Annotated in this window: 206 protein-coding genes, 6 tRNA genes, 1 other RNA gene, 1 pseudogene and 1 riboswitch (2 of these 215 running past the window's edge); of the genes and pseudogenes, 102 read left to right on the forward strand and 112 right to left on the reverse strand. The window is 61.0% G+C overall.

Annotated elements, in window-relative coordinates:
• From AXG89_RS09270 to AXG89_RS09285, 4 genes are all read right to left on the reverse strand, one after another.
• On the reverse strand, positions 1–596 hold the beginning of the coding sequence (locus AXG89_RS09270) for an ATP-dependent DNA ligase (protein ID WP_062169384.1). Its footprint begins 1,063 nt before the window's first position; only the first 596 of its 1,659 coding nucleotides appear in the window; its start codon is at positions 594–596; the stop codon falls past the left edge of the window.
• Positions 593–1,651 carry a ligase-associated DNA damage response exonuclease gene (locus AXG89_RS09275; protein ID WP_062169386.1) on the reverse strand — a complete coding sequence of 353 codons (1,059 nt, stop codon included), beginning with the start codon at positions 1,649–1,651 and terminating at the stop codon, positions 593–595. The genes AXG89_RS09270 and AXG89_RS09275 overlap by 4 nt, the downstream gene beginning before the upstream one ends.
• A gap of 220 nt (positions 1,652–1,871) precedes the next feature.
• Positions 1,872–2,864, reverse strand: coding sequence for a 2-hydroxyacid dehydrogenase (locus AXG89_RS09280; protein WP_062170472.1), 993 nt, complete (start codon positions 2,862–2,864; stop codon positions 1,872–1,874).
• A 37-nt stretch (positions 2,865–2,901) separates the two neighbouring features.
• Positions 2,902–3,885: a LysR family transcriptional regulator gene (locus AXG89_RS09285; protein ID WP_061998695.1), complete on the reverse strand. Its 984-nt coding sequence runs from the start codon at positions 3,883–3,885 to the stop codon at positions 2,902–2,904.
• Positions 3,886–4,491: 606 nt separating this feature from the next.
• Here AXG89_RS09285 and aspT (AXG89_RS09290) point away from each other — a divergent pair.
• From aspT (AXG89_RS09290) to AXG89_RS09300, 3 genes are all read left to right on the forward strand, one after another.
• Positions 4,492–6,174, forward strand: a complete 1,683-nt coding sequence (gene aspT / locus AXG89_RS09290; protein WP_062169388.1) for an aspartate-alanine antiporter — start codon at positions 4,492–4,494, stop codon at positions 6,172–6,174.
• A gap of 82 nt (positions 6,175–6,256) precedes the next feature.
• Positions 6,257–7,978, forward strand: coding sequence for an aspartate-alanine antiporter (gene aspT, locus AXG89_RS09295; protein ID WP_062169390.1), 1,722 nt, complete (start codon positions 6,257–6,259; stop codon positions 7,976–7,978).
• A 123-nt stretch (positions 7,979–8,101) separates the two neighbouring features.
• Positions 8,102–8,947, forward strand: a complete 846-nt coding sequence (locus AXG89_RS09300; RefSeq protein WP_062169392.1) for an aldo/keto reductase — start codon at positions 8,102–8,104, stop codon at positions 8,945–8,947.
• A gap of 5 nt (positions 8,948–8,952) precedes the next feature.
• Here AXG89_RS09300 and AXG89_RS09305 read toward each other — a convergent pair whose 3' ends face one another.
• From AXG89_RS09305 to AXG89_RS09350, 10 genes are all read right to left on the reverse strand, one after another.
• Complete coding sequence (locus AXG89_RS09305; protein WP_062169394.1) at positions 8,953–9,375, reverse strand: hypothetical protein; 423 nt, start codon at positions 9,373–9,375, stop codon at positions 8,953–8,955.
• A 77-nt stretch (positions 9,376–9,452) separates the two neighbouring features.
• Positions 9,453–11,525, reverse strand: a complete 2,073-nt coding sequence (locus tag AXG89_RS09310) for an ABC transporter ATP-binding protein (protein ID WP_062169396.1) — start codon at positions 11,523–11,525, stop codon at positions 9,453–9,455.
• On the reverse strand, positions 11,522–12,382 hold the full coding sequence (locus AXG89_RS09315) for an ABC transporter permease (protein WP_062169398.1): 861 nt from the start codon (positions 12,380–12,382) through the stop codon (positions 11,522–11,524). Before AXG89_RS09315 ends, AXG89_RS09310 begins: the two co-directional genes overlap by 4 nt.
• Positions 12,379–13,398, reverse strand: coding sequence for an ABC transporter permease (locus AXG89_RS09320; RefSeq protein ID WP_061998702.1), 1,020 nt, complete (start codon positions 13,396–13,398; stop codon positions 12,379–12,381). Before AXG89_RS09320 ends, AXG89_RS09315 begins: the two co-directional genes overlap by 4 nt.
• Before the next feature lie 26 nt (positions 13,399–13,424).
• On the reverse strand, positions 13,425–15,110 hold the full coding sequence (locus tag AXG89_RS09325; protein WP_062169400.1) for an ABC transporter substrate-binding protein: 1,686 nt from the start codon (positions 15,108–15,110) through the stop codon (positions 13,425–13,427).
• Between the two features lie 183 nt (positions 15,111–15,293).
• Positions 15,294–15,788, reverse strand: coding sequence for a cupin domain-containing protein (locus AXG89_RS09330; RefSeq protein ID WP_061998704.1), 495 nt, complete (start codon positions 15,786–15,788; stop codon positions 15,294–15,296).
• Positions 15,789–15,922: 134 nt separating this feature from the next.
• Positions 15,923–18,028, reverse strand: coding sequence for an elongation factor G (gene fusA / locus AXG89_RS09335; RefSeq protein WP_061998705.1), 2,106 nt, complete (start codon positions 18,026–18,028; stop codon positions 15,923–15,925).
• A gap of 292 nt (positions 18,029–18,320) precedes the next feature.
• Positions 18,321–18,821: a DUF192 domain-containing protein gene (locus AXG89_RS09340; protein ID WP_062170474.1), complete on the reverse strand. Its 501-nt coding sequence runs from the start codon at positions 18,819–18,821 to the stop codon at positions 18,321–18,323.
• A gap of 211 nt (positions 18,822–19,032) precedes the next feature.
• Positions 19,033–19,227, reverse strand: coding sequence for a hypothetical protein (locus AXG89_RS09345; RefSeq protein WP_061998706.1), 195 nt, complete (start codon positions 19,225–19,227; stop codon positions 19,033–19,035).
• A 350-nt stretch (positions 19,228–19,577) separates the two neighbouring features.
• Positions 19,578–20,147 (reverse strand): pseudouridine synthase, encoded by a 570-nt coding sequence (locus AXG89_RS09350; protein WP_062170476.1) that lies wholly within the window; start codon positions 20,145–20,147, stop codon positions 19,578–19,580.
• 249 nt (positions 20,148–20,396) lie between these two features.
• On the opposite strand from AXG89_RS09350, the gene icd reads away from it, so the two are divergent.
• Positions 20,397–21,650: an NADP-dependent isocitrate dehydrogenase gene (gene icd, locus AXG89_RS09355; protein ID WP_061998707.1), complete on the forward strand. Its 1,254-nt coding sequence runs from the start codon at positions 20,397–20,399 to the stop codon at positions 21,648–21,650.
• A 141-nt stretch (positions 21,651–21,791) separates the two neighbouring features.
• Here icd and AXG89_RS09360 read toward each other — a convergent pair whose 3' ends face one another.
• Positions 21,792–21,998 carry a cold-shock protein gene (locus AXG89_RS09360; RefSeq protein ID WP_035497884.1) on the reverse strand — a complete coding sequence of 69 codons (207 nt, stop codon included), beginning with the start codon at positions 21,996–21,998 and terminating at the stop codon, positions 21,792–21,794.
• A gap of 592 nt (positions 21,999–22,590) precedes the next feature.
• Between AXG89_RS09360 and clpS the strand changes: the two genes are divergently transcribed.
• The 9 genes from clpS (at position 22,591) to AXG89_RS09410 (ending at position 33,319) form a co-directional block, all read left to right on the forward strand.
• Complete coding sequence (gene clpS / locus AXG89_RS09370; protein ID WP_031359828.1) at positions 22,591–22,905, forward strand: ATP-dependent Clp protease adapter ClpS; 315 nt, start codon at positions 22,591–22,593, stop codon at positions 22,903–22,905.
• Complete coding sequence (gene clpA / locus AXG89_RS09375) at positions 22,902–25,202, forward strand: ATP-dependent Clp protease ATP-binding subunit ClpA (protein ID WP_061998708.1); 2,301 nt, start codon at positions 22,902–22,904, stop codon at positions 25,200–25,202. Before clpS ends, clpA begins: the two co-directional genes overlap by 4 nt.
• A gap of 142 nt (positions 25,203–25,344) precedes the next feature.
• Positions 25,345–26,718 (forward strand): amino acid permease, encoded by a 1,374-nt coding sequence (locus AXG89_RS09380; RefSeq protein WP_062169402.1) that lies wholly within the window; start codon positions 25,345–25,347, stop codon positions 26,716–26,718.
• A gap of 103 nt (positions 26,719–26,821) precedes the next feature.
• Complete coding sequence (locus AXG89_RS09385) at positions 26,822–27,634, forward strand: DeoR/GlpR family DNA-binding transcription regulator (protein WP_062170478.1); 813 nt, start codon at positions 26,822–26,824, stop codon at positions 27,632–27,634.
• Between the two features lie 21 nt (positions 27,635–27,655).
• Complete coding sequence (locus AXG89_RS09390; protein ID WP_061998710.1) at positions 27,656–28,543, forward strand: substrate-binding domain-containing protein; 888 nt, start codon at positions 27,656–27,658, stop codon at positions 28,541–28,543.
• On the forward strand, positions 28,540–30,078 hold the full coding sequence (locus AXG89_RS09395; RefSeq protein WP_062169404.1) for a sugar ABC transporter ATP-binding protein: 1,539 nt from the start codon (positions 28,540–28,542) through the stop codon (positions 30,076–30,078). Before AXG89_RS09390 ends, AXG89_RS09395 begins: the two co-directional genes overlap by 4 nt.
• The gene (locus AXG89_RS09400; protein WP_062169406.1) at positions 30,075–31,067 is read left to right on the forward strand and encodes an ABC transporter permease; all 993 of its coding nucleotides are present in this window, start codon (positions 30,075–30,077) and stop codon (positions 31,065–31,067) included. Before AXG89_RS09395 ends, AXG89_RS09400 begins: the two co-directional genes overlap by 4 nt.
• Entirely contained in the window at positions 31,060–32,031 is a 972-nt protein-coding gene (locus AXG89_RS09405) for a tagatose kinase (RefSeq protein WP_061998713.1), read from the forward strand. Before AXG89_RS09400 ends, AXG89_RS09405 begins: the two co-directional genes overlap by 8 nt.
• 4 nt (positions 32,032–32,035) lie before the next feature.
• The gene (locus AXG89_RS09410) at positions 32,036–33,319 is read left to right on the forward strand and encodes a D-tagatose-bisphosphate aldolase, class II, non-catalytic subunit (protein ID WP_062169408.1); all 1,284 of its coding nucleotides are present in this window, start codon (positions 32,036–32,038) and stop codon (positions 33,317–33,319) included.
• Between the two features lie 21 nt (positions 33,320–33,340).
• On the opposite strand, the gene dut is transcribed toward AXG89_RS09410, so the two are convergent.
• The 6 genes from dut to AXG89_RS09440 all read right to left on the reverse strand — a co-directional run bounded on the left by dut (position 33,341) and on the right by AXG89_RS09440 (position 40,546).
• Complete coding sequence (gene dut / locus AXG89_RS09415; RefSeq protein WP_062169410.1) at positions 33,341–33,787, reverse strand: dUTP diphosphatase; 447 nt, start codon at positions 33,785–33,787, stop codon at positions 33,341–33,343.
• A complete protein-coding gene (locus tag AXG89_RS09420) occupies positions 33,784–34,797 on the reverse strand; it encodes an LLM class flavin-dependent oxidoreductase (RefSeq protein ID WP_062169412.1) in 1,014 nt (337 codons plus the stop codon). The genes dut and AXG89_RS09420 overlap by 4 nt, the downstream gene beginning before the upstream one ends.
• 14 nt (positions 34,798–34,811) lie before the next feature.
• Positions 34,812–36,029, reverse strand: coding sequence for a bifunctional phosphopantothenoylcysteine decarboxylase/phosphopantothenate--cysteine ligase CoaBC (gene coaBC, locus AXG89_RS09425; protein WP_062170480.1), 1,218 nt, complete (start codon positions 36,027–36,029; stop codon positions 34,812–34,814).
• Positions 36,030–36,061: 32 nt separating this feature from the next.
• Positions 36,062–36,562, reverse strand: a complete 501-nt coding sequence (gene lspA / locus AXG89_RS09430) for a signal peptidase II (protein WP_061998718.1) — start codon at positions 36,560–36,562, stop codon at positions 36,062–36,064.
• Positions 36,562–39,408 (reverse strand): isoleucine--tRNA ligase, encoded by a 2,847-nt coding sequence (ileS, locus tag AXG89_RS09435; RefSeq protein ID WP_062169413.1) that lies wholly within the window; start codon positions 39,406–39,408, stop codon positions 36,562–36,564. The genes lspA and ileS overlap by 1 nt, the downstream gene beginning before the upstream one ends.
• A gap of 148 nt (positions 39,409–39,556) precedes the next feature.
• Positions 39,557–40,546: a bifunctional riboflavin kinase/FAD synthetase gene (locus AXG89_RS09440; RefSeq protein WP_061998720.1), complete on the reverse strand. Its 990-nt coding sequence runs from the start codon at positions 40,544–40,546 to the stop codon at positions 39,557–39,559.
• 168 nt (positions 40,547–40,714) lie between these two features.
• Here AXG89_RS09440 and purN point away from each other — a divergent pair, with 168 nt between their 5' ends.
• The 15 genes from purN to hutG all read left to right on the forward strand — a co-directional run bounded on the left by purN (position 40,715) and on the right by hutG (position 57,433).
• The gene (gene purN, locus AXG89_RS09445; RefSeq protein ID WP_062169415.1) at positions 40,715–41,365 is read left to right on the forward strand and encodes a phosphoribosylglycinamide formyltransferase; all 651 of its coding nucleotides are present in this window, start codon (positions 40,715–40,717) and stop codon (positions 41,363–41,365) included.
• Complete coding sequence (locus AXG89_RS09450; protein ID WP_062169417.1) at positions 41,362–42,663, forward strand: RsmB/NOP family class I SAM-dependent RNA methyltransferase; 1,302 nt, start codon at positions 41,362–41,364, stop codon at positions 42,661–42,663. Before purN ends, AXG89_RS09450 begins: the two co-directional genes overlap by 4 nt.
• A 280-nt stretch (positions 42,664–42,943) precedes the next feature.
• A complete protein-coding gene (locus tag AXG89_RS09455) occupies positions 42,944–44,140 on the forward strand; it encodes a DesA family fatty acid desaturase (RefSeq protein WP_061998723.1) in 1,197 nt (398 codons plus the stop codon).
• Between the two features lie 154 nt (positions 44,141–44,294).
• The gene (gene nadA / locus AXG89_RS09460) at positions 44,295–45,425 is read left to right on the forward strand and encodes a quinolinate synthase NadA (RefSeq protein ID WP_062169420.1); all 1,131 of its coding nucleotides are present in this window, start codon (positions 44,295–44,297) and stop codon (positions 45,423–45,425) included.
• Positions 45,426–46,313 (forward strand): carboxylating nicotinate-nucleotide diphosphorylase, encoded by an 888-nt coding sequence (gene nadC / locus AXG89_RS09465; RefSeq protein WP_062169422.1) that lies wholly within the window; start codon positions 45,426–45,428, stop codon positions 46,311–46,313.
• A gap of 315 nt (positions 46,314–46,628) precedes the next feature.
• Entirely contained in the window at positions 46,629–47,495 is an 867-nt protein-coding gene (locus tag AXG89_RS09470; protein ID WP_062169423.1) for a transporter substrate-binding domain-containing protein, read from the forward strand.
• 57 nt (positions 47,496–47,552) lie between these two features.
• The gene (locus tag AXG89_RS09475) at positions 47,553–48,275 is read left to right on the forward strand and encodes an ABC transporter permease (RefSeq protein WP_061998727.1); all 723 of its coding nucleotides are present in this window, start codon (positions 47,553–47,555) and stop codon (positions 48,273–48,275) included.
• Between the two features lie 26 nt (positions 48,276–48,301).
• Positions 48,302–49,069: an ABC transporter permease gene (locus AXG89_RS09480; RefSeq protein WP_062169426.1), complete on the forward strand. Its 768-nt coding sequence runs from the start codon at positions 48,302–48,304 to the stop codon at positions 49,067–49,069.
• A 17-nt stretch (positions 49,070–49,086) separates the two neighbouring features.
• Complete coding sequence (locus tag AXG89_RS09485; RefSeq protein ID WP_062169428.1) at positions 49,087–49,878, forward strand: ABC transporter ATP-binding protein; 792 nt, start codon at positions 49,087–49,089, stop codon at positions 49,876–49,878.
• A 78-nt stretch (positions 49,879–49,956) separates the two neighbouring features.
• The gene (locus AXG89_RS09490; RefSeq protein ID WP_082771458.1) at positions 49,957–51,477 is read left to right on the forward strand and encodes an HAL/PAL/TAL family ammonia-lyase; all 1,521 of its coding nucleotides are present in this window, start codon (positions 49,957–49,959) and stop codon (positions 51,475–51,477) included.
• A 258-nt stretch (positions 51,478–51,735) separates the two neighbouring features.
• On the forward strand, positions 51,736–53,418 hold the full coding sequence (gene hutU, locus AXG89_RS09495) for a urocanate hydratase (RefSeq protein ID WP_061998729.1): 1,683 nt from the start codon (positions 51,736–51,738) through the stop codon (positions 53,416–53,418).
• A gap of 1 nt (position 53,419) precedes the next feature.
• Positions 53,420–54,016: a HutD/Ves family protein gene (locus AXG89_RS09500; RefSeq protein WP_061998730.1), complete on the forward strand. Its 597-nt coding sequence runs from the start codon at positions 53,420–53,422 to the stop codon at positions 54,014–54,016.
• Positions 54,003–55,238 carry an imidazolonepropionase gene (gene hutI, locus AXG89_RS09505; protein ID WP_062169430.1) on the forward strand — a complete coding sequence of 412 codons (1,236 nt, stop codon included), beginning with the start codon at positions 54,003–54,005 and terminating at the stop codon, positions 55,236–55,238. The genes AXG89_RS09500 and hutI overlap by 14 nt, the downstream gene beginning before the upstream one ends.
• Positions 55,235–56,620 (forward strand): formimidoylglutamate deiminase, encoded by a 1,386-nt coding sequence (locus AXG89_RS09510; RefSeq protein WP_062169432.1) that lies wholly within the window; start codon positions 55,235–55,237, stop codon positions 56,618–56,620. Before hutI ends, AXG89_RS09510 begins: the two co-directional genes overlap by 4 nt.
• A 12-nt stretch (positions 56,621–56,632) precedes the next feature.
• Positions 56,633–57,433 (forward strand): N-formylglutamate deformylase, encoded by an 801-nt coding sequence (gene hutG, locus AXG89_RS09515; RefSeq protein WP_061998733.1) that lies wholly within the window; start codon positions 56,633–56,635, stop codon positions 57,431–57,433.
• Here the strand turns inward: hutG and nadB are convergent.
• The 4 genes from nadB to radC all read right to left on the reverse strand — a co-directional run bounded on the left by nadB (position 57,430) and on the right by radC (position 60,618).
• Entirely contained in the window at positions 57,430–59,028 is a 1,599-nt protein-coding gene (gene nadB, locus AXG89_RS09520; RefSeq protein ID WP_062169434.1) for an L-aspartate oxidase, read from the reverse strand. The two genes, hutG and nadB, sit on opposite strands and share 4 nt — an antisense overlap.
• A 219-nt stretch (positions 59,029–59,247) precedes the next feature.
• Positions 59,248–59,415, reverse strand: a complete 168-nt coding sequence (gene rpmG, locus AXG89_RS09525) for a 50S ribosomal protein L33 (protein WP_061998735.1) — start codon at positions 59,413–59,415, stop codon at positions 59,248–59,250.
• A gap of 11 nt (positions 59,416–59,426) precedes the next feature.
• Positions 59,427–59,660: a 50S ribosomal protein L28 gene (rpmB, locus tag AXG89_RS09530; RefSeq protein WP_031359861.1), complete on the reverse strand. Its 234-nt coding sequence runs from the start codon at positions 59,658–59,660 to the stop codon at positions 59,427–59,429.
• A gap of 283 nt (positions 59,661–59,943) precedes the next feature.
• Complete coding sequence (gene radC, locus AXG89_RS09535; protein WP_086386624.1) at positions 59,944–60,618, reverse strand: RadC family protein; 675 nt, start codon at positions 60,616–60,618, stop codon at positions 59,944–59,946.
• A gap of 416 nt (positions 60,619–61,034) precedes the next feature.
• Between radC and AXG89_RS09540 the strand changes: the two genes are divergently transcribed.
• From AXG89_RS09540 to AXG89_RS09570, 7 genes are all read left to right on the forward strand, one after another.
• Complete coding sequence (locus AXG89_RS09540; RefSeq protein WP_061998736.1) at positions 61,035–61,490, forward strand: FKBP-type peptidyl-prolyl cis-trans isomerase; 456 nt, start codon at positions 61,035–61,037, stop codon at positions 61,488–61,490.
• A 2-nt stretch (positions 61,491–61,492) separates the two neighbouring features.
• Complete coding sequence (ispH, locus tag AXG89_RS09545; protein ID WP_061998737.1) at positions 61,493–62,455, forward strand: 4-hydroxy-3-methylbut-2-enyl diphosphate reductase; 963 nt, start codon at positions 61,493–61,495, stop codon at positions 62,453–62,455.
• Positions 62,456–62,914: 459 nt separating this feature from the next.
• Complete coding sequence (locus tag AXG89_RS09550) at positions 62,915–64,195, forward strand: branched-chain amino acid ABC transporter substrate-binding protein (protein ID WP_062169436.1); 1,281 nt, start codon at positions 62,915–62,917, stop codon at positions 64,193–64,195.
• Positions 64,196–64,381: 186 nt separating this feature from the next.
• Positions 64,382–65,332 carry a branched-chain amino acid ABC transporter permease gene (locus tag AXG89_RS09555; RefSeq protein ID WP_061998739.1) on the forward strand — a complete coding sequence of 317 codons (951 nt, stop codon included), beginning with the start codon at positions 64,382–64,384 and terminating at the stop codon, positions 65,330–65,332.
• A gap of 15 nt (positions 65,333–65,347) precedes the next feature.
• Positions 65,348–66,517 carry an ABC transporter permease subunit gene (locus AXG89_RS09560; protein WP_061998740.1) on the forward strand — a complete coding sequence of 390 codons (1,170 nt, stop codon included), beginning with the start codon at positions 65,348–65,350 and terminating at the stop codon, positions 66,515–66,517.
• A 26-nt stretch (positions 66,518–66,543) separates the two neighbouring features.
• On the forward strand, positions 66,544–67,320 hold the full coding sequence (locus AXG89_RS09565) for an ABC transporter ATP-binding protein (protein WP_056351686.1): 777 nt from the start codon (positions 66,544–66,546) through the stop codon (positions 67,318–67,320).
• A gap of 47 nt (positions 67,321–67,367) precedes the next feature.
• Positions 67,368–68,072: an ABC transporter ATP-binding protein gene (locus AXG89_RS09570; RefSeq protein ID WP_213777719.1), complete on the forward strand. Its 705-nt coding sequence runs from the start codon at positions 67,368–67,370 to the stop codon at positions 68,070–68,072.
• A 46-nt stretch (positions 68,073–68,118) separates the two neighbouring features.
• On the opposite strand, the gene AXG89_RS09575 is transcribed toward AXG89_RS09570, so the two are convergent.
• The 3 genes from AXG89_RS09575 to AXG89_RS09585 all read right to left on the reverse strand — a co-directional run bounded on the left by AXG89_RS09575 (position 68,119) and on the right by AXG89_RS09585 (position 71,060).
• Positions 68,119–68,547, reverse strand: coding sequence for a GNAT family acetyltransferase (locus AXG89_RS09575; RefSeq protein ID WP_062169438.1), 429 nt, complete (start codon positions 68,545–68,547; stop codon positions 68,119–68,121).
• Positions 68,544–69,728 carry an acetylornithine transaminase gene (locus tag AXG89_RS09580; RefSeq protein ID WP_061998742.1) on the reverse strand — a complete coding sequence of 395 codons (1,185 nt, stop codon included), beginning with the start codon at positions 69,726–69,728 and terminating at the stop codon, positions 68,544–68,546. Before AXG89_RS09580 ends, AXG89_RS09575 begins: the two co-directional genes overlap by 4 nt.
• A gap of 300 nt (positions 69,729–70,028) precedes the next feature.
• Positions 70,029–71,060 carry a CDP-6-deoxy-delta-3,4-glucoseen reductase gene (locus AXG89_RS09585; protein ID WP_061998743.1) on the reverse strand — a complete coding sequence of 344 codons (1,032 nt, stop codon included), beginning with the start codon at positions 71,058–71,060 and terminating at the stop codon, positions 70,029–70,031.
• 59 nt (positions 71,061–71,119) lie between these two features.
• Between AXG89_RS09585 and AXG89_RS09590 the strand changes: the two genes are divergently transcribed.
• Positions 71,120–72,196, forward strand: a complete 1,077-nt coding sequence (locus AXG89_RS09590) for an NAD-dependent epimerase/dehydratase family protein (protein WP_062170482.1) — start codon at positions 71,120–71,122, stop codon at positions 72,194–72,196.
• Here the strand turns inward: AXG89_RS09590 and AXG89_RS42075 are convergent.
• The 3 genes from AXG89_RS42075 to AXG89_RS09600 all read right to left on the reverse strand — a co-directional run bounded on the left by AXG89_RS42075 (position 72,162) and on the right by AXG89_RS09600 (position 74,101).
• Positions 72,162–72,338 (reverse strand): hypothetical protein, encoded by a 177-nt coding sequence (locus AXG89_RS42075; protein WP_162916029.1) that lies wholly within the window; start codon positions 72,336–72,338, stop codon positions 72,162–72,164. The two genes, AXG89_RS09590 and AXG89_RS42075, sit on opposite strands and share 35 nt — an antisense overlap.
• 112 nt (positions 72,339–72,450) lie before the next feature.
• A complete protein-coding gene (locus AXG89_RS09595) occupies positions 72,451–73,323 on the reverse strand; it encodes an alpha/beta hydrolase (RefSeq protein WP_062169440.1) in 873 nt (290 codons plus the stop codon).
• A gap of 64 nt (positions 73,324–73,387) precedes the next feature.
• Positions 73,388–74,101: a pseudouridine synthase gene (locus tag AXG89_RS09600; protein ID WP_062169442.1), complete on the reverse strand. Its 714-nt coding sequence runs from the start codon at positions 74,099–74,101 to the stop codon at positions 73,388–73,390.
• A 235-nt stretch (positions 74,102–74,336) separates the two neighbouring features.
• On the opposite strand from AXG89_RS09600, the gene poxB reads away from it, so the two are divergent.
• Together poxB and AXG89_RS09610 are read left to right on the forward strand one after the other, a co-directional pair.
• Entirely contained in the window at positions 74,337–76,058 is a 1,722-nt protein-coding gene (gene poxB / locus AXG89_RS09605; protein ID WP_061998745.1) for a ubiquinone-dependent pyruvate dehydrogenase, read from the forward strand.
• 85 nt (positions 76,059–76,143) lie between these two features.
• Positions 76,144–76,440, forward strand: a complete 297-nt coding sequence (locus AXG89_RS09610; protein ID WP_061998746.1) for a hypothetical protein — start codon at positions 76,144–76,146, stop codon at positions 76,438–76,440.
• A gap of 70 nt (positions 76,441–76,510) precedes the next feature.
• Here AXG89_RS09610 and AXG89_RS09615 read toward each other — a convergent pair whose 3' ends face one another.
• Complete coding sequence (locus AXG89_RS09615) at positions 76,511–78,172, reverse strand: NYN domain-containing protein (RefSeq protein ID WP_062169444.1); 1,662 nt, start codon at positions 78,170–78,172, stop codon at positions 76,511–76,513.
• A gap of 93 nt (positions 78,173–78,265) precedes the next feature.
• Entirely contained in the window at positions 78,266–79,180 is a 915-nt protein-coding gene (locus AXG89_RS09620) for a LysR family transcriptional regulator (RefSeq protein ID WP_062169446.1), read from the reverse strand.
• Between the two features lie 115 nt (positions 79,181–79,295).
• On the opposite strand from AXG89_RS09620, the gene AXG89_RS09625 reads away from it, so the two are divergent.
• A complete protein-coding gene (locus AXG89_RS09625) occupies positions 79,296–80,321 on the forward strand; it encodes a zinc-dependent alcohol dehydrogenase family protein (protein WP_062169447.1) in 1,026 nt (341 codons plus the stop codon).
• Between the two features lie 266 nt (positions 80,322–80,587).
• Here the strand turns inward: AXG89_RS09625 and AXG89_RS09630 are convergent, their stop codons facing one another.
• From AXG89_RS09630 to AXG89_RS09645, 4 genes and pseudogenes are all read right to left on the reverse strand, one after another.
• Complete coding sequence (locus tag AXG89_RS09630) at positions 80,588–80,881, reverse strand: hypothetical protein (protein WP_143325560.1); 294 nt, start codon at positions 80,879–80,881, stop codon at positions 80,588–80,590.
• Positions 80,882–81,070: 189 nt separating this feature from the next.
• Positions 81,071–81,155: transfer RNA gene (locus tag AXG89_RS09635), tRNA-Leu, on the reverse strand.
• Between the two features lie 122 nt (positions 81,156–81,277).
• Positions 81,278–82,381 (reverse strand): annotated as a pseudogene (locus AXG89_RS09640) (ABC transporter substrate-binding protein); the annotation flags it as partial.
• A 97-nt stretch (positions 82,382–82,478) separates the two neighbouring features.
• Positions 82,479–83,420, reverse strand: coding sequence for a CysB family HTH-type transcriptional regulator (locus tag AXG89_RS09645; RefSeq protein WP_061998752.1), 942 nt, complete (start codon positions 83,418–83,420; stop codon positions 82,479–82,481).
• 220 nt (positions 83,421–83,640) lie between these two features.
• On the opposite strand from AXG89_RS09645, the gene AXG89_RS09650 reads away from it, so the two are divergent.
• From AXG89_RS09650 to cobA, 6 genes are all read left to right on the forward strand, one after another.
• Positions 83,641–85,320 carry a nitrite/sulfite reductase gene (locus AXG89_RS09650; protein ID WP_062169451.1) on the forward strand — a complete coding sequence of 560 codons (1,680 nt, stop codon included), beginning with the start codon at positions 83,641–83,643 and terminating at the stop codon, positions 85,318–85,320.
• 12 nt (positions 85,321–85,332) lie between these two features.
• On the forward strand, positions 85,333–85,869 hold the full coding sequence (locus tag AXG89_RS09655; RefSeq protein WP_062169453.1) for a DUF934 domain-containing protein: 537 nt from the start codon (positions 85,333–85,335) through the stop codon (positions 85,867–85,869).
• A complete protein-coding gene (locus AXG89_RS09660) occupies positions 85,866–86,597 on the forward strand; it encodes a phosphoadenylyl-sulfate reductase (RefSeq protein WP_062169455.1) in 732 nt (243 codons plus the stop codon). The genes AXG89_RS09655 and AXG89_RS09660 overlap by 4 nt, the downstream gene beginning before the upstream one ends.
• 67 nt (positions 86,598–86,664) lie before the next feature.
• Positions 86,665–87,627, forward strand: coding sequence for a sulfate adenylyltransferase subunit CysD (gene cysD / locus AXG89_RS09665; RefSeq protein ID WP_062000733.1), 963 nt, complete (start codon positions 86,665–86,667; stop codon positions 87,625–87,627).
• A gap of 30 nt (positions 87,628–87,657) precedes the next feature.
• Complete coding sequence (locus tag AXG89_RS09670) at positions 87,658–88,983, forward strand: sulfate adenylyltransferase subunit 1 (protein WP_172811961.1); 1,326 nt, start codon at positions 87,658–87,660, stop codon at positions 88,981–88,983.
• A 9-nt stretch (positions 88,984–88,992) separates the two neighbouring features.
• Complete coding sequence (gene cobA / locus AXG89_RS09675; protein WP_062169457.1) at positions 88,993–89,748, forward strand: uroporphyrinogen-III C-methyltransferase; 756 nt, start codon at positions 88,993–88,995, stop codon at positions 89,746–89,748.
• A 59-nt stretch (positions 89,749–89,807) separates the two neighbouring features.
• Here cobA and AXG89_RS09680 read toward each other — a convergent pair whose 3' ends face one another.
• The 5 genes from AXG89_RS09680 to lptF form a co-directional block, all read right to left on the reverse strand.
• Entirely contained in the window at positions 89,808–91,112 is a 1,305-nt protein-coding gene (locus AXG89_RS09680; protein ID WP_062169459.1) for a type II toxin-antitoxin system HipA family toxin, read from the reverse strand.
• The gene (locus AXG89_RS09685; protein WP_061998759.1) at positions 91,102–91,443 is read right to left on the reverse strand and encodes a helix-turn-helix domain-containing protein; all 342 of its coding nucleotides are present in this window, start codon (positions 91,441–91,443) and stop codon (positions 91,102–91,104) included. The genes AXG89_RS09680 and AXG89_RS09685 overlap by 11 nt, the downstream gene beginning before the upstream one ends.
• 185 nt (positions 91,444–91,628) lie before the next feature.
• Positions 91,629–91,997, reverse strand: a complete 369-nt coding sequence (locus AXG89_RS09690; RefSeq protein WP_062169460.1) for a sirohydrochlorin chelatase — start codon at positions 91,995–91,997, stop codon at positions 91,629–91,631.
• A 40-nt stretch (positions 91,998–92,037) separates the two neighbouring features.
• Positions 92,038–93,186 (reverse strand): LPS export ABC transporter permease LptG, encoded by a 1,149-nt coding sequence (lptG, locus tag AXG89_RS09695; RefSeq protein WP_061998761.1) that lies wholly within the window; start codon positions 93,184–93,186, stop codon positions 92,038–92,040.
• Positions 93,187–93,189: 3 nt separating this feature from the next.
• A complete protein-coding gene (lptF, locus tag AXG89_RS09700; RefSeq protein WP_061998762.1) occupies positions 93,190–94,287 on the reverse strand; it encodes an LPS export ABC transporter permease LptF in 1,098 nt (365 codons plus the stop codon).
• Positions 94,288–94,509: 222 nt separating this feature from the next.
• On the opposite strand from lptF, the gene AXG89_RS09705 reads away from it, so the two are divergent.
• The 3 genes from AXG89_RS09705 to AXG89_RS44325 all read left to right on the forward strand — a co-directional run bounded on the left by AXG89_RS09705 (position 94,510) and on the right by AXG89_RS44325 (position 97,008).
• On the forward strand, positions 94,510–96,018 hold the full coding sequence (locus tag AXG89_RS09705; protein WP_062169461.1) for a leucyl aminopeptidase: 1,509 nt from the start codon (positions 94,510–94,512) through the stop codon (positions 96,016–96,018).
• Between the two features lie 49 nt (positions 96,019–96,067).
• Positions 96,068–96,499: a DNA polymerase III subunit chi gene (locus AXG89_RS09710; RefSeq protein WP_061998764.1), complete on the forward strand. Its 432-nt coding sequence runs from the start codon at positions 96,068–96,070 to the stop codon at positions 96,497–96,499.
• Positions 96,500–96,597: 98 nt separating this feature from the next.
• Positions 96,598–97,008: a DUF2486 family protein gene (locus AXG89_RS44325; protein ID WP_305954607.1), complete on the forward strand. Its 411-nt coding sequence runs from the start codon at positions 96,598–96,600 to the stop codon at positions 97,006–97,008.
• 21 nt (positions 97,009–97,029) lie between these two features.
• Here AXG89_RS44325 and AXG89_RS09720 read toward each other — a convergent pair whose 3' ends face one another.
• Positions 97,030–97,374 (reverse strand): c-type cytochrome, encoded by a 345-nt coding sequence (locus tag AXG89_RS09720; protein WP_069638342.1) that lies wholly within the window; start codon positions 97,372–97,374, stop codon positions 97,030–97,032.
• A 108-nt stretch (positions 97,375–97,482) separates the two neighbouring features.
• A complete protein-coding gene (gene ilvD, locus AXG89_RS09725; protein WP_061998765.1) occupies positions 97,483–99,156 on the reverse strand; it encodes a dihydroxy-acid dehydratase in 1,674 nt (557 codons plus the stop codon).
• Between the two features lie 166 nt (positions 99,157–99,322).
• On the opposite strand from ilvD, the gene AXG89_RS09730 reads away from it, so the two are divergent.
• Both AXG89_RS09730 and lgt read left to right on the forward strand, forming a co-directional pair.
• Entirely contained in the window at positions 99,323–100,210 is an 888-nt protein-coding gene (locus tag AXG89_RS09730; protein WP_062170486.1) for a LysR family transcriptional regulator, read from the forward strand.
• Positions 100,211–100,231: 21 nt separating this feature from the next.
• Positions 100,232–101,137 carry a prolipoprotein diacylglyceryl transferase gene (gene lgt / locus AXG89_RS09735; RefSeq protein WP_061998766.1) on the forward strand — a complete coding sequence of 302 codons (906 nt, stop codon included), beginning with the start codon at positions 100,232–100,234 and terminating at the stop codon, positions 101,135–101,137.
• Between the two features lie 75 nt (positions 101,138–101,212).
• Here lgt and AXG89_RS09740 read toward each other — a convergent pair whose 3' ends face one another.
• The 5 genes from AXG89_RS09740 to AXG89_RS09760 form a co-directional block, all read right to left on the reverse strand.
• On the reverse strand, positions 101,213–101,941 hold the full coding sequence (locus tag AXG89_RS09740; RefSeq protein ID WP_062169462.1) for an SIMPL domain-containing protein: 729 nt from the start codon (positions 101,939–101,941) through the stop codon (positions 101,213–101,215).
• An 84-nt stretch (positions 101,942–102,025) separates the two neighbouring features.
• Positions 102,026–102,484, reverse strand: a complete 459-nt coding sequence (locus AXG89_RS09745) for an EVE domain-containing protein (protein WP_062169463.1) — start codon at positions 102,482–102,484, stop codon at positions 102,026–102,028.
• A gap of 147 nt (positions 102,485–102,631) precedes the next feature.
• Positions 102,632–102,813: non-coding RNA, 6S RNA (gene ssrS, locus AXG89_RS09750), on the reverse strand.
• A gap of 133 nt (positions 102,814–102,946) precedes the next feature.
• Positions 102,947–103,261, reverse strand: a complete 315-nt coding sequence (locus tag AXG89_RS09755; protein ID WP_056351781.1) for a cell division protein ZapA — start codon at positions 103,259–103,261, stop codon at positions 102,947–102,949.
• Positions 103,258–103,641 (reverse strand): hypothetical protein, encoded by a 384-nt coding sequence (locus AXG89_RS09760; RefSeq protein WP_061998769.1) that lies wholly within the window; start codon positions 103,639–103,641, stop codon positions 103,258–103,260. Before AXG89_RS09760 ends, AXG89_RS09755 begins: the two co-directional genes overlap by 4 nt.
• Positions 103,642–103,969: 328 nt before the next feature.
• Positions 103,970–104,257, forward strand: a riboswitch (cobalamin riboswitch).
• A gap of 74 nt (positions 104,258–104,331) precedes the next feature.
• On the opposite strand from AXG89_RS09760, the gene AXG89_RS09765 reads away from it, so the two are divergent.
• From AXG89_RS09765 to cobC, 6 genes are read left to right on the forward strand one after another with little or no spacing between them, the layout of a single operon-like run.
• Positions 104,332–106,197, forward strand: coding sequence for a TonB-dependent receptor domain-containing protein (locus tag AXG89_RS09765; RefSeq protein ID WP_062169464.1), 1,866 nt, complete (start codon positions 104,332–104,334; stop codon positions 106,195–106,197).
• A 26-nt stretch (positions 106,198–106,223) separates the two neighbouring features.
• Complete coding sequence (locus AXG89_RS09770; RefSeq protein ID WP_062170488.1) at positions 106,224–107,216, forward strand: FecCD family ABC transporter permease; 993 nt, start codon at positions 106,224–106,226, stop codon at positions 107,214–107,216.
• Positions 107,213–107,998 (forward strand): ABC transporter ATP-binding protein, encoded by a 786-nt coding sequence (locus AXG89_RS09775; RefSeq protein ID WP_062169466.1) that lies wholly within the window; start codon positions 107,213–107,215, stop codon positions 107,996–107,998. The genes AXG89_RS09770 and AXG89_RS09775 overlap by 4 nt, the downstream gene beginning before the upstream one ends.
• Positions 107,999–108,006: 8 nt before the next feature.
• On the forward strand, positions 108,007–109,056 hold the full coding sequence (cobT, locus tag AXG89_RS09780; protein ID WP_236873322.1) for a nicotinate-nucleotide--dimethylbenzimidazole phosphoribosyltransferase: 1,050 nt from the start codon (positions 108,007–108,009) through the stop codon (positions 109,054–109,056).
• A 7-nt stretch (positions 109,057–109,063) separates the two neighbouring features.
• Positions 109,064–109,825: an adenosylcobinamide-GDP ribazoletransferase gene (locus AXG89_RS09785; RefSeq protein WP_062169470.1), complete on the forward strand. Its 762-nt coding sequence runs from the start codon at positions 109,064–109,066 to the stop codon at positions 109,823–109,825.
• Positions 109,810–110,382 carry an alpha-ribazole phosphatase gene (gene cobC, locus AXG89_RS09790; protein ID WP_062169472.1) on the forward strand — a complete coding sequence of 191 codons (573 nt, stop codon included), beginning with the start codon at positions 109,810–109,812 and terminating at the stop codon, positions 110,380–110,382. The genes AXG89_RS09785 and cobC overlap by 16 nt, the downstream gene beginning before the upstream one ends.
• A 2-nt stretch (positions 110,383–110,384) precedes the next feature.
• On the opposite strand, the gene AXG89_RS09795 is transcribed toward cobC, so the two are convergent.
• Genes AXG89_RS09795 through cobU form a run of 4 tightly spaced genes read right to left on the reverse strand, consistent with a single transcriptional unit; the run spans position 110,385 to position 113,748 of the window.
• Positions 110,385–111,275: a cobalamin-binding protein gene (locus tag AXG89_RS09795; protein WP_062169474.1), complete on the reverse strand. Its 891-nt coding sequence runs from the start codon at positions 111,273–111,275 to the stop codon at positions 110,385–110,387.
• 1 nt (position 111,276) lies between these two features.
• Positions 111,277–112,275, reverse strand: a complete 999-nt coding sequence (gene cobD / locus AXG89_RS09800; RefSeq protein WP_062169476.1) for a threonine-phosphate decarboxylase CobD — start codon at positions 112,273–112,275, stop codon at positions 111,277–111,279.
• Positions 112,268–113,209, reverse strand: a complete 942-nt coding sequence (gene cbiB / locus AXG89_RS09805) for an adenosylcobinamide-phosphate synthase CbiB (RefSeq protein WP_086386623.1) — start codon at positions 113,207–113,209, stop codon at positions 112,268–112,270. Before cbiB ends, cobD begins: the two co-directional genes overlap by 8 nt.
• A gap of 2 nt (positions 113,210–113,211) precedes the next feature.
• A complete protein-coding gene (cobU, locus tag AXG89_RS09810) occupies positions 113,212–113,748 on the reverse strand; it encodes a bifunctional adenosylcobinamide kinase/adenosylcobinamide-phosphate guanylyltransferase (RefSeq protein ID WP_062169478.1) in 537 nt (178 codons plus the stop codon).
• Here cobU and AXG89_RS09815 point away from each other — a divergent pair.
• Positions 113,647–115,281: a cobyric acid synthase gene (locus AXG89_RS09815; RefSeq protein ID WP_373408609.1), complete on the forward strand. Its 1,635-nt coding sequence runs from the start codon at positions 113,647–113,649 to the stop codon at positions 115,279–115,281. The two genes, cobU and AXG89_RS09815, sit on opposite strands and share 102 nt — an antisense overlap.
• A 14-nt stretch (positions 115,282–115,295) precedes the next feature.
• On the opposite strand, the gene AXG89_RS09820 is transcribed toward AXG89_RS09815, so the two are convergent.
• Positions 115,296–115,715 carry a PaaI family thioesterase gene (locus tag AXG89_RS09820; RefSeq protein WP_062169480.1) on the reverse strand — a complete coding sequence of 140 codons (420 nt, stop codon included), beginning with the start codon at positions 115,713–115,715 and terminating at the stop codon, positions 115,296–115,298.
• Between the two features lie 177 nt (positions 115,716–115,892).
• Here AXG89_RS09820 and AXG89_RS09825 point away from each other — a divergent pair, with 177 nt between their 5' ends.
• Positions 115,893–116,519, forward strand: coding sequence for a ParA family protein (locus tag AXG89_RS09825; protein ID WP_062169482.1), 627 nt, complete (start codon positions 115,893–115,895; stop codon positions 116,517–116,519).
• Positions 116,520–116,567: 48 nt separating this feature from the next.
• On the opposite strand, the gene panD is transcribed toward AXG89_RS09825, so the two are convergent.
• The 5 genes from panD to AXG89_RS09850 form a co-directional block, all read right to left on the reverse strand.
• Complete coding sequence (panD, locus tag AXG89_RS09830; RefSeq protein ID WP_062169484.1) at positions 116,568–116,954, reverse strand: aspartate 1-decarboxylase; 387 nt, start codon at positions 116,952–116,954, stop codon at positions 116,568–116,570.
• An 11-nt stretch (positions 116,955–116,965) separates the two neighbouring features.
• Positions 116,966–117,799 carry a pantoate--beta-alanine ligase gene (panC, locus tag AXG89_RS09835; RefSeq protein WP_062169486.1) on the reverse strand — a complete coding sequence of 278 codons (834 nt, stop codon included), beginning with the start codon at positions 117,797–117,799 and terminating at the stop codon, positions 116,966–116,968.
• Between the two features lie 100 nt (positions 117,800–117,899).
• Positions 117,900–118,685 carry a segregation and condensation protein A gene (locus tag AXG89_RS09840; protein WP_082771459.1) on the reverse strand — a complete coding sequence of 262 codons (786 nt, stop codon included), beginning with the start codon at positions 118,683–118,685 and terminating at the stop codon, positions 117,900–117,902.
• 110 nt (positions 118,686–118,795) lie between these two features.
• The gene (locus AXG89_RS09845) at positions 118,796–118,984 is read right to left on the reverse strand and encodes a DUF3460 family protein (protein WP_172811963.1); all 189 of its coding nucleotides are present in this window, start codon (positions 118,982–118,984) and stop codon (positions 118,796–118,798) included.
• Between the two features lie 25 nt (positions 118,985–119,009).
• Entirely contained in the window at positions 119,010–119,411 is a 402-nt protein-coding gene (locus tag AXG89_RS09850; protein WP_062169490.1) for a hypothetical protein, read from the reverse strand.
• A gap of 27 nt (positions 119,412–119,438) precedes the next feature.
• On the opposite strand from AXG89_RS09850, the gene AXG89_RS09855 reads away from it, so the two are divergent.
• Together AXG89_RS09855 and AXG89_RS09860 are read left to right on the forward strand one after the other, a co-directional pair.
• Positions 119,439–121,286, forward strand: a complete 1,848-nt coding sequence (locus AXG89_RS09855) for an autotransporter assembly complex protein TamA (protein WP_082771383.1) — start codon at positions 119,439–119,441, stop codon at positions 121,284–121,286.
• A gap of 28 nt (positions 121,287–121,314) precedes the next feature.
• Positions 121,315–125,346, forward strand: a complete 4,032-nt coding sequence (locus AXG89_RS09860) for a translocation/assembly module TamB domain-containing protein (RefSeq protein ID WP_062169492.1) — start codon at positions 121,315–121,317, stop codon at positions 125,344–125,346.
• A 73-nt stretch (positions 125,347–125,419) separates the two neighbouring features.
• On the opposite strand, the gene metG is transcribed toward AXG89_RS09860, so the two are convergent.
• On the reverse strand, positions 125,420–127,561 hold the full coding sequence (gene metG / locus AXG89_RS09865; protein WP_062169494.1) for a methionine--tRNA ligase: 2,142 nt from the start codon (positions 127,559–127,561) through the stop codon (positions 125,420–125,422).
• A gap of 361 nt (positions 127,562–127,922) precedes the next feature.
• Positions 127,923–128,579, reverse strand: coding sequence for an OmpA family protein (locus AXG89_RS09870; protein WP_062000740.1), 657 nt, complete (start codon positions 128,577–128,579; stop codon positions 127,923–127,925).
• A gap of 270 nt (positions 128,580–128,849) precedes the next feature.
• Between AXG89_RS09870 and apbC the strand changes: the two genes are divergently transcribed.
• The 4 genes from apbC to AXG89_RS09890 all read left to right on the forward strand — a co-directional run bounded on the left by apbC (position 128,850) and on the right by AXG89_RS09890 (position 133,834).
• Positions 128,850–129,938, forward strand: coding sequence for an iron-sulfur cluster carrier protein ApbC (gene apbC, locus AXG89_RS09875; RefSeq protein ID WP_062169496.1), 1,089 nt, complete (start codon positions 128,850–128,852; stop codon positions 129,936–129,938).
• A 120-nt stretch (positions 129,939–130,058) separates the two neighbouring features.
• Positions 130,059–130,652, forward strand: a complete 594-nt coding sequence (locus tag AXG89_RS09880; protein WP_082771384.1) for a superoxide dismutase family protein — start codon at positions 130,059–130,061, stop codon at positions 130,650–130,652.
• Between the two features lie 199 nt (positions 130,653–130,851).
• Positions 130,852–131,421, forward strand: coding sequence for a dCTP deaminase (dcd, locus tag AXG89_RS09885; RefSeq protein WP_061998787.1), 570 nt, complete (start codon positions 130,852–130,854; stop codon positions 131,419–131,421).
• A 115-nt stretch (positions 131,422–131,536) separates the two neighbouring features.
• Positions 131,537–133,834 (forward strand): arginine/lysine/ornithine decarboxylase, encoded by a 2,298-nt coding sequence (locus AXG89_RS09890; protein ID WP_061998788.1) that lies wholly within the window; start codon positions 131,537–131,539, stop codon positions 133,832–133,834.
• 59 nt (positions 133,835–133,893) lie between these two features.
• Here the strand turns inward: AXG89_RS09890 and AXG89_RS09895 are convergent, their stop codons facing one another.
• The 5 genes from AXG89_RS09895 to AXG89_RS09915 form a co-directional block, all read right to left on the reverse strand.
• On the reverse strand, positions 133,894–134,835 hold the full coding sequence (locus AXG89_RS09895) for a bestrophin family protein (protein ID WP_062169498.1): 942 nt from the start codon (positions 134,833–134,835) through the stop codon (positions 133,894–133,896).
• Positions 134,836–134,947: 112 nt separating this feature from the next.
• On the reverse strand, positions 134,948–136,354 hold the full coding sequence (gene argH / locus AXG89_RS09900) for an argininosuccinate lyase (protein WP_062169500.1): 1,407 nt from the start codon (positions 136,352–136,354) through the stop codon (positions 134,948–134,950).
• A gap of 147 nt (positions 136,355–136,501) precedes the next feature.
• Positions 136,502–137,284, reverse strand: coding sequence for an anti-sigma factor (locus AXG89_RS09905; RefSeq protein WP_061998791.1), 783 nt, complete (start codon positions 137,282–137,284; stop codon positions 136,502–136,504).
• Entirely contained in the window at positions 137,284–137,868 is a 585-nt protein-coding gene (locus tag AXG89_RS09910; RefSeq protein WP_056351862.1) for a sigma-70 family RNA polymerase sigma factor, read from the reverse strand. The genes AXG89_RS09905 and AXG89_RS09910 overlap by 1 nt, the downstream gene beginning before the upstream one ends.
• 293 nt (positions 137,869–138,161) lie before the next feature.
• On the reverse strand, positions 138,162–138,989 hold the full coding sequence (locus AXG89_RS09915; protein ID WP_062169502.1) for a helix-turn-helix transcriptional regulator: 828 nt from the start codon (positions 138,987–138,989) through the stop codon (positions 138,162–138,164).
• Positions 138,990–139,130: 141 nt separating this feature from the next.
• Here AXG89_RS09915 and AXG89_RS09920 point away from each other — a divergent pair, with 141 nt between their 5' ends.
• Entirely contained in the window at positions 139,131–139,883 is a 753-nt protein-coding gene (locus tag AXG89_RS09920; RefSeq protein WP_062169504.1) for a class I SAM-dependent methyltransferase, read from the forward strand.
• Positions 139,884–139,935: 52 nt separating this feature from the next.
• Here the strand turns inward: AXG89_RS09920 and ppc are convergent, their stop codons facing one another.
• Entirely contained in the window at positions 139,936–142,935 is a 3,000-nt protein-coding gene (ppc, locus tag AXG89_RS09925; RefSeq protein WP_062169506.1) for a phosphoenolpyruvate carboxylase, read from the reverse strand.
• 361 nt (positions 142,936–143,296) lie between these two features.
• Between ppc and hemC the strand changes: the two genes are divergently transcribed.
• The 3 genes from hemC to AXG89_RS09940 are packed head-to-tail and all read left to right on the forward strand — an operon-like array spanning position 143,297 to position 147,725.
• The gene (gene hemC, locus AXG89_RS09930; RefSeq protein ID WP_062169508.1) at positions 143,297–144,298 is read left to right on the forward strand and encodes a hydroxymethylbilane synthase; all 1,002 of its coding nucleotides are present in this window, start codon (positions 143,297–143,299) and stop codon (positions 144,296–144,298) included.
• Positions 144,298–146,532, forward strand: a complete 2,235-nt coding sequence (gene hemDX, locus AXG89_RS09935; protein ID WP_062169510.1) for a fused uroporphyrinogen-III synthase HemD/membrane protein HemX — start codon at positions 144,298–144,300, stop codon at positions 146,530–146,532. Before hemC ends, hemDX begins: the two co-directional genes overlap by 1 nt.
• Complete coding sequence (locus AXG89_RS09940; RefSeq protein WP_061998796.1) at positions 146,532–147,725, forward strand: heme biosynthesis protein HemY; 1,194 nt, start codon at positions 146,532–146,534, stop codon at positions 147,723–147,725. The genes hemDX and AXG89_RS09940 overlap by 1 nt, the downstream gene beginning before the upstream one ends.
• A gap of 67 nt (positions 147,726–147,792) precedes the next feature.
• Here AXG89_RS09940 and AXG89_RS09945 read toward each other — a convergent pair whose 3' ends face one another.
• The 6 genes from AXG89_RS09945 to trxB form a co-directional block, all read right to left on the reverse strand.
• Positions 147,793–149,295: a TolC family outer membrane protein gene (locus tag AXG89_RS09945; protein ID WP_061998797.1), complete on the reverse strand. Its 1,503-nt coding sequence runs from the start codon at positions 149,293–149,295 to the stop codon at positions 147,793–147,795.
• A 33-nt stretch (positions 149,296–149,328) separates the two neighbouring features.
• Positions 149,329–149,652, reverse strand: coding sequence for a rhodanese-like domain-containing protein (locus AXG89_RS09950; protein ID WP_062169512.1), 324 nt, complete (start codon positions 149,650–149,652; stop codon positions 149,329–149,331).
• Between the two features lie 128 nt (positions 149,653–149,780).
• Positions 149,781–150,434, reverse strand: a complete 654-nt coding sequence (locus tag AXG89_RS09955) for a protein-L-isoaspartate O-methyltransferase family protein (protein ID WP_062169514.1) — start codon at positions 150,432–150,434, stop codon at positions 149,781–149,783.
• A gap of 208 nt (positions 150,435–150,642) precedes the next feature.
• Positions 150,643–151,263, reverse strand: a complete 621-nt coding sequence (locus AXG89_RS09960) for a trimeric intracellular cation channel family protein (protein WP_062169516.1) — start codon at positions 151,261–151,263, stop codon at positions 150,643–150,645.
• 2 nt (positions 151,264–151,265) lie between these two features.
• On the reverse strand, positions 151,266–152,093 hold the full coding sequence (locus tag AXG89_RS09965) for a Smr/MutS family protein (RefSeq protein WP_062169518.1): 828 nt from the start codon (positions 152,091–152,093) through the stop codon (positions 151,266–151,268).
• A gap of 213 nt (positions 152,094–152,306) precedes the next feature.
• A complete protein-coding gene (gene trxB / locus AXG89_RS09975; protein ID WP_061998802.1) occupies positions 152,307–153,302 on the reverse strand; it encodes a thioredoxin-disulfide reductase in 996 nt (331 codons plus the stop codon).
• Between the two features lie 353 nt (positions 153,303–153,655).
• On the opposite strand from trxB, the gene AXG89_RS09980 reads away from it, so the two are divergent.
• The gene (locus AXG89_RS09980; protein WP_062169523.1) at positions 153,656–155,962 is read left to right on the forward strand and encodes a DNA translocase FtsK; all 2,307 of its coding nucleotides are present in this window, start codon (positions 153,656–153,658) and stop codon (positions 155,960–155,962) included.
• A 77-nt stretch (positions 155,963–156,039) separates the two neighbouring features.
• Positions 156,040–156,690, forward strand: coding sequence for an outer membrane lipoprotein chaperone LolA (gene lolA / locus AXG89_RS09985; RefSeq protein ID WP_231941310.1), 651 nt, complete (start codon positions 156,040–156,042; stop codon positions 156,688–156,690).
• 60 nt (positions 156,691–156,750) lie between these two features.
• On the opposite strand, the gene cytX is transcribed toward lolA, so the two are convergent.
• Positions 156,751–158,082, reverse strand: coding sequence for a putative hydroxymethylpyrimidine transporter CytX (gene cytX, locus AXG89_RS09990; protein WP_062169525.1), 1,332 nt, complete (start codon positions 158,080–158,082; stop codon positions 156,751–156,753).
• 191 nt (positions 158,083–158,273) lie between these two features.
• On the opposite strand from cytX, the gene AXG89_RS09995 reads away from it, so the two are divergent.
• The 3 genes from AXG89_RS09995 (at position 158,274) to AXG89_RS10005 (ending at position 161,243) form a co-directional block, all read left to right on the forward strand.
• Entirely contained in the window at positions 158,274–159,584 is a 1,311-nt protein-coding gene (locus tag AXG89_RS09995) for a replication-associated recombination protein A (protein WP_061998806.1), read from the forward strand.
• Positions 159,585–159,722: 138 nt separating this feature from the next.
• A complete protein-coding gene (gene serS, locus AXG89_RS10000; protein WP_062169527.1) occupies positions 159,723–161,021 on the forward strand; it encodes a serine--tRNA ligase in 1,299 nt (432 codons plus the stop codon).
• A gap of 132 nt (positions 161,022–161,153) precedes the next feature.
• Positions 161,154–161,243, forward strand: a tRNA-Ser gene (locus tag AXG89_RS10005).
• A 53-nt stretch (positions 161,244–161,296) separates the two neighbouring features.
• Here the strand turns inward: AXG89_RS10005 and AXG89_RS10010 are convergent.
• A complete protein-coding gene (locus tag AXG89_RS10010) occupies positions 161,297–161,650 on the reverse strand; it encodes a hypothetical protein (protein WP_162916030.1) in 354 nt (117 codons plus the stop codon).
• Positions 161,651–162,091: 441 nt separating this feature from the next.
• On the opposite strand from AXG89_RS10010, the gene AXG89_RS10015 reads away from it, so the two are divergent.
• A complete protein-coding gene (locus AXG89_RS10015; RefSeq protein ID WP_062169531.1) occupies positions 162,092–162,586 on the forward strand; it encodes an outer membrane beta-barrel protein in 495 nt (164 codons plus the stop codon).
• A 75-nt stretch (positions 162,587–162,661) separates the two neighbouring features.
• On the opposite strand, the gene AXG89_RS10020 is transcribed toward AXG89_RS10015, so the two are convergent.
• Positions 162,662–162,976 carry a hypothetical protein gene (locus AXG89_RS10020; RefSeq protein WP_236873418.1) on the reverse strand — a complete coding sequence of 105 codons (315 nt, stop codon included), beginning with the start codon at positions 162,974–162,976 and terminating at the stop codon, positions 162,662–162,664.
• Between the two features lie 53 nt (positions 162,977–163,029).
• Between AXG89_RS10020 and AXG89_RS42080 the strand changes: the two genes are divergently transcribed.
• From AXG89_RS42080 to AXG89_RS10050, 7 genes are all read left to right on the forward strand, one after another.
• Positions 163,030–163,200 carry a hypothetical protein gene (locus tag AXG89_RS42080; protein WP_162916031.1) on the forward strand — a complete coding sequence of 57 codons (171 nt, stop codon included), beginning with the start codon at positions 163,030–163,032 and terminating at the stop codon, positions 163,198–163,200.
• A gap of 68 nt (positions 163,201–163,268) precedes the next feature.
• Entirely contained in the window at positions 163,269–164,051 is a 783-nt protein-coding gene (gene map, locus AXG89_RS10025; RefSeq protein WP_062170498.1) for a type I methionyl aminopeptidase, read from the forward strand.
• Positions 164,052–164,234: 183 nt separating this feature from the next.
• The gene (locus tag AXG89_RS10030; RefSeq protein ID WP_061998810.1) at positions 164,235–164,756 is read left to right on the forward strand and encodes a GNAT family N-acetyltransferase; all 522 of its coding nucleotides are present in this window, start codon (positions 164,235–164,237) and stop codon (positions 164,754–164,756) included.
• A 228-nt stretch (positions 164,757–164,984) separates the two neighbouring features.
• The gene (gene minC, locus AXG89_RS10035) at positions 164,985–165,740 is read left to right on the forward strand and encodes a septum site-determining protein MinC (RefSeq protein ID WP_061998811.1); all 756 of its coding nucleotides are present in this window, start codon (positions 164,985–164,987) and stop codon (positions 165,738–165,740) included.
• 96 nt (positions 165,741–165,836) lie between these two features.
• Entirely contained in the window at positions 165,837–166,652 is an 816-nt protein-coding gene (gene minD, locus AXG89_RS10040) for a septum site-determining protein MinD (RefSeq protein WP_061998812.1), read from the forward strand.
• A gap of 9 nt (positions 166,653–166,661) precedes the next feature.
• Positions 166,662–166,916 (forward strand): cell division topological specificity factor MinE, encoded by a 255-nt coding sequence (minE, locus tag AXG89_RS10045; protein WP_056351927.1) that lies wholly within the window; start codon positions 166,662–166,664, stop codon positions 166,914–166,916.
• Positions 166,917–167,151: 235 nt separating this feature from the next.
• Positions 167,152–167,457, forward strand: coding sequence for a YXWGXW repeat-containing protein (locus tag AXG89_RS10050; RefSeq protein WP_061998813.1), 306 nt, complete (start codon positions 167,152–167,154; stop codon positions 167,455–167,457).
• A 192-nt stretch (positions 167,458–167,649) separates the two neighbouring features.
• Here AXG89_RS10050 and AXG89_RS10055 read toward each other — a convergent pair whose 3' ends face one another.
• Entirely contained in the window at positions 167,650–169,038 is a 1,389-nt protein-coding gene (locus tag AXG89_RS10055) for a chloride channel protein (RefSeq protein WP_062169535.1), read from the reverse strand.
• Between the two features lie 631 nt (positions 169,039–169,669).
• Here AXG89_RS10055 and AXG89_RS10060 point away from each other — a divergent pair.
• Complete coding sequence (locus AXG89_RS10060; RefSeq protein WP_062169537.1) at positions 169,670–170,803, forward strand: OpgC domain-containing protein; 1,134 nt, start codon at positions 169,670–169,672, stop codon at positions 170,801–170,803.
• Positions 170,804–170,818: 15 nt separating this feature from the next.
• Here AXG89_RS10060 and AXG89_RS10065 read toward each other — a convergent pair whose 3' ends face one another.
• Positions 170,819–172,075: an MFS transporter gene (locus tag AXG89_RS10065; protein WP_305954609.1), complete on the reverse strand. Its 1,257-nt coding sequence runs from the start codon at positions 172,073–172,075 to the stop codon at positions 170,819–170,821.
• Between AXG89_RS10065 and AXG89_RS10070 the strand changes: the two genes are divergently transcribed.
• Entirely contained in the window at positions 172,056–172,319 is a 264-nt protein-coding gene (locus AXG89_RS10070; protein WP_162915985.1) for a hypothetical protein, read from the forward strand. The genes AXG89_RS10065 and AXG89_RS10070 overlap by 20 nt on opposite strands.
• A 77-nt stretch (positions 172,320–172,396) precedes the next feature.
• On the opposite strand, the gene AXG89_RS10075 is transcribed toward AXG89_RS10070, so the two are convergent.
• The gene (locus tag AXG89_RS10075) at positions 172,397–172,879 is read right to left on the reverse strand and encodes an energy transducer TonB family protein (protein WP_062170500.1); all 483 of its coding nucleotides are present in this window, start codon (positions 172,877–172,879) and stop codon (positions 172,397–172,399) included.
• A 113-nt stretch (positions 172,880–172,992) separates the two neighbouring features.
• Here AXG89_RS10075 and AXG89_RS42085 point away from each other — a divergent pair, with 113 nt between their 5' ends.
• Positions 172,993–173,151: a hypothetical protein gene (locus AXG89_RS42085; protein WP_162916033.1), complete on the forward strand. Its 159-nt coding sequence runs from the start codon at positions 172,993–172,995 to the stop codon at positions 173,149–173,151.
• 16 nt (positions 173,152–173,167) lie between these two features.
• Here AXG89_RS42085 and AXG89_RS10080 read toward each other — a convergent pair whose 3' ends face one another.
• The gene (locus AXG89_RS10080) at positions 173,168–173,545 is read right to left on the reverse strand and encodes a hypothetical protein (protein WP_062169542.1); all 378 of its coding nucleotides are present in this window, start codon (positions 173,543–173,545) and stop codon (positions 173,168–173,170) included.
• Between the two features lie 30 nt (positions 173,546–173,575).
• Positions 173,576–174,496 carry a transcriptional regulator GcvA gene (gcvA, locus tag AXG89_RS10085; RefSeq protein ID WP_062170502.1) on the reverse strand — a complete coding sequence of 307 codons (921 nt, stop codon included), beginning with the start codon at positions 174,494–174,496 and terminating at the stop codon, positions 173,576–173,578.
• A 137-nt stretch (positions 174,497–174,633) separates the two neighbouring features.
• On the opposite strand from gcvA, the gene AXG89_RS10090 reads away from it, so the two are divergent.
• The gene (locus tag AXG89_RS10090; protein WP_062169545.1) at positions 174,634–175,410 is read left to right on the forward strand and encodes an SDR family NAD(P)-dependent oxidoreductase; all 777 of its coding nucleotides are present in this window, start codon (positions 174,634–174,636) and stop codon (positions 175,408–175,410) included.
• A 60-nt stretch (positions 175,411–175,470) separates the two neighbouring features.
• Here the strand turns inward: AXG89_RS10090 and AXG89_RS10095 are convergent, their stop codons facing one another.
• From AXG89_RS10095 to rph, 7 genes are all read right to left on the reverse strand, one after another.
• Complete coding sequence (locus AXG89_RS10095; protein WP_075358495.1) at positions 175,471–177,507, reverse strand: O-linked N-acetylglucosamine transferase, SPINDLY family protein; 2,037 nt, start codon at positions 177,505–177,507, stop codon at positions 175,471–175,473.
• Positions 177,508–177,877: 370 nt separating this feature from the next.
• Positions 177,878–177,967 (reverse strand) — tRNA-Ser (locus AXG89_RS10100).
• A gap of 149 nt (positions 177,968–178,116) precedes the next feature.
• The gene (gene ltrA, locus AXG89_RS10105) at positions 178,117–179,817 is read right to left on the reverse strand and encodes a group II intron reverse transcriptase/maturase (RefSeq protein ID WP_062169551.1); all 1,701 of its coding nucleotides are present in this window, start codon (positions 179,815–179,817) and stop codon (positions 178,117–178,119) included.
• Between the two features lie 1,048 nt (positions 179,818–180,865).
• Entirely contained in the window at positions 180,866–182,056 is a 1,191-nt protein-coding gene (locus AXG89_RS10110) for an MFS transporter (protein ID WP_062169553.1), read from the reverse strand.
• Positions 182,057–182,095: 39 nt separating this feature from the next.
• Positions 182,096–183,334 carry a radical SAM family heme chaperone HemW gene (gene hemW / locus AXG89_RS10115; protein WP_062169555.1) on the reverse strand — a complete coding sequence of 413 codons (1,239 nt, stop codon included), beginning with the start codon at positions 183,332–183,334 and terminating at the stop codon, positions 182,096–182,098.
• Positions 183,331–183,948: an RdgB/HAM1 family non-canonical purine NTP pyrophosphatase gene (gene rdgB, locus AXG89_RS10120; RefSeq protein ID WP_236873324.1), complete on the reverse strand. Its 618-nt coding sequence runs from the start codon at positions 183,946–183,948 to the stop codon at positions 183,331–183,333. Before rdgB ends, hemW begins: the two co-directional genes overlap by 4 nt.
• Positions 183,941–184,687 carry a ribonuclease PH gene (rph, locus tag AXG89_RS10125; RefSeq protein ID WP_269465467.1) on the reverse strand — a complete coding sequence of 249 codons (747 nt, stop codon included), beginning with the start codon at positions 184,685–184,687 and terminating at the stop codon, positions 183,941–183,943. Before rph ends, rdgB begins: the two co-directional genes overlap by 8 nt.
• Before the next feature lie 351 nt (positions 184,688–185,038).
• Between rph and AXG89_RS10130 the strand changes: the two genes are divergently transcribed.
• From AXG89_RS10130 to AXG89_RS10150, 5 genes are all read left to right on the forward strand, one after another.
• Positions 185,039–185,974, forward strand: a complete 936-nt coding sequence (locus AXG89_RS10130) for a YicC/YloC family endoribonuclease (protein ID WP_062169560.1) — start codon at positions 185,039–185,041, stop codon at positions 185,972–185,974.
• A gap of 6 nt (positions 185,975–185,980) precedes the next feature.
• Positions 185,981–186,646, forward strand: coding sequence for a guanylate kinase (gene gmk / locus AXG89_RS10135; RefSeq protein ID WP_061998847.1), 666 nt, complete (start codon positions 185,981–185,983; stop codon positions 186,644–186,646).
• A gap of 56 nt (positions 186,647–186,702) precedes the next feature.
• Positions 186,703–186,906 (forward strand): DNA-directed RNA polymerase subunit omega, encoded by a 204-nt coding sequence (rpoZ, locus tag AXG89_RS10140; RefSeq protein ID WP_031359151.1) that lies wholly within the window; start codon positions 186,703–186,705, stop codon positions 186,904–186,906.
• An 81-nt stretch (positions 186,907–186,987) separates the two neighbouring features.
• The gene (locus tag AXG89_RS10145; protein WP_236873325.1) at positions 186,988–189,426 is read left to right on the forward strand and encodes a RelA/SpoT family protein; all 2,439 of its coding nucleotides are present in this window, start codon (positions 186,988–186,990) and stop codon (positions 189,424–189,426) included.
• 108 nt (positions 189,427–189,534) lie between these two features.
• Positions 189,535–190,026, forward strand: coding sequence for a phage protein NinX family protein (locus AXG89_RS10150; protein ID WP_061998848.1), 492 nt, complete (start codon positions 189,535–189,537; stop codon positions 190,024–190,026).
• Between the two features lie 64 nt (positions 190,027–190,090).
• On the opposite strand, the gene AXG89_RS10155 is transcribed toward AXG89_RS10150, so the two are convergent.
• Together AXG89_RS10155 and AXG89_RS10160 are read right to left on the reverse strand one after the other, a co-directional pair.
• Positions 190,091–190,167 (reverse strand) — tRNA-Arg (locus AXG89_RS10155).
• An 80-nt stretch (positions 190,168–190,247) separates the two neighbouring features.
• Positions 190,248–190,324: transfer RNA gene (locus AXG89_RS10160), tRNA-Arg, on the reverse strand.
• Positions 190,325–190,463: 139 nt separating this feature from the next.
• Between AXG89_RS10160 and greB the strand changes: the two genes are divergently transcribed.
• Positions 190,464–191,024, forward strand: coding sequence for a transcription elongation factor GreB (gene greB / locus AXG89_RS10165; protein ID WP_061998849.1), 561 nt, complete (start codon positions 190,464–190,466; stop codon positions 191,022–191,024).
• Between the two features lie 82 nt (positions 191,025–191,106).
• On the opposite strand, the gene AXG89_RS10170 is transcribed toward greB, so the two are convergent.
• Together AXG89_RS10170 and AXG89_RS10175 are read right to left on the reverse strand one after the other, a co-directional pair.
• Positions 191,107–192,261 (reverse strand): porin, encoded by a 1,155-nt coding sequence (locus AXG89_RS10170; RefSeq protein WP_061998850.1) that lies wholly within the window; start codon positions 192,259–192,261, stop codon positions 191,107–191,109.
• Between the two features lie 572 nt (positions 192,262–192,833).
• The gene (locus tag AXG89_RS10175; RefSeq protein WP_069638375.1) at positions 192,834–193,082 is read right to left on the reverse strand and encodes a hypothetical protein; all 249 of its coding nucleotides are present in this window, start codon (positions 193,080–193,082) and stop codon (positions 192,834–192,836) included.
• A 292-nt stretch (positions 193,083–193,374) separates the two neighbouring features.
• Here AXG89_RS10175 and AXG89_RS10180 point away from each other — a divergent pair, with 292 nt between their 5' ends.
• Positions 193,375–194,520 (forward strand): exonuclease domain-containing protein, encoded by a 1,146-nt coding sequence (locus AXG89_RS10180; RefSeq protein WP_062169564.1) that lies wholly within the window; start codon positions 193,375–193,377, stop codon positions 194,518–194,520.
• On the opposite strand, the gene AXG89_RS10185 is transcribed toward AXG89_RS10180, so the two are convergent.
• From AXG89_RS10185 to pepN, 9 genes are all read right to left on the reverse strand, one after another.
• Positions 194,517–195,122 carry a chorismate mutase gene (locus AXG89_RS10185; protein WP_062169566.1) on the reverse strand — a complete coding sequence of 202 codons (606 nt, stop codon included), beginning with the start codon at positions 195,120–195,122 and terminating at the stop codon, positions 194,517–194,519. The two genes, AXG89_RS10180 and AXG89_RS10185, sit on opposite strands and share 4 nt — an antisense overlap.
• Positions 195,123–195,316: 194 nt before the next feature.
• Positions 195,317–195,463, reverse strand: coding sequence for a hypothetical protein (locus AXG89_RS42090; protein WP_162916035.1), 147 nt, complete (start codon positions 195,461–195,463; stop codon positions 195,317–195,319).
• A gap of 533 nt (positions 195,464–195,996) precedes the next feature.
• Positions 195,997–197,547 (reverse strand): TolC family protein, encoded by a 1,551-nt coding sequence (locus tag AXG89_RS10190; protein WP_062169568.1) that lies wholly within the window; start codon positions 197,545–197,547, stop codon positions 195,997–195,999.
• Complete coding sequence (locus AXG89_RS10195; protein ID WP_062169570.1) at positions 197,534–199,507, reverse strand: FUSC family protein; 1,974 nt, start codon at positions 199,505–199,507, stop codon at positions 197,534–197,536. Before AXG89_RS10195 ends, AXG89_RS10190 begins: the two co-directional genes overlap by 14 nt.
• Positions 199,488–200,537 (reverse strand): multidrug transporter subunit MdtN, encoded by a 1,050-nt coding sequence (gene mdtN / locus AXG89_RS10200; RefSeq protein ID WP_062169572.1) that lies wholly within the window; start codon positions 200,535–200,537, stop codon positions 199,488–199,490. Before mdtN ends, AXG89_RS10195 begins: the two co-directional genes overlap by 20 nt.
• The gene (locus tag AXG89_RS10205; RefSeq protein ID WP_119024630.1) at positions 200,534–200,854 is read right to left on the reverse strand and encodes a hypothetical protein; all 321 of its coding nucleotides are present in this window, start codon (positions 200,852–200,854) and stop codon (positions 200,534–200,536) included. The genes mdtN and AXG89_RS10205 overlap by 4 nt, the downstream gene beginning before the upstream one ends.
• 251 nt (positions 200,855–201,105) lie before the next feature.
• Positions 201,106–201,181: transfer RNA gene (locus AXG89_RS10210), tRNA-Thr, on the reverse strand.
• A 53-nt stretch (positions 201,182–201,234) separates the two neighbouring features.
• Positions 201,235–202,260 (reverse strand): class 1 fructose-bisphosphatase, encoded by a 1,026-nt coding sequence (locus AXG89_RS10215; RefSeq protein WP_061998856.1) that lies wholly within the window; start codon positions 202,258–202,260, stop codon positions 201,235–201,237.
• A 152-nt stretch (positions 202,261–202,412) separates the two neighbouring features.
• Positions 202,413–205,124: an aminopeptidase N gene (gene pepN, locus AXG89_RS10220; RefSeq protein ID WP_062169574.1), complete on the reverse strand. Its 2,712-nt coding sequence runs from the start codon at positions 205,122–205,124 to the stop codon at positions 202,413–202,415.
• Between the two features lie 263 nt (positions 205,125–205,387).
• On the opposite strand from pepN, the gene AXG89_RS10225 reads away from it, so the two are divergent.
• The 8 genes from AXG89_RS10225 to AXG89_RS10260 all read left to right on the forward strand — a co-directional run bounded on the left by AXG89_RS10225 (position 205,388) and on the right by AXG89_RS10260 (position 213,568).
• The gene (locus AXG89_RS10225; RefSeq protein ID WP_061998858.1) at positions 205,388–206,125 is read left to right on the forward strand and encodes a DUF4136 domain-containing protein; all 738 of its coding nucleotides are present in this window, start codon (positions 205,388–205,390) and stop codon (positions 206,123–206,125) included.
• 194 nt (positions 206,126–206,319) lie between these two features.
• Positions 206,320–207,018, forward strand: a complete 699-nt coding sequence (locus AXG89_RS10230) for a CDP-alcohol phosphatidyltransferase family protein (protein ID WP_062169576.1) — start codon at positions 206,320–206,322, stop codon at positions 207,016–207,018.
• Positions 207,015–207,833: a HalD/BesD family halogenase gene (locus AXG89_RS10235; RefSeq protein ID WP_062169578.1), complete on the forward strand. Its 819-nt coding sequence runs from the start codon at positions 207,015–207,017 to the stop codon at positions 207,831–207,833. The genes AXG89_RS10230 and AXG89_RS10235 overlap by 4 nt, the downstream gene beginning before the upstream one ends.
• Positions 207,830–208,837 (forward strand): flippase-like domain-containing protein, encoded by a 1,008-nt coding sequence (locus tag AXG89_RS10240; RefSeq protein ID WP_061998861.1) that lies wholly within the window; start codon positions 207,830–207,832, stop codon positions 208,835–208,837. The genes AXG89_RS10235 and AXG89_RS10240 overlap by 4 nt, the downstream gene beginning before the upstream one ends.
• 21 nt (positions 208,838–208,858) lie before the next feature.
• Positions 208,859–209,626: a phosphocholine cytidylyltransferase family protein gene (locus tag AXG89_RS10245; protein ID WP_062169580.1), complete on the forward strand. Its 768-nt coding sequence runs from the start codon at positions 208,859–208,861 to the stop codon at positions 209,624–209,626.
• Entirely contained in the window at positions 209,623–211,329 is a 1,707-nt protein-coding gene (aepX, locus tag AXG89_RS10250) for a phosphoenolpyruvate mutase (RefSeq protein WP_061998863.1), read from the forward strand. The genes AXG89_RS10245 and aepX overlap by 4 nt, the downstream gene beginning before the upstream one ends.
• Positions 211,326–212,504 carry a phosphonopyruvate decarboxylase gene (gene aepY, locus AXG89_RS10255; RefSeq protein ID WP_062169582.1) on the forward strand — a complete coding sequence of 393 codons (1,179 nt, stop codon included), beginning with the start codon at positions 211,326–211,328 and terminating at the stop codon, positions 212,502–212,504. Before aepX ends, aepY begins: the two co-directional genes overlap by 4 nt.
• Positions 212,505–212,509: 5 nt before the next feature.
• A complete protein-coding gene (locus tag AXG89_RS10260) occupies positions 212,510–213,568 on the forward strand; it encodes a 2-aminoethylphosphonate aminotransferase (protein WP_062169584.1) in 1,059 nt (352 codons plus the stop codon).
• Positions 213,569–213,642: 74 nt separating this feature from the next.
• Here the strand turns inward: AXG89_RS10260 and AXG89_RS10265 are convergent, their stop codons facing one another.
• From AXG89_RS10265 to AXG89_RS10305, 9 genes are all read right to left on the reverse strand, one after another.
• Positions 213,643–214,095 carry a hypothetical protein gene (locus AXG89_RS10265; protein ID WP_061998866.1) on the reverse strand — a complete coding sequence of 151 codons (453 nt, stop codon included), beginning with the start codon at positions 214,093–214,095 and terminating at the stop codon, positions 213,643–213,645.
• A gap of 132 nt (positions 214,096–214,227) precedes the next feature.
• On the reverse strand, positions 214,228–215,571 hold the full coding sequence (gene guaD, locus AXG89_RS10270; protein ID WP_061998867.1) for a guanine deaminase: 1,344 nt from the start codon (positions 215,569–215,571) through the stop codon (positions 214,228–214,230).
• A 24-nt stretch (positions 215,572–215,595) separates the two neighbouring features.
• A complete protein-coding gene (locus AXG89_RS10275; protein WP_062169586.1) occupies positions 215,596–216,957 on the reverse strand; it encodes an NCS2 family permease in 1,362 nt (453 codons plus the stop codon).
• 14 nt (positions 216,958–216,971) lie between these two features.
• Positions 216,972–218,000 (reverse strand): adenosine deaminase, encoded by a 1,029-nt coding sequence (locus tag AXG89_RS10280; protein ID WP_062170506.1) that lies wholly within the window; start codon positions 217,998–218,000, stop codon positions 216,972–216,974.
• A 26-nt stretch (positions 218,001–218,026) separates the two neighbouring features.
• Positions 218,027–219,052: a xanthine dehydrogenase accessory protein XdhC gene (gene xdhC / locus AXG89_RS10285; protein ID WP_062169587.1), complete on the reverse strand. Its 1,026-nt coding sequence runs from the start codon at positions 219,050–219,052 to the stop codon at positions 218,027–218,029.
• An 11-nt stretch (positions 219,053–219,063) separates the two neighbouring features.
• Positions 219,064–221,514 carry a xanthine dehydrogenase molybdopterin binding subunit gene (gene xdhB / locus AXG89_RS10290; protein ID WP_082771385.1) on the reverse strand — a complete coding sequence of 817 codons (2,451 nt, stop codon included), beginning with the start codon at positions 221,512–221,514 and terminating at the stop codon, positions 219,064–219,066.
• Between the two features lie 55 nt (positions 221,515–221,569).
• Positions 221,570–223,072 (reverse strand): xanthine dehydrogenase small subunit, encoded by a 1,503-nt coding sequence (gene xdhA / locus AXG89_RS10295; RefSeq protein ID WP_205583046.1) that lies wholly within the window; start codon positions 223,070–223,072, stop codon positions 221,570–221,572.
• A gap of 321 nt (positions 223,073–223,393) precedes the next feature.
• Entirely contained in the window at positions 223,394–223,903 is a 510-nt protein-coding gene (locus AXG89_RS10300) for a disulfide bond formation protein B (RefSeq protein ID WP_062170510.1), read from the reverse strand.
• 95 nt (positions 223,904–223,998) lie between these two features.
• Positions 223,999–225,375, reverse strand: a complete 1,377-nt coding sequence (locus AXG89_RS10305) for an amidase (RefSeq protein ID WP_062169591.1) — start codon at positions 225,373–225,375, stop codon at positions 223,999–224,001.
• A 283-nt stretch (positions 225,376–225,658) separates the two neighbouring features.
• Here AXG89_RS10305 and AXG89_RS10310 point away from each other — a divergent pair, with 283 nt between their 5' ends.
• Positions 225,659–225,910, forward strand: a complete 252-nt coding sequence (locus tag AXG89_RS10310; protein ID WP_082771386.1) for a DUF4160 domain-containing protein — start codon at positions 225,659–225,661, stop codon at positions 225,908–225,910.
• Positions 225,894–226,355, forward strand: coding sequence for a DUF2442 domain-containing protein (locus tag AXG89_RS10315; RefSeq protein WP_082771387.1), 462 nt, complete (start codon positions 225,894–225,896; stop codon positions 226,353–226,355). Before AXG89_RS10310 ends, AXG89_RS10315 begins: the two co-directional genes overlap by 17 nt.
• Before the next feature lie 65 nt (positions 226,356–226,420).
• Here AXG89_RS10315 and AXG89_RS10320 read toward each other — a convergent pair whose 3' ends face one another.
• Positions 226,421–229,594 carry an efflux RND transporter permease subunit gene (locus AXG89_RS10320; RefSeq protein ID WP_061998874.1) on the reverse strand — a complete coding sequence of 1,058 codons (3,174 nt, stop codon included), beginning with the start codon at positions 229,592–229,594 and terminating at the stop codon, positions 226,421–226,423.
• A 14-nt stretch (positions 229,595–229,608) separates the two neighbouring features.
• Positions 229,609–230,686: the 3' portion of an efflux RND transporter periplasmic adaptor subunit gene (locus AXG89_RS10325; protein ID WP_061998875.1), read on the reverse strand. 104 nt of this gene lie beyond the right edge of the window; the window shows 1,078 of its 1,182 coding nt (coding positions 105–1,182); its start codon lies off the right edge, out of view; the stop codon is at positions 229,609–229,611.

Consider the following 230,686-nt stretch of genomic DNA (forward strand, 5'->3'; position numbering starts at 1 on the left):
GACGTTTCGGGCGCGATCAGCCGGAGATAGCGCGCCGCATCCGGCGCCTGGCGCGAGTCGGTCCAGCCGACCATGCGTTGCGCAATGCGTTTGTGATCGACGCCCGCGACTTCCGCGAGGGCCCGCACGACGAGCTGACGCGCGACGCCGACACGAAACCCGCCGCCAATCAGCTTGGTCAGCAGGAAACGCTCGCTCCAGTCGAGTTCGTCCCAATAACTGAGCAGGCGCGTGCGAAGTTCGTCGGGTTCCAGGCCGCGCAAGGTCAGCACGCGGCCTTCGATCCATTGCGCCAAGCCGAGCTCGGACGTGCGTTGCGCCGGCGGCAAGATATGCGCGATGGTTTCGGCGAGATCACCAACGGCCTGATACGACTCTTCGAACAGCCATTCCGGCAGGCGGGCCCGCTCGCGGGCGAACTCGGTGAGAAGGCGCGTAGGAACAGATTGGCGCGGCTTGCCGCCGCTCAGGAAATACGACGCCCAGGCGGCGTCCTCGGGTTCTGCCGCAGAGAAGTACGCGATCAGTGCTTCGAGTTTTTCTTTCGTCGATGTCGTGCCGTCGAGCGCGGTGTATAACGCGGCGAAGCGCTTCATTGGGACGCTGCCTCGGGTTCGGCGCTACCAGCGGCTTCGGCTGCGTCCGCTTCGATTGCGTCGTCGCCGTATTCGGTCGTGAACGCACCGGCTTCGAGTCCCTGTTCACGCAGCCACCGCACCATCGGTTCGATCTGGCCGTGCGTGACGATCACACGTTCCGCGCCCGTCGCACCGATCGCCTCCTGCAACCCCGGCCAGTCCGCATGATCGGACAGCACGAAACCGCGATCCAGGCCGCGCCGGCGCCGCGTGCCCCGCAGGCGCATCCAGCCGGAAGCGAACGCGTCGCTGTAGTCGCCAAAGCGCCGCATCCACGTGCTGCCTTGTGCCGACGGCGGCGCGACGACCAGCGCGCCCTTGAACACACCCTTGTCCTTGGCGGCGACATCACTGACAAGACGTGTTTCCGGCAAGGCCACGCCCGCAGCCCGATAAGCCCGGTTCAGCGGTTCCACGGCGCCATGACAAAAGATGGGACCGATACTTGCATCGATTCCGGCAAGAACCCGCTGCGCCTTGCCAAACGAATAGCAGAACAATACGGACGCGCGTCCCTCTGCCGCGTTATGCCGCCACCACGAATCGATACCGCCAAAAGTAACGTGCGACGGGTCCCATCGATAAATCGGCAAACCAAAAGTGGATTCCGTGATGAACGTGTCGCAGCGCACGGGTTCGAACGGTGTGCAAGTCGGGTCCGGGTCGACCTTGTAGTCGCCGGAAGCGACCCACACACGGCCGCCATGTTCCACACGGACTTGCGCCGAGCCCAGCACGTGGCCGGCGGGATGCAGTGAGACGGAGACGCCGTTAATGACAAGACGCTCCCCGTACGGAACGCCTTGTAATTCGATACCCGGCAGGCGCGATAGCAATACACCAACGCCCGCTTCTGCCGCAAGATAGCGCGCATGTCCGAAACGGGCGTGATCCGCATGGGCATGCGTGATGATTGCCCGATCGACCGGGCGCCACGGATCGATAAAGAAGTCGCCCGGCGGGCAATAAAGACCTTCCGGCCTCGCGACAATCAGATCTTTGAATGCGTCCAACCCGCCACCCGCTTGGAAAAGGGAGAAGTCGACCGGAAGTGGTCAACGTGGGTTTAGTGGAAGCAAATCGTGTGCCTATTAAAACTCGGCATTTACTATTGATTCATTAATTCATATGAAGAATAAAAAAGATTGATAAGATATCGACGTCAATCAAACGGTTGACATTTCAAATCATGTTAATTGCGCGTATTTAATATGCGCGGTAAGGATTGAAAGCTTAGAGAGTCGTTTGAATGGGCGAAGAACCATCGAACCACGCCTTTATGTTCTCGAGCGTCGTGTTTGCAATCTCGCTCAGGGCTTCATGCGTAAAGAACGCCTGATGAGAAGTAACGATCACATTTGGAAACGAGAGTAAGCGCGCAAGCACATCATCCTGGAGAAGATGATTCGAATGGTCCTCGAAGAAGAGTCCGCTTTCTTCTTCATAGACATCCAGACCGAGATGGCCTAGCTGGCCGCTTTTTAGCGCATCGACAAGTGCGCTGCTGTCAATCAGTCCGCCGCGGCCTGTATTGATGAGCATTGCGCCGTGTTTCATTTGCCCAAGCGCGGCTGCGTCGATCAAGTGATATGTCGAAGGCAGGAGAGGGCAATGCAGGCTGATAATATCGGATTGAGCCAGCAGCGCTTCAAGCGCCAGATACTGCGCTCCGACTGCAACCAGGTCCTGTGCGGGCGGTCCTGGATCGTGTGCCAGCAAAGTCATGCCGAAACCCGCCATGATTTTGCCGAACACACGTCCAATGACTCCTGTGCCGATAATCCCGAGCGTTTTGCCGTGCAGGTCGAAACCCAGCAGGCCGTTGAGCGAGAAATCACCGTCGCGGGTACGTGCATAAGCGCGATGCAGCTTGCGATTAAGCGTGAGGATCAAACCAACTGCGTGCTCGGCAACCGCGTGCGGTGAATAGGCAGGAACGCGGACCACGCCGATTCCGAGCCGCTTTGCGGCGGCCAGATCGACGTGGTTGAAGCCGGCCGAGCGCAGCGCCACAAGTTGAGTGCCGCCGTCGCGAAGCGTCTCCAGGACAGCTTCGTCGACGACGTCGTTCACAAATGGGCATACCACGTTGCAACCATGCGCGAGAACCGCCGTCTGCGCGTTGAGTTGCGATTCCTGAAACTGCAGGGCGTAGCCGAAAGCCGCGTTTGCCTCAGTGAAGACATCGCGATCGTATTGACGGCTGCTGAAGACGATCATTGAGATCGGCATCGAGTTGGCACCCCGTTGTCACGCAAACGTTTTAGTTAGCGATGGCACTCGCTGGATGGGCCATTGAAAGCCGGGCCAGGACACTGTCCGGAGCCTGCGGCACGCCGACTTCTCCACCAGGACCCATATGCTCGAGCGTGTAGTCGATAAAAGCACGCGTCTTCGCTGGCAGATACTGACGTCCAGGATAAACGATCGACACCTTGACATCGGGGTCGTCGATTGCGTAATCGCCGAGCACGCGCACCAGCGATCCGTCCTCCAGATCCTTGGCTACGACGCCTTCCGGAAGGATCGAGATACCCATGTGCGCAAGCGTTCCGAGCCGCACCATCAGCGCGCTGTTGACCGTATAAACGGGCGCGAGCGTGACCTGGTCGGCACTGCCGTTGCTGCGATGCCGGAAGTGCCAGGTGGCGCTGCGCATCTCGCTCGGCAACGCCACGAACGAATGATGCAGCAGGTCGGCAGGTTGGCTGGGCGAGCCGTGCTCCTCGAGGTAAGCGGGCGTGGCGACCGGGATCAGCGTATTGGTCGCGACCGGGCGTTCGACAAGCGCCGTGCTCGACACCATGAATGCAGTCACGATACCCACGTCGAAGCCGTCTTCGACCAGATCGACGTGACGCTCCGAGAGCGTAAGACGGACATTCACTTTCGGATAGACCTGCCGGAATCCGTCGATCAGCGGCGTAAGGGCCATTAACGAAAGCGATCCCGAAGCCACCACGCGCAGCGTGCCGCTGGGATCGCCCTCCGTATGGGCGACCATCGATTCCAGATGGTCGAGTTCCTCCAGTAGTGCACGGCACCCCTCGAGATAACGGGTACCGGCCTCTGTCAGTGAGAGGTTGCGAGTCGTTCGATTGATCAGCCGCGTACGCAAATGCGCTTCGAGCATCGCAATCGCCCGAGTGACAAGAGCGTTCGATACATCCAGTTGCTGCGCGGCCCGTCTGAAGCTTTCTGTTTCCGAGACTCGCACGAAAACCCGCATTGCATGAATCTGATTCATAACCCTTACCTCTCAGTGTCCTAAATAACGATGAACTGCTTCGCATATCACCCATGCGAGCAGCGTTTTTTGATTTTCGGTATCGATCAACCGCATTGACACCTGTGCGGAATTGCAATATCTACTTTATTTCTTGTTTGCATTCCGCATTAACGTAAGACTTTCATATTTGCGGAGTCATTGCAATGAAAAATTACACTTAAGTGCTTTTTGGAATGGATCGTCAGATTTATGCATATTTTTGTTTCGCGGGCTGGACAGCGCTGATCAGTTTCTTGCAGTGCATTAAACGAAGAGTGGTTATTTTTGATCGAAACAATTGCTTAAGGCAGACAGTTGCTGGTTTCTGAACACGCGGAATGAGGTAAAACCGGCTCACGTTCCGTACTAAGTTCAGCTTCTCGCGCAGTCACAAGAAGAGGCCCGTGTGACAATAAAAATCTTTTGAATCGGGCATGCCCAGCTTGACAGGCTGCACGGACGCAGACGGCTCACTTAAAACTGTTTTAACCTGAAGGCGATAAAAATATTTAATCAAATCCTTAATTCGAATGACGAGCCTTCTTTAATCGTTGCAAATCGATATTCAATCGAGGCGATAATTTCATGATATGGAACTTATTGGCGCGGCAACCCGAAATTGCTTTATTTGCCAGCTTGGCAATCGGGTTTTTCATCGGTTCTTTCAAGTTGGGCCCCATTCAGTTGGGAGGCGTGTGCGGAACGCTGATCGTTGCATTGATCCTGGGCCAGAGCGGCGCGCGGCTTTCGCCGGAACTGAAAAACATTGCTTTTGCACTGTTCATATTTGCGCTGGGTTTCACCGGCGGCCCGCAGTTCTTCGCCAACGTAGGGCGGGGCTGGCGTTACGGGCTTCTGTCGATTGTAGAAATTGTCGTCGTGCTTGGACTGGTGCTCGGCGCCGTTGCGCTGTTCAAACTGGATCGAGGGACAGCGGCCGGCCTCCTCGCGGGCGCGGCGACAGAATCCGCCGTGGTCGGCACGGCGTCCGAAGCCATTGGCAAACTCGCCTTGCCGTCTGCAGAGATCGCGCGGTTGCAGGCCAACATCGTCACTGCGTATAGCGTGAGTTACCTGTTCGGGCTTGTCACCATCGTCCTGTTCACAAGCCAGGTTGCGCCGCTGATCCTGCGCGTGAATTTGCGCGATGAAGCCGAGCGCCTCTGGCGTACGCTCGGCGGCGACAGCGCGCTCGGGGAAGGGCAGCGGCTCGCGGCGCCGTCGCTCGTGGCCCGTGAAGTGCGTGTGACGGGCGCGGCGCAGATGCGCGTGGATGCGCTGGAACAGCGCTTCAGCAATGAGATCACGGTGGGGCGTGTCGTGCGCGGCCGCTCCACAGTCAAGGCACAGCCGGGTCTTGTCCTGAAGCGCGACGACCGCATTGTGATCGGCGGACGTCGCGCAGTGCTGCTCGAAGCACTGCCGTCGATAGGCGAGGAGGTGTCGGGTAGCGATGTCGCCGATGTCTACGCCGAGACGCTTGACGTGATGCTTACCCGGCGCGAAGTGCATGGGTTGACCGTGGCGCAAGTGCGCGCCCGCGCAACTCCCGCCGACGGCCACGGCGTCTACATCTCCGCCGTCACGCGGCTCGACAGCACGATCCCGGCGCTGCCCGGAACGGAGTTGCATCGTGGGGACGTGCTGACGTTGATCGGCGCATCCGAAGACGTCCGGCGCGGTGCGGCGAAGCTGGGTTACATCGTGCGCGCGACGCTGAAGACGGACTTCGTGTTCCTCGGCATTGGCGTGATCCTCGGGATTCTTATTGGCCATCTCAGCGCGCGGATGGGCGATATACAGATCACCCTCGGCACGGGCGGCGGGTGTCTTCTGTCAGGTCTGCTGTTCGGCTGGATTCGTTCGCGCTTCCCGGTGATCGGCTCCCTGCCTTCGGCCGCCGCGCAAGTGCTGAAGGATTTCGGGTTGTGCACGTTTATCGCCGCTGTAGGACTCGGCGCGGGCGCCGATGCAATCCGCCTCATCCGTGAATACGGTATCGCCTTGCCTCTCGCGGGCGTTGTCATCACCCTCGGGCCGGCGCTGGTATCGCTCGCGATCGGGCGATGGCTGCTCAAACTAGAGGTTCCCATGCTGCTTGGCGCAATAGCGGGCCAGCAATGCAGCACTCCTGCAATCAGCGCACTGGTTGGGGTGACGGGCAACGCAACACCTGTTATTGGTTACACCATCACGTATGCGTTGTCGAACGTGCTGCTGCCGCTGATGGGTCCGTTGGTTGTCGGGCTCGCAGGCAAGCTGGGATAGCGTTTTAAAAAGCACAACAAACGCGTAACGAAACGCGCTGAGCAGTCAAGGTCGGACGGGAACACAATCTAGCGAGGGCACCATGGAATGGATACACCAGATTTTCACGAAGTCTCCGGAAATAGCGTTGTTCCTGTCGCTCGCGGTGGGGTACTTCATTGGCCAGATCAACTTCGGGAAGTTCCAGCTTGGCGGAGTAGGCGGGTCCTTGCTGGCCGCGGTGGTCATCAGCCAGTTCGGCGTGCAGATCGATAACGGCGTCAAGTCCGTCATGTTCGCCATCTTCATCTACGCAGTCGGTTACGACTCCGGTCCGCAGTTTTTCAACTCCTTGTCGCGCAAGACGCTGCGTGAAATCGCAATGGCGGTTTTCCTCGCGGTTTCAGCTCTTGTCACCGTGCTGATCTGCGCCAAGCTCTTCGGGTTGAACAAGGGCATTGCCGCCGGGCTGGCCGGCGGCGCACTCACGCAATCCGCGATCATTGGTACAGCGGGCGACGCCATCGCGCGTCTCGGCTTGCCCGTCGCCGAGACCAAGTCCTTGCAGTCCGATGTCGCCATTGCCTACGCCGTGACCTATGTGTTCGGGTCGCTCGGCGCGATCATCGTATGCGTGAACATCTTGCCGAAGTTCATGGGACAAGGCCTGAGGGAGGCGGCCGTTGAAGCCGAGAAGAGCCTGCTTGGCAGCACCGTCGCGCATGGTCCGGGGCAGACAGCGGCCTTGCCGGAGCTGGTCGGCCGCGCTTACCGGATTACCGGCGGCAACGCGGCGGGCGCCGCGCTCGGGTCAAATGGCGCTGCAGGACGGACGGTCGCCGAGATCGAGCTGGCTGGCGCGGACATGATCACCATCGAGCGCATCAGGCGCGCAGGCAAGGCGCTGGAACCTCGTCCGGACGTGATGCTGCAAGCCGACGACGTCGTGCTTGTGGTCGGACGCCGCGAGGTGATGGTCGCAACCGCGCCGGACATTGGCGAGGAGGTAGCGGATACGGATGGCATCAGCGTCGTGATGCAGAACCGGCAAGGCGTCTTCACGCGCAAGGGCATGAATCACATGACGATCGCCGCGATGCGCACGACCGTGGATCGCGATCTGCGTCACGGCGTTTTTGTGCAGGAGATCAGGCGTGCCGACCAGCCGTTGCCGATCCTGCCCGAAACCAAGCTCGAACATGGCGACGTGATCACCTTCTATGGGTCGCCGCAGGACACAAAACGCGCCGTCGATGCCGCCGGTTACGAACTCCCGGTCACGAACAAGACCGACTTCATCTACATGGGCGTGGGCATTGTCCTGGGCTTGCTGATCGGCCTGATCGTGGTGACCGTTGGCGGCGTGCCGCTGACGCTCGGTTCAGGCGGCGGTTGCCTGCTCGCCGGCCTCCTGTTCGGCTGGATGCGCGGCAAGCATCCCATGTACGGCGTGATGCCATCGGCGGCGTCGCAATTGATGAAGGATTTCGGGCTCGCCGCGTTTGTGGCTGCGGTCGGTTTGAACTCGGGATTGCAAGCTGTAGTGACGGTGAAGCAAAGCGGCATGACGATCTTCCTGCTCGGAGTGGTCGTCACGGTAGTGCCGCTCATCCTCACCATGATTTTCGGCCGCTACGTCCTCAAGTACAACAACGCCGCGCTGCTGGCGGGCGCGCTGACCGGATCGCGCAGCGCGAACCCGGCATTTGGCGCGCTGCTCGACAAGACGGAAAGCGCGGTTCCTACCGTGCCGTTCGCGATCACGTATGCGCTGGCGAATGTCTTGCTGACACTGCTGGGACCGCTGTTGGTGGGCCTGGTCTGATCATTGAAAAGGACGCGTGTCGCCCGATGAAAAACGCGAGGGGCACGCATCCGTTTAGTGAAATGTTGAACTGCTACGCTCATCCGCAGCCCAATGAGACTTCAAGACTGAGCGAGGCTTCCGATGACTTCACCGCACAAAACCGTCCATCTGCCGTCCGGCGAACAGATCTCCGCACTGGGTCAGGGAACATGGGAGATGGGCGAAAACGCGCGTAAGCGCAGCGAGGAGATCAAGGCGCTGCAGGCGGGCGTCGACCTGGGACTGACGCTTATCGATACCGCCGAGATGTATGGCGATGGCGACAGTGAAAAACTCATCGCCGAAGCGCTGGGCGCTCGACGCAACGAGTTGTTCATTGTCAGCAAGGTCTATCCGCATAACGGCAGCGAAGCGGGCGTGAAGGCCGCTTGTGAGCGTAGTCTGAAGCGTTTGCAAACCGATCGTATTGATCTGTATTTGCTGCACTGGCGCGGCGGCGAAGATATCGAAGGTGTGATCGCCGGGTTCGAAAGTCTCAAGGCTGCCGGCAAGATCCGTCATTGGGGCGTCAGCAATTTCGACACCGACGACATGATCGAATTGTTCGCGCTTGAAAACGGCAACCAGTGCGCCACCAATCAGATCCTGTACAACGTGGCGCGCCGCGGTCCGGAGTTCGATCTGCTGCCCTGGATGCGCGAACGGAACATGCCTGCGATGGCCTATAGCCCGGTCGATCATTCGCGCTTGCCCAAGCAAAGCGTGCTGAACGATATCGCCGGCGCACGCGGCGTTTCACCGACGCAAATCGCGCTCGCGTGGGTTCTGCAGCAACCGCAAGTCATTGCAATACCAAAGGCGTCCACCGTTGCGCATGTCACGGAAAATGCGGCAGCGCGCGATATCGACTTGTCGGCGCAAGAGCTGGCGCAAATCGATGCACACTTCAAACCGCCAAAGTCAAAGCGCTCGCTTGAAATGCTTTAAACCACCTACATGCAGGCGTGATGCGAGTGCACCGAGCCGAGGACGGCAACCTCGGCGGGCGTGCGTCTGAGTGCGGCTTCATCGACTTGCTTGGCATCGGCAAGAAACTCATCCACTAGCGTGGACACCGGCGTATTGCTCAGGCACAGCGACACGTTCTGCGTCTCGTTGGGGTTCAATTGCGAACGCTGCCCGAGGAACAACACGCCGTATTGATACCCGCGAACAATGCCGCGCACCGCGCCAATGCATTGTCCTTGCGCGGCGTTATCGCTTTTTTGCGCGCATTCCTGCGCGAGGGTGTACGCGGAAAAGCTGGGGTCGACTGCCGGGGCCTGGGGCGCAGCTTGCTGGGCCTGGGCAAGGGAGACGGCGCCGAACGTCGTGACTATAGCAAGCGCAAAGGCCGCTGAGATGTTTCGCTTCATGTTGTATCCCTCATGTCGGACATTGAACTCGATATGAGGCGACGCGCGACGATTGGTTCCATCAACGTGATTCCGGCTCACTCTACCTTCTGCAATTGCCTCAGCTCTTCCAGCGGAATATGACATCGAATCCGATGTCCATTCGCAGCATCCGCATACGGCGGTTCCCGCTGCTCGCAAATTGCGCCGATCTTCCTTGGACAACGCGTATGGAATACGCAGCCCGATGGCGGATTCGCCGCGCTCGGCAATTCGCCCGATAACCGGATGCGCTCCCGCGCCGCGCCCGCTCCATCGAGCGCCGGCACCGATGACAACAGCGCCTCCGTATAAGGATGATGCGGGCCATCGAAGACATCGGCGGCGCGGCCGATTTCCATCAGCCGTCCGAGATACAGCACGGCGATACGGTCCGACAGATACCGCACGACGTGCAGATCGTGCGAGATGAAAACGTAGCTCACGCCGCGTTCGCGCTGCAGGTCTGCGAGCAGGTTCAGGATGGCGGCTTGCACGGAGACATCGAGTGCGGAGGTGGGTTCATCGCACACGACTACGCGCGGATCGCCCGCAAACGCACGCGCAATCGCAACGCGCTGCTTCAACCCGCCCGACAACTGCTGGGTGCGCGAACTCAGATAACGTTCGGGCAAACGGACGGCCGCAGTGAGCGACTGCAAACGCGCCTCTTTCGCGGCGCCGCGCAACGCGCCCAGTTTGGACAACGACCGCGCGATCAGCCGCCGCACCGAATGCGCGCGATTCAACGCCGAGTCCGGATTCTGGAACACGATCTGCAGCGACTTCACTTGTTCGTCGTTGCGGCTCGTGACGCGCGGCGGGAGCGTTGCGCCATCGAGTTCAATGGATCCGCCCGCGTCCGGAGACAACAGTCCGAGCAAGAGCTTCGCGAGCGTCGTTTTACCGCTGCCTGATTCCCCTACGAGACCGAGCGTTTCGCCAAGCGCAAGTTCCATCGACACATCGTGGACCGCGCGTATGGATTCCCCGCCGGCATGAAACGTCTTCGACAAACCCACCGCCCGCAGCGCAATCGCCGTTTCATCACGTTGCGGACGCTCGCCCAAGACCTCGGGCGTGGCGCGCGGCAACTCGGTCGCGCGTTCGTGGTAGTGGCATCGCGACATCTGATCGCCGAACGCCGCCTGAACGCGATAAGGCGGCGGCGCTTCACGATGACACCGGTCATCGGCGAGCTTGCAGCGTTGCGCGTAGATGCAACCCTGCGTCACGGTTCCCGGCAGCGGCAGCGAGCCGGGAATGGTATCGAGGCGGCCCGTGTCCTTGCTTCGCCCGGTGGTCGGCAGGCAGCGCAAAAGCCCGACCGTGTAAGGATGCCGGGGCTTCGCAAACACATCGCGCGTGGCGCCTTCTTCGACCAGTTTCCCCGCGTACAACACGCCGACGCGGTCGCACATGCGCCCGATCACCGCGAGGTTGTGGCTGATGAACAGCACCGCCGTGCCGAGTTCTTTGCGCAGTTGCGCAATCAGGTCGAGCACTTCGGCTTCGACGGTTGCGTCGAGGCCGGTCGTGGGTTCATCGAGGATCAGCAGTTCCGGGTTGCACGCCAGCGCCATTGCGATCACCACGCGCTGCTGCATGCCGCCCGACAACTGATGCGGGTAGCTCTCCATCACGCGCTCGGGCGACGAGATGCGCACGCGCCGCAAGATATCGATGGTGCGCTCCAGCGCCTCGCTAACCGACGAACCCGCCAGTTCGAACGCCTCCGACACCTGCCGCGCAATCGTCAGCGACGGATTCAGCGCGCGCCCCGGGTCCTGGTACACCATGGAAACCGCATTCGCGCGCATGTGCCGCAAAGCGTCGGCGTTCATCGACGAAATGTCGTGCCCTGCGATAGAAATCTTGCCCGCTTTCACGCGGCCGTTGCGCGGCAGGTAACGCAGCACGGCGAGCGCGGCAGTGGACTTCCCGCAGCCCGATTCGCCGACGAGCCCGTACGCCTCGCCACGTTTCACTCGCAGCGAGATGTCCTGCAGGATCTCGCGATCACGTCCGCGCGTGCGATACGCGACCGTCAGGCCGACGATGGTCAGCGCATCGGTTTCGGCGCTCTTCGATCCATCGAAGATAGGGAAAGCGGATGGAGGCGGGCCGTTCATCGGTCGAGCACTCCCTGTATGCCGTCTGCAACCAGATTGACGCCCACGACCAGCGAGGCGATCGCGGCGGCATCGAAGACGACCGTCCACCACGCGCCGCCTGCCATCAGCGTGTAGCACTCGGAGAGCGCAAGACCCCAGTCTGCCGATGGCGGTTGAATACCGAAGCCGAGAAACGACAGCGTCGCGACCGAGAAGATTGCGTAGCCGAGCCGCACAGTCGTCTCCACGATGATCGGCTGCAGCACGTTCGGCAGGATTTCCGCGAACATGATGTAGAACGCATTTTCGCCGCGAAGCTGGGCCGCGAGCACGTAGTCGAGATTGCGCTCGGCGAACACGGCGGCGCGCACGGTGCGCGCGGTGATCGGTGTGAACGTGATGCCGATCACGAGGATCACGGTCAGGTTGCTCGCGCCCACGGCAGCGAGCGCGAGCAGCGCGACGATCACGAGCGGCAGCGCGAGGACCGCGTCGATCAGACGGCCTACGACGTTGTCCACCCAGCCATCGAAATAACCGACGATCAAGCCGACGGCCGTTCCCGCGACCGTGCCGAGCAGCGTCGCCAAGGGCGCAATGGTGAGAATGTCCCGCGCGCCGACGATCACGCGGGCGAAGACATCGCGGCCGAGCTGATCGGTGCCGAACCAGTGCGTACCGTCGGGCGGCGTGAGGGAATTCAGCGGATCGGACGCGTAGGGATCTTGCGGCACGACCCAATGCCCGCCGATTGCGCACGCGACCCAGAACAGCAGGATCAGCGCGCCGACCAGGAATGTGGGCGAACGCAAGAGTGCTTTGGTGCGCTCGTACTTGGGTGCTGTATATGACGGTGCGGCGGTGGCAGTGCTCATTGCGCATTCCTCACCCGCAAGCGCGGATTCAGCACCACGTACAACCCGTCGGCGATCAGATTGGCCGTCGTATAGATCACGCCGATGGTCAGCACGCCCGCTTCGAGCATCGGGAAGTCCTTGCCCTTCGCGGCGTTGTAGATCAGCGAGCCGATGCCCTGGTAATGGAACAGCGTCTCCACGACGACCAGGCCGCCGATCATGTAGCCGAGTTGCGTCGCGGCCACCGTGACGGTCGGCAGCAGCGCATTGCGCAACACGTGCCGCATGATCACCACGCGGCGCGGCAAGCCCTTGAGGATCGCGGTGCGGGTGTAGTCGGCATCGAGTGCTTCCACGGTTCCCGCACGCGCCATCCGGGCGATATACCCGAAGAACACGAGCACGAGCGGCAACACGGGCAGGATCAGATGCTGCAATTGAACCAGCACGTTCGACCCGGGCGGATACGTCGCTTCGATTGGCAGCCATTGCAGCCAGATGCCGAACACGAGAATCAGCACAATCGACGATACGAACTCAGGCACGACCGTCGCCGACAACCCCGTGATGCTGATCGTCCGGTCGATCCAGCGGCCCTCGTGCAGCGCGGCGTACACGCCGCCGGCAATTCCCAGAGGCACCACGACGATAAACGCCAGCGCCCCGAGTTTCGCCGAGTTGAGCAGCGCAGCGCCGATGAAAGGCGCAACCGGCGCGCGATACGAATACGACTCGCCCATGTCGCCGCGAAGGAAATGGCCTATCCACGCGGCGTACTGCGTGAGCAACGGCCGGTCGACACCGAGTTGATGGTTGAGCGCAGCGACTGCGCGTGCGTCGGCGAGAGGGCCGAGGATTGCACGGCCGACATCGCCGGGAAGCAACTGGCCGCCCGCGAATACGATCACGGAAAGCAGCCACAGCGTGATTGCCGCCAGAAACAGCCGCACGCCGATAAACCGCGCAATGCGTAGTGCGCTGCCGTATTCACCGCGTGGCTTTGCAGCAGGTGCCGAAGTAGAGGCGGTGTTCATGACTCAGGGCGTCCTCGGATCAACGGCTAGGCGCCGATGGTCGCGCGTTCGAAATACAACTGCGAAATGGCGTTGAAGCGCACGCCTTTCACGTTCGCCCGCGTGACGATCAACTGGTCGTAGAAGTACGGAATGACGACCGGGGTTTCGTCGAGCAGGAGCGTCTGAATCTGCCCCGACAGCTTTTTTTGCGATGCGACGTCGAGCGCCGCCACGAAATCCGCGACCAGCTTGTCGTACTGCGGGTTCTTGAAGTGCGCCGCGTTCCACGTGCCTTCGCTGGTAAGCGGCGCATTCAGGAACACATTGGGCACCCCGCGATGTCCGTAATCCGTGATGCCGAGCGGCGAATCGAGCCAGTCCGATTTGCCATACGTTCCCGCGCCGTAATACAACTCCTGGCTCTCGACCTTCAATGTGATCTTGATGCCGATCGCCTTCGCCGCGTTCTGGATCACCACCGCGAGGTCGGGAATCTCCATGTACTTTTCGGTGGTGAGGGTGACATCGAAACCATTCGGCACGCCGGCGGCCGCGAGCAACTGCTTGGCTTTCGCCAAGTCCATCTTGCGTTGCGGCACGCTCAGATCGCTCGATGGAAACACCGGCGAGAACGGACTGTCGTTCCCAAGCGCGGCGTGCCCCTTGAACAGACCCTTCACGATCACTTCGCGATTCACCGCGAGGGCCAGCGCCTGACGCACGCGTTTGTCCTTGAAAGGACCGGTGTCGGTGCGCATGTGCATCTGTCGATGCGCGCTCGACTTCACGCCCAGCACCTTGAACTCGGGGTTCGTCATCATGCTCAGGCCGCCCTGGACGGTAAAGTCGCCCATCACGTCGGCCTGGCGTCCCTGCAGCGCGAGGAGTTCGGATTGTTCATCGGCGTAGAAGGAGAACTTGATGCGCTCCGGCAACGCCTTTTCGCCCCAATAATCGGGGTTCCGCACGAACGATGCACCCACCTTCGGCGTGTAGGACTCGAATTTGAACGGGCCCGTGCCGGGAAACGACTTCTCGTAGGTGCCGCTGAAATTCGCCGGCAGGATCACGGCGTTGTAGGTATCGGACGAAACGTAATACGGGAAATTGCCGTTCGGCGCATCGAGATGAAACTCGACCGTCATGTCGTCAGTGGCCTTCACCGACCCCTTCGACAACACGCCCTTCAGCACCGACAAAGCCGCCGAACCGCTGCCCGGATCGGCCAGACGGTTGAAGGTCGCGGCGACGTCCTTGGCGGTCATCGACTGGCCGTCGTGGAATTTGACGTTCGGGCGCAGCTTGAACGTCCACACATCGCCCTTCGCGTTGGGTTTCCACGAAAGCGCGAGAGAAGGGCGCAGGACGAGCGCTTGGCCGTCGTCGTCGATCAGGAATTCGCCCGTCTGGTTGATCAGTGCGAGGCCGGCCGGATCGGTCACGGTCAGCGGATCGACCTGACCCGACGGTGTCAGATGCGCCACGCGGATCGTCGCGCCGGGTTTCCCGGCAGGCGCCTGGGCGCGTGCCGAAGGCATGCCGAGCAAGCCTCCCGCTGCCAACGCCGCCGTCGACAAACCCAGCAGGCTTGCGTGCCTGAGCAACTCGCGCCGCGAGAGCCGGCCGGCCTTGAATTCATCGATGGCATGGTTGCCCAGTTCTCCCGTTGAGTTGCGCGCTGCGTCGAGCGTGGAATCGGAGAAAAAGGGCGTGGTGACGGTTTTCTTCATCGGGCTGTCCGGTTCTGGGTTCGGTTGTTGTTCTTGACTCGACGACACTGCGCACGCCGGCGCGGCTCAAAGCAGCTTTCCGGCGCACATCCAGTTTAGCGGAGCAAATTACGTTCCGTTTCCGGCCCGCGTTTCGCTCGGCATTATTTTCGCCCTGGAAGAGGGTTATCCAAGCGCTATCTATCAGTGCTGATGCGGATGTTTGTGGATCGGATCGACCCAAAACACTTCTTCGGGCTGCTCCACGGCATCGATGTTCAGGTTCACCACGACCGCCTCGTTGTCGCTGCGCACGAGGACGCATTCGAGTGGTTCATCGGTCAGCGCGTTGATCTCCTGATGCGGCACGTAAGGCGGCACGAAGATGAAATCGCCCGGGCCGGCCTCGGCCGTGAATTCCAGGTGATTGCCCCATTTCATGCGCGCCTGTCCGCGCACCACGTAGATCACGCTTTCGAGGGCTCCGTGATGATGCGCCCCGGTCTTGGCATTCGGATGGATCGTGACCGTGCCGGCCCAGATCTTCTGCGCGCCGACGCGCGCGGCATTGATCGCAGCCGCGCGGTTCATGCCGGGCGTCTGGGCCGTGTTGGTATCGAGCTGATCGCCCTTGATGACCTTGACGCCGTTCTCGCGCCAGTCGGTGTGATCGTGGTCATGTTGCTGTTCGTCGCTCATTCTGTCTCCCGCTGGCCGATGGATAAACGCATGAAAAAGTCCGCTGCCACCGGCAAAAAACAGCCGACTTCAGCGGACTTCAGCAAACTTCGCTTTGAATCTAGCTCTGCATCAAGCTCCAAACTCGACGATGTTTACTTCGACTTCGAATTAACGATGGCTTCCGCGACGTTGTTCGGCGTCTCGGAGTAATGCTTGAACTCCATCGTGTAGGTCGCGCGGCCTTGAGTCAGCGAGCGCAGCGTCGTTGAATAGCCGAACATTTCCGCGAGCGGCACTTCGGCGCGAACCAGCTTGCCGCCGCCACCGGCAATGTCCTCCATCCCCTGAACGATGCCGCGCCGTGACGACAAATCGCCCATCACGTTGCCCATGAAGTCCTCGGGCGTTTCCACCTCCACGGCCATCATCGGTTCGAGCAGCACCGGCTTGGCTTTGCGCATGCCGTCCTTGAACGCCATCGATCCAGCCATGCGGAACGCGTTTTCGTTCGAGTCGACGTCGTGGTACGAGCCGAAAGTCAGCGTCACCTTGACGTCGACGACCGGATAACCCGCCAGCACACCCGCCTTCAGCGTTTCCTGGACGCCCTTGTCCACGGCCGGAATGTATTCGCGCGGAACCACGCCGCCCTTGATGGCATCGACAAATTCATAGCCGGTACCCGGTTTTTGCGGTTCCAGCTTCAGCACCACATGACCGTACTGACCGCGGCCGCCCGACTGCTTGACGAACTTGCCTTCTATATCTTCAACCGGAATGCGAATGGTCTCGCGATACGCCACCTGCGGCTTGCCGACGGTCGCTTCAACGCCAAACTCCCGGCGCATCCGGTCGACAAGAATTTCCAGGTGCAGCTCGCCCATGCCGGAAATGATCGTCTGGCCGGATTCCTCGTCGGTCTGCACGCGGAACGAGGGATCTTCCTGCGCGAGCCGGTTCAACGCGATACCCATCTTTTCCTGGTCGGGCTTCGTCTTCGGCTCGACGGCCTGGGAGATCACCGGTTCCGGGAAGATCATGCGTTCCAGAATGATCGGATGAGCGGGGTCGCACAGCGTGTCGCCGGTCGTCGCTTCTTTTAAACCCACGGCCGCGGCGATATCGCCTGCGCGCACTTCCTTGATTTCCTGACGCTCGTTCGCATGCATCTGGAGAATCCGGCCGAGTCGCTCTTTCTTCTCCTTGATGGCGTTGTAGACGGTATCGCCGGAATTCACGACGCCCGAATACACGCGGAAAAAGATCAACTGGCCCACGAAAGGATCCGTCATGATCTTGAACGCGAGCGCAGAGAACGGGTCTTCGTCAGTCGGATGACGTTCCGCTTCCTTGTCGTACTCGTCCACGCCCATGATGGCGGGCACGTCCGCCGGCGACGGCAGATAGTCGATCACCGCGTCGAGCATCGCCTGCACGCCCTTGTTCTTGAACGCGCTGCCGCAGAACATTGGCACGATCTCGCTGCGCAGCGTCCGTGACCGGATGGCCGCCTTGATCTCGTCTTCGCTGATTTCCTCACCGCCGATGTACTTGTCCATCAGCGCTTCGTTGGCGTCCGCGGCCGCTTCGATCATCTTCTCGCGCCATTCCTCGGCGGTTGCGAGCAGGTTCTCAGGGATTTCCTGATACTCGAACAGCACGCCCTGACTGGCTTCGTCCCAAATGATCGCCTTCATCTTGACCAGGTCGATCACGCCCTGGAAATGATCTTCGGCGCCCACGGGGATTTGCATCGGCACGGCGACGCCTTTCAGGCGCTCGCCAATCTGACGCTGCACGCGGAAGAAGTCGGCGCCCACGCGGTCCATCTTGTTCACGAACGCAATGCGCGGAACCTTGTATTTATTGGCCTGGCGCCATACGGTTTCGGATTGCGGCTGCACGCCACCGACCGAGTCGTAGACCATACAGGCGCCGTCGAGCACGCGCATAGACCGTTCCACTTCGATGGTGAAGTCGACGTGTCCGGGTGTATCGATGATGTTGATACGATGTTCAGGGTAATTCCCGGCCATGCCTTTCCAGAAGGCCGTGGTGGCGGCAGAGGTGATGGTGATGCCGCGCTCCTGTTCCTGCTCCATCCAGTCCATCGTCGCCGCGCCGTTGTGAACCTCACCAATTTTGTGATTCACGCCAGTGTAGAAAAGAATGCGTTCGGTGGTCGTGGTCTTGCCGGCATCGATATGAGCGCTGATACCAATATTCCGATAGCGGTCGATGGGAGTCTTGCGGGGCACTTGAACCTCCTGTTGATTGGATGGAGCTTTTTGTTGCCGAACCGGCCGAATGCTGAAAATGGCGGTTTGGCGGCTCCGGAGCGAAGCGCTATGCGTGTTTCGCTGGTTTATCAGGATAGCGCGTCGAGGCTCTCTTTGCAGGAATCTTGCCAGCCCGCCAAAAACGGCGAATAAGTGCGCTGGAGGCGCCTCGCGCGTCCCACAACGCAAAAAGCCGGCGCGCGCCCGAAAGCGACAGCCGGCTCCAAAGTCATTTACGGGCGCGGCCGGGGATTCCAGGCGCCGGAGTGCGTTACTGCACGGGCGGCAATCCCTCGATCTTCATTCCAGGCTTGATTCCCTTTGCGGTGAACCAGCCCTTGCTCATCTCAAGCGCGTACACGCCGTTGTTGCGTGGGCAATGGTTGTTCTCCGTCTCGGCCTGCATTTCATCGATATCCGTCACCGTGCCGTCCTCGCGAATAAAAGCAATCGACAGCGGGATCAACGTGTTTTTCATCCAGAAGCAATGCACGGCACGTTCGTTGAACACGAACAGCATGCCTTCGTTGGGCGCGAGCTTCGTGCGATACATCAGGCCTTGCTCGCGATCGGCGTCGGATGAAGCAATGGCGGCGTCGATCACATACATGCCGGCCGTGAGCTTGGTGTGCGGAAAGTCTCCGGGTTGCTTGGCGCCCGGCGGCATTTGCTGCGCGTGTGCGCCAAGCGAAATGAGCGGCATGGCAACCACGACGAGCGCACGGCGAACCAGACGGCCAAGGTTGAACGACGGGATTGAGCGGGGGGACATCGATGAAGACCACGAAAGACGCACGGCGAAACTCCTCACGGGATAAAGCCGGTAGACTGAATGATCCGGCATGACTGGCGCATGTTACTTGAGCACGTGCAAAAAGAAAAAGGCAGAACCTCTGAAGGTGTCTGCCTTTAATGTCGCGTGAGCGACAGCACTACTTGGTATTAGCGTCGCGTTGCCGCGATCTATGACCAATTGATGCGACTTACTCCGACGCGGCCGAAGCTGCAGCAGCCGAAGCTGCCTTCTTGTGCGTAGCCTTCTTGTGGGTCGACTTCTTGTGTGCCGACTTGTGAGCGGTCGAAGCAGCTGCAGGAGCCGATGCTTCCGGTGCCGAAGCTTGTGCGAATGCAGCCGTTGCGAACAGGCCAGCGACGAGAGCAGCGATCAGTTTGTTCATGTTGTGAATCCTCAGCTTTAGTTTGATTTAACCTTATGACCCGGTCGATGGAGTCATGTCGGTAAACGAGCCATCCACCTTTTGGTTGACAGGGGTCTCGAACAAAAATGTCGATCCCGCTGCGAGCACTTGAACCTTACGTAAAGCCTTCATAAAAGGGTTGTTCGTTGCAGTTCTTCGCTAATGCCGGATGGCGTTTTAAGGCATCTGCTGCGAATAACGCCGCATGCGGTGAGTCGGTTGACGTGAGTTTTTATGGGATAACGCAAGGCGGTCAGCAGAAGATCGTTTGGAAGCCGAAATTAATTCGTAATGTGGTGCGCGCGATGCAACACTCAAACGGGCATCAATTAAACGATGCCGTTCCAGGGCGCACGAGCGGGCAGGTTCATTGATGCGCCGGGTGCGAGGCCGAGGCCGAAGACATCGAGCGCGCCTATGCCGGTGCGCACCAGCCGCAAAGTCGGATACCCGACGGCCGCCGTCATGCGGCGTACTTGCCGGTTTCGCCCTTCAGTAATCGATAACTCGATCCACGTCGTCGGGATGGCGGCGCGGTATCGAATGGGCGGGGTGCGCGGCCAAAGCGCTTCCACCGACTCGACCAACTTCACCTTGCATGGGCGCGTGACGAAATCTCCCAGATCGACGCCTGCGGCCAGCCGTTCGAGCGCGGCGGCATCGGGCGCGCCTTCGACTTGCGCCCAATATCGTTTCACGAGTTTGTGACGCGGTTCTGAAATGCGCGCCTGAAGCGCGCCGTCGTCGGTGAGCAGGAGCAGGCCTTCGCTGTCGGTATCGAGCCGGCCCGCGGGGTACACGCCGGGCGTGTCGATCCATTCAGCAAGCGACGGATGTTTCTCGTGCGCTGAAAACTGGCAGATCGTGCCGAACGGTTTATTGAGCGCAATCAGCGGCATGGCGTCTGGTGCAGTGTCGGTGCGGTAAATGGCGAATGCCGGCATCTTAATGCACCAACATCACGGAACCGGCATACGCGCCATCCGGGCGGACGCTTCATACCGTGGGCTAGAATAGCCTTCGAAGCCGTATCGAACGTGCGCCGGCCTTGGCTGCAAGGCTGGCGACATTGTCTGGCTACCTCTTTTTTTGCCACCGATTTCCGTGCATTTCCTTATCTAATAGTCCAGTTTGAATTGGAGTCGCTCATGCCGTATCAGCACATCGTGGTTCCGACGGAGGGTGAGAAGATCACCGTCAACGCCGATTACACCCTCAATGTCTCCGACCAGCCGATCATTCCGTTTATTGAAGGCGACGGCACGGGCGTGGACATCACACCGGTGATGATCAAGGTCGTCGACGCAGCCGTGGAAAAAGCGTACGGCGGCAAGAAGAAGATTCACTGGATGGAAATCTTCGCCGGGGAGAAGGCGACCAGGGTTTACGGCCCTGACGTCTGGCTGCCCGACGAAACGCTGGACGTGCTGAAGGAATATGTCGTTTCGATCAAGGGACCGCTCACCACGCCGGTGGGCGGCGGTATCCGGTCGCTCAACGTCGCGCTGCGCCAGCAACTCGACTTGTACGTCTGCCTGCGCCCGGTCCAGTACTTCAAGGGCGTACCGTCGCCGGTGCGCGAGCCGGAGAAGACCAACATGGTCATTTTCCGCGAGAACTCCGAGGACATCTACGCCGGTATTGAATGGCCGGCGGAGTCCGAAGGCGCGAAGAAGATCATCAAGTTCCTGCAGGAAGAGATGGGCGTGAAAAAGATCAGGTTTCCGGAGACATCGGGTATCGGGATCAAGCCGGTGTCGCGTGAAGGCACGGAGCGCCTGGTTCGCAAGGCAATCCAGTACGCACTCGACAACAACCGCAGTTCGGTCACGCTCGTGCACAAGGGCAACATCATGAAGTTCACGGAAGGCGCATTCCGTGACTTTGGCTACGCGCTCGCGCAAAAGGAGTTCGCGGCCGAGCTGATCGATGGCGGCCCGTGGATGAAGATCAAGAACCCGAAGGGTAATGACGTTGTATTGAAGGACGTGATCGCGGACGCCTTCTTGCAGCAGATCCTGTTGCGTCCCGCCGAATACGATGTGATCGCCACGCTCAACCTGAACGGTGACTACGTTTCCGACGCTCTGGCGGCGCAAGTTGGCGGAATCGGCATTGCGCCGGGCGCGAACATGTCGGATTCGGTCGCCATGTTCGAAGCTACACATGGCACGGCGCCGAAGTACGCGGGCAAGGATTACGTGAATCCTGGCTCGGAGATTCTTTCGGCGGAAATGATGCTGCGCCATATGGGCTGGATCGAAGCCGCCGACATCATCATCAAGTCGATGGAAGCATCGATCCTGCAAAAACGCGTCACCTATGACTTCGCACGCCAGATGGAAGGCGCGACTCAAGTGTCGTGTTCAGGGTTCGGGCAGGTGCTGGTCGAGAATATGTAGGCGTGCAACTGGACATGTAGTAAATGGCTGAGGCCCCGATGCAACCGAAAGGCATCTGGGCTTTTTTCGTCCGTTTCCCGTCCCAAAACAAAAAAACCCGGCTCGCAGCCGGGTTTCGAGGACTGTGCGCTTTTCGAACGGTCAGGCAGATTCCTGGATGTTCGATGCCTGTTTGCCCTTTGGTCCCTGGACAATCTCGAAGCTGACCTTCTGGCCCTCCTTGAGCGTCTTGAAACCATTCATCTGTATCGCCGAGAAATGTGCAAACAGATCTTCGCCGCCTTCATCGGGCGTGATGAATCCGTAGCCTTTCGCGTCGTTGAACCATTTGACCGTACCTGTTGACATCACGTCCCCTCTTACTCTCGTCGCTACCACGAGCACGCTCGAAAAGCTTGACGACCCACTATGTGAGCCGCCCCCTCCTCACAAGCTCACCTCGGCCTTTCTTCACCTGAAACGCTTCGGAAAAAAGTGCCAATTTGATTGTTTAATCTCTTAAATCAGGTGTCAAGAAAATTTTGAGATGGCCGTAAAGCCGTTGTAAATGCCTCATTTCAAGGGTTTTTCCCGCTTTGCGCGTATCCCGCCGCACAAGCACGCCATCTTGAAAAGTCGCATAATCGACGCACATGCAGTACAGGCAGGAAGCGGCACGAGACGTGCGCAATGTTGGCGGGCCGTATCGCTTGTACGAGCCGCAGCAAAGTCGTCCAGGAAGTGACCAGGGCAGGCCGCACAAGGTGAACAATTCGTTTTTTTGAGAGCTGTGCGATACTGGATTCAACGGTGTTTCAAGAGGGCCGGTTCGGTAAAAAGAGCCGGCGGGATTCAGCAAGCGACAGGTCGCGCGAAGTGTGCGGCGACATCGATTCGGCCCCTACGGCGAACGGAGTTTTGGCGAGATGGCGAGCCTGTCCAAGTTGTTTAGAATGGGCGTATGGCGATCAATCCCAACAAGCAGGATGGCACCGTACTGGAGCGGCAGGAACAGAAGCTCAAACAGCCGTCCATGTACAAAGTGGTGCTGTTGAATGACGACTTCACGCCGATGGAATTCGTCGTGTTCGTCGTGCAGGAACATTTCAATAAGGATCGTGAGACTGCGACGCAGATCATGCTGAAGGTTCATCGCGAAGGCAGGGGAGTTTGTGGGGTCTATACGCGGGACATCGCGTCGACCAAAGTTGAGCAAGTCGTTAGCCACGCGAGGCAAGCGGGTCATCCGCTGCAGTGTGTGATGGAGGAAGCATGATTGCCCAGGAACTGGAAGTCAGTCTGCACATGGCGTTTATGGAAGCACGTCAGGCGCGGCACGAGTTCATTACGGTCGAGCATCTTTTACTGGCCTTGTTGGACAACCCGACCGCGGCTGAAGTGTTGCGTGCATGCGCAGCAAACATTGAAGATTTGCGGCAAAACCTGCGCAATTTCATTCATGACAACACGCCCACCGTGCCCGGCACGGACGACGTCGATACTCAGCCCACGCTTGGTTTTCAGCGCGTAATTCAGCGCGCGATCATGCATGTGCAATCAACGTCGAATGGAAAGAAGGAAGTCACCGGCGCGAACGTGCTGGTCGCTATCTTCGGCGAAAAAGATTCGCATGCCGTCTACTACCTGCAACAGCAGGGCGTGACGCGCCTCGACGTCGTCAATTTCATCTCGCATGGTATTGCGAAGACGAACACGGGCGATGCGGCGAAGGCGAGCAGCGAAGCGAATCCGGAAGCGGAAGACGCGGCAGCGCAAAAGGAAACCCCTCTTGCGCAGTTCACGCAGAACCTGAACCAGCTTGCGAAGGACGGCAAGATCGATCCGCTGATCGGCCGCGAACTGGAAGTCGAACGTGTGGTGCAAGTACTTTGCCGCCGCAGGAAGAATAATCCGCTGCTCGTGGGTGAGGCTGGCGTGGGTAAGACCGCCATTGCCGAAGGGCTCGCCTGGCGCATCACGCGCGGCGAAGTGCCGGATATTCTCGCCGACGCACAGGTGTATTCGCTCGATATGGGTGCATTGCTCGCCGGTACTAAGTACCGGGGCGATTTCGAGCAGCGTCTCAAGACAGTGCTGAAAGAGTTGAAGGAACGCCCGCATGCGGTGTTGTTCATCGACGAGATTCATACGCTGATTGGCGCGGGTGCTGCATCGGGCGGAACGCTGGATGCATCCAATCTGCTGAAGCCGGCGTTGTCGTCGGGTCAACTGAAGTGCATTGGCGCCACTACGTTCACCGAATATCGTGGGATCTTCGAAAAAGACGCAGCGTTGTCGCGTCGTTTCCAGAAGGTTGATGTCGCTGAGCCGACTGTCGAGCAGACCATCGCGATCCTGCGTGGACTCAAGTCACGGTTCGAGGAACATCACGGCGTGAAGTATTCGTCGGGTGCGCTTTCGGCAGCGGCTGAACTGTCGGCGCGTTTCATCACCGACCGTCATTTGCCCGACAAGGCAATCGACGTGATCGATGAAGCGGGTGCCGCGCAACGCATCCTGCCGAAGTCGAAGCAGAAGAAAACGATCGGCAAGAATGAGATCGAGGAAATCATCTCGAAGATCGCCCGCGTCCCGCCGCAAAGCGTGTCGCAAGACGATCGCAGCAAGCTGCAGACGCTGGATCGGGATCTGAAGAGCGTGGTGTTCGGGCAAGACCAGTCCATCGATGCCCTCGCGGCTGCCATCAAGATGGCGCGTGCGGGTCTCGGCAAGACGGACAAGCCAATCGGCGCATTCCTGTTCTCGGGTCCGACGGGTGTCGGCAAGACGGAAGTTGCGAAGCAACTGGCGTTCACGCTGGGGATAGAACTGCTGCGCTTCGACATGTCCGAGTACATGGAACGTCACGCGGTGAGCCGGCTGATCGGCGCGCCGCCGGGATATGTCGGATTCGATCAGGGCGGTTTGCTGACCGAAGCCGTCACGAAGAAGCCGCATTGCGTGCTGTTGCTGGACGAAATCGAGAAGGCGCATCCGGATATCTACAACGTGCTGCTGCAGGTCATGGACCACGGCACGCTGACGGACAACAACGGTCGCAAGGCAGATTTCCGCAACGTCATCATCATCATGACGACGAACGCGGGCGCTGAAGCGATGCAGAAATCGGTTATCGGCTTCACGAACCGTCGGGAAACCGGCGACGAAATGGCCGATATCAAGCGGATGTTCACGCCTGAGTTCCGCAATCGTCTGGACCAGATCATCAGCTTCCGTTCGCTGGATGAAGAAATCATCATGCGCGTGGTCGACAAGTTCCTGATGCAACTGGAAGATCAGTTGCACGAGAAGAAGGTCGATGCTGTCTTTACGGACGCGTTGCGCAAGCACCTCGCGAAGCATGGTTTCGATCCGCTGATGGGCGCACGGCCAATGCAGCGCCTGATCCAGGACACGATTCGTCGTGCGCTGGCTGACGAGTTGCTGTTCGGCAAGCTGATGACGGGTGGCCGCGTGACGGTCGACGTGGATGCGGACGACAAGGTGTCGCTGACGTTCGACGAAAGCCCCGTCCCGCGCAATCCAAACCCGGAAGCGGTCGAGGTCGAGTAAGCAACAAGCAGGCGATGACTGAAGTCAGGTGACACGCGTGTAAGGTGTGTCATCATCGGCGAGGCGGCGCGGAGAAACTTTCCGCGCCGCCTCGCTTTTTTACGTCCGCGAGCGTTGCGGATATTGACTTCAAGAGGTTGATTTGAGCTTTGAACGTGGGTCGTTCGAGACCATTGTCGAACGGGAGAAGGGGCTGCACCGGAGTCTGACGGCCGGACAGATGTCGATGATCGCCATTGGCGGGGCGATTGGAACGGGATTGTTTCTGGGCAGTGGTTTTGCGATTGGCTTTGCCGGGCCGAGCGTGTTGCTGAGTTACGCGATAGGCGCGGTCATCGCCTTGTTGCTGATGGGCGCGCTTGCCGAGATGACGGTGGCGCATCCGACATCGGGTTCGTTCGGCGCTTACGCAGAGTTTTATATCGGGCCGCTCGCGGGGTTTCTCGTGCGGTACGCCTACTGGTCGGCGGTTGTGTTCGCCGTCGGCACGGAGGTCAGCGCGGTTGCCGTGTTCATGAAGTACTGGTTCGCGAACGTGCCGGGCTGGTACTGGATCGTCGGGTTTTCGGGCGCGTTGATCGGCGTGAACGCAGCCAGCGTGAAGGTCTACGGCGTGATCGAGTATGCGTTTTCGATGCTGAAGATCGTGGCTATCGTCGCGTTCATTTTGCTCGGCGCCGTGTTCGTCTATGGCGCGCCAACGTCTTCCGGCGTGGGGTTCAGCAACTTCACCGCGCACGGTGGGTTCTTTCCGCACGGCTTGAAAGGCATGTGGTTCGCGGTGATCGTGTCGATTTTCAGCTACCTGAACATCGAGACCATTGCGGTCGCAGCGGGCGAAGCGCGCGATCCTCAACGCGCAGTGGCGAAGGCGTTCAGGTCGACCGTCTTCCGTCTTGTGCTGTTTTACTTACTCACGCTGGCGCTGATGCTGGCCATCGTTCCATGGACGCAGGCGAGCACTGACGAAAGTCCGTTCGTCAAGGTGATGGCCGCCACGCACGTTCCGTACGCGGCGGGTGTGATCAACTTCGTGGTGCTGGTCGCGGCGCTGTCCGCCATGAACAGCCAGCTCTATATCACCACGCGCATGATGTTCAGCCTGTCGCGCGCGGGCTACGCGCCGGCTCGATTCGGGCGCCTGAGCGCGAACGGCGTGCCGACCGCGGCGCTTTCCGTCTCGACCATCGGCATTGCGCTGGCGACCGTCCTGACCGCGTTCTGGCCGGCGATGGCCTTCGGCTTGATGATGTCGCTCGCCATTTTCGGCGCGATGTTCGCGTGGCTGATGATCTTCGTCACGCATCTTTTCTTCCGCGCGCGCTACAACGGGCCTCCGCTGTCCTTCCGCATGATCCTGCATCCGGTCGGAAGCGTGCTCGGCGCGGTCCTGATGGCCGCGATCATGATCACCACCGCGTTCACCAACGAATTCCGCATGACGCTCGTCTACGGATTTGCGTTCATGGCCGTCCTGATTGGCGTCTATGCGATCTGGTATCGGAAGCGCGCCTAAAAAGCGCCACGAGCGCGGGTAAACACCGACGATAAACCGCTTTGCGTCTCTTTCGTTTCGAAACTAGAATCTTTCGAAACGAAAGTGCAAAGGTGGTTTGTCCGTGCTGGCCAATAAAAACTCGCTTCATCGACGTCTGCGCATTGTCGAACTTGTCCGCAAGCGCGGCGAGGTATCGGTCGATGAACTCGCGACTGCGTTCGACGTATCGAGCGTCACCATCCGCTCTGACCTGAATTACCTCGAGCAGCAGCGCTACCTCATCCGTGCGTTCGGCAAGGCGCGCTACGTCGCGCAACGGCCGGGCGAAAACGTGTTGTCGGCGGTGCCGGCGAGCGCGACCCGGCAGGCCGCCGATATGGCGATCGCAAGGCTGGCGGCGGATTTCATCGATGACCACGCGTCTGTGTTTATCGGCGCCGGAGTGATCACGCACAAGCTCTTGCCCTTGCTCGCCGACCGCTCGAACCTGGCGCTGACGCTCAACGACATTTCAATGGTGCCGACCGTCCAGCGTTTCGTGCGTTGCGAGCTGCGGCTTTCCGGCGGCTCGCTCGATGACGATTCCACCGTGCTGCTCGGTCCTGACGCGGAGCGATCGTTGTCGGCTTTGTCGCTGGATCTGGTAGTGCTCGAAGCGATGGGTTTTGATCGCGAAGGCAATCTGCTGTGCGCCGATCCGCGTCTTGCCGACGTATACAAGGCGGCGTTGAAGAACGCGAAACGGATTGTCGTTGTTGCGTATCAGCCCGCGCTGCAAGGCGAGGGCAAGATGTTTTGTCACGTAAGCCGCCTGGGCGGACTGGTCCTCGATGACGCCATCGACCCACCCACGCTCGACCTGATTCTCAAGGCCGGACTCGATGTGAACCGGCGGGAAGAAGGGATTCTCGAATTTCGTAATCAGCAACCCTAAACAATATCTGGAGACACGTTCATGTTTCGTCGTTCCGTCCTGGCCGTTCTTGTCACCGCTGTCGCTGCAACCGCCGCCCACGCCGCCGATGTGAAGATTGGCGCATCGCTGCTTACGCAACAGCATCCGTTCTACGTCGAACTCGCCAACGCAATGAAAGCGGAAGCCGCGAAGGATCACGCGCAAATCGATATTGCAATTGCAAACCAGGATCTGAGCAAGCAGATCGCCGACGTGCAGGATTTCGTCACGAAGAAGGTCGATGTGATCGTGATCTCGCCGGTCGATTCGAAGGGCGTGAAAGCCGCCGTGCTGACGGCGGAGAAGGCCGGCATTCCAGTCATCACCGTCGATATCAGCGCGGCAGGCGTCGAGGTTGCATCGCATATCGCGACCGATAACTACGCTGGTGGCTTGCAAGCCGGCGCGCTGATGTGCAAGGTGCTGGGCGGCAAGGGCAAGGTCGGCGTGATCGATTACCCGACGATCCAGTCCGTGATCGACCGCGTGACGGGCTTCAAGAAAGCGCTCGCCGCATGCCCGGACGTGAAGATCGTCGCAATCCAGCCGGGCATCACGCGTGCCGATGCATTGAGCGCGGCGCAGAACATGTTGCAGGCGAACCCTGATCTCGCGGGCATCTTCGGTTTTGGCGATGACGCTGCAATGGCTGCAGCGGTCGCAGGGAAATCGGCGGGGAACAAAGTGAAGGTGATCGGCTTCGACGGCATGCCGGAAGCGCGCGCAGCAGTCGATAAGAACCCGAACTTCGTTGGCGTGATCCGTCAGTATCCGGACAAGATGGGTGCGCTCGCAGTGGACACGGCCGTCAAGGTCGCGGCCAAGCAAGCGGTGCCGAAGCTGCAGCCGGTCACGCCCGGGCAGTATCTGAACGCGTCGGTGAAATGAATACCGTCTTGGAACCTCGCGATGCCGTGCGGTTTCCCACGCCGTTGCTCGAGCTGCGCGGCATCGCGAAATCGTTCGGTCCGGTCGAGGCGATCAAGGACGTGTCCCTCGCCATCTTGCCGGGCCGCGTCCATACGCTGCTCGGTGAAAACGGCGCGGGCAAGTCGACGCTGATGAAGATTCTCGCGGGCGTTCACGCGCCCACGCGTGGCGAGATCCTGATGAATGGCGCACCTGTTACGTTCGCCACGCCCGGCGAATCGCAGAAGGCGGGCATTGCGATCATTTATCAGGAACTGAGTCTCGCGAAGAATCTGAGCGTTGCCGAAAACATCTTCGCGGGGCACGAGCCGCGGCGTTTTGGCGTGGTCGATTTCAAGCGTTTGTACGCTCAAGCTCAGGTCCTGCTCGATGACCTCGGTATCGATATCGAGGCAACCGCACCTGTTTCACGCCTGTCGATGGCGCAGCGTCAGCTCGTGGAAATCGCGAAGGCGCTGAGCCGCGATGCATCGCTCGTGATCATGGACGAACCCACGTCGTCGCTGAGCGATCGTGAAGCGGAGATCCTGTTTCATATCGTCACGAAGCTGACGGCGAAGGGCGCGGCGGTCGTCTATATCTCGCACCGCATGGACGAGATCATGCGCATCTCCGATGACATCTCGGTGATGCGCGACGGCCGTTACATCGCGACGTTGCAGAAGGATCAGACGACCATTGGCGCATTGATCGCGATGATGGTCGGCCGCGAAATGAACGATGTTTATCCACGACGGGAAACGCCTTATGTGCGGCCATCGTTGCCGTTGCTGAAGGTCGGCAACCTGACGCTGCCCGGCCAGTTCGAGAACATCAGCTTCGAGATCCACGCGGGCGAGATCCTCGGTTTCTTCGGCTTGATCGGCGCGGGAAGATCGGATGTGATGAAGGCGCTGTTCGGCATCGGCCGGCCGAGCGGCGAGATCACGATGAGCGGCAAGCGCTTGAAGTTGCGCAATCCGGCCCACGCCATTCGCGAAGGCATTGCGTTCGTCACCGAAGACCGCAAGCACGAGGGTCTCGTGCTGATGCACTCCATAGCCAACAACGTGACGATGGCGAGTTTCGAGGAACACGGTTCGCGCTTCGGCATCCTGAACCGCCGCTTCGAACGCGAAGAAACCGCGAACGCCATGGCGCGCATGAACATCCGCGCATCGGGACCGTTCCAGGCCGTTGGAAACTTGAGTGGCGGCAACCAGCAGAAAGTCGTGTTCTCGAAATGGCTGGCGCGCAAACCGAAAGTCCTGATCCTCGATGAACCCACGCGCGGCGTCGATGTCGGCGCGAAGTTCGAAATCTATCGCGTGATTCGCGAGCTCGCCGCAAGCGGGACCGCGATCATCCTCGTTTCATCGGAATTGCCGGAAGCGCTTGCCATGAGCGACCGGCTCGTCGTGATGCGCGAAAAACGCATCGTCCATGAGTTCAACGCTCAAGGTCCGACGCAGGAAGACGTCATGTCGTACGCAACAGGAGCCACAACAGCATGAACCCGAGCCAACTCAGCGGCGGCGCAGCACCGCGCCGTTCGCACGCAAGCGGCGCGTTCAATCGCGCGCTCAGGCATTACGGCGGCATTGTCGTCGGGCTGATCGTCTTGTGCGGATTTTTCTGGGCGCTGTCGCCCAACTTCATGTCCGTGAATAATCTGCTGAATGTCGTGATGCAGGTGTCCATCGTCGCGATACTCGGCTTCGGCATGACCTACGTGCTGCTGCTCGGCGATATCGACTTGTCGGTCGGTGCGACGATGGCACTGGTCGGCACCGTCTGTGCGTTCGCGCTGGAGCATGGTGCATCGCCGTTCCTTGCCGTGCTCGCCGCCATGGGCACCGGGCTCGTTCTCGGGGCCATCAACGGCTCGCTTTCGGCGTTGCTCACGATTCCGTCGTTCATTGTCACCGTCGCCACCATGGGTGTGTTTCGCGGTTTCGCGTATCTGACGTCGAACGGTGTGCCGATTTCCATCGACAACGACGCCTTCGCTTTCCTAGGCAACGGCGCGGTGCTCGGCATTCCGCTGCCCATCTGGATTCTCGCGGTATTGCTGCTGTTGAATCACTTCGTGCTCTCGCGTACCGTGTTCGGACGCAAGGCGTACCTGGCAGGCGGCAATCGCGAGGCGGCGCTGTATTCGGGTATCGATGTGAACCGTCTGCGGATCATGATCTTCATGATCTCGGGTCTGCTTGCGAGCATTGGCGGCGTGCTGATGACATCGCGGCTTTACTCGGCGCAGCCGAACGCGGGTATTGGTTATGAACTCGATGCCATTGCCGCAGCCGTGCTCGGCGGCACGAGTCTCTCGGGCGGTTATGGAACGATCACCGGAACGCTGATCGGCGCGCTGATCATCGGCGTCATCAACAACGGCATGAACCTGCTGAGCGTTCCCTATTTCTATCAACTCATCGTGAAAGGCATCGTGATTCTGGTCGCGGTGTGTATCGATGTTCAAACGAAGAAACGTCATGCCTAATTCAAACGGTGTTCCCTCGAAGGCCGGCACCATCGTCGCGATGGGCGAGATCCTGGTCGAGATCATGGCCACGAAGATCGGCCAGCGTTTCAGCGAACCGGGCACGCTGATCGGCCCTTTTGCCAGCGGCGCGCCGGCGATCTTTATCGATCAGGTGGCGAAGCTCGGCAGCCCCTGCGCCATGATTGGTTGCGTGGGCGACGACGACTTCGGCGTGCTCAACGTCGAACGCCTACGGACCGACGGCGTGGACGTTTCCGGCATCGCCGTGCTTAAAGACGCGACCACGGGCAGCGCGTTCGTGACGTACCGTGAAGACGGCGATCGCGATTTTATCTACAACATCACGAACAGTGCGTCGGCGCAGTTGTCGGTGGCGAACTTGCGCGAAGACCTGCTGGCCAACTGCGGCAACTTCCACGTGATGGGGTCGTCACTGTTCTCGTTCAGGATCATCGAAGCCATGAAGCAGGCTATCGAAACGGTGAAGAAGAACGGCGGCACGGTGAGTTTCGATCCGAACATCCGCAAGGAAATGCTGCGGATTCCGGAAATGCGCGATGCGCTCGACTTCATCCTCGATTACACCGACGTCTTCCTGCCAAGCGGTCATGAAGTGACGTTGCTCGCGAGCGCAACGTCGGAGCGTGGGGCTATCGACGAGTTGCTCAAGCGCGGCGTGAAGGAAGTGGTGGTGAAGCGCGGTGCGGAAGGCTGCAGTTTCTTCGATGCCAACGGCGAGACGCATCGCCCGGCGTTCAAAGTCGAAGAACTCGATCCGACGGGCGCGGGCGATTGCTTCGGCGCGACGTACATCAGTTGCCGCGCCCAAGGCATGGACGTGGAGGCGGCGCTCAAATATGCGAGCGCAAGCGGGGCGCGGGCGGTCGGCGTGAAAGGCCCGATGGAAGGCACGGCGACCTTCGCCGAGCTCGACGCGTTTTTGAAAACAGCCACGGAGTAATGTCATGAATTCGATCGTCTCGCGCTTGAGCAATGCGCATCCCGCTTCGGCATGGCTTGCCGGCATCTATTCGATTTGTTCCGCGCATCCGTGGGTGCTGGAAGCGGCCATGCGGCAGGCGCTGGAAGACGGCACGCCGTTGCTGATTGAATCGACATCGAATCAGGTCGACCAGTACGGCGGTTACACGGGCATGAAGCCCGCTGATTTCGTGGAGTTCGTGCGCTCGATTGCAGAGCGTGTCGGCTTCCCGCATGAACATCTGATTCTCGGCGGCGATCATCTCGGACCGAACGCATGGCGTCATTTGCCGGCTGAAGAAGCGATGAAACGCGCCGATGCGTTGATCGATGCGTATGCATCGGCGGGATTCACGAAGATTCACCTCGATACCAGCATGGCTTGCGCCGATGATCCCGAGCGTTTGTCGGACGCAGTTGTCGCATCGCGCGCCGCGCGTTTGTGCGCGGTGGCCGAAGCGGCCGTAAAGCGCGCGAGTCTCAGCGTAAGCCCGGTGTATGTGATCGGCACGGAAGTGCCGGTGCCCGGCGGCGCGGCCGAAGAACTCGAAATCGTTGAACCGACATCGCGCGCAGCCGCAATTGAAACGGCTGCGGTCCACAAAAAGGCGTGGGAAGAGCAGGGCGTAGAGGACACGTGGCCGCGCGTGATCGCGCTGGTCGTGCAGCCGGGCGTGGAATTCGATCACACGAAGGTGATCGACTATGTGCCGTCGCGTGCAGAGTCGTTGAAGAGCGCGCTGGACGATCTGCCCGGCATGGTTTTCGAGGCGCATTCCACCGATTACCAGACCTCCGAAGCGTTGACGGCATTGGTCCGTGATGGCTTCCGCATTCTCAAGGTTGGTCCGGGCGTGACCTTCGCGTTGCGCGAGGCGCTTTACGCGCTGGCGGACATCGAAACGCAGTTGGTCCCCGCGGACAAGCGCTCGAATCTGCGCTCAGTCGTCGAGCGTGTGATGCTCGACAAGCCAGGCAACTGGGAAAAGTATTATCACGGCGATGCCGAACAGCAGCGCGTGTTGCGCACGTACAGTTACAGCGATCGTGTGCGTTATTACTGGGCTGATTCGGAGATCACCAAAGCCGCGCAAAAGCTGCTGGATACCCTAAGCAACTTGAAGATTCCGGAGAACCTGCTCAGCCAGTTCTTGCCGGATCAATATTGGGCAGTGCGGCGCGGTCAGTTGAAGAACGAGCCGCTCGCGCTGGTCCAGGATCGCGTGCGGCAGGTGATCAGGACTTACGCGGCGGCGTGCCGCGCGTAGCGTTTTTTAGTTACCCGAAGCTCAGTGCTTGCCCGTGCTGCCGAAACCACCGGCGCCGCGCTCGCTCTGGGCGAAGTCATCGACAATATTGAACGTTGCCTGGACCACCGGCACGATCACCAGTTGCGCAAGGCGTTCAAGCGGGTTCAGCGTAAACGCCGTATCGCCGCGATTCCATGTCGAGATCATCAGTTGCCCCTGATAGTCCGAGTCGATCAAGCCGACCAGATTCCCGAGCACCACGCCGTGTTTGTGACCCAGGCCGGAGCGCGGCAAAATCAGCGCTGCATAACCCGGATCTTCGATATGAACTGCCAGGCCCGTGGGCACGAGCGTGGTCTGACCCGGCTTGAGCGTGATGGGTGCGTCCAGGCACGCGCGCAGATCGAGTCCGGCGCTTCCCGACGTGGCGTAGGCGGGCAAGTAATCGCGCATGCGCGCATCGAGGATCTTGATGTCGAGTTTCATGAGTTCTGTTTGTTGAGTTCGAACGCTTCAGCCAGCAGTTCATACGAGCGCAGACGCGCCTGATAACTTCCCGCCACCGTCAGCACGATCAGTTCGTCGGCATCGAAACGTTGCTGGAGTTCATGCAATTGTTCGGTCACGCGTTCCGGCGTACCGATGATGCTGCGATTCTTTTCGCGCGCAATGACGTTCAGTTCGCGCTCGCCGAACGCCTGGTTCGCCCCTTGCGCAATGGATGGAATCGGCATGTTCAGCCCATAAGCCATTTGCACGCGGCGCAGATCCACGGCGCGTTCGAGCGCGGCCGCTTCGGTTTCGGTATCGGCGCAAATCACGAATACGGCGGCGGCAAGATAAGGCTTCGACCCATTACGCGGTACAAACCGTTCGCGATACGCCTCCGCCACCCGATGCCCGTATTGCGCGTTGATGAAATGCGCGAACGCGAAGCGAATTCCCAGTTGCGCTGCGAGCAAACCGCCAAAGTCGCTGGAACCGAGCATCCACAATTCAGGACGCGTTTCGATTTCAGGCTGCAGCAAAACGCCGTGCGCGAGATGATCGTCGGGGAGGGTGCCGTCGAACAAACCAACGAGTTCGCCGACCTGCTGCGGAAAAATATCGCCGCGATTGTAGTCGCCCGCGGCCACCGCCTGCGCCGTGCGCATATCGCCGCCGGGCGCGCGTCCAACGCCCAGGTCCACGCGGTTCGGGAACAGCGCTTCGAGCATCAGGAATTGCTCGGCCACCTTGAACGCGCTGTAGTAGGGCAGCATGACGCCGCCCGAACCAATGCGGATTTGCTGCGTGATGCTGCCGATGCGCGCCAGCAAAACCTCCGGACACGGATTCGATACCCCCCGCAACCCGTGATGCTCCGCGCACCAGTAACGCGTGTAGCCGAGGTCATCGGCGAGGCGCGCCAGATCGAGCGTGGCCGCGATGGCGTCGGCGGTGGTGTGGCCGTGAATGACCGGTGTTTGATCGAGTACGGAGAGTCTGGTTGGCATGGCGGTCTATCCGGTCAAGACAGCAGCGATCCGCCGCGCGGCACACGCTTCGCAATTTCGGCGATGAGCAAACGGGCCAGCAGTTTTTTATCGGCGCGCGGCAGGCGTGTAATACCCGATGCTTCGAACAGCACGACCTCGTTGTCGTCCAGACCGAACGTCAGCGGCCCGAGATTGCCGATCAGAAGCGGCACATTCTTGCGGGCGCGTTTTTCTTCGCCATGCACTTCGAGATCGCCGCTTTCCGCCGCAAAACCGACGCAATACGGCGGATTCGGCAAACGCGCGACGGTCGCGAGAATGTCCGGATTTTCGATGAACGTGAAGGTGGGCATGGCGTGGTCAGCGGCCTTCTTGATCTTGTGTTCGCTCACATGATCGACACGCCAGTCGGCGACCGCCGCCACCGCAATGAAGATGTCCGCATCGGCTGAAGCGTGCAGCACGGCGTCGTGCATCTGCTGCGCGGTCTGCACATCTTCCCGATCCACGCCCCAGGGCGTTTCCAGCGTAACCGGACCGGCGACCAGATGCACATCGGCCCCGGCCTGAGCCGCCGCACGCGCCAATGCAAAACCCATCTTGCCGGATGATCGATTGGTAATGCCGCGCACGGGATCGAGCGGTTCAAAGGTCGGGCCGGCCGTGATCAACACGCGATGCCCTTGCAGGATCTTCGGCTGGAAGAACGCGCAGATCGCTTCGAACGTAGCCGAGGGTTCCAGCATCCGGCCATCGCCCACTTCGCCGCACGCTTGTGCGCCGGAGTCCGGACCCAGCACCTGCACGCCATCGGCACGCAGTTGCGCGACGTTGCGTTGCGTCGCCGGGTTCTGCCACATCTGGCGGTTCATTGCGGGGACGACGAGCAGCGGACAATCGCGCGCCACGCACAACGTGGAGAGCAGGTCGTCGCAATTGCCATGCGCGAGCTTCGCGATAAAGTCGGTGGACGCGGGCGCGATCACGATTGCATCGGCTTCACGCGACAAATCGATATGCGCCATGTTGTTCGCAATCCGCGCGTCCCATTGCGACGTGTAGACGGGACGCCCGGACAACGCCTGCATGGTGACAGGCGTGATGAACTGCGTGGCGGCTTCGGTCATGACGATCTGAACCGTCGCGCCGGCTTTCACCAGCAGCCGCGTGAGCTCAGCAATCTTGTAGCAAGCGATACCGCCCGACAGGCCGAGTACCAGATGCTTTCCTGCGAGTTCTGCCGTGTCCAACGCTGCCTCCAAAAAGCTCGCCGTAAGGCGGGTTACTTCGCTCCGCGCACGCGCCGCAGTTCGTCGAATACGAGCAGCACCGCGCCAATGGTGATCGCGCTGTCGGCGAGATTGAACGCCGGCCAGTGCCATCCGTTGACGTGGAAGTCCAGGAAGTCGATCACGTGCCCATAAGCCACGCGATCGATCACATTGCCAAGCGCGCCGCCCATGATCAGCGCGAGCGCCGTGCAGAACAAACGCTGCGTGCCGTGGCGCTTGAGTAAATAGACGATCACGATCGCCGCGACCACGCCGAGCGCCGTGAAACCCCAGCGCTGCCATCCGCCGGCGGCAGCCAGGAAGCTGAACGCCGCGCCCTTGTTATAGACAAGAAACAGGTTGAAGAACGGCGTAAGCGCGTGGGGTTCCGCGTAGCTGAACACCCGCGCCACAGCGATCTTCGAGAGTTGATCGAAGAGAATTACGATCAGCGACACACCCAGCCACGGCGCGAGGGAACCACTGCTTTGTTTCGACATCGTTCTTGCCATTATGCTGCGCTCCGCTTTTCGCCTTCACCGAAGAGGTTGCTGATACACCGGAAGCACAAGCCGGGATGTTCCGCCGATGCCCCCACGTCCGCCGTGTAATGCCAGCAGCGCTCGCATTTCAGATACTTCGATGCAATCACATCGACACCTTCGTCCGCTTCGCTCGCCACTTCCACGACCTGCGCCGCCGAAGTGATCAGCACGAAACTGAGGTCGTCGCCGAGACTTGTCAGCGCCTGATAACGCGCGCCGCTTGCCCGCACTTCCACTTCAGCCTGCAACGACGAACCGATCAGGTTGGCCGTGCGCGCTTCTTCCAGTGCCTTGGTGACGTCGCTGCGTGCCGAGCGGATCAGCGTCCACATGTCGAGCAGCTCACCGGCATCCGGTACTTGCGGGTAGTCGTGATAAACCTCGGTGAAGATCGTATCGCGGCCGGGTTGCAGGACCTTGTACGCCTCTTCCGCCGTGAACGACAGATACGGCGCGACCAGGCGCAGCAAACCATGGGCGATGTGATGCAGCACCGTCTGCGCCGCGCGGCGTTCGCTCGAATCGGGCTTCATGGTGTAGAGCCGGTCCTTCAGCACATCCAGATAGAACCCGCCGAGATCTTCCGAGCAGAACGTCGCGAGCTTCGACACCACCGGATGGAACTCGAACTTCTCGTAATGCGCGAGGACATCGTCTTGCAGGTTCTGTGCGAGCGCGACGGCGTATTTATCGATCTCGAGCCATTCTCCGACCGGACGCGCGTCCTTCTCGAAGTTGAAATCGGAGAGATTGGACAAGAGAAAACGCAGCGTGTTGCGAATCCGCCGATAGGTCTCCGTCACGCGTTTCAGGATCTCTTCCGAGATCGCGAGCTCGCCGGAATAATCCGTCGATGCAATCCACAAGCGGATGATTTCCGCGCCCAGCCGGTTCGACACTTCATGCGGATCGACGCCGTTGCCGAGCGACTTCGACATCTTGCGGCCTTCGCCATCGACGGTGAAGCCGTGGGTCAAGAGCGCGTTGTACGGCGGACGGCCATCGAGCATGGAAGCCGTCAGCAACGACGAATGGAACCATCCGCGATGCTGGTCCGAACCTTCCAGATACAAGTCGGCCGGGAACTGCAGCGAATCCTTGTGCGAGCCGCGCAGCACGTGCCAATGCGTCGTGCCGGAATCGAACCAGACGTCGAGCGTGTCGCGATTCTTTTCGTACATGTTGGCTTCGTCGCCGAGGAGTTCCTGGGGATCGAGCGTTTGCCATGCCTCGATGCCGCTCACCTCCACGCGCTTTGCCACTTCCTCGAGCAGTTCCAGCGTGCGCGGATGCAGATCGCCCGTTTCCTTGTGCACGAAGAACGCCATCGGCACGCCCCATTGGCGCTGACGCGAAAGCGTCCAGTCCGGGCGGTTCGCAATCATGCTGTACAGGCGCTGCTTGCCCCAGGCCGGGAAGAACGCGGTGTTCTCGATGCCTTCCAGCGCGGTCTCGCGCAGCGTGCGTGAGGTGTCGTTCGGCTTCACGTCCATGCCCGCGAACCACTGCGACGTCGCCCGATAGATGATCGGCGTCTTGTGGCGCCAGCAGTGCATGTAGCTGTGCGTGTACTTCTGGGTCTTGAGCAGCGAGTGCGCGCCGCGCAGCGCTTCGATGATCTGGTCGTTCGCTTCCCAGATCGACAGGCCGCCGAAGAGCGGCAACGACTCGATGTACCGCCCATCGCCCATCACGGGGTTGATGAAGTCGGCGTCCGTCATGCCATGCGCCTTGCACGAGATGAAGTCTTCCACGCCATATGCCGGCGACGAATGCACGATCCCCGTGCCGCTTTCCGTCGTCACATAGTCGCCGAGAAACACCGGCGCCGTACGCTTGTAGCCCGGATGCGCCGCGCTCAGCGGATGGTGAAAACGCAGGCCGCTCAGCTTCTCGCCCGACGTGGTCGCGACGGTCGTGCCGGTCACGCCGTATTGCTTGAGGCACTCCTCGACACGTTCTTCCGCCAGGATCAGCAGACCCTTTTCGGTATCGACGAGGCTGTAGACGATCTCCGGATGCACGTTCAGCGCCTGGTTGGCGGGAATCGTCCACGGCGTCGTGGTCCAGATCACGATGCCGCCTTCCGCCTCATTGCCACCCTTCGGCAGTTCGGTGAGTCCGAAAGCCTGCGCGGTTTTTTCCGGCTCGGCGAAGGCGAACATCACGTCGATGGTCGGATCGGTCTTGTCCTTGTATTCCACTTCCGCTTCGGCCAGCGCCGAGCCGCAATCGAAACACCAGTTCACCGGCTTCAGCCCGCGATACACATAACCCTTCTCGACGATCTTCCCCAGCGCGCGGATTTCGCCCGCTTCGTTGACGAAGTTCATGGTCTTGTACGGGTTGTCCCAGTCGCCGAGAATGCCCAGCCGGCGAAAACCCAGCTTCTGCTTTTCGATCTGCTCGCTCGCATATTTGCGGGCCTTTTCCATCACTTCGCGCGCCGGCAAGGACTTGCCGAACTGCTTCTCGATCTGGATTTCGATAGGCATGCCATGGCAATCCCAGCCTGGCACATAAACCGCATCGAAGCCCGCCAGGTTGCGCGCCTTCACGATCATGTCCTTCAGGATCTTGTTCACCGCGTGGCCAAGATGGATGTCGCCATTCGCATACGGCGGGCCGTCATGCAGGATGAACTTCTTGCGGCCTTTGCTGGCGGCGCGGATCTTCTCGTAGATCTTGTTGTCCTGCCATTCCTTCACCCATTGCGGCTCGCGCTTGGGCAAATCGCCACGCATGGGAAACGGTGTATCGAGCAGGTTGACCGGATATTTCGACTGGGGCTTGGCTTCTTTCTTGTTGCTCATGAATGACTCGATATGGATTCGATGAAGCGGCGGTTCCGGACTTGGATGGCATCCGGGAACGGGCTCGAAATGCTTGAAAAAGGTATCCGCGATGTGATGAGCGAGGCAGCGGGCAGCGCGTCGGGATTTGCGTCCCGGCACTACGCGCTCACCTAATTCGGTCCGTTGCCGACGTTGCGAAACCGCTGTCGCGGCCGCTTGAATTGACGTCGGCGGCGAAATACGCGCGCGCGTTTGTCACGTCGCGGGCGATGGCCGCCGTCAGGGTTTCGAGGTCCACGTACTTTTCCTCGTCACGCAGCTTTTGCAGGAATTCGATCCGCACGAGCTTGCCGTAGGCGTCGCCATGCCAGTCGAGCACGAAGGTTTCGAGCAGGACGCGGCCGGAATCATCGACGGTTGGTCGTATTCCGAGACTCGCCACGCCCGGCAACGGCTCGGCCGCAAGTCCATGCACGCGCACGGCAAAAATCCCCGCGAGCGCCGGCCGCTTGTGCGCGATCGGAACGTTGAGCGTGGGAAAACCGAGATCGCGCCCGAGCTTTTGCCCGTGGATCACGTGTCCGCTGATGACATAAGGGCGTCCGAGCGCTAGCCGGGCGGCGTCCAGGTCGCCTGCAACCAGTGATGCGCGTACGCCCGAGCTCGAAATGCGCGCGCCGTTCAGGTCCGCGACGGTCGCCATCTGCTCGACTTCGAAGCCGTATTTGTGTCCCGCCGCTTCGAGCGACTCGAAATCGCCGGCGCGTCTGGCGCCGTAGCGGAAATCGTCGCCGATCATCACCCAGCGCGCATGCAGCCCGTTCACGATCACATCTTCGACGAACCTGTCCGGCGACTGCGCGGCAAACGTCTTGTTGAAATGCTCGACCACGACGCGGTCCACCCCGTTCGTGCGCAGCGCTTCGAGCTTGTCGCGCAACATGGCGATGCGCGGCGGCGCGCCGGCGGGATTGAAGAATTCGCGGGGATGCGGCTCGAAGGTCATCACGCAGACCGGCAGCCCGCGGGCGTTCGCGGCGGCGCGGACGTGCGCGAGCAGTGCCTGGTGACCGCGGTGGACACCGTCGAAATTGCCGATGGTCAGCGCGCAGGGCGCGCGGCTCTCGGCATTGGGTAGGCCGCGAAAGACTCTCACGATAGCGGTTGGGTCGGCGGTTGACAGTTAGGTGGGCTGCAGCGCCACGAGCACGATTGCTGCAAAGCGTCCGATTATAAACGCTCGCACGGATCGGCGGACGCCGCGCCCGCGCTGGGCGACGCCGAATCGGACGGTTTTACGGGCATCGAATGATAAAATCGCCCGATGAAAAAAATTGTCATCCTGATTTCCGGGCGGGGTACCAACATGGAAGCCGTCGTGCGGGCCTGCGCGCGCGAAGGCTGGCCGGCCCGGGTGGCCGCTGTCATCTCGAATCGCCCCGATGCCGCCGGACTTGCGTTCGCGGCGGCAAATGGCATTGAAACACATGCGGTCGATCATCGCGAATTCGAGTCCCGCGAAGCTTTCGATCAGGCGCTTGCACGCAGTATCGATCGTTTTGAACCGGATCTCGTCGTGCTCGCGGGCTTCATGCGCGTGCTGACAGATCCGTTTGTCCAACGTTACGCGGGACGCATGATCAACATTCATCCGTCGCTGCTGCCGTGCTTTCCGGGGCTGAAAACGCATCAGCAAGCCCTCGATGCCGGCGTGCGCCTGCACGGCGCAAGCGTCCATTTCGTCACGCCGACGCTGGATCATGGCCCGATCATCGCGCAGGCGGCGGTGCCGGTCATGGCCGGCGACGATCCGGCAGCGCTCGCCATTCGGGTGCTGGCCGCAGAACACATTATTTACCCACGCGCGGTGCGCTGGTTCGTCGAAGGGCGTTTGGCCATCGACGGCGAGCGTGTCGTGCTCACGCCACCAGAGCCGCAATGGCTCTTTGCCGACATTGCCGGGGAGGGCGTATGAGGCTTCATGGATTTTTGATAGGACAAACAGAGACGTTGCTGGCGGACGTATTGCGTTTCAGCGGTCCCGCCGACGCCGCCACCAGCCGTTTTTTCCGCGCGCACCCAAAGCTCGGACACAACGAACGCGGGGTTATCGCGGAAGCGGTATTCGCGGTCCTGCGCCGGAAGATGGAGTTTTCGCACCTCGCGGAAAGCGGCTCGGGCAATCTGGCGCGGCGTCTCGCGTTGCTGGGATTGATGCAGACGGCGGGTTTGTCGGCGGTAAAACCGTTTATCTCCGCCGATGAATACCAGTGGCTCAACCAGGTTTCGAAGATCGATCCGGGCAGCCTGCCGGTGCGCGTGCGCACGAACTTGCCGCAGTGGATCTACGACGCGATGACCAAGCGGTTCGATACCGACGAACTCGCCCAGCTCGCCGCCGCGCTGAATTACCCGGCGCCGCTCGATTTGCGCGCGAACCCGATCAAGGCCACGCGCGATCAGGTGATCAAGACGTTGACCGAAGCGGGAATCGATGCTGGTGAAATGCCGTTCGCGCCTTATGGCGTGCGGGTGGACGGCAAGCCGGCGCTCACGCGCCTGCAACCGTTCCAGGACGGCTGGATCGAGGTGCAGGACGAAGGCAGCCAGCTTTTGTGCTCGCTGGTTGCGCCCCGGCGCGGCGAAATGATCGTGGATTTCTGCGCGGGCGCGGGCGGCAAGACGCTGGCGCTGGGCGCGATGATGCGCTCGTCGGGCCGTCTTTATGCTTTCGACGTGTCGGACCGCCGTCTTGCGAAACTCAAGCCACGCCTCGCTCGCAGCGGTTTGTCGAACGTCAACCCGGTGTTGATCGACAGCGAGCACGACGCCAAGATCAAGCGGCTGGCAGGCAAGATCGACCGTGTTCTCGTCGATGCCCCCTGTTCGGGCCTTGGCACGCTGCGGCGCAATCCGGACCTGAAATGGCGTCAATCGCCGGAATCGGTCGCTGAACTGACGCCGAAGCAGCTATCCATCCTGACCAGTGCGGCCCGGCTCGTGAAAGTGGGCGGCCGTCTCGTCTACGCAACATGCAGCATGCTCGAGGCGGAAAACGAGGGCGTAGTGACGCAGTTCCTCGCCTCGCACCCGCTGTTCAAGCTGGTCCCGGCGAAAGATGTGCTCGCAGAACAGCGCATTGACCTCGATACTGGCGACTACCTACAACTGTGGCCGCACAAGCACGGAACGGACGGTTTCTTCGCGGCGGTGCTCGAACGCCTGCCGAATCCGGCAAAAGAGACGCCTGTGGAAGAGGTCGCCGCCGAATAAGCGGTATCTGCCTCTCTTGACCACGGAATGACAGCCATTCCGTGGTCAAACTCTGAAAAACGACGGAATTGGGGTTAAGTGCACTTGAATCAGCGCGTTTCCAGCGGTCAAAATTCCCGTTGCTTTTGCGCGAAATCAAAAATTTCCTCCATGCACACAAAGACTTGGAACGCTTGACGTAAAATGCCGTCGAACCACGTGCATAATCCTTTCATGCACCCAACAGCCGTCGATACTGTTTTCGTTCGGCTAAATTTCACCGCCTTTTAGGTAAATTGCCTTGCTGAATTCATCGCTTGAATTTCTCGCCAACGGTTTGCTGGACCTTACGTGGTGGCAAATCCTGTTGTTCACTCTCGTGATGACGCACATCACGATCATCGGCGTGACCGTCTACCTGCATCGCTGCCAGGCGCATCGCGCGCTGGAGCTGCATCCGGCCGTCAGTCACTTCTTCCGTTTCTGGCTGTGGATGACCACCGGCATGCTGACCGGCCAATGGGCCGCGATTCATCGCAAGCACCACGCCAAGTGCGAGACCGAAGAAGATCCGCACAGCCCGCAAACGCGCGGCATCTGGAAAGTCCTGCTCGAAGGCGCCGAGCTTTATCGTTCGGAAGCCAAGAACGAGGAAACCATGCGCAAGTTCAGTCACGGCACGCCGAACGACTGGATGGAACGCAATGTCTACACGCGCTACCCGATTCTCGGCATCAGCATCATGATGGTGGTCGACGTTGCGCTCTTCGGCATCGTGGGTCTTTCGGTCTGGGCCGTGCAGATGATCTGGATTCCGTTCTGGGCCGCCGGCGTGGTCAACGGTCTTGCTCACTGGTGGGGTTATCGCAACTTCAACTCGTCGGACGCCAGCACGAACATCTTTCCGCTCGGCATCCTGATCGGCGGCGAAGAACTGCACAACAATCACCACACGTACGCCACGTCGGCGAAGCTGTCGAACAAGTGGTACGAATTCGACATTGGCTGGATGTATATCCGCATCATGTCGGCGTTCAAGCTGGCCAAGGTCAAGAAGATCGCGCCCACGCCGCGTTTGTCGGCATCGAAGCCCGTGCTCGATCACGACACGCTGCAAGCCGTCTTGTCGAACCGCTACGAAGTGATGGCGCGTTACGGCAAGGCCATGAAGCGTGCGTATCGTCAGGAATTGTCGAAACTGAAGGACGGCGGTTCCACCGATAAATACCAGTTGATGCGCGGTGCACGCAAATGGGCGCACAAGGAAGAAGCCGGTCTCGACGAGCCGCAACGCCAGCAACTGCCGGCGCTGTTCTCGGACAACCACAAGCTGCGCACCTACATTGAGTTGCGCCAGGATCTGGCTGCCATGTGGGACCGTTCCAATGCGTCGCGCGAACAACTGCTCGCGCAATTGCAGGACTGGTGTCATCGGGCGGAGCAGAGCGGCATCAAGGCGCTGCAGGATTTCGCATCGCGCCTGCGCCGGTACGCCTGACGAGCGGTCTGAACCACGACCTGAAACGCAGAAACCTTCGTCACTGATATCCGCTAAAATTTCGTGACGTTACGAGACCCCGCTCTGGCGGGGTTTTGTCGTTTTGGAACGGCAACATGCGCGCCGTTTTTACGAGATTGGAGACAGGCAAGCGATGGAACAGGCGATAAAAAGCGTCGAGTACGACCTGCCGCAAGGGTTGACGTGCGGCATCGGCCAAGCATGGGCGAAAGTGCCTGATGCGCCGTCGCAGGAAGAGAGGCGCGAGTTGAAGGAGCGCATTCGCGCGTTGCTCGTGCGCGAGAAAGCGGTGTTGGTCGCACATTATTATGTCGATGCCGAGCTGCAAGAGCTCGCCGATGAAACCGGCGGTTGTGTAGCGGATTCGCTAGAGATGGCGCGCTTCGGGCGCGACCACGCAGCGCAAACGCTGGTTGTGGCCGGCGTGCGTTTCATGGGCGAGACGGCGAAGATTCTCAGCCCTGGAAAGCGCGTGCTGATGCCCGATCTGGACGCCACGTGTTCGCTGGACCTCGGTTGTCCCGCCGACGAATTCTCGGCTTTCTGCGATGCACATCCCGACCGCACGGTCGTCGTGTACGCGAATACCAGCGCGGCTGTGAAGGCGCGGGCGGACTGGATGGTGACATCGTCGATCGGGTTGGAAATCGTCGCCGACCTGCACGCGCGTGGCGAGAAAATCCTCTGGGCGCCGGACCGGCATCTGGGCTCGTACATCCAGAAGAAAACCGGCGCCGACATGCTGCTGTGGCAAGGCTCGTGTCTCGTGCACGATGAGTTCAAGGGCGTCGAACTCGATCTGCTGCGGGCCGAATATCCCGATGCAAAAATCCTCGTTCATCCGGAATCGCCGGAAGGCGTGGTTGCGTTGGCGGACGTGGTGGGGTCGACCACGCAATTGATCGATGCCGCCGTGAAGCTCGACGCGAAGCGTTTCATTGTTGCGACCGATCTCGGGATTCTGCACAAGATGCGGCTTGCGGCGCCGGGCAAGGAGTTCATCGAAGCGCCGACCGCCGGCAATAGCGCGAGCTGCAAGAGTTGCGCGCATTGCCCCTGGATGGCCATGAACGGGCTGACCAATCTCGCCGCGGTGCTGGAGCGCGGCAACAACGAGATTTTCGTGGATCGTGCGACCGGTGAACGGGCGCGTGTTCCTATCGACCGGATGCTCGACTTCGCAGCGCGTCACAAGAAGCGTGTGCAGGCGAGCGGCGATCTGGCGAAGGATGGTTCGTTGTTTTCAAACGTTGGAGCGGCGTGAATGACTTCTGCCAGTCAGTTGGTTTCCCCTTTATTCGATGAAATCCGTGCGCAATACGGCGCAGCCTTCGACCAGGCGCTTGCACGCAACGTGACCGATGCGCTTGCCGAAGATATCGGCGATGGCGACCGCACCGGGCTTCTGGTCCCGGCGAAGACAGAAAGGACAGCGCGGATCATCGTTCGCGAGGAAGCGGTGCTTTGCGGCGTGCCCTGGTTCGAGGGCGTGATGCGGCGCGTGGATGAATCGATTCGCGTTGAATGGCTTTATCAGGAAGGCGCGCGGATGCGTGCTGATTCGCCTGTTGTGTTGCTGCGCGGCCCGGCGCGTGCGCTGCTCACCGCGGAGCGCAATGCGTTGAATTTCCTGCAGTTGCTCTCGGGCGTGGCGAGCGCGACGCGGCGCTTTGTTGACGCAATAGACGGCACGCGCGCGCAAATCCTCGATACCCGCAAAACGCTGCCCGGCCTGCGTCTCGCGCAGAAGTACGCGGTCCGTGTCGGCGGCGGCGCGAACCAGCGGCTCGCACTTTATGACGGCATCCTGATCAAGGAAAACCACATTGCCGCCGCCGGCGGCGTAGGCGCGGCAATGGATTCGGCGCTCGCGCTGGATGCCGGCGTGCCCATCCAGATCGAAGTCGAAACGCTGGAGCAGCTCGAGACCGCGCTCGCGCATCGGGCGGAATCCGTTTTGCTCGACAACTTCAGCTTCGACGCCATGCGCGACGCTGTCGGCCTGACGGCCGGACGTGCAGTGCTGGAGGTATCGGGCGGCGTGAACTTCGATAGCGTGCGCACGATTGCGGAGACCGGCGTGGACCGGATTTCAATTGGCGCATTGACGAAGGATGTGCGCGCCACGGATTATTCGATGCGTCTGGAATAACGCGTTGAGTCCACGACGATCATGGCGTGCAACGCGCCATGATCGAGGTTTTTCCCTGCATCTCGCACAATGTCGTGTCTAGACAACTTTGCGACGTTCCCCCCGAAGTGCGCTGTTTTTCCGCCGAATTCATTCCGTTAATCCCCGTAACTTCCGCGTAAGCCTTGTCCGTCAAGCCGCTCGGTATTTTCCCTAGGTTTTCGCGCCCGCGAACAAAAACCGTTGCCAGTCCTTTTTGTTCAATGCATGCTTGTCTATACAAGTTGGCGATTCGCCAATCGGTCAATCACTCATTTTCGGAAAAGTGGCTCAACTATGACAGGCAAAATAAACTTGCTGGCTCGACTGGCGGCATCGGTGGCCGTTGGTGTTATCGCGCTCGGCGCCGCCAATGCGCAGGCGAAGGACTGGAAAACCGTCACGATCGCCACCGAAGGCGCGTACGAACCGTGGAACCTCACGCTGCCCGGCGGCAAACTCGGCGGGTTCGAGCCGGAGCTCATCCAGAACGTGTGCGATCGCATCAAGATCCAGTGCAAGCTCGTGACGCAGGACTGGGACGGCATGATCGCCGGGCTGCAAGCGGGCAAGTTCGACGTGCTCATGGACGCGATCTCGGTTACGCCTGAGCGCGAAAAGATCATCGCTTTTTCCCGGCCTTACGCATCCACGCCGGCCGCGTTCGTTGCTTCCGGTGACGCGCCTGCTGCGCTTGCGAAGCAGCCCGGTGCCGGGCAAATCGTGAAACTCACGGGCGACGCAGCCCACGACAAAACCACCGTCGATGCATTGCGCGTGGCGCTGAAGGGCAAGACCATCGGCATTCAGTCGGGCACGGTGTACACGAAGTTCATCGATACGAACTTCAAGGACGTTGCCACCATCCGCGAGTACAAAACCGCGCCGGAGCATGACCTGGATCTGGTGGCAGGCCGCATCGATGTCGCCTTCGACGACAGCACCTACTGGGCATCGGCGTTCGCCAAGCCGGAAAACAAGGGCCTGGCCTTCACGGGACCGAAGATCTCGGGACCAGTCTGGGGTCCGGGCGAAGCGCTCGCATTCCGCCAGTCTGACAAGGACCTGAAGGCCAAGTTCGACGAAGGCATCGCCGCGGCGCTCGCCGACGGCACCGTCAAGCGTCTTTCCATGAAGTGGATGAAGGTCGACGCCACGCCTTGATTTGATCGCTGCCTGATCAACGCCCCCAGGACGATGCAACACCGCAGGAGATAAAAGATGAATCTGGTTCAACTACTCGGCTTCGGCGAGCAAGGGTGGGGCGGCGCGTTGCTGGTCGCGCTGCTCATGACCGTGCTTCTGACCATCGCCGCGCTGGCCGTGGGCGCTGTGTTCGGCGCGATGGTCGCGTCCGCGAAACTGTCGCGCAGCCGCACGCTGAGGGTTATCGGCGATGCGTACACCACGCTCTTTCGCGGCATTCCCGAACTGCTGATCATCTATCTCTTTTACTTCGGCGGTTCTTCGGTGGTCACCGCCGTCGGGCAGTTTTTTGGCGCCGATGGATTTATCGGTGTGCCGCCGTTTGTGGTCGGCGCGCTCGCCATCGGGCTGATTTCGGGCTCCTATCAGGCGGAGGTTTACCGCTCGGCGGTGCTGGCCGTGTCCCGTGGCGAGATCGAGGCGGCGCGCGCCATTGGCATGTCCACGCCGACGCTGTGGCGGCGCGTGCTGATCCCGCAAGTCGTGCGTTTTGCGCTGCCGGGGATCGGCAACGTGTGGCAGTTGAGCCTGAAGGATTCGGCGTTGATCGCGGTGACGGGGCTCGCCGAACTGATGCGCACGAGCCAGGTCGCGGCCGGATCGACGCATCAGTACTTCACGTTCTATGTGGTCGGCGGGGCGCTTTACCTGATCCTCACGAGCCTGTCGAACCGTGTCTTCGATCGCGCTGAAGCGCGCATCGGCCGGTCGTTTCGCAGCACGCTTGCGCGCCATTAAGACGAACGTCCCAAGAGAATCCGACCATGAACATCGATTTCGAATTTCTCGGCGATACGTTGTCGAAACTCCTCGCCGCCGTGCCGACCACACTCGGGCTTTTCTTCGCCTCGCTGATTGTGGGTGGCCTGCTTTCGCTCGTGATCGTCTCAATGCGCGTCAGCCCCAACTGGGCGATAAACAGGTTCGCGCGCGCGTACATCCTGGTGTTTCGCGGCTCGCCGCTCCTGATCCAGATGTTCCTTGTTTATTACGGGCTGGGGCAATTTCCCGCGGTCCGCGCGAGCATCGTCTGGCCTGTGCTTCGCGAGCCTTATGCGTGCGCGATTCTTTCGCTGGCGTTGTGCACCGCAGGTTATACCGCCGAGATCATCCGTGGCGGTCTGCAGTCCGTGCCGCATGGCCAGATTGAAGCGGCGCTCGCATGCGGCATGTCGCGCTGGACGGTGCTGCGCCGGATCATCGCACCGATCACGCTGCGCTATGCGCTGCCTGCGTATTCCACCGAAGCCGTGCTGCTTGTCAAATCGACGGCACTCGCAAGTCTCGTCACCGTCTGGGACGTGACCGGCGTCGCGCAGCAGATCATCCAGCGAACCTACCGGACCATGGAAGTCTTCATCTGCGCCGCGGCCATTTATCTCGTGCTGAATTTCATCATCGTGCGGGCGCTCGGGATGCTCGAAAAGAAGCTCTCGCCGCATCTGCGTGATCGTAACGAAACGGTATCGAAGAAACCTGTGCCTGCATCGCTCAAGGCAACGACGGTGCCAAACACGCATATCGATTCCTGAATCGGAGGGAGAAACTCATGAACACCAGCAGCTCCATTGCGCTCTCCGCGAGCAACATCCACAAGTCTTTCGGCGATGCGCACGTGCTCAAGGGCATTTCCCTCGATGCGCACGAAGGCGACGTGATCTCGATCCTGGGTGCGAGCGGCTCGGGCAAAAGCACGTTCCTGCGCTGTATCAACATGCTTGAAACGCCGGATGACGGCGAAGTGAAACTGGCGGGCGAAGCCATCGAAATGAAGCGGGGCCGCGATGGACGTCTGCAGCCCGGCAACCGCAAGCAGGTCGACCGGATTCGTTCGCAGCTCGGCATGGTGTTCCAGGGTTTCAATCTCTGGTCGCACATGACGGTGATGCAGAACGTGATCGAAGGGCCGCTGCGTGTGCAAAAGCGCACGCGTGCCGAGTGCGTTGAAGAAGCCGAGCAGTTGCTGACGAAGGTCGGCCTGTATGAAAAACGCGATGCGTACCCTGCGCATTTGTCGGGCGGCCAGCAACAGCGCGTCGCGATCGCGCGTGCACTGGCAATGCACCCGAAGGTCATGCTCTTCGATGAACCCACGTCCGCGCTCGATCCCGAACTGGTCGGCGAAGTGCTGCGCGTGATGCGCGCGCTCGCCGAAGAAGGGCGGACCATGCTGGTCGTCACGCACGAGATGGGCTTTGCGCGGCATGTGTCGAACCGGGTGATGTTCCTGCATCAGGGACAAGTCGATGCCGAAGGTCCCCCCGACGACCTTTTCAACGGACGATGCTCGGAACGCTTCCAGCAGTTTGTATCGAGTCATCATTCACGTACCGCCAACTAATCTGCAAGCGAGGTTATCGTGCTGGCCAGTTCCCTTTTGCAGGCGCCATCGATTGATTCCGTGGTCATCGGCGCCGGACTGAATAACGGTTTCAATCATGGATATACATCGGCCGTGGTGAATCTCGATGCGCCGCTTGGATGGCGCGATATCGCGCGGATTGCGAACGGCGCGAAGCTGGTTTTATCGCCCGATGCACGCGCCCGGATCGATCATGCGCGCGCATTGGTCGAGCAGATCGTCGAGCGCCGGATTCGCGCTTACGGCGTGAATACGGGCGTGGGCGCGCTGTGCGATGTGATCGTGTCGCCGTCCGAACAGCGGACTTTGTCGCGCAACATCTTGATGAGCCACTCGGTGGGCGTCGGCGAACCACTGCGGCGCGAGGAGACGCGGGCGATCATCGCGGCGGCGGTCAACAACTTCGCGCACGGGAAGTCAGGCGTGCGGCTCGAGCTGGTCGATTTGCTCGTCACGCTGCTCGACAGCGGGGCGATTCCCGAAGTGCCGGCGTTCGGGTCTGTCGGTTATCTGAGTCATATGGCGCATATCGCGCTGGTGCTGATCGGCGAAGGATTTGTCCGCGATGACACTGGCCGGCTCAGCGCGGCTTGTGCATTGCAGCGGCTCGAGCGCGAACCGCTGGTGCTGGAGGCGAAGGAAGGCCTGAGCGTGGTCAACGGCACGCCGTGCGTGACGGGGCTCGCGTCTCTTGCGCTGGCGCGCACCGAGCGCCTGCTGCAATGGGCCGACACCATTTCCGCAATGACCTTCGAAAACCTGCGCGGGCAGGCCGCCGCCTTCGATGCCGACTCCCTTGCGCTGCGGATATCGCCGGGATTGTCGGTGGTGGGCGCGCATTTGCGCGAGCTTCTGGCTGACAGCGGGATCATCGCGGCGTCGTATGGGCGCAGCACGCAGGACCCGCTGAGCTTGCGCACGATCCCACACGTCCACGGCGCTGCCCGCGATGTGTTCGCGACCACCGCCGAAGTCGTGAACCGCGAGCTGGCTTCCGTTACCGACAACCCCGTCGTCACCGGCACGCTTACCGCGCCGCGCGTGTTTTCGCAAGCGCATGCGGTGGGCGCGTCGATCGGCCTCGCGATGGACAGCCTGAGCACGGCCGTGGCCGAAGTCGCTGCGATGGCGGAGCGGCGTATCGACCGGCTGGTGAACCCGCTGGTGAGCGGCTTGCCCGCATTCCTCGCCGATAGCGGCGGCACGTGTTCCGGCTTCATGATCGCGCAGTACACGGCGGCGTCGCTGGTCGCGCACAACCGGCGGCTCGCAATGCCTGCCAGTCTCGATGGCGGCATCACGTCCGGTCTGCAGGAGGACCATTTGTGCCACGCGACGCCGGCAGCGCTGAAGGCGCTGGAGATCATCGCGAACGCGGAGCGGATTTTTGCGATCGAATTGCTCGCCGCGGCGCAGGCCTACGACTTGCAGCCCCCTGACCTGACGCGTGCGCCCAGGACGGATGCCGTGTACCGGAGCGTGCGTGCGGTGATCTCGCCATATCGTGATGACCGGCCGCTCGCGGGCGATATCGCCGCCGCTGTTGCCTTCGTCTGCGAGGCTGCGCCAGTTTTCTAAACTGCTGTATAGACAGATTCATGCCGCCACTTGCTGGCGGCATTTGCATTGTTTCCCGCTGTCAAGCCGCGCCGCGCTCGGTTCCGGCCTCATCAAAGTAAACCCCTACGCGAATCGGTTAACCTTCACTTGCGCTCCTTTTTATTTTAATTCAGACTTGTATATACAACTTGTCGACCGACCTGCGCAGTGCTTTGAGAGCCGCGGCGTCGGCCTCAAGAGACCGAATACTTTCAATCCTGTCCAAGGAGTGCTTCGATGAAAAACCACAACCCACGTCCCCTGCGCGCACCGCGCGGTACCGAACTTACGTGCAAGAGCTGGCTTACCGAAGCGCCGTACCGGATGCTGCTGAACAACCTCGATCCCGAAGTCGCCGAGAACCCGGACAAGCTGGTTGTGTACGGCGGTATAGGCCGCGCCGCGCGCAACTGGGAATGCCTCGACAAGATCCTGGAAACGCTGCAACGCCTGGAAAGCGATGAGTCGCTGCTCGTGCAATCGGGCAAGCCGGTTGGCGTATTCAAGACGCACGCCGACGCGCCGCGCGTGCTGATCGCGAATTCGAATCTCGTGCCGAAATGGGCGACGTGGGAGCACTTCAACGAGCTCGACCGCAAGGGCCTCTTCATGTACGGCCAGATGACGGCCGGGAGCTGGATCTACATCGGCAGCCAGGGGATCGTGCAGGGCACGTACGAAACCTTCGTGGAAGCGGCGCGCCAGCATTTCAACGGTAGCTGGAAAGGCCGCTGGATCCTGACGGCGGGCCTGGGCGGCATGGGCGGCGCGCAGCCGCTCGCGGCGACGCTGGCGGGGGCGGTATCGCTGAATATCGAGTGCGACCAGACGCGCATCGACTTCCGTCTGCGCACGCGCTACGTCGATAAACAAGCAAAGGATATCGATCACGCGCTCGAACTCATCAAGCAACATACCGCCGCAGGCGACGCCATCTCGATCGCGCTGCTCGGTAATGCCGCCGAAGTGCTGCCGGAACTCGTGCGCCGCGCCAAGGCCGGCGCCATCAAGCCGGATCTGGTCACTGACCAAACCTCGTCGCACGACCTGATCAACGGTTACCTGCCGGCCGGCTGGAGCCTGGAAAAGTGGCGCGCGGCATCGCTGGACGCCTCGCAACACGCCGAGCTCAAGGCCGCCGCGCAACGCTCGTGCGCGCAGCACGTCCAGGCCATGCTCGATTTCCACGCAATGGGCATCCCGGCCGTCGATTACGGCAACAACCTGCGTCAGGTTGCATTCGATGACGGCGTAAAGAACGCCTTCGATTTCCCCGGCTTCGTGCCCGCGTATATCCGCCCGTTGTTCTGCGAAGGCAAGGGCCCGTTCCGCTGGGTCGCGCTGTCGGGCGATCCGGAAGACATCTACAAGACCGACGCCAAGCTGAAGGAACTGTTCCCGCATAACGCCGGCATGAACCGCTGGCTCGATATGGCGCGCGACCGTATCGCGTTCCAGGGGTTGCCGGCGCGGATTTGCTGGCTCGGGCTGGGTGAGCGTCACGTTGCCGGCCTCGCGTTCAACGAGATGGTGAAGAGCGGTGAGCTGAAGGCGCCGATTGTCATTGGCCGGGATCATCTGGATACCGGTTCCGTCGCGAGCCCGAACCGCGAGACGGAAAGCATGAAGGACGGCACGGACGCCGTGTCCGACTGGCCGCTGCTCAATGCGCTCCTGAACACCGCTGGCGGCGCGACGTGGGTGAGCCTGCATCACGGCGGTGGCGTGGGCATGGGGTACTCGCAACACGCGGGCATGGTGATTGTCGCCGATGGCACCGAAGCCGCCCACAAGCGTCTCGCACGCGTGCTGGTGAACGACTGCGCGTCGGGCGTGATGCGTCATGGCGATGCCGGTTACGAGCAGGCCATCGAATGCGCGAAGAACTTCGGCCTCGACCTTCCATTCATCACGACCTGATATGTCTCTTGCCTTCAGCATCATTCGCGCGGCCGATCTGAAGGCCGTGCCGTGGAAAAACGGTGGCGGCGCGACACGTGAGATCGCGGCGTCGCCGAAGGGCGCCGCATTCGATGCGTTCGACTGGCGCGTGAGCGTTGCCGATGTATCGGAGGCGGGCGCGTTTTCGGTGTTCGACGGAATCGATCGTGTGCTGACGCTGATCGAGGGCGAGCAGATGGTGCTCATCGATTCCGAAGGGCCGGAGTATGTTCTCTCGCGCTGGGATTCGGTCGCGTTTGCAGGCGAAGCGTCGATCAGCGCGGAACTGCCGCACGGTCCCACGCGCGATTTCAACCTCATGTCAAGGCGCGATCGTGCGTCGGGGAACGTGACGGTTCGTCGTCTGGCTGAACAATTGGACGTGGCGCGCGGCAGCGTCGTGCTGTTCGCGGCGCTCGGCGCGTTTGCGGTGAACGGCGAGCGTTTGTCCCAGGGCGATGCAATGGTTTTCGATGCAAGCGAGAATGGCGTGTTGAGCATCGAACCGCTTTCGCAAGACGCGGTTCTGATCGACGCCCGTATCGTTTCAAAGGATCCCGGACATGGCCTCCAGTAACACTTTGCAAGTCTGGCGCAACGCAAGGCTTTCGCCGCGCGCCGATCCGGCAGAAGTCATAGAGAACGCGGCGATCGTCGTGCGCGATGGCCGCATCGAATGGTTCGGCGCAGAGGCTGAAATGCCGTCTGCCTACACCGATTCCGTACGCCACAACCTGCAGCAAAGAATCGTCACGCCGGGTCTGGTCGATTGCCACACGCACCTCGTCTACGCTGGAAACCGCGCGGAAGAATTCGCGATGCGGCTCGAAGGCGCGAGTTACGAAGACATCGCCAAACGCGGCGGCGGGATTGTCTCGACGGTGCGCAACACGCGCGCCGCAAGTGAAGACGAACTCTTCGCGCAATCGCTGCGACGCCTCGATGCGCTGCTCGCCGAAGGCGTGACGGCGCTGGAAATCAAGTCGGGCTACGGGCTGGATCTGGCGACCGAGCGCAAGATGCTGCGCGTCGCGCGGCGTCTGGCTGAGACCCGGCCGGTGACGATCTCGACCACGTTTCTCGGCGCGCATGCGTTGCCGCCGGAATACGCCGGTCGCGCCGATGACTACATCGCCTACGTTTGCAATGAGATGTTGCCGACGCTCGCGGCCGAAGGTCTCGTAGATGCCGTCGATGTTTTCTGCGAGCGCATTGCGTTCACGCTGGAACAGGCCGAGCGCGTGTTCGGCGCGGCCGCGAAGCTGAACCTGCCGGTGAAAATGCACGCCGAGCAGTTGTCGCTGATGGGCGGCGCGGCGCTCGCGGCGAAGCACCATGCGTTGTCCGCCGATCACCTCGAATTCCTCGATGAAGCCGGCGCCATCGCCATGCGCGAAGCCGGCACGGTGGCCGTGTTGCTGCCCGGCGCGTTCTACTTCATCCGCGAAAAGCAACTTCCTCCCATCGATCTGCTGCGCCGTCATGGTGTTCCGATCGCGCTCGCCACCGACAGCAATCCGGGTACATCGCCGAGCACATCGCTGCTCTTGATGCTCAACATGGGCTGCACGTTGTTCCGTTTATCGGTGGCCGAGGTGCTCGCGGGCGTCACGCGCCACGGCGCAAAAGCGCTCGGTGACGCCGATGTCACCGGCGAGATCAAGCTCGGCGCGAAGGCGGATTTCGTCGCATGGGATATCGTGACGCTCGCGGAACTGGCTTACTGGACCGGGCTGGAACGCTGCGCGCTGGTGGTGCGGCACGGCGCGGTCACTGTAGACAAACGGAAAATCGCATGACAAAAAACAGCCTGTTTGCCGAACACGCGCGCTTGCAGGACGGCTGGCGTCGCGATGTGCTGCTCGAATGGGACGATCACGGCTCGCTGATCGCCGTGACGCCGGACACGAAGCAAGCGGCCGGCGTGCAAAAAGCCAACGGCCCCGTGCTCGCCGGCATGCCGAATCTCCACTCGCACGCGTTCCAGCGCGCAATGGCCGGCCTCACCGAATATCGTGCGAACCCGACGGACAGTTTCTGGAGCTGGCGCGACCTGATGTACCGGTTTGCATCGCGGATCTCGCCGGAAAGTCTGGGCGATATCGCGCGCTGGCTTTACATCGAAATGCTGAAGGCGGGTTACACGTCGGTCTGCGAGTTCCACTATGTGCACAACACGCCCGACGGCGCGCCCTACGCGAGTCCCGCTGAAATGGCGGCGCGCGTGGTCAATGCGGCCGGACAAACCGGCATAGGCATGACCATGCTGCCCGTGCTTTATCAATACAGCGGTTTCGGCGCACGCGAGCCCACACCGGGCCAGGCGCGCTTCATCCACACGCCGGAATCCCTCCTTGATGCGCTCGTCTCGTTGCGTTCATCGCAAGCGGAAAACGGCAATCTCCGATACGGCGTCGCGCCGCACTCGCTGCGGGCGGTATCGAAGGAGACGTTGGGCCGCATGCTCGACGGCCTCGACCGCGAATTCCCCGGCGCGCCGGTGCATATCCATATTGCCGAGCAGACGGCCGAAGTCGATGCGTGTCTCGACGTCCTGAAAGCACGCCCGGTGCAGTGGCTGCTCGACAACTTCGACGTGAACGAACGCTGGTGCCTCGTGCACGCGACCCACGTCGACCAGGACGAAGTCCGCGCGATGGCCGCAAGCCGCGCCGTCGCCGGCTTGTGCCTGACCACAGAAGCCAATCTCGGCGACGGCATTTTCCCGGCGCACGCCTATCTCGCCGATAACGGCCGGTTCGGGCTTGGCTCGGACAGCCACATCGCGCTCGACTGGCGCTCGGAACTGCGCCTGCTCGAATACGGACAACGGCTTACGCGACGCGAGCGCAATGTGCTGGCATCCGAGAAACAAACGTACGTGGCCGATCGTCTCTTCGATGCCGCCACTGAAGGCGGCGCGTACGCGACCGGGCGCGCGGTCGGCGCGCTGGAAGCCGGGCGTCGCGCGGATTTCATCGTGCTCGATCCTGACCATTCGGCTATTGCGGGCCAGGCGCCGGACGCGTGGTTATCGGGCGTGGTGTTCTGCGAACATGGCGAGACGCCGGTGCTGGATGTTTGTGTCGGCGGTAGAGTCGTGGTTGAAGCGCGCCGGCATCGCGATGAGCGCGAAGCGTTCGGGCAGTATCGAAAAACGCTCGCGGGCCTGCTCAAATAAAGGAATCCACCCATGACCGATCAAGTTTTCACCTTGAAGCGCGGCACCGCGCCGCTGCTGATTTCGATTCCCCACGCCGGCACGCAGATTCCGGCGGACGTTGCCGCGACCATGAATCCGATCGCCCGCGAGGTCGACGACACCGACTGGCATCTCGAACGTCTCTACGGGTTCGCGGCGGACATGGGCGCGTCGATTCTCGCGCCGTTCAATTCGCGCTACGTGATCGACCTTAACCGTCCGCCCGATGGCGCGAACCTCTACCCGGGACGCGATACAACCGGCCTTTGTCCCGTCGATACCTTCAACAGCGAGCCGCTTTACCCGGAAGGTGGCGCGCCGACCGAAGCACAGATTGCGGATCGTCGCGAAAAATACTGGCGGCCGTACCACGATGCGTTGAGCGAAGAACTGGCGCGTCTGAAAGCCGCGCACGGCAAGGTGCTGTTGTGGGAGGCGCATTCCATCCGCTCGCACGTGCCGCGTTTCTTCGATGGCAAGCTCTTCGACTTCAACCTGGGCACGGCAGGCGGCGAGAGCGCGGTCGCGGGACTCGGTGAAAAGCTCGAGGCGATGGTCGCCAGGACCGGCGTGTACACGGCTGTTGCGAACGGGCGCTTCAAGGGCGGCTACATCACGCGTCATTTCGGCAAGCCGCAGGACGGCATCCACGCGGTCCAGCTCGAACTCTCGCAGATCACGTATATGGAAGAAACGCGCCCATATGCATACGACGAAACGCGCGCCGGCCAAGTCGCGCCGTTGATTCAGGATCTGGTGCAGTGCGCGCTGGATGCCGTGCGAGAGGGCTAACCTTCACGCCGCCTGACCGCGGGCGGCGTGAGCACGGTCGGCAGCGCCTTCGGCAATGTCTCCGGCCAATCGCGGCTGAAATGCAGGCCGCGGCTTTCACGCCGCGAACACGCGCTTTCAACGATCATTGAAGCGACATCGACCAGATTGCGCAGTTCGAGCAAGTCCCGGCTCACCTTGAAGTTCGCGTAGTACTCGTGGATTTCGTCCCGTAGCAACGCAATCCGATGCTGCGCGCGGGCGAGGCGTTTATCCGTGCGTACGATCCCCACGTAATTCCACATCAGCCTGCGCAATTCGTCCCAATTGTGCGCGACGACAACTTCCTCGTCGGGATCGGAAACGCGGCTTTCGTCCCATGCGGGCAGCGGTGCATGCGCGCTCGTGGCATACCCTTCGGCTTCCATGGCTTGCGCCGCGGCGCGTCCGATCACGAGACATTCGAGCAGCGAATTGCTCGCCAGCCGGTTGGCGCCGTGCAAGCCCGTGCACGACGTTTCTCCCACTGCATAAAGTCCAGCGCGATCCGTGCGGCCGGCCAGGTCCGTGACCACGCCGCCGCATGTGTAATGCGCGGCCGGCACGACGGGAATCGGCTCCTTCGTTATATCAATACCGAACTCCCGGCAGCGCGCGAGGATGGTAGGGAAGTGCTCCTGCAGGAACGCCTCGGGCTGGTGGCTGATATCGAGATACACGCAGTCGATACCGCGCTTCTTGATCTCGAAGTCGATCGCCCGGGCCACGATATCGCGTGGCGCCAGTTCGGCGCGTTCGTCGTGCGCGGGCATGAAGCGGGTTCCATCGGGCAAGCGGAGGATGCCGCCTTCGCCGCGGACCGCTTCGGAGATCAGGAACGACTTGGCGTACGGATGAAACAGGCAGGTCGGGTGGAACTGGATGAACTCCATGTTCGACACGCGGCAGCCCGCGCGCCAGGCCATCGCAATGCCGTCGCCCGTCGCGGTGTCGGGGTTCGTAGTGTAGAGATAGACCTTCCCGGCGCCGCCCGTCGCAAGCACCGTATGCGGCGCCTCGATGGTGACGGTGCGCCCGCTGGCAATATCGAGCGCATACAGCCCGTGACATCGATGCCCGGGGAGCCCGAGATGCTCGGACGTGATCAGGTCTATCGCGTGATGATCTTCGAGGACGGTGATATTCGGGTGATTGCGCACGCGCTCGTTGAGCGTTGTGACGACCGCGTGGCCCGTGGCGTCGGCGGCGTGAATGACCCGCCTGTGGCTGTGGCCGCCTTCGCGCGTCAGATGAAAGCCGAGTTCGGCCGAGCCATCCCTGGTGAACGGCACCCCTTGTTCGATCAGCCATTCGATAGCCGCGCGCCCGTTGTCCACGATGAAGCGCGTGGCGGCGGCGTCGCACAGTCCGGCGCCGGCGATGAGCGTGTCATCGACATGGTTGTCCGTGCTGTCGCCGGAGTCGAGCACCGCTGCAATTCCGCCTTGCGCCCAATCGCTTGCGCCTTCGCTCACGCTGCGCTTGGCGAGGATCACGACGCGCCGCGTGTGCGCAAGATTCAGGGCGACGCTCAGGCCCGCCAGTCCGCTGCCGATGATTGCCACATCGAAATTCATCCTGCCATGTCTCCGTCAGTTGTTGTCCGCCATGACTTTCGATTCACGCCGATAGCACGTAAAAAAGTTTGGCCGACAAGCATAACGCGTGGGAAACGCGACCGACACTTTGCCGTTCGGCCAGTAGGGCGAAGGAATGAGCGAAGACCGGCTGAACCAAAGCAAAAAGCCTCGCAGAAGCGAGGCTTTTTGTGCAGCGATACAAACGAAACAGAGACCTTATTTGATCTTCGTTTCCTTGTAGTCAACGTGCTTGCGGATAACGGGATCAAACTTCTTGATCGCCATCTTTTCCGGCATGTTGCGCTTGTTCTTCGTGGTCGTGTAGAAGTGACCCGTGCCAGCGGTCGATTCCAGCTTGATCTTGTCGCGTGCGCCCTTGGCCATTTTCGTGCTCCTTAGACTTCACCACGTGCGCGCAAATCTGCGAGCACGGAGTCGATGCCGTTCTTGTCGATCAGGCGAAGGCCGGCGTTCGAGAGACGCAGACGAACCCAACGGTTTTCGCTTTCAACGAAGAAGCGACGGTTTTGCAGATTGGGCAGGAAACGACGCTTGGTGCGGTTGTTCGCATGGGAAACGTTGTTGCCGCTCATCGGCCCCTTCCCGGTTACTTGGCATACACGTGCCATGAGAGCACTCCTAATACGCTTTAATTCTGAGTTCGAACGCCAAGTACACTTTGGACCGCTACGGGCTACCGGAGAGGCTTGCCCGAAATGACTGCGTACGCTCGGAACAGGTTGGTTGAAAGAAGCAAACCGAGATTCTAACCGCAAAAAACCAGCAAAATCAACTCTTTTTGGTATCGAAGGAGGTACCCGAGCGCGCCGCGCACAGTTGATTTCGTGACTTTTTCGCCTTGTATGGGCCGTCTGGACAATGTTTCGCCGTCGTTCGCCGATCAAACGCCGGTCAACTTGGCATCCAGCCCTGTCGCGAAAAAGAAAATACTTCGTTCGACGCCACGACCAGATGATCCAGCAACCGGATATCGATAAGGGCCAGCGCCTCGTGCAGCAAGCGGGTCAGCCGGCGGTCGCTCGCGCTCGGCGTGACGCCGCCCGAGGGGTGATTATGCGCCACGATCAGGCTCCCCGCGTTCAGCGTCAGCGCCCGGCGCACGATTTCCCGAGGATAGACGGCTACGCGCGAGAGCGACCCCTTGGCCGATTCGTCTACGGTTATCAGGCAATGCCGTACGTCCAGGAACAGGGTGACGAACACCTCGTTCGGCCGGTTGCCGATCAGCCACTTCAGATAGTCTTCGACCGCCTGGGGCGCATCAAGCAGCGGCCGGTCCCGCGTTTTCTCGGCCAAGGCCCGCTGGCATAGCTCGGACACCGCCAGTAGCAGCGCCGCCTTGGCCGGCCCGATACCGCCGAACCTGCGTAATTCGGTCGCACTCGCTCCGAGCACGCCGCGAATCGATTCGAACCGTGTGAGGAGGCCGCGCGCAACATCCACCGATGTCATGCCCGGCCGCCCCGTGTTTAGGAACAAAGCCAGCAGCTCGGCATCCGACAACGCGTGCGCACCTTGCTGCAAGAGGCGCTCACGCGGACGATCATGCTCGGGCCAGTCGAGCATGCGCGGTGCAGCGAGACTGTCATCGCCAGGAAGAGGAAGAGGAAGAGGCGCTGTCCGAAAGGCATCGGCAATGCAGGGAGAATCGGTTTGCACTAATTCAAGACGGGCGTTCATGGCGTGCTCCGGTTGAGGGCGAGCCGCTAGCGCGCGGCTGCCCGATGTCGTTCAGGGCGGCTGGAGAGACTAAGGCGAGGCCGAGGCACTGTGGCTTACAATGGGGGTTTCGCGCCTCCCTGGGCGCCTTGCTGATGGTCTGGCGGGCATTTACGCCCGATATCAGGCCGCAAGTGGCGCGGCTCCCGGGCGTCAGCCAGGCTTTCGCCAAGACAGCGTCTCGTCCGGACGCACGGTCCTTTATTGGGCGGCAGCGCCGACTGACAAGGTGATTGCGGCTTTTACGGCTAATACGATCAAACATGAGCATCATCGATATCTCCGAAGTGAAACCCGGTTCGCACGTCACGCTTCACTACCGGCTGGCGCTTGAGGATGGTGCGGACATTGTCAGCACGTTCGCCGACAAACCCGCCACGCTTTTGCTGGGCGAGGGCCACCTTGCTCCGCCGCTTGAAGACATTCTGATGGGTCTGAAAGTGGGGCACCACTCGACCTTTCGGCTGACGCCCGAGCAGGCGTTCGGTCCGCGCAACCCGGACATGCTCCAGTGGGTGTCGCTTGCCACGCTGCGCGAGAACGCCATGATCGGCGAGAATTTTTCGCCCGGCGATCTCGTGGAGTTCAACGCGCCTGGAGGCGGCCGCTATGCGGGCGTCCTGAAGGAAGTCGGCGAAACCTCTGCGCTGTTCGATTTCAACCATCCGCTTGCCGGCCAGCCGCTGGCGTTCGAAGTGAAAATCATCGGAATTCTGTAGCCATGAGCTCCACTGACACCCTTCTCGATGTCGAAATTCTCCTCGCGCAGCCGCGCGGCTTCTGTGCGGGCGTCGATCGTGCGATCGAAATCGTGGAGCGGGCCATTGCGCTGTTCGGCGCGCCCATCTACGTGCGTCACGAGATCGTGCACAACGCCTATGTCGTAGAGGACCTGCGCAAGAAAGGCGCGGTGTTTATCGAAGACCTGGCGGATGCGCCCGAAGGCAGCACGCTGATTTTCAGTGCGCACGGGGTGTCGAAGGCGGTTCGCGCCGAGGCGGAGACGCGCGGTTTGCGTGTATTCGACGCTACGTGTCCGCTCGTGACCAAAGTGCATATGGAAGTCGCGAAGATGCGCCAGGACGGCTTCGATATCGTGATGATCGGGCACAAGGGCCATCCCGAAGTGGAAGGCACCATGGGTCAGAGCGGGCAGGGCATGCATCTGGTCGAGGATATCGAGGACGTGCAGGCGCTGGCGCTTGCGGACCCGAACCGCATCGCCTATGTGACGCAGACCACGCTCTCGGTGGATGACGCGTCGGCAATCATCCAGGCGCTGAAGTCGAAATATCCGTCGGTGAAAGAGCCGAAGAAGCAGGATATTTGCTACGCCACGCAGAATCGTCAGGATGCGGTGAAGTTTCTCGCGCCACAGTGCGATGTGGTGATCGTGGTCGGCAGCCCGAATAGCTCGAACTCCAGCCGCTTGCGCGAAGTGGCAGAAAAGCGCGGCATTCCGGCCTATATGGTGGATTCGCCCACGCAGATCGATCCCAAATGGGTCGAAGGGAAAAAGCGCATCGGCGTGACGGCGGGCGCCTCGGCACCGGAAGTGTTGGCGCAAGCCGTGATTGCGCGGCTGCGCGAGTTGGGCGTACGCAATGTGCGGCCGCTCGAGGGTATTGAGGAAAAGGTGTCGTTCCCATTGCCGCGCGGGCTGACTCTGCCGTCGGAGAAGTAAGCCGCCTTTATACATAGGGCTGGATACATAGGGCTGGACAGCCGTCGCAGCTGAAAAACCGCGCCGACTTGAGTTGGCGCGGTTTTTTTTATCAAGAAAACGCACTCGCTGAAGTCAATTAATGTCAGCGAGGCTTGCGACAACGGAAATCCAACTCTCCGCGCAGTAGAATCGATGCACTTTTCAGGTGCATTCGACGAAATAATTTTCCTTCCGCAATTCACAGGCACAGCTCAGTGTTTACCCACAGCGCCAGCGAATGGTGCAACTTGCGCACCGTCGTGGAGCGCAACCCGGTTGCGCTCTTGCGCTCATTCGCGTTGAAAAATGGGGTTGCAATGGAGGAAAACCCCTGTCAATCAACAATATTGCACGTCTCAAAAACCGAGTTACAATGCGCGCGTTCCAAGCCGGATGGGCTGGAAACACCAGCTTTTGAAGGCGCCGGAGACCTACTGAATGCGAATTAAGTTTGGCTTTGTTGTGACCATCGCGGCTGCGGTTGCGATGGCAACGGCATGCAGCAAAAAGAGTGAAAACGAACCAGCCGTTGGGGCGTCGGCGACGCCGGAAGCATCGGCAAGCGTCGCGGCAAGTGCGCCGGCGGGGTCGGCAGCTTCGGCAGCGGACGCAGCGGCAAGTGCGGCGTCAGCGCCCACGCCTGCCAGCAATGCAACGGTCGTGAAAATTGGCCATGTCGCTCCGCTCAGCGGACCGCTGGCTCACCTCGGGCAAGACAATGAAAACGGCGCGCGGCTGGCTATCGAGGAAATCAGCGCGCAGGGACTGACCATCGACGGTCACGCGATCCATCTCGAACTCGACGCGCAAGATGACGCCGCCGATCCGAAGAAGGGCACCGCAGCAGCGCAGCAACTGGTGGCGGATCACGTCGTGGCGGTGGTCGGCCATCTGAACTCGGCGGTATCGATTCCGGCATCGAAGATCTACAGCGACGCGAATGTGGCGCAGATTTCCGGGGCCACGACGAATCCCGCGTACACGCAGCAAGGTTTCAAGACGACCTTTCGCGTAATCCCGACGGACACCCGCCAGGGCGCGGTCCTCGCGAACTACGCGGTGAAGACGCTGCGCGGCAAGCGCATCGTGGTCGTGGACGATGCCAGCATCTACGGTCGCGGTCTCGCTAACGAATTTGCGAAAGCGGTGGTGGCGAACGGCGGCCGGATTGCAGGCCACGAGGCCACGACCGACAAGTCCAGGGACTTCAAGGCGATCCTGAACAAGATCAAGCGCGTCCAGCCCGACGTGGTGATGTTCGGCGGCATGGACGTAACGGGCGGCCCGTTCGCGAAACAGGCGGCGGCGCTCGGGCTGAAGGCGAAAATCCTCGGCGGCGACGGACTTTGTTCCGCCGACATGGCGACGCTTGCGGGCAACGCGTCGCCGAACGTGGTGTGCACGGAACTCGGCGTGAGCCTGTCGAAACTCGATAAAGGCGCGGACTTCGAGAAACGTTATGAAGCGCGTTTCCACTCCCCGGTCCAGGACTACGCGCCGTTCACCTACGACGCGGTCTACGTGATTGTCGACGCAATGAAACGCGCTAACTCGGTTGAAGCACCCAAGGTGCTGACGGCAATCGGCTCGACGGATTTCAATGGCCTGACGGGTCATATCGCGTTCGATGACAAAGGCGATTTGAAAGGCGGCGGCGCGATCACGCTAATCGATTTCAAGGATAACAAGAAGAACGTCATCGACGTCATAACGCCCTGACCCTGTGCTGCAGCGCCGCGCGGCGCATGCGCGGGACTCAAGGCAATCCCTTAGATACGTAGTCAGTTTCAGACGTTTTAGAGTTTTTTTTCAAGTACGCGCGGTGCCGTTGCGTTTTTTTCTTCCCTTCGGTTTATCGGCCAGCGATAAAGCGTAAATCTAGTCGCACGGGCTAAGGAGCCTTCAATGGATATTTTCATCCAGCAGATTATCAACGGGCTGGTGCTAGGCAGCGTCTACGCCATCATCGCGTTGGGTTACACGATGGTGTACGGGATTCTAGGCATCATCAACTTTGCGCACGGCGACGTGCTGATGGTCGGCGCCATGGTCGCGCTTTCTGCGATTGGCGTGATGCAGAATCATTTTCCGGGCTTGCCGTTATCGCTGGTGCTGGTCATTGCGCTGGTGGTCGCCGCGGTCGTCTGCGCGCTGGTCGGCTACACCATTGAACGCGTGGCTTACCGGCCGTTGCGCCGGGCGCCCCGCCTGGCTCCGCTGATTACAGCCATTGGCGTGTCGATTCTTCTCCAGACGCTCGCCATGATGATCTGGGGCCGCAATCCGCTGGCCTTCCCCCAGCTCCTGCCGACTGATCCAATCAACGTGATCACCGCCACGGCCGATCGTCCGGGCGCCGTCATCTCGATGACGGAAATCGTGATCATCGTGGTGGCGTTCCTCGTGATGGGCGGCTTGTTGCTGCTGGTTCACAAGACGAAGCTCGGCCGCGCAATGCGCGCCATCGCCGAGAACCCGGGCGTCGCGTCGCTGATGGGCGTGAACCCGAACTTCGTGATCTCCGCGACCTTCATGATCGGCTCGGCGTTGGCTGCCCTGGCCGGCGTGATGATCGCGTCCGAGTATGGCAACGCCCACTTCTACATGGGCTTCATCCCGGGGCTGAAGGCATTTACCGCGGCGGTGCTGGGCGGTATCGGCAACCTGGGCGGGGCGATGGTCGGCGGCGTGCTGCTGGGACTGATCGAGCAACTGGGGGCGGGGTATATCGGCAATCTGACGGGCGGTGTGTTCGGCAGTAACTACCAGGACGTGTTCGCGTTCGTGGTGCTGATCATCGTGCTGGTGTTCCGTCCGTCGGGCTTGCTCGGCGAACGTGTCGCAGATCGCGCTTAAACAGGGAGACCAAGCATGACTTCAATTCAACCAATCGAGCCGTCGACCACGCTCATCCCTGAAAGAAAAACGGCGAAGAATTACGCGGTGACCGTGCTGGTCGCAGCGCTCGTGATCCTCGCGCCGATGATCATCGGCGCCGCGGGCGGCAATTACTGGGTCCGCGTGCTCGACTTCGCGATGCTGTACGTCATGCTCGCGCTGGGCCTGAACGTGGTGGTGGGTTTCGCCGGGCTGCTGGACCTGGGCTACATCGCGTTCTACGCCGTGGGCGCTTATGTGGCTGCGTTGCTTTCGTCGCCGCAACTGACCTCGCAGTTCGAGTGGATCGCGCACCTGTTCCCCGGCGGCCTGCATGCGCCGATCTGGGTCATCGTGCCCTGCGCGATGGCGCTGGCCGCCACGTTCGGCGTGCTGCTGGGTGCGCCTACGCTTCGTCTGCGCGGCGATTATCTCGCCATCGTGACCCTGGGCTTCGGGGAAATCGTCCGGATCTTCATGAACAACCTGGATCGTCCGGTCAACATCACGAACGGGCCGAAGGGGATCACGGGCGTCGATCCGGTGTCGTTGTTCGGGTTCGATTTGTCGAAGACGCATTCGTTGTTCGGGTTCAACTTCCCATCCGTCTACAACTACTACTACCTGTTCGTGCTGTGTTCGCTCTTCGTGATCTTCGTGTGCGTGCGCTTGCAGCACTCGCGGATCGGCCGTGCATGGGCCGCGATCCGCGAGGACGAAATCGCCGCAAAAGCGATGGGCATCAACACGCGTAACGTGAAGCTGCTGGCGTTTGCGATGGGTGCGTCGTTCGGCGGTTTGTCGGGCGCGATGTTCGGCACGTTTCAGGGATTCGTATCGCCGGAATCGTTCACCTTCTGGGAATCGATCGTGGTGCTCGCCTGCGTGGTGCTCGGCGGCATGGGCCACATCCCGGGCGTGATCCTGGGCGCGGTGCTGCTCGCCGTGTTTCCGGAATTCCTGCGCTCGACCATGGGTCCGCTGCAGAACGCCATCTTCGGTCATCAGATCGTCGATACCGAAGTCATCCGCCAGCTGCTGTACGGCCTCGCGATGGTGCTGATCATGCTGTATCGCTCGGAAGGCCTGTGGCCGTCGCCGAAACATGAAGACAAGATCGCGAAGATCGCAAAGCGCGCCGGCAAGAAGCCGGTCCGCGCCTGACGCCACAAGAGAGCGGAGAAAACACAATGAGCGATAAACCCATTCGACTGTCGGTCAAGGGCGTGAACAAACGCTTCGGTGGCCTGCAGGCGCTGTCCGAAGTCGGCCTCGAAATCCGGGAAGGCCAGATCTACGGTTTGATCGGCCCGAACGGCGCCGGCAAGACGACCTTCTTCAACGTGATCACGGGCTTGTACACGCCGGACTCGGGCTCGTTCGTGCTCGACGGCACGCCTTATACGCCGACCGCCGTGCATCAGGTCGCGAAGGCCGGCATTGCGCGCACGTTCCAGAACATCCGTTTGTTCGGCGGCATGACCGCGCTCGAGAACGTGATGGTCGGGCGGCATGTCCGCACGAAGCACGGCTTGATCGGCGCGGTGTTGCAGACGCCTTCGGAGCGTCGCGAAGAGAAGGAAATCAAGGAACGCGCACTGGAACTGCTGGAGTACGTGGGCGTCTTGCAATACGCGGACTACACGTCGCGCAACTTGTCGTACGGTCACCAGCGGCGTCTGGAAATCGCACGCGCCCTGGCGACCGATCCGAAGCTTCTCGCACTCGATGAACCCGCCGCCGGCATGAACGCCACGGAGAAAGTCGAACTCACGCGCTTGCTCGACAAGATCCGCAGCGACGGCCGTACGATCTTGCTGATCGAACACGATGTGAAACTGGTGATGGGATTGTGCAACCGGATGACGGTGCTCGATTACGGCAAGGTGATCGCCGAGGGTCTGCCGCAGGACGTGCAGAAGGACCCGAAGGTGATCGAGGCTTATCTCGGGGCAGGGGTTCACTGATGGCGACGACGAACGGTATGAATAACGGAATGGCGGCCGGCACGGCGATGCTCAAGATCAAGGGCCTGCAGGTGAGCTACGGCGGCATCCACGCGGTGAAGGGCGTGGATCTGGAAGTCGGGCAGGGCGAACTCGTGACGCTGATCGGCGCGAACGGCGCGGGCAAGACGACCACGATGAAAGCCATCACGGGTCTGAAGCCGTATTCGGCGGGCGACATTGAATACATGGGCAAGTCCATCAAGGGCGTGCCCTCGCATGAGTTGCTCAAGCGCGGTCTCGCGATGGTGCCGGAAGGCCGCGGCATCTTCGCGCGCATGTCGATTCTGGAAAATATGCAGATGGGCGCGTACTTGCGCAACGACAGTGACGAGATTCAGAAGGACACTGATCGCATGTTCGGTTTCTTCCCTCGCCTGAAGGAACGTGCGGCGCAATATGCGGGCACGTTGTCGGGCGGCGAGCAGCAGATGCTGGCGATGGCGCGCGCGTTGTTGTCGCGCCCGAAACTGCTCTTGCTCGATGAGCCGTCAATGGGTCTCTCCCCAATCATGGTCGAGAAGATTTTCGAAGTGGTGCGCGAGATTTCTTCTGAAGGCCTGACCGTGTTGCTGGTCGAGCAGAACGCACGGCTTGCGTTGCAGGCGGCGAATCGTGGCTACGTGATGGATTCGGGTCTCGTCACCATGTCCGGCGACGCCAAGACCATGCTCGATGATCCGAAGGTTCGCGCGGCTTACCTGGGCGAATGACGCGTTGTTGATAAAACCGCATGCCTTCATCAGGCATGCGGTTTTTTTACGCCTGAAGCCGTTTGCCGAGGCTCACGACTTCGTCCATGTGATACCCGAGCTTTGCATAGAACGCCCGCGTCTCCGGCTTGTTCGCCATGATCTGCAGATTGAGCTTCGGACATCCAAGCGATGCAAGCGCCCGTTCCGCATGTTCGACCAGCGCCCGCCCGTAGCCGTTCCCGCGCTGATCCTCGGCGACCGCGAGCGAATAAAGCCATCCGCGATGTCCGTCGTAGCCCGTCATCACCGTCCCGATCACGCGCTCGCCCAGCACGCCGACGAAGAATAGTTCGGGTTGCATGGCCAGCTTGTTCCGTATCGATAAACGCGGGTCCCGCTGCGGTTTTCCCGGTACCGCATACTCCGGAAAAACCTCCGACCAGAGCGCGAGCACGGCGTCCGTGTCGCGCTCATCGAAAACGCGGATGATCACAGCTTGTCGAGGATGGAGCGCAGCATCGACAACATCTGGTCGATCTCGTCCTTCGTCACGTTCAGCGCCGGCATGAAGCGCAACAGGTTCGGGCGGGCGGCGTTCAGCAGCAAACCGTCCGGACCCATGTCGCGCGCCATTTCGACGATTTTCGGGCCGTTGTCGTTGTTCAGCAGCAGCGCGCGCAGCAATCCTTCGCCGCGTTCACCGTTAAAGCCGCGTTCCTCCGAAAGCTGCAGCAACTGCGCTTTCAGATACTCGCCGCGTTCACGCACGCCTTCGAGGAAACCCGGCGCCGTCAGTTGCGAGATCACCGAAAAACCCACGGCTGTGGTCAACGGATTGCCGTTGTACGTGCCGCCCTGATCGCCCGGTTCGAAGCATGCGACTTCCTTGGTCGACAGCAACGCCGCCAACGGCACGCCGCCGCCGATACCTTTGCCCAGCGTCATGATGTCCGGCTCCACGCCCGACAATTCATACGCGAACAACGTGCCGGCGCGGCCGCAACCGCTTTGCACTTCATCGACGATCATCAGCAGGTTGTGCTTCTTCGTCAGCTCGCGCAACGCCTGCATGAACTCGCGCGTGGCCGGGATCACGCCGCCTTCGCCCTGGATGGGTTCGAGCATGACGCCGACGGTTTTATCGGTAATGAGTTTTTCAACCGATGCAATATCGTTCAAATCGGCCTTCGGAAAGCCCGGCACTTGCGGTGCGTATATGGTGTCCCAACCCGGTTTGCCCGATGCCGACATGGTCGCGAGCGTGCGCCCGTGGAAGCTATGGTCGAAGGTGATGATCTCGTACGCGCCGCCCTTGAACTTCTTGCCCCACTTGCGCGCGAGCTTGATCGCGCCTTCGTTGGCTTCGGCGCCGCTGTTGGCAAAGAACACTTTGTCGAAGCAGCTATTGGCGCTCAGCAATCCGGCGAGCTGGGCCATGGGCGCGTTGTAGAACGCCGGCGACGGGTTGATCAGCGTGCGCGCCTGCTTGTTCAGGGCTTCGATCATGCCGTCGTTGCAATGGCCGAGACTGTTCACGGCCCAGCCCTGGATGAAATCCAGGTATCGCTTCTCGTTGTTGTCGTAGAGCCATGAACCCTTGCCGTGCGTGAACACGATCTCGGGACGGTTCGTGATGAACATCAACGATTCGACGGGATACTCTTGGAAATTCATGACGGCGGGCTCCACAAAAACAGCAAAGGAAAAAAGCGGCGAAGTTCAAGACGGCACCAGAAATGCAAAAAGCCACGGATGTCCGTGGCTTCATGGTGGCGAAATGTGCGCAGGCTTGAAATCAAGCGCCAATCCGTGACGAGCCAGCGGCATCCCTAAGGGAGCGGCGAGCGGCGACGTCGAAGATTGGTCTGGAGGCTGAGCATCTGCGAAGAATACGATAGGAAGTTCCTGCATGTAAACCGTGGCGGCCGATTTTTATCGAACCGTCACGTCCTGGACCTTGACGAACAGACCCGATCAGACCGGATTCGCGAGATCGGCCGCGCTGGTGAACGAGTCGGCGAAGAATTCGTCCTCCGGCAAGCGGTGATGATTCGTGAAGTCGCGTTGCGCCGATTCCACCATCACCGGCGCGCCACATGCGTAAACCTGGTACGCGCTCAAGTCTGGCAGATCTTCAATGACAGCACGATGAACAAAGCCGGTCCGGCCGGTCCATGCATCGGTTTCATCGGGTTCTGACAAAACCGGAACGAACGAGAAGTTCGGCACTTCTTTCGCCCATTGTTCGGCGAGCTCCATCATGTACAGGTCCTGCTTGCGGCGCCCGCCCCAATAAAGCGTCATGGGACGGTTCAGGTTCTTGAACACCGCATGCTCGATGATTGCCTTGATCGGCGCAAAGCCCGTACCGGATGCGAGCAGGACGATCGGCTTCTCGGAATCTTCGCGCAGGAAGAACGTGCCGAGCGGGCCTTCGAAGCGCAGGATGTCACGCTCTTTCATGTTGCCGAACACGTGGTCCGTGAAGGTGCCGCCGGGCATGTGACGGATATGCAGCTCGATCGGGCCTTCATGGTGCGGCGGGCTTGCCATCGAATAACTGCGGCGCTTGCCGTCCTTCAGAATGAATTCGATGTACTGCCCGGCCAGATACTGCAGCCGTTCGTTCGCGGGCAACTGCAGCTTCAGCTCCACGACATCCGTGCCCTTGCGCTCGAGCGCGTTCACGCGGCAGGGCAGCTTCTTGACCTGGATGTCTCCTACGCCGGCGACTTCGCGCACGTCGACCACGAGATCGCCCTTGGGCGTCGCACAGCAGAGCAGCGCCATGCCGCGGGTTTTTTCATCGTTGGACAAGGCCGACGACGAATGCGGCGCCTGCTCCACTTCGCCGGACACGACCGTGCCCTTGCACGAACCGCAGGCTCCGTTCTTGCAACCGTAAGGAAGTCCGATGCCCTGGCGCAGCGCTGCGAGCAGCACCGCTTCGTCAGGTTCTACCTGAAACTGCCGGCCGCTTTGCCGGAGCGTAACGTTGAAAGCCATAGATCCTGGATGAGTTGGATGAAACAAAAGCCAAAGCGCTCGCGGCTACAATCGACAGCATGATTGCCACTCGAAAACTTCGCCGCGCGCGCGTGCTGATTGCCGGTTGCGGCGATGTCGGCATGCGCTGCGTGCCGCTACTCGCCCAACGTGCCGCCGCGCCCCGCGTGATCGCGTTGTCGAGCCAGCCCGCACGCGCCGCCGAACTGCGTGCAGCCGGAACGACGCCGCTCATTGGTGACCTCGACGATCGCCGCAGCCTGCGCCGCCTCGCCGGGCTTGCCTCGACGGTCCTGCATCTCGCACCGCCCCAAAAATCCGGCGATGACGACTTGCGCACCCGCGCACTGATCGCAGCATTAAGTGCGCCGCGACGTTCCGTGGCACGGGTTGCGACCACAGCGGTGGCCCGCCAACGAGCATGGCGCGGCTGGTTTCGTGCGACCTTTGCGCGCGGTGCCAGCACCACAAAAAGAGCGTCCATTGTACCCGAGCGGGTTTCGGATTCCCCTGCGCGCGGCCGGCCGATACGCGTGGTTTACGCGAGCACGTCCGGTGTTTATGGCGATTGCGGCGGGGCCTGGATCGATGAAACCCGTCCCGTGCGGCCGGACAACGGGCGGGCGAAACGGCGGGTATCGGCGGAAACGCAATTGCGCCGGGCGGCACGGCGCGGTCTGATGAGTGCATCGATTGTGCGGATTCCCGGCATTTACGCGGGCAACCGGTTGCCGCTTGCGAGGTTGCAGAAGGGGACACCCGCTCTCGCGCCCGCGGACGATGTTTTCACCAATCACATTCATGCCGACGATCTCGCGGCCATCATGGTCCTGGCGATCCGGCGTGGACGGCCGCAGCGCGTGGTGCACGCATCGGACGACAGTGAATTGCGCATGGGCGATTATTTCGACCGCATCGCCGACGCCTATGGGCTGCCGCGCGCCCCGCGCGTTTCGCGCGAAGAAGCCGAAGCGCAACTCGAACCGATGATGCTCTCGTTCATGCGCGAGTCGCGACGCTTGAAAAACGCCCGATTGCGTCAGGAGATGCGTTACGCGTTGCGATATCCGAGCATCGACGACTTCTTGAAGCGCGTTGAGGTCACATCAGGACCGGCAACGTCTCCAGCAGGATGAAGCACAGCAATGCGCCAATCAGCGCCCCGATCAGGTTCGGTTGGTAACGGTGGCGAAGGTGCATCGTCACCATCATACCGGCGATAAACACCACGCTGATTGCCACGAACGCGATCATTGCAAGGCTCATGTGGGCGGCCATGACGGCCCTCCTGCTTTTTTTAATAGTCGTGAAAGCAGTATAGATTTTGGTCCGACGAAAGGCATGCTGCAGTGCGGCTACGGTGTTTGCGTTTTGCAACGCTAACAAAAAGCTAGCGTGAATCGATGAACGCCGAGACATCCGCGAGTACGGTCGAGCGTCCCCGCAAGGGCAGCGCCAGCGCCGCGACGATCCGAACGTGGCTGAACCCGTCGTAGTGTTTCACTTCCACCGAATCACCATGTTTGCGCAGCACCGCTGCGAGACGGTCGGTGTTGCCAGGATCGACGGTGGTGTCGTCGGTGCCGGCGGCAAGGAACATCGGCGGTTCGTGGCCGGTGACGTAGTTGACCGGCTGGCTTTCGGGACGCGTGCTGGCCGGGAAGACATCGAGCAGCGTGCGATCTCGTATTGGCAGGAAATCGTAAGGTCCGGCGAGGCCGATCACGCCGCGCAGATCGGCCTTCGACATCGATTGCGACGCCAGATAACGCGGGTCCGTCGCGATCAACGCCGCGAGATGCGCGCCGGCTGAATGGCCCATCACGAACAAGCGGTCCGGATCGCCGCCAAATTCCTGCGCATGATCGCGGGCCCAGCGCACGGCGGCAGCGGCGTCATCGACAAAACCGGGAAAAGCCGTCTCCGGATACTTCCGGTAATCGGGCAACACGGCTACGTAGCCACGCGAGGTCAGCGCCTGAGCTACGAAAAGGTAGTTGCTGCGGCTGCCGTTCTGCCAGCTTCCGCCGTAAAAGAACACGACGACAGGGCGCTTTTCACCCGGCGCGGCCGGTTGCGAGGGAACGTAGACATCGAGTTCCTGTTCCTCGTCCGAGCCGTAGGCGATATCGGCCGTTTTCCGATAACCGCTCGACGGAATCGCTGCGTTCAAAAGTCTGACAGGGCTGCATGCGGCGAGCGCCGTGGCGCACAAGCTGGCGAGACCGAGCATCAGGGTACGGCGTTTTTGTTGTACTGGCATGAAGTTCTTGATGCGAAGGGATGCCAGGATTTACGTTTGGCCGGCCCGGATGGATGCAGGGCGATCAGCTTTGCCTGAGCATTGCGAGATCGGCGTCGTTCAGCCAGCGCCATTGGCCTTCAGCGAGATCGGGCGGCAAAGCATAGCCGCCAATGCGTTCCCGATGCAGTCCTTCCACGCGATTCCCCGACGCGGCGACCATGCGCTTGACCTGGTGATACTTACCCTCCAGCACGGACAGTTCCAGCAGCCGTTCGCCGCGTTGATTTGCCGAGACGGCGGTGATCGGCTGCGACTCGCCGTGCAAAAGAACGCCTTCGCGAAGCGCGGCGAGCTGGGTTTCATCGAGTGGATGTTTGGTGGTTGCGAGGTAGACCTTCGGCACTTTCTTTTTCGGCGATGTGAACGCATGGACGAACGCGCCATCGTCGGACAAAAGCAGCAGGCCGGTCGTGTCCTGATCGAGCCGTCCGACGCACTGCACGCCACGCTCCGCGAGTTGCAGCGGCAGCAGGTGGAACACGCTCAAATGATGCTGCGGGTCCCGCGAGCATTCATAGCCTGGCGGTTTGTTCAGCACCAGATACGCTTTTTCGCGATACTGCCAGCGGACGTCATCGACATGGAACTCGAAGGACATCAAGGCATCCGGGGTAATCGTGGTGTCCGGATTGGTGCATGCCGCTCCGCCGATGGACACGCGCCCGTCCGCGATCAGCGCGCGGCATTGCCGGCGTGAGCCAAAGCCCTGTGTGAAGAGAATGCGTTCGAGATCCATCGGGGCGTTGCCTGGCTCAAGTGAAGTGAAGCGAATTGAAGGGCGGGCGCACATTCTAGCAACGCGCATGAAAGGCCATTTTTCATGGATATGCCTTCCACTGCGGTCTATGCTTTTCCAACGAGTGAGAACGAATCACACGAGCTACGCAAATCACGCGAACCACGAAAGGAAGCTGAAACCGCATTGACGCATTATCGGTTCGACACCCCTCTTTTTCCTCAAGGAGCACGACATGGCAAAAAACACGGTCGCGGAATTTCTGGCGAAGACATTGGCCGCAGCGGGCGTCGAACGAATCTGGGGCGTGACGGGCGACAGCCTGAACGGACTTGCCTATAGCCTCGATCAGGTCGGCTCGATCAAATGGATGCACACGCGGCACGAGGAAGTCGCGGCGTTCGCGGCCGGCGCCGACGCTGCGTCGACGGGAAAACTCGCCGTCTGCGCCGGCAGTTGCGGCCCGGGCAACCTGCATCTGATCAACGGCTTGTACGACTGCCACAGGAACCAGCAGCCCGTCCTGGCGATCGCTGCGCATATTCCGTCGTCGGAGATCGGGCTCGGGTACTTCCAGGAAACGCATCCTACCGAACTGTTCAAGGAATGCAGCCATTACGTCGAGCTGGTCTCGAACGCCGCGCAGTTTCCCCGCGTGCTCGCCCGCGCAATGCGCACGGCGATCGAAGAGCGCGGCGTGGCGGTGATCGTGCTGCCAGGGGATGTGGCGTTGAGCGAAGCGCCTGCCGAGACGCCATCGTGGTCGTCGACGGGTCCTTCGACCATCCTGCCTTCGGATATCGATATTGAAAGGCTCGCGGCCATGCTGAACGAGTCGGACGCCGTCACGCTCATGTGCGGCAGCGGCACTGCCGGCGCGCACGACGAAGTCGTCGCACTCGCGGACGCGCTCGGCGCACCGGTCGTGCATGCAATGCGCGGCAAGCAGTTCATCGAATGGGACAATCCGTATGACGTCGGCATGACGGGGCTGATCGGCTTCAGCTCGGGTTATCACGCCATGATGTCCTGCGACACGCTGCTGCTGCTCGGCTGCGATTTCCCGTACCGCCCGTTTTATCCCACTGACGCCAAGATCATCCAGGTCGACTGGCGCGGCTCGAAGCTCGGCGCGCGCGCGCCCTTGTCGCTCGGACTGGTGGGAACGGTGAAGGAAACGGTCGCGGCCGTGTTGCCGAAGATCACGCGCAAGCCGGACCGCGGTTTCATCGATACCGCGCGCAAGCACTACGCATCGGCGCGAAAGGGACTCGATGAACTCGCGACACCCTCGGGTCCCGGCCGCCCGATCCATCCGCAATACCTGACGAAGCTGATCAACGAAGCAGCCGACGAAAACGCCATCTTCACCGCCGATGTCGGCACGCCGACCGTCTGGGCGGCGCGCTACCTGACGATGAACGGCAAGCGGCAGCTTCACGGCTCGTTCAACCACGGCTCCATGGCGAACGCGATGCCACAGGCGCTCGGCGCGCAAGGCGCGCATCCCGGGCGGCAGGTGATTTCGTTGTCGGGTGACGGCGGTCTGTCGATGCTGCTCGGCGACCTGTTGAGCGCCCGCCAACTCCAGTTGCCGATCAAAGTGGTGGTTTATAACAACAGTCTGCTCGGCTTCGTTTCCATGGAGCTGAAGGCCGCTGGTTACCTCGATACCAACGTCGATCTGGCCAAGACCAACTTCGCGGCGATCGCGCAGGGCGCAGGCATTTTCAGCATCCGCGTGGAAGAGTCGGAGGACATCGCAGAGGCGCTGCAGAAGGCTTTCGCGCATCCGGGGCCGGCGTTGGTGGACGTGGTGACAGCGAAACACGAACTCGCCATGCCGCCCAAAGTGGAACTGGCGCAGGCAAAAGGCTTCAGCCTCTACATGCTGCGCGCGATCCTGAACGGTCGCGGCGACGAAATCGTAGAGCTCGCGAGGACTAATTTTCGATAGGAATATTCTGATTTCGTTGAAATTCTGGTTATTTCGAACAACAATGCGATGCTGCAATCGATTTACAACTCCAGGGAGATTGGCAATGAAGAAGTTCTCGCAGATCGCATTGGTTGGTGCACTCGCATTTGCGTTTGCAGGCGCGGCAATGGCTCAGGGAGCAGGCGGTGGCGGCGGTTCGAAGACCGACGAAAGCAAGCCGCCGGTCAGCCCAGTTGAACCGAAGCCGCATCTGCCGCATTTGAAGCATCATAAGAAAGCGGCATCGGAAGCTGGCGGTACTACGCTGCACAAGCAGGACAAGGCATCGCACATGAAGGGCGCATCGGCGGCTATGGCTGCATCGGCGATGGGCACGAACGACAAGGGCGCACCGCAATAAGCGGCCCTGAAGTAGATACGAAAAAGCGGCACGCGTGAGCGTGCCGCTTTTTTTTATCGCCGTCGCGAGCTTACTCTTCGCTGGTCGCCGCCACTTTGGAGCGACTGCGTGGCGTAGTCTTGCGAGACGCTTTTTTCGCCGCTGTCTTCTTGACCGCGGGTGCTTTTTGGGACTGGACGGTATCAGGGGCATCGACGTTTGCACCCGGCTCAGCATGGGTCGGCGGTGCCGCAGCTTTCTTCGATGCCACCTGACGCCCGCGCCTTGCCGCGCCGCGCTTCGGTTGCGGCGCCTCGGTGATCTCGCTCAGCAACGCAAGCGCTTCTTGCTCGCGCTCCTCGATGGCGGGTATCGGCGCAATGGCCGGTTCTTCGACAGTCACCGGCGCGGGATCGAAGTAGGGCGGTTCAGCCTGGACGTTCGGCGCATCGGCGAACAGCGGTTCGCGGACCTGCTGCGGTCGCGCGTTGCGTCCATTCCCGCGATTACGCTCCCGGCCTGATCCTTGACGCGACTCGGCCTGAACTTCGGGTTGCGTCGCGGGGTGCGCTTCGGGCTCTTCTTCATAAAACGGCGATACCGGGCGCTTTGACTGCTCGCTCGGCTCGCTTCTGCGATGCCATTCGTCACCAAAGTCGGTTTGTGCTTCGACCGGGGCATCGGCTTGCGCTTCGGAAGGTGCCTCGGCTTGCGCTTCAGCAGGCATATCGGCCTGCGCCTCGGCGAAGAGCGGTTCGGAAGCCTGCGGCCGCGTGTTGCGTCCCCGCCGGCGATTGCGCTCGCCACCCGATCTCGCCGCCTGACGGTTTTCCGCCGCGACAACCGGCGCTTCGACTTCGCGCACCGTTTCGACTGCAGCGACCGTCTGCGTCCTGTACACGAACGCGCCCGATTTCTCGTCGCGCCCGACTTCCAGCAACCCACGCGACTGCGCTTCCTCCAGCAAATTGCCGAACGCGCGGAAGCCATAGTACGACTCGTTGAAATCAGGCTTGCGCCGCTTGATCGCGCTCTTCAAGACCGATGCCCAGATCTTCCCGCTTTCGCCGCGCTCGGAAGCGAGGTCATCGAAGGTTTCGACCGCAATCGCGATGGCTTTCGCCTTGCGCGCTTCGATTTCCTGCTTGGGCTGGCGGTCTTCGTCGGAGCCGCGCTTGTTCGGTGAAGACGCCGATGCAGCCGCCGCATTCGCATCGCGCGCGTCGCGTGCTTCACGGGCCTCGCGCGCTTCACGTTTGGCGATGGCGCGTTGCTGCTCGCGCACGAGGTCATCGTAGAAAATGAATTCGTCGCAGTTCGCGACGAGAAGATCGGAGGTCGAATTTTTCACGCCCACGCCGATCACTTTCTTCGCGTTCTCGCGCAGCTTCGAGACCAGCGGTGAGAAGTCCGAATCCCCGCTGATGATCACGAATGTATCGACGTGGGACTTCGTATAACAGAGGTCGAGTGCATCGACCACGAGGCGGATATCCGCCGAATTCTTGCCCGACTGACGCACGTGCGGAATTTCGATCAGCTCGAAACTCGCTTCGTGCATGGCGGCTTTGAAACCCTTGTAGCGATCCCAGTCGCAGTAAGCCTTTTTCACCACGATGCTGCCCTTGAGCAGCAGACGTTCGAGCACCGGCATGATGTCGAACTTGTCGTACTTCGCGTCGCGCACGCCGAGGGCGACGTTTTCGAAGTCGCAAAACAACGCCATGCTGACGCTTTCGGGGAATGAGGCCATAGAAACTCCAGCAGAATGCCGGGCGTACACGGCAGTATTAATGTGCGCACATGATATCTGTTTGTGCGGCGCGGTTTGCGGCGTGAAAAACAATCAGCACGCGGAATGGAGTGTTGGCGCGGCCGGCGGAAAACATCGCTCACATATGAAGTCGATGAACACCCGCAATTTCGGAGCCACATGTTTGCCCGATGGCCACATGATGCGAAACGTCCCGCCGCTCTGCGCGCAGTCGTCGAGCACGTCGACCAGCCGGCCCGACGCCAGATGCTCGTGGATCGCGAAATCCGGCAGATAAGCGATTCCCACGCCCTGCAACGCGAAGCAGATCCGCGCTTCAAGGCTGTTGCAGACAATCGACGGCGGCAGTTGAAAGTCGGTTTGCACTTCGTCCCGGTGAAGAGGCCAGACCTCCAGCTTTCCTGTATTGGGATATCGGAACTGAATGCATGTGTGCTGCATCAGATCGTTTGCGCTCAGAGGTTTCCCACGTGCCTCGAAGTACGCGGGCGAGCCGACCAGCAGCATGTGGTACGCGCCCATGCGCCGGCTCGTGAGACGTGAGTCGAGCACATCGCCGGTGCGAATGACGGCATCGAATCCTTCTTCGATGATATCCACCTGCCGGTCCGTGAAATCCAGATCCAGGTCTACGGCCGGATAAGCCAGTTTGAAGCCGGCGATCACATGCAGGAACGGCTCGGTGACAAGCGGCAGGCTGACCCGCAAGCGGCCGCGCGGCGCGACATTCACCTGGGACAACTCGGCTTGCGCCGCCTCGATTTCAGCGAGGATGCGGCGGCTGCGCTCAAGGAACAGCGCGCCTTCGGACGTCAGGGTGACGCTGCGTGTGCTGCGGTGAAACAGCCGCACACCGAGCCTTTCCTCCAGCGCGCTCACACGCTTGCCGACCGCCGACGCCGATACCCCGAGCAACCTGCCCGCTGCCACGAAACTTCGTGTCTCCGCGACCTGAACGAAAACGTTGAAGGCGCTGACGCTGTCCATCTTCATCTCCCGATTACGGAGACAAACCTCCGCACAGAGCGGAACTCTACCCTACTTACTCCGGAACCCGGCGCTGCCTAGCATGAGACATCGCCAATTACGGAGTCCAACGCTCATGAACACCACCATCAATCGCTGGGAAGTCCCGTCGCTGGGCCTCGATAAACTCGCTATGCGCACCGCGCCCCGTCCCATGCCAAAGCCGGGCGAAATGCTCGTGCAGGTCGAAGCGGTCTCGTTGAATTACCGCGATGCCGAAGTCGTCGACAACGGCATGGGCAACACTCTCGAATTTCCGTTCACGCCGGGTTCCGATATGGCCGGACGCGTCGTGGAACTGGGCGAGGGCGTGACGCGCTTTGCGGTCGGTGATCGCGTGATTTCGGCCTACATTCCGGGCTGGATCGATGGCGCACCGCGCTCATGGGCCGAGGCGCCCACGCAAGGCGGACCGCTGCCCGGCATGCTGGCCGAGTTCATCGCGACGCCGGCGGAGTGGTGCGTGGCGGCGCCGGCATCGCTGACGGCGGCCGAGGCCAGCACGCTGCCCGTCGCGGCCGTGACGGCGTGGATGGCGCTCATCGAGCTAGGTCATCTGAACGCCGGTCACACGGTTGTCGTGCAGGGAACCGGCGGCGTGTCGCTATTCGCGGTCCAGCTTGCAGCGGCGAACGGCGCGACGGTGATCATCACCAGCAGCAGCGACGAGAAAATCGCCCGCGCGCTCGAACTCGGCGCAACGCACGGCATCAACCGCCACAAGACGCCCGATTGGCAGCACGAAGTCCGCAAGCTGACTCATGGCCGTGGCGCGGAACACATCCTCGAGATGGCCGGCGGCGATAACCTCGCGCGTTCGCTTCAGGCCGTGGCGACGGGCGGCCGGATCTCGGTGATCGGATTGCTGGAATCGGATCAGCTCACGCTGCCTATCCTGCAGTTGCTTGGCAGCAGGGCATCGGTGGTGGGAATCGCGGTCGGGCCGCGCCGCGTGCTGGAAGACGTGGTGCGCATGATCGACCGGCACGAGATCAAGCCGGTTATCGATGCGGTGTATCCGTTTTCAGAAGTGCCGCAAGCGTTCGAACATCTGAAGCGTGGTCCGTTCGGCAAGGTCGTGGTGCAGGTCGCCAAACCATGACCCACGCGATAAAACCCGCCAGCGCAATGCCGTACATTGCGCTGATTTGTTCTCTGCACACGCGGTGTCGCTGGCGTTCGTGGGACATCGTTTGGTCTTGTGCTCGCCATACCCGCGACAATCCGGGTCGCCGACAAGTTTTCCTATGAGGCGTCGTCCCTGTTCTGCGCGGCTGTGGATTTTCGCGGCGCTGCCGATGGTGGTGATCGTGGCGAAGGCCGCGATGTTCGGCGCGCATGCTCAAAGGCGGGGTGTGTCGGCCCAGCTTAGTTGATCCGCCCGTAGCCCATGTCTTGCAGCAGCATGGCGTAGGCGCGTTGTTCGTCGCCGCCGCACTCGGCGATCAGGCTTTGCCAGTTGCGTCGCGCGAAGTAGCGGCGAATCACGGAAAAGACCGCAAAGCGCATTGCCCATGCAACGATGGTCAGGCCAATGTACTGGACACCGGGCAAGAAGTACCACGCGCTCAGGGTGAAGCCGGTGAGGACGAGCGTGGCCAGCACCATTAGCGCGTTGACCGTCGCCATCTGTACATAGAGTCTTCGCGCTGGGTCTGCCATGTCGCTCTCATCGCTTGCGTTGCCTTGTACGCCCGGAAAGCAATGCATTTCCCGAGACCATGGAAGACTTTACGGCAAATTTTGAGGAAACTTGAGAACGCCGCTTCGTATTCGTGTGGGAACGAACATGGGCCGCAGCCAAGAGAGGCTTTTGCGTGTGGACTCAGATGAGGACTTCAGATATTTGCGTGGTGCCCGGGGCCGGAATCGAACCGGCACGCCTTGCGGCGGGGGATTTTGAGTCCCCTGCGTCTACCAATTTCACCACCCGGGCAAACAGCATTTGAACTTGCCAGCAGACCCGGAGTAAATCCGACGCCAACCGGCAAGTCAGCGATTATGCCTAAAATCGTTTGCGGCGGCAAGCCTCTGAACGTCTGCCCTGGATAACACAGTTCACTGGCTCAAATACGTGAACTGGCCGTTTTTGATGATGCCCATCACGCTCGCCCGCTGGTCCAGCCCGACGTGATCCGTGACGCTGGTGCTGACCACGCCGTTCGGCACGACCAGCTCATGCGCGTGTTCCAGTTCCGCGCGCAACGCAACGCGAAACGCCGGCGTTCCAGGTTGCCCGGCCTTCAACGCGCGCCCAACTGCATCCTGCAAGCGCGGATAGACACCGGCTGCATCGCCGGCAAACTGGGTCACCGTGCCTTTGCCGTACCTGGCCTCGTAAGCATCGACGAAAACAAGCGCCGCTTTCTTCGATGGATGATCCGCCGGCAACGTCCGCGCGACCACGACCGGTTGTGTCGGGAAGAGCGTGCCTTCCACGTCCTTGCCGCCGAGCTTGATGAATTCCGGCGTCGCAATGCCGTGCGTCTGGTAGATCGCGCCCTTGTAGCCGCGCTCGACCAGCGTGCGCTCGGGCAATACGGTCGGTGTACCCGCGCCCGCAATCAGCACTGCGTCCGGCTTCGCTGCCATCAGCTTGAGAATCTGGCCGGTCACGCTGGCATCGGTGCGATTGAACCGCTCGCTCGCGACCACCTTGATATGCCGCAACTCGGCGAACTTGGAAAACTCGTTGAACCAGCTATCGCCGTAACTATCGGCGAAACCAATGAAACCCACCGTCTTCACGTTGCGATTGACCATTGTGCGGGTCATCACGTCGGCCATCGCGCGGTCGGTCTGGGCCATCTTGAACGCCCACACTTTCTTGCCTTCCTGCGGCTCGACCACCGATGCCGATCCGATCAGCGTGATCATCGGCGTCTGGTATTCCGCGACCGGATCGAGCGCCGCGAGCGCTGCCGGCGTGATGTTCGGTCCGACGATGACATCGACCTTGTCTTCGGTAATCAGCTTGCGGATATTGCGCACGGCGGCGCCCGGGTCCGATCCGTCATCGAGGATGATGTATTCGGCCTGCTGACCCGCGATGGTCTTCGGCCACATCAGCATTGCGTTCTTGCTCGTGATGCCGATAGCGGCCGCTGGCCCCGTACTCGACAAGTCGATGCCAACCTTCAACTGCGCGCTGGCCGCTGCGCTAAAAAAGCGACCGCGCTGAACACGAGCGCCGGCCGCATGAACTTCGACAACTTCATTGGATGGTCTCCGCGAAGAGGTGTGGTTTAGAAAGAGGGAATCAAAGCTCGTAGCTTTCGTGCTCGCCCGAAAGCGCCTGTTCTATGAGCTTGCGGTTCATGGAAGGCGAAAGCAGTTCAACGAGCGTGTATACATAACTGCGCAGATACGCACCTTGTTTCAACGCGAGCCGCGTGACGTTGGTGCCGAACAGATGGCCAACAGGCATCGCGCGAAGATGTTTGTCGCGTTCCGGGTTGAAGGCGATGTCCGCGAGAATGCCCACGCCCAATCCGAGTTCCACGTACGTCTTGATCACGTCGGCATCGATTGCTTCCAGCACGATGTCCGGCGTCAGGTGGCGCAGCGCGAACGCCTGATTGATCTTCGAGCGGCCAGCGAACGCATTGTCGTACGTGATGATCGGGTATTGCGCCAGGTCGTCGAGCGTCAACAGCTTGCGCTCGAGCAGTGGATGATCGGGCTGCACCACGGCCACGTGATGCCACTGGAAACACGGCAACGAGACCAGTTCCTTATAGTTGGCGATTGCCTCGGTCGCGATCGCGATGTCCGCCTGATCGTGGATGACCATTTCGGCAACTTGCGTCGGGCTTCCTTGCAAGATCGAAAGGTGGACCTTGGGAAAACGCTTTTTGAACTCGGCGATGGCTGTCGGCAACGAATAGCGCGCCTGGGTGTGCGTGGCGGCAATTACGAGGTTGCCCTGGTCCTGCGCGGCGTAATCCTTACCGACCCGTTTGAGGCTCTCGACTTCCTGCAAGATTTTTTCCACCGATGCCAGGATAATTCGCCCTGGCTCCGTCAGCGAACGTACCCGTTTGCCATGACGTGTGAAGATTTCGACTCCGAGTTCATCCTCGAGCTCGATGATTGCCTTCGATACCCCCGGCTGCGACGTAAACAGCGCTTTAGCAGCTTCGGTCAGGTTGTAGTTCTGCCGGACGGCTTCGCGCACGAAGCGAAACTGGTGCAGATTCATATATAACCCATCCGCATATCAAAGTAATTTATCAGTCGTTTGCAATATATAGGAAGTTTATTACCATCGAGACAATTTTTCCAATATCGATATCTGTATTTGTCATAAGCAAATGAGGGCAATGTCCGAACGGCATTGCGGCGCATGACTCTACTGATATCGATGTGCGGCGTGGCTAGGACGCCGTCCTGACGGAACTACTAAAAACTGGGGCCCCCGAATGTATCAATACGATCAGATCGACCAGAAAATCGTCGACGAACGCGTCGCTCAATACAGCGACCAGGTGCGCCGACGTTTGTCCGGCGAGTTGAGCGAAGAGGAATTTCGTCCGCTGCGCCTGCAGAACGGTCTCTACATGCAGCGCCATGCGTATATGCACCGCATCGCGATTCCTTACGGCAATCTGCGCAGCGACCAGATGCGCATGCTCGGCACCATCGCGCGTGAGCACGACCGCAATTACGGCCACTTTTCGACGCGCACCAACATCCAGTTCAACTGGATCCAGCTCGAAGAAACGCCCGAGATCCTGCGCAAGCTGGCGTCGGTGCAAATGCACGGCATTCAAACGTCGGGAAACTGCATCCGCAATATCACGGCTGATCAGTTCGCCGGCGTGGCGCCCGATGAAATCGTCGATCCGCGTCCGTGGGCGGAAATTCTCCGTCAATGGTCGACCTTCCACCCGGAGTTCGCGTGGCTGCCGCGCAAGTTCAAGATCGCGGTGAATGGTTCGGTGGAAGATCGCGCGGCCGTGCAAGTGCACGATCTGGGCGTGTATCTGAAGAAGAACGAGGCCGGTGAAGTCGTCGCGAGCATCCTGGCGGGCGGCGGTCTGGGACGCACGCCGATCGTCGGCGCGGTGATCAAGGAAGATCTGCCGTGGCAGCATCTCCTGACGTATTGCGAAGCCGTATTGCGTGTGTATAACCGCTACGGCCGTCGCGACAATATGTATAAGGCGCGTATCAAGATCCTCGTGAAGGCGCTGAGCCCCGCCAAATTCGCGCAGCAAGTGGAAGAAGAATGGGCCCACTTGAAGGACGGTCCTTCCACGCTCACGCAAGAAGAGCTTGACCGGGTATCGCAATTCTTCGCTCCGCCCGCATATGAAAAGCTGCCGGACACGGATGCATCGTATGAAAAGCATCTGATCGACAGCAAGCCGTTCGCGCGCTGGATCGAACGTAACGTGCGGCCGCACAAGGTGGCGGGGTATGCGTCGGTGACGTTGTCGCTGAAGCCCACGGGCATTGCTCCCGGCGATGCAACGGACGTGCAGATGGAAGCCGTCGCCGATCTCGCCGATGAATATTCATTCGGTGAAATTCGTGTCTCGCACGAGCAGAACCTGATCCTGGCGAACGTGAAGAAGCGCGACTTGCATGCGGTGTGGGAACGCGCGAAGGCGCTGGGGTTTGCGACATCGAATATTGGTTTGCTGACCGATATCATCGCGTGCCCGGGCGGCGATTTCTGCTCGCTCGCCAACGCGAAGTCGATCCCGATTGCACAAGCCATTCAGGAACGCTTCAGCGATCTCGACTACGTATATGACCTGGGCGATCTGACGCTGAACATCTCCGGTTGCATCAATGCGTGCGGTCATCATCACATTGGCAACATCGGTGTTCTTGGCGTCGATAAGGACGGCTCGGAGTGGTATCAAGTGACGCTTGGCGGCGAGCAGAGCTCGGGCGCAACGGGCGCGCATCTGGGCCGCGTGATCGGCCCGTCGTTCTCGGCGGAAGAGATGCCCGACGTGGTGTCGCAAGTCATCGATACCTTCGTTGAGAATCGCATCGAGGGCGAGCGTTTCATCGAGACGTACGGCCGTATCGGAATTGCGCCGTTCAAGGAACGCGTGTACGCGTCGCGCCAGCCGGCGCATGTCTGAGGAATAAAGCACATGGCTTCGATTATCAAGAATCGCGAAGTGGTTGAAGACACTTGGCACGTGGTGCGTGCAGGTGAAGACGGTACGCTGCCTGCTGTCGATGCGTTGCTGCCCGGCAAGGTGATCGTGCCGTTCACGTGGTGGAAAGCGCACAAGGCATCGCTAGGTTCGGCGCACAAGAAAGAGCCGATCGGCGTCTGGCTTGCTCCCGACGACGAACCCGCCGAACTGGTCGAAGACTTCGACAAGATCGCGCTGATCGCGGTGGACTTTCCGAAGTTCAGCGATGGCCGCGGTTTCAGCATCGGCCGTTTGCTGCGCGAGCGTTATCACTGGAAGGGCGAGTTGCGCGCCATTGGCGACGTGCTGCGCGACCAGTTGCGCTTTCATGAACGCTGCGGTTTCGACGCGTTCGCCGTTCGCGCCGACAAGGACATTCACGACGCGTTGAACGCGTTCAGTGAACTGAGCATCCCGTATCAAGGCGCGGTCGACGATCCGGACCCGCTGTTCCGCCGCCGTGAAAAAGCTGCCGGGGCCGCTGCATGAATGTCGAACTGCAAGCCAAAGTCGAACGCCTGGACGCGTTGCTCGATTCCATCGCGCAACGCCATGCGAACGTCAAACTAGCCAGCAGCCTTGCCGCCGAAGACATGTTGCTCACACACGCGATTCTTTCGCGTGGGGTGAAGATCGGCATCTTCTCGCTCAACACCGGTCGTTTGCATGCTGAAACGCTCGACATGCTCGATCGCGTGAAAGAGCGCTATGGCTACGACATCGAACAGTTTCACCCGCAGCCGGAAGCGGTCGAAGAATACGTTCGCGACCACGGTCTGAACGCCTTCTATGAAAGCGTCGATCTACGCAAAAGCTGTTGCGGCATTCGCAAGGTCGAGCCGCTCAATCGTGCGCTGAGCAACGTGAGCGCATGGGTCACGGGACAGCGCCGCGAGCAGTCGGTCACACGCGTGGAACTGCACGAAGAAGAACACGATGCACCGCGCAGTATCGCCAAGTTCAATCCGCTTGCGGACTGGACCGAGGCAGAAGTCTGGGATTATCTGAAAGCCTTCGATGTCCCCGTGAACCCGCTGCATGCGCGTGGTTATCCGAGCATTGGCTGCGAGCCATGCACACGCGCAATCCGTCCGGGCGAAGACAGCCGGGCCGGCCGCTGGTGGTGGGAGTCGCGGGATACGAAGGAATGCGGCTTGCACGTCACGAACATCAAGATCGTGGAAGACCGGAGCGTCGCGCCCAGTTCGGCGCTCTGAACGTATTTGATATTGACGCACGGCGCCTCCACCTGGTGCCGTGCAAAGTAACCGAGGAACGACGCATATGAGCAGCACGCTCGATTCAACAGTCAACGCGCCCATCGCCAATCGCGGGACGCGGATGGACCATCTGGACTGGCTCGAAGCTGAGTCGATTCATATCCTGCGCGAACTCGTCGCCGAATGCAGCAAGCCCGCGCTGCTGTTCTCGGGCGGCAAGGATTCGGTCGTCGTGCTGCATCTCGCGTTGAAGGCGTTTGGCCTGGGCGCGGGCCGCAAGACCGTGCTGCCGTTTCCGCTGGTTCATATCGACACGGGCCACAACTTCAATGAGGTCATCGACTTCCGCGATCGCCGCGCCGCTGAAATTGGCGCTGAACTGGTGGTCGGTCACGTCGAGGATTCGATCAAGAAAGGCACCGTGCGCCTGCGTCGCGAAACGGACTCGCGTAACGCGGCGCAAGCGGTGACATTGCTCGAGACCATCGAAGAACATGGTTATACGGCGCTGATCGGCGGCGCGCGTCGGGATGAAGAAAAGGCCCGTGCGAAAGAACGCATCTTCTCTTTCCGCGATGAGTTCGGCCAGTGGGACCCGAAAGCGCAGCGCCCGGAATTGTGGAGCATCTATAACGCGCGTTTGCATAACGGCGAGCACTTGCGCGTGTTCCCTATCTCGAACTGGACCGAACTGGATATCTGGCAATACATCGGACGCGAGAAGCTTGAGTTGCCGTCGATCTATTACGCGCATGATCGCGAGATCATCCGACGCAACGGCTTGCTCGTGCCACTGACGCCGCTCACGCCGCTGCAGGAAGGGGAAGTATCGGAGGTGGCGCAAGTGCGTTTCCGTACCGTTGGCGACATCAGTTGCACGTGCCCGGTTGCAAGCGACGCTGACGACGTCGAGAAGATCATCGCGGAAACGGCCGTGACGGAAATCACGGAACGCGGCGCCACGCGCATGGACGACCAAGCGTCCGAGGCGGCCATGGAAACGCGCAAGAAACAAGGTTATTTCTAAGCCTCACGCTGGCACAAGGAACAGGGAAACATCATGAGCATTCATCAACCCGAAGACCTCGGCGTGTTGCGCTTCATCACCGCAGGCAGTGTGGACGACGGCAAGAGCACGCTGATCGGCCGCTTGCTGTTCGACAGCAAGGCGGTGTTGTCGGATCAGTTGTCGGCGTTGTCGCGCGCGAAGAACAAGCGCACCGTCGGCGATGAAATCGACCTGTCGCTGCTGACCGACGGCCTCGAAGCCGAGCGCGAGCAGGGCATCACCATCGACGTGGCATACCGCTATTTCGCGACGGCGAAGCGCAAGTTCATCATCGCCGATACCCCCGGACACGAGCAGTACACGCGCAACATGGTGACGGGCGCATCCACGGCGCATGCCGCGATCATTCTCGTGGACGCCACGCGCGTCACGTTCAAGGACGGCGTTGCGCAATTGCTGCCGCAGACCGTGCGTCATAGCGCGATCGTCAAGTTGCTCGGGCTGCAGCACGTGATCGTCGCGATCAACAAGATGGACCTGATCGACTTCAGCGAGTCGCGTTTCAACGAGATCCGCGATGCTTATGTCGAGCTCGCGCGCCGGCTCAATATCAGCAATGTGCGCTTCGTGCCGGTATCGGCGTTGAAGGGCGACAACATCGTGACCGCCAGCGAACGCATGCCGTGGTACGCGGGCGAACCGCTGCTCGATCTGCTCGAAGCATTGCCGGTAGCGCAGCCTGTCGAGCAGGCGCTGCGCTTTCCGGTGCAATGGGTCGCGCGTCAGGACGGCAACAAGGCCGACGATTTCCGCGGTTACATGGGGCGCGTGGAGTCGGGCGAAGTAAAGCTCGGCGATTCCATCACCGTGCTGCCCGCCAACCGGGATGCCACGGTGGCCGAGATCATTGCGCCGGTGCCGGGCGGTGTCGGGCAAGTAGATCGCGCGTTCGCGGGCCAGACGGTGACCATCCGCCTTGCCGAAGATATCGATGTCTCGCGCGGCGATACGTTCGTGCCGCGCAACGCGACCGGCGTGAAGGTGGAGCCGGCGAAAAAGCTCGATGCCGACCTTTGCTGGTTCGACGAAGAACCGCTTTCACCGCAACGCAAGTACTTGCTCAAGCAGACCACGAACACGGTGTTCGCGCGGATCGGTGCGATCAAGGAAGTGCTGGACGTGCATACGCTGTTGCATTCGGTTGATCGTCGTGATCTGAACATGAACGACATCGGCCGCGTGGCGCTGACGCTGCAAAAGCCGATCGTCTGCGATGCCTACGATACGCATCAGGGTACCGGCGCGTTCGTTCTTATCGATGAAGCGACGCATCACACGGTTGCGGCCGGGATGATTCGCTCGTTCTCAGCCTGAGCAATGACTATGGGTAAGGTTTATCTGATCGGCGCGGGGCCTGGTGCTGCAGACCTGATCACGGTTCGCGGCGCCCGGCTGCTGAGCCAGGCGCAAGTGGTTCTGCACGATGCGCTGATCGAGCCCGCCATGCTTGACTACGCGCCCGACGCGCATCGGATCGCCGTCGGCAAGCGTTGCGGACAGCGTTCGACGGCGCAGCATTTCATCAACAAGCAGATCGTCGATGCCGCGCGCGAGCATGACATCGTCGTGCGTTTGAAGGGAGGCGACCCCATGCTTTTCGGTCGCGCCGATGAAGAAATGCGCGCACTCGAAGCCGCGGGTATCGAATATGAAGTGGTGCCGGGGATCACGGCCGCGCTGGCGAGCGCTGCGACGCTGAAGCGCTCGCTCACGTTGCGCGGGGTATCGCGGAGCGTGGCGTTGGCGACCTATAGCCGCGCGCCGGACAGCGACGAGATCCGCGAGCAGGCCAGCGCCGATTCTCTCGTGTTCTACATGGGCCGCGACAGCGCGCCGGAGATTGCGCAGCAATTGATCGATGCAGGACGGGCGGGATCGACGCCGGTTGCTATCGTCGAGGCCTGCAGTACCGAGCGCGAGCGTTCGTTGACGCTGACGCTGGGTGAAATGGCACGTGGTGATGCACAGGATTGGCTCGATGCATCGCAGCCGAGTTTGCTGATGATCGGTGAGGCGTTCGCGGAGCGCGCGCTGGCAGAAGCCGGTCAGGTGAAAGCGGCCTTGCAAGCGGCGGCTTGATGTCTTTCGATTGAAAGTCCCCTGCCGGTCGATGACCGGCAGGGGACTTTTTTATTGCGCTAAACCTTCTCGACTTCGCGCAGCCCTATGCTCTGCGGTTTGCGAAACGCTGAGGCGATCTTGTCGCACTCGGACTTGGGGACATCGAACGCCTCAAAGTAGGTTCGCCATTCCCGTACTACACCCGACAGATGCTGGATGATTTCCGCTGCAGCGTGTTTGAGAAGCCCGAACCGCCCCGCAGCGGAGAGAGCATTATCGAGCGTCGCCAGGCGGCCCATTGCCGGACCGACGCCGAGCACCAGGAAACGTTCGGAGCCGACCTGCGGCTTCGGGACTACATCGTAAAGCTCGCTCAGGCGCCAACCCTTGTTCGCACCGTCCCACACAAACGCATGATTACGAAGATGATCGTCGTCGTTCGTCACGAGGATGTTGAACACCATGCGTTTGAACAGTTCGAGCTTGTCAGCCGCGACAAAACCAACCGCGCCGCGCTCGCTCAGCGTATCCGACAGATCCGTGTAGCTGGCGGAGGCAGTATCGCTTTCGTGCATCTTGAGCATGGTTAGAGCACTGACGACGTGCCGTTTGCCAAAGCTTCCCTCCGGCAACGGCACGCGGTCGAACCGCTCGATCAACATGACATCGCGTCCGTCGGGAAGGTGAACGGACCGGGTCGCCGGCACCCGCATGCCGCACTCACGGGCAAGCTCCAGCGTTGCGCGTTCTACCAGCGGCACGTTGAAACCGTCGCGGGCAACCGGGAATTTTGCGACCCACTGGCGGTTATCGTCGAGCAGCACGGCTTTTGGCCTTGCGCCGCCGAACGTCGCGCCTACGCTAAATAGCAATTGCAGTTTCTTCGGAACCGGCTTGCCTTCCTGAATCATCGCGGCGGCATCGAGTAGATAGGACAGCGCTTTTGCATCCGGCAATTTGCCCGGCTCCGCAGGTGAGGTCGGCGAGTCCCTGAAATCGAGCGCGCCCGTGCGGTGCGGACCGGCATGAGCGAGATATTCGGTCTCGGGCAGACCATCGGGCGCTGCCCGCAGCATATTCTCGATAACCCGCCGGCCCCAGAAGTCCGGCGCCGCGTCGCGAATCGCGCCAAATAACGCCAGTCCCGCTGGTGGTTGAAACACCACTTCTTTTGTTTTTTTTGCCTCGCTCAACGGCATGCTGACCGGGTCTACGGCCGTGGCGTTCGCGCGTTGCAGATACTTGTTTCCATAGACGAAAGTCGATGCAGTCGGTCTGATTCCTTCCTCGAGGAGTTCGAGCTTGCCGGCAGGTACGGCCTCCGACGACCCTTCCAGCGTAATGAAGACGTATTTGCTCCACGTCGAGGTATTAAAAATCATAGTCGTCCGTCTTCGCTGCGCTCTTGCGTGGGCGCACACGGGACTCTATCTGGCGGCGTGCTTCGCCTATCCGGTCGTTCTGAGGATTGGCGAGCGGCTCGAGCGTACCGAGAAGGCCTGCACGGTCGAATGCCTGAAGCCAGGATGCGAAACTCACGGAGACGTCGCCGCTTTCAATGCGTGCCAGGGTGCTCGGGCTCATGTTGGCCCGCTCGGAAAAGTCTTGCCGCGTCATGTTGCGCGCGATGCGTGCGGCGGCAACCGCGCGGCCGAACGAGGTCGCCCGCTGGTCCAGTTCAGGAGAGATGAAGTCCTTGTTGTTGCGTTTCATTTTGTCTTATCTGACATATAAACCCACTTAATTAGTCAGTATAGACAAATTCGACGCGACATCAATCTTGTTGAGCGAAAAAAATAGTCATATCTGACCAATAAACTGGTTTAATTGGTCAGATATGACTGTTTTTGCTGTTTCAATAGAGTGCGCGAGGCTCGAAGCGCTTGAATCTGCCGAGCTTATCCGATCTGGCGCAGGCAATACTGCGCAACTGCTTCCAGCACCGCTTCATCTTCCCCGACCGCCACCGCGCACTTGATCTCGACCGATGGAAACATTGCGCGGCATCGATCCAGCAACTCAGGAAGATCCCGCCGGATATGGCCGCCCTGGCCAAAAAACACGGGCACGACGGTAACGACATCACACCCGTCCGACCCAAGCTTTTCGATCGCCATGGGCAAATCCGGCGTCATCAATTCGAGGAACGCGAGGGAAACCGGATCGCTGCGCTGGGCGCGCAGCTTTGTCGCGAGGCGTTCGAAGGGCTCGGCCCAACGCGGATCACGTGCGCCGTGACCAAACAAAATCATGCCGTGCTTGCTCATTGCATGCTCCACAGAGGGCGAAACCGAGTGCCTGGTGTCTCTAGTGCCGATCGACCCAGCGCAGGCCGATCAATCCGACTATCAGATAGGCCAGTGCAGGCGCCGCGGCCGTGACGGGCGCGGGCCAGGTATTCAACGTGCCGATGTGCGAAAACAGCGTGTTGATCAACTGGAAACTCATGCCGATCATGATGCCGCCAAACACCTTCACGCCGACTACGCCAGCACGCGTGTGCAGGTACGCGAACGGCAGCGACAGCACCAGCATCACCAGCACCGCGAGCGGATACAAGATCTTGCGCCAGAACGCGATCTGATACCGCTGCGAATCCTGATGATTTTCCGTCAGATGCTGGATGTATCGAAACAGGTTGAACATCGACATCCGGTCGGGCGAAACCAGCAGCACTGAGAGAATCTGCGGCGTCAGTTCGGAGCGCAACGAATACTCGGGCAACGTTGTCTGCTGCGCACGATAAACCGGATTCAGGGCGTCGCCGGGGTTCACCGTTTGCGGCGGTGCATCGACGAGTTGCGTGTCCGTCACGCCCGTAAGCTTCCAATGACCCGGTGGCTGGAATACGCCGCTTTTTGCAATGCGCACGTTGGTCAGGCGCAACAATGAATCGAACTCATAGATCCGCACGTCCGCAATGGTCGTGTCAGGATTGAGGGTGCCGACGTTCACGAAACGCGTGACCTGCTCACCGTCGGCGCGTGCGGTCAGCGTGTCCTTCACCCAGACGCCGGATTCGAAGTTCATCGATACCGACGACCCCAGCGCCTCCAGCCTGACCTTTTCCGAAAGCTGATCGGAGTAGGGGCCCACCACTTCGCCGATAACATAAGTGAGCAGGACCATCGGAATGCCGATTTTCATCAGCGAACGCAACGCCTTGCCGGTCGACAATCCCGACACACGGAAAATGGTGAATTCCGACGCCGCAGCCATTTGCGCGAACACGTAGATGGCGCTGATCAACGCGGCGACGGGGATGATTTCGTAAAAACGCGACGGCGTTTGCAGCGCGACCCGAAGCACCGCCAGACCGAATTTGTAGTTGCCGTGCCCGACCGTATTCAGCTCATTGATCAGATCGAAAAAGAAGAACAGGCCGGAGAATGCAAATAGAATGAAAATGAACGCGAGATAAATCTGACGCGCGAAGTACCGTTCATAAATGCGCATGCGTCAGGCCCCCTTCGAACGCGTGAGGCTCGACAGCCGGAACAGCGGCCGATTGCGAATGCGCATCCAGAAGATGAACGCCACCAGCACCGAAACCAGTATGTGCAGCCCGAGCAGTCCGACGACAAACGAAACGCGTCCCTGCTCGATCCATGACTGCACAACGTTCAGCAGGTTCGAATAAGTCAGGTAGATCAGCACGGCCATGACGAGATTGATGGTTCGGCTGCGTCGCGGATTCTGGTACGAAAGCGGGATGGCAAGCAGCATGAGGTTGAGCGCGATGAGCGGCAACCCGGCGCGCCAGGCGATTTCAGCAAGATTCGTGCGGCTTGGGTCGGCAAGCAGTTCGTTCGTGTACATGCCTGTGGTCGACGGCGTATTCACGAACTGCTGGCTCTGGATCTTCACGCCGTATCGCTCGAATTCCATGATCCGGAAATTCGGCTGGCCGGGAATGCCGTCGTATCGGCGGCCGTTTTCCAGCACGACGAAACGGTCACCGTTCGCATGCGTTTCGGTATGACCATTCTTCGATACCACCACGTTCACCTTGCCGCCTTCCGTGCTGGTCACGAACACGTTCTGCACATGCCCCTGGTCCGGCGACATCTTCTCGATGAAAAACACGCGGTGACTCGTCGGCGATTCGCGGAACTGGCCGGGGGCGAGCAGCGACACTTCATCGCGCTGCTGGAAACGTGCCTTGATGAGTTTGCTCTGCTGGTTCGACCAGGGCCAGCCGATGAACGCAAAGAAGATGATCAGGATGATGATCGGCGTGGAAAATACGGCGACGGGCCTGATCAGTGCGGTCTGGCTCACGCCGGACGCAAGCCACACGACCATTTCCGAATCGCGATACCAGCGCGTGAGCACAAAAAGAATGGAGACGAACAGCGTGACGATCAGCATCACGGCCAGATAACCGATCACGGTGAGTCCGATCAGCACGACGACGTCGCGCGGATCGACCTGGCCTGACGCCGCGAAGCCGACGATGCGGATCATCATGGTGGTCAGCATGATGGTCAGCAGCACCATGAATACGGCACCGGCGGTGTACGCGAGTTCACGCTGAAGGGAGCGTTGGAAGATCATTGATTGATAGCTTGAAGCCGGCGGCGACTGACGGTTGGACGATATGCGGGCCCATCTTGGCGGCCGCATCTGGCCGCCATGCGATGACAAACGTGCAAACTGGACGAAGTCATGAGGGCAGACATTCGATCCGGGCATCGCTACCTGTGACCGCCTCGGAAAAAATAGCGGATAATTGCGGCTTTCATCCTTCAGCCAAGATTTTATCCGAGGATAAGCGCGATGGACTTTAGCATAAAAGCCTGTGATTGGAGCAAAGGCTCGGCAAATGGTTTCCTTAACGGAAAAGCCGATGTAGTAGTGCTCGGCGTGTTCGAAGCGCAGACGTTGACGGGCGCAGCCCGCGAGATTGATTTGGCGACCAAGGGTCTGCTCACGCGCACGGTGAAAGCCGGCGACATGAGCGGCAAGGCAGGTTCCACGCTGATGCTGACCGAAGTGACGGGTCTGGGCGCATCGCGTATTTTGCTGGTGGGTCTCGGCAAGCAGGACGGTTTCAACCAGAAGGCTTATGCGGAAGCGGCACGCGCCGCGTGGCGCGCGTTGCTCGCCACGAAGATTGCAAATGTTGCATTCACCCTTGCCCAATTGCCCGTGCCCGAGCGCACCGGCGACTGGGGTGTGCGCTGCGCCATCCTCGCGCTGCGCGAGCTGACCTACAAGTTCACGCAGATGAAGAGCAAGCCGGAAAACGGCGATCGTGCGTTGAAAAAGGTTGTGTTCAGCATCGACGCGACCGACGAAAAAGCCGCGAAGCTCGCGGTCAAGCACGCCACGGCGCTCGCCAACGGCATGGACCTGACGCGGGAGCTCGGCAACTTGCCGCCGAACGTCTGCACGCCGACGTATCTCGGCCATACCGCGAAAAAACTCGGTAAGGAATTCAAGCTGAAGGTCGAAGTGCTCGGCCAGAAGCAGATCGAAGCGCTCGGCATGGGCTCGTTCCTGTCGGTAGCGAAAGGCTCGATCGAACCGCCTGCGTTTATCGTGATGCATCATCAGGGCGCGGGTGCGAAGGCTGCGCCGGTCGTGCTCGTCGGCAAGGGCATCACGTTCGATACCGGCGGCATTTCCATCAAGCCGGGCGACAGCATGGACGAGATGAAGTACGACATGCTCGGCGCCGGTTCCGTGTTCGGCACCATGCGCGCCATCGCGGAAATGGGACTGAAGCTCAACGTGATCGGCGTGGTTCCGACCTGCGAGAACATGCCTGCCGGCAACGCAGTGAAGCCGGGCGACATCGTGACGTCCATGTCGGGCACGACCATCGAAGTGCTGAACACCGACGCCGAAGGCCGGCTGATCCTGTGCGACGCGCTGACCTACGTGGAACGCTTCAAGCCGGCCGCCGTGATCGATATCGCCACGCTGACCGGCGCGTGCGTGGTCGCGCTCGGCCATCACAACACGGGTCTGTTCTCGAAGGACGACGCGCTCGCGGGCGAACTGCTGGATGCATCGAAGGAAGCGATCGATCCGACTTGGCGCATGCCGCTCGACGACGAATATCAGGACCTGCTGAAGTCGAATTTCGCCGATCTTGCAAATATCGGCGGCCGGCCGGGCGGCGCGATTACGGCCGCGTGTTTCCTCTCGCGCTTTGCGCAGAACTATCCCTGGGCTCACCTCGATATCGCGGGTACGGCGTGGAAGAGCGGCGCTGCGAAGGGCGCAACCGGCCGTCCGGTGCCGTTGCTCACGCAATTCCTCGTGGATCGCGCGGGGTAATGAGTTTGCGCGTATCGAGCATTACGGGCGCCGGCAGGGAGGCGCGGGCATGACGCGGATCGACTTTCATTCGAATGTGGGCGATTCGATTGCGTACGCCTGCCGCCTCGCACGCAAGGCGTACATGAGCGGCCAGCCGTTGATCGTGCTGGCCGAACCCGAGCGGCTGAAACGTTTCGACGAACAATTGTGGACGTTCAAGCCGCTCGAATTCGTGCCGCATTGCATGGCGGACAGCGCACTTGCGGCCGACACGCCGGTGTTGCTGGCGGCGTCGCTCGATACGGTGCTGGAGAACCAGCAGCATCAGATCCTGCTGAACCTCGGCGCCGCCGTGCCGCCCCAATTCGCGCGTTTTGAACGGCTGCTGGAAGTGGTCGGCAACGACGAGCATGAACTCGTGGCGGGGCGGGAGCGCTACCGGTTCTATCGCGATCGCGGGTATGTGCTCAACAACTACAAACAGGGCGCCGGAGCGTGAAACCTCCGGGATGGCGCGCCGCCGCGTACAGGGTATGATCCCCGAAAACGCCGGCCGTTATCCTAAAGGCGTGCCTGCCATCAAGACGGAGTCCACTCGTGCCCATCACCACCGCGCCCGATACGGCCGAATCACCCGATAACTTCGATTCCTCCATCCCTGTTCTCACCGATGTCATTGTGCCCGGACGCGCCGAGCGTGCCCGCGTGGCGCCGCGTGCGCCTGAGCCGGTGTTGTCGCCTGCGGTGGCTGCGCCTGGCGCAGTCGCGCACGGCACCGACCGCGATGCCGACCAGATCGCGGAACGGCTGCGCGGCCGGTTTACTCATTTCCTCACCGGCGATGGACGCACGCTGATCGAAGAGCGGTGCCGCGAATCCTTGCAGGAGCATTCCACGTGGCTTGTCAGCCAGATCACGCGCGAAGTCGCGCTGGCGCTTGAAACAGAGCTGACGGAGTGGGTGCGGGAAGCTGTGGCGGACGAGCTGGAACGGCGGGGCCGTGGCTAAGGTTCGGACGTCATTCGGACATCACTTCAACGAAAGAATCCAGTCCGCCAAAGCGTGCGCCTGATCGGGCGTGACTTGCGTATTGGCGGGCATCGGCACGACGCCCCAGTCGCCCACACCGCCTTCCGCAATCTTGCGCGCCACGATCTCATGGGCGCCGGGAACGTCCGCGTATCGGGCGGCGACATGTTTGAACGATGGCCCCATGAAATCGCGCGATATCGAATGACAGCTCATGCAGTTGCTGCCCTGAGCGAGCACAAGACGCGGATCGGAGTTTGTCGGCTGTTGCGCATGAACGTTTGCTGCGCTGCAAACAAGCACCCACGCAATTCCCCATTTGCTCAATCGAATACCGAACGCCATGTGGTCTCCGTTGGTTTTTAACCTGGCCGGTTGCGCCACAGTATAAAAGACAAGGGGCGCACGATCTGCATCGTGCGCCCCTGGACGTTCGGCTGCGAACTTGGACGATCAACCCGTCACAGCGCCCTTGTTCGCCGGCAACGCCAGCGCGGCGTACTTGGCCAGCACGCCGCGCGTATATCGTGGCGCGGGTTTCTTCCACTCGCCGCGGCGGCGTTCGATCTCCTTGTCGTCCACGTTGAGTTGAAGCAGCAGCTTGTGCGCGTCGATGGTGATCGAATCGCCTTCCTTGACCAGCGCAATCGTGCCGCCCACGAACGCTTCCGGCGCGACGTGGCCGACCACCATGCCCCAGGTGCCGCCGGAGAAACGGCCATCGGTAATGAGGCCCACGGATTCACCCAGGCCCTGGCCGACGATCGCCGACGTCGGCGCCAGCATTTCCGGCATGCCGGGACCGCCTTGCGGCCCGAGGTAACGCAGCACGACGATATCGCCGGCCTTGATCTGCCCCGCGACGATCGCGGTCATTGCGCTTTGCTCGTCCTCGAACACGCGGGCCGGGCCCGTGATCACCGGGTTCTTCAGGCCGGTGATCTTGGCGACCGCGCCGTCCGTGGCCAGATTTCCCTTCAGGATCGCGAGATGACCTTCGTCGTAAAGCGCTTTGTCGATGGGGAAAATCACGTCCTGGTCAGCCCGCGGCTTCGACGGAATGTCCTTCAATTCTTCCGCGAGCGTCTTGCCCGTGATCGTGATGCAATCGCCGTGAAGCATGCCGGCGTCGAGCAGGATCTTCATGACTTGCGGAATGCCGCCCGCCTTGTGCAGATCGGTCGCCACGTACTGGCCCGACGGTTTCAGATTGCAGATCACCGGCACTTTCTTGCGCATGCGTTCGAAGTCGTCGATGGTCCATTCCACTTCCGCGGCGTGCGCAATAGCCAGGTAATGCAGCACGGCGTTAGTCGAGCCGCCCGTGGCCATGATCAGCGCGACGGCGTTTTCGATGGACTTCTTCGTGATGATGTCGCGCGGCTTGAGGTCGGCTTTCACGGCTTCGACCAGCACGCGCGCAGATTCCGCCGCGGACGTGACTTTTTCCTCGTCGGGGTTCGCCATCGTCGATGAATACAGCAGCGACATGCCGAGCGCCTCGAACGACGAACTCATGGTGTTCGCCGTGTACATGCCGCCGCACGAACCGCTCGACGGGCATGCGTTTCTCTCGATGCCGTCGAAATCTTCCTTCGACATCCGCCCGGCCGAAAACTCGCCCACGGCCTCGAACGACGACACGATGGTCAGGTCCTTGCCCTTCCAGTTGCCCGGCCGAATGGTCCCGCCATACACGTAGATGCCCGGCACGTTGATGCGCGCAAGGCCGATCATGCCGCCCGGCATGTTCTTGTCGCAGCCGCCGATCACGACCACGCCGTCCATCCACTGGCCTTGCACCGCCGTTTCAATACAATCCGCGATCACTTCGCGCGAGACAAGCGAGTACTTCATGCCTTCGGTGCCCATCGACATGCCGTCGGAAATCGTCGGCGTGCCAAAAATCTGCGGATTGGCGTCCGACTTGCGGATGGATTCGACGGCGGCGTCCGCCAGCTTTTGCAGGCCCGAATTGCACGGCGTGATGGTGGAGTGACCGTTCGCGATGCCGATCATCGGCTTGTCGAAGTCTTCTTCCTTGTAGCCGAGGGCGTAATACATCGAGCGGTTCGGGGAACGCGCGACGCCTTGCGTGATGTTTTTCGAGCGGCGATTGAAGGCCATGTGGGGGCTCCTTGAGAATATTTTTGTTTGATCGCAGAAGGATGGAGCTTCCGCGAACGCGTGTCCAATATATTATTCAGGGTCTATAAGGTCGCGGAAGGTATCAGTGGAAACGCGAAACATCGAACTCAGATTGTTGCGGTATTTTGTGACGGTTGCCGAGGAAATGCACTTTGGGCGGGCGGCCGGACGGCTTGCGATGACCCAGCCGCCGTTGTCGCAGGCCATTCGCTCGCTCGAGGAGATGCTCGGCGTGGCGTTGTTCGTGCGGACCAAGCGCTCGGTCGAGCTGACGCCCGTCGGCAAGGATTTGCTGCCGGAGGTGCGGCGGCTGCTGGCCGGCGCCGACGCGCTGCGGCCGCTCGCGCAGTCGCTTGCGCGGGGCGAGGCGGGGGTTTTATCGCTGGCGTTCGTTTCCACCGCCGATTACGGCCTCTTGCCTTTGCTGCTGCGCGATTTCGGCGCGCGATACCCTGGCGTGCGGCTGCAACTCGTGGAAGCGACCAGCGACGTGCAGGTGGAAGAGCTGGTGGCGGGGCGAATCGATGCCGGTCTGGTCATTCCGCCGTTGCCGCCGCGTCACGCGGTGGCGTTGTCGTATTTGCCGATCGCGCGCGAACCACTCGTCATCGCGATGTCGAGCGATGCCGCGGCCGAACTGGACCTGGGCGCCGAGGAATGGTCCGATACGCCCGTAAGCCTCCACCGGCTCGCCGACGCCCCGCTCGTCGTCTTTCCGCGGCGTCTCGCGCCGGATTTCTATGACATGATCATGGGCTGCTACGGCGCCGCCGGCCTGATGCCGCGCATTGGGCAGGAGGCCATCCAGATGCAGACCATCGTCAGTTTGGTGTCCGCTGGAATGGGCGTCGCGCTCGTGCCGCAATCGCTGCGTCATCTGCGAAGGACCGGAGTGGTGTATCGTCCGTTGCTCGAATCCGGGCCGGTCGTCGAGACGGGTCTGATGTGGCGCGCGGCGGAGGTCAGCCCGGTGCTCGCCGGTTTTATCGATATAGTGCGCGCTCATGCGGCCACCGTGCCCGCGCTGCCGTGACTCCTACACGTACATAGAAACATGCTCATTCACCCGAACTTCGATCCGATTGCCATTCATCTCGGCCCGCTCGCCGTGCGCTGGTATGGCCTCATGTATTTGCTGGCGTTCATTCAATGCATTGTGATCGGACGGATCAGGCTGCGGTTGCCTTACGTGTCGGCGCAGGGCTGGACCACGAAAGACATCGACGACATCCTGTTCTACGGCGTGCTCGGCACCATTCTCGGCGGCCGGCTGGGGTACGTGGTGTTCTACAAATCGAGTTTCTATCTCGCGCATCCGCTCGATATCTTCAAGGTATGGGAAGGCGGCATGTCCTTTCACGGCGGCATGCTCGGCGTGATCACCGCCATGATCCTGTTCGCGTGGCAACGCAAGCGGACGTGGCTGCAGGTCACCGACTTCGTCGCGCCCATGGTGCCGCTCGGCCTTGCCGCGGGACGTTTCGGCAATTTCATCAACGGTGAGTTGTGGGGGCGTGTGACGAACCCGAACGCGCCGTGGGCGATGCTCTTCCAGAACGCGTCCCCTGATGACGCCATCTGGCTGCAAAAGCATCCCGACCTCGACGCGCAATGGCATCTGCGGGAAATTTTCGATCGATACCAGATGCTGCCGCGCCATCCGTCGCAGTTGTATGAGATTGCGCTGGAGGGTTTTGCGTTGTTTATCGTGATGTGGCTGATGTCGAGAAAGCAGCGGCCGGTCGGTGCGATTTCGGCGGTGTTTCTGATTGGTTACGGTATCGCGCGATTTACGGTGGAGTTCGCTCGCGAGCCGGATGACTACCTGGGGTTGCTGGCCGCGAATCTCTCGATGGGGCAGTGGCTTTCATTGCCGATGATCATCGTGGGAATTGGAATGCTGGTCTGGTCTTACAAGCGGGGACGTATGGTGCCCTCTGACCCGGCGAAGGTTTCCTGAGCAGCAAATCGATTCGTGGAAAATGAAAAGCCTCGCGTAAAAGCGAGGCTTTTCATGCCGAGGCGGCAAAAGTGCTTAACGATTCATCTGTACCGAACCCGACACATTCACCGTCACGGTCGACGTACCCGCTTCCAGCGCCATTGGCGCGGCCATCTTCGCATCCGCGTTCATGCTTCGGGCGGCCATCATCATGACCGGTCTCGGCGATGACCCGTTATGCCCGATATTCACTTCACGAATCGCATAACCGCTGTACCCGAACGCCTGCGATGAAGCCTGCGCCTGCTGCTTGAACGAAGCGATCGCGCGCGTGGAAAGCTTCTGCTCCGCCTCGCGCTGCGCCTCGGGCGACAACGAGAACGTGACGCTGCCCACCTGCATGGCGTCGCTCATCTTGCCGGCGAGCTTGGTTGCTGCCGTGAAGTCCTTCGATTCCAGCACGACTTCCGTGCGGCCGCGCCATGCGGAGATGCGGCCATCGCGATCGGTCGATGGATAGACCGTGAACGCGCCACTATGAGCCGTCACGTTATCGACACCCTTTGCCATACGCAACGCGGCATCGGCGCGCTGATTCAGCACGCTTGTCAGCGACCCCGCGTCCTTCGCTTCCTGCTCGTAGAAGAGCGTGATATCGACGACATCCTGAGGCACGTCCTCGCTCGCCTGCGCCGCCAGCGACAACACGCCGGACGGTTGTGCCTGGGTGACGGAGCTTTGCGCGAACGCGTTCTGCGCCATGGCAGCGCCTGCAATAAGCGCGATGGCGGCAAGTGCCGAAGTGGTATTTTTCTTTGTCATCGTTTAACTCCGTAAGCATGAGTGCACGTCAATGTGACCGTTGCTTAGGCGACGATGGCGCTCGCGAAGTTCCCTTCAATCGAGTTACAAAAGATGTTCGGTTATAAAGCGCCATTGCGCTTCGGTGACAGGCGTGATCGATAACCGATTGCCGCGCGCAAGCACCTGCATATCCGCAAGCTCCGCGTGTTCGCGCAGCGTCGAGAGGGGAATAAGCGGTGTTTTCCTGACGAAGTGGACATCGACGAGAAGCCAGCGCGGCTTGTCCTGCGATGACTTCGGATCGAAGTAAGGACTCGACGAATCGAATTGCGTGGGATCGGGATAAGCCGCCGACGATACCTTCGCAATCCCCGCGATACCCGGTTGCGGGCAACTCGAGTGATAGAACAGCACGCCGTCGCCGAGCTCCATGCCGTCACGCATGAAGTTGCGCGCCTGATAATTGCGCACGCCGGTCCAGGGCAAGGTTTTTTTCGGAGCGTGAGCGAGATGGTCGATGCTCGCTTCGTCCGGTTCCGACTTCATCAGCCAGTAGCGCATGAACGTCGCCCGCGAAATGTGTGCGCCGCGTCAATGTTCGCAGCGCACACGATACAAAAGAAAACGGCATCGGAAAAAATCCGACGCCGTTAGCTTGATCAACCTGTTGCTTGCAGCTTCACGTCTAAAAAACGCATGCTGCAGAATGAGGTCCCCGCCCAAGCCGCTAGGCCGGCATCCTGAACCTGGGTTCAAGATTGGTCGCAGTAAGCAGCACCTTGGGCTCATCAGACAGAGTGACGCGCTCGCCAGTGCTACAAGATCCCACAACCGTGCACAATGGCATTGGTTCAAGGAATATATGACCTTGGCAAACCAGGCAGGGAACAATCACTGTACACCAATCGCCCCGCCGATGCAGCACTGATACGGGAAAACTTTATGTCAGTCGCAACACAATAACGTTCGTGACACGGCGCGCGCAGCGTTAGCAAACATATACGCAAGCATGGCCATTGCGAATTACTGCGCTTCGTATTGTGAAATCACGACGCCGAGTTGTTCGTTCATTTGATGCATCGTGCGGCGGATCTCTTCGGCGGGGAACGCTTCGCCGTGACGCACGCTGCTTTGCAGCTTGAGCAATTCCGAAGCAAGCGACAACGCCGCCATCACCGCAATCCGGTCCGTGCCGCGCACGCTGCTTGCATTGCGCACCTTCGACATTTCCGCATCCACTCGTGCGACCGCTTCACGCAGCGCAGCTTCGGTTTCCGGTGAGCAGGCGAGCCGGTACGGCGCGCCGAGAATGGATACCTCGATCTGCTTGGTCGTCATGCCTTTTCTCCGTGATGGTGTGATTCCTCATGCAACGCGCCGTTCGCCGCTTCGGCGGTGTCCGGTTCGCTGCTGGCATCGGGAGGCAAAAGGGCAAGCTGGTTATCCGGCTCGGGCGCGTTTTTCGCACGCGGCAATTTTTCGAGGATTGCGTTGAGGCGAACCTGTGCATCGTCGATTTTCGCCGATAACGAATCGCGCTCCGCCACCAGGGCGTCGCGCTCTTCACGCACGTTGGCAAGTTCCTGCTGCGCGAGCGCAAACTCCGAGCGCAACTGGTCGAGTTGCTGGGAGAGAGCGTCATGCGCTTGATGATGCCGTTCGCTGATTTTGATCAGCCGGCCAATATTTTGTGACAGTGATTCGAGTTCGTTGAGCATGTGCTGCGTCCTCTTAAGACCTCGCATTTTAGCGCGCTTCGCTGGCGCTTCAGAAATTTGGTTCGTTTCCAGACGTAACAGCAGTTTGAAGTCAATGCATCGGCGCGAGCCTTTATTCGTAAGGGGAAATGATTTATCGAGTTGTTTGTCGACAGTTTTTAACGCTGGCTCGATGGCTCGCTTATCGGCTCGCGGAACGACTTTTGAACGTCTCTGAAAGTACCCCTTCAATTCCGTTTGAACGTTACCGGTACGACCAGAACGCAGGTGAATCGAATGCTCGCGCGACTGCATGATCCTGCTTTCTTGACGGGTCCCGGTGCCGCTCTTAAACTCGCGGCACCTTGGTGCTCGCGCATGCCCGATCCGGCGTGCGCAGTTAAACGGGAAGCAGGAAGCAACGTCCGCCCGGACCGCGCCAACCTGCGCTGCCCCCGCAACGGTAAGCGACCGCAACGCAAGTTGCAAGCCGGTTCCACGCGTGACGTCCGCCCATTCTACGACTCGATACCGCTCGAATGGCCCGGACAGCACGCTCATGCCACTGCGCCTTTCGCGCGGGAAGGCGGGCCGATATGTCGCCAGCCCGGATACCGGCCTCGGGGAGAGCGCGGCCTCGCGGCTGCGCTCGTCACGCATGGACCTGCGGGGAGCGGGTCGCGCATGCCTTTACCGGATCTTCCTGCAATCATGGCTTCACCTATTGCCCGCGCCGTCCTGCTGGTTTTCGGCAGTTTACCCGTTGTTGCGAACGCTCAGTCCTCGACCAGTTCCTCAGGATCTCCCAGCGAGCCCGTCACGCTCGCGCCTGTCGTGGTGACCACCACCCGCGCGCCGCAAAAGCTCGCGGATTCCATCGCGCAGACGACGCTCTTCGACCAGCAGGATATCGCCGATTCCAATGCTACCGATGTCGCCGGTCTCCTCGCACTTGCGCCCGGCGTGCAGATCACGCGCAACGGCGGTCCGGGTTCAAGCGCGGGATTGTTCCTGCGCGGCGCGTCGTCGGCGCAATCGCTCGTGTTGATCGACGGCGTGCGTGTCGAGTCGGCCGGACTAGGCGCGGCCCAACTGTCGCAACTCATGCTCGATCAGATCGACCACGTGGAGGTGGTCAACGGCAATGTGTCGGCGCTTTATGGATCAAACGCGGTGGGCGGCGTCGTGCAGATCTTCACGAAGGATGGCGGCAATCATCCGCCGCGCTTCAACTTCGAGACCGAGGTGGGCAGTTATCACACGCAGCGCCAGCAGGTCGGTGCGAACGGCGCGCTCGATAAAGACGGCCGCACCACGTTCAACGTGACGCTCTCGCGCGAGAAGACCGACGGGTTTTCATCGATCGATCCTTCGACCTCGCCGAATGTGAATCCGAACGCGAACGGGTATTTGAACGAGAGCGTGTCGGCGACGTTGCGTCATCAGTTCAGCGACAAGTGGGACGCGGGCGTGCGCTTTTTGCAGTCGAACGGTATCAACAGTTTCGACAGCGCCTACGGCCTGCCCACCGACGACAACGAATCGCACAACCGCGTGCGTTCCACTTCGGTCTTTGCAAACGGCAAGATCACCGACACCTGGACCACGCACTTCACCGTGGCGCAGGGTCAGGATCGCGCGGACACGCAGTTGAACGGCGTCTACAACAGCAAGTTCAATTCGGAGAACCGCCAGTACACGTGGCAGAACGATATCGCGCTGACGCCGGATCACAAGTTCGTATTCGGCTACGAACATCTCGACCAGACGCTTGATTCGGATCAGGTCGCGGCTCCCGATCGTCATGTGAATTCGGGATTCGCGGGTTATGTCGGCAACGTCGGGGCAAACCAGTTCCAGGCGAATGTTCGTCGCGACCAGTATTCGGATTTCGGCGGCGCCAACAGTTATTACCTCGGCTATGGCTACCATTTCGATGCGCACTGGAAAGCCACGCTCAGCTATTCCGATGCATTCCGCGCGCCGACCTTCGACGATCTGTACTATCCGTTCAGCGGCAATCCATCGATACAACCCGAGCGCAGCCATTCGGTCGAGGCCGCGCTGCAATATGCATCGAACGCGGTGGGGATCTTGCGGCTGACCGCGTTCCAGACGCGATACACGAACCTGATCAACTACGTATCGGACGGCGGCGGTTTTTTCATCGCGCAGAACGTGGGGCGCGCGAAGGTGCAGGGGCTCGAGGGATCGTGGCAGGGGCACGTCGGGCGCACGGATGTCCGGGCGTCGTTCACGCTGCAAAATCCTGTCGATGAAACCGATCAGCAGGACCTGACGCGCCGCGCCCGGCGCTTTGCGACGCTTGCCGTGAACCGGTCGATCGGCGGCTGGCGCGTCGGCGGCGAATGGATCACGAGCGGGGCGCGCGAAGACTTCGACTCGACGCTCGGCGGTTATGGTTTGGTGAATCTGTCGGCGCGCTACGACATCACGAAGTCGTGGTACGTCGGCGCGCGGATCGACAATGTGTTCAACAAGGACTATCAGCTTGCGTATTCATACAACACGCCGCGGCGCGGTGCCTACATCACGCTTGGCTGGCGGCAGCGGTGAACGCTAAGCGTATCGACGCCCGGCGTATGGACGCCCCGCGCGCTTTCGCTATCTGGATCGCGCTCGCCCTTGTGACGCTGGCTGTATTCGTCGCGTCGCTGGCCATCGGAAGCGTGCCGGTGGCGCCTGTGCGTGTCGTGCATGCACTTTTATCGTCATCGAATGACGTGCTCGATGAAATCGTGCGCAGCCTGCGGTTGCCGCGCGCGCTGGGCGGGTTTGCATCGGGCGCGCTGCTTGCGATGGCCGGCGCGCTGCTGCAAGTCCTGTTGCGCAACCCGCTCGCCGAGCCGTATGTGCTTGGTGTATCGGGCGGCGCGGCGGCGTTCGCGCTCGCTGCAATGCTGTTCTCCATGTCGTGGTGGAGCGTCGATGTCGCCGCGTTCGCGGGCGCATTCTTGTCGATACTGCTCGTCCTCGGACTTGCGCGGCGCGAGTTGTGGCGGGGTGAACCGCAGGATGCATCGCCGAGATTGTTGCTGACCGGCGCGGTGATCGCGGCAGGGTGGGGCGCGTTGATTACATTGATGCTCGCCGTTGCGCCCGAGAACCGCTTGCGCGGCATGGTGTTCTGGCTCACGGGCGATCTCAACGGCGTTGCGATGCCGTGGCCCGCGTTGATCGCGTTGCTGATTGCGTTGATCGCGATTGTGCCGGCTGCGCCCCAGCTCAACGTGCTGCTGCGTGGCGACATTGCGGCCGAAGCGCTCGGCGTGCGGGTCGTGCGCTTGCGGTTGCGCGTGTATCTCGTGGCATCGCTGGCGGCGGCCGCTGCCGTTACGACTGCCGGGACGATCGGGTTCATCGGGCTCGTCGTGCCGCATGTGTTGCGGCTCGCGTTCGGTAACGACCAACGCATGTTGCTGCCTGCATCGGCGATCGCGGGCGGACTGGCGGTGATGGGCGCGGACCTGATCGCGCGCACGGTGATCGCGCCCGCACAATTGCCGGTGGGTGTCATCACGGCCTTGATCGGCGTGCCGGTGTTCTTGTGGATGCTGCTGAGGCGCACGCCATGAACGGACTTCACGTTGCTCGACTCACTTTGCGCGCGGCGGATCGCGTCTTGATCGCCGATCTGACGCAGACCTTTGCGCCCGGCGAGATGTGGTGCATCGCGGGGCCGAACGGCGCAGGCAAGACGACGCTGATTTCGGCGCTGGCGGGTTTGTCGAAGGAACCGTCGGGCGCGATTTCTCTGGATGGCCGCATGCTTCGCGACTGGCGCCCGAACGACCTGGCGCGTCGTCGCGCATTGATGCCGCAAGCCTCGCACGACGCCTTCAGCGCAACCGTTCTCGACACCGTCATGCTCAACCGCTTCCCGCACTTGACGGGTTGGGGTTGGGAAAGCGATGCGGATCGCGGCGCTGCGCACGCAGCTTTGGAAACGCTTGGCCTCGCTCCGCTCGCATTGCGCGATGTCCAGTCGCTTTCCGGCGGCGAACGCCAGCGTGTATCGCTTGCTGCGACCTTGTGCCAGGACGCGCCGCTCTTGTTGCTCGACGAACCTCTTTCCCATCTCGACCTGCATCATCAGATCGATTGCCTGGAAGCGTTGAGCGGCTGGAGCAAGGCTCCCGGGCGCAGCGTAATTTTCTCGTGTCACGATCTGAACCTGGCCCGGCGTTTCGCGACGCACGCATTGCTGCTCGATGGCGCCGGCCACGCGCATGCCGGCCCGGTCCGCGAAGTCCTCACGCCCGAGCGCGCGAGTGTTGCGTTCGGCTATCCGCTAACCTTGATTCAGCAGGACGGACACGAAGCGCTCGTGCCCGCGATGCGCTCACCTCAACGATGAACACGACCATGCCCGAAACATTTCCCCGCGTTGAACCGCTCGACCGGTCGATGACAGCCGAGCTGCAACATGTCATCGATACAAAGACAAAACCGCCCGGCAGTCTCGGACGGCTGGAATTGCTCGGGCTTCAGATCGGGCTGATCCAGCGGACGGTGAGACCGCGTATCGAACGTCCGGCAATGATCGTTTTCGCGGGTGATCACGGCATTGCGGCCGAAGGCGTGAGTCCGTTTCCGCAAGAAGTGACCGTGCAGATGGTCGCGAATTTCATCGCGGGCGGTGCGGCGATCAACGCGTTGTCGAAGGCGTCGGGCATGACGCTCGAAGTCGTGGATGCGGGCGTGGCGAGAGCATCGCCTGCAGCGGAAGGTTTCGTCGATGCCGCCATCCGTCGCGGCGGCACGCGCAACTTCGCGCACGATCCGGCCATGACACGCGACGAAGCGTTGCAAGCCATCGCAAAGGGCGCAGAACGTGTGCGGCATCACGCGGCGCTCGGCACGAACGTGATCGGCTTCGGCGAGATGGGGATTGCGAATACATCGGCGGCGGCTTGTTTGATGAGCCGGCTGTGCGCGCTCGAGATCGACGCGTGCGTGGGACGAGGCACAGGTCTTGATGACGCCGGCCTCAACCGCAAGCGCGACGTGCTCGCTGCAGCGCTGAAAAAGCATGCAATTTCGCCAGACCCGGTCGATACACTCGCCACCTTTGGCGGCTTCGAAATCGCGATGATCGCCGGCGGTTTTCTTGCCGCGGCCGAAGCGCGGATGACGATACTCGTGGATGGTTTTATCGTCACGTCGGCGTTGCTGGTTGCGCACGCCATCAACCCCGCCGTACTCGATTACTGCGTGTTCGCGCACGCGTCGGATGAAACGGGGCATGCGCGAATGCTCGAATATTTCAATGCGAAACCATTGCTGCAACTCGGATTGAGGCTCGGTGAAGGCACGGGCGCTGCGCTCGCGTTGCCGTTGTTGCGTGCGGCCGTGGCGTTCATCAAAGAGATGGCGAGTTTCGAATCGGCGGGCGTATCGGATAAGGCCTCCTGATTACGCCATGAACCGGCTATCGCAGGAACTTCGATATTTCTTCACCGCGCTCGGGTACTTCACCCGCGTGCCGGTGCCGCGCTGGGTCGGCTTCGAGCCACATTACCTGAACGCGGCAGCGCGCTATTTTCCGTTGATCGGCGTGATGGTCGGCGGCGTCGGCGCAGTGGTTTATCTTGCGGCGTTGCAGGTTTTTCCGGCGGGCGTTGCGGTGTTGTTATCGATGGCCGCAACGCTGCTCCTGACCGGCGCGTTCCACGAAGACGGGCTGGCCGATTGCGCCGATGCCTTCGGCGGCGCCTACACCCGCGAGGACGCGCTGCGCATCATGCACGACTCGCGCATCGGCGCGTATGGCGCGATTGCGTTGATCGTGGTGCTGGCGTTGAAGTGGCAAACGCTGGCTTCCACGTTGCCGCTGCGCACTGCATGGATGATCGTCGGCGCGCATGCCGCGAGCCGCACGTTCGCGATCAGCTATCTCTGCACGCTCGAGTATGTGCGTGCCGAGGGCAAGGCGAAACCGGTCGCTCAGAAGATGGGTTCAGGCGCGTTCGCGTTGGCCGCAGTGATCGGCTTGCCGTGCTTGTTTTGGCCCGACTGGCGGCTTGGCTGCGTGCTGCTCGTGGCGCTTGTCGTGATGCGGTTTTTCATCGGGCGATACTTTGTCAAGCGCATCGGCGGATACACCGGCGACTGCCTCGGCTTCGCGCAGCAGCTTTTCGAAGTCGCAATCTACTTGATCGGACTCGCATGGATCTCGTCCTGATTCGCCATCCGGCTGTGGGTATCGACGCCGGGATTTGTTATGGCCGTACCGATGTTCCGCTTCTCGGCGACGCGGCGGAATCGGCGCGTTTATTGGACGCGCGTTTGAATGCGCTAAGGGTGCCGGCCATCAAAGGCACCTGGTACACGAGTCCGTTAAGCCGATGCCGTCTGCTGGCCGAATCATTAGGCCCGGTCCAAACCGATCCGCGCCTGCAGGAACTCGACTTCGGCGCCTGGGAAGGTGAGCGTTGGGACGGCCTTGATCGCGCGATGCTCGACGCATGGGCCGCAGATCTGGAGCATGCGCGCGAGCATGGCGGCGAGAGCGTTGCGCAGTTTGCCGGGCGTGTAGCCGGTTGGGCGGATTCGGCTTTGAGCGCTGATAACGAAGAACCAGTTCACGTTGTCACACACGCCGGCGTCATACGCGTTCTCACCGGCCATCTGCTCGGCATAAAACGCGCGAACGTCATTCAATGGCCGCTGGATTTCAGCGCGATCGTGTGGCTCAGACGCGTGCGCGGCGAGTGGCTGCTCGTGCGATGGAACGCGTGACCTTACTTCGGACGCCTGGCGCGGGCAGCGTCCAGGTCCTTACATAGCGCCTTGGCGCCAAGCGCGAGACGCGGTGTTGGCCGGTTGATCAGATCGCCGTCTATGCCGAAGAGATTGCCGCGCTCGACGGCTTTCATCGAAGGCCATTTGCGCCATGTTTCAAGCGATGGCAACGCGCGTTCCGATTTCGTCGCGCCGGGCGTTGCGGTGACGATGGCTTCAGGATCGGCAGCGAGGACGGCTTCGGTCGAGATCGTCGGAACAAGCGGTTTCAGGTCGGCAAATACGTTGCGGCCGCCGCATAGTTCGATCACTTCACTCACCGTGTTCGAGCCGTTGAGCGTCATCAGCGGATCGTCCCAGACCTGATAGAACACGCTCACGGGCGGCTGGTCTGCATAACGTGCCCGCAAACCATCGATGTCGTGACGGAACGCATTCGACGCTGTGTTCGCTTCATTCGATGTGCCGAGCAGGACGCCGAGTTTATCGATGGTCGCGGGGATGTCTTCGAGCTTGTGCGGCTCGCTGAAGAACATCGGCACATGCAGCTCGCGCAAACGGTCGAGCTGGCGCAGCGCATTGCCATGCCGCCAGACGACGATCAGATCGGGTTTCATTGCGACGATGCGTTCGAGATCGAGCGATTTGTTGTCGCCGACACGCGGTATCGATTTCGCTTGCGGCGGGTAATCGCTGTATTCCACTGCGCCCACGATCCGGTCGCCGCCGCCCGCTGCGTAGAGCAACTCGGTGACATGCGGCGCGAGGCTGACGATGCGCTGCGCCGGTGCGTTCAACGTGACGGCGGCGCCGGAGTCGTCGGTGACGGTGAGGGCGTGGGCTTGCGTGGTGACAAAAAAGAACAGCGCGACCAGGAGGCGGAAGGTCATGTCATTGGTTGCCGGCGGCTTGTTTAAACGCTTCTGAGAACCTCGACCATTCGCCTTCCGATCCCGTCAATCCAATCCGCAGACTCGGCGATTTGCCATGCTCGAACAGTCGCGTCCAGATCCCTTTTTGTGCCAGCGTGTGTTGCAACGCTGCCGCGTTCGAGGTTTCGAACCACGCAAAAAGGGGCGTCGAAAAAGCCTCGAAACCCCGGGCGCGAATCAATGCTGCGAGTCTCGCGCTATCGTGAGCGAGCACTTCGCGCGTCGCTGTTTGCCACGCGTGATCATTGAACGCGGCCGATACCGCATGCCGTGCCGGACCACTCACGGTCCACGCGCCGAGCGTTTCGTTCAACGCGTCGCGTAAAGGCTGAGACGCGAGCACGAACCCGGCGCGAACTCCCGCCAGGCCATAGAACTTGCCGACCGAACGCAGCACGACCAGCCCTTCGCGGTCACTTTCGGATGCCAATGAAGCGTCGTTGTATGCGTCGGCGAAGGCTTCATCGATGATCAGCGTACCGCCGCGTGCCGACAGTTGCTCGTGCCATCCGAGCAGGACGTCACGGCCTGATTGTTGTGTCGTCGGATTGTTGGGATTGGCAACGATCACATGATCGACGTCCTCCGGCAAAGTCGTGGACATCACATCCAGCGGCACGATCCGATGCCCGGCGCGTTCAAATGCCGGCGCATATTCGCCGTAAGTCAGCGCCGCAACCGCCGCGACGCCCGTTCGCAGCAATGAAGGCAATGCGCGAATTGCCGCCTGGCTTCCCGCAACGGGCAACGCGCCCGGCGCACCATAGTGTCTCGCCGCAAGCTCGGCGAAACCATCGGCGTCTTCGGGCAAGCGACGCCAGGCATCGACGGGAACAGGGGGAACCGGATAGGCCCGCGGATTGATCCCCGTCGACAAATCCAGCCAGTCCTCCAGCGCAATCCCATACCGCCGCGCGGCTTCGCGCAGATTGCCGCCGTGTCGTATCGGTTCAGCCATGAAACCCCGCGCCCATGAAAGCCAGCACCAGCAACAGCACGAGCCAAAGCACTGTAGTGCGTTCGACGAGCCGCAGCGCCGCGACCACGTGCTTGGGCGTCGCGGTCACGCCGAAGCCGAGCACGGGTCGCGTCTCGAGCGTGCCGTGATACATCGCGGCGCCGCCGAGCAGCACGTTCAGACTTCCCGCGCCCGATGCCATCACCGGCCCCGCGTTCGGGCTGTCCCACAACGGCGCCTGGGTTCGCCAGCAGCGCCAGGCCGTGCGGGTATCGCCGAGAAGGGCGTAGCTCGCCGCGGTGAGACGCGCGGGCACGTAGTTCAGGACATCGTCGAAACGGGCAGCCGCCCAGCCGAAGCGCAAATAACGCGGCGTCCTGTAACCCCACATCGCATCGAGCGTATTGGCCAGGCGAAACATCAGCGCGCCCGGGCCGCCCGCGACCACGAACCAGAAGAGCGCGCCGAAGATCGCATCGTTGCCGTTTTCCAGCGCGGATTCGACGGCGGCGCGAGAGAGCGCGGCTTCATCGGCGTTGGCGGTTTCACGCGAGACGATCCGCGCCGTCAGCGTGCGCGCCTCCGGCAGATCGCCGCGCCCGAGCGCGCGTGCGATCGGAACGATGTGGTCTCGCAGGCTCTTGGCGCCGAGCGCGAACCACAACAGCGCAATGTGCACGGCGCAAGCGGCGGCAAACGGAAGAACGCTCACAAGAATCCAGCCGATGAAAACCGGCGGCACAACCGCCAGCAGCCACGCGAGAATGCCCGCCGGCCGCGCGCGAAAACCCGTGTTCAACCGGGCTTCGATCCGCGTGGCAAGCCGGCCGAACGCCACCAGCGGATGGCGCGTTGCCGGTTCACCAAAGACGCGATCGACGACCACGCCCGCTATGGCGAGCATGGCCGTGACGTAAAACGAGAGCAGCAACATGGTCAGCCTTTGAGGACGAGTGGCAGGCCTGCCACCATCATGGTCACGTGCATGCTCGCGGCGGCGACGCGCTGATTCAGGCGGCCGAGTTCATCAACGTAAAGGCGCGTGACCGACCCCATCGGCACCACGCCCAGTCCTATTTCGTTGCTCACCACAATGACCTTTGCTTTTACCTGCGACAGGGCCGCGTCAAAGGCGCTGAACGCTTCCAGAGGAGGACCGTCGGGCGTGGTTCCATCGGCGGGAAAAAGCAGGTTCGCAAGCCACAGCGTCAGGCAGTCGATCAGCACGACATGTCCCTCGCGATCCAGCTCGCGCAGCACGCCGCCGAGATCGAGCGGTGCTTCGACCAGCGCCCAATGCGCCGGCCGCCGCTCGCGATGCAACGCCACGCGCGCCGCGAATTCGCTGTCACCGACGCGCGCCGTCGCCACATAAGTGACGGGCAATTCGCTGTCGGCGGCCATGCGTTCGGCAAACGCGCTCTTGCCCGAGCGCGCGCCGCCGAGAATGAAGGTAAGGTCGGGGGAAGTCATCGCAATATTGTACCGGTGGGCGCTAACATGACGTCTTTCGTGAAACCGGGCACCCCTATGCAATTCGCACCGCGCGGCACGCTGATGATTCAGGGCACGACCTCCGATGCCGGCAAGAGCACGCTGGTCGCAGGCTTATGCCGATTGGCCCGGCGCGGCGGGATGAAAGTCGCGCCGTTCAAGCCGCAGAACATGGCGCTGAACAGCGCGGTCACGGTGGACGGCGGCGAGATTGGCCGTGCTCAGGCGCTGCAGGCGATCGCGGCGGGCGTGGATGCCGAGATCGACTTCAATCCCGTGCTGCTCAAGCCGACCAGCGACCGCGGTGCGCAAGTGATCATCCACGGCCACGCGCACGCCAATCTCGATGCCCGTGCATACCACGAGTACAAGACCATCGCCTTCGATGCCGTGCTCGCGTCCTACGCCCGCCTGCAGCAGCGATTCGACACGATCATCGTGGAAGGGGCGGGAAGTCCGGCCGAGGTGAACCTGCGCGACCGGGACATTGCCAACATGGGTTTTGCGGAGCGGGTGGATTGCCCCGTCGTGCTGGTGGCGGATATCGACCGCGGCGGGGTGTTCGCGCATTTGCTCGGGACGCTTGCGTGTTTATCGGAGACGGAAAGGGCGCGGGTTCACGGCTTCGTGATCAACCGTTTTCGCGGTGATATCGGCCTTCTGCAACCCGGTCTCGACTGGCTGGAAGCGCAAACCGGCAAGCCGGTGCTTGGCGTGGTGCCTTATCTGCATGGCCTGACGCTCGATGCCGAGGACATGCTGCCGAGCCAGCTCCATACGCGCGGCGACGGCGCCGAGGTGCTGAAAGTGATCGTCCCGGCGTTGCCGCGCATCAGCAATCACACCGATTTCGATGCGCTGCGCGCACATTCCCAGGTGGATTTTTCATACGTACGAGCCGGAAGCGCGCCGCCGCCGGCCGATCTGATCGTGTTGCCGGGATCGAAAAGCGTGCAGCGCGACCTTGCGTGGCTGCGTGAAAACGGCTGGGATCGCGCGATTGAACGGCATCTTCGATACGGCGGCAAGGTCCTCGGAATTTGCGGCGGCATGCAGATGCTCGGGCGAACGGTCGATGACCCCGAAGGCTTCGAAGGCCCCGCCGGCTGCGTGAACGGCCTGGGCTTGCTCGAACTCGAAACCACGCTGACCGCCGACAAACTGCTCGACAACGTGGATGGCCGGCTGACCATCGGCGATGCTTCAGCGCCGGTTCGCGGCTACGAAATCCACATGGGCCGCACGACGGGCGCGGCGCTCGCCCGGCCGGCCGTCATGCTCGACGGCGAGCGCCCGGACGGCGCGATTTCCACCGATAACCAGATCGCCGCAACCTACTTGCACGGCCTCTTCGATACCCCCGAGGCCTGCGCGGCGCTGCTCGAATGGGCGGGTTTGCGCGATGCGCAGGCGCTCGACTACCCCGCGTTGCGTGAGGCTTCGCTGGATCGTCTTGCCGATACGCTCGGCGAATCGCTGGATTTGAACGCGCTTGGCGGCTTGTTCGCCTGAAAACTGCCGCAGCTTCAATACAGGATCATCTGCGTGCATCGAAACAACGCGATGGTCTTCCCTTCGCCGTTCGTCACGATCGCGTCCCAGACCTGCGTGCTGCGCCCGAGGTGCACGGCCGTCGCCCTGGCGGTGATCACGCCGTCGCGCGCGGTCCCCACGTGATTGCTCTTCAATTCGATGGTCGTGAAATTCTTCGCGCCCTCGGGCAAATGCGCGATGCACGCGTAGCCGCAACAGGTATCCGCCAGCCCGACGACGGTCGCCGCGTGAAGGAACCCGTTCGGCGCGAGCACTGCGGGCCGGACGGCGAGCTTGCCGGTCAGTGCGCCGCTTTCCACCGACACCACTTCCACGCCCAGCAAATCGGGCAGCGTGCCGCGCTGGCGTTCGCGCAGGTGTTCGATGGTGACATCGGGACGAAGTACGGCCATATGGGGGAGTCCTTGGCTGAAAAGGTGGCTGATTGATGGGTGCGTGGATTGAAACAAGCAAATCCGATAGTATCAACGGCTCGAACTTTTCACTTATTACAGCGCTTACAGTACGACAGCGTCTCCAGGCGTCCATTTTGGAACCCGTCGTGCCGGCAAAACACGTGGAATGGATCTATGACGGTGATCGTGGTGGCAAATCCTAAGGGTGGCGTGGGCAAAAGCACGCTTTCGACGAATCTGGCCGGGTATTTCGCCGCGAACGGCGAATGGGTCGCGCTGGCGGATCTCGACAAGCAGCAGTCCGCGCACGGCTGGCTGGGGCTGCGGCCCGAGACGCTGCCGAAGATCGAAGAATGGACCACCAACGTGGACGCACCGACCAAACCGCCAAAAGGTCTGGAAAAAGCGGTCATCGATACCCCCGCCGGGATTCACGGCACGCGTCTCGCGCTGGCGCTGGAGCTGGCGGACAAGGTGATCGTGCCGCTGCAGCCATCCATGTTCGATATCCTCGCCACGCAGGAATTTCTCGAACGCCTGCAGAAGGAAAAGGCGATTCGCAAAGGAAGTATCGAGGTGGGCGTGGTCGGAATGCGCGTCGATGCCCGCACGAAATCCGCGGATCAACTGCACCGGTTCGTGGAGGGGCTCGATCTGCCGGTGCTCGGATATCTGCGCGACACGCAAAACTACGTGCAGGCCGCCGCGCACGGCCTGACCATCTGGGATGTGGCGCGAAGCCGGGTGGAGAAGGATCTCGAGCAGTGGCAGCCGATTATCGAGTGGGTATCGAAGAAGTAGGGATCACCATGAAAAACGCCGGTGGCTTTTCAAGGCCACCGGCGTTTTCTACGTCCAGCTTTGCGTCGGAACGTGATCGCGGTTTCCCTTGATCCGGTTCTTTTCATCGACGAAAACCAGGTCCGGCTTCCAGCCCGCTTTCAGTTCGGCTTCCTCGACCAGCGCGAACGCCGCGATGATCACGAGGTCGCCCAATTGCGCGCGCCGCGCCGCCGAACCATTCAGCGAAATCATGCCGCTGCCGCGCTCGCCCTTGATGGCGTAAGTGGTCAGCCGTTCCCCGTTGTTCACGTTCCAGATATCGATCTGCTCGTTCTCGAGCAGATTTGCCGCTTCCAGAAGGTTTTCGTCGATTGCGCACGAGCCTTCGTAATGCAATTCGCAATGCGTCACCGTTGCGCGGTGGATCTTCGATTTCAACAGCGTTCGCTGCATGCGATCCTCGTTCAGACTTCCAGATTGTCGATCAGCCGCGTCGTGCCGAGCTTCGCTGCAGCCAGTACCACGAGCGGCGCGGCGGTGTCGCCGGAACCGGGCGGCAGCAGGTCGACGCGCTTTCTCACCGCGATGTAGTCCGGCTGCCAGCCGCGCTGAGCAAGCGATTCCACGGCTTCTTTTTCTATCGATGCAAAGTCGCGGTTGCCCGAAAGCACGGCGTCGCGCACGCGATTCAGGGCTTGCGCCAGCACCGGCGCTTCGGCGCGCTCGGCTGCTGCCAGAAAGCGATTGCGAGAACTGAGCGCAAGACCGTCGGCGTCGCGCACGGTTTCGGCGGCGACAATTTCGGTCGGCAGCGCGAATTGATGGCACATCTGCCGCACGATCATCAACTGCTGGTAATCCTTCTTGCCGAACACGGCCACGCGCGGCTGCACGCACGACATCAGCTTCATCACGACCGTGCACACGCCCTGGAAGAACCCGGGACGGAACTCGCCCTCGAGGATGTCGCCCAGATTGGTCGGCGGATGCACGCGATATTGCTGCGGCTCCGGGTACAAATCCGCTTCGGTCGGCGCGAACAGCACATACACATTCTCGGACTGGAGCTTCTCTATATCGTCCTGCAGCGTGCGCGGATATTTCTCGAAATCTTCGTTCGGCCCGAACTGCAGCCGGTTCACGAAGATACTGGCGACGACCGGATCGCCGTGCTGGCGCGCGAGGCGCATCAGCGAAAGATGGCCTTCGTGCAGATTGCCCATGGTCGGGACGAAGGCGGTTCGGTTCTGGCCGCGCAACTGATCGCGCAGTTCATGGATCGAGCTGATGACTTTCATCTAGCGGGTGACTCCTTGCGGGCTGCGCAAAAAAATAGGCGGCGCCGAGGGGGAAAAGGAAGGGTTGTGCAAGATCGCGACAAATAGACGGCATTCACGCTCAAGCCGGTGAATACGCGAGTCTCACGTAGATGGGCGCATACGGTTCGGCCTGGGTAATCTCGATCAGCGATTCGCGCGACAACTCCAGCATGGCGATGAAGTTCACGATCACGACGGGTATGCCGCGCGTGGGATCGAAGAGATCGCCGAATTCCATGAAACGGGCGTTTTGCAGACGCCGCAGGATCACGCTCATGTGTTCTCGCACCGACAACTCTTCGCGCGAGATCTTGTGGTGCTCGACCAACCTTGCGCGTTTGATGACGTCGGCCCAGGCTGCGCGCAGGTCGTTGACATCGACGTCGGGAAAGCGCTGCGCCGAGTTTTGCTCAACGTAGACTTCGGCGCGCAGGAAGTCCCGGCCAAGCTGCGGGATGTGATCGAGGCGCTGCGCTGCAAGCTTCATCTGCTCGTATTCGAGCAGGCGCCGCACGAGTTCGGCGCGCGGATCTTCGGCTTCTTCGCCGGTATCCGCCTTTTTCACCGGCAGCAGCATGCGCGACTTGATCTCGATCAGCATGGCCGCCATCAGCAGATATTCCGCCGCGAGCTCCAGGTTCGATTCGCGGATCTGGTCGACATAACCAAGATACTGGCGCGTCACGTCCGCCATCGGGATGTCGAGGACGTTGAAGTTCTGCTTGCGGATCAGGTACAGCAACAAGTCGAGCGGACCTTCGAACGCCTCGAGAAATATCTCGAGCGCGTCCGGCGGGATATACAGATCCGTTGGCAGCTTCCAGAGCGGCTCGCCGTACAAGTGCGCGAACGCTACGCCGTCGATGGTATTTGGCGTGGAATCGGTCGCGGGCGCGGCGAGCGCGGCGGCGCGGTCGTCCTTGGCCGTTCCCGAATGATCCGCAGCGTGCTGCGCGTCGCGCGCGGAACTCACGTTCAGAAGTTCTGGTAATAGACGTAGGACGTTTGCTCGACGCGCGATGTCTTGAGCTTCGCGCGTTCGTCGAGGTCGACCGGCTGCTTGTCCCACAGGAGCGCGCGGCCCTTGCGCTGTTCGTCTTCCAGCGACGGCTTTTGCTCTTTCAGCTTGTTGATGAATTGGGTGATGTCCGACTGGTACATGATTCGACTTCCGTTGGATCAGAGCGATTCAGAAACGGGCGCGGCGCTGCGAAAAGCGAAAAATTTGAAACGCCGCCGGGAACAAGCGCAATTTTACCGCAAGCGTCAGGGCACGGCGCGGAAACCGGGGGAAACAGCGTGCGTTGGTCATTCGGTCTATAGAAATGGCCGGGATCATGAGCTTGCGAGGGTTTATTGGAAACGCTGTCATTAATTGCAAAACTGCGGAACAAGCACGCTCACGCGCCGTCCAAGCCGCACTTTCTGTATTTTCAGGCTGCGCCAGACGCTTGTTCTGCGCGCCTGAGCGGCGGGTGGCGCCAAGAAATTCGAACCCGCCCGAACGGCCGTTTTTAGGACAGCCGGCGCTGCCGATGTGGTGAAATAGCGCCTGCCGGATCGACCTCTCGTCCGGCCCGAGCTTGTTCATTGTCTTTATTCAACCTGGAGGTCACGTTTGGCGGGGCGCCTGTTTGATCCGCTGCGCTTCAAGCGCGGGCAAGCCGAGCATCAGCGGCTGGAAACGCCGCTGGTTGCATCGTCGAAAGCGCCTTTTCGTGCGTCCTCAATCGTGCGGCGCGCCGTCTGGTCGCTCCACGCGCTGGCGCTTTGCGCCTTCGCCGTGCCCGCGCACGCCAAATATGACGTGGATATCGATGCGCCGCGCAGTATCCGGTCGCTCCTGAAAGACCATCTGGATTTGTCGCGATTCAAGAAGCGCGATGACATCAGCGACGAACAATTCGACTTCCTGGTCACGGCCACGCCGCAGGAAGTGCGCGATCTCGTCGCCACCGACGGCTATTTCACGCCCGTCGTGCGCACCGACGTCAAACATGAAGGCGACAAACGCTCGGTGACCATTTCGGTCGATCCCGGTCCGCAAACCAAGGTCGCATCCGTTTCGCTCACCTTCAAGGGCGCGATCACGGAGGAAGACCGCGCGCAGGAGAACACCGCGCGTTTCGCTTTTTCCGTCCATGAGGGCGATCCGTTCTCGCAAGGCGCGTGGGACGACGCAAAGAATGCGTCGCTGAAAGCGCTCCAGTCGCGGCGTTATCTGGGTGCGAAAATTTCGCAATCGAAGGCGAGGGTGAATCCGCGCACGCATATCGTGGATTTGTCCGTCACGTTCGATAGCGGCCCGACCTTCACGTTCGGCAAGCTCGACGTTTCAGGCGTGCGGCGTTATCCCGAGCAGATCATCCACAACGTCAACCCGATCCACGAAGGCGATATCTACGACGTCGCCCGCGTGAACGAATTGCAGCGCCAGTTACAGAACACGCCGTATTACGCCTCGGTTGCCGTCGACGCCGATAACGACGTGACCAAGCCCGTCGAAACGCCGATGCACCTGAAGGTCAGCGAGTACCCGTACAACAGCGTGCGCTACGGCGTGGGTTACGCGACCGATACCGGGCCGCACATCCAGGGCGCCTACAGCTATCTGGATACCTTTGGAAAGGCTTATCCGTTCACGGTGTCGGGTCGTATCGACCAGACGCAGCAATACGGACAGGTCCAGCTCGCCATGCCGCCGGGCAGCCGGGCGTGGGTCAATAGCGTGCTGGCGTCGTACACGAACACCAATGTGTCCGATACGCGCATCTACAGCGCGCGTGCCGGCGTGCAGCGCTCGCGCTCGCTGCAGAACATCGACACCACCTATTCGCTGCTTTTCTATGCCGATCGGCTGACGCAGAACGTCGGACCGCCTACAACAAGTCGCGCGCTGGTACCTTCGTGGCAATGGGTGCGCCGTAACGTGGACGATCCGCTGTTTCCCCGCTCGGGCAACCTGATTCGTGCCGAGGCCGACTTCGCTGTCAAAGGCCTTCTCACCGACCAGACTTTCGGCCGCGTGTACACGAACCTGCTGCAGTACCTGCCGCTCGGCAAGAACGACTTGTTCGTATTCCGCGCTGAATTCGGCGGGGTGTTCACCGCGGGCGGCTCGAGCGGAGTTCCGGCGTCGCTGCTGTTTCGTGCGGGTGGTGCGAATTCGGTACGAGGTTACGGCTATCAAAGCATTGGTCATGACGTCGACGGCTCGGTGCTCCCGGTCAAGTACCTGATGACGGGAAGCGCGGAGTATCAGCACTGGTTTTCACATGACTGGGGCGGCGCGACGTTTTTCGATATAGGCGCGGCCGCCGACACCTGGAGCGAGCGCGTGTTCGAACCGGGCGCGGGCGTGGGCGTGCGCTGGCGCAGCCCGGTCGGCCCCGTGAACGTGGACATTGCGTATGGTTTCAAGAACCGGGATATCCGTCCGTACCTGACGCTCGGGATCGCCTTTTGATGAGTTTGCATAACGTGTTTTTTCGCGCATGACGGAACAGAACGGCCGGTCGCCCGCAGAACAACCGGATCTCTCGGAGGGCCGGGGGGAGGGCGCGCCGGTCCCGGGCAAGCGCGGCGGCGGGCGGCGTTTCGCCAAATGGCTGGGCGGCATCGTTCTTGTGCTGGTGCTGTGCATGGCGCTTGGTGCCGCGACGATCCTGTATGCCCTGAACAGCGAGCGCGGGACGCGTTATGTCTGGCAGGCGGCGACGTCGCTGCTGGGCGGGCGTTTGAGCGGCACGCTCGACGGCGGCGCGATCTCGACCGGCTTGCGGCTTCGCAACGTTCGCTGGAAAGGCACCGACGGTACGGATGTCGCCGTGGACAGCGTCTCCGGCCAATGGGCGCTGACGCGCGCGCCGTTGCGTTTCACCATCGATTATTTGCATGTGGGAACGGTCGACGCCCGGATCGCGCCATCGCCGAAAAGCAGTGGCCCGATCGAGTTGCCGAGGGATCTTCGCCTGCCGATCCAGCTCGTGATCAGCGACGTCACGCTCGACAAACTGCGTCTGCATGACGGCGCCACGACGACAGAATTTTCGCGCCTCGCTCTATCGGGTCACAGCGATGGCCGCCATCACGCGGCCATCGTCCAGCGTCTCGATACCCCGTTTGGCGCCGTCACTGCGGCGTTGAAACTCGATGGCGGCGCACGTCCGTTTCCACTGACGGGAGACGTCGGATATTCGGGCAAGGTGAGCGACGAAACCGTGCAGGTCGCCGCGCGCCTGACGGGATCGCTTGAGAACCTGACGGCGGATATCGATGCAAGCGGCATGAAGCTGAAGGGCAATGCGCATGTGGAGGCCGAGCCGTTTGGCGTGGTGCCGCTCAAGCGTGCGCTCGTCACGGTGGATCATGTGAATCCGCAGGCGTTCAGCGCGAGCGCGCCGTTTGCGGATCTGGCGTTGCGCGCTGAAGTGAAGCCCGATCCGGCTGCGCCCGACGCGCTGGTGGTGACGGGGCCGGTTTCCATTGTGAACGCGAAGCCGGGTTCGGTGGACAAGAAACTGATCCCCTTGATCGACGCCCATGCGAATGTGAAGCTCGACGCTTCCGAGCAAACCATCTCGGGCTTGAACGTGCGGCTCTTGAAGGACGCAACGCTCACGGGTAGCGGAACCCTCAAAGACGGCAAGGGCGAGTTCGACCTGAAAGTGGCGAAGCTCGACCTGAGTCAGATCGAATCGACCATCCGGCCGACGCAATTTGGCGGACCCATCGGCATCAAGCTTGCCGGCGATACGCAGATCATCACGCTCGATCTGAGCGACACCAAGGCGGCTTTGCGTGCACAAGGCAAGATCACGCTCGATGCCAAGCAGACCGCCTTCGATGCCGTGAAGGTAAGCGTGGGGAAGGGGCATATCGAGCTGAGCGGTGCGCTCAAGAAAGACGTGCATTCGAGCTACGACGTGAAGGCGAAGATTGTCGATTTCAATCCGTTGTTGCTGTCCGACCAGTTGCTTGCAACGCCGCCGCCAGCGAAGGGTGCAAAAAAACCTGCCGCCAAGCCACGCACAATAGAAGCGCGTGTCAACGGCACGCTTTCGGCAACCGGCGTGCTCGCGCCAACGCTCACCACCAAAGCGCAATTCAAGCTCGGCGAAAGCGTCTACGACAACCTGCCGCTCACCGGCGCGGGCACGATCCAGGTCGTGGGAACGCGCATCTTGCCGAGCAACGCGACGCTTTCCATCGCGGGAAACAACGTCGATCTGAACGGCAGTTTCGGCGCGCCGAGTGACCGTTTGCGGTTTCGTATCGATGCCCCGCAACTCGAGCGGCTGGGCTTCGGTTTGGCGGGTCTCGTGAAGGCGGACGGCGATCTCACCGGTTCCTTCGCGCATCCGAACGTGGCCGCGAACTACCAGGCCGACAGCGTGGTGTTCGGCGCGAACCGCGTGGGTCACGCAGAAGGACGGGCCGAAGCGCGCGACGGCGCGAACGGCGCGCTGGTCTTTACATTGAAGGCACGCGATGTCAGCACTGACGGCGTCGATCTTTCCAGCCTCGATGCCGACCTGAACGGCACGCGCGCCAATCACACGCTCAGCGCAACCGCCGTCGGCAAGTTGCACGGCAACGCGGTCAACCTGACGCTTGCTGCCAACGGCCGCCTGACCGACGCTCGCGACGGCGCGCATTGGGACGGCACGGTCACGCGTTTATCGAACAAAGGCACGCCGAACCTGACTCTCGACGCACCGCTGACCGTGAGCTACGCCCCGAATCATGTTGTGCTCGGCGCGACGCGGTTGTCGGCGGAAGGCGCCGTGCTCGACCTGAAGTCTTTCGCGTTCGACAGCGGGCGTATCAGTTCCGTTGGGTCGCTGACCAACCTGTCCGTTCTGCGAATGCTGGAGATACGCCAGGAGTTGATGGGCGGTCCGCCGCCCATCAAGACCGATCTCGTCTTCGATGGCGACTGGAACTTCGCGCTCGGCGCCACCGCGACGGGCTACGTGCAAGTGAAGCGGCGCGGCGGGGATGTGTCTATCGATGCCGCCCGTGGCGTCGCCGCGCTCGGCATTACGGACATCGCCGCGCGAGCCGATTTCACCGGTGGCAACCGGCTCAACGCGACGTTGCATGCGCAGGCGTCGCGGATCGGCGTGATCGATGCCAACGTCCACACAACGCTGGTTTCACGCGACGGCACGTTGACCGTGGCCGACGAAGCGCCGGTGAGCGGCGGAATTGAAGCCAACGTGCCTACGCTGCGGACAACGGGCGGATTGATCGGCCCGGCGTATCTGCTCGATGGGCGCCTCGGGCTCAAGCTGACTATCGCGGGGATCGTCGCCAAGCCGACGGTGTCGGGCATGCTGACGGGCGATGGCTTGTCGGTGACGGTCATCGACCAGGGCGTGCAGTTGAAGGACGGCGTGATCCGGATCGCGCTTTCCGAGAACCTCGTCGATCTGCAGCAGGTCGAGTTCCACGGGTCCAGCGGCACGTTGCGCGCGACCGGCAAGGTGCGGCTCGATCAGGATCAGCCGGACCTGACGGCAAGCATCATTGCGGACAAGCTTGAGCTGTTTGCGTCGCCGGACCGGCAACTGCAATTGTCGGGCAGCGCGTCGGTAGCGAATGCGGGGTTGAAGGGCGGCATGAATATCGATGGCAAGTTCACGGTCGATCACGCGCTCTTCGATCTGCCCGAGCAATCGGCGCCTTCGCTTGGTGACGATGTCGTGATCGTGCGTCCGGACGGCACGGTGAAAGGCGAAGACCAGACGGTGGTTGCGACCGGCGACAAACCCGTGGGCCCGTTTGCGCCGCGTGCGAATATCGATATCAATCTTGGGCAGAAATTCCGGTTCCGCGGCGCGGGCGCCGACCTGGGTCTCGCCGGAACCATTACCGCGATGAGCGCCCCGAACATGCCGTTGCGTGCGGTCGGCAACGTCCGGGTGACGCCGGGTTCCACATACACTGCATTCGGCCGGAAACTCGGCATCGAGAACGGATTCTTCACCTTCAATGGCCCGGTCGCGAATCCCGGCATCAATATTCTTGCGATGCGCCGCAATCAGGAAATCGAAGCGGGCGTGCAGGTGACGGGTACGGTCCAGGCGCCCAACGCCAAGCTGATCTCCGAGCCGAACGTGCCGGACAACGAAAAGTTGTCGTGGCTGCTGTTCGGGCATGGCACGGATCAGGGCAACAACGTGGGTCAGCAAAGCGCAATGACAAACGCGCTGGCATTGCTTGGAAGCGCAAGCGGCAAGCGGATCGCGCAGACCTTCGGGCTGGATGAATTTTCCATCGGTACGAGCGAGGTCGGGTTGACCGATCCACAAGTCGTGATGTTGTCGAAGGCGATCAACGAACGGCTCGTGCTGGGTTACGAGCAGGGTCTGCAATCGGCAAGCAACGCCATCAAGATGACGCTGAACCTGTCGCGCTTCTGGTCCGTTTCCGCTTACGGCGGCACGTTCCAGGGTCTCGATCTGCTCTATACGCGACGCTTTGATTCGTGGGCGCGCAGGAACGGGCCGTCGGAAAAATGAAGATGAAAAAAGAGCCGTTCAACTTGCGTTGGAACGGCTCCTGTCTTTGCGCATCCCGGCAATTGACTCAGCTTTACTTCACGCGCATTCCCGGCTTCGCGCCGCTATGCGGTTCGAGGATATACAAGCCCGGTTCAGCCTTTTCGTCGTAGGACGATGCCGCCAGAACCATGCCTTCCGACAAGCCGAACTTCATCTTGCGCGGCGCAAGGTTCGCGACCATCACCGTGAACTTGCCGATCAGATCCTGCGGCTGATACGCCGACTTGATGCCTGAAAACACATTGCGCGTTTTCTCTTCGCCCACGTCCAGCGTCAGTTGCAACAGCTTGTCCGAACCTTCCACCGCCGTGCAATCCACGATCTTCGCGATACGCAGGTCGATTTTCGCGAAGTCATCGATGGAAATCGTGCCTTCTGCTTCCGGCGCTTTCTCCTTTGCGGCTTTCTTCGAAGCCGAGTTCGATGCTGCAGCCGGCGCAGCGACCACCGCAGCTTGCCCCGGCGCAATGGACTCGCGGTTCGCTGCAATCAACGCCTCGATCTGCTTCGGATCGACGCGCGTCATCAGGTGCTTGTACGCGTTGATCGGCTGCGCCGAGCTGAGCGGCGCCGAGACATCCGCCCAAACCAGCGGCTTGATGCCGAGGAACGCTTCCACTGATTCCGCCAGCAACGGCAACACGGGCTTCAACGCCAGCGACAACAGCCTGAACGCTTCCAGGCTGACGCTGCAGGTTTCGTGCAACGCGGCTGCATTCGCCGGGTCCTTCGCCAGATCCCAGGGCTTGGAGGTATCGACGTAAGCGTTGACTGTATCGGCGAGATCCATGGTCGTGCGCAGCGCGCGGCCATATTCGCGCGCCTCGTACAGCGCCGCGATTTGCGGAACCGCCGCCCGCAATTGCAGCAGCAACGAATGGTTCATTGCACTGTCCTGCACACGGCCTTCGAAACGCTTGATCAGGAACCCCGCCGCGCGGCTTGCAATGTTCACGTACTTGCCGACCAGATCGCTGTTCACACGCGCCTGGAAATCATCGAGGTTCAAGTCGATGTCTTCCATTGTGTGGTTCAGCTTCGCGGCGAAGTAATAGCGCAGCCATTCCGGATTGATGCCGGTATCGATCACGCTTTTTGCCGTGATGAACGTGCCGCGCGACTTCGACATCTTCGCGCCATCGACGGTGAGAAAGCCGTGGGCGAACACGTTCGTCGGCGTGCGGTGGCCGGAAAACTGCAGCATGGCCGGCCAGAACAGCGTATGAAAATACAGGATGTCCTTGCCGATAAAGTGATACTGCTCCGTCTTCGATCCCGGCCGGATCCATTCTTCGAAATCGAGTCCGCGAGCGTCCGCCAGATTCTTGAAGCTCGCGTAATAGCCGACGGGCGCGTCTACCCACACATAGAAATATTTGCCCGGCGCGCCCGGAATCTCAAAGCCGAAATACGGTGAATCGCGCGAGATGTCCCAGTCCGCGAGCTTGGCTTCGCCCTTCTCGCCGAGCCATTCGCGCATCTTGTTCGTGGCTTCGGGTTGCGCCAGACCGCTGACCCAGCCGCGCAGAAAGTCTTCGCAACGCGGGTCGGACAGGCGGAAAAAGTAGTGCGTCGAGGTCTTGCGCACCGGCGTCGCGCCCGACACGACCGAATACGGGTTGATCAGGTCGAGCGGCTGGTACGTCGAGCCGCAGACTTCGCAGTTATCGCCGTATTGGTCCTTCGCGCCGCACTTCGGGCATTCGCCTTTGATGAAGCGGTCCGGCAGGAACATTTCCTTGACCGGATCGTAGGCTTGCTCGATATCCCGTGCATCGATCAAACCGGCTTCCTGCAGCGACTTGTAGATGGATTCGCACAGGACGCGGTTTTCCTCGGCGTCGGTGGAGTAGTAGTTGTCGAAGGAAATGCCGAAGCTGTCGAAATCGCGCTTGTGTTCCTTGCCGACGCGCTCGATCAGTTGTTTCGGCGTGATGCCTTCCTGCTCGGCGCGCAGCATGATGGGCGTGCCGTGGGTATCGTCGGCGCCGACGTAGTAGACCTCGTGACCGTGCATTCGCAGCGTCCGGACCCAGATATCCGTCTGGATATATTCAACCATGTGGCCGATGTGAATCTGGCCGTTCGCGTACGGGAGCGCGGACGTGACGAGAACCCGGCGGTGGGCGGACGCGGAAACCGGTGCTGACGATGACGGTGCTGACGATGACATAAGGCGCTTGCCTGCAGTTGAAAATTCGGTGAATGCGTGAAAAAGCGAACCACGATTCTAGCAGGAGGCAGATAGGGCGCTTGCGCCGGGGGAAAGTGGAGGACATGGGGCTCGAAGTCCCCGCCGCCTGCAAATTCCAGGCGAAAAAAAACCGGGGCAAATAGAGCGGCCCCGGAGCAACAACGACAAGAGGAGAATGGCATGTGGCGGCACAACACGGCGCCAGCCACCTACCGTTAATACAGACACGCGGTGTGCGGCCAAGTTTCAACTATTTTTCGATTCCCTCGATATTTTCCAGGAACCGATCAAACCTTGGCCGTACATCAAAACGGTCAATTCCCCTTGTAAATCAATCCGCTTACTGAACCTGTCCCGGCTGAGCCGTGGCGCGCAGATAAATTTCAACGCGACGATTCTGTGCACGGCCGGCTTCGGTGGCATTGTCAGCGATAGGCTGGGTCTGACCCATGCCTGAAGCTGCCAGACGCTGGGCCGCTACGCCATGACCCGCGAGGTACGACGTCACGCTTTGTGCGCGATTTTGCGACAAGGTCTGGTTGTAAGCCGGCTGACCGGTGCTATCCGTGTGGCCAACCACTTGCGCGATCAGTTCCGGGTGTTGCACCAGCGTCTGCGTGACCTGGTCGAGCACCGGCGCGAACGTCGGCTTGATGGCGTAGCTGTTGGTATCGAAGGAAATGGCGTTCGGAATGTTCACCTTCAGCGAGCCGTCCTGCTGCTCGGTCACTTGCGTGCCCGTGCCCTTCGTTGCGCCCGTCAGCTTGCCCTTGATGGCCTGCCAGTTGTAACCGGTGATGCCGCCAGCCGCCGCACCAACGCCCGCGCCGATGGCCGCGCCCTTGCCGCCACCGAAGATTGCGCCAATACCCGCGCCGGTCGCGGCGCCAATGCCGGTGCCGACGGCGGCGTTATTGCCCTGCTGCGAGGCGCAACCGGCGACGAGCGCCCCGGCTACTGCGATTACGGACAGGCGGGTCATCATTTTCGTGTTCATTGTCATTTCTCCAGGATTCAATCAAGGCAATCGCCTCGGCGAACGGAAGAGCACCCCGTGGGGTCTTCCGGCGAGCCGTTGCGCCTGCCACTACAATACGGCCAAGGATTCAACCGCTTAAAACGATGCGTCCCCGGACCATGGCAGCGTGGGATAGTGCAGTGCACGCCTCCGTCACGCAATGTCGTGCAACAATTCCTTTCAAATTTCATACCACGTGCGCGAAAGTGTTCGATCCCTATTCGCAACAAGCGTTCCCATGGAGTCTCGATGAGTCTTGATCGCGCCCGGATCGACGCCGCCCTCGGCGGCCTGATCGATCCCAATACCAGCCGCTCTTTTGCAGACGCGAAAAGCATACGCAATGTGACCATAGATGGCGCCGATGTCAGCGTCAACGTCGTGCTGGGATATCCGGCGAAAAGCCAGTTCAGTGCAATCCGGTCGCTCGTCTCCGAAGCTGTTGCCAGGGTTCCAGGCGTAAATGGCGTGAAAGTGGACGTTTCGTCGCAGGTCGTGGCGCACGCCGTCCAGCGCGGCGTGAAGCTGTTGCCGAACGTCAAGAACATCATCGCCGTGGCGTCGGGCAAGGGCGGGGTCGGCAAAAGCACGACCGCCGTCAACCTTGCGCTGGCGCTGGCTTCGGAAGGCGCGTCGGTGGGCATGCTGGACGCCGATATCTACGGCCCGTCGCTGCCCATGATGCTCGGCATCAGCGGCCGCCCCGAATCGCCCGACAACCAGTCGATGAACCCGCTCATCGGCCATGGGATCCAGGCGAATTCCATCGGCTTTCTGATCGAGCAGGACAACCCGATGGTCTGGCGCGGCCCGATGGTCACGTCCGCGCTCGAACAACTGCTGCGCCAGACCAACTGGAAGGATCTTGATTACCTGGTGGTCGATATGCCGCCGGGCACGGGCGACATCCAGTTGACGCTGTCGCAGAAAGTGCCGGTGACCGGCGCTGTGATCGTGACCACGCCGCAGGACATTGCGCTGCTCGACGCCAAGAAGGGCCTCAAGATGTTCGAGAAGGTCGGCATTCCGATCCTCGGGATCGTCGAGAACATGAGCACGCATATCTGCTCGAATTGCGGCCATGAAGAACACATTTTCGGCGCGGGCGGCGGTGAACGGATGTCGAAGGAATATGGTGTGCCGGTGCTCGGCAGCCTGCCGCTGGATATCGCCATCCGCGAGAAAACCGATGCCGGACAGCCGACCGTGGTGTCGCAACCTGACAGCAAGATCGCCGATGCGTACCGGTCGATCGCGCGCAAGGTCGCGATTTCGATTGCGGAGCGCCAGCGCGACATGACGTCGATGTTCCCGAGCATCGTGGTGCAGAACACCTGAGGACCTGAATCGCTTGCGGGCATGGACTCTGGGCGCCGGGCGTGTCGCGGTATCATGTGGCCTTCGACGGGCGTGATCCAGTGAGCACACGGGGTGGTCGCGGGTCGCCATGAGGATTGCATGAAACGAAGATTCGACGGGCCTGGATCGGTTAGCCGTGTTGCCACGACAAACCCGGCCTTGAGCCTGATTGCACGTTGGAGCACGAGCGCAGCCACAGGGCTGGCGCTCACCGCCGGCACATTGCTGCTCGGCGGCTGCGGCATCTTGTTCCAGAACCATGAGAAACGCGCCGACGCCGTGTTGCAGCCCACGGCGGGCAGCAGCGCGAGCGGGTCGCTCACGTTCATTGAACGGGCGGATGGGGTGCAGGTTTCCTACAACCTGTCAGGCATGGCGCCCAACAGCGAGCACGCGCTGCAGATTCATGAGCGCGGCGACTGCATCGTGTCGAACTCATCCGATGGCGGCCCGGTCTTCTCTCCCGCAGCCGAACGCAGCCACTCATCGAAACCCGAGGGCGACCTGGCGACCATCCGCGCCGACGCAAATGGTTCGGCGACCGGATTCATCGTGGCGCCCGATGTTTCCCTCGACGGCGTGCGCTCCGTCCTGTCGCGCGCGGTCCTGCTGCATCGCGATACATCCGACTCGTATTCGCTCAGCCCGCACGGCGCCGGTCCGGCGCTCGCATGCGGCGTGATTCGTCAATGAAATCAGGCTCCTGAAACGTCAGACCCGGCTTCTTGGCCAGGTCGCGTCGCATGAGCCATCACATCAAGTAAAATACGCGCTTCCCGGCGGGTCCCACTGAGTACCGCATGCATCTGCATGCAATCCAGTCTTCCGGCCACGCCCCGTTTCAAGCACGGCGGCTTTTCTCGAGCCGCTTCTTTCGTTGGGTACGTTCCCTATGAGCATCAAGTCCGACAAGTGGATCCGGCGCATGTCCGAAGAGCACAAGATGATCGAGCCGTTTGTGCGCGATCAGGTGCGTGTGTCCGAAGACGGCCGAAAAATCGTGAGTTACGGCACGTCGAGCTACGGCTACGACATTCGCGTGGCCGACGAATTCAAGATCTTCACGAATATCAATTCCACGATTGTCGACCCGAAGAATTTCGATGAGAAATCGTTCGTCGACTTCAAGGGCGACGTCTGCATCATTCCGCCGAACTCGTTCGCGCTTGCGCGTACCATCGAATATTTTCGCATTCCGCGTTCTTGCCTGACCGTGTGCCTGGGCAAGTCCACCTACGCACGCTGCGGGATCATTGTGAACGTGACGCCGTTCGAACCCGAATGGGAAGGCTACGTGACGCTCGAATTCTCGAATACGACACCCTTGCCTGCCAAAATCTACGCGAACGAAGGCGTGGCGCAGGTCCTGTTCTTTGAAAGCGACGAAATCTGCGAGACTTCCTACGCTGACCGCGGTGGCAAGTATCAAGGGCAAAGCGGCGTGACGCTGCCGAAAACCTGACGTTTCTGTCACAGGTTTTGCTGTGTAGAAACGTCATTGCAACGCTTTTTGAAAGACCGCTGGACTCGAGCATGCACAACTCGGTCAGCGGTCGTTCCATTTGGAGATTCGCCTCATGAAGTTTCGTTTTCCCGTCGTCATCATCGACGAAGATTTTCGTTCCGAGAACATTTCGGGTTCCGGTATTCGTGCGCTCGCCGAGGCGATCGAGCGCGAAGGCGTCGAGGTGCTCGGGCTGACGAGTTACGGCGATCTGACGTCGTTCGCGCAGCAGTCGAGCCGCGCGTCGTGTTTCATCTTGTCGATCGATGACGACGAGTTGCTGCCGTATGCGGACAGCAACGTGGTGCTGGCCGAGGGCGATGCGCCGGAACTGGCCTCCGCGATCGTCGCGTTGCGCGCCTTTGTGCAGGCCGTGCGCCGGCGCAATGCGGACATCCCGATTTTCCTGTACGGCGAAACGCGCACTTCACGGCATCTGCCTAACGATATCCTGCGCGAACTGCATGGCTTCATTCACATGTTCGAGGACACGCCGGAGTTCGTTGCGCGCCACATCATCCGCGAGGCGAAGGTTTATCTCGATGCGCTCGCACCGCCGTTCTTCAAGGAACTCGTGCAATACGCCGAAGAGGGTTCGTACTCGTGGCACTGCCCGGGCCACTCGGGCGGCGTTGCATTCCTGAAGAATCCGCTTGGCCAGATGTTCCACCAGTTCTTCGGCGAGAACATGTTGCGGGCGGACGTCTGCAATGCCGTCGATGAACTCGGTCAACTGCTCGATCACACGGGACCGATTGCGGCATCGGAAAGAAACGCGGCGCGCATTTTCAGCGCGGATCATCTGTTCTTCGTGACGAACGGCACGTCGACATCGAACAAGATTGTCTGGCACGCGACGGTTGCGCCCGGCGACATCGTGCTGGTCGACCGTAATTGCCACAAGTCGATCCTGCACGCCATCACCATGACCGGCGCGATTCCGGTCTTCCTGACGCCCACGCGCAATCACTTTGGCCTGATCGGGCCGATTCCGCGCGACGAGTTCAAGCCGGAAAACATCCGCAAGAAGATCGAAGCGAATCCGTTCGCGCGCGAGGCGCTTGCAAAAAACCCGAAGGTGAAGCCGCGTATCCTGACGATCACGCAAAGCACGTACGACGGCATTGTCTATAACGTCGAGATGATCAAGGATTTGCTCGGCGACATGCTCGATACGCTTCACTTCGACGAAGCGTGGCTGCCGCACGCCGAGTTTCACGAGTTCTATCAGGACATGCATGCCATTGGCGCCGGCCGTCCGCGTACGGGCGCGCTCGTGTTCGCCACGCACTCCACGCACAAGCTGCTGGCGGGGATCTCGCAGGCATCGCAGATCGTGGTGCAGGATTCCGAAAACAGCACGTTCGACAAACACCGCTTCAACGAAGCGTACTTGATGCACACGTCGACCAGCCCGCAGTACGCGATCATCGCATCCTGCGACGTGGCCGCGGCCATGATGGAACCGCCGGGCGGCACGGCGCTGGTGGAAGAATCGATCGCGGAAGCGCTCGATTTCCGCCGCGCAATGCGCAAGGTCGACGACGAATACGGCGACGAGTGGTTCTTCAAGGTGTGGGGACCGGAAGCGCTCGCCGAAGAGGGTATCGGAAGCCGTGAAGAATGGGTATTGAAGCCGAACGATCACTGGCATGGTTTCGGCGCGCTTGCCGAAGGCTTCAACATGCTCGATCCGATCAAGGCGACCATCATCACGCCGGGACTCGATGTGGACGGCGAGTTCGGCGAGTCGGGCATTCCGGCTGCGATCGTGACGAAGTATCTGGCGGAGCACGGGATCATCGTGGAGAAGACCGGGTTGTATTCGTTCTTCATCATGTTCACGATCGGCATTACGAAGGGCCGCTGGAATTCGATGGTCACTGAACTGCAACAGTTCAAGGACGACTACGATAACAACCAGCCGCTGTGGCGCGTGCTGCCGGACTTTATCGCGCAGCATCCTTCGTATGAGCGCATGGGTTTGCGGGATCTTTGCGAGCAGATCCACAGTGTTTATCGTGCGAACGATATCGCGCGGCTGACTACCGAGATGTATCTGTCGAGCATGGAACCGGCCATGAAGCCGTCCGAAGCGTATGCGAAGCTGGTGCACCGGGAGATCGACCGGGTGCCTATCGATGAACTCGAAGGGCGCGTGACGACCATCCTGTTGACGCCGTATCCACCGGGCATTCCGTTGCTGATTCCGGGCGAGCGCTTCAACAAGACGATCGTGGATTACCTGCGCTTTGCGCGCGAGTTCAACGAGCGTTTCCCGGGCTTCCATACGGATATCCACGGGTTGGTCGGTGAGATGATCAACGGGCGGATCGAGTATTTCGTCGATTGCGTCGCGCTCGAGCGTTAAGTCGAAGATGTAGCTTGCAATGAAGAAGGCCCGCATGAGTGATGCGGGCCTTCTTCCATTTACGTCACGATGAACCTGCGCTCCGTCACGCCCGGCTCCGGCAAGCCTTTCGGTGGCCGCTTGAAGTCGGGATCGGCGGTCATGTCATGGAGCATGGTTTCGAGCGCATCGCAGAGCGCGCTCAGCGCAAGATCGTTTTCCTCCAGGCCGAACGGGTCTTCGATCTGCGCCGCAATCGCCTCCAGCGACATGAACGCATACGCCACCAGCAGCGCGAACAGAGGCGTCAACACGCCCGCACCATCGACCAGGCCGAACGGCAGCAGCACACAAAAAATATAGACGGTCCGATGGATCATCACCGAATACGAGAAGGGCAAAGGTGTGGATGCAAGCCGCTCGCAGCCGCCGATCACGCCCGACAACTCGTTGAGGTTCTGTTCGAACGCGAGGGTGCCGTAGCCATCGAGCGCGCCTTCGTGTGAGCGTGCAGCGGACCATTCGCCGAGCCAGCGCAGGATCAATGTCGATCGATTCTGCGCTTTGACGGCGCGCTGATATAGCGCAGGCGTCAGGCGGGTGGCGAGATCCGGAAGCGGATCGGTGCGGCGCATTTCATGTCGCAATGCGTGACCGAGCGCCCCGATTGCCGCGATGAACTCATGCCTGTCTGTGGGCTCGACGCCGCGCGGCAAAGTCAGCGACTGACGCGCGAGGGATCGGCCGTGAATGGACAATGCTCCCCAGAGTTTGCGGCCTTCCCACCAGCGCTCATAACTCGCGCTATTGCGAAAGCCGAGAAATACCGCGAGCGCAATGCCCACCAGCGCGAACGGCGGCGTGCCAAGCCCGACCGGGTAGGTGCGCATATGGTCGTGCATCACGATCGCCGCGACGGACAGCACGAAGATCAGCGCAAGCCGCGGCAGGAGTTGCGGCAGCACGGACCCGCGCCAGACGAACAACATGCGGAACCAGTTGAGTTTGGGGCGGATGATCATGGGCGGGTCGGACGCAAAGTGTGGAGAGCCTGCTTGCTACGGCCCGGCGAGACTGTAGCCAAATCGGCTACGAACGTAGCCGATTTGGCTACGTTCAGCGTCGACGACTATTTCACCCCAACGCCACCCGAGCCGCCTTCGCCGCAGCCCGAACCTGTTCCGGCGCCGTCCCGCCGGCGTGATTGCGACTCGCCACCGATCCTTCCAGCGTCAGATATTCGAACACATCTTCACCGATCAAATGCGCGACGTTCGGCAACTCCGAGCGCATTTCATCGAGCGTGAGGTCGGCCAGATCACAGCCGCGATCCACGCAGATGCGCACGGCGAGCGCCACGGCTTCGTGTGCATCGCGAAAGGGCAGACCGCGCTTCACCAGGTAGTCCGCCAGATCCGTCGCCGTCGAAAATCCTTGCAGCGCCGCGGCGCGCATCGCGTCCGGCTTGACCGTGATACCCGAGGCCATCTCAGCGAAGATGCGCAGGGTGTCCGAAACGGTATCGACGGTATCGAACAGCGGTTCCTTGTCTTCCTGATTGTCCTTGTTGTAGGCGAGCGGCTGGCCCTTCATCAGCGTCAGCAACGACACCAGATTGCCGTTCACGCGTCCCGTCTTGCCGCGCGCCAGTTCGGGTACGTCGGGGTTTTTCTTCTGCGGCATGATCGACGAACCGGTGCAAAAGCGATCCGCCAGATCGATGAACCCGACCCGTGGGCTCATCCACAGCACGAGTTCTTCGGAGAAGCGCGACACGTGCGTCATGATCAGCGCAGCAGCCGCCGTGAATTCGATGGCGAAATCGCGATCGGAAACGGCATCGAGCGAATTGGCGCAGATGCCTTCGAAGCCGAGGGTCTTCGCAACGGCGTTGCGATCGATCGGATAGCTCGTTCCTGCCAGCGCCGCAGCGCCGAGCGGCAAGCGGTTCACGCGCTTGCGGCAATCGATCATGCGTTCGCTGTCACGCGTGAACATCTCCACATAGGCGAGCAAGTGATGCCCGAACGTCACCGGCTGCGCGACCTGCAAATGCGTGAAGCCCGGCATGATGGTTTCGGCGTTTTGCTCGGCGATATCGATCAGCGCCCGGCGCAGCTCGATCAGCAACGCGCCGATCCGGTCGATCTCGCCACGCAGCCAGAGACGGATATCGGTGGCGACCTGGTCGTTGCGCGAACGGCCAGTGTGCAGGCGTTTGCCGGCATCGCCGATAAGCGCCGTCAAGCGCGCCTCGATATTCAGATGCACGTCTTCAAGGTCGAGTTTCCACTCGAATTCGCCGCGCTCGATCTCATCCTGGATCTGCGTCATGCCTTTCTGGATGGCCTGGAAATCCGCATCGCCGATGATCTTCTGCGCGGCCAGCATGGCGGCGTGCGCAAGCGAGCCCTGGATATCGACGAGTGCGAGACGCTTGTCGAAGAACACCGATGACGTATAGCGCTTCACCAGATCGGACATTGGTTCGTTGAAGCGAGCCGACCAGGCTTCGCCTTTCTTGTGCAGTTGGGACGTCATAGTGATGTTCTTAAGAGGACAAAAACGCGGAATTGCCGATTTTACAGGCAATGACAAACCTGCAGCCATTTGCAAAGCCGTGAAAAGAAAAAGGGACGCCTCTCGACGCCCCTTTCGGATCAACTCATGGAAACTGCTTCAACCCTGTCAGGCTGCCGGAATGACCTTACCCGTATAAACCACCGGCCCGGTCGGACCATTCGGATTCGGCGATCCGCCAACCGGTTCGACGGAAACCGCCAGCACCGGATACGCGCTCACAGAAGCGGCCTTGAACTTTGCGGTTCCGCCGACCGGCAGCACGCCGAGCGATACCGGATGTCCTGCCTTCGGCAAACCCCAGAGCTGCATGGATTTATCGGAGGGATCGGACGATCCGCTCAGGCGCCGCACCGTCACTTCCGACGTCCGGTCATCCCACGTCACGAGCATGCGGGCGTTGGACTTTTCGTCGGCGAGTGTCGCCACATAGCCGATGCGCGGTTCCTGCGCCACTTGCGGAGCAGGCACAGGCGCGGGCACCGGAGCAACGGTTGACAACTCGCGGATCGACACGACCAGCGCGATCGCGGCAATTGCGGTCGCTGCGATCGACCATCCGCGCCAGAACGACAGGTTCTCGAACCAGCCGGGCTTCGGACGCGCAACCGGCGTTGGCGGAACCGGACGCGCCGCAGTCGCATCGCGACGGGCATTCACGAGATTCAGCCGGCGTTCGATAGCCGTCCAGATTTCGGGCGGTGCCGCGACGCCCGGTCCGAGTTCGGTCATGGCCGCGAGGCGCAGGCGCCAGGTCTCGACCGCGAGCCGGATGGCTGGATCGTGCTGGGAAATACTCTCGAAGCGTCTTCGCGACCCGCCGCGCAGCACCCCGAGTGTGTACTCGGCGGCAAGCTGATCGACCAGCCCCGCGTATCGATGCAGATCCATCACAGCCCTCCCAGGCACGTCTTTAGTTTTTCCAAGCCGCGACGAATCCACGACTTCACTGTGCCGAGCGGTACTTTAAGAACGTCGGCCACTTCGCTATGGCTCTGGTCACGCAGATATGCAAGCGCCACTGCCTGACGCTGATTGGCTTCGAGCCTGTCCATGCAGATGGCGAGTTGCCGTGCTTCCTGGCTCATCAGCATCTGGTCGGAGGGATCTGCCTCGTTTGCAGGCAAGGTATCGTCCAACGCATCGCTCCATTCGGTTTCGGCGCTCGCCCCGTTGGCTTTCTGCCGCCGCAAATAATCGAGAGCCCGGTTGCGGACGATCGCCGCCATCCAGGTCATGGGCGCGGACAGGCCTGCTTTGTAGTCGCCCGCGTATCGCCAGATATTGACGAACGCGTCCTGCAAAACTTCTTCGGCCCACTCACGCTTCACCAATATACGAAGCGCGAGGCCAAACAGTTTCGACGAAGTTAAATCATAGAGCGCGCGCAACGCGGCGGCGTCTTCGCTGGCAACACGGTCGAGCAGTTGCACGAGGGTGTCGGGGGTCGGGTCGTGAGAAAGGATTGTCGTCATGGGACCGGTCGGGTGGGCGGCGCGATCGATATTACCGAAATAATCGCTTCGAACCGCATTGGTTTTTTTGCATCCGGATGAATCCGTTTCACTTTTCCAAACGTAATTACGGATACGAGCCCGTTTTGGCATGCGCGAAAACACCGCATGACCGGCGCAGCTCACCATGTGTCCCCGTTCTCCTCCGGCCCTGCCGGGGAGAAGCGGCTTTGCCCGGTCCCAATAGGCCGGGCATTTTTTTGTGCATTGTGTAGTGCTCTTCGTGCTGTGAAAGCCGCCGGGCATTCCTCTGCTCAAACTCCCACCAGCATCACAAGTTTCAAATCTTCCCGGTGCGCCGGCTTGAACGTAATCTGGTCGTACACGAGCCGGCCGCGCGTGGGGTGATTGAACTCCCGCGTGCCGCCTTCACGTTCGCCCACGTCTTGCGACGCCCAGAAGCGCGCGAATGCATCGCTGGCGCTGCTGAGCGAATCGATCAGCGCTCGCGTCGGGGCATCGTTCAGGTGACGGATCGAATCAGCCCGGAATTCGGCTACCAGACGGCGCGCCCGTGTCTCCCAATCGACGATGAGACTCTGTGCTCCGGCCCCGGTAAACGTGAACGAGAGCAGATTCCGATCCCGCTCGCCATCCAGCCAGCCAACAAACAACGCGGCCGCCTGTGCGTTCCATCGCAACGCGTTCCATTGCCGGTCGAGCACGTAGGCGGGGGCATCGATCAATTCCACGGATTTCAGCAGCGACGCCGGCGCATCTTGCGCCGCCGGATCGGGCTCGGCTGGATCGCGCTGGGCGGCGAGTTCAAAGAGGTATGCGCGCTCGGCCCGCGAGAGCTGCAATGCGACCGCGATGCGCGCGAGGGCATCGGCGGAAGCGGAAACCGGCCGGCCTTGCTCGATCCACGTGTACCAGGTCGGGCTGACGCCGCACAACTGAGCAACTTCCTCACGACGCAAACCCGGCGTGCGGCGGCGCGGACCGGGTGGCAGGCCGACGGCCATCGGCGAAAGCCGCTCGCGATGCGCGCGGATGAACTCGCCGAGCGCGCGCGCGGGCGTGGCATCGAGCGGTGGCGCGACGCTGGGTGCGTTAGAAGAAGAGGGCGACGACGGAGTCATGAATGGGCGTTGAGATGAATTCGATACGCGGTCGGGTACTTTAGATACCAGAATAACTGCACAACTTGTACCGGTACAAGGTGGCGCTTATTGTAGCGTTGCTGTCGCTGGGAAAATACTGACAAAAACCTGGAGCTACCCATGAAACACCACGAACAGGTCGCCGATGCATTCGGCTCGACCGCCGCCGCCTATCTCACGAGTGCCGTGCATGCAACCGGCGCCGATCTGCAGGAACTGGCGCGCGAAGTTGCCGCGGTTCCGGATGCGGCCGTGCTCGACCTGGGTTGCGGGGCGGGTCACGTGAGTTTTTCGGTCGCGCCGCACGCCAAGAGCGTGGTGGCGTACGACATCGCGGAACAGATGCTGGCGACGGTCGCCGGGGCGGCGCAGGAACGCGGGCTTGAGAACATCACGACGCAGCAAGGTCCCGCCGAACGTCTGCCTTTCGCCGATGCCACCTTCGACCGCGTGCTGAGCCGCATGAGCGCTCACCACTGGCACGATGTGCCGGCGGCGCTGAAGGAAGTCCGGCGCGTGCTGAAGCCGGGCGGGCGCGTGGTGTTCGTGGATATCGCGGGCGCGGACCATCCGTTGCTCGATACCCATATCCAGGCCGTCGAAGTGCTGCGCGATGGCTCGCATATCCGGGATTATCGTGGGGACGAGTGGCTGGCCTTGTTCGAACAGGCGGGCTTCAAGGCCGGGATTCGCAGCCGATGGCGCTTGCCGCTTCAATTCGATACGTGGGTCGCGAGAATGCGTACGCCGCCGGAACGCGTGACGGCGATTCGCTCGCTGTGGAAGAACGCGCCCGACGAAGTGCGCCAGTATTTCGCGGTTCAGGACGATGGTTCGTTTGAACTGGATGCGTTGATGGTCGAGGCGGAATAACGGGAAAGCCGGCAGATACTTCGCCGGCTTTACTCAACGCAACTGCGAAAGATCAACCCGTATTACGCAACCCCGCCGCAATCCCGTTGATGGTCAAGTGAATCCCGCGTCCCAGCCGCACGTTGTCATCCCCCGCGCGGTGCCGTTTCAGCAACTCCACCTGCAAGTGATTCAGCGGGTCCAGATACGGGAAGCGGTTCTTGATCGACCGCGCGAGCAGCGGGTTGTTCGCGAGCCGCTCGCTGTGCCCCGTGATCTCCGACAACACGCTCGACGTCCGCTCCCATTCCGCCACGATCCGGCTGAACACGTGCTTGCGGAGTTTTTTATCGGTGACGAGTTGCGCGTAACGCGATGCCACCGCAATGTCCGTCTTCGCCAGGACCATGTCCATGTTCGAGAGCAGGTTCGCGAAGAACGGCCAGGTCTTGTGCATCTTCTTGAGCGTGGCGAGCCGCCTCGCGCGCTCGGCGGCGTCGGACGCGGTATCGAGGAAATTCGTGACCGCGCTGCCGAAGCCATACCATCCCGTCAGAAGCAGACGGCATTGGCCCCACGAAAAGCCCCACGGAATCGCCCGCAGATCCTCGATCTTGCGTTGCTTCGGATCCTGCAATTTTCGCGATGCCGGCCGGCTGCCGATGTTCAGCTCCGCGATCTCCGAAATCGGCGTCGATTCGAAGAAATACTCCTTGAATCCGGGCGTTTCATAAACCAGCGCACGATACGCGGCCATCGCCGAATCCGACAGCGTCTGCATGGTTGCTTCGAACGCGGGCAACTGCGCCGGCGTATTTTCGTGCGGCAAGAGCGAAGCTTCGAGCGTCGCCGCCACCACGAGCTCGAGATTGCGCCGCCCGATCTCTGGATTGCCGAATTTGCTCGCGATCACTTCGCCTTGCTCGGTCGTGCGGATCTGGCCATCTACCGTCCCTGGCGGCTGTGACAGGATTGCCTGATACGTCGGACCGCCTCCGCGACCGACCGTGCCCCCACGGCCGTGAAAAAGGCGCAAGGTGGTCTTGTGCTGCTTGAACAACGCGACCAGCGCCAGTTCCGCGCGATACAACTCCCAGTTCGACGTAAGAAAACCGCCGTCCTTGTTGCTGTCGGAGTAACCCAGCATGACTTCCTGCTCGCCGCCTTGCAGCTCGACCAGCTTGTTCACGCCCGGCAGCGCGAAGAAGTCGCCCATGATGTGCGGCGCGTTGCGCAAGTCGGCGATGGTTTCGAACAGCGGAATCACCATGAGGCCATCGTGCGCGGGATCTTTCGCGTGTCCGAGACGCCCCTGCAGCAGGCCGGTTTCCTTTTGCAGCAGCATCACTTCAAGCAAGTCGCTGACCGTTTCTGTATGCGAAATGATGTAGTTGCGCACGGCCCGCGTACCGAATTTCTCACGCGTCACGCGCGCCGCTTCGAGCACGCCGAGTTCGCTCTTAGCGAGATCCGAGTAATCGAAATACGGCAGGCGCAGCGGCCGCGGCTGGGCCAGTTCGTTGAGCAGCAACGCGACTTTATCGGCTTCGGGCAGCGCGGCGTAATCGTCCTGCACGCCTGCGTGCGCCAGCAACTCCGCGATCACCGCTTCGTGAATGTCCGAGCTCTGACGCAAATCGATACTCGCCAGATGGAAGCCGAACACTTCGGCCGCGCGCGCCAAAGGCGACAAGCGCGGCGCCGAAAGATACTCGCCGTGATGCGCGGCGAGCGATTCGATCAGCACGTTCAGATCGGCGGCAAACTCAGTTGCCGATGCATACGGCTTCGCCGGATGACGGCTGCGCGCTGCGACCACGCCCGCGCCCAGACGTTCGTCGGCGGACGCGACGAGCCTTGCGTACACGCCGATCAGCGCGCGCCGATAAGGCTCATCGGTACGATGCGGCGACGCATCCGGGGAGTTATCGGCGAGTTTCTTGAGTTCGGCGCTTGCGCCGGCCAGCAAGTTCGACACCGATAGTTCCGCGCCGAGCTTATGCACCTGCTCCAGGTAATGTTCGAAAATCACCGTGGCCTGGCGCGTGATGGCGTGAACCAGCGTGGGCGCGGTGACGTTCGGATTGCCGTCGCGATCTCCGCCAATCCAGCTTCCCATTTGCAGGAACGGGGGCAGGCGCGCGGGCAGTCCGTGCTCGGCGAGCGCGGCTTCTATATCAGCGTAAAGCGCAGGAATTTCTTCGAGGAACGTTGCACGATAATACGAAAGCGCATTTTCGATTTCATCGGCGACGGTCAGGCGCGCTTCGCGCAACATCCGCGTTTGCCAGAGCGACGTGACGCGGGCGCGCAGCATCGACTCGTTGTGCGCGCGTTCGCGTGTCGTCAGGTCCTGATCGCGTTCGGCCAGCAGCCGCGCAACTTCGTGCTGTGCATCCAGAATGCTCTTGCGCGAGACTTCCGTGGGGTGCGCGGTCAGTACGGGCACGATCAGGGCGGCATCGAAGAACTTCTGGAGCGTCGCCTGCGCCGATGAAGCATCGGGACTCGCTTTCAGCCGCTCGATTGCATAAGCCATCGTGCCGGCCTGCGGCGTCGAGCCGGCGAGCGCATGAATCCTGCGGCGCCGGTTGTGATGCCGGTCCTCGGCGATATTCGCCAGATGCGAGAAATAGCTGAACGCGCGCACGACGCTCACAGTCTGCTCGGGCGAAAGCGATTTCAGGCGCTTGTCCAGCGCCTGCGATGCCTCGCTGTCTTCCTCACGGCGAAACTTGACCGCGGTCTGACGAATCGTTTCGACGACATCGAAGACCTTGTCGCCTTCCTGTTCGCGCACGACGTCGCCGAGCAGGCGGCCGAGATAGCGGATGTCCTCGAAGAGGGGAAGGTCCTTGTCGTCGCGTGTACGCGATGCGGCTTTGGGCGGCTTACTGGCAGCCTTCGCAGCGGGCTCTTTCACAGCAGGCTTCTTGACGGCGGTGGCGCGCGCCTTGGAGGCTTTGGCGGCAACCGTTACATCGGCCGCGATGGCCTTGACGGACGAACCTTCATTCTTCGATACCGCGTTGCGGCGGGGGCGGGCATTGCGCGCCGATCCGGGAGACGTCACGTTGAATTCCTCTTGCTTGTCGTTCAGTTAGCCAACTTTAAAGCCACAGACTCGATATGGAAGCGTGCAGGCGCCGTGCATGAAACGGCGTCCGCTTGCCCGCCAAGCTGCTTACAGTGTTACTGGCGTTGCGGCTGAAACTCGGGAAATCCAAGGCGACCAGGCACGGCAGCGCGAGAGAATGCGTGCCTCAACCATGACGCGTGCCGCATGTTGCGGCTTTTGTGCCCTGCTGTCTCCGTCCTGCCGCAGCGCGCCAGGCCCGTTTCCGCGGCGCTTCGGCGCGGTCAGGACTGTAATTGGGCTTGGGCGTGCGTGCTACCATTGTTTGTTATCCATCCCGTCATTCGATTGACCCGCAATGAACTCCGAGACGCCTTCCACGCCACCGCCCCGTACTTTGGTCATTGCCTCGCGGGAGAGCCGTCTTGCCATGTGGCAGGCTGAGCACGTGCAGTTTGCGCTGCACAAATTATATCCATCTTGCGACGTCAAAATCCTCGGAATGACGACGCGCGGCGATCAGATTCTTGACCGGACCTTATCGAAGGTCGGCGGCAAGGGACTCTTCGTGAAGGAACTCGAAGCAGCGCTCGCCGACGGCCGTGCCGACCTGGCCGTGCATTCGCTGAAAGACGTGCCCATGGAACTGCCCGACGGCTTTACCCTGAGCACGATCCTCGAACGCGAAGATCCCCGCGATGCCTTCGTTTCGCCGCACTTTGCGTCGCTGGCGGATTTGCCTCACGGCAGCGTCGTCGGGACGTCGAGTTTGCGACGCGAAGCCATGTTGCGCATGCATTTTCCTCATCTCGAAGTCCGCCCGTTGCGCGGCAATCTCGATACCCGTCTGGGCAAGCTCGACCGGGGCGACTACTCGGGAATCATCCTCGCGGCCGCCGGGCTGATCCGGCTGGGGCTGGAATCGCGGATTCGCGCGTATCTCTCGCCGGAGGAAAGTTTGCCGGCGGCGGGGCAAGGGGCGCTCGGCATCGAGATCCGTGCCGGCCGTGACGATCTCGCCGCGTGGCTTGCCCCTCTGCATCACGATGCCACTGCTGCAGCAGTGGAAGCCGAGCGCATGGTGTCGCGCTCGCTTGGCGGCAGTTGCGAAGTGCCGCTCGCGGCGTACGCGCAATGGCACGACGGCGCGCTGCATTTGCGCGGATGTGTATCGACGGTCGATGGTACGCGCGTCCTTCGTGCCGAAGGCTCGGCGAATGCCACCGGTGTCGAAGCCGCGCTCGATCTCGGCGCGCGCGTTTCCGCCGAGCTCGAAGCGCAGGGCGCGATGGACATCGTCCGCGAGTTGAGCACGGCAAGCGGTGCGCGCATTCCTCCTGCTGCAACGCCTGCCGACTGATGGCGAACGCTCACGATTCGACCCATACTCCGGCCGAAGCCACACCCCGGCCATCCACGGTTGTCATCACGCGTCCGTCCGGCCAGTCGGCCGAACTCATGGCGCTGCTCGAACGCGCGGGTTTCGAGCCGTTGGAGTTTCCACTCATCGATATAGGCCCCGTCGCCGATACCGCACCGCTGCAGGCCGCGCTCGGCGAGCTTTATGCGCCCGCTGAACTTGGCTTTGCGCTGGTCGTCTTCGTGTCGCCGAACGCCGTCCAGCACGCGTTCGCCGGGCTCAGTGCGCCGTGGCCGGCGCATGTTGCGATTGGCGTGGTCGGTCCCGGCAGCGTGGCAGCTTTGGCGCGCCAGGGCATCGCACCACCGGCTTATACGGTGATCAGTCCCGGCGCCGATGCCACGATCACCGAGACGCCCACCGATCCCCGCTACGATTCCGAAGCACTGCACGCAGCAATCGTGGCGCATTTCGGCGCGGATGGCCTCAGGGACAAACGTGTGTTGATCGTGCGTGGCGATGGCGGCCGTGAATGGCTTGCCGACACGCTCGCCGAGGCCGGCGCGAAGGTGGAGAAGGTCGCGGCCTACACGCGCATCGTGCCGGAGCCGTCCATGCGCGACTGGGAGCGCATCCACGAACTGCTGGCGGGCGAACCGCACGCGTGGCTCCTCACCAGTTCGGAGGGCGTGCGCAACCTCGAAGAGCTGGCCCGCGAATATCTGACCGTCGATGAAACCCTGACGCTCAAGCACGTACCGCTCGTCACGCCGCATCCGCGTATTGCCGAAGCCGCGCGGCAGGCGGGTTTTGATAGGATTACGGTGTCCGGCGCCGGCGACGAACGCATTGTTCAGGCGTTCAGCACGCTCTTCGGCACTGCTTCACTATCGGACGGGAAAGCGGACCCGAAAGCGGAGGCGAAACCGGACGCGCAGGTTGCAGAGGCACAAGAATATGGATACACGGTCCCGGCGGCAACGCCGCCCGGCCAGTCCAGTCAAAAAACCAACCAGGAGTCCGCGCCGACGGATTCCAGGCCGGCGTCCGCGCCGGCTCACCAACCGGCTCAATCACGCATGACTGATTCGATCGATTCAAGCAAGACCGCTTCCAAGTCCGACGCAAAATCCGATGCCAGGTCCACGGCGTCGGCTCCGCCTTCGAATCCGCCCAATACGCCGTTCACGCCGTACGAATCGCAGCCGAAAGAGCGGCGTGGCGGCGCGGGCACGGCGCTGCTGTGGCTGGTGCTCGTGATCATCGTGATCGTGGCGGGCGTGGGCGGCTTCATGCTCAACCGCAAATTCGATCAACGCGACGCGCAACTCGCGCAACGTCTGCAGGCAAGCGACGCGCAAACCGCGGCGTTGCGCGCGCAAGCCGACCAGGCGGCGAGTTCGGTCACGGCCATCAACACGCAGATCATCCAGTTCCAGGGCAAGCTCACGGACGCACAGGCGCAAAGCCAGGCACTGCAACAGCAGTATCAGGATCTGGCGAGCAATCGCGACGACTGGACGCTGGCCGAAGTCGAGCAGATCCTGTCGAGCGCAAGCCAGCAACTGCAGCTCACAGGCAACGTCCAGCTCGCGCTCTTCGCGCTGCAAAGCGCCGACACGCGTCTCGCCGCCACGACCGGCCCGCAGATCGTGACCATCCGCAAGGCCATCGCGCAGGACATGGACAAGCTGCACGCCACGCCATCGACGGATTTGACGGGCCTGGCCATCAAGCTCGACACCGCCATCGACCAGATCGATCGCCTGCCGCTCGCCGGCGAAGCGCCGATCGTGCCGTCGACCGCACATGCCGATGCACCCGGCGACAGCGCCGCAATCGCCGCCGCGACGAACCAGCCGCGCTGGAAGGTCTGGCTGCAGCAGATCGCGGGCGGCATCGGGCAGCAGTTGTCGAGCCTCGTGTCGGTACGCCGTATCGATAACGCCGACGCCATGCTCGCTTCCCCCGATCAAGGCTACTTCGTGCGCGAGAACGTGAAACTGCGCTTGTTGTCGGCGCGGTTGTCGCTGTTGTCGCGCAGTGAACCGGCACTCAGGTCGGATCTCAACGCCGCGGATACGGCGCTCGGCCGCTACTTCGATCCGTCGTCGGGCAAGGTCAAGTCGGTGCGAGATCTCGTCAAGCAGGTCAATGACGCATCGACCGCCGTCGCCGTGCCCGACCTGAACGCGAGTCTTGCGGCGGTCCACCAGTTCAAGCGAGGCGGGTGATGACGATGCGTGGACTCATCTGGTTTGTGCTCCTGTTCGCGGCGGCGGCGGCGCTCGCGCTCGTTGGCGTGTTCGACGGCGGCCAAGTGCTGCTCGTAATCCCGCCGTATCGCGTGGACGTGTCGCTGAACCTGTTCGTGGTGGCGCTGGTGGTGTCGTTCATCGTGCTGTACGCGGTCCTGCGCGCCATCCGCAGCGTGTGGAAGATGCCGCAGCGCGTGTCGGCGTACCGGACGCGCTCGCGGCTGGCGAAGGCGAACGCGGCGTTGCGCGATGCCATCGGCCACTTGTATGCCGGGCGGTTCTCGAAGGCGGAAAAATCGGCGCGCGATTCTCTCATCGTCGATGAAAACGCCGGTGCCGCCGGCCTGATCGGTGCAAAAGCGGCACACGAGATGCACGAGTACGCGCGCCGCGACGAGTGGCTCGCCAAGGTGGCGGACAGCGACTGGCAGGACGCCCGTCTGATGGCGACCGCCGACATGCGTGCCGATGGCCGCGATGCCGACGGCGCACTCGTCGCGTTGACCGAAATGCAGGCCCAGGGCGGCCGCCGCTTGCACGCGCAGCAGATCGCGTTGCGTGCGCAGCAGCAGTTGAAGAACTGGGGCGAAGTGCTGAAGCTCGTCAAGACGCTCGAAAAACGCGAGGCGCTGCATCCTGCGGTCGCGGTGCGTCTGCGGCAGGTTGCGGCTGAAAACCTGCTGCGCGATCGCCGGCACAATCCCGATGCGCTGCTCGAATTCTGGCAGTCGTTGTCGCCGGTGGAGCGACAGTCGCCGCGTCTGGCCGATCTCGCCGCCGAGTTGTTGATCGCGCTGGATCGCCGCAACGACGCGCGCAGGATCGTCGAGGAAGCGCTGAACCACAATTGGGATGCGCGTTTGCTTCGCCGATATCCGGATTGCGCGTCGCCAGGCGATGCCTTGCCGCTGATCCAGCGTGCCGAAGCCTGGCAGAAGGAGCGCACGGAAGACGCCGATTTGCTGTTCACGCTCGGCCGTCTGTGTCTGCATCAGCAGTTGTGGGGCAAGGCGCAGGCGTTCCTGGAATCGGCTTTGAAACTCGCCGATAACGAACCGCTCAAGATCCGCACCCATCGGGCCCTGGCGCGTCTGCACGAACAACTCGGCGACAGCGACAAGGCGAGCCAGCATTATCGTGAGAGTGCGCTGGCGATGAACGTGGTCTGAGGTTTTGTTGGCTGCTATAAAAACCGCGAGCTTCCTTTTGTACGAGGGCTCGCGGTTTTTTTATCGCTTATTGCGGCAGGGAGCGCCGGCCGGCTGCCGGATTCGCCGTGCGCGGATGCGGCACGGTCGGGACCACGGGCAGGGCGGTGAGCGCCGTGTCGTCGGTGGGGGAGAGCAGCGAGTTCAGCGAGAGCACGTCGCTGTCCGTTAGGCTCGCCGTGGACGCCTTCAGCTTCAGCGAGTTGACCAGCGTGTCGTAGCGCGCTTTCGCGAGATCGCGCCGTGCCGAAAAGAGCTGGTCCTGGGCGTTGAGTACATCGATATTGATCCGCACGCCCACCTGATAACCCAGCAAGTTCGATTCAAGCGATGTCCGCGCGGACCGCTCGGCGGTTTCGAGTGCGCGAACCTGCGCCAGTCCGCTCGATACCCCCAGAAACGCCTGTCGCGCAGATAAAGCCGCCGAGCGCCGCGCGGTATCGAGGTCGGCCTGCGCCTTGTCTTCGAGCGCGAGCGTCTGCCGCACGCGGCTTTGCGTTGCGCCGCCTTCGTAAAGGGGAATGGTGAGTTGAACGCCGACCGTCGCGTTGGTGTAATACGCACCGAAGTTGCCGAGTTCGGCCGCCGCAGCCGGAATGCCCGGACCGATCGTCCCCGCGCCGCTGCCAAAACCGCCGCCGAAATTCCCGCCGAAGTTGCCCGCGCCCGCCGCGCCCAGGCTGCTTTTGGAATAACTCGCGACGAGATCGAGCGACGGGTAATGACCTGCTTTCGCCTTCAATGTCTCGCGCTGCGAATTTGACGTCGCCAGTTGCTTGAGCACCACGTTGTAGTTGGTGTCGCGCGCGGCGTCGACCCACTGCTGCATGTCTGCGGGAACAGGCGGCGGCAGTGTCACGCCGCGCGCGAGGCCGTCCACACGCGTCACCGGATGCCCGACGATCTGCTCCAGCGACGCCAGTTTCACTTCGAGATCGTTCTGTGCCGCAATTTCCTGCGAGATCGCCTGATCGTACTTGGCCTGGGCTTCGTTGGTATCGGTGATGGTGGCGCTGCCGGCATCGAAGGAATGCTTGGCCGATTCAAGCTGCTCCGCAATCGATGCCTTTTGCGAACGCACGATCGCAAGACTGTCCTGGGCCGAAAGTGCATCGAAATAAGCTTGTCCCAGCCGGACGATCAGATCCTGGCGGGCGGCGGCGAACTGCGCCTGGGCCGTGGTCAGCGCGATCTGGCCTTGCTGGTAGCCCTGCCAGTTCGCGACGTTGATGAGCGGTTGGGTCAGCGAAACAACGAAGCCGTTGCTGTTTCCATTCGATGCCGGCAAGCCGCCGCCAAACTCCGTGCGCTGCTCGTTCGCGCTCGCCGACGCCGACAATTGCGGCAGCAGCTTTGCGCGCGCTTGCGGCAGTTGTTCGCTGTCGGCCGCGAGGCTTGCCCGCGCGCTCTGAAGCTGCGCGTCGGTGTTGAGCGCTTCGTCATAGAGCTGATCGAGGCCCACGGCCATGGCCGGTGAGCACGCTAACCCGGCGCTGATGCTGGACAGCGCCAGCGCAAACATCGGGCGCATGGAGATTCCGTGATGACTGAATACAGCGTCGAATCAATACGTGGGGATGGCCGGATCGACTTGCTTTGACCAGGCATCGATACCGCCAAACAAGTTGTACACCTGCGTGAAGCCACGCGATTCCAGGAACATGCCGACTTGCGCGCTACGGGCGCCGTGGTGGCAGATGCAGACGATCTGCGCTTCGTCGTCCAGTTCTTCGCTGCGGGCAGGGATGTCGCGCATCGGGATGGCGACAATGTTGGCCATCTTGGCCGTTTCGAGTTCCCACGGTTCGCGGACGTCGAGCAGGACAGGGGCGGGGCGCGATGAATCGGCGAGCCATTCGGCCAGTTCGGGTGCGGACAGATTTTGCATGGGATTCCGTTGAAAGCAGCAGGCAACGGCGAGCGGATTTGCTCACCGGTATGCTGTCTGAGTTTGCCGTTTGGAAGCATCGGACCCGAACGGTTCACCCCGCACGAGTCCGGATTTCCGGGGAAAACTTAAAACTTGAAGCGCGAAGGCTGTACAGCGTTCTTGAGCGGCCCGATCAGCGTTTCAAAGATATCGGCGACGCGGAACTGTTTTTCATCCACGCGCGTGATGATCTGCGCCTTCATGACCGGCGCGCTGCCAACAAACGCCGCCAGCCGGCCGCCAATCTTCAACTGGTCGAGGAATTCCTGCGGCATGACCGGCAAACCGCCCGAGACGCAGATGATGTCGAAGGTCTCGCCCGAGTTCCAGCCGCGTGCGCCGTCGCCGACTGCAACTTGCGCATTCGACACACCGTTGGCCGCCAGATTGTCTTCGGCCAGTTTGGCGAGTTCGGGTTCGATTTCAACCGTCGTCACCGAGCGGCCGCGCGCGCCGAGCAGCGCTGCCATGTAGCCCGAGCCTGCGCCGATTTCGAGCACGATCTCGTGCTTTTTCACAGCCAGTTCCTGCAACACACGCGCTTCGACGCGCGGAAACAGCATGTGCTGGCCGGCCGGCAGCGGAATCTCGAGATCCGCGAACGCGATGTTCCGGTACGCGGCAGGGACGAAATTTTCACGCTTGACGATCGACAGCAGGTTCAGGACGTCCTGGTCCAGCACATCCCAGGGACGGATCTGCTGTTCGATCATGTTGAAACGCGCTTGCTCGATGTTCATTTTCAGTCTGCGGGTCGATCGACCGTTGAGGGTGGAGTTGACTTATTGACTAGCGCAACGACGGGACGCAATGACGTGTTCATTGCCGTCAGTAAGCCGAAAATCGAAGTCGGATTGTAGCAAATCGACAGGCGCCGGAAATTAACGGCGGCGAGCGTTGGCCATTCGGCCGGGTTTAAGCGCGGCTGACGGCCCGGTTCGCAGTCTATTAATGAGGCAGCCGCACGTCCAGTTTCAGCGTCACCAGCCGCGCCACGAGAATGAACGCTGTCGAAAACAACACGTTATAGACGCCCAGGACGCCCATTGCATCGAGTCCGAGATACAGCCAGCATCCCGCGAACGCACACACGGCGTAAGGCCGGGAGTCGCGCAGGATCAGCGGGACCTCGTTGCACAGCACGTCGCGTATGATGCCGCCGAAAACCCCTGTCACTACGCCCATCAAGGCCGCGGTGAACGCAGGCATTTGTGCATCGAGCGCGATGGACGTGCCCGAGATGCTGAACAAACCCAGGCCGATGGCATCGGCGACCAGCAAGGCGCGCTGGTCGAACAAGCGGGTCGTGAGGCGCAGGACCATCGGTGCCGTGAGCGCCAGCGCGAAGATGATGATGACGTAATCCTGATGCTCGACCCAATAGAACGGCCGGCGCGAAAGCAGGACGTCGCGCACGGTCCCGCCGCCGAATGCCGTTGCGAGGGCGACCAGGAAGGCGCCGACGGCATCCAGCCGGCGCTTTCTCGCTTCGATCAGCCCCGAGATTGCATACGCGAAGATCGCAAGCCCCTCCATGATGGAGATTGCCAGCGTGAGCCTGGGATGCACCGTCAGGACCTCTCACGCGGATCGCGATGGCTGCGGGCATCGTGGTCTTGCGGGTGCCCGTGACGATGTGGCGTCCCGCCCGGTTTCAGCAGCACCAGCACGGCGCCGGCACCGCCATCGTGAGGACGCGCCTGACAGAACGCGATCACTTCTTCTTTTTGCACCAGCCACGCGCGGACCTTGCCTTTGAGCACGGGTTCGCGCCCAACGGACCCAAGGCCTTTGCCATGAATCACGCGCAAGCATCGCAGGCCACGTTTCACCGCTTCCCGGATGAATTCCGATAACGCCTCGCGCGCTTCCTCGCGCCGCATGCCGTGCAGATCGAGTTGCGCCTGCACGATCCAGGCGCCGCGCCGGAGCTTGCGCACGACTTCCTCGCGTACGCCGTGGCGGCAGTAGGAGAGGGAATCGTCGGTATCGAGGAGGCTTTCGGGGTCGTATTCGTCGGAGAGGGCTTCGTGCAGCACGGCTTCTTCGTCGAGCCGCGTCTGCAGCGGCAAAGGCGACGGAGGCACGCGCGGCAACGGTACGCGCACCGCCACGTTAAGCGGTTCGACCTCGCCGATGGCGTTGCGGAACACGTCGGCATCGGCGAGGGCTTCGCGTTCCGCCACGATGGCGGCGACCCGCTGGGCACGGTGCCTGACCGCCTGCGCCTGGAGCGATTCGCGCAGCGCGGCAAGTCCGGCCAGACCTTCACGCTTGAGCGCGGCCGCGAGTTCCTCGGGCGTCAGCGGCGCTTTCGCGGACGCGGCGGCCGTGCGCGGCGCCATATCGCGCGGGCGTCTGGGCCGGGGTTCGTTCGGATGGGGCAGGTTCTTGGGCATTGCAAGGCAAAAGAAAATGCACGGCGGCGCAACGCGATATACGCCGCTTCCGGAGCCCCTTTTTAACATGAGAGCCGGGGAAATGGACGCGCCCGAAGCGCGGCTGCCCGATTTTCACCGCGTCCGAAACGAAAACGCCGGCCGATCCAGAGGATCGAAACCGGCGTTTGAAGGTTCCGGACGCTTTTTCGCTCCGGTGCAACGGTCAGCAGCTTAACGTTCCGCTTCGGCGCTCATCGAATGGACGGCCGGGTTCTCGTTGATGCTTTCGAGATAACGCTGTGCGTCGAGCGCAGCCATACAACCCGTGCCGGCGCTCGTAATAGCCTGCCGGTAAATGTGATCCTGCACGTCGCCGGCAGCAAACACGCCGTCGATGCTCGTGCCCGTCGCATTGCCCTGCAGGCCGCCGTTCGTAATGATGTAGCCGTTCTTCATTTCCAGTTGACCCGCGAACAGGTCCGTATTCGGCTTGTGACCGATCGCGACAAACACGCCTTGCAGCGGCACTTCCGTGGTCGTGCCCGTTTCCGTGCACTTGATCTGCAAGCCGGTTACGCCGGTCGCGTCGCCCTTGACTTCATCGAGAACGTGATTCCACTTGATGTCCACCACGCCTTCTTTTTCCTTCGCAAGCAGGCGGTCGATCAGGATCGGCTCGGCGCGGAACTTGTCCCGGCGATGCACCACTGTCACCTTCTTGGCAATTCCAGCCAGATAGAGCGCTTCTTCGACGGCCGTATTGCCGCCGCCGATCACGGCCACTTCGCCGTTCTTGTAGAAAAAACCGTCGCAGGTTGCGCAGGCCGACACGCCTTTGCCCATGAACGCTTCTTCCGAAGGCACGCCCAGATATTGCGCCGATGCACCCGTCGCGATGATCAGCGAATCACACGTGTACTCGCCCGAATCGCCGATCAGGCGGATTGGCCGTTCGGTCAGCTTGGCAGTGTGAATGTGATCGAACACAATTTCCGTGTTGAAGCGTTCGGCGTGTTCCAGCATGCGCTGCATCAGTTCCGGACCTTGCACGCCCAACGGGTCGCCCGGCCAGTTTTCCACGTCGGTCGTGGTCATCAGTTGACCGCCTTGCGCCAGGCCCGTGATGAGAAGCGGCGACAGATTCGCACGCGCCGCGTAGACGGCGGCGGAATAACCGGCGGGACCGGAACCGAGAATCAGCACTTTTGCGTGTTTGGACGAAGACATGAGAGCAATCCGTTTGGTTAGGGCCAAACCGCCGGGCGAACAAGCGGTTTATGGGCAAAAGGCGCGGGCGGTCGAGAAAAACTGCGCCGGCGGCGCGCTTCTGCCGATGACCTGTAAATAGGCGCGAATTCGCCATTATAAAGAGTGTCTCCAGGCGCCGCCGAGTGATCCTTTCAATGGCGGCCATAGCGCGCACGGGCCGTTGCAGCGGGCAGGGCGCATGTAACGCGGGTGTTACAGGGTGAAACCATGGCCCATTTTTGTCCGATCATCGCAATGCAGCGTTTACAATGCGTCCTTAACTCTGTCGGCTCGCCGTGCCTTTCATGGCGGGTCAAAAGCCTTACGGATCAATGGCAAAAGCTACCTATTCTGCAAGTGCGCAGGCATTGCCTCATCGCATGTCGCGCCTTTTTACCGAGATTCGATGGATCTTGCAGGTCGCGCTCGGCGTGTTCCTGCTCATGGCGCTCGTGAGCTACAGCCGCCATGACCCGAGCTGGACCCATGCCGCGCAAGTCGACCAGATCGCCAACTGGGCGGGACGGGTCGGTGCGTGGACGGCAGACATCCTGTTACTGCTGTTCGGTCTTTCCGCATATTGGTGGGTGGTGCTGCTCGCGCGGCGGATCATCGCGAATTACCGGAGGATCACGAATCAGGAAGCTTCGGCCGAGCAACCGGTGAAGGATCGGACGTGGCTCGCCGAGGCCTTCGCGTTCGTGCTGGTGCTGCTCGCAAGCGACGGCATTGAAGCGCTGCGCATGTGGTCGCTCAAGGTGCAGGTGCCGCGCGCGCCGGGCGGCGTGGTCGGCGAGGCAGTGGCGCACGCCGTCTCCCACGCGTTCGGTTTTACCGGCGCCACGCTGATCCTGTTGATCGCGCTCGCCATCGGCTTGTCTCTGTATTTCAATTTTTCCTGGCTGTCCGTCTGCGAAAAAACCGGCGACGGCATCATGGCCACCATCACCGGCGCGCGACTGCGCCGCGAAGCCGGGCGTGACCGCAAGCTGGGCGAAGTGGCAGCCGAAAAGCGCGAAGGCAAGGTGGTGCGCGGCCGGGTCAAGATCGAGGAACAGGAACCGGTAGTGATCGTGCCGCCGGTCGCGACTGCGAAATCGGCGCGTGTGGAAAAGGAAAAGCAGGTGCCGCTTTTCACCGATCTGCCCGGCGACTCCACCTTGCCGCCGCTGGCCTTGCTCGATGCCGCGCCGGAAGTGAAGGAAACCATTTCCGCCGACACGCTTGAATACACGTCCCGGCTGATCGAGAAGAAGCTCAAGGATTTTGGCGTGGAAGTGGCTGTGGTCGCTGCCTATCCGGGCCCGGTCGTGACACGTTACGAGATCGAGCCGGCCACGGGCGTCAAAGGCTCGCAAATCGTCGGGCTGGCGAAGGATCTGGCGCGCTCGCTTTCGCTGGTATCGATTCGTGTGGTCGAGACTATCCCGGGCAAGAATTTCATGGCGCTGGAGTTGCCGAACCAGCGCCGCCAGACCGTGCGTTTGTCGGAGATCCTCGGTTCGCAGGTTTACGCCGACGCCGCTTCGCCCCTGACCATGGGTCTAGGCAAGGATATCGGCGGGAAGCCGGTCTGCGCGGATCTTGCGAAGATGCCGCACTTGCTGGTGGCCGGTACGACCGGTTCGGGCAAGTCGGTCGGTATCAACGCGATGATCCTGTCGCTCTTGTACAAGGCCACCGCCGACGAAGTGCGCATGATTCTCATCGATCCGAAGATGCTCGAAATGAGCGTCTACGAGGGCATTCCGCATCTGCTTTGCCCGGTCGTCACCGACATGCGGCAAGCCGGGCACGCGCTCAACTGGGCCGTGGCCGAGATGGAACGCCGCTATAAGCTGATGAGCAAGATGGGCGTGCGCAACCTCGCGGGTTTCAACAACAAGATCGACGAAGCCACGAAGCGCGACGAGAAGATTCCCAACCCGTTCAGCCTGACGCCGGACGAGCCGGAACCGCTGAACCGCTTGCCGACCATCGTGGTCGTGATCGACGAACTGGCCGACCTCATGATGGTCGTCGGCAAGAAGGTCGAGGAGCTGATCGCGCGGATCGCGCAGAAGGCGCGTGCGGCCGGCATTCACCTGATTCTCGCGACGCAGCGGCCGTCCGTGGACGTGATCACGGGCTTGATCAAGGCAAACGTGCCGACGCGCATGGCGTTCCAGGTTTCATCGAAGATCGATTCGCGGACCATTCTCGATCAGCAAGGTGCCGAGTCGCTGCTCGGCATGGGCGACATGCTTTATCTGCCGCCGGGTTCGGGCCTGCCGGTGCGCGTGCATGGCGCGTTTGTATCGGATGAAGAAGTGCATCGCGTGGTGAACAAGCTGAAGGAGCAGGGCGAGCCGAATTACATTGAAGGGATTCTTGAAGGCGGCGTGGTCGGCGACGGTGAAGAAGGTGCGCCGGGCGCGGCGGGCGGCGGGGATGGCGAAGCCGATCCGCTTTACGATCAGGCTGTCGAGATCGTGATCAAGAACCGCCGTGCGTCGATCTCGCTTGTGCAGCGGCACTTGCGGATCGGTTATAACCGTGCAGCGCGCTTGCTCGAGCAAATGGAGAATTCGGGACTGGTATCAAGCATGTCCTCGAACGGTAATCGCGAGATCCTCACGCCGGCGCGTGAATCGGAATAAACGCAGCAGAATTGGTTTCTGGAGGTTTCATTTTTATGCAGTCAGTGTCGAAGTCGTTTCATCGCGTAGCTCATCGTATGGTTCAGGCAGGAGTTTTGAGTGCTTCCATGCTGCTCGCATCGCACGCATTCGCAAGCGGCACGGAACAGTTGAAGGCGTTTGTGGCTCAGGTTCACGCGGCGCACGGCTCGTTTGTCCAGCGTGAAATCAAGGCGCCGAGCAAGGCGGCATCCGCCACGGCCGCGCAGAGCGCGGCGCCGAGGACCTCCGGCACGGCAAGCGGCACATTCACGTTCGCGCGGCCGGGCAAGTTCATCTGGTCGTACGAAAAGCCCTACGCGCAAATACTCCAGGCCGACGGCGACAAGCTCTATGTCTACGACAAAGACCTGAACCAGGTCACCGTTCGTCAGTTGGGCAATGCGCTGGGCGCGAGTCCTGCCGCCATCCTCTTCGGCAGCAACGATCTCGACAAGAACTTCACGTTGCGCGACGCGGGGGTGAAGGACGGCATCGACTGGCTGGAGTTGACGCCTAAGGCGCAGGACACGCAGTTCCAGCAGGTGGGTATCGGCTTCAGGAACGGCAATCTCGAAGCAATGGAATTGCACGATGTATTCGGCAACGTGACCTTGCTGACGTTCTCGAATATCGAGAAGAACCCGCCGCTGAAAGCCAACCAGTTCAAGTTCGTGGTGCCGAAGGGCGCTGACGTGATCGACGGCTGATTACCGTTGCGAAAAGCGGGGCGATCGTCGCCTCGCTTTCCTGAATTGCCGTCATCAGGCTCAAGCCGACGACCGGCTCTCTTCCCGCCTTCCCGCGCCCAGTACCAACGCCAGGTAAGCCGCCGCGCCGATCGCAAGCGACGGCAAGGTCGCGCCGAGGTTCGGGATCCATTGGTTGATCGCGTGATACGCGGCGATCCCGAGCGCCCAGGCAACAAATCCGCTGACATGCCATCCGCCCGAGAACGCGTACGGGCCTTGCCGGTCGGTGAGCGCAGCTACCACCACGCGGCGTTTGCGCACGATGAAATGATCGGCAAGGACCACGCCGAACAACGGTGCAAAGACCGAGCCGATCAGGAGCAGGAAGTTCTGGTACTTGCCCATCTGCACCAGCAACGCGATCAACGTGCACAACCCGCCGAACGCCGCGGATAACAACGGCACGCTCGCCTTCGCCCAGAAGGTGCCGGTGGAGACGGCGGCGGAATGGATATCGGCGAAAGCGTTATCGATTTCATCGATGAGAATCAGCAGCAGCGCAATCCCGCCCGCCGCCTGCGCGAATGCCACGGTCAGCAGCGCGTCGCCGCCGCCGGCAGCCAGGCCGTAGAAGGCGCCGAGCGCATAAAACCAGATATTCGCGATGCCATAACCGAACAGCGTGCCGCGAAACGTGCCGCCTGCACTGCGTCCGAAGCGCGTGTAATCCGCGATCAGCGGCAGCCATGAGAGCGGCATTGCCACGACCAGATCGATACCCGCGCCGAACGGCATCTCGCCTGTCCCCGGCCGGTTCATCAACGCGCCAATATCCTGTTTCGACAGCAGGTTCCACGTCAGCCAACCGGCGCCTCCGAGCAGCAGCCACATGCCCCAGATGCGCAGGAATCGCCGGACGAAGGACAGCGGGCCGGTGATCGCAAGGATCGTGGCCAGCACGCCGAAGATCAGCGTCCAGATGAGCGGCATCGATAAACCGAAGGATTGCCTGGCGAGGGCATCGGCGGAATCGCGCATCACGATGATCTCGAACGATCCCCAGCCGACCAGTTGCACCGCGTTGAGCACGGCCGGGACGGATGCCCCGCGAAGCCCGAGTGTGGGGCGCAGCGACGACATGGCGGCGAGTCCGGTGTCCGTGCCGACCACGCCCGCCAGTGCAAGCAACAACACCCCGATCACCGTGCCGGCCACGATGGCCGCAAGCGCGTGCGGCAGCGACATGCCCGGCACGAGCAGCGCGCCGGCCTGCGCCACCAGCAAGCCGATGCCAAGAGAAAACCACAACGCGAAGGCGTCCGACGTTCCGAACGCGCGGCGCTCGACCGGGACGGGCAACAAAGGCGCGTAGGTCGAGGCGGCGGTGTCGGTGGTGTTATCTGATGCCATTCAGGTTCTGTCCTTATTTGCAGATGTTGGCTGTCGCGTCCGCTCTGAAGCGTGGGCAATCCGGGGAAGCGGCAACTGTCATAATCAACCATTGCAGCATTTTGAAGCAGCGCGGGCGCTTGTCTCGAACAAGGGAACGATTATCGCTGTCTTCGCTGTTGTCCAGACCATTCGGAACCCCTCATCGCGCCATGTTCGAAGAAAACCGTGCCAATGTCCCCCTTGCCGAGCGTTTGCGTCCTCGCACCATCGACGAGGTGATCGGCCAGAAACACCTTCTCGGCCCCAACAAGCCGCTGCGCGTCGCGTTCGAATCCGGTGAAGCGCATTCCATGATTCTCTGGGGACCGCCCGGCGTGGGCAAGACCACGCTCGCACGGCTGATGGCCGCGGCGTTTCATGCGGAGTTCATTTCGTTGTCGGCGGTCTTGTCGGGCGTGAAGGATATTCGCGAGGCCGTGGAACTGGCGCAGATCCATCGGGCGAACGGGCATCAGACGCTGGTTTTCGTGGACGAGGTGCACCGGTTCAACAAAAGCCAGCAAGACGCGTTTTTGCCGCACGTCGAGTCCGGGTTGTTCGTGTTCGTGGGCGCGACGACCGAGAATCCATCGTTCGAGGTGAACAGCGCGTTGTTGTCGCGGGCAGCCGTTTATGTGCTGAAAAGCCTGGATGAAACGGAGCTCAATGAATTGCTCGAACGGGCGCAGGGCGAGCTGGGCGGCCTGACGTTCTCCGATGACGCTCGTGCGGCGCTCATCGGTTCCGCCGATGGCGACGGCCGCAAGCTCCTCAACAACCTGGAAATCGTGGCGCGGGCGGCCGCGCAACAGAAGTCGACGCACATCGACGGCGAGTTGCTCGGCAGCGCGCTGACCGAAAACCTGCGTCGTTTCGACAAAGGCGGCGACGCGTTCTACGACCAGATCAGCGCGCTGCACAAATCGGTGCGCGGCAGCAATCCTGACGCGACGCTTTACTGGTTTTGCAGGATGCTCGACGGCGGCGCCGACCCGCGTTATCTCGCGCGACGAATCGTCCGGATGGCCTGGGAGGATATCGGTCTCGCCGATCCGCGTGCGGGCCGCATCGCGCTCGATGCCGCCGAAACCTACGAACGCCTGGGAACGCCGGAAGGTGAGCTCGCGCTGGCTCAGGCGCTGATTTATCTCGCGGTTGCGCCGAAATCGAACGCTGGCTACATGGCCTATAACGAGGCGCGGCGGTTTGTCGGCAAGGACCAGTCGCGAGGCGTGCCGGTCCATCTGCGCAACGCGCCGACCAAGCTGATGAAGGAGCTTGGATACGGGCACGAATATAGGTACGCGCACGACGAACCCGACGCTTACGCGGCCGGCGAAACCTATCTGCCCGATGGCATGCGCGACCCGCACTGGTACGAGCCGACACCGCGCGGTCTGGAGGGGAAGATCAGTGAAAAGATGGCGCGTCTTGCGCAACTCGATGCCCAATGGCGGCGCGACCACAAGGACGAAAAATAAGCGTTGCTCCATTGCCGACGGATGGTGAAACGCCGCGTTCCATTAGACCGAACGGCCAACGCGGCCAAAGCGCGCCAACACGGCCGCCTCGCTGCGCTAAAATCGCGGATTCGCACACTCAGAAGAACCGGCCCTGCCATGCTCGACATCCAACTCCTGCGCAAAGACCCCGACGCCGTTGCCACGCGCCTGGCTCAACGCGGCTACACACTCGACGTCGCTGCGTTCGCGGCAATCGAAGCGGAACGGCGCGAAATCCAGACGCGTACCGAAGAGCTGCAAATGCGCCGCAATACGCTGTCGAAGCAGATCGGCGCAATGAAAGGGCGTGGGGAAGACACCGCAGCAGTGATGGCGGAGGTCGGGGGTATCGGCGAGACCATGAAGGCTTCGGCGGCTCAGCTCGAGGACATCCAGAAGCGCTTGTCCGACCTGATGCTCGGCGTGCCCAACTTGCCGCACGAAAGCGTGCCGGTCGGCCCCGACGAATCTGGCAACGTCGAAGTGCGTCGCTGGGGTGCGCCGCGTTCGTTCGATTTCGAAGTGAAGGATCACGTCGATGTCGGCGCGCCGCTTGGCCTCGACTTCGAAACGGGCGCGAAGCTCTCCGGTGCGCGTTTCACCTTGCTGCGCGGGCAGATTGCGCGTCTGCACCGGGCGTTGGCGCAGTTCATGATCGACACGCACACCGAACAGCACGGCTACACAGAGGCGTACACGCCGTATATCGTAAATCCGGAAATTTTGGTGGGTACGGGCCAGTTGCCCAAATTCGCTGAGGACATGTTCCGGGTCGAGAAGGGCGGCGAGGAGAACAAGGTCACGCAGTACCTGATTTCGACCTCGGAGATCTCGCTGACGAATACGGTGCGCGAAAGCATTCTTGAAGCGTCGGCGCTGCCAGTCAAACTGACGGCGCATTCTCCGTGCTTCCGCTCGGAAGCGGGTTCGTACGGGCGCGATACGCGCGGCCTGATCCGTCAACATCAGTTCGACAAGGTCGAAATGGTGCAGGTCGTATCGCCGGAGAAATCCTACGAGACGCTCGACGAAATGGTCGGCCACGCCGAAGCCATCTTGCAAAAGCTCGAACTGCCGTATCGCGTGATCACGCTGTGTACCGGCGACATGGGGTTTTCCGCAACGAAGACATTCGACCTGGAAGTCTGGCTTCCGGCGCAGAACACGTATCGGGAAATCTCGAGTTGCTCGAATACCGAAGCATTCCAGGCGCGGCGGATGCAGGCGCGGTTCCGGAATGCCCAAGGCAAGCCGGAGTTCGTTCATACGCTCAATGGTTCAGGTCTTGCGGTCGGGCGGACGCTCGTCGCGGTGCTGGAGAATTACCAGAACGCGGATGGCTCGGTGACGGTGCCAGTGGCGTTGCGACCTTACATGCGCGGAGTCGAAAAGCTCGAAGTCTCGAAGGCGAGTTAAGACCTCTTTGTTGTACCAGGCTCACTAAAAGGGGCTTGGAAATCAGATTGGACTCGTCTATAATCTTTCTCTCGCTGGACATCGACCCGTTCAGCGAGAGCCGCAGCAAGCAGTCGCGCGGTTGCAGGATCTGGAAAGGTGGCAGAGTGGTCGAATGCGCTGGACTCGAAATCCAGTGTACCTTTAGGGGTACCGTGAGTTCGAATCTCACCCTTTCCGCCAAATTAGAAACCCCCGCTGATCGCAAGATCAGCGGGGGTTTTGCTTTGTGTGCCTCAGCATTTGGGCAACAGACCTTGAACATCCGAGATGCTCCTGCCATCCGGATTCTTACCGATCGAACTCCGCGTCAAATGATTCGATGTCCGGCAAGCCCAGTTGTCCGGCTTTTCGAGAGCGGGGGTCGGGCGCGCCAGCTCGTCAACGCCCGACGCGGTCTTGAGCTCAGAAGCCTCGGGCGACGTTCCCATGATGGATGGTGACTGGTACCTGTACCGAGGCGTTATCGACAGCGAAACGGGATCGTCAGGCGGCGGTGCTGCAGGCCCTGCGGCGTGAGCGGCCGACCATAGGCACAACAAGTCGGCAACGACGGTGATGGCCAGCAGGCTTTTTCTAACATTGGACATGAAGTTTTTCATGCATGCATTCCCTCGACGTTAATCAATGCGTCGAACCCGGCGAACATAACGAGATGGCTCGCGATTCGATGCTTTTATAAACCTTAAAAACTCTGTAGAAACTTTTAATTAAATTAACCTTAGCAACGTTTTACTAAAAAACGGACGATAAAAGATTAGAAGCCGTGCAACGGTGTTGTTGTTCACAAGCGACAGCCAGCTACTGGCAGGCGTTCCTGGCAGCCGCTCCCAGCGGGAGCTGGCCAATAAATCATAGCGCCGAAAAATCAATTAGGACCGCTCTTATGGGTCCGACGCATCTTCACCATTTAATCTTTCATTCGTTGCGAAATTCAAAGTTGCAAAATTTTTGTGACTTTCGGATTAGCCGATCATGCAACAAACGCGGCAATTAACTTTGCTTTCGATTTAACGTTATGTTTTTAAGTCATGTTCAACTTCAAGAAATTTATTGCCGCGCTGGTCATTGCTCTGACCGGCCTATCCGCAGCACAAGCCAGTGAGTTTTCCGGCCCTTACGCAGGCCTGAAAGTGGGTGAGAACTGGTCTGACGCTTCTGGCGTCGTCAACGTAGGGTCCCATGCATCGACTTTCCTCGGCCTGACTGCCGGGTATAACTTCGATGTAAGCCGCTTCGTTATTGGTGCTGAGGCATTCGCTGACTTCCATCACTCGTCGACCACATATAAGGATGGTGGCATCGATGCGAAACTCGGCTTGCCGTTCAATTCGGTAATGCCGTATGTGCGTCTGGGAGTGACGGGAACCTGGCCGAACGCACGTTTGCACACTGGCTTGGGCGTTGAGTACAAGTTCATCAAGCAGGCAAGCCTTGCGCTGGAATGGACCACCGACCAAAGCAAGCGTGACGGCACCACGCGCCACAACGACAGCGTCACGCTGGGCGTGCATTACTTCTTTTAAAGACAACTGGCGTTCAAAAAGCCCCGCTGAGCTGAAAGCTCATCGGGGCTTTTTTACGACCTGCTCGCAGATCGATCAGGTTGTGCATCGCGCGATATCGAAGCGCATTTCGGGTTCCGGCAATCCGCCGTAGTCCCGGTCAGATTTCTGCACCTTCACAGTCGACCCATAGTGCGACGGCGTCAATGTCACGAGCCACGCGTTCGGCCCGACCACGAGCTCCGAAGCGTTACCCGATTTCGATGTAGACACCGAAGGCAGCCGGTCCTCGAGGCAACTGAAGACCTCGGAAGGCGCACGCCGCGATGACACGTAGATCAGCGGGCTCGACGCGCGAAGTTCAGGTCCGCTCGTGGAACTGCACGCCGCGAGCGCAACGGCCGCGAACACTGCAGCCAATAAAGAACCGGAAAGAGCAAACGAAACAACGCGACTTGATATCATTGGCGGAAGACGTTGGTCAAAACAATGAGCGAATAGAGCGTAAACCGCTCGAAGAGGCAAGCGCGAATCACGACGACCGCAGCGCGGCGTGGCTGTACGGCGACTCGTGGGGGCATTGGAAAAAGAGCGGGAAAGCGCGCGATGCTATCATCGCCGGCATCCTGAAATAATGCGCTGCGGATACATCGATTTCGTATCGCGATTAGACGCGTACCGCGCGCCGACACACCAACGTTCCATGGCCATCACACTCAAGTCGCCTGCCGACATCGAAAAGCTGCGAATCTCCGGACGTCTCGCCGCAGAAGTCCTCGCAATGATCGGCGAGCACGTCAAGCCCGGCGTCACGACGGAAGAACTGGATGCGATCTGCAACCGCTTTATCGTCGATGAACTGAAGGCGATTCCGGCGAACGTGGGTTACATGGGCTTTACGAAGACCATTTGCACATCGGTGAACCACGTGGTCTGCCATGGAATTCCAAGCCCGCGTGAGTTGAAGGACGGCGATATCGTCAACATCGACGTCGCGATCATCAAGGACGGTTATTTCGGCGATACGAGCCGCATGTATTACGCGGGCACGCCGAGCCGCGATGCAAAGCGTCTTTGCGACACGACTTACGAAGCCATGGTCGCGGGCATTCGCGCCGTGCGTCCGGGCGCGACGCTCGGCGACGTGGGTCATGCGATCCAGACGGTGGCGAATCGCGAAGGGTACTCGATCGTGCGTGAGTATTGCGGCCACGGGATCGGGCGTGTTTATCACGAAGATCCACAAGTGCTGCACTACGGGCAGCCGGGCGCCGGCCTGCGGCTGAAACCGGGTCTTGTTTTCACCATCGAACCGATGGTGAACGCCGGTCGTGCTGCAACGCAACAATCGCGGGATGGCTGGACGGTTACAACGAAGGACCGGTCGCTCTCGGCGCAATGGGAGCACATGGTGGTCGTCACCGACGATGGCTTCGAGTTGCTTACGCCGTGGCCCGACGGCACGGGCGAATACGCGGCGCCCTGAGCGCATGCCTGCACCAAAGAACGTCATTGAGCCGGTCGCGCACGTTGCCTGCAATAATGATTTGACTCGTTTGCCTGTTCGGTTGAAGCTACTAATTAGACTACGCCGGCTAAGACAGCCTAAGAACATAGCCTAAGAAGACAGCTTAAGAAGCTTGTGAAAGCTTGAGAGAAAAACACCCGCATGAGTCCTTCACTTACTGTTCACCGGATCGCCGCGCATCAAGGCGCCGTCCTGCGCGAACTTCGCACGGCCTCGTTGCGCGAAGCACCGTATGCGTTCGGGGAGACGCTGGAGGAAGCCCTGTCCGCCGATGTCTCGAGCTTCGACGAAACGGCCGGTCGCCACGCGAACTCCGATATCACGGCGTCGTTCATCTTGTACACGGAAGGACATCCGGCGGGTCTCGTCGGCGCGTTCATCGAAGAGGCGGCTCAACCGCGCGCCTTCGTGTACGCGCTATGGGTGGCCCCGGCGGTGCGGCATCTGCGTGGCGGCGAGCTGCTGGTGAATGCGGCCACGCAATGGCTCGCGGAGCGCCGCGTGCACGACGTCTTTGCGTGGATCGCCGATGGCAACCGCAACGCCATGCGCTTTTACGAGCGCCTCGGCTTCGGTCCAACCGGCGAGCGGCGCCGCATTCCCGCGCATCCCGAGGAATTCGAGACGCTGCTCGTGCGGCGCGTGAGTGAACACACTGCGTAGCTGCCGAATGGGTAGTTGCCTGATCGGGTAGCGGCGAATAGCGTGTTTGCTGCAATCCTGGCAACAGGACGGGCCGTGCGTGATAACGTGGCCCGTCGTTCATATCCTCTTCGCTGTCCTCTTTCTTCCAGTTGAACTTCACGACGGCCCACTTTGTGACGGCAATCTGAAATTTTCCTGCTGCCCGCGCTCACGCCTGTAAAATACGCAAAAATTTTGGCTTTACCTATGTCGCTCAAAAAAACGCCCTTTTTCGAATTGCGCAGCGGCTCTGTCGACACGCTTTTGTTTGTCGTCAAGACTACCGACTTCGACGCGCTGCGCACGGAACTCACGCGGCGCTTCGAAGCGACTCCCGAGTTTTTCGCCAACGATACCGTCGCCATCGACGTGCGCAAGCTCGACGCCGGCGAACGCATATCGGTGAGCGAGCTTGCTGCGTTGCTCGACAGCGTGCGCATGCGCCCCATTGGCGTGGTCGCGCTGCCCGAACAGACGTGGGCCGCGGAAGGCACGTTGCCGCTGCTCGAAGCGCGCGACCGGCGCGGTGCGCCCAAGCCATCGGTCGACGCCAACGTCGAGAACACCGAAGCCGTTGCCGTGATCGAAGCCGCCGTCGCGCAGGCGCCGCCGCCGAGCGCGCCGGTGCCGAAGACGACGATCATCGACCGGCCGTTGCGTTCGGGGCAGCAGGTCTATGCGAAGGGCGATCTCGTCGTGCTCGGGCTCGTGAGCTACGGCGCGGAAGTGATCGCGGAAGGCAACATTCATATTTATGCGCCGTTGCGCGGCCGGGCGCTCGCGGGCGTGCACGGCAATCTCGATGCGCGCATTTTCTGCACGTGTCTTGAACCGGAACTGATTTCGATTGCCGGGATTTACAGGACGACGGAAACACCACTCGGCCCCGACGTCCTGGGCAAGCCGGTGCAGATCTGGCTCGACGAAGAAAAATTGATGATCGAACCGCTGCGGCTGACCTGAGTGGCCTGACAAGAATCAGCCAGGCGCGCCTGATGGGGACGGCGCGCTCTCGAACAGAACGCCAGCGGATTTAATTGACGAACACAAGGTACAGGAATGGCAAAAATCATTGTGGTGACATCGGGCAAGGGCGGCGTCGGCAAGACGACCACCAGCGCGAGTTTCTCATCGGCCCTCGCGTTGCGCGGGCACAAGACGGCCGTGATCGACTTCGATGTCGGCCTGCGCAATCTCGATCTCATCATGGGCTGCGAACGCCGCGTGGTGTACGACCTCATCAACGTGATCCAGGGTGAAGCGAACCTGAACCAGGCGCTGATCAAGGACAAGAAGTGCGAGAACCTGTTCATCCTGCCGGCATCGCAAACGCGCGACAAAGACGCGCTGACGCAGGACGGCGTGGAAAAGGTCATCAACGACCTGATCGCGATGGACTTCGAATACATCATCTGCGATTCGCCTGCTGGGATTGAATCGGGCGCGCTGCTCGCCATGCATTTCGCCGACGAAGCGTTGATCGTGACGAACCCGGAAGTGTCGTCCGTGCGTGACTCGGACCGCATTCTCGGCATTTTGTCGTCGAAGACCAAGCGCGCAATCGAGGGCAAGGAGCCCGTCAAGGAACATCTGCTGATCACGCGCTACAACCCGAAGCGCGTGAGCGAAGGCGAGATGCTGTCGCTTACCGACATCCAGGAAATCCTGCGCATCGACCTGATTGGCGTGATTCCGGAATCGGAAGCGGTGCTGCATGCATCGAACCAGGGTTTGCCGGCCGTGCACCTCGATGGCACTGATGTGGCTGAAGCGTACAAGGACATCGTTTCGCGCTTTCTCGGCGAAGAGAAGTCCCTGCGCTTTACCGATTATCAGAAGCCAGGTCTGTTGCAACGCATCTTCGGCAACAAGTAAGGGGACGCAATGTCGATTCTTTCGTTTTTGCTGGGCGAGAAAAAGAAGTCCGCTTCGGTCGCGAAGGAACGCTTGCAGTTGATCATCGCGCACGAGCGCGCGGGTGGCCAGCCGGCCGCTGATTATCTGCCGGCGTTGCAACGAGAACTCGTTGCCGTGATTTCCAAGTATGTGAAGATCTCAAGCGACGATATTCGCGTGAGCCTGGAACGTCAGGACGATCTCGAAGTGCTCGAGGTCAAGATCGAGATTCCATCGGCGTGAGATAACTCGAACGCTGATGAAAAAGCCGGAATCGATGTCTGATTCCGGCTTTCGCGTTTTTTCGGTTTATCGTTTGCGCGCCCGTGGTTGTTGAGCAGCGGCAAATTACATCAATATTCCGTTGCAGTTTAGCCATCGCGGTTACACGGGCGGTGTCGGCTAAAGCGCGGCCTCGCGCATTGATTGGGTATCGCCGCAGATTCACGGACGCGGCGAATCACTCAGGAGGCCGATCATGAAAATTCGTTTGTTAATCGCCCAGGCCGCCATTGTCATGGCCGGTGTCGCGGCTGTCGCGGGAACCGCTTCGGCTGAAGTCATCATCGTGGCGCCGAACGCGCCGCCGCCCGTGCGCATGGAGGCGGTGCCGCCGGCGCGTGTCGGATACGTGTGGGATCAGGGTCACTGGCGCTGGGAACACGGCCAGTACATGTGGAACCCGGGGCATTGGCAGGTTGAGCGCGTGGGGTATCACTGGGTGCCGGGGCACTGGATCGCACATCGCGGCGCGTGGCGTTATATGCAGGGGCATTGGGCCTGAGGTCGACCGGCTTTGACGTAGCCCTTTGAAGCGATGGGCGGCCGCAAAGCCGCCGCCCGCATACCGGAGCACCACATGAAAACGAAGCTTCTGATCATCACCTTGCTGGCGACGCTGCTTGGCGGTTGTATCGTCGTGCCGGCCCATTCCTATGCATACCGGCCGGCCGCGCGTGTCTACGTGTATTGAGTTTTATTTGACGGCCGGCGCTTCTGCATCGGCGGGTTCCTCGGGTTCTTCAGGCTCTTCTGGCACTTCCGGCGATGCCTTGGGCACAGGCACCGGCAACGGCGTCATATAACGCTCGGCGAGCGCCTCGTAAAGCGGCGGCGCGAAGAAGCGCGATACGCGGCTTGCGATCAGCGCCGTCCCCATCAGTGAAATCACGAGCGCGTGGCCGTTGATCATCTCCATGACAATTACAAACGACATGATCGGCGACTGCGTGACGGCCGCGAGATAGCCGACCATGCCGAGGGCGATGAGCATCGACAACTGCATGTCGCCGAAGACCATATGCAGCACGTTGCCGAAACCGGCGCCAATCGACAGCGACGGCGCGAAGATGCCGCCGGGAATGCCGGGCAGATATGACCCGATCATCGATACCATCTTGAGCAGCGGATAAAACACCGAGAGTTGTTCGTGGCCTTCCAGCAGACCACGTGCTTCGGCGTAACCGCTGCCGAACGTGGTGCCGCCCGAGACAACCCCGACGATGGCGATGATGAAGCCGCATATCATCGCGAAGACGACCGGCTTCGATGCATGCAATTCGCGCAGGCGCGCTGGAATCCATTTCGACGTATTCAGCAGCAGCCAGCAGAACACGCCACCCGCAATACCCGTCACGATCGCCGTCAACAATACGGCGAGCGCAAGGAGCTTGGGAAAATGTGCACCGACTTCGATGGTCCCGAAGTACGTGTAATTCCCGTTCAGCCCAAGGGCGACGATCCCCGCCAGGATGATGGCAGTGATCAGCACGCCGCTCGTGCGCGCTTCGAAGCTGCGCGTGAGTTCTTCGATTGCGAACACGATACCGGCAAGCGGCGTATTGAACGCAGCCGATAACCCCGCCGCCGCGCCCGCGAGCACCAGTTGCCGTTCGATGCGCGCGTTGGATCTCGGAAAGAGGCGGCGCAGGTTGTACATGAGCGCCGCTCCGACCTGTACGGTCGGCCCTTCACGACCGATGGTGAAGCCGCCGAGGATCGCGAGAAAGGAGATGCCGACCTTGGCGACCACGATTCCCGGCGACAACAACCGCGTTCCCAGTCCCGGCGGACTGTGCAATACCGCGATGACCTGAGGAATGCCGCTGCCTTCCGAGCCGCGAAAAAACTTGCGCGTGAGCCAGACGGACAACGCGGCGACAGCCGGGGTGAGAATGAGCGGAAGCCAGACGTGGTCGTGCTGAAGCGCGCGGAAGGTGTTGTACCCCCAGTCGATCAAACGCGCGTAAAGCACCGCGACCAGCCCGACCACAATCGCGCCGACCCAGAAAATGCCGTACCGATACCAGAGACTGCGTGCGCGGCGGACGGTCAGCCGGGGGAGGGAACTGAACCTGCGATTCATAGGCAATGAGCCATGCGACCGGCTGTCGGCAAAGGCATGATTATAACGACGCGTGTAACAGCTCCGAATTTAATCCGCTTAAAAGGGTTATATCGATTCGGACCGCAAAGAAAAATGGGACGCTGGCTTAGTGCCTGCGTCCCATAAACACTCTCGTCGGGGTGGCGAGAGCGGAGAGAAAATCGAAAGTAAAAAGTAATTATTAGGTTCAGGCGTTTGTATAATGCGCAAACGTTTGAACAGACGCGCAGGCTAATGAAAGAATTATCGACTAGTGTTAGAGAAACCCGGAACGAACGGTGGTACTTAATTCAAACCGTACGTGGAATTTTTCCAGAGCGTGAGTCAATACGAACGACTTGGCGGCAGTGGACTCGCTCAATACCGTCGAGCGCTACTGCCACAATTAGCCTCGAATCTGTTCAAGGTTTGTTTGAGTATAGGCAGCTCGGGCCGGTACGCAAGTTGCGATTGTCACGGCGAGCTTGTGTGACGCACCTTTCCCGCTGTAAGTGAATGATCTGACGGGAATTTTTCAAACGCGTTCAGTACTAACCCGCATCTACAGGTTGAACCTGAATTTGAACCTTTGGCGTTGTCGCAGACACGTTGTTTCCACGGAGTCGCACCCATGAGTTCCCCGAATCGCCGCTCCCTCGAAGTTGATTTTTTCCGGGGGCTCGTGCTGCTTGTCATTGCCGTTGACCACATTTCGGGAAGCGTCCTGTCGCGCTTCACGCTGCACAGCTATGCATTCTGCGATTCCGCTGAGGTATTTGTATTTTTGGGCGGCTATGCATCGGCGGCAGCTTATACATCGATTGAATCGAACCGCAGCCATTCGGCCGCGCTCCGGCGCTTCTTGAAGCGGAGCTGGGAGATCTATCGTGCATATCTGTTCACCGCGGTCATGATGCTATTAGGCGGCGCGCTGCTGATGTGGATGCGCATTGACACCCCCATGCTGCAAATCACCGAATGGCCGGCTTTTCTCGCCCGGCCGCTCAGCCTTTCCTTCGATATCGCCACGTTGCGGCATCAGCCGTATTTGTCGTCGGTGCTGCCGATGTACGCCATGTTCGCGCTCGCCGTGCCGTTCGTCGTGCCGCTTGCGGAGAAAAAGCCCGTTGTCGTGCTGTTCGGCAGTCTGGGCATGTGGCTGTTCGCGTCGTCGCTTGCGCAGTGGCTGCCTTCGGCCTACGCCGAGGGCTGGTCGTTCAACCCGTTCGCTTGGCAATTGATGTTCGTGCTGGGCCTGCTTTCGCGGGTTCAGCCGATCAGCGCCGAATTCCACAACTCGAAAACGGCGCGTTGGCTGACGCGCGCCGCGATCCTGGTGTTCCTGACGTTCGCATTCGCCAAGCTGTTCCTTGAGACGCAAGCGCCGCCGGGATACATGAAGCAGAACCTCGCGACGCTGCGCATCGTGAGTTTTGTGGTGGTTGCGTGGCTGTTCGCGCAGGCCGTGCACGCAGGGTGGATTCGATCGCTCGCGCAGGCTTTGCCTAGCGTGGTGAACGTCGGCAAGCAGGGACTCGTGTGTTTTATTGCCGGCGCTTGCATGTCGCTGGTCATTGATTCCGCGTTGCGCGTCGTATCGCTCGGATCGTACCAATGGATGGCCGGGCTGACCGGCGACGCCATTGCTATCGGCACGCTGATCTGGCTCGCGGCATTCTGGCGCGACCGGAAGGCCGCCCAGCTCAACCGCGTGCCCAAACATCCCGCCGTGCCGGCGCATGCAACCAACCGGCGGGATCGATAAAACGTCGAAGCAGCGTCAGAGCTTGATCCCGCGCGTCTCACGCATGCACAGGACGCCGATCAAGCTGAGTGCGGCCGCCGCGGAAACGTAACCGCCAACCCACGTCAGGCCGCCGCGATTCGCCAGCAATTGCGCGATATACGGCGCCACCGACGCACCCAGAATCCCGCCGAGGTTGTACGCCACGCCCGCGCCGGTGTAGCGCACGTTGGTCGGGAACAGCTCGGGCAAGAGCGCGCCCATCGGGGCAAACGTCACGCCCATCAAAAATAGCTCGATGGTCAGGAACAGCGCGACTGCGAACGTGTTGCCGCTGCCAAGCAAGGGCGCCATGGTGAACCCGGAAAGGATCGCGGCAATGCAACCAACGATCAGGACCGGCCGACGGCCGAATTTGTCGCTTGCGAGCGCCGAAAGCGGCGTGGCGATCGCCATGAAGATCACCGCGAAGCACAACAGGCCCAGGAATTTCTCGCGCGTGAAATGCAGCGTCGAGACGCCGTACGACAGCGAGAAAACCGTCGAGATGTAGAAGAGCGTGTAGCAGACGATCATCGCAATGGCGCCAAGCAGCGTCGGCCCGAGATAGCGGCTGAGCAGCGTGGCAACAGGCATGCGCACGCGTTCGTGCTTTTCCATGGCCGCGCGAAACGCCGGCGTTTCCGCGATTTTCAGGCGCACGTAGAGTCCAAGCCCCACCAGCACGGCGCTGACAATGAACGGCACGCGCCAGCCCCAACTGCGGAATTGTTCGTCGGTGAGAGACAGCGCCAGGCCGAAGAACAAGCCGTTCGATGCCAGGAACCCCACCGACGGCCCCAATTGCGGGAACATCCCGAACCAGCCGCGTTTGTTTTGCGGGGCGTATTCGGTCGCGAGCAGCGCCGCACCGCCCCATTCGCCGCCGAGGCCAATGCCTTGCCCGAAACGCAGGATGCACAGCAGCACGGGCGCGAGGCTGCCAATGGACGCATATCCCGGCACGAAGCCGATCAGCGTCGTGGAAACGCCCATCACCAGTAGCGATGCAACCAGCGTCGATTTTCGTCCGATCCGGTCGCCGAAATGGCCGAACACGAACGAACCGATTGGGCGCGCGATAAACGCAATGCCGAACGTGACGAACGCCGACAACGCCTGCGCGGCGGGCGAACTATGCGGAAAAAAGACCGGGCCGATCACGAGCGCGGCGGCGGTAGCGTAGACGTAGAAGTCGTAAAACTCGATCGCCGTACCTATAAAACTCGCGAAAATGACGCGGGAACTGCTCATTTTGGCATCGCTGGCGGGCGATGCAGGCAGTGAGGATGAAGCTGACGACATGGCGTCTCCGTTTTGCCCATCGCGCGCGATTCTCAACCGCGCCGCGGGACATTTTATTAAGGCCAACAAGGCAGGCAGACTGCGTCGAACGGCGCGCGGGTGCGGCGTGGTATCGAGCGGGCGGGGCGCATTGCACAGGCGCTGGATGGGCGGCGGCAATGGCGTGACCGGCATGGCCGGCCAACCGGTGTAACGGGGGTATCGAAAATTATAACGACCGTGCGTGGCGACGGGCAAGGAAGTGTTTCCCGAAGTGCAATGAAAGTTCCCTCAGTCGATGGTCGTTGCCTGCGGCGAATGCGCGCTCCTTAGCTGGAACTGGCCGTTGTCGTTGAAAAGCCAGCCTTCGAAGAGGTCGAGGTGGCCGTTGCCATCGAGCAGGCGAGTGGGCGGTGCGGGCAACGGCGAGGCCCGGCGCAGCGAGGCGAGGGCGGTGGCTTCGGCTTCGTCGTCCCCATTCGTCCGATACACCGACGAGCGGATCACACGCCCGTTGCGATCCACGGTGTAGGCGACCACGACAAGCGAGCGCAGCATGGCTTGCGGCGTGCCCTTGAGCACCAGCGAAGGATTGCGCTCGAAGATATGTTGTGCGACGCGCACCTTGTATTGATCGAGCGTCGCGCCCGCGACCGCCGCGGCGGGTTTGGGCGTTTCGAGCGCGCTGGGCGGCGGGGTGATCGTGCAGGCAGCAAGGGTCGCGAGCAGCGCGATGCTGCATCCAATGTGTGCCTGTTTGAAGCGGTAGGTCATGATCGGCGAAGCTCCGCAGAAATCGCTGCATCCAGGCTCGACGATACGCGCCGGGACCACGTCTTGCTGCCCCATTTTGCATACCCACAGCATCTCAATGCAAGGAGAGGACCATGAGCAGCGATCCGACCGATCTGAACAATCCGCAACCGGCTGAACACAGCGACAACGAGGCGAGCAAGATGCCCGATCGCGACGACGACCAGCGCAAGCAGGCGCCAAGCGATCAGCCTGGAAAGAAACCCGGCGAAGGTGAGCCGGACGTAGGTTGACGAAGGGCCCGACACCTCAGCCCGGCGCAGCCTTCTTGCTGCGCCGGCGGGGCTTGGGCTCGACACCGATCCGTTCATCGCGCGCCAGCACTAGCGCCGTCATTCTCTTCACGATGTCCTCGAACGCCGGATCATCCTGCGATACATAAAGCCACTTCCCGAGCACCGGATGCGGCTGCAACGCCGGCATTTCACTGATGAGCGCAGTGTGGCGATCCTGCGACGTGCACACCAGCAAACCATTCCACGGTTCGTCGCGATCGCCGGCAACCAGGCATAACAATCCGTCCAGGTAAGCGGCGTCGAGGCCGAACATCCGTTTGCTGAGGTAGGCCGGGTCACGCTCGAATGCCTCGAAGATCCAGGCGAGCGAGTTGTTGATAGCGGAGGGCATCGATTTCAAATCCCATTGTGCAAGGCGTATTTAAACCCGGTCCCTCGCGGTTTCGCTAAAAAGCCATTCGCGGAACGCGACGAGTCTGAGTAGTGCCGCGCATTCCTTCCGGTAGACCACGAAATACGCGAGCGATGACGGCAGCGTGATCTCGGGAAACAAGCGGATCAAGCGGCCGGAATTCAGATCATCGCGCGCGAGAACGCTGCGTGCCAACGCCACGCCGTGACCATCGACGGCAGCCTGCAACACTGCCGCGGAATTGTTGATCTTCAGGCCGGCGCGGCTCGCGACGACTTTCACCCCTGCGTTGTCGAGCCACGTATCCCACGTGACGAAGCCGGATTGCCGGTCGACGGAAAGGTCATCGATCAATGTCAGTCCGGCCAGATCGGCAGGGCCACGCAACCCGGAATGGCGCTCAAGGAATTCACGCGAACAAACCGGAAAGACCTCCTCGTCCATCAGCTTTTCCGCTTGCAGCCCCGGCCAATGGCCGGCGCCATAACGCACTCCGATATCGATACCCTGACTCGCGAAGTCCATGAGTTTGAGACTCGTGTCGAGACGTACATCGGTTTCCGGCCACGCAGTCTGGAACCGGTCTATACGCGGTAGAAGCCATTTCGCCGCGAACGCCGGGCTGACAGTGACGGTAAGTACGCCTCCGGTCGACGCTTCCTTGAGCCGCGCAAGCCCGAGGTTCAGCCGGTCGAAGCCTGCACGGATGTCGGGCAGCGCCCGGGTTGCGATGTCCGTGGGTATCAGACGCGCCCGCCCGCCGCCGCTTCGATGAAAGAGTGGGAAGGCCAGCCACTCTTCGAGGCTTCGAACAAGTTGTCCGACAGCCGCCGGGGTGACATTCAGTTCCGCTGCGGCCGCCGAAAAGCTTTGGTGGCGCGCACTCACTTCGAATGCACGCAACGCGTTCAAGAAAATTGGCGTTGTCATACGGTAAAGTTTTTCTTTTAGGAACAGACAGAATAACTGATTTGCGATTGCGTACGCGCGAGCCAACAATACTCTCCATCAAGGAAGCAGGGAGCGGATCGTTCCTTCACTTGGCTGAACTTTTCAGGAGTATCGGAATGCATAGTTTTTCTTCTAAAGTGGCGATTGTTACGGGCGGCGGATCGGGGATTGGCAAGGAGGTCGCAGCACGCCTCGTGCAAGCCGGGGCAAGTGTGGTTATTGGCGGGCGTGATGAGGCCAAGCTCAAGCAAGCGGCAGAGCAAATTGATCCGACCGGCGCCCAGGTTCGCACGTTCGCCGGTGACATTGCAGCGCCAGCAACAGCCGCCGGCCTCGTGAATCTCGCGACTCAAGCCTTTGGCGGCGTCGATATCCTGATCAACAACGCTGGCGTGTTTGCGCCTAAGCCGTTTCTCGACGTGACGGAATCTGAATACGACTGGTTCATCGATACGATCCTCAAAGGCAAGTTCTTCATGGCCCAGGCCGCGGCGCGCGCCATGAAGCTGCGCGGTGGTGGCGCCATCGTTCAGACCGGCTCACTCTGGGCGTTGCAGGCGATCGGCGCAACGCCTTCAGCGGCGTATTCGGCGGCGAACGCGGGCGTGCATGCGTTGACGCGGAATCTGGCGATCGAACTGGCGTCGTCGAACATTCGCATCAATACCGTAGCGCCGGCGGTCGTCGAGACGCCTGTCTACAACACGTTCATGACCGACGATCAGGTCAAGGCGACGTTGCCTGCGTTCAACGCGTTTCATCCGCTCGGGCGCAACGGGCAGCCGGCGGATATCGCCGAGGCAATCCTTTTCCTTGCATCGCAAAATGCATCGTGGATTACCGGTACCGTGCTGCCCGTCGATGGCGGCGTCATGGCCGGCCGTCAGGCCTGAACCGGGGATTCCGTGACGACGCGGTATCCCGCGATTGAACGCAAAAGGTGCGCTGACCCCTCATTCCCGCTCTTCCGCCGATAAAACGATTGGCGCCTTCGTTCCCGCCTCGCCCGATGTCTCGCGCTGCCAGATCGCCTTGTAAAGCCGCTCGAGATCGCGCGTGAATTGCGCGGTATTGAAGAGCGGAAGCGTTTCACGGCTCTGGATCAACTGAGTGCTCAGCGCGGCGAGCCGTTCCGGATCGGAAGCGAGTGACAGCGCAACATTGAAATAGGTCTCGTCGTCTTCCGTCACCAGTTCGCCAAGCCCGGCGGCCCGCAGCAGGCTCGCGCCCACGCGGCTGGCGAACAATGCACCGCTGCGCGTGACCATGGGCACACCCGCCCACAATGCGTCGCTACCCGTGGTGTGGGAGTTGCAGGGAAAAGTGTCGAGCGCGATGTCCGCCAGCGCGAGGCGCGCAAGATGCGCCGGCTGTTTCAGGCGATCAGCAAAAATCAACCGTGACGCATCGATACCCCGGGCCTTTGCCTCTTTACGCAGATTGTCGATGACATCGGGCACGGGTGGTTCGAGAAGCCATAGCACGCTGCCCGGCACCGCCGCGAGCAGACGGCACCAAACCGAGAACATCGTGGGCCCGAACTTGAACGTCTGATTGAAACTGCAGAATACGATACCGGTTTCCGGCAAGCCCGCTTCGGCACGGGTGGACTGCGGGCCGGATTCGCGGCGGTGGTCATTCGGCTGATAGCAATGCGGCATCAGCGCGAGTGTTTCGCTGAAATGATCGGCATGGGCCGGTGGCGTGACGACCGGATCGCCTATTAGGTAATCCGCCAGCCCGGAATGCCCGAGCGAGCCGGGGTAGCCAAGCCAATTGAGCGTGACAGGCGCCGGGCGCCGCGCCGAAATGCCAAGCCGGGTGCCAGTCGTGAAACCCTTGAGATCGACCAGAAGTTGAATACCGTCGGCCGCGATCTGCGTGGCGGCCTCTGCGTCGGTCGCGGCGGCGACATCATGAAAGGTCGCCGGCATGTTGGCGATGCGCGAGGTAAAAGCGTCGTCGCGGGATGGCCCGTACGAATACAAATGCACGTCCACACACGATTGATCGTGCAACTCGAGTACGCCGGCCAGCAAGTGCATCGTCGCGTGATCGTAAAAATCCGATGACAGGTAACCAATTTTCAACCGTGACCCGTCGGCTTCGCGGGGCGTCGCCGCAGACGCGCCTTGCGCATTCAATTCCCGGCCCCAACGGCTCAAGGCAAAAAGACGACCCGCTTCGCGATGGACCGCAGGCGGCATGGATGGAATGCCAAGCAGTTCCCATGTCCCCGGATTGGCAAACCGCGCCGACTCGACCAGTTCGATGGCGGCGGCGTCGATCTCATCCAGTCCATCCCACGAAGCCGCCTGTCGCATGACGTGCTGAACGGAGTCCCATCGGCCAGCCTGCCTGTACGCGGCTTCTGCATCGTCCAGCCGGTTCAGTGAGTCCAGCAGGTCGGCATAGGTCGACCAGATCGCACCGGTTTCCGGCTCGATCGCGAGCGCCTGGCGAAAGCTGGTTTCGCTTTCGTGAGGACGGCCAGTCTCGCGCAACAGGATGCCCAGGTTCCGGTGAGCCAGGCAATAACGGGGATCGGTGGCGAGCGCTCGCCGATAGTTCAATTCCGCGCCCGCTCGGTCCTGCATGCGGTCCAGGATCGTTCCAAGGTTGTTGTATACGCGCGCGGCCTGAGGCTCAAGCGCAATGCCGGCTTGGTAAGCATCGCGCGCTTGTGCATCTTTGCCCTGGGAGGCCAGGGCAAGACCGAGGTTGATGAAATAGGTCGGGTTCCGGTTGATAGCGACCGCTTTCCTGAGGCATTGCTCAGCTTCCGGAAAACGCTTCTGCTCGATGCGCGTGATGCCGAGGAGGTGGATCGCCTCGGCGTTGCGCGGGTCGCGTTTGAGCAACTGCTGGATCAAGGTTTCCGCCTTGATCAACGAGCCCGATTGAAGCGCAACGGTGCTGGCCTGAAGCATGGCGCCGACGGTGGGACGGCCTGCAGTACGCGACCCGGAAATGTTTCTGGTTGCTGACATTGATCGATTACGTGAAACAACGCCTCGCTCTGCCGTGCGGGGCTTGCCGACAATCAACGAGTCTGCGGGAGCGTATCAGCAGGCCGGCCACACTTACAACTTCGGCGGCTTCCTCTGAAACGGTCCTGAAGAGCGTTGATATAACCGGGACAGGCGTGAACGCGCCTGCTTCGGCGCTCGTATCTCGATCGACGCCATCACATGGCCGTTGCCGGTCTACAAAAAATGACGAGTCAGATGCAACGGAGCAACAGGACAGGGATAGGCCGCGAGCATTCAGCAGAGATTTCGGCCGCATGACGGGCCTGTTGGTGCGCAGAAAAAACAAAACCCCGTAATTCATTGAATTTACGGGGTCTCTTGTTCATTCTGGCGGAAGCGGTGAGATTCGAACTCACGGACGAGTCACCCCGTCGCTAGTTTTCAAGACTAGTGCCTTAAACCGCTCGGCCACGCTTCCACGTTTCACACATCACAACCAAAGCAACTGCCGGAACAGCGCACCTTTCCGGGTAGGGTAGCCCTACATCCTTATGGATGAAGGGCCCCCTAAGAACTGTACGTGCGAGTTTCCTCGCATACAGCTCAAGCCTACAGACAAAGCTCCATTCAAAATAAAGCCGGCTTCGTTACAACAAGTCTTCCCACGTGCACCTGCTGGTGGCAATGCGGGTGAAGCAAAACTCTGTTGGACAGCGTGTCTTTGCCACCATGCATCCGATACTCCAGATGATGATCGTGCCAACCCGTCTCGTCCGTCAGCGCCGTGCCGCAGTGCGCACACAATCCGCCCTGTGACACATACAGCGTGGACCATCGCCTGCGATAGCGCATTGTTTCCCACATGCGATCCTGCCGCAATTTCTCGCCGTACTGCTCCCATATCGGATCAAAGGGATTGAATTCCGCTTTGATCTTCAAGTGTCGCTTGATCACTGTGCCGCTGATCTGGTACAGCTCAAGCAACCCCCTACTGCCGTCCCGCTTTACCACAGGAACAGCGAATACCCATTGACGATCACCGATCGAATGAAAGTACTTCTTTCTCACCCAATCGGCGCCCTTCTGCGGGTGCCGCCGCTTCGACCATCGCCAGAGCTTCTGAAACATTAAATGCTCCATGCGACTGTACGCTTGTTTAGCCACGACGGGACTGTGGTACTGCGCCCAGCCCCGAAGCATCGGATTCAACAGGCGGATCAGATCCGCCTGTTTTACCGTCTTGTTACCGCTGATCGTATCCGCCACCTTGCGATAGAACGCTTGCGCGTTTTTCTTGCTCGGTTTGATGAGCAGCTTTCCCGAGTACTTCCGAAAATTCCACCCAAGGAAATCAAAGCCTTGATCTATATGAGTGATCCGCGTTTTCTCCTCGGATAGTTGCAAACCCCTAACCGCGAGGAAGGCTTCTATCCAAGGCCGGACTTCGTCAACTAGTACCTCTTGCGAGTCACCGGTTATGACGAAGTCGTCCGCGTACCGCACCACATGAATCTTGAGCTTCTTGGTTTTCGCGATCCCGAATTTAGCACCGAGGTGCTCAATCAGTTCACGCTCCAACCCGTTCAACGTCACATTGGCCAACGTCGGGGAAATGATGCCCCCCTGCGGCGTACCGGCCGTCGTCGCCTGCAACTGACCTCGGTAAACCAGGCCAGCCTTCAACCACTTCCGGAGAATCGCCGTGTCCATTGGGACATTGCGTTCCAACCAGTCATGGTTGATGTGGTCAAAGCACCCCTTGATATCCGCTTCCAGGACCCATCGGGCTGAGCCCTTCTGAGACATGGAAACAAAAATCTGGGACATGGCATCGGCCGTTGAGCGATGACTCCTGAACCCATATGAGTTCGGGTCGCTCGTGGACTCTGCCACTGGCTCCAAGGCCAGCAAGTACAGAGCTTGCATCGCTCTGTCATGCATGGTCGGAATGCCCAGAGGGCGTTCCTTCCCATTGGCCTTGGGGATAAAGACCCTCCTTAAAGGCAGAGGCCTGTATCCATGCCGCTTCAACCGATCGACAGCAAGCCGTCGACTTTCAGGCGAATCCCATAGTTCACGATCGACTCCAGCCGTTCGCGCACCTTGGTTCTGCGTAACACGTCGTACCGCATGCAACTTGGCGGACAACGTGCGGGTCAACATCCGTTGCAAGGCTTTGACCCTGCGCCATTTGCCTTCCCGCGTCGCCTTCGCAATTCGAATCTGCATCCCTCTCACGTTTCGTTCAACCCGACGCCAATCTACGGCGTACCAATCGTCCGGCGCGTGGGAAAGCGCAGATCCGGCCTTTCGACCAGATACTTTCATGCTGCTCTCCTACTTGGAAAAGTCCCGAGCAGAAGGCGCATCTCCCTCAGCGGGGTAGATACACCCCGCTGGGGAACAACAAACACCTCAGTACGGGCGCATGCACCCGTACCTAACCAAGACACAGAGGGTAGTCAGCCGTCTTGCGACGGTAGACCAGACGGAAGTCTGCCCGCTTTCGCGTGGAGTAATGTCTCAACTCCTATCCGGACCATTACAGCCCGACGTTCGCTTTTTCCGTCCTCCCATACCCGCATAATCAACAGCGTTCCTTACGGTCCGCCTGCCAGTCAAACCGCACTGGCAACCATACGGGCTTACCACGTTCCCGGCATGTCACACGACTGACGTAGGTTCTGCCTCTTCACCGGCGGTCATATATAACGACGCATTCCGAGCCTTGAGCGGAATGACCAACCGCACACCTTTTGGTTAATGCCTAGCAGCAGCTTGGGCACCTCAATACTCACGGTGTTTAACAGCAGTTCACATAAGTTAACCGTATCAGCCAGCCTAGCTCCTCAACCCCTTCGCTGCTAGGAGTCTCCAGATGAACATCTCACGACGTGCATCTGCCCGAACCTCTGGGGGCTACATTGTCGGAAGAGCTTCACACCCCACCGTTACCAGTGACGCATGTCTTCCTAGGCTACTGCTAGTCGTATAGCAGGTTCACTGTCCGCTTCTAAACCGCAGAAGCTGGGCGAACAATGACACACCGAGCTTTCGCTCGAAACGCAGCAGACCCAGCGTTGATAACGCGGGGAATTGCAAACGACATTCCGCCCTGTCGGCGGAGATGAAGCCGCTGATAGGGCGGGACCTGACGGTAATCAGGACAATGCAATGCGATTCGCGGTGATAAACGACATACCGAGAATCGCCTATGGCGAAACCCAATACACCCACCGGGCTTCGCTTGCTACAAAAGTGCCAACCCAAGGGGTCAGCCTATGGACAGTTTTCACCGTCGAATCGATGCGACGTGTCGCACCAAGGCGCGTATTGTAGCGCAACTTCGCCGGCTGTTTAAGCCTTCGGAAGCGCGTCATCCGTCCAGCGATTTCGTCGCCCGCAAAGCAGGAAACAGGCGCATCCAGAGCAGGGCCACAACGATCGTCCCGGCTCCGCCGATCAACACCGCCGGCACCGCGCCGAACAAGCCCGCAGTCATGCCCGATTCAAACTCGCCAAGCTGATTCGATGTCCCGATAAACAACGAATTGATCGCGTTGACGCGGCCACGCATATCGTCGGGCGTTTGCAACTGGACGAGCGAATTGCGCACGACCACGCTGATCACATCAGACGCACCCAGCGCGCCGAGCGCGAGCATCGAAACGATGATGTTGCGCGATAAACCGAACACGATCGTTGCAATGCCAAACGCAATTACGCCTCCGAACATTGCGGTTCCCGCGCGTTGCCGCAACGGGAAGTGCGCCAGATAAATCGAGCCCGCCAAGGCACCGACGGCCGGCGCCGCGCGCAAGACGCCGAGCGCCCAGGGTCCGGCCTGCAGCACATCGCGGGCGAACACGGGCAACAAGGCCGTCGCGCCGCCGAGCAGCACCGCAAACAGATCGAGCGACAACGCGCCGAGAATCACCGGTTTGCGTCGAATGAATGCGATACCCGAGAACAGCGACTCGAACGAAAGCGGCGTTTTCATACGAACCGCTTTTTCGATTTTTATCAGTGAAAGCAGCAGCGCCGCGCCCACGAACGCCACCGATACCGCCCCGTACACCACGAGCGCGCCGAGCCCGTAGAGCAGGCCGCCCATCGCGGGGCCGAGAATCTGCGCGGTCTGGTTCGCAGACGTGGACCACGCGGTTGCGTACTGCAACTGGGCGCGCGGAATGAGGTTGGGCAAGAGCGCTGACATCGACGGCGATTCAAACGCCCGGGCCGAACCGGCAACTGCAGCGATCACATAGATCAGTTCCTGACTCGTCACCCCACGCCACGTGGCGATACACAAGGTCAACGCCGCCACGCCCTCGATCGCCTGGCAGATGAACGCGATCGTGCGCCGGTCGTACCGGTCGGCCACATGACCGACCACGAGCGTGAGCATGAACATGGGCAGGAACTGCGCGAGGCCGACCAGCCCGAGCGCGAACGCGCTGTGCGTGATCGAATAAATCTGCCAGCCGATGGCGACCGACATCATCTGAAACGCCACCGATGACATGGCCCGCGCGCTCCAGAAGAGCGCAAAGGGCCGGTGACGCATCACTGAATTGGGCGGTACGGCAGGAGAGGAGGCGCTCAATTAACGGTTGTCCTTGGTCGTCTTCGAGTCAGGGTTCTTGAGGAACAGCGCCTGCAGGTCGTTGAGAAAATCCTGGCCGCGCTGCGTGGGCGCAATGGTGTCGATATCGCGCGTGATCAGGCCGCGCTTCTCGGCTTCGATCAACGCGGGTTCGATCGCGGACATGGCAAGGCCAGTGCGTTCGTTAAACGAATGCACCGGAAATCCTTCGACGAGCCGCAGCGTGTTGAGCATGAATTCGAACGGCAGATCGCGCGGACCGACTTCGTTTTCTTCCTGCACGGCCGCGCCTGCGAGCGCTTCGTCCATGTACGTGCCTGGATGTTTGTATCGGACCTGCCGCACGATCTTTTGCGGGAACGACAACTTGGTATGCGCGCCCGCGCCAATTCCCAGATAGTCGCCGAAGCGCCAGTAATTCAGGTTGTGCCGGCTCTTTTTGTTCGGCTTCGCATACGCCGATACCTCGTAGCGCTCGTACCCAGCCGATGCCGTGCGCTCGTGAATCCAGTCCTGCATGTCGGCGGATTCGTCGTCGTCGGGAACGGGCGGCGGGTATTTCGCGAACAGGGTGTTCGGTTCGAGCGTGAGGTGATACAGCGACAAATGCGGCGGCGCGAAACTGATTGCGGTTTCTATGTCGGCACGGCATTCGTCCAGCGTTTGCTTCGGCAGCGCGAACATCAGGTCGAGGTTGAAGTTATCGAAGTTCTTCGCGGCGATTTCCACGGCCTGGCGCGCTTGCGTCGCATCATGAATCCGTCCGAGCGCCTTCAAATGCGCTTCGTTGAAGCTCTGGATTCCTATCGATAACCGGTTCACGCCGCTCGCCCTGAACTGCGCAAACTTCGCCGCTTCGAAAGTACCGGGATTCGCTTCGAGCGTGATCTCGGCATCGGCGTCGAGGGGCAGCAACGCGCGGGCGTCGGAAAGCAGACGGTCCAGCCCCTTTGCCGACAACAAGCTGGGCGTGCCCCCGCCGATGAAAATTGAATGGACCTGCCGGCCCCAGACCATCGGCAATGCTTGTTCCAGATCGGCGCGCAATGCATCGAGATAACGGTCTTCCGGAAACGTCTGTCCCTTCCACTCATGCGAATTGAAGTCGCAGTACGGACACTTTTTGACGCACCAAGGGAAATGCACGTACAGCGACAACGGCGGCAGCGACGTCAGCCGGATACTGCCCGGCGACGTGAACGCCTTGACGACGTTGATCGTTTGGGGACCGGCGCTCACGAGACGTCCTTCAACCGGGCGAGCAGATGCCGAAGCGCGATTGCCCGGTGGCTGCTGGCGTTCTTGACTGCGGGATCAAGTTCACCGGCCGTTTTTCCAAGCGATGGCACGAAGAAATGGGCATCGTAGCCAAAGCCGTTTGCGCCGCGCGGAGCATCCACCACTTCGCCATGCCAGCGGCCTTCCGCAATCAGCGGTTCTGGATCGTCGGCATGACGAACCAGCACGAGCACGGAGAAAAAATACGCGCGACGATCGGTTTCATTCGCCAGATCCGCGACAAGCCGCGCGTTGTTCGCGGCGTCGCTTTTTTCGCCGCCGTTGAGCAATTGCGCGTATCGCGCGGAATAGACACCGGGCGCGCCGCGCAACGCGTGAACGCAGAGACCGGAGTCATCGGCGAGAGCGGGAAGCCCCGTCGCCTTCGATGCATGCCGCGCCTTCGCCAGCGCGTTCTCGACGAACGTCACGTGCGGTTCCTCGGCCTCGGATACACCGAGTTCGCCTTGCGTCACCAGATCGATGCCGGCGCTCGCGAGCAAGGCCGCAAACTCGCGCAACTTGCCGGCGTTGTTCGACGCCAGCACTACCCGTTTGAATACAGGATCAGACACTGAGCAGCTCCAGGGCGACTTTCTGCTTCGCAATCAACGTTTCAATGCCGCTTTGCGCCAGATCCAGCAATGAATTCATTTCCGAGCGCGTGAACGGCACGCCTTCGGCCGTACCCTGAACCTCGACAAAACCGCCGGCGCCCGTCATCACGACGTTCATGTCGGTATCGCACTGGGAATCTTCGTCGTAGTCCAGGTCGAGAACCGGCTGGCCGTTGTACACGCCAACCGAGATCGCGGCGACGAATTCGTTGATGGGCGATTCTGCAATCTTCCCGGCTGCAATCAGCTTGGTGACGGCATCGTGGGCCGCGACGAACGCGCCCGTGATGCTTGCCGTGCGCGTGCCGCCATCGGCCTGGATCACATCGCAATCGATATGCAGCGTCCGCGCGCCGAGTTTGTTCAGATCGAACACGGAACGCAGCGCGCGCCCGATCAGCCGCTGGATTTCCTGCGTGCGTCCGGTCTGTTTGCCGCGCGCGGCTTCGCGATCGTTACGTGTGTTCGTCGCGCGCGGCAGCATGCCGTATTCGGCGGTGAGCCAGCCCTGATCGCGGCCGCGCAGGAATTCGGGCACGCGCTCGGAGATGCTTGCGGTGCAGATCACCTTGGTATCGCCGAATTCGACGAGGACCGAACCTTCCGCGTGCTTCGTGTAATGACGCGTGATGCGCACGTCGCGCAACTGGTTCGCGCGGCGGCCGCTGGGGCGTGAAGTCGGGGCGGGCGAGGTCAGCGGAGAATCTGTCATGGAGGCGATCAAGTGAAAAAGCAGTAAGGGAGGGCGGTGCTGAAAGTCGCCGAAAAGCGGCAGCGAGCGACGAACACAGCGAACGAACGCCGGGCCGGAAAAGCAAATTTTATCCGCAATCCGGGTGAGCGTCCGGCTGCGTATGAAGCCGACGCACGCGTTTCCCCGGGCTTTCAAGGGCAGTATCGGCAAAAATGGGATAATGCCAGCTTCCCCGCCCGGCCAACCATGCATGCCATTCGCGCAGCTTCACGCCGGGCGTACTGAAGTGAACCGGCCGTGCGGCGCATGCAGTAAAGGCGCCGGCGCACACGGTCTTCAACAACGGACGCGATAATGATCTACAGCATGACAGGCTATGCGAGCGCCACGCGCGAGGTAGCGTCGGACGGCGCGGGCGCAAATGGCTCGGGCGTGGGAGTATCGGTGGAATTGCGCACGGTGAATTCGCGCTTTCTCGACATGAACTTCCGCATGCCGGAAGACGTTCGCGTATGCGAGCCGCAGTTGCGCGAAATGCTGATGAACAAGCTCTCGCGCGGCAAGGTCGATATCCGCATCAACCTGAATCGCGCCGAGCAAACGACCATTTCCGGCGCGCTCAACCGCGAAGCGCTGTCCCAACTGGCCGCGCTGGAGCGCTCGGTTCTCGACGTTTTCCCCGATTCCGAACGCATGCGCACCGGTGAAATCCTGCGCTGGCCCGGTATTTTGTCGGAAAGCGGTGTTTCGGCAGAAACCTTGCGCAACGCGGTGCTGGCGTGCGGCAAGCAGGCGATTGCCGAACTCATCGATGTCCGCGCCCGCGAAGGCGCCGCGCTCAGCGCCGTGTTGATCGCGAATGTGACGGAAATGGAAGCGATCGTCGCGCGCATCACGCCGCTCGTGCCGGAACTGATCACGAAGCATCAGCAGAAGATCGTGGAACGTCTGCAGATTGCGCTCGGCATTGCCGCACCGGAAGGAACGACGCAAACCAGCATTCCGCGCGAAGAGATCGCCGAACGGATTCGCCAGGAAGTGACCATGTACGGCATCCGTATCGATATCAACGAAGAATTGCAGCGCCTCACCGCGCATCTGACGGAAACGCGTCACGTGCTGCAAAAGGGCGGCAAGGTGGGCAAGCGGCTCGACTTCATGATGCAGGAACTCAATCGCGAAGCGAACACGCTCGGCTCGAAGGCGGCAGCAAAAGAACTCGCAGATGCATCGATGACGCTCAAGCTGCTCATCGAACAGATGCGCGAGCAAGTGCAGAATCTGGAGTAACGGCACATGAACGACGCTCAACGCAACACCTACGCCGGCGTTTATCCGGGCAACCTGTTCATGGTCGTGGCGCCGTCGGGCGCGGGCAAATCCACGCTGGTGAACGCGCTGCTCGCGCAGGATCCGGCAATCCGCCTGTCCGTCTCGTACACCACGCGCGACCCGCGTCCCGGCGAGGAAAACGGCGTGCAATACCATTTCGCTTCCGTCGATGATTTCATGGCGCGGCACGACGCCGGTGAATTCCTCGAAAGCGCGGAAGTGCACGGCAACTACTATGCAACGTCGCGCGTATGGATTGAAGCGCAGATGAAAAGCGGCCATGACGTGCTGCTCGAAATCGACTGGCAAGGCGCGCAACAGGTCAAGAAACGCTTTCGCAACGCGGTGGAAATTTTCATCCTGCCGCCCTCGCTCGATGCGCTGGAAGAGCGCTTGAAGAAGCGCGGGCAGGATTCGCCGAACGTTATCGTGCGCCGTTTGCTTGCTGCCGGCAGCGAGATGGCGCACGCGCCCGAAGCGCAATATGTGCTGATCAACGAGAACTTCGACAAGGCGCTGACCGAATTGCGCTGTCTCGTTGCCGCGACACGTCTGCGCTTTGGTTCGCAATATGCACGTCATACGCAGTTATTCGTCGAGTTGGGCATACACTCGCCGCACGCCGAGTGAGCGGGCTTTCCGGTCACATAAGGTAGAATGAAGAACATATCGAGAAGGAATCAACCATGGCCCGCATCACTGTCGAAGACTGTCTGAAAATGATCCCCAATCGCTTCGAGCTCGCGCTCGCAGCGACGTACCGCGCGCGCCAGCTCGCTCAGGGCCACACGCCGAAGATCGAAAGCCGCGACAAGCCGACCGTTGTAGCGCTGCGTGAAATCGCGGCGGGCCAGGTCGGTGTGGAAATGCTCAAGAAGGTTCCGGTTTAAGTTTCAACCGGGTTATCGGCACGAGCGATTTCGAATCAACGCGCATCTTTGCTAAAGCGTCAGCTAACCACGGAGGCGACCATGAATCCTGTTCCATCGTCCGTCTCTGTGGATACGCACCACGACGCGCTCAGTGTCGATTCGCATCGTGACGCTCAGGTCGAGCTGAACACTGAAAACCACGCGCACGATCACGACCAGGACGGAGATTCTCCGTCGGCGGCGCGCAAGTATATTGACGCGGTCCTCGAACAATCGTTTCGCCATCTGTTCGGGCCGACCGCCACCCCGGAAAAACCGCGCCGCAGCGACGTCGTTTCCATCGCGAAACTGACGACCGAACTGGCCGCGTATCTTTCGCCGGAAGAAATCAAGCAGGTCAAACAGGCTTTCCATTTCAGCGACGAAGCCCATCTCGGGCAGTATCGTCAGAGTGGCGAGCCGTACATCACGCATCCGGTTGCAGTCGCGGAAATTTGCGCGAGCTGGAAACTCGACGATCAATCCATCATGGCGGCATTGCTCCATGACGTGATCGAAGATCAGGGCGTGACGAAAACCGAAATCGCGGAACGGTTCGGGCCGAAGGTCGCGGAACTTGTCGATGGTTTGTCGAAGCTCGATAAAATGGAGTTCCGCAATCGCGAGGAAGCGCAGGCGGAAAACTTCCGCAAGATGCTGCTCGCCATGGCGCGCGACGTACGCGTGATCCTCGTGAAGCTTGCGGACCGGCTGCACAACATGCGCACGCTCGGCGCCGTGCCGCCGGAAAAACGGCGTCGTGTGGCGCGCGAGACCATCGACATCTATGCGCCTATTGCGCATCGGCTCGGGCTGAACAATACGTATCGCGAACTGCAGGATCTGAGTTTCGCGAACTTCAATCCGCACCGTTACGCCACGCTCGAGCGCGCCGTCAAGGCCGCACGCGGCAACCGGCGGGAAGTGGTCGGCAAGATCATGGAAGCGGTGCAGCGGACCATTGCTGACGCGAAGATCAAGGCGGACGTTACCGGCCGCGAAAAAACCATCTTCAGCATCTACAAGAAGATGCGCGACAAGCAGTTGTCGTTTTCGCAAGTGCTCGACGTGTACGGCTTTCGCGTCGTGCTGGATACCGCGCTGGAATGCTACACGTGCATTGGCGCACTGCATGCACTTTACAAGCCGGTGCCGGGCAAGTTCAAGGATTACATCGCGATCCCGAAGGTGAATGGCTATCAGTCGTTGCACACCACGCTCGTGGGTCCGTTTGGCGCGCCTATCGAGTTCCAGATCCGCACGCGCAAGATGCACGAGATCGCAGAAGCGGGGGTGGCAGCGCATTGGCTGTACAAGAACGGCGGCGCCGATCTCAACGACGTGCAAAAGCGCGCGCATCAATGGCTCAAGTCGTTGTTGGACATACAGAGCGAAGCCGGCGATTCCAGCGAATTCCTCGAACACGTCAAGATCGACCTGTTCCCGGATGCGGTGTATGTGTTCACGCCCAAGTCGAAGATCATGCCGTTGCCGCGCGGCGCCACGGCGCTCGACTTTGCGTACTCCATCCACAGCGACCTCGGCAATCAGTGTGTCGCGGTCAAGATCAACAACGAGTTGCTGCCGTTGCGTACGGAGTTGAAGAGCGGCGACATTGTCGAAGTCATTACCGCGCCGTACTCGAAGCCGAATCCCGCCTGGCTCGGCTTTGTACGTACCGGCAAGGCGCGCTCGGCGATTCGTCATTATCTGAAGACGATGCGCCTGAATGAATCGGTGCAGCTGGGCGAACGGCTCGTCGATCAATCTCTCAAGGGCTATGGCCTGGCGCTTTCCGAAGTAACCGCGGAAGTCTGGGAGAAGCTGGCTCAGTGGACGGGCAACAAGAGCCGTCAGGAAATTTTCGCGGACATCGGCCTCGGCCGCCGTGTCGCAGCAGTGATGGCAAAGCGCATCGAAGTTTTGATGACCGGGCGGGACGACGACGATTCCCCGCGCGAGAGCTTCACCACGAACACTGCGCCGCCGGTCGTGATCACCGGCACGGAAGGCATGTCGGTGCAACTGTCGGCGTGCTGCCGCCCGATTCCCGGCGACGACATCATGGGTTATATCGGCATCGGGCTGGGCATGGCGATCCACACCACGGAATGCCGGGTTGCGCAGCGCATCCACAGGCGCGATCCCGGCCGATGGATCGACGTTGCCTGGGCGCCCCAGCCGGGCCGTCTCTTCGATGTCGCCATCAAGGTGCTCGTGAGCACATCGAAGGGCGTATTCGCCCGCGTGGCGGCTGACATCACGTCCGCCGACGCGAACATCGTCCACATTGCAATGGACGAGGACGTGACGCAGGAATCCACCGTATTGCGCTTCGTGATTCAGGTCAGTGACCGCGTGCATCTGGCGAACGTGATGCGGCGTGTCCGGACGAATCCGGATGTGATGCGCATTGCGCGTGAGCGGCCAAGTGACGAGCCGCATCATCGCAACAACGAAGGCGGCATGCGGATCGATCGCGAACGCGGCGACTACTAGCGTCCTCACGTTCGCCTCATTGCGGCAGTTGGCGCGGCAAGTTCAAGCACCGACGCTGGAACACGACCTGCGTGCCCTGTACCCATTCTGCGTACAACGAGGGCACTTATGAAAACATCAGAACTGGAAGGCGCCGAGCTCGACTATTGGGTCGCGCGAGGGCTGCACGACTTCATCCGCGAAATCCATTTCACCGATGGTGGCCAGACCCTCGCCATTCGTGGCAATGACCGTGGACGCGCGTGGGATGGGCGGTTCTTGCCGTCATCGTCCTGGGAAGCTGCGTCGGTAGTGTTGGAGCGCGCGTGCCGGCTGGAAATGAGCGATCACGGGCGCGGCGAAGTCGTTTGCACCGCGGTGTTCGGCAAGGATGGCGGGGAAGTGGAGGGGCGTGGCGCGTCGTTGAGAGTTGCGTTGCTTCGCGCGTTTTTGCTGCACGCATTTGGCGAGACCGTGGACGACGAATATCCGCATCGTTCGCAAATGCTTTTGGGCGAGCGTGCGGAGCCGTTGGGCGAGCAGAGTTCGGTTGCGTCGGTTGATGATGCACCGGCGCCGGATGGACGTATCGGCGACATTGGTTCGGCCGCGCGCCAGTAAGCGCCGGGCATCAAACCGGCCCACAAACAAAAAGGGCCTTCCGCGAGGAAGGCCCTTCTCAAATTGGTGCGGCTGGCAGGATTCGAACCCACGACCCCTTGGTTCGTAGCCAAGTACTCTATCCATCTGAGCTACAGCCGCATGTGCAACAGGGTAATACAAAAATCGACTATGACAAACTAATACATGAAACGCTCGATGAGCAAAGCGTTTTGAAGAAGTGGTGCGGCTGGCAGGATTCGAACCCACGACCCCTTGGTTCGTAGCCAAGTACTCTATCCATCTGAGCTACAGCCGCACGCGAGACCAAGAGTATAGCCAAGCTCTCCCAAAAAAGGAAGGGTTATGGCGCAATTTGTGTAATGCCGATCTTCTTCGTGTTACCTTGCACAGGAGCGATCTCGCCTTTCTATACGTTATTTTGAGCGGTTTGCACCATGAATAAAGCATTTGTCAAAGAATCGGATGAGAGTGACGACGACCTCGATATCGAACAGCCGCCAGGCGTTCCGCCCGGCACCAAGAACTACATCACGCCGGCAGGGCACCTGCGCCTGCGTGATGAATTGCTGCATTTGCTCGATGTTGAACGTCCGGATGTCGTGAAGCTGCTCTCATGGGCGGCATCGAATGGTGACCGTTCGGAGAACGGCGACTACATCTATGGCAAGCGTCGATTGCGCGAGATCGACCGGCGTATCCGTTTTTTGACCAAGCGCCTGGATTTGGCAGAAGTGGTGGACAGCAGCCGGCAGGAGAACGTCGATCAGGTGTTTTTCGGTGCGACGGTGACGTATGCCGGCGACGATGGGGAAGAGCAGACGGTGACGATCGTGGGCGTGGACGAGGTGAATCTGGATGTAGGGCATGTGAGCTGGATATCGCCCATTGCGCGCGCGTTGCTCAAGGCGAAGGTTGGCGACACGGTGACGCTGCATACGCCGGCGGGCGTTCAACAGATCGATATCCTCGACGTGCACTATCCGCCGAAGACCTGAGCCGGGATCACGCAAAACCTCGGGACGAAAAAAAGCGCCGCAAGCGGCGCTTTTTTCACATCGGTACTACCTGAATCAAAGCTTAGAAGCGGTGACGAATGCCAACCGTTGCCGACACTTGATTCGGGGTCGACGACATGCCTACGCCCGTGATCGGAGCACCGAGGCCCGTGCCGTCGAGGTCGATTGCGTGAACGTACTCACCTTGCAGGTACACGTCAGTGCGCTTCGACAGCGAGTAAGCCGTTTGCAGGGCGAACTGATGGAACGAAGGCTTCTGACCGTCGATACGTGCGTCCGTGTACGTGTACTCGCCAGCCAGGCTTAGTGCCGGGGTCAGCGCGTAACGGCCGTTCAACTCGTAGTTGTTGAAGCGGATGTAGTTGCCGGTCGCGACGCCGTTCGTTGCGCTGATTGCGCCGGCTGCGATGCCAACTGCATCTTCAAGCTTCGTTTGCGTGAACACGAAGCCAACCGTTGCCGGGCCGAACGCGTAGTTCAAGCCAGCACCGTACGTGCGCTGCGTGCCAGCCACGAACGTGTTGTCGCCTGCAACTGCACCACCCGTGTTCGACAGTGCGGCGTTGATGTTCGCGCCGGTCGTGTCGTTGTTGAGTTGCAAGTAAGCAGCAGCGATGTTCAACGGACCGTAGTTATACGACGCGCCAACGCTGTATGCACGGTTGTTTGCGAAACCGTCAGCCTGGTTCGAGAAGCCGTACTGCGCGCCGAACTTGAAGCCAGCGTAGTTCGCGCTCTGGTACTTGACCGAGTTGTTGATACGGAACGAGTTGTCGAGGTTGTCGTTGTCGAACGGGTGGGCGAACTGCGTACCACCGTACTGCGTGCCGGTCAGAGCCAACGGGCCCAGGTAGTCAACCACTGAGTCATATTGACGACCGAGGGTCACAGCACCGTATTGCGTGCTCGACAGACCAACGAATGCTTGACGGCCGAATTCGCGACCACCTTGACCCAGCGTGCCGTTAGCAATGCTGAAGCCGTTTTCCAACGTGAAGATTGCCTTCAGGCCACCACCGAGGTCTTCAGCGCCGCGCAGGCCCCAACGGCTGCCGTTCACTGAGCCGCTCGTCATCTTGAAGTTGTGTTGGCCGCCTTGGTTGTTCGTGTACGTCAGGCCAGCGTCGATCAAACCGTACAGCGTCACGCTGCTTTGTGCGTGAGCAGCGGTAGCAAATACGCCCGTCAGGGCGGCGACCATGAGAGTCTTTTTCATCTTTGTAACTCCGAGAGCAGTTTGGGTCTGACAACCCAGGCTTGAAGGAAACCTTCACTCCGACGCGCTGCGAGAGGCGCTGTCAGATGAATTCGTGTGGCAATGAATTGACACAGTCGTTTCCGGACCAGACGAAGTGTAAAGACGGTGTTACAGCGATGGCATTCCGATTTCCGCAATAAAGTATTCTGCTATCGGCAATGATCGTAAAATTCCAACGAAGGCTTGACTGGCAAGGAGTTGCGGGGAATTGGGAAGGGTGATGCGCACGTGTCAACAACGTGTCGTTGCGCAATTGCTACAACTTCTATCGTTAAAATACAACGCCAATAATCCGAAAAGGCGATTGTTGACGGAACCGCAATAGATGATTGCCAGAAGTGTGGATGATTCCCCGGTAATGCATGGCTATACTTAAATCGCTGCTTTCCGAAGCAGACTTTTTCGTTGACGGAAAAGATCTCCAAACCTTGTCAGCGCGACTTCACCGTCGCGCTTTTTTTTCGTCTAAACCGCGAAAAGCGGATTCACGAGGAATCCGCTTGGTGCAATCTCAGTCTTCCACGAAAACCTCAGAATGCAGGCTCCATTTCTTCTTTAGCCTGCCCCGGTGCGTCTTCAACCTGGGTTTCAAGCGACAGAGGAGCCGCAAAAGTCCAGTCTTCCATTACGTACCGCCGAGCATCCATTGGTGATGACAACAAGTTTTGCCAGTGATCCCCATGCCACGCTGGATCGAAATCGAGTAAAGACAACGTTTGTGCTTCTGATGTTTCCACTGCGGGTTGAGGGCCTACCAGAGTCCTGATCCACGAAAACATGCTTTTGAGTTCGGTCGTCACGACATGACCTCCTTAAAAAGTGTTTGCGGTACACATCCATGATGCCGAGCGTCTGCTTCGGTAACAAGACTCGTAAACGCTTACGATTCGATAAAACTGGTTACATCGCAAGTAAATTATGCCGATGGCGATTTTCGGAGCCCGATTTCGCAAATGTTGCGATGAATCGTCCTTTCAATCTCCGAACTCAATAGGCGAATTGCATGAATTCGAAGGGCGGACGGCCCGTGGGCTAAAATGGGCTGACTCTCTCTATTAGTGGTCAGCAGCCTTGCTCCCAACCGTTTCCAATCTCTATTGTGCCGAGCCGCTGGTTTTTGTCGATCTGGAGACAACGGGCGGAAGCCTGGGTGTTCATCGAATCACTGAAATTGGTGTGGTCGAAGTCGGCCCGGCGGGTGTGACGCAATGGAGTTCGCTCGTCAATCCGCAGCAGCCCATTCCATTCTTCATTCAGCAACTCACCGGAATCAGCGATTCAATGGTGCGTGATGCGCCGACTTTCGATGTCATCGCGCATGATCTTCTGGCGCGTCTCGACGGCAGATTGTTCGTGGCTCACAACGCGCGCTTCGATCACGGCTTTCTGCGCAGCGAATTCAAACGACACGGCATCAGGTTTCAGCCGGACGTTCTGTGCACGGTGCAGTTGTCGCGCGCGATCTATCCTACCGAGCGCCGGCACGGTCTGGATGCGTTGATCGAGCGGCACGCGCTGGTTCCGTTTGCCCGTCACCGGGCACTCGCCGATGCCGATCTTCTCTGGCAGTTCTGGCAGCACCTCCACAACGCGCATTCCGCCGATATTCTCCGCGGTCATATAGATCAGGTCACGCGGCGCTTCCGGCTGGCCGGGGATATCGATGAAGACACCATCGAGCGCATTCCGGCGGGTTGTGGCGTCTATGTGTTCTACGGCGAAAACGACGTGCCGCTTTATGTGGGGCGAAGCGTGCGTTTGCGTCAGCGCGTGCGCGCGCATTTGACGGGTATGAAGCGGTCCGCGAAGGAACAGCGGCTTGCGGAACTCGTGAGGCGCGTCGAGTGGACGGGGACGGGCGGTGAGATTGGCGCGATGCTCGAGGAAGGGCGTTCGATTGCGCGGCTTGGTCCGGCGCATAACCGTGTATCGAAAGCACGTCGCGACGATCCGCGCGGCGCGCCATGGACGCATCCCGGCGCAATTGCGATCGAAGAGGCGGACGCCACGACCGGCGCGCGCGCCTGGCATGTGGTCGACGGGTGGCAGTTTTTCGGCACGGCAACTTCTCTCGACGAAGCTGCGCGCCTGCGTTCGTCCGCAGCATTGGCGGTCTTCGAGTTGTCGACCTATCGAATTCTCAGCGAGCGGTTGTCGCGTGGATTGAAGATCGTGCCGCTCGGGGTTGCAATGCTGGTTGGCACCGAATCCGCTTAACCCACAGCCCCGACGCCTCCCGCGCAGACGTGCGATAACGCGCGTGTCAGCGGCGCATTCTGGGTCGAGTCGTAGCGCGTCATATGTTTCCATCGAGCGATGCTGTCGGAGAGGCGCACCGGGCAGTCATCGGCGTGACGCAAGGGCTCCACGCGGGCCAGCGCGCCAAGCAGCGAATTTGTCACGCGATCGAGTTGCGGCCGGGTATCTCGGGCGAGATCCGGTGGCGTGCCTTCCGGCGGACGGGACTTGCGCCAGTTGTCGAAAAGGGCGTTCTGCACATCCTTGCTCGCCTCGATCTGATCACGAAAGAAATCTCGCGCGAACGCCGGATCGATTCCGGCGGCCTTCGCCTGACTGTCAATGCGGGAAAGCAGCGCGGCCTCGCGGGGTTGATCGGTGATGGATTCGTGATTCGCCCATTTCCAGCGTGCGACAGGTTCAGCCAGAGCCAAACGTTGCGACGATAACGCGATGAGATTGGTGAGCGGAGTATCGTCGCCGTCGGCTAGAGCATTCGATGCAAACGTCGCGGCGATCGTCATGGACGTGGCGGCAAAAGCGATGGTCCGCAGAGTACGCAAGAAGGAAGTGGAGAGCATGAGCGGCCGTTAGCGTGCGAAGAGCCGCAGCTTAACCCACGATGTTTGAAATGGTTGTCACATTGTGATGCGCGCGGCCGCGCACGGCATCACAGAGGAGAGATGTCGCGAAACTCAGGCGTGTAGCGGCCGCAGTCCGCGCGCGGTCCACACAAAGCCGGCACACGCATGGCGCATGCGAAAATTTTCAGCAATTACTTCGAGTCGCACAGGTTGCGTTGTTCGTCGAAGAAGGCCCGGACATGCTCCGGCAATTCCGCGAGGAATTCGACTGCGACCGGATCTTGATCCGGACAGCGCACCTTGTCGGGCGTCGGAATTTTGGTCGGTTTGGCGTCCATCACTTTCTCTCCTTGTATGAGGTCGATTATCAATCTCGACTCTGGCTTCGCGCTAGCGTCGAATGCGCGGTTGGAACTTTTCCGGTTTCTTTGTTGCTTTAACGGAACAACCCTGAGGTGACTTAAGCGTCTCACAAGTTAATCCGTCGGTATTGGCTTCTGCCTTTATTGCCGATACCCATGCTGCTTTGCGGCAAATATTTCGCCGGATGCTTCAAACTCTGCGTGATGCGCCAGATGCGCTATTCGGCGTGGCGCAAACCGCTGAATAACGCGTCCTCCTATTATTGATAACGGCAGCATTTCGGCTCGGTTGACCAAATTATTAACTTTTAAAAAGCTTTTTGCTCTCGATGCGTTTGGCAGCGCACATTCCCATAGAAACGAATGTTCGCAAATCAGATAAATCCGAAACATCGATAAAGCGACGTGAATATGTTCGTTTTACGATGAGTTTAAATTCCGGGCTTAACGCATTACTTTAAGTGTGCGGCGTGAAGCATTGCAGCGAAAGAATATTTAGCGCTGAAGGGCTAGTTGGACCGCGCTGCAACCGAATCAATCGAGCCGGTTGCAAGCGCCAATGCGGCCGCCGCCGAGAGCGCGCCGCTGTAACTGTCCGCGCTTGCGTTTTTCGCGACCAGCAGTTGGTTCTGTGCGAGCAACGCGTCAGTGATCGAACCCACGCCTTGGCGGTATGCGTCGAACGCGGCGTCGTACGTGGTCTGCGCGGCGCTCAGCAATTCGCTCGCGGCGGCGTTCGCGGCAAGGCTCGTCTGCAGTGTGTTCTGGGCGGTGACAATCTGCCGGACCGCTTCTTCGCGGCTTCGGGCGAGGCGGGTGGACGCACTGTCGGCATCGTTGCGTGCCTGTGCGAGCACGGCCTGCCGCAAGCCGCCGTCGTATAACGGAATGGTCACGCCGACGATCACGCTGCCGCCGTAGCGGCCGCCGCTCAGGTTCACCGTCGGCAATTGCTGGCCGATGCTCGGAACAGCCGATATGGAAGAACTGCCGGTGTTGTACGCACCGTTCGCCGAGAGAAAAACCTTCGGCATGAATTCCGACTCGGCGGACTTTACTTTTGCGAAATTGATTCGTTCGGCGGCATAGGCGCTTAGCACGTCGGGGCGCCGGGCAATCGCGTCCGACACGATCCGCTCGATTGAATCGTTCACCGGTGACGGAAGCGTGCGCGCCGGCATCACGGCGATCATGGGTTGCGATAACGGCGATATTCCCATGGCCGAAATCAGCATCAGATAGGAATTGCTCTCGACGCCCTGCGCCTGGACCAGCGCGAGCTTCGCCTGCGCGCGGTTCTGGTTGGCCTGCGCGACTTCGATGACCGTGCCGATGCCATGTTTGTAGCGCGATTGCGCGGCGGCGAAAATGGCTTCGGCGTTGTCCAGGCCTTGCCGCGTGGTGGCAATACGGGCGCGCGCCGCCTGATAGGTATAGAACGCGACGCTGACATCGAAAATCACTTGCTGGTGAACCGCGGTAAAGCCGATGTTCGCCATCACCGAACCCTGCGACGCCGCCTCGACGCGTGCGGCGCGTCCGCCGAAATCGAAGAGCAGCCATTGCAGCGACAGCACCGATGTCGCGCCGTGTCCCGAGCCATTGGTTGACGAACCGTCGAACGCCGACGAGTTCGGGCCCTGGGTGGCCGCGTACTGTCCCATTGCTGCTATCGATAATTGCGGAAGGTACGCGCCCTTGGTAATGCCTGCCGCCAGCGCTGCGTTGCGCGCATCGTTCCACGCAATACGCGTCAGCGGATTCGCCGATTCCGCCAGATCGATTAGTTCGGCCAACTCGTACGCATGTGACTGCGATAGCGCCGGAGGAGGGCGAACGGCGGCGAGCGCGGGATTCGCGGGCAATTGATAGTTGCTTGCCAACACCGATCCTGCTGATCCCGTCGCCGGCCCGGGCACGATGGCGCCCGTCGAATCCGTCTTTGGCTGCCAAGGATGGTCGGGGCTCTCGGGCGCCATATCGATGGACGATGTCGCGCACCCGGCCAGACCCGCCGCCGTCAGGATTGCCAGTGCGAAGGAAGGCTTAAGCCGCAGCATGAGTCGTGAAGCCCTTCGCCGCGTCGCTCGGCGCGGCGTGTTCGAGTTGGATGAGGCGTGCATTGCCGAGGCCGAGCAAGGCGGTGCGCGTGTCGTTGTTTGCATCGGCGGGCGATGGTGGTGGTGTGCCGGCGCCAACGGTTTCACCTGAAAGCCGGCTGATCCAATCGTCGATGGCGGTATCGCCCGGATGCCGTTCTGCGAGCAGGAACATGGGCGTTTCAAGGGCGTCGAGCCTGGCCAGTGCGTTGCGGCGCTCGGCGATCCACGTTGCATCTGGACGAACCCATGACGGCTCGAAATGCATCGTCGCAAGATCCTGTTCCAGCGCGCCGCATTGAGCCATTGCGCTCGCGGCCATCGCGCGGCGCGTGCCGGCGTGCGTCAGCATCGCGATCCGCTTCCATTGCTGTTGCAGCGCGGTGAGGCCGGCATCCACGCGCGCCGCAACGCTTACCGGCCACACGCGCGTGAAGATGAGATAGACGACCACGTTGCCGATCAGAATCCCGATCGTGCGATCCCGCGCGATGGTCAGGTCGAATGCGGGCGCCGGACCCTGGATCACGCACATGAAAAACACCAGCGCGATCTGGAATCCCGCATACGCGATACGCGGCGAACCAAACGCGATCCACGCCGAGAGCCATGTACCGGCAAACACGATTCCCATCAGCCCGAGAGCGGCCGTCGTCACGGGCATCAGGAACACGATCGCAGCCGTACCGAGGATCGCGCCAATGAGACACCCGGCGATACGCAGCGTCATTTTCTCTACGGTTTCGGCGGTCGTGCCGAGCGACACCATGTAGACGGTGATGAAGCAGGTATGGATGCCCGGCCAGTTGATTTGCGTGTAGAGCAGATAGCAGAACATCGCGGCTGCCGTGGTCTTCAGCGCGTAGCGGACGTGCTCGGGGTTCGTGAATGCATCGGGCAGAAAGAACCCGCCGGATTTGGCGGCGGGCGGTGGGAGCGGTGCATCGGCTTCAACCACCGCAAAGCGGGTGATCGCCCGCTGCAGATCTTCGGCAACGACTCGTGCGAGCGGCGGCAGTTCAGCCACGCCGGGCAGAGTGAGCTCGATATCGACCGGATAACCGCCTGCTTCGAGCATGCGCGCCATGTTCTCCAGTGTGTCGGCCATCGGTGCTGCAAAGGCTGCGGGCAAACGCGCCGATGCTTCGCGGGCGGCCAGATCGGCGGCGACCAGAATCGCAAGCGTCGATGAAACCGCTTGCCTGAGCGCCGGGAAATCCGCGCGCGCCGACGAGCCGTCGACGACTGACAGCTTCAGCCATGTGCCGATCTGCGCATCGCCTTCACGCAAGCAGGCGCCGAGTGCGGCTTGTGTCGACTCCGGGTCGACCAGGCTCCGGGCGGCAAGCCGCAGGCGCCTGGCTAGCGTGCGGCCCGCGAGCCGCCGTGGCGACGGCGCGATCAGCACGTTGACGCAAACCGATACTGCGAACGGAATTGCTGTCATCACCCAGGCGTAGAGCAGGGCGCGGGTCGCCACTTCGCCGAACGGCACGCTGCCGAGTTCATCGAGCAAAAAGCCGATGATCATCGCGAGGATCGCGCCCACTGGCCGCAGCTTGCTCGCCGACGTCACGAACAGCAATCCGAACGACAGCCCCGCGATGCATGCGACCCGCCAGAGGGGATCGTCGAGCGCAAACATGGCCACGATCAGTACGATGCCGAGAAACACCGTGACCAGCACGAGCATCGCGATGCTTTGCACGACGCTCATCACCCGGTCGGGCTGGTTCAGGAAAAACACGACATAAGCGGAAATCGCGGCTTCCATCGTGCCGTAGGCGCTTGTCACATATGCCGTCAGCGCGCAGATCAACGCAATGCGGCACGCCATTGCCGCTCGCCCGGGAAAGGGCGCGAGGAGCTTCAGGATGTCGGCGGCACCCGGCCGGGCAAGATCACCGGCAGGCTGCGCCATGCCGCACCTCGACCATCGCACTTGCGCCAACCCGGACCAGTTGCGCGGCCGGCTCGTCAAGACGCACGCGAACCGGGAAGCGCTGGGCGACGCGGACCCAGTTCACTGATTGCTGAACGATAGGCAATGAGCGCGGCAGATCGATCCGGTCGGTATCGGCAACACCCGCGCCGATGCCCGTCACCTTGCCGTGGATCGCCTGGCTTCGGTCGATCATCGAATAGACGGTTGCGCAATCGCCGGGTTGAATGCGCGCGAGTTCCGTTTCGCGGAAGTTCGCGACCGCGAACCATTCGTCCGAGTGGACGAGCGTGAAGATCGACTGATGCGGCGCGACCGTTTCGCCGGCCAGCACCGAGAGGCCCGTGACAAAACCATTGTGCGGCGCGCGCACGATGCTTGAATCGAGGCTGTGCTGCGCAATCGCGAGTGCGGCCTCGCGCGCAACCACGATGGCGACTTCGCCTGCATCGTCGCCGATCGTCTGCGCGGTTGCCTGCTTTTGTTCTTGTGCCTGCTTGAGAGACAGCGCGGCGTCGCGTTGGGCAACTTGCGCCTGATCGAGCTGCTGCGTGGACACATAGCCCTTCGCCGCGAGCGGCGTGAGCCGCTGCACGCTGCGCGATGCGAGTTCATAGTTGCGTGCGGCTTTTCCGGTCTGATCTCCTGCGATCACCGCATTAGCGCGCTCGCTGATGAGCCTCTTGCGGCGCGTTTCCAGCGCCGCCCGGGCGAGATCGAGGTCGGCCTGGGTCTGCGCGACCAGCAGCCGGAACGGAACCGGATCGATCTCGAACAGCACGTCGCCTTTTGCAACGTGCTGGTTGTCCTCCACGAGCAACCGGACGATGCGGCCGCCGACCGGCGATGCGATGTGGACTACATCGGCATCGATTGTGGCGTCATCGGTCGAAGGAAAGCGGGTTGTCCGGTCATACGCGTAGTACGCCGCTGCGAGACCGAGCACGATGATCACGCCCGCGATCATTCGACCTTTCATAAAGCCTTGGCGTTTGCCGGCGATTTTCATGGCAGATGTCCTGTTCCCGACAGCCAGAAGAGCACGGCGATCATGACGCCAATAGCCATGCACACGAAACGCTGAAACGGGACGATCTGCGCAAGGCCAGTGGACACGAATATTCGATGTGCGATCAGCGCGCCAATAAACCCGATCAACGCGCTCATTAACCAGAGCGGAAAATAGGCGCCGAAGATTTCATATGACGGCGCACCGCGTAACGCGCATCCCGAGAGAAGCAGACTCAACACAGGAGTCGCGGAAAGATGCCGCGTGCGCTGCAGGATCGCGTTGCGGACGCTTATTTGAATGGGTTTTGGCGGCATTGCAGCGTGCGTGTTGATAAAGGCCCGGGGGAAGCAACGAAATCATGGGCACTTTAACAGCGCGGCAAATTCATATCCAAGAATTCGCACAATGCACAACTTTTATTACGAATTTTCCGAAAGCGTGCATCAAATAGAAATAATGAGATAACGCGGGCGGAGTTTATGTCTTGAGTTTTTAAGTCGAACGCAACGCGAATCAGCAAAGCAAAAAGCCCAGTCCGAAGACTGGGCTTTTGCTTGATGCTATTTGGTGCCGGAAAGAGGAATCGAACCCCCGACCTTCGCATTACGAATGCGCTGCTCTACCGTCTGAGCTATTCCGGCATCAGAGAAACGAGATTATAAGGACCCTTCGCCGAGTTTGGCAAGACCCCTGGTCAATTCTTTTCTGCGTGATAGCGCGTGACGCGTTCGACCTCGCTTTTCGACCCGAGGAACACCGGGACGCGCTGATGCAAGCTGGTCGGAACGATATCGAGAATGCGCTGTTCGCCATCGGTCGCGGCGCCGCCCGCCTGCTCCACGATGAACGCCATTGGATTCGCTTCGTACATCAGGCGCAACTTGCCCGGACGATCCGGCGTGCGTTTGTCGGCGGGGTACATGAACACGCCGCCACGATTCAGGATGCGATGCACGTCGGCGACCATCGATGCAATCCAGCGCATGTTGAAGTCTTCCTTGCGCGGACCATCCTTGCCTTCGTTCAGTTCGTTCACATACTTCTGCACCGGCGCGTACCAGTGACGGCTGTTCGACGCGTTGATTGCGTATTCGCGCGTTTCAGTGGGAATCTGCATGTTGTTTTGCGTGAGCACCCACGAACCAAGTTCGCGATCGAGCGTGAAGCAGTTGACGCCGTAACCCGTGGTCAGCACGAACACCGTTTGCGGTCCATAAACCGCGTAGCCTGCCGCGACTTGCGCCGAACCCGGCTGCATGAACGCCTCTTCACTCGGCTCCATGCCGTCGGGGCATCGGAGAACGGAGAAGATCGTCCCAATCGATACGTTCACGTCGATGTTCGACGAGCCATCGAGCGGATCGAACGTGAGCAGATAGTTGCCCTTCGGGTAACGATTCGGGATCGGGAAGATCTTTTCCATTTCTTCCGATGCCATCGCGGCGAGGTTGCCGCCCCATTCGTTGGCTTCGAGCAGGATTTCGTTCGAGAGGATGTCGAGCTTCTTCTGCACTTCACCCTGGACGTTCTCGCTGCCGGCCGAGCCGAGCGCTTCGCCCAATGCGCCCTTGCTGACCTGATAGCTGATCTGCTTGCACGCACGCGCCACGACTTCAATCAACAAACGCAGGTCGGCGGGAAGGTTTTGATGTTCGCGCTGCTGCTCAATCAGCAACTTGGTCAGCGTGGTGCGACGGGAAATCGATGAAGGGGTCGACATTGCGTTGGGCTCCGGGAGCGTTAAGACGAATGCCCCAGATTCTACCCGCTCAGCTTGTGTGTCTTGATGTCACAAAAAGCATGGCAGCTATATGGCACAAAAAAACCGGCGCCGAAGCGCCGGTTTTTGCGTGAAAGCTCGATCTCTGGCAATTATTGACCGAGCGCCTTTTCCACGATTTCACGCACATCCCGCGACTTCACCTTCGACGCGACCTGTTCCAGCGCCGCGTGCGCTTTTTCGCGCAAGGCAGGCGTGTACCGGCGCCATTGTTCGAGCGTGCGTGCAAGGCGCGCGGCGACTTGCGGGTTCATTGCGTCGAGCGCGATCACCTGTTCCGCCCAGAACGCGTAACCGGAACCGTCGGCGGCGTGGAACTGCGCCGGATTGGCGCCACAGAAGCTGAAGATCAGCGAACGGGCGCGATTCGGGTTTTTCAGCGTGAACGCCTGGTGCTGCATTAGCTTGCGCACGATTTCGAGCACGTTGCGTTTCGGTCCGCCACGTTGCGTGGCTTGCAACGAGAACCATTTGTCGATGACAAGCGGCTCGTTCTCGAAACGTTTGTAGAAGTCGTCGAGCGCGGCATTGGCAGCGGTGGTATCGGCCGAGCCCGATGCGCCCGCCGTCAGCAACGCCGACAATGCCGCCGACCGGTCCGTCATGTTATTCGCGGCGTCGTACTGCGCACTCGCGAGTTCGATGGCGCGGGTCGGGTCGTCGAGCTGGCTCAAGTAGGCGAGGGCGAGGTTCTTCAAGCCGCGTTTGCCGGCGTCGTCCGGGCTCGCGCGATACTCACCCGGCGTCCGGTTGGCTTCGTAGACGGCCAGCCACCGGTCGCGCAGGCTCGTGGCGAGCCGCTGGCTCACGAACACACGTGCTGCATGGACCGCGGCCGGGTCAGAGACGGCCATTTGCTCGGCGAGATATGCCTCCGATGGCAACATCAGCGCGAGTTCCCGGAACGCCGGCGTGAGTGTTTGATCTTCGAGAACCTGGGCGAAGGCTGCGACCACCTGGTCGTCGAGGGTAAGTTCTTCTCCCTTCGATGCCCGGTCCGCCAGCGTCAGCAACTCGCGCGTGGCGAGGCGCTGGCCGGCTTCCCATCGATTGAACGGGTCGCTGTCGTTCGCCAGCAAGAACGCCAGTTGCTCGTTGGTGTAGTCGTATTCGACCACCACCGGCGCCGAGAAATTACGCAGTAGCGACGGCAATGGTTCCTCCGTGACGTCGGTAAACGTGAACACCTGCTCGGGTTCTGTGAATTCCAGTACACGCGTTGTGCCAAGCGCTTCTTTCTCGCCTTCGAGTTTCAGCGGCAAGTCAGCGCCGCTCTTGCCAATGAGACCGATCGAGAACGGAATCAGCAACGGACCTTTTTGCGTCGCGCGCGCAGCCTCGGACGCCTCGCCGTAACCTTGCTTGAGCGTCAGCGAATAACGTTTGGCGGCAGCGTCGTAGTGCGTGCGCACCGTCACGCGCGGCGTGCCCGCCTGGCTGTACCAGCGCTCGAATTGCGAGAGGTCGCGGCCGTTGGCGTCGGCCATGGCGTGCCGGAAGTCGTCGCACGTCACGGCCTGGCCGTCGTGCCGCTGGAAGTAGAGATCCATACCGCGCCGGAAACCGTCGCGTCCGAGCAGCGTCTGGTACATGCGCACGACTTCCGAGCCTTTCTCGTAGACGGTCATCGTGTAGAAGTTATTGATTTCGACGTAGCTTTCCGGGCGCACCGGATGCGCCATCGGGCCCGCGTCTTCGGCAAACTGCATCTGGCGCAGGACCCGTACGTCGTCGATGCGCTTGGTCGCGCGCGCAGCATCCGCGGCGGCGCCCGGCTCGTGGCCAGCGGCCATGTCGGCGGAAAATTCCTGGTCGCGGAAGACCGTCAGGCCTTCCTTCAGGCTCAACTGGAACCAGTCGCGGCAGGTCACGCGGTTGCCGGTCCAGTTATGGAAGTATTCGTGGCCGACGACAGCTTCGATATTGCCGAAATCAATATCGGTCGCCGTTTCCGGATTGGCCAGCACGTACTTCGTGTTGAAGATGTTCAAGCCTTTGTTTTCCATCGCGCCCATGTTGAAGTCGCTGACGGCGACGATCATGAAGCGGTCAAGATCGAGCTCCAGTCCGAAGCGCCGTTCGTCCCATTCAATGGAATGGACCAGCGAATCCATGGCGTGCTGGGTCTTGTCGAGGTCGTGCGGTTCGACCCAGACCTGCAGCAGCTTTTCCTTGCCCGAACCCGTCTTCATGCGCTGTTCGAGCTTGACCAGCTTGCCCGCGACCAGCGCGAACAAGTAACTCGGCTTCTTGAACGGATCTTCCCAGCGGGCGAAGTGCCGGCCGTTTTCCAGGTCGCCTTCTTCAATCAGATTGCCGTTCGACAGCAAGACTGGATAAGCGGCCTTGTCGGCGCGCAGCGTGACCGTGTAGGTGGACATGACGTCGGGTCGGTCGAGGAAATACGTGATCCGGCGAAAGCCTTCGGCCTCGCATTGCGTAAAGAAATTGCCGCTCGATACATACAGCCCCGACAACGTGGTGTTGGCCGCCGGGTTGCACGTGCTTTCGATGGTCAATTCGAACGAGTCCGGAATATTGTTCACCGATAGACCGTTTTCACTGACACGGACGTCCGCGTGCGGACGTCCGTCAAGCGTGGCGCCAAGGAACTCCATATGTTCGCCAATCAGCTCCAGGCTCGCCGCCGGCGCGGCGTCCGGATTGCGGCGCAGGCGCATGGTGTTGCGCACGACGGTTCGCTCCGGCACGAGATCGAACTCGAGCGCGACGGTGTCGATCAGGAATGCGGGCGGCGTGTAGTCGGCGCGGCGGATTACGGCTGGGGCGGTCGAGTTGGACATGTCGGTTCGAATTGAGTTGGGAGCTGTGCCTCGGCTGCGAGGCGGTCGAGGCGGCCTTGTATCGGACCATTGTACAAAGGCTCGGAGAAACGTGGGCTCGATTCGGGGTCAGCCGAATGGCCTATTCCCCGAACTTCGACAGGGCATTACAGTCTCTTAACAGGTGGGGCAAGGCAATATCCATGCAGCGCTTGTGGCACTGGCTTGGTGGGGCTCGCTAAAAAATCAGCGTAAGAAGATCAACGGAATCAAAGAGGTCGGCCATGGCGTTTGGACGGTTGTGCGGAGAATGGAAAAGTGCGGCGCGCGTAGCGCTGATCGCGGGTTTCGCACTGCTCGGAGGGTGCACGACCTACGTCCAGACGCAGGTCTCGGCGTTTTCGGACTGGTCGGGTAGCGACGCGACCCGGACGTATGCGTTTGCGCGCTCGGCGGAGCAGCAGAACAGCATCGAACAGAAAACGTATGAAGCGCTGGTTGCGAACGAACTCGCGACGCATTCGTTTCGGCAGGTGCCGGATACGAGCGCGACTTATCGGGTCGAGTTGTCGTATTCCATTCGCGGTGACTTCGTGACGGTGCGGCAGCCGGTCTATTACGATCCGTGGCCCATGTACGGCGGCTGGTACGGACGCCCGTACGGAGGCTGGGGTGGTTACGGGGCGTGGGGCGGCTGGGACATGGGCCCGGCGGGATACGTCGATCAAAGCTATCCTGTATTCGTCCACGCGCTGCAGATCCGCCTGACTGATCGGGCAACCGGGCGCGAGGTTTACAAGGTGAGCGCAAGCAATTCGGGCGGCGAGGCGTCGCTGGTGCGGGCCATGCCATATTTGATCCGTAGCGCGCTGACCGATTTCCCGCTGGGTAACGGAACGGTCCGCACGGTGAAGATTCCGCTCGACAAAACCGGGAGTGCCAGCAATGAGACCGCGGTCGCAGCGGGAAGCGCCAGCAAACCGTCAAGCCCGCCGACGGCGGTGCCAGTACCCCTGCAGTAGGCGGTCAAGAAAAAAATACCGACGTTTAGACGGGCTACTTTGCCCGCACCATGGTTTAGGTTTGGAACACTCAAACGAGCAATAAAACTTTGCGTTGCACTGTGCTCGAATGCGGACACAGTGCGGCTCTAACGCGCATCGAATCCGGTGACCCCATATATGCAATTAAACTCGAAACGAGATATATTTCGAGGATGAACAATCCCCGCAACGCTACACTCCGTGCCCTTCCCGAGCCCGCAACCTTGGACGCGCGGCTCGCCCGGCGCCTGGTTACGCCGCTGATCGGCACCCCGATTACCCCCAACCATCTCACCACCTTGCGCCTGCTCATTGGCGTGGTTGGCGCATACTACCTGTCGGTTGGCAGTTTCTGGTCTTGCAGCCTGGGTGCTTTACTAATCGCTGTGTCGAATTTTGTCGATCATACGGACGGTGAATTGGCGCGGATCAGTGGGCAATCCAGCAAGACCGGTCATTTTTACGACCTCGCGTGCGATTCTGTCGTGACCGTGTTGCTGTTTGTAGGACTTGGGTTCTACGTCGGCGTGCATCATCCGTCAATGATCGTTCCGGCCCAATGGCTGGGCGGCGTAGCGGGCGTTGCAGTCGCGCTGATCTTTTTCTTGCGCATGCGAATTGAATCCATGGCGGGTAAAAACGGTACGAAACAGGCGTCCATGGCAGGCTTTGAAACCGAAGACGTTTTGTATCTGTTGCCCGTCGTGACCCTGCTCAATGGCATGACGCCGTTCCTTGTTGCTGCTTCCATCGGCGCGCCGCTGTTTGCAGTATGGGTCGTGGTGGACTATCTGCGTGTGGTTCGCCGTGCCGCCCGTAATACAGCATCGAGCGGGGACGCCGACGGACAAGACTTGCAGGCTGTTCAATGAATTCAACTGTCAATCCGGCTTCCACGCATAGTTACGGCGGCACGACTGCCGCGCGCAAAGGCGTGCAGGCTGTCGACGAAGCGCTCGCCGCACATTTTCAGCGTTTTGCCGCGGGTCTTCAGCCGGCAACGCTGCACAAGACCTTCGATGACCAGGGCGCGTTCCTGTATCTGGAAGACTTCCTGCCAAGCGCGTTCACGGAAAAGCTCGTCGAGGCCGTGCGTGCCGTGACGCCTTCAATCAACCGGAATTACATTCCGGGGCACAAGGCGGGCGGCAGCGTAAGCCGGCACACAATTGACGAACTGGCGCCGTTCATCGCCGATTTGTACCGGTCTCCCGCGCTGATCAAATGGCTGGAAAAGATCAGCGGCGACACGCTCCAGGAGTCTCCTGCCGACGACCCGCATGCCTACGCGCTGTATTTCTATACGAAGGCGGGCGATCACATCGGCTGGCATTACGACACGTCGTACTACGAAGGCCGCCGTTACACGCTGCTGCTGGGCGTGATGGACGATTCATCGTGCCGCCTCGACTACGAGCTGCACACGCGCACGCCTGAGATTCCGGATCAACCCGGCTCGGTGCAAATCCCGCCGGGCGGCCTTGTTTTCTTCGATGGCGACAAGCTGCGCCATCGCATCACGCCCGCACGCGCGAATGAATTTCGCGTATCGCTGACTTTCGAGTACGTCACGAATCCGAACATGCGGCCGTGGCAGCGTTTTATCTCGAACATGAAGGATTCGATCGCGTACTTCGGTTTCGGCCAGGTATTCCGCCGCAAAGGCGGGAGGAACGGCGCCGCATGAGCCGCGCTGGAACTGTCCTTCTGTCGCTCGGCGTGGTGTTGTTCATCGCGCTGCTGGGCTGGCAGGGTTTCGGTTCCGTCGCGACGGCGCTTGCGGCCGCTGGCTGGGGACTGCTCGCGGTCGCGGCATTTCATGTGCTGCCGGTCGTGATCGACGCGCTGGCCATCGAAACTCTTTTCCCCCGCAATGAACGCGATGTCACGTTCCGTGACGCATTGCTCGCACGCTGGACCGGCGAGTCCGTCAATAGCCTGATGCCGGCCGGCCAGATAGGCGGCCCCATGCTGATGGTGCGTTATCTCTCGCAGCGCGGCATGCGTGCGCGCGACGCCGCCGCCGTCATCACCGTCAGCACGACCATGCAGTCCGTCGGCCAGATGATCTTCGCAATGATCGGCCTCGCGCTCCTGAGCGGCTATGCATCGGGCGTGGGCATGTTGCTGCCGGTGCTGATCGTGATCGTGGTGTGCTCGCTGATGGTCGTCGGCTTCTTCTTTGCGCAGCGTGCGGGTTTGTTCGGCCGGGCAACGCGTTTTGCTTCCCAGTTTGCGGCGCGCTTTTCGAAGAAGCGCGACTGGTCGTCGCTGGTATCGCGCGCGGAAGCCGTCGATAGCGCCGTGCTCGAGCTTTACAAGAAGCCCGGACCGGTTGCCGCGAGTTTCGCGCTGAGCCTGCTGGGCTGGATCGTCGGTACGGGCGAAGTCTGGCTTGCACTGCATTTGCTCGGCTCGCCGGTTGGGTGGGGCGAAGCGTTGATGCTGGAAAGTCTTGGCCAGGCCATTCGTGGCGCGGCGTTCGCCGTGCCCGGTTCGCTCGGCGTGCAGGAGGGCGGCTACCTGCTGCTCGCGCGCCTGATTGGTTTGCCGCCCGAAGCCGCCCTGGCGCTTTCGCTTGCCAAGCGCGCGCGTGAATTGCTGCTGGGTTTGCCGGGCATCGTTTATCTTCATTTCGCTGAAAAGGGCTGGCAGCGCCGTCGTCTTGCGCGCGTGCCGGATATCGAATAAAGCCTTACCCATAGGATCAACATGCGCGCAATCATCCTTGCCGCCGGCATGGGATTACGTCTCGTGCAGCCTGAAGGGCAGCAAAAGCCGAAGTGCCTGCTGCGTTTTGGCGAATCGTCGCTGCTTGAACGTCATCTGCAACTGCTGAAAACCGCGGGCGTCGACGAGATCGTTTTTGTACTCGGATTCAAGCACGAAGTGGTTGAAGAGGAACTGGCCACGATCGCCTGGAAGCCACATACCGAAGTGGTGGTGAACAACGAGTTTTCGCTTGGCAGCGTGTTGTCCGTGCATACGGCGGCCGATGCGTTGACGCGTGGCGGCGACGTGCTCCTGATGGACGCCGACGTGCTTTACGACGAACGCATTCTCGAACCGCTGGTCGCGGGCGCGGGGCCGGTGAACCGCTTGTTGATCGACCGTGATTTCGAAGCGGGCGATGAACCCGTGAAACTCTGCGTGGCGAATGGCGTACCGGTCGAGTTGCGCAAGCAGGTGCTGGCGGATCTGCAGTACGACGTGATTGGCGAATCGGTGGGATTTTTCCGCTTCGATGAAACCGCCGCACGCCGTCTGGCCGAGATCGTCGCGGGATACGTCGCGACGGGTCGCGCGAACCTGCCGCATGAAGAAGCTGTCCGCGATCTGCTGCTGGAACGCAGCCAGGTATTCGACGTCGCCGATGTAACCGGCGCGCCGTGGATCGAAATCGATTTTCAAAACGACGTTAAACGCGCGGCCGACGAAGTCTTGCCGCAACTGCGTCAGCTTGCTGGAGCCCTACGATGAACGCACCGTATCAACTGCCCGCGGCTTATGCCCGTTCCCTTCGTCTGCGCGAAATGCTTCAAAGCAATGAGCTCGAATTCCTGATGGAAGCGCACAACGGCTTGTCGGCGCGCATTGTCAAGGAAGCCGGCTTCAAGGCGATCTGGGGCTCGGGCCTGACGATCTCCGCGCAGTTCGGCGTACGCGACAACAACGAAGCAAGCTGGACGCAAGTGGTCGACACGCTCGAGTTCATGGCGGATGCCAGCGACCTTCCTATCCTGCTCGACGGCGACACTGGTTACGGCAACTTCAATAATGTCCGCCGGTTGGTGAAGAAGCTGGAACAGCGCGGTATTGCAGGCGTGTGTATTGAGGACAAGCAGTTTCCAAAGACGAACTCTTTCCTGAACGGTGAGCGCCAGCCGCTCGCCGAGATGGACGAGTTCTGCGGCAAGATCAAGGCCGGCAAGGATTCGCAAAGCGATCCGAATTTCTCGATCGTCGCGCGCGTTGAAGCGTTGATTGCCGGCTGGGGCATGGAAGAGGCGCTGAAGCGCGCCGAGGCTTATCGCCAAGCCGGTGCGGACGCCATCCTGATTCACAGCAAGCTGTCGAAGCCCGACGAGATCCTCACGTTCGCACGTGAATGGGCCGGCCGCGGCCCGCTCGTGATCGTGCCGACCAAGTACTACAGCACGCCAACCGATGTCTTTCGTCAGGCCGGCATCAGCACGGTGATCTGGGCGAACCATTTGCTGCGCGGCGCGGCATCGACCATGCAGGCTATCGCGAAGGAAATCCACACCAGCCAGACGCTCGTGAACGTGGAAGACCGCGTGGCGAGCGTGAACGAGATCTTCCGTCTGCAGGACGCCGAAGAGTATTCGACGGCCGAGGGCGTGTATCTGTCGTCGGCGAGCGCATCGCGTAACGCGGTTGTTCTGGCGGCAAGCCGGGGCGCAGGCCTCGAAGCCGTCACCGCCGACAAACCCAAGGTGATGCTGCCGATCGCGGGCAAGCCGCTGCTGCGCCGCCTGGTCGAAGCGTTCAAGAAGGAAGGCATCAACGACATCACGGTGGTGGGCGGTTATCGCGCTGATGCCATCGATACATCGGGCGTTCGCCTTGTAGTGAACGAAAAGCATGAGCAGACGGGTGAACTGGCTTCGCTCGCATGCGCAGCGAAATCGTTCACGGCCGACACGGTCATCTCGTACGGCGACCTCTTGTTCCGCAGCTACATTCTTCGCGATCTGGTGGAGTCCGACAGCGACTTCTGCGTGGTCGTGGATTCGTCGCAGACGCCGCAAGCCGGGGTTGCATCGACGGACTTTGCGTTCTGCTCCACCGCCGATGACCGCGCGCTCTTCGGCCAGAAAGTCTGGCTCGAAAGCGTCACGAGCTCGGCCGCTCCGGCAAACGTGGAATCGAAAGCGCCGCAAGGCCGCTGGATGGGCTTGCTCAACGTCCGCGGCGCGGGCCGCGAGCGTCTGGTCGCCACGCTCGAACAACTGCAACGACGCGATGACTTTGCCAGGCTCGACATGGCCGCGCTGCTCAACGCACTGATCGCGGCGGGCGAGCGCATCGAAGTGCAATACGTGCATGGCCACTGGCGCGGCGTGAACGACCTCGACGAACTGCGTCAAGCCGGTGACTTCGCTCACGGGCAAGCACCGTACGGATCGAACGGATCGTCGGGCGCGGAGGCAGGCGCGTGATCGAAGCTGCACAATTTGTCGAAGCCGCGCGTGAGCGCGGTTTCGACTGGTACGCGGGCGTGCCGTGCTCGTACCTGACGCCGTTCATCAATTACGTGCTGCAGGACGAGTCGCTGAATTATGTTTCGGCAGCGAACGAGGGTGACGCGGTTGCGTTGATCGCGGGCGTGGCGCTGGGCGCATCGGGCGAGTTCAAGAAGCGGCGCGGTGTGGCGATGATGCAGAACTCCGGGCTCGGCAACGCGGTGAGCCCGCTCACGTCGCTGACCTGGACGTTCAGGCTGCCGCAATTGCTGATCGTCACATGGCGCGGCCAGCCCGGTGTTGCCGATGAACCCCAGCACGCGCTGATGGGTCCGGTCACGCCAGCCATGCTGGACACCATGGAGATTCCATGGGAATTGTTCCCCACCGAAGCCGATGCAATTGGTCCCGCGCTCGATCGTGCGACCGCGCATATGGACAGCACCGGGCGGCCGTATGCGCTCGTGATGCAGAAGGGCAGTGTTGCGCCGTACAAGCTCACGAAGAAGGGCTTGAGCGGCGTGCGCCGGCGTGCTTTGAACGAGCGCGCCGAAGTCCGAACGCAATTCGCTGAAAACGGCGAACTGTCTTCACGCCACGACGCACTGCAACGCGTGATCGCGCATACGCCGAAGGAATCCACGGTCGTGCTGGCATCGACGGGATTTTGCGGGCGCGAACTCTACGCCATTGACGACCGCGACAACCAGTTGTACCTCGTCGGATCAATGGGATGCGTGACGCCCATGGCGCTCGGGCTGGCTTTGTCGCGCCCGGACCTGAACGTGATCGCGCTCGATGGCGACGGCGCCGCGCTCATGCGCATGGGCGTGTTCGCCACGCTCGGCGCGTACGGCCCGTCGAACCTCACGCACCTGCTGCTCGACAACGGTGCCCACGAGTCGACCGGCGGTCAGGCAACCGTGTCGCCGGGCGTCGAGTTTGCACGCATTGCATCGGCGTGCGGGTACGCGCTGGCGCTCGACGGCGACGATCTTTCGGTCATCGACACGTTGTTCGAAGCAAAGGGTGTCGATGGCGTTCGCTTCGCCCGCCTGTCGATCAGCACCGGCACGCCCGGCGACTTGCCGCGGCCGTCGATCACACCGGAAGACGTGCGCGCGCGCCTGCAAAAACATATCGGACGCTAGACATCATGCTGCTGCTCAACCCCGGCCCTGTCACGCTGACCGAACGCGTGCGCAATAGCCTGCTGCAAACCGACTTGTGCCATCGCGAGCCGGAATTTTTCGATCTGCAGGACGAAGCGCGCTCGCGTTTGCTTGCGGCTTATTCGCTTGATCCGAAGGTCTGGACGGCTGTCTTGATGACGGGTTCGGGCACGGCTGCCGTGGAAAGCATGATCGCCGGAATGGTGCCGGAGGGCGGACGTCTGCTGGTCATCGAGAATGGCGTGTACGGCGAGCGGATTGCGCAGATCGCGACGCAGTACGGCATCGATCACGAGGTCGTTAAGTATGCGTGGATGGAAGCGCCGGATGTCGATGCGATCACGGCCAAGCTGGATGGTTTCACGAACGTCGCGATCATCCATCACGAGACGACAACCGGCCGCCTGAACAAGATCGACCAGTTGAGCGCGGCGTGCAAGGCACGCGGTATCGGCTTGTTGCTCGATGGCGTGAGCAGCTTCGGCGCCGAGCATATCGACTTCGATGGCGGCGGCATCACCGCCGTCGCCGCGACCGCCAACAAATGTCTGCATGGCGTTCCCGGCGCGGCATTTGTGATCGCGAAACGCGAAGCGCTGAAACATGCTGCGAGCCGCACCTATTACCTCGGCATCACGCGCCTGGCCAGGTTGCAGGACGAACGCAATACGCCGTTTACGCCCTCCGTGCACGCGTATTACGCGCTGGTCGAAGCGCTGCGCGAGTTCGAGGACGAAGGCGGCCTGAACGCGCGTCATGCGCGCTACGCGGCGCTCGCCGAGCAGGCGCGTTCGGGGCTGGCTGCGTTGGGTATCGAAGGCGCGCTGCCGGATGGCGAGTCGTCGGTCGTGTTGCGGGCTTACCGGTTGCCCGCGGGAACCACGTACCCGGTTTTGCACGACGCGTTGAAGACCAAGGGTTTCGTGATCTACGCCGGGCAGGGCGGTTTGTCGAACGAACTGTTCCGCATCTCCACGATGGGCGCTTTGCACGCAGCGGACATCGACGGGCTGATTGCATCGATAGCGAATATCGTGCGTTAAGCATCAAGGCTTGTGCTCAAACGAAGAAGGCCGCGACAACGCCATGTTGTCGCGGCCTTCTTTTTGGAAACTCATCAATCCCGGTTGCAGAAAATCGCGGTGATGAACGGCGCGACATGATGGATGATGGCGTCGCTTCCGGCGGCGCGAACTTTCTGTCTCACTGACTCTTCCCCGCCGATAACCACCGCGCCGTAAGCCGATTCCGCGATTGGCGCGCCGGTCCCGGTCTTGAAGATCGCGTCGTCCTTTTGAAATCCGACGACCGCGAACACACCGAAATCGAAGGCGGTCAGATGGCTGTCGCGCGTCGGCTTGAATGCGTTGATGGAATTGGCTTCCACGCGCATGGGCGTGGCTTCGATAACGTGGTCCTGTTGAAGCGGCGCGATGAACGCGTGCGCGTCGGCTTTGCAATCGAGCAAGGAGTCCAGCGCGTAAGCCGAAGCGTGCACGGAGGTTGCGGCAATCAGGACGGTCAAGCCGATTCGGACGGCTCGATAAAGCGGCTTGATGTGTGGCTTCATGAACGGTGGGTAAGCGCTCGGGCGTTGCCAAAGGCTAAACTTTACCGGGAAGCCGACAAACGCGCTCGATCTGTAATTTTGTCCGATCGGGCTTACGTTCTCGTAACGGTTAAATGGCCCCGTCGCGCGTGGTCAAGCTGCAGCCAGCTCCGCAACCGCAGCACGCCGTGCATCTCTTTCATGCACACGCTGCCCCGCCGAATAGGTTTCGAAGACCGCGCGGTCATCGCCCAGCATTGCGAATGCGAACAACAGTTCTTCCAGCGAGTCCGCCCGTGTCGTGCGACGCGCGAGAAGCGGCGTGCCGGCCGGATCCAGCACGACGAAATCGGCTTCACTGCCAGGTTTCAGCGTCCCGACCTTGTCCGCCATATCGAGCACTTGCGCGGCGCCCGTCGTCGCAAGCCAGAACATGCGTGCGGCCGTCAGGTGATGACCTGTCAGGCGCGCGATCTTGTGTGCTTCGCCCATGGTTTGCAGCATCGAAAACGATGTGCCGCCGCCTACGTCGGTGGCGAGCGCGACCGGCATGTTCGCTTTGCCGGCTTTTTCGATATCGAAGAGGCCGCTGCCGAGGAACAGGTTCGATGTCGGGCAATGCGACGCGACCGCGCCGGTCTCGGCCATGCGTTGACGGTCGGTATCGTCGAGGTAGATGCAATGGCCATAGACCGCGCGTTGACGCAGCAGATCGTAGTGATCGTAGATGTCCAGATAGCTTCGATGCCCGGGGAACAGGCTTTCGACCCATTTGATCTCGTCGGTGTTTTCCGCGACGTGGCTCTGGATATATACGTCCTGGTGCTTGCGCGCGAGCACCGCGCAGGCTTCGAGTTGCGCCTCGGTGGAGGTCGGCGCAAAACGTGGCGTGAGCGCATATTCCTGACGTCCGCGGCCATGCCATTTCGCGATGAGTTCGGCGCTGTCGTCGTAACCGGATTGCGCGGTATCTTGCAGATATTCCGGGCAATTACGATCCATCAGCACCTTGCCCGCGATCATGCGCAGATTGCGGGATTCGCTTTCGCCGAAGAAGGCATCGGCGGATTGCTTGTGGACCGTGCAATACACGAGCGCGCTGGTCGTGCCGCACGCGAGGAGTTCATCGATGAAAAATCCTGCCGTCTCGCGTGCATACGCCGGGTCTTCGAACTTGCGCTCGGTCGGAAACGTGTACGTGTTCAACCATGGCAGCAAACCGGGCGCGGGCGACGCGATCATGTCGGTCTGCGGGTAGTGAATGTGCGAATCGATGAAGCCCGGCACGATCAGCTTGTCGCGCAGATCCTTGACGATGGCGTCCGGCGCGATCTGAGCGCGCAAGGCCGCATACGCGCCCGCCGCCACCACGCGGCCATTCTCCACGAGCAACAGGCCGTCGGTCTCATACACGGCGTTGCTGTCGGAGAAAGCAGGATCGTCGCGGAACGTGAGAAGTTGCGCGCGGTAGGCGGTCTGGCGGGTGGGCGTAGGCATTTGAAACGTCTCCAGTAAAGCGTGTTATAGCTGTGTCAAAAGCAGCAACGAAAGCGCGGCGACAATCCACATCGCCGGCTTGATTTCTTTTCCGCGGCCCGTGAAGAACTTGATCACGACAAACGCGAGGAATCCGTACGCAATGCCATCGGTGATCGAGTAGGTCAGCGGGATCAGGATCATTGCGAGGAAGGCGGGAATGGCTTCGTCGAAACGGCCCCATTCGATCTTCGTGATCGATTCCATCATGAACACGCCGACAAGCACGAGCGCCGGCGCCGTCGCGATTGCGGGCACGAGCGAGAGCAGCGGCGAGAGGAACAGGAACGGCAGGAAACACAGGCCCGCGATGACCGCGACCAGGCCCGTGCGTCCGCCCGCCGAAATCCCCGCCGCCGATTCAATGTAGGCGTTCGCCGGGCTTGTCCCGAGCGGCGCGGAAATCAGTGCGGAGAACGAATCGACCATCATCGACTCGCGGATGTTGCGCGGGTTGCCATCTTTGTCGTAAAGCTTGCCGGCTTCCGAGATCGCCATGAAGGTTGAAAGCGCGTCGAAGAACGACGTGAACAACATGACGAAGATGAACGGCCAGTAGATCACCTTCAGCGAGCCGAAAATATCGAGCCGGCCGAGCGCCGAAAAATCCGGGGCCGAGACCAGGCCGTTCCAGTTCACGAGTGTTTTCGTGGCGATTGCGGCGGGCCAGTATGCCGTGCCGTCGCCCCAGAACCGGCCAATTGGAATCGCAATCACGGTCGTGAAAATGATGCCTAGCATCAGCGCGCCGGTCACCTTGCGCGCGACCAGGATGGTGGTCACGGCCAAGCCGATCAGGAACGTGATCACTACCGGATTCAGCGATGCCGAATGCACGATCGTGACCGGATCGCCGACCACGAACTTCGCGTTGACCAGGCCAATCAAGCTGATAAAGAGCCCGATGCCGCACGATACAGCGTGGCGCAGATTCGCCGGAATGGCATCGACGACCAGCTTGCGCGCGTTGAACAACGCGAGGACCGCGAAGATCACGCCGGCCCAGAAGACGCAGCCAAGCGCCGTCTGCCACGGCATCTTGCCGCCGTGGACCATCACGAACGCAAACAGCGCGTTCATGCCCATGCCGGGCGCCACCAGCACGGGGTTGCGCGCGTACAAACCCATCGCGCAACTGCCGAGGAAACTCACGATCACGGTCGCCGTCAGCGCCGCGGGAAACGGCACGCCCGCCTGCGACAAGATCCCTGGATTGACGACGATGATGTACATCGCCGTGAGAAAGGTCGTGATGCCCGCGACGACTTCCGTTTTCGTGCGCGAACCCGCGGCGCGGATGCCGAAGAAACGCTCGAGCGTGGTGCTGTCCTGAGTAATCGATGCCATGACGTTCCCGCGCGTCAGGCCGCTGCGTGCCAGTAGGCATCGAGCTTGGCGACCATGGCGTTGCGTTCTGCATCCGTCACGAACGAGGCTTCCAGGCTGTTCTTGAGCAGCGTGTAGACCTCGGCATCGGTGAGATTCAGGGCTTCCTGGATCGCGAAGTAATTGGCGTTCACGTAACCGCCGAAGTACGCCGGATCGTCCGAATTGATCATCACGGCCACGCCCTGGTCGAGCAGCGCCTTGAGCGTGTGCTTGGTCATGTCGTCGAAGACGCGCAGCTTCAGGTTCGACAGCGGGCAGACGGTCAGCGCAATGCGGGCATCGGCGAGACGCGCGACCAACGCCGGGTCTTCCATGCTGCGCACGCCGTGATCGACACGATCGACCTTCAGCAGATCGAGCGCTTCGTACACGTACGCAGGCGGTCCTTCTTCGCCTGCATGCGCCACGAGTTTCAGGCCTTTATCGCGCGCCTTTGCGAACACGCGCTCGAACTTCGACGGCGGATGTCCACGCTCCGACGAATCCAGCCCGACACCAATCAGCCGATGCTTGTATTGATCGAACAGGGGCAGGGCTTCATTGAATGTCTTGAGCGCGTCTTCCTCCGGCAAATGGCGCAGGAAACACAGGATCACCTTGCTCGTCAGGCCGCGCTTCTCGCCTTCGGCCAACGCGCTTTCAATACCCGCCATTGCCGTCGCAATCGACACACCGCGCTCGGTGTGCGTCTGGGGATCGAAGAAAATTTCGGTGTGCGTGACATGGTCGGCAAGCGCGCGTTCGACGTACGCCATGGTCATGTCGTGAAAATCGCGTTCGTGCAGCAGCACGCTCGCGCCGGCGTAATAAATATCCAGGAACGATTGCAGGTCGGTGAATGCGTAAGCCGCGCGCAATGCATCGATGGAATCGTACGCGAGCGTCACGCCGTTGCGCTTTGCCAGCTCGAAAATCAGTTCGGGTTCGAGCGAACCTTCAATATGGATATGGAGCTCGGCTTTGGGCGCGCGGGCGATCTTTTCGGCGAGAGTGGCAGTCATGTTGTTGTGCTTAAAAAAGGTCTTGATCACGCGGTTTGCGGATGCTGCGCGGAATTGTAGCCGTGCGCGGCGTGTTCTTCGACCTTCTGCAACAACTGGGCTGCAACGGAGACTGCGATCATTTCCGGGGCTTTATCAACGATTCCGGGTACGCCGATGGGGCAGGTCATGCGGTCAATCCGCATGGGTTCGATACCGCGCGCCGCCAGACGCCGCTCGAACTGGACCTTCTTCGTGTGCGAACCGATCATGCCGAAAAACGCGAAATCCCCACGGCGGAGAATGCGTTCGGCGAGCGCGAGATCGAGCGCGTGGTTATGCGTCATTACCAGGAAATAGCTGTTGGCCCTGGCTTCGTCCACGGCGGATTCGGGCGTGCCGCTGGCGTCCATGGTGACGTTGTCAGGGAGATGATCCGGGGGCGGGAAGGTTTCATCGCGTTCATCGACCCAGACGACCCGGCATGGCAGATTGGCCAGCACCCTGACGATCGCCGCGCCCACGTGTCCCGCGCCGAACAGCACCACGGAGAACTCGCGCAACGTGATGGTCTCGGTGAGCAATGCGCCGCTTTCGTCGAAGCCTGAGCCGTCCCAGAGCAGGCAGTCCTGCGTGTTCGTGCCCGGCTCGGGATCGGACAGCATCACAGCTTCGGGGAAGGGACCGAAACCGACGCTGCGCACGGTCGGATGGCCCTGCGTCAGGCGTTTGTTAAGCGACGTCACCCATGCCAGATCGCCGATATCCAGGCGCTCGAACGCCAGCACGACTGCGCCGCCGCAACACTGGCCGAGACTCGGGCCGAGTGCGAAACGTTCGAGACGCCGCATGTGCGGACTGCGCGCGCCGTCTTTCAGCACTTGCCGCGCGGTTTCGATCGCTTTCCATTCGAGATGGCCGCCGCCGATGGTATGACGCGTGTCGTCGCGGGTAACGAGCATCTTCGTTCCCGGCTCGCGCGGCGCCGAACCCTGCACGCGCGCGACCGTCACCAGCACGACGGCGTCGCCGTGTGCGAGAAGGTGTTGCAGGTCGTGCAGCCAGGCTTGCATGGTGTGCGCTCCTAGTTGACCGTCGCGGGCTGCGCGACGTCTGCTACTGCTTCGACTACTTGCTTCGATGCTTGCGCGTCCAAAGCGTTCAGTATCGATTCAGGTGTGGCGGGGGCGCGCAAAACGGGGGCATCGATGGAATCGGGTGCTGTCGACGCGATGGCCGCGCGAATCGCGAGCAACACCGAAAATCCGAGCAGCAGCGGCGGCTCGCCTACGGCCTTTGAACGGAACACGGTCGGCTCGACGTTCTGGTTCTCGAAGAGCTTCACGTTCATCGCGGCAGGAATATCGCTCACTGATGGAATCTTGTAAGTGGACGGCGCGTGTGTCATCAGGCGGCCATCGCGGTTCCACCAGAGTTCTTCGGTCGTGAGCCAGCCCATGCCTTGCACGAAGCCGCCCTCCACCTGACCGATATCGAGCGATGGGTTGATCGACTGGCCCGCGTCGTGGAGGATATCGGCGCGTAGCAAACGCCATTCGCCGGTCAGCGTGTCCACGACCACTTCCGAGATCGCCGCGCCGTACGCGAAATAGTAGAACGGCTGGCCGGTCAGCGTTTTCGAATCCCAGTTGACCTTGGGCGTGGCGTAGAAACCATCGGACCACAACTGGACACGCGCAAGATAAGCAGCCGCGACGAGTTGATCGAAGGGCATCTGGCCACCGTTCGATTCCACCACGCCATTGTGGAAACGCACGTCTTCCGGACGTCCGCCGAGTTGTCTTGCCGCCAGTTCCGCGAGCCGTGCGCGAACGGTGAGTGCGGCGGCTTCGGCCGCTTTACCGTTCAAATCGCTTCCCGTCGATGCCGCCGTCGCCGATGTATTCACGACCTTGGAGGTATCGGTCGCCGTCACGCGAACTCGCGATAACGCCACGCCCAATGCATTCGCCACGACCTGCGCGACCTTTGTGTTCAAGCCCTGGCCCATTTCCGTGCCGCCGTGATTCACGAGCGCGGAGCCGTCCTTGTAGACATGCACGAGCGCGCCGGCCTGGTTCAGGAACGGCACGTTGAACGAGATGCCGAACTTGACGGGCGTGAACGCAATGCCGCGCTTGAGCACGGGACTTGTTGCGTTGAACGCGGCAATCGCACGGCGCCGCTGCGCATAGGCACTCGTTGAAACCAGTTCATCGGTCAGGGGTTGAAGCACATTGTCTTCGACGGTCTGGCCGTACGGCGTAACGTTGCGCTCGCCGATGCCGTAGTAGTTCACGCGACGCACATCGACGGGATCGCGCTTCAACCGGTGCGCGATCTCATCCATCAAGACTTCCATCACGAGCGCGCCTTGCGGACCGCCGAAGCCGCGAAATGCCGTGTTCGACTGCGTGTTCGTGCGGCAGCACAGCGCGGTGATATCGACGTCTTTCAAGAAGTACGCGTTATCGAAATGGCAGACCGCGCGTGTCGCCACGGCGCCCGACAAATCCGCCGAATAACCTGCGCGCAATGCGATTTCCACGCGCGCGCCTTGCAGACGGCCGTCGTCATCGAAGCCGGCTTCGTAGGTGTAGACGGCGTCGTGGCGCTTGCCGGTGATCATGAAATCGTCGTCGCGATCGGCCCGCAGTTTCACGGGTTTATGCAGCAAATGCGCGGCCAGCGACGCGATGCACGCAAAGATCCCCGATTGCGATTCCTTGCCGCCGAATCCACCGCCCATCCTGCGGCATTCGCACTGGACGTTGTGCGTGGGCCAGTCGAGCATGTGCGCGACCAGATGCTGCATTTCGCTCGGATGCTGCGTCGAGCTATAGACGAGGATTGAGTCATGTTCCTTCGGGACAGCGTACGCAATCTGCCCTTCCAGATAGAACTGCTCCTGCCCGCCGACTTCGAATTCACCCTGGAGCCGGTGCTTCGCCGCCGCCATCTTTCCATCCGGATCGCCACGTTTCAAATGCAGCGGCGGCAACACGAATTCCTTCTTCGCCTTGGCATCACGCGGTGTGAGGATGGCTTCGAGCGGTTCGTACCGGATCACTTCTTCGCTTTTGGCGAGCGCGGCAGCGCGGCGCGCCAGATCGTGCGTTTCCGCGATAACCGCAAACACCGGCTGCCCAAGGTAATGCACTTCGTCTTTGGCGAGGATCGGGTCGTCGTGCAGCACGGGGCCGCAATTGTTCTCGCCGGGGATGTCGTCGGCGGTAAAGACGGCGATCACGCCGGGCGCGGCAAGAACGAGATCGAGGTTGATCGACACGATGCGCGCATGCGCATGCCGCGACAGGCCAAGCGCCGCGTGCAAGGTGCCGCGCACCTCGCCGATGTCATCCACATACGTGGCTTCGCCGCTTACATGCAGGTGCGCCGATTCGTGCGGCAAGCCGACGCCGATCGCGGCGCCCTCCGGCTTTTTAGCCGATGGCGCGTCGAGGGTTTCACCGGTGCGCGCCGTGATTTCGCTGTCGGCGGCGCTGTCGAGGAGGGGATCGGTACGCTTGTTCATCGCGTGGTCCTTGATGCTTGTGGTGCTGCGTTTATACGGCCTGTGAAAGACCCGCTTATTGCGTGTCGAACGCGAACGCGTTGACGTCGTGGAGTGCGAGCGGCTCGTTCTCGCGCGTTTCCAGGAAGAAACGCCAGAGCACGTTGCGCGCCACTTTGCTTCTGTAGGCGCTCGACGCACGCATGTCGGTGAGCGGCTGGAAGTCGACGTCCAGCGCCTGCATGGCGGCCTGGACGTTCGCCTCGTTCCACTCCTGATTCACCAGGACGGCTTCGGCATTCGATGCCCGCTTCGGCGTTGCCGCCATGCCGCCGAACGCGAATCGCGCGGCGGTGACACGGGTGCCATCGAGCGTCACCGCGAACGCCGCGCACACGGCCGAGATGTCCGAGTCGTAGCGCTTCGAGACCTTGTAAGTGCGAAAACGCAATTTCGCCGATGGCAGCGGCACACGGATCGCCGCCACGAACTCGCCCGGTTCGAGCGCGGATTTCTGATAGCCGAGATAGAACTTGTCGAGCGGCATCGAGCGGGTTTTCATCGCACGCTGCAGCACGATTTCGGCGTCGAGCGCGATCAGCGCAGGCATGGAATCGCCGATGGGCGAACCGTTCGCGACATTCCCGCCGAGCGTGCCGGCGTTGCGGATCGGCCGCGATGCAAAGCGCGTCCACATCTCCGCGAGTTCCGGATAAATGGACGAGAGCGCGCCATACGCATCTTCCAGCGACGCCGCCGCGCCAACGGTGAGCCATTGAGCATCGCGCGTAATGGACTTCAACTCGGCCACATTGCCAATGAAGAGGATATCGCCGAGATTGCGGAATTGCTTGGTGATCCACAAGCCGATGTCCGTGCTGCCGGCAAGAATCCTTGCGTCCGGGTGTTCGGCGCGAAGGCGGCCGAACTCCGCGAGCGTCACCGGCGCGTAGAAGGTCGGACGGCCGAACGCGGCGCCGCGTGCGTCGGGCGCCGTGTATTCGAACGTGTACTTGCGCTGGATGGATTGGAGTTGCTCTTTGAGCGTCTCGCGGTCGAGCGCCGAGCGCGGATACTCGAACATTTTCTGCGAAGCATCCACGATCGGCCGATACCCCGTGCACCGGCAGAGATTGCCGGAGAGGGCGGCGTTGATTTCGTCGCGGGTGGGCATGCCGGCGTCGCTCGGCTGATTCTGGTAGAGCGCCCACATCGACATCACGAAACCCGGTGTGCAGAAGCCGCATTGCGAACCGTGGCAATCGACCATGGCCTGCTGGACGGGATGCAGCGTGCCGTCCTTCTCGCGCAGATCTTCGACGGTGAAAAGCGCGCGGCCATCGAGCGTCGGCATGAGCTGGATGCAGGCGTTGACCGCCTTGAGCTGCGGTTGCCCGTCGCCATCCAGTTCACCGATAACCACCGTGCACGCGCCACAATCGCCCTCGGCGCAGCCTTCCTTGGTGCCGGTGCATTGGTCGTGTTCGCGCAAATGCTGCAGCACGGTGCGGGTGGCGGGTGCATCAAGCACTTCGCGGATTGCGCCGTGCTGAAAAAACCGGATGGTTTGCGTTGTCATATAGAAGTCCGAGACATTGCGGATCAGGCGCGCGTTACGCGAAATCGGCTTTGAAAGTCCGGCCGAAGAGCGCACGTGGATCGCCATCCATGAAACAAGATATCACCGCAATATCTTGAAAAGATTCCGGTGAGCGTATCCAGATCATGCGAGGAGCCGAATGAGGGCGGAACGCGTTCGGCGACGCGGGTGATCCGGGGCGAGGGGGAAAGCCCCGGATTCGAGGCGCAGCGGCCTGGAGCGGCCGGATTTGCTTGGCTGACGCGGTTCGGGGAGTTCAAGGGCTCGGCGAAACACAGGGCCAGCGCCGAGGCCCGTTTATCAGGCTCGCAGCCTGCGTTTGGACCACAAACTTCCGGCGACGGCCAGAAACATTACAGTGAACCCGATCAGGCCCCACTGCGGAAGCGAAAGTCCGAGAATTGGCGGGTACGGCGTCTCGCACAAGCCTGCGACCTTGAACACCTGCGGCAGCCACTGCGCGGGCGGCAGGGAATCCACAAGGGGTTGCAGCGCATCGAAACCGCAACTGAAACCCGGATGCGCCTGGACATAGACGTGCCGCGCGGAAGCGACCACGCCGCCCAGCGCTGAGAGGACGACGAGCACCTCGAGCAGCGCGATCCCGCGCCAACCTCTGAACGACGCGCCAAGCAGCGCAAATACGGCGATCAGCACGAAGAAATAACGCTGGATGATGCAGAGCGGGCAGGGATCTTCACCTTTCACGAACTGCAGATAAAGCGCGCCGCCGACCAGTGCCAGGCTTATCAGCGCAAGCAGGACCAGTAGCCGCCGTTCGCGGCGAATTGCGCGATCGTCCCCGTGCATGGTGAAGTGATTCAATGAATTATTCATATTTCCGGTTGGTTCGAGAAAAAAGCACCTGAAGATGCGCATCCGGCGACGGAATTCTATCGCGTTGTTTATCGGGTGGTCTCAAGCACGGCTTCGACCGCGCGGCCAATGGAAAGCAGCACGTCGTCGCCAAATGGCGCGCCGGCCAGCATCAGGCCGACCGGAGCTTCGCCACGTGGATGGCAAGGCAGTGACAACGCGCAACTATCGAGGAAATTGAAGACCGACGGATTGCGCAAGATCAGTGCATTGATGCGGCCGAATGCTTCGTCGTCGTGTTCCAGATCGGCGATGCGCGGCGGCACGACCGGCACGGTCGGGCACACGATGGCGTCAAACCGCTGCCACAGCGTGCGCGCTTGCTCGATCATCGCGGCGCGTGCCTGCAAAAGGTCGAGATAATCGGCAGCTGTAGCCGGCGCGCCCTTCACGATCCGCGTGCGCACGCGGGGGTCGTACTGGTCGGCATGCGCTGCGAGCAATTGCCGGTGCCACGCATATGCTTCCATGGACGCGAAGCTGAAGCGGCTGATCTCGCCAAGCTGGTCGAGCGGCCCGAAACGCACGTCCTCCACCAACGCGCCCGCCGCCGACAGATGCCCGATGGCAGCCGAATACGCGCTTGCAACGGTTTCGTCGACGCCGTCCATCACGAAGTTGGTCAGCACGCCGAGGCGCACGCCGTCGAGCGGCCGGGTTGCTGGCACGACGGCGTCGCGGCCGGCCAGGATCCTGTCGACCAACGCGCAGCACGCCACCGACAACCCGATTGGCCCGAACGAATCGAGCGTCGTGGACAAGGGCACGCCGCCTTGCGTGGGCACGCGCGCCGCGGTCGGTTTGAAGCCGGTCAGTCCGCAGAGCGCGGCCGGGATGCGGATGGAACCGCCGGTGTCCGTGCCCAGTGCAATGGCGGCCATGCCGTCCGCGACCGATGCCGCCGCCCCTGAAGACGAGCCGCCCGCGATGCGTTCGTCGCCCGCCACGTTGCTTCGATACGGCGAGCGCGGCGTCCCGTAATGCGGGTTCAGCCCCAGCCCGGAAAACGCAAATTCGCTCATGTTGGTTCGCCCGACGATCACGCCGCCGGCACGCCGCAACCGTGCAACGGCGACGGCGTCAGCCTTGGCCGGCTGTGCGTCGGCCAGCACGCGCGAACCCGCGCGCGTGACCTGGCCTTCGATATTGAAGAGATCCTTGATCGATATGGGAATGCCTGCGAGCGGCGAGAGCACGGTGCCGGCGCGGCGAAGTGCGTCATGCGCGTCAGCGGCGGCGCGGGCGCGGCCGGCATCGACCTGAAGGAAAGCGATCGCGCCTTGTCCGGCGGGATCTGCGATGCGTTCGAGTGCCTGTTCGACGAGCATCCGGCTAGTGGCCTTGCCGTCGCGAAGGGCTGCAGCGAGTTGCGCGAGGGGAGCAAATTGCGGCGAAGTGATGGGCATGTTCGACAAGATTCAGTGGCGTGAACTGGACATGGTGCCGGGCGGCGCGCGAGGGCCGACCGTGCCCGAAAGTGGCTGTCATTCTATGCCAGTCGGACGCTTCCGGTAGTTAATACTCAGCGCAAACGAGCGCGTTAGCCATCCGGCTGATAGCGGCGACAGGGCGGGTTCCTTAAGCTTGGATTTCCGCTGCTGCGATTGTCTGCATGCGGAAAACAACAATGCCAGAAAAAACCCAAGCGTTTGGGTTTACTTGCGCGCTGCCAACGTATAGAGTGAACACATGCCAACGATTTTTCGCATCGGCGCTGCACGCGTCGTGATTTATCTGAACGACCATATGCCGGCGCACGTCCACGTACTGGACGGGAACCAGCATGCTGTTTTTAATCTTCACTGTCCGAATGGACCGCCGGCGCTTGTTAGAAACCACGGTTTTTCACACGCCGCTGCAAACACCTTTGCCCGCCGGATGCAGAACGTGGTCGGCTCACTGTGCACTGAATGGAAGACACTTCATGACTGCTTTAGTTGAAATTACCGAACGCCAGATGCGCGAAGCCGAAGAGCGGGCGCGCAAGCACGTTACCGAAAATCCGGTAGCGCTTTCCGCGGTGTTCATTCCGGAGGACGGCCGGCTATCAATCGAGTTGTCGAACGGTGCGTCGTTCGCCATTCCTGCGCGGCTGATACAAGGTCTGGAACACGCATCGAATGAGGATCTCGAAGAAATCGAGATCACGGCTTCGGGTACGGGCCTGTATTTCCCTGCCGTCGACGCCGACATTCTTGTGCTTCCGCTGCTCGCAGGCGTAGTTGGATCGAGGTCGTTCATGGCCCGGCGAATGGGCAAGGCCGGCGGCGCGAGCCGCAGCGCTTCAAAGGTTGAAGCTGCTCGGGCGAACGGCGCTCGCGGCGGCCGGCCGCGCAAGGTTGCGGTACGGAGCGAAGAAGAGGGCTTGGTCCTGGCGAAAAAATAGCCTTGGGCGGCAATGGTTCCGCGCCGCCTTCGGCTTTATGGAAGGCGACCCGCAAGTCGTGCAAGTTAAAGCGGCCCCGTGCCCGTCGCCGGCTTTTCCTTGCGTCGCCATTTTCGTGAGGCCCACGCGCCGAAGTCGTCCAGCACCGTGTAGACCACCGGCACGACTACCAGCGTCAGCAGCGACGACGTAATCACGCCGCCAATCACAGTCTGCCCAAGCGGCCCGCGCTGCTCGCCGCCTTCACCCAGCCCGAGTGCGAGCGGCAGCATGCCGAAGATCATTGCGAGCGTGGTCATCAGGATTGGCCGCAGACGCACGCGCGCGGCTTCGAGCAACGCATCGCTGCGGGACATGGCGTGTCCCTTGCCGGAGGCATCGAGCAGACTTCCGCGCCGCGCCTGGTTCGCAAAGTCGATCAGCAAGATCGCGTTCTTTGTCACGAGCCCCATCAGCATGATGAAGCCGATGATCGAAAACATGTTGAGCGTGCTGCCGAACAGCAGCAACGCGGCCAGCACGCCGATCAGCGTGAGCGGCAAGGACGCCATGATCGCGAGCGGCTGCAGGAAGCTGCCGAATTGCGACGCAAGGATCATGTAGATGAAGATCACGGCCAGCGCCAGCGCCTGCACGGCGTAGATGAACGACTCGTTCATGCTCTTCGTGGAGCCGCCGAAGCGGTATCGGTAGCCGGCCGGAAGGTGCATGTCGTCAAGTGTCTTCTTGACGTCCGCGGCCACTTCGCCCGGCGAGCGCCCGGTCACGTTCGCCGATATCTCGACCTCCCTCGACAAATCCCGGCGGCTGATCACATCGGGCCCGGTGGTTTCGGTGATCGCGGCGACCTGGCGCAGCGGCACGAGCAAGGGCGCGCCGTTGGCATCGGTGCGGCTCGTAGCGATCATCAGCTTCGACAAGTCGTCCACGTTGCGCCGTTCGGCCGATGGCAACCGCACGCTCACATCGTAATCCTGATCGTCGGGCGCGCGCCACGTGCTGATGGCGTCTCCCGAAAGCAACGGGCGCAACGCCTGACCGACTTCCGCCACGCCGACGCCCAGGTCAGATGCGAGTTCGCGCCGGATATCAATGGCCACAATCGGCTTGTCGTCTTTCAGGCTCGCGTCCAGATCCACCAGGCCCGGAATCTTCGCAAGCCGGTGTTGTGCTTCGGCCGAAAGACGGCGCAGCTCGTCAAGGTTGTCGCCCTGAAGGCTGAACTGGACGGCTTTGTTCGACCCCGCGCCGTCCGACATGCCGATCTCGGTCACAATAATCCCGGCGATGCTTTTCAGCCGGTCGCGAAAGACCTGATTCAGCTCCTGCACGCCGCGCGTGCGGTCGCGCCGCTCCTTCAAATGCACGGTGATCATCGCGTCGTTCTTGCCCTGCGCGTTGCCGGAGTTGATGGTCGCGTAGCTGTAGCGGACTTCCGGGTACTGCGCGAGCACGGTTTCGACTTGCCGGACCTTGTCGGCGGTAGCTTCCAGCGACGTCCCCACCGGCGTGTTCAAGCCGATCTGCGTAGTGGAGAAATCGGCGTTCGGCACGAACTCGGTGCCGATCAGCGGCACGAGAAACAGGCTGCCAATGAACGTCGCGGCGGCGACCACCAGGGTCGCCACGCGATGCCGCAGCGACCACCCGAGCAGCCGCTGGTAGAACCGCGCGAGCCGCTCCACGCCGTGCTCGAAGTACGCAAGAAACCGCGCCAGATATTTCGTGCCGCGGACATGCAGGGCAGGGTCCGGCCAGATCGACGAAAGCATCGGGTCGAGCGTGAACGACACGAACATCGATATCAGCACGGCGGCCGCAACCGTCACGCCGAACTGATGGAAGAAGCGTCCGATAATCCCGCTCATGAAGCCGACCGGCAGGAACACGGCGACAATGGAGAATGTCGTGGCAAGCACGGCGAGCGCGATTTCCTTCGTGCCGTCGAGCGCGGCGGTGCGGTGATCGGCTCCAAGCTGGACATGGCGCACGATGTTCTCGCGCACCACGATCGCGTCGTCGATCAGCAGCCCCACGCAAAGCGACAATGCCATCAGCGTGATCACGTTGATCGTGAATCCGGCCATGTACATGAACGCGAACGTGCCGATCAACGCAATCGGCAAGGTGAGTCCGGTGATCACGGTGCTGCGCCACGAACCGAGGAACAGGAACACGATTGCAATCGTCAGCAGCGCGCCTTCCAGCAACGTGCCCTTGACCTCGTTCACGCTGTTTTCGATTTCGCGCGATGAATCGTCGGTGACGTCGAGCTTCACGCCCGGCGGCAAGGATTTTTGGAGCGCCGCGACTTCGGCGCGGATCCCTTGCGCCACGTCGACGGTGTTCTCGCCCTGAGCCTTGATCACCGATAAAAACAGCGCCCGGTTCCCGTTCAGCAGCGCCATGCTGTCGGGCTCTTCCTGACCGTCGACAACTTGCGCGACCTGATCGAGCGTGACGGCATGGCCTGCATTCGAGGCGCCGCGCCGGGCGACGATGATCCGCTTGAAGTCATCGGGCGTCTGGAAGCGGCCCTTCACCTGCACGGTCTGCTCGATTCCCGCCGATGTCAGCGGCCCCGCCGGAATCTCCTGGTTTTCGTTCTGCACGGCGCGGATCACCTGATCGACGCCTACGGAAAGCGCTTGCAGCCGGTCGGGACTGACGTCGATGCGCACTTGCCGTTTCACGCCACCGACAATGCTCACCGACCCCACGCCGCGCACCGTCTCCAGGCGTTTTCGCACGATCTGGTCGGCGGTGGTCGTGAGATCGCGGGTGCTGAGCAGCGACCCCGGCGCGTTCGAAACCGCGACGGTAACGATCGGCATGTCGGCCGGGTCGTAGCGCAACACGCGCGGTTCCTTCACGCCGTCGCGCAGGTCGGGCCGGATCAGCGCCACTTTGTCGCGCACGTCCTGCGCCGCCTGCATCACATTCACGGACAGGTCGAACTGGACGATCACCACCGACAACGCGTCGTACGAGTGCGACGAGATTTCATCGATACCGCTGATCGTGTTGACCGCTTCCTCGACCTTGCGCGTGACATCGGATTCCACCGATTCCGGCGATGCCCCCGGATACGCTGTCTGCACGACAACAACGGGGAAGGTGATATCGGGGAACTGATCGACCTTCAACCGCTGATACGAAAAGAGACCGATCACGAGAAACGCCGCCATCATCATGGCGGCAAAAACCGGATTGTTGATGCTGATTCGCGTGAACCACATGGCGTGCGGCTCCGCTATTTGGAGGCGACGGGTGACGAAGCCGCGGCGCTTGTGCTTGAACCAACCAGCCGCACCTTGCTGCCTATACGCAACGCCCCGAGGTTGTTCTTCACGACCTGCTGACCTTCCTTGAGTGACGAGTCCGCGAGTTCCGTCCAGCTTGCACCGTCGGCGTCGCCGGTCGCGCCTGTCGTCACCGGGACTTCGACGAGCTTGCCGTTCGTGACTGCGTAGACGCTATGACGCGAGCCGTCCGTGCGGACCGACGTCGCCGGCACGACCATCGCATTTGCCGTGCTGCCGACAATGACGCTGCCGGTTCCGAACATGCCAACGCGCAAGGTCGACTGTGGATTGGCCACGCGCACATAGATCATGATCGAGCGCGAGCCGGCTTGCGCGGCCGGGTTGATGCGCGTGACCGTGGCGCTGACCGGGGCATCGATTCCATCGAAGCGGATGCGCACCGGCTGGTCGACCCGCACGCGCCCGATCTCGCCCACGGGCACGGGTGCTTCGAGTTCGAGCTGGGTTAGATCGACGACATCGAACAGCTTGGCGTCCACGGCCACATGCTCGCCCGGTTCCACGCTGCGCGAAGCAATCTGCCCGCCGAACGGCGCGCGCACGATGGTGTCCGCCACCGACAAATTCGATGACGACAACGCCGCCCGCGCCGCAGCCAGGTTTGCTGCGGCGATGGCGTATTGGCTTTGCGCCGTATCGAAGGCGTTCTTCGATATGAAGCCCTTTTCCACCAGCACGCGATTGTTTTCGAGCGTCTGTTTCGCGATGTCCAGTTGACCGGCCATCGCGGCCATCTGTCCGCGCGACTGGTCGGCGCGGGCGGCGTAGTCGCGCGCATCGATCGTGGTCAGGATTTGTCCGGCCTTGACCGTATCGCCTTCGCGCGCCCGGACATCCAGCGCCGACCCCGCGACCTTCGCCTTCACTGCCGCTTGCGTGACTGCGCGCAGCGACCCGGTGAGCGGCAGCGTTTCGGACAGCGTATGACGCGTGACGACGGTGAGATCGTCCGGCGTGAATTCGATGACCGACTCATCGGCCGAAGCGGACGGCGTCGCCGGTGCT

Source organism: Burkholderia sp. PAMC 26561 (assembly GCF_001557535.2).
In the GTDB taxonomy this organism is placed as follows: Bacteria; Pseudomonadota; Gammaproteobacteria; order Burkholderiales; family Burkholderiaceae; genus Caballeronia.

Excerpts from the sequence above, each read along its gene's own strand:
- AXG89_RS09285 (WP_061998695.1), bottom strand. The coding sequence starts at position 3,885 with ATGAATCAGATTCATGCAATGCGGGTTTTCGTGCGAGTCTCGGAAACA.
- aspT (WP_062169388.1), top strand. The coding sequence starts at position 4,492 with ATGATATGGAACTTATTGGCGCGGCAACCCGAAATTGCTTTATTTGCC.
- aspT (WP_062169390.1), top strand. The coding sequence starts at position 6,257 with ATGGAATGGATACACCAGATTTTCACGAAGTCTCCGGAAATAGCGTTG.
- AXG89_RS09300 (WP_062169392.1), top strand. The coding sequence starts at position 8,102 with ATGACTTCACCGCACAAAACCGTCCATCTGCCGTCCGGCGAACAGATC.
- AXG89_RS09305 (WP_062169394.1), bottom strand. The coding sequence starts at position 9,375 with ATGAAGCGAAACATCTCAGCGGCCTTTGCGCTTGCTATAGTCACGACG.
- AXG89_RS09310 (WP_062169396.1), bottom strand. The coding sequence starts at position 11,525 with ATGAACGGCCCGCCTCCATCCGCTTTCCCTATCTTCGATGGATCGAAG.
- AXG89_RS09315 (WP_062169398.1), bottom strand. The coding sequence starts at position 12,382 with ATGAGCACTGCCACCGCCGCACCGTCATATACAGCACCCAAGTACGAG.
- AXG89_RS09320 (WP_061998702.1), bottom strand. The coding sequence starts at position 13,398 with ATGAACACCGCCTCTACTTCGGCACCTGCTGCAAAGCCACGCGGTGAA.
- AXG89_RS09325 (WP_062169400.1), bottom strand. The coding sequence starts at position 15,110 with ATGAAGAAAACCGTCACCACGCCCTTTTTCTCCGATTCCACGCTCGAC.
- AXG89_RS09330 (WP_061998704.1), bottom strand. The coding sequence starts at position 15,788 with ATGAGCGACGAACAGCAACATGACCACGATCACACCGACTGGCGCGAG.
- AXG89_RS09340 (WP_062170474.1), bottom strand. The coding sequence starts at position 18,821 with ATGTCCCCCCGCTCAATCCCGTCGTTCAACCTTGGCCGTCTGGTTCGC.
- AXG89_RS09345 (WP_061998706.1), bottom strand. The coding sequence starts at position 19,227 with ATGAACAAACTGATCGCTGCTCTCGTCGCTGGCCTGTTCGCAACGGCT.
- AXG89_RS09350 (WP_062170476.1), bottom strand. The coding sequence starts at position 20,147 with ATGCCGCTGATTGCGCTCAATAAACCGTTCGGCACGATCTGCCAGTTT.
- icd (WP_061998707.1), top strand. The coding sequence starts at position 20,397 with ATGCCGTATCAGCACATCGTGGTTCCGACGGAGGGTGAGAAGATCACC.
- AXG89_RS09360 (WP_035497884.1), bottom strand. The coding sequence starts at position 21,998 with ATGTCAACAGGTACGGTCAAATGGTTCAACGACGCGAAAGGCTACGGA.
- clpS (WP_031359828.1), top strand. The coding sequence starts at position 22,591 with ATGGCGATCAATCCCAACAAGCAGGATGGCACCGTACTGGAGCGGCAG.
- clpA (WP_061998708.1), top strand. The coding sequence starts at position 22,902 with ATGATTGCCCAGGAACTGGAAGTCAGTCTGCACATGGCGTTTATGGAA.
- AXG89_RS09390 (WP_061998710.1), top strand. The coding sequence starts at position 27,656 with ATGTTTCGTCGTTCCGTCCTGGCCGTTCTTGTCACCGCTGTCGCTGCA.
- AXG89_RS09395 (WP_062169404.1), top strand. The coding sequence starts at position 28,540 with ATGAATACCGTCTTGGAACCTCGCGATGCCGTGCGGTTTCCCACGCCG.
- AXG89_RS09400 (WP_062169406.1), top strand. The coding sequence starts at position 30,075 with ATGAACCCGAGCCAACTCAGCGGCGGCGCAGCACCGCGCCGTTCGCAC.
- AXG89_RS09405 (WP_061998713.1), top strand. The coding sequence starts at position 31,060 with ATGCCTAATTCAAACGGTGTTCCCTCGAAGGCCGGCACCATCGTCGCG.
- AXG89_RS09410 (WP_062169408.1), top strand. The coding sequence starts at position 32,036 with ATGAATTCGATCGTCTCGCGCTTGAGCAATGCGCATCCCGCTTCGGCA.
- dut (WP_062169410.1), bottom strand. The coding sequence starts at position 33,787 with ATGAAACTCGACATCAAGATCCTCGATGCGCGCATGCGCGATTACTTG.
- AXG89_RS09420 (WP_062169412.1), bottom strand. The coding sequence starts at position 34,797 with ATGCCAACCAGACTCTCCGTACTCGATCAAACACCGGTCATTCACGGC.
- lspA (WP_061998718.1), bottom strand. The coding sequence starts at position 36,562 with ATGGCAAGAACGATGTCGAAACAAAGCAGTGGTTCCCTCGCGCCGTGG.
- ileS (WP_062169413.1), bottom strand. The coding sequence starts at position 39,408 with ATGAGCAACAAGAAAGAAGCCAAGCCCCAGTCGAAATATCCGGTCAAC.
- purN (WP_062169415.1), top strand. The coding sequence starts at position 40,715 with ATGAAAAAAATTGTCATCCTGATTTCCGGGCGGGGTACCAACATGGAA.
- AXG89_RS09450 (WP_062169417.1), top strand. The coding sequence starts at position 41,362 with ATGAGGCTTCATGGATTTTTGATAGGACAAACAGAGACGTTGCTGGCG.
- nadA (WP_062169420.1), top strand. The coding sequence starts at position 44,295 with ATGGAACAGGCGATAAAAAGCGTCGAGTACGACCTGCCGCAAGGGTTG.
- nadC (WP_062169422.1), top strand. The coding sequence starts at position 45,426 with ATGACTTCTGCCAGTCAGTTGGTTTCCCCTTTATTCGATGAAATCCGT.
- AXG89_RS09470 (WP_062169423.1), top strand. The coding sequence starts at position 46,629 with ATGACAGGCAAAATAAACTTGCTGGCTCGACTGGCGGCATCGGTGGCC.
- AXG89_RS09475 (WP_061998727.1), top strand. The coding sequence starts at position 47,553 with ATGAATCTGGTTCAACTACTCGGCTTCGGCGAGCAAGGGTGGGGCGGC.
- AXG89_RS09480 (WP_062169426.1), top strand. The coding sequence starts at position 48,302 with ATGAACATCGATTTCGAATTTCTCGGCGATACGTTGTCGAAACTCCTC.
- AXG89_RS09485 (WP_062169428.1), top strand. The coding sequence starts at position 49,087 with ATGAACACCAGCAGCTCCATTGCGCTCTCCGCGAGCAACATCCACAAG.
- hutU (WP_061998729.1), top strand. The coding sequence starts at position 51,736 with ATGAAAAACCACAACCCACGTCCCCTGCGCGCACCGCGCGGTACCGAA.
- AXG89_RS09500 (WP_061998730.1), top strand. The coding sequence starts at position 53,420 with ATGTCTCTTGCCTTCAGCATCATTCGCGCGGCCGATCTGAAGGCCGTG.
- hutI (WP_062169430.1), top strand. The coding sequence starts at position 54,003 with ATGGCCTCCAGTAACACTTTGCAAGTCTGGCGCAACGCAAGGCTTTCG.
- AXG89_RS09510 (WP_062169432.1), top strand. The coding sequence starts at position 55,235 with ATGACAAAAAACAGCCTGTTTGCCGAACACGCGCGCTTGCAGGACGGC.
- hutG (WP_061998733.1), top strand. The coding sequence starts at position 56,633 with ATGACCGATCAAGTTTTCACCTTGAAGCGCGGCACCGCGCCGCTGCTG.
- nadB (WP_062169434.1), bottom strand. The coding sequence starts at position 59,028 with ATGAATTTCGATGTGGCAATCATCGGCAGCGGACTGGCGGGCCTGAGC.
- rpmG (WP_061998735.1), bottom strand. The coding sequence starts at position 59,415 with ATGGCCAAGGGCGCACGCGACAAGATCAAGCTGGAATCGACCGCTGGC.
- rpmB (WP_031359861.1), bottom strand. The coding sequence starts at position 59,660 with ATGGCACGTGTATGCCAAGTAACCGGGAAGGGGCCGATGAGCGGCAAC.
- radC (WP_086386624.1), bottom strand. The coding sequence starts at position 60,618 with ATGCTCGACTGGCCCGAGCATGATCGTCCGCGTGAGCGCCTCTTGCAG.
- AXG89_RS09540 (WP_061998736.1), top strand. The coding sequence starts at position 61,035 with ATGAGCATCATCGATATCTCCGAAGTGAAACCCGGTTCGCACGTCACG.
- ispH (WP_061998737.1), top strand. The coding sequence starts at position 61,493 with ATGAGCTCCACTGACACCCTTCTCGATGTCGAAATTCTCCTCGCGCAG.
- AXG89_RS09550 (WP_062169436.1), top strand. The coding sequence starts at position 62,915 with ATGCGAATTAAGTTTGGCTTTGTTGTGACCATCGCGGCTGCGGTTGCG.
- AXG89_RS09555 (WP_061998739.1), top strand. The coding sequence starts at position 64,382 with ATGGATATTTTCATCCAGCAGATTATCAACGGGCTGGTGCTAGGCAGC.
- AXG89_RS09560 (WP_061998740.1), top strand. The coding sequence starts at position 65,348 with ATGACTTCAATTCAACCAATCGAGCCGTCGACCACGCTCATCCCTGAA.
- AXG89_RS09565 (WP_056351686.1), top strand. The coding sequence starts at position 66,544 with ATGAGCGATAAACCCATTCGACTGTCGGTCAAGGGCGTGAACAAACGC.
- AXG89_RS09570 (WP_213777719.1), top strand. The coding sequence starts at position 67,368 with ATGCTCAAGATCAAGGGCCTGCAGGTGAGCTACGGCGGCATCCACGCG.
- AXG89_RS09580 (WP_061998742.1), bottom strand. The coding sequence starts at position 69,728 with ATGAATTTCCAAGAGTATCCCGTCGAATCGTTGATGTTCATCACGAAC.
- AXG89_RS09585 (WP_061998743.1), bottom strand. The coding sequence starts at position 71,060 with ATGGCTTTCAACGTTACGCTCCGGCAAAGCGGCCGGCAGTTTCAGGTA.
- AXG89_RS09590 (WP_062170482.1), top strand. The coding sequence starts at position 71,120 with ATGATTGCCACTCGAAAACTTCGCCGCGCGCGCGTGCTGATTGCCGGT.
- AXG89_RS42075 (WP_162916029.1), bottom strand. The coding sequence starts at position 72,338 with ATGGCCGCCCACATGAGCCTTGCAATGATCGCGTTCGTGGCAATCAGC.
- AXG89_RS09595 (WP_062169440.1), bottom strand. The coding sequence starts at position 73,323 with ATGCCAGTACAACAAAAACGCCGTACCCTGATGCTCGGTCTCGCCAGC.
- AXG89_RS09600 (WP_062169442.1), bottom strand. The coding sequence starts at position 74,101 with ATGGATCTCGAACGCATTCTCTTCACACAGGGCTTTGGCTCACGCCGG.
- poxB (WP_061998745.1), top strand. The coding sequence starts at position 74,337 with ATGGCAAAAAACACGGTCGCGGAATTTCTGGCGAAGACATTGGCCGCA.
- AXG89_RS09610 (WP_061998746.1), top strand. The coding sequence starts at position 76,144 with ATGAAGAAGTTCTCGCAGATCGCATTGGTTGGTGCACTCGCATTTGCG.
- AXG89_RS09615 (WP_062169444.1), bottom strand. The coding sequence starts at position 78,172 with ATGGCCTCATTCCCCGAAAGCGTCAGCATGGCGTTGTTTTGCGACTTC.
- AXG89_RS09620 (WP_062169446.1), bottom strand. The coding sequence starts at position 79,180 with ATGGACAGCGTCAGCGCCTTCAACGTTTTCGTTCAGGTCGCGGAGACA.
- AXG89_RS09625 (WP_062169447.1), top strand. The coding sequence starts at position 79,296 with ATGAACACCACCATCAATCGCTGGGAAGTCCCGTCGCTGGGCCTCGAT.
- AXG89_RS09630 (WP_143325560.1), bottom strand. The coding sequence starts at position 80,881 with ATGGCAGACCCAGCGCGAAGACTCTATGTACAGATGGCGACGGTCAAC.
- AXG89_RS09645 (WP_061998752.1), bottom strand. The coding sequence starts at position 83,420 with ATGAATCTGCACCAGTTTCGCTTCGTGCGCGAAGCCGTCCGGCAGAAC.
- AXG89_RS09650 (WP_062169451.1), top strand. The coding sequence starts at position 83,641 with ATGTATCAATACGATCAGATCGACCAGAAAATCGTCGACGAACGCGTC.
- AXG89_RS09655 (WP_062169453.1), top strand. The coding sequence starts at position 85,333 with ATGGCTTCGATTATCAAGAATCGCGAAGTGGTTGAAGACACTTGGCAC.
- AXG89_RS09660 (WP_062169455.1), top strand. The coding sequence starts at position 85,866 with ATGAATGTCGAACTGCAAGCCAAAGTCGAACGCCTGGACGCGTTGCTC.
- cysD (WP_062000733.1), top strand. The coding sequence starts at position 86,665 with ATGAGCAGCACGCTCGATTCAACAGTCAACGCGCCCATCGCCAATCGC.
- cobA (WP_062169457.1), top strand. The coding sequence starts at position 88,993 with ATGGGTAAGGTTTATCTGATCGGCGCGGGGCCTGGTGCTGCAGACCTG.
- AXG89_RS09680 (WP_062169459.1), bottom strand. The coding sequence starts at position 91,112 with ATGATTTTTAATACCTCGACGTGGAGCAAATACGTCTTCATTACGCTG.
- AXG89_RS09685 (WP_061998759.1), bottom strand. The coding sequence starts at position 91,443 with ATGAAACGCAACAACAAGGACTTCATCTCTCCTGAACTGGACCAGCGG.
- AXG89_RS09690 (WP_062169460.1), bottom strand. The coding sequence starts at position 91,997 with ATGAGCAAGCACGGCATGATTTTGTTTGGTCACGGCGCACGTGATCCG.
- lptG (WP_061998761.1), bottom strand. The coding sequence starts at position 93,186 with ATGCGCATTTATGAACGGTACTTCGCGCGTCAGATTTATCTCGCGTTC.
- lptF (WP_061998762.1), bottom strand. The coding sequence starts at position 94,287 with ATGATCTTCCAACGCTCCCTTCAGCGTGAACTCGCGTACACCGCCGGT.
- AXG89_RS09705 (WP_062169461.1), top strand. The coding sequence starts at position 94,510 with ATGGACTTTAGCATAAAAGCCTGTGATTGGAGCAAAGGCTCGGCAAAT.
- AXG89_RS09710 (WP_061998764.1), top strand. The coding sequence starts at position 96,068 with ATGACGCGGATCGACTTTCATTCGAATGTGGGCGATTCGATTGCGTAC.
- AXG89_RS09720 (WP_069638342.1), bottom strand. The coding sequence starts at position 97,374 with ATGGCGTTCGGTATTCGATTGAGCAAATGGGGAATTGCGTGGGTGCTT.
- ilvD (WP_061998765.1), bottom strand. The coding sequence starts at position 99,156 with ATGGCCTTCAATCGCCGCTCGAAAAACATCACGCAAGGCGTCGCGCGT.
- AXG89_RS09730 (WP_062170486.1), top strand. The coding sequence starts at position 99,323 with ATGCACTTTGGGCGGGCGGCCGGACGGCTTGCGATGACCCAGCCGCCG.
- lgt (WP_061998766.1), top strand. The coding sequence starts at position 100,232 with ATGCTCATTCACCCGAACTTCGATCCGATTGCCATTCATCTCGGCCCG.
- AXG89_RS09740 (WP_062169462.1), bottom strand. The coding sequence starts at position 101,941 with ATGACAAAGAAAAATACCACTTCGGCACTTGCCGCCATCGCGCTTATT.
- AXG89_RS09745 (WP_062169463.1), bottom strand. The coding sequence starts at position 102,484 with ATGCGCTACTGGCTGATGAAGTCGGAACCGGACGAAGCGAGCATCGAC.
- AXG89_RS09755 (WP_056351781.1), bottom strand. The coding sequence starts at position 103,261 with ATGACGACCAAGCAGATCGAGGTATCCATTCTCGGCGCGCCGTACCGG.
- AXG89_RS09760 (WP_061998769.1), bottom strand. The coding sequence starts at position 103,641 with ATGCTCAACGAACTCGAATCACTGTCACAAAATATTGGCCGGCTGATC.
- AXG89_RS09765 (WP_062169464.1), top strand. The coding sequence starts at position 104,332 with ATGGCTTCACCTATTGCCCGCGCCGTCCTGCTGGTTTTCGGCAGTTTA.
- AXG89_RS09770 (WP_062170488.1), top strand. The coding sequence starts at position 106,224 with ATGGACGCCCCGCGCGCTTTCGCTATCTGGATCGCGCTCGCCCTTGTG.
- AXG89_RS09775 (WP_062169466.1), top strand. The coding sequence starts at position 107,213 with ATGAACGGACTTCACGTTGCTCGACTCACTTTGCGCGCGGCGGATCGC.
- cobT (WP_236873322.1), top strand. The coding sequence starts at position 108,007 with ATGCCCGAAACATTTCCCCGCGTTGAACCGCTCGACCGGTCGATGACA.
- AXG89_RS09785 (WP_062169470.1), top strand. The coding sequence starts at position 109,064 with ATGAACCGGCTATCGCAGGAACTTCGATATTTCTTCACCGCGCTCGGG.
- cobC (WP_062169472.1), top strand. The coding sequence starts at position 109,810 with ATGGATCTCGTCCTGATTCGCCATCCGGCTGTGGGTATCGACGCCGGG.
- AXG89_RS09795 (WP_062169474.1), bottom strand. The coding sequence starts at position 111,275 with ATGACCTTCCGCCTCCTGGTCGCGCTGTTCTTTTTTGTCACCACGCAA.
- cobD (WP_062169476.1), bottom strand. The coding sequence starts at position 112,275 with ATGGCTGAACCGATACGACACGGCGGCAATCTGCGCGAAGCCGCGCGG.
- cbiB (WP_086386623.1), bottom strand. The coding sequence starts at position 113,209 with ATGTTGCTGCTCTCGTTTTACGTCACGGCCATGCTCGCCATAGCGGGC.
- cobU (WP_062169478.1), bottom strand. The coding sequence starts at position 113,748 with ATGACTTCCCCCGACCTTACCTTCATTCTCGGCGGCGCGCGCTCGGGC.
- AXG89_RS09820 (WP_062169480.1), bottom strand. The coding sequence starts at position 115,715 with ATGGCCGTACTTCGTCCCGATGTCACCATCGAACACCTGCGCGAACGC.
- AXG89_RS09825 (WP_062169482.1), top strand. The coding sequence starts at position 115,893 with ATGACGGTGATCGTGGTGGCAAATCCTAAGGGTGGCGTGGGCAAAAGC.
- panD (WP_062169484.1), bottom strand. The coding sequence starts at position 116,954 with ATGCAGCGAACGCTGTTGAAATCGAAGATCCACCGCGCAACGGTGACG.
- panC (WP_062169486.1), bottom strand. The coding sequence starts at position 117,799 with ATGAAAGTCATCAGCTCGATCCATGAACTGCGCGATCAGTTGCGCGGC.
- AXG89_RS09850 (WP_062169490.1), bottom strand. The coding sequence starts at position 119,411 with ATGAACAAGCTCGGGCCGGACGAGAGGTCGATCCGGCAGGCGCTATTT.
- AXG89_RS09860 (WP_062169492.1), top strand. The coding sequence starts at position 121,315 with ATGACGGAACAGAACGGCCGGTCGCCCGCAGAACAACCGGATCTCTCG.
- metG (WP_062169494.1), bottom strand. The coding sequence starts at position 127,561 with ATGTCATCGTCAGCACCGTCATCGTCAGCACCGGTTTCCGCGTCCGCC.
- AXG89_RS09870 (WP_062000740.1), bottom strand. The coding sequence starts at position 128,579 with ATGAACACGAAAATGATGACCCGCCTGTCCGTAATCGCAGTAGCCGGG.
- apbC (WP_062169496.1), top strand. The coding sequence starts at position 128,850 with ATGAGTCTTGATCGCGCCCGGATCGACGCCGCCCTCGGCGGCCTGATC.
- AXG89_RS09880 (WP_082771384.1), top strand. The coding sequence starts at position 130,059 with ATGAAACGAAGATTCGACGGGCCTGGATCGGTTAGCCGTGTTGCCACG.
- dcd (WP_061998787.1), top strand. The coding sequence starts at position 130,852 with ATGAGCATCAAGTCCGACAAGTGGATCCGGCGCATGTCCGAAGAGCAC.
- AXG89_RS09890 (WP_061998788.1), top strand. The coding sequence starts at position 131,537 with ATGAAGTTTCGTTTTCCCGTCGTCATCATCGACGAAGATTTTCGTTCC.
- AXG89_RS09895 (WP_062169498.1), bottom strand. The coding sequence starts at position 134,835 with ATGATCATCCGCCCCAAACTCAACTGGTTCCGCATGTTGTTCGTCTGG.
- argH (WP_062169500.1), bottom strand. The coding sequence starts at position 136,354 with ATGACGTCCCAACTGCACAAGAAAGGCGAAGCCTGGTCGGCTCGCTTC.
- AXG89_RS09905 (WP_061998791.1), bottom strand. The coding sequence starts at position 137,284 with ATGGATCTGCATCGATACGCGGGGCTGGTCGATCAGCTTGCCGCCGAG.
- AXG89_RS09910 (WP_056351862.1), bottom strand. The coding sequence starts at position 137,868 with ATGACGACAATCCTTTCTCACGACCCGACCCCCGACACCCTCGTGCAA.
- AXG89_RS09915 (WP_062169502.1), bottom strand. The coding sequence starts at position 138,989 with ATGACTCCGTCGTCGCCCTCTTCTTCTAACGCACCCAGCGTCGCGCCA.
- AXG89_RS09920 (WP_062169504.1), top strand. The coding sequence starts at position 139,131 with ATGAAACACCACGAACAGGTCGCCGATGCATTCGGCTCGACCGCCGCC.
- hemC (WP_062169508.1), top strand. The coding sequence starts at position 143,297 with ATGAACTCCGAGACGCCTTCCACGCCACCGCCCCGTACTTTGGTCATT.
- hemDX (WP_062169510.1), top strand. The coding sequence starts at position 144,298 with ATGGCGAACGCTCACGATTCGACCCATACTCCGGCCGAAGCCACACCC.
- AXG89_RS09940 (WP_061998796.1), top strand. The coding sequence starts at position 146,532 with ATGACGATGCGTGGACTCATCTGGTTTGTGCTCCTGTTCGCGGCGGCG.
- AXG89_RS09945 (WP_061998797.1), bottom strand. The coding sequence starts at position 149,295 with ATGCGCCCGATGTTTGCGCTGGCGCTGTCCAGCATCAGCGCCGGGTTA.
- AXG89_RS09950 (WP_062169512.1), bottom strand. The coding sequence starts at position 149,652 with ATGCAAAATCTGTCCGCACCCGAACTGGCCGAATGGCTCGCCGATTCA.
- AXG89_RS09955 (WP_062169514.1), bottom strand. The coding sequence starts at position 150,434 with ATGAACATCGAGCAAGCGCGTTTCAACATGATCGAACAGCAGATCCGT.
- AXG89_RS09965 (WP_062169518.1), bottom strand. The coding sequence starts at position 152,093 with ATGCCCAAGAACCTGCCCCATCCGAACGAACCCCGGCCCAGACGCCCG.
- trxB (WP_061998802.1), bottom strand. The coding sequence starts at position 153,302 with ATGTCTTCGTCCAAACACGCAAAAGTGCTGATTCTCGGTTCCGGTCCC.
- AXG89_RS09980 (WP_062169523.1), top strand. The coding sequence starts at position 153,656 with ATGGCAAAAGCTACCTATTCTGCAAGTGCGCAGGCATTGCCTCATCGC.
- lolA (WP_231941310.1), top strand. The coding sequence starts at position 156,040 with ATGGTTCAGGCAGGAGTTTTGAGTGCTTCCATGCTGCTCGCATCGCAC.
- cytX (WP_062169525.1), bottom strand. The coding sequence starts at position 158,082 with ATGGCATCAGATAACACCACCGACACCGCCGCCTCGACCTACGCGCCT.
- AXG89_RS09995 (WP_061998806.1), top strand. The coding sequence starts at position 158,274 with ATGTTCGAAGAAAACCGTGCCAATGTCCCCCTTGCCGAGCGTTTGCGT.
- serS (WP_062169527.1), top strand. The coding sequence starts at position 159,723 with ATGCTCGACATCCAACTCCTGCGCAAAGACCCCGACGCCGTTGCCACG.
- AXG89_RS10010 (WP_162916030.1), bottom strand. The coding sequence starts at position 161,650 with ATGTCCAATGTTAGAAAAAGCCTGCTGGCCATCACCGTCGTTGCCGAC.
- AXG89_RS10015 (WP_062169531.1), top strand. The coding sequence starts at position 162,092 with ATGTTCAACTTCAAGAAATTTATTGCCGCGCTGGTCATTGCTCTGACC.
- map (WP_062170498.1), top strand. The coding sequence starts at position 163,269 with ATGGCCATCACACTCAAGTCGCCTGCCGACATCGAAAAGCTGCGAATC.
- AXG89_RS10030 (WP_061998810.1), top strand. The coding sequence starts at position 164,235 with ATGAGTCCTTCACTTACTGTTCACCGGATCGCCGCGCATCAAGGCGCC.
- minC (WP_061998811.1), top strand. The coding sequence starts at position 164,985 with ATGTCGCTCAAAAAAACGCCCTTTTTCGAATTGCGCAGCGGCTCTGTC.
- minD (WP_061998812.1), top strand. The coding sequence starts at position 165,837 with ATGGCAAAAATCATTGTGGTGACATCGGGCAAGGGCGGCGTCGGCAAG.
- minE (WP_056351927.1), top strand. The coding sequence starts at position 166,662 with ATGTCGATTCTTTCGTTTTTGCTGGGCGAGAAAAAGAAGTCCGCTTCG.
- AXG89_RS10050 (WP_061998813.1), top strand. The coding sequence starts at position 167,152 with ATGAAAATTCGTTTGTTAATCGCCCAGGCCGCCATTGTCATGGCCGGT.
- AXG89_RS10055 (WP_062169535.1), bottom strand. The coding sequence starts at position 169,038 with ATGAATCGCAGGTTCAGTTCCCTCCCCCGGCTGACCGTCCGCCGCGCA.
- AXG89_RS10060 (WP_062169537.1), top strand. The coding sequence starts at position 169,670 with ATGAGTTCCCCGAATCGCCGCTCCCTCGAAGTTGATTTTTTCCGGGGG.
- AXG89_RS10070 (WP_162915985.1), top strand. The coding sequence starts at position 172,056 with ATGACGCGGGAACTGCTCATTTTGGCATCGCTGGCGGGCGATGCAGGC.
- AXG89_RS10065 (WP_305954609.1), bottom strand. The coding sequence starts at position 172,075 with ATGAGCAGTTCCCGCGTCATTTTCGCGAGTTTTATAGGTACGGCGATC.
- AXG89_RS10075 (WP_062170500.1), bottom strand. The coding sequence starts at position 172,879 with ATGACCTACCGCTTCAAACAGGCACACATTGGATGCAGCATCGCGCTG.
- AXG89_RS42085 (WP_162916033.1), top strand. The coding sequence starts at position 172,993 with ATGAGCAGCGATCCGACCGATCTGAACAATCCGCAACCGGCTGAACAC.
- AXG89_RS10080 (WP_062169542.1), bottom strand. The coding sequence starts at position 173,545 with ATGCCCTCCGCTATCAACAACTCGCTCGCCTGGATCTTCGAGGCATTC.
- gcvA (WP_062170502.1), bottom strand. The coding sequence starts at position 174,496 with ATGACAACGCCAATTTTCTTGAACGCGTTGCGTGCATTCGAAGTGAGT.
- AXG89_RS10090 (WP_062169545.1), top strand. The coding sequence starts at position 174,634 with ATGCATAGTTTTTCTTCTAAAGTGGCGATTGTTACGGGCGGCGGATCG.
- AXG89_RS10095 (WP_075358495.1), bottom strand. The coding sequence starts at position 177,507 with ATGTCAGCAACCAGAAACATTTCCGGGTCGCGTACTGCAGGCCGTCCC.
- ltrA (WP_062169551.1), bottom strand. The coding sequence starts at position 179,817 with ATGAAAGTATCTGGTCGAAAGGCCGGATCTGCGCTTTCCCACGCGCCG.
- AXG89_RS10110 (WP_062169553.1), bottom strand. The coding sequence starts at position 182,056 with ATGCGTCACCGGCCCTTTGCGCTCTTCTGGAGCGCGCGGGCCATGTCA.
- AXG89_RS10130 (WP_062169560.1), top strand. The coding sequence starts at position 185,039 with ATGATCTACAGCATGACAGGCTATGCGAGCGCCACGCGCGAGGTAGCG.
- gmk (WP_061998847.1), top strand. The coding sequence starts at position 185,981 with ATGAACGACGCTCAACGCAACACCTACGCCGGCGTTTATCCGGGCAAC.
- rpoZ (WP_031359151.1), top strand. The coding sequence starts at position 186,703 with ATGGCCCGCATCACTGTCGAAGACTGTCTGAAAATGATCCCCAATCGC.
- AXG89_RS10145 (WP_236873325.1), top strand. The coding sequence starts at position 186,988 with ATGAATCCTGTTCCATCGTCCGTCTCTGTGGATACGCACCACGACGCG.
- AXG89_RS10150 (WP_061998848.1), top strand. The coding sequence starts at position 189,535 with ATGAAAACATCAGAACTGGAAGGCGCCGAGCTCGACTATTGGGTCGCG.
- greB (WP_061998849.1), top strand. The coding sequence starts at position 190,464 with ATGAATAAAGCATTTGTCAAAGAATCGGATGAGAGTGACGACGACCTC.
- AXG89_RS10170 (WP_061998850.1), bottom strand. The coding sequence starts at position 192,261 with ATGAAAAAGACTCTCATGGTCGCCGCCCTGACGGGCGTATTTGCTACC.
- AXG89_RS10175 (WP_069638375.1), bottom strand. The coding sequence starts at position 193,082 with ATGTTTTCGTGGATCAGGACTCTGGTAGGCCCTCAACCCGCAGTGGAA.
- AXG89_RS10185 (WP_062169566.1), bottom strand. The coding sequence starts at position 195,122 with ATGCTCTCCACTTCCTTCTTGCGTACTCTGCGGACCATCGCTTTTGCC.
- AXG89_RS42090 (WP_162916035.1), bottom strand. The coding sequence starts at position 195,463 with ATGGACGCCAAACCGACCAAAATTCCGACGCCCGACAAGGTGCGCTGT.
- AXG89_RS10190 (WP_062169568.1), bottom strand. The coding sequence starts at position 197,547 with ATGCTGCGGCTTAAGCCTTCCTTCGCACTGGCAATCCTGACGGCGGCG.
- AXG89_RS10195 (WP_062169570.1), bottom strand. The coding sequence starts at position 199,507 with ATGGCGCAGCCTGCCGGTGATCTTGCCCGGCCGGGTGCCGCCGACATC.
- mdtN (WP_062169572.1), bottom strand. The coding sequence starts at position 200,537 with ATGAAAATCGCCGGCAAACGCCAAGGCTTTATGAAAGGTCGAATGATC.
- AXG89_RS10205 (WP_119024630.1), bottom strand. The coding sequence starts at position 200,854 with ATGCCGCCAAAACCCATTCAAATAAGCGTCCGCAACGCGATCCTGCAG.
- AXG89_RS10215 (WP_061998856.1), bottom strand. The coding sequence starts at position 202,260 with ATGTCGACCCCTTCATCGATTTCCCGTCGCACCACGCTGACCAAGTTG.
- pepN (WP_062169574.1), bottom strand. The coding sequence starts at position 205,124 with ATGTCCAACTCGACCGCCCCAGCCGTAATCCGCCGCGCCGACTACACG.
- AXG89_RS10225 (WP_061998858.1), top strand. The coding sequence starts at position 205,388 with ATGGCGTTTGGACGGTTGTGCGGAGAATGGAAAAGTGCGGCGCGCGTA.
- AXG89_RS10230 (WP_062169576.1), top strand. The coding sequence starts at position 206,320 with ATGAACAATCCCCGCAACGCTACACTCCGTGCCCTTCCCGAGCCCGCA.
- AXG89_RS10235 (WP_062169578.1), top strand. The coding sequence starts at position 207,015 with ATGAATTCAACTGTCAATCCGGCTTCCACGCATAGTTACGGCGGCACG.
- AXG89_RS10240 (WP_061998861.1), top strand. The coding sequence starts at position 207,830 with ATGAGCCGCGCTGGAACTGTCCTTCTGTCGCTCGGCGTGGTGTTGTTC.
- AXG89_RS10245 (WP_062169580.1), top strand. The coding sequence starts at position 208,859 with ATGCGCGCAATCATCCTTGCCGCCGGCATGGGATTACGTCTCGTGCAG.
- aepX (WP_061998863.1), top strand. The coding sequence starts at position 209,623 with ATGAACGCACCGTATCAACTGCCCGCGGCTTATGCCCGTTCCCTTCGT.
- AXG89_RS10260 (WP_062169584.1), top strand. The coding sequence starts at position 212,510 with ATGCTGCTGCTCAACCCCGGCCCTGTCACGCTGACCGAACGCGTGCGC.
- AXG89_RS10265 (WP_061998866.1), bottom strand. The coding sequence starts at position 214,095 with ATGAAGCCACACATCAAGCCGCTTTATCGAGCCGTCCGAATCGGCTTG.
- guaD (WP_061998867.1), bottom strand. The coding sequence starts at position 215,571 with ATGCCTACGCCCACCCGCCAGACCGCCTACCGCGCGCAACTTCTCACG.
- AXG89_RS10275 (WP_062169586.1), bottom strand. The coding sequence starts at position 216,957 with ATGGCATCGATTACTCAGGACAGCACCACGCTCGAGCGTTTCTTCGGC.
- AXG89_RS10280 (WP_062170506.1), bottom strand. The coding sequence starts at position 218,000 with ATGACTGCCACTCTCGCCGAAAAGATCGCCCGCGCGCCCAAAGCCGAG.
- xdhC (WP_062169587.1), bottom strand. The coding sequence starts at position 219,052 with ATGCAAGCCTGGCTGCACGACCTGCAACACCTTCTCGCACACGGCGAC.
- xdhB (WP_082771385.1), bottom strand. The coding sequence starts at position 221,514 with ATGAACAAGCGTACCGATCCCCTCCTCGACAGCGCCGCCGACAGCGAA.
- xdhA (WP_205583046.1), bottom strand. The coding sequence starts at position 223,072 with ATGACAACGCAAACCATCCGGTTTTTTCAGCACGGCGCAATCCGCGAA.
- AXG89_RS10300 (WP_062170510.1), bottom strand. The coding sequence starts at position 223,903 with ATGCACGGGGACGATCGCGCAATTCGCCGCGAACGGCGGCTACTGGTC.
- AXG89_RS10305 (WP_062169591.1), bottom strand. The coding sequence starts at position 225,375 with ATGCCCATCACTTCGCCGCAATTTGCTCCCCTCGCGCAACTCGCTGCA.
- AXG89_RS10310 (WP_082771386.1), top strand. The coding sequence starts at position 225,659 with ATGCCAACGATTTTTCGCATCGGCGCTGCACGCGTCGTGATTTATCTG.
- AXG89_RS10315 (WP_082771387.1), top strand. The coding sequence starts at position 225,894 with ATGACTGCTTTAGTTGAAATTACCGAACGCCAGATGCGCGAAGCCGAA.
- AXG89_RS10320 (WP_061998874.1), bottom strand. The coding sequence starts at position 229,594 with ATGTGGTTCACGCGAATCAGCATCAACAATCCGGTTTTTGCCGCCATG.